Source organism: Bacillus sp. XB1 (assembly GCF_053557995.1).
In genome coordinates this window covers 2,460,282-2,680,499 of the sequence record NZ_JBNRIL010000001.1, presented here as the reverse complement: position 1 = coordinate 2,680,499, position 220,218 = coordinate 2,460,282, and the positions used below count along the sequence as shown (strand labels likewise).

The 220,218-nt window shown below is 34.9% G+C and carries 220 protein-coding genes, 12 pseudogenes and 1 riboswitch; of the genes and pseudogenes, 162 read left to right on the top strand and 70 right to left on the bottom strand.

Features of this window, described 5'->3' with window-relative positions:
- Positions 1 to 21 precede the first annotated feature (21 nt).
- A complete protein-coding gene (locus ACK1U5_RS13765) occupies positions 22 to 300 on the top strand; it encodes an ArsR/SmtB family transcription factor (RefSeq protein WP_016109355.1) in 279 nt (92 codons plus the stop codon).
- Between the two features lie 339 nt (positions 301 to 639).
- On the opposite strand, the gene ACK1U5_RS13760 is transcribed toward ACK1U5_RS13765, so the two are convergent.
- Positions 640 to 933: an LCI fold-containing protein gene (locus ACK1U5_RS13760; RefSeq protein ID WP_000475232.1), complete on the bottom strand. Its 294-nt coding sequence runs from the start codon at positions 931 to 933 to the stop codon at positions 640 to 642.
- Between the two features lie 480 nt (positions 934 to 1,413).
- On the opposite strand from ACK1U5_RS13760, the gene ACK1U5_RS13755 reads away from it, so the two are divergent.
- The 3 genes from ACK1U5_RS13755 to ACK1U5_RS13745 all read left to right on the top strand — a co-directional run bounded on the left by ACK1U5_RS13755 (position 1,414) and on the right by ACK1U5_RS13745 (position 2,155).
- A complete protein-coding gene (locus ACK1U5_RS13755; protein WP_000420155.1) occupies positions 1,414 to 1,614 on the top strand; it encodes a hypothetical protein in 201 nt (66 codons plus the stop codon).
- 85 nt (positions 1,615 to 1,699) lie between these two features.
- Entirely contained in the window at positions 1,700 to 1,888 is a 189-nt protein-coding gene (locus ACK1U5_RS13750) for a hypothetical protein (RefSeq protein ID WP_000571721.1), read from the top strand.
- A 66-nt stretch (positions 1,889 to 1,954) separates the two neighbouring features.
- Entirely contained in the window at positions 1,955 to 2,155 is a 201-nt protein-coding gene (locus ACK1U5_RS13745; protein WP_000565400.1) for a hypothetical protein, read from the top strand.
- A 460-nt stretch (positions 2,156 to 2,615) separates the two neighbouring features.
- Here the strand turns inward: ACK1U5_RS13745 and ACK1U5_RS13740 are convergent, their stop codons facing one another.
- Both ACK1U5_RS13740 and ACK1U5_RS13735 read right to left on the bottom strand, forming a co-directional pair.
- Positions 2,616 to 3,275 (bottom strand): DUF4064 domain-containing protein, encoded by a 660-nt coding sequence (locus tag ACK1U5_RS13740; protein ID WP_000171870.1) that lies wholly within the window; start codon positions 3,273 to 3,275, stop codon positions 2,616 to 2,618.
- A gap of 341 nt (positions 3,276 to 3,616) precedes the next feature.
- Positions 3,617 to 4,122, bottom strand: a pseudogene (locus ACK1U5_RS13735) (excalibur calcium-binding domain-containing protein).
- Positions 4,123 to 4,633: 511 nt separating this feature from the next.
- Between ACK1U5_RS13735 and ACK1U5_RS13730 the strand changes: the two are divergent.
- A complete protein-coding gene (locus tag ACK1U5_RS13730) occupies positions 4,634 to 5,170 on the top strand; it encodes a methyltransferase family protein (RefSeq protein WP_000465022.1) in 537 nt (178 codons plus the stop codon).
- A 131-nt stretch (positions 5,171 to 5,301) separates the two neighbouring features.
- Here ACK1U5_RS13730 and ACK1U5_RS13725 read toward each other — a convergent pair.
- Both ACK1U5_RS13725 and ACK1U5_RS13720 read right to left on the bottom strand, forming a co-directional pair.
- Positions 5,302 to 5,544: pseudogene (locus ACK1U5_RS13725) on the bottom strand (YolD-like family protein); the annotation flags it as partial.
- A 67-nt stretch (positions 5,545 to 5,611) separates the two neighbouring features.
- Entirely contained in the window at positions 5,612 to 6,073 is a 462-nt protein-coding gene (locus ACK1U5_RS13720; protein ID WP_000796355.1) for a hypothetical protein, read from the bottom strand.
- A 514-nt stretch (positions 6,074 to 6,587) separates the two neighbouring features.
- Between ACK1U5_RS13720 and ACK1U5_RS13715 the strand changes: the two are divergent.
- The 3 genes and pseudogenes from ACK1U5_RS13715 to ACK1U5_RS13705 all read left to right on the top strand — a co-directional run.
- Positions 6,588 to 7,303 (top strand): annotated as a pseudogene (locus ACK1U5_RS13715) (transposase); the annotation flags it as partial.
- Between the two features lie 158 nt (positions 7,304 to 7,461).
- A pseudogene (locus tag ACK1U5_RS13710) lies at positions 7,462 to 7,583 on the top strand (GNAT family N-acetyltransferase); the annotation flags it as partial.
- 25 nt (positions 7,584 to 7,608) lie between these two features.
- Positions 7,609 to 7,995: a hypothetical protein gene (locus ACK1U5_RS13705; protein WP_000631597.1), complete on the top strand. Its 387-nt coding sequence runs from the start codon at positions 7,609 to 7,611 to the stop codon at positions 7,993 to 7,995.
- A 95-nt stretch (positions 7,996 to 8,090) separates the two neighbouring features.
- Here ACK1U5_RS13705 and ACK1U5_RS13700 read toward each other — a convergent pair whose 3' ends face one another.
- Together ACK1U5_RS13700 and ACK1U5_RS13695 are read right to left on the bottom strand one after the other, a co-directional pair.
- Positions 8,091 to 9,473 carry an alpha/beta hydrolase gene (locus ACK1U5_RS13700; RefSeq protein WP_001035259.1) on the bottom strand — a complete coding sequence of 461 codons (1,383 nt, stop codon included), beginning with the start codon at positions 9,471 to 9,473 and terminating at the stop codon, positions 8,091 to 8,093.
- Between the two features lie 665 nt (positions 9,474 to 10,138).
- The gene (locus ACK1U5_RS13695; protein WP_074596601.1) at positions 10,139 to 10,249 is read right to left on the bottom strand and encodes a YjcZ family sporulation protein; all 111 of its coding nucleotides are present in this window, start codon (positions 10,247 to 10,249) and stop codon (positions 10,139 to 10,141) included.
- 708 nt (positions 10,250 to 10,957) lie between these two features.
- Here ACK1U5_RS13695 and ACK1U5_RS13690 point away from each other — a divergent pair.
- The 3 genes from ACK1U5_RS13690 to ACK1U5_RS13680 all read left to right on the top strand — a co-directional run bounded on the left by ACK1U5_RS13690 (position 10,958) and on the right by ACK1U5_RS13680 (position 13,888).
- Positions 10,958 to 11,608 (top strand): hypothetical protein, encoded by a 651-nt coding sequence (locus tag ACK1U5_RS13690; protein WP_030023572.1) that lies wholly within the window; start codon positions 10,958 to 10,960, stop codon positions 11,606 to 11,608.
- Positions 11,609 to 12,475: 867 nt separating this feature from the next.
- A complete protein-coding gene (locus ACK1U5_RS13685) occupies positions 12,476 to 12,910 on the top strand; it encodes a hypothetical protein (RefSeq protein WP_002100802.1) in 435 nt (144 codons plus the stop codon).
- A gap of 237 nt (positions 12,911 to 13,147) precedes the next feature.
- Positions 13,148 to 13,888, top strand: coding sequence for a YrrS family protein (locus ACK1U5_RS13680; RefSeq protein WP_000532034.1), 741 nt, complete (start codon positions 13,148 to 13,150; stop codon positions 13,886 to 13,888).
- A gap of 553 nt (positions 13,889 to 14,441) precedes the next feature.
- Here the strand turns inward: ACK1U5_RS13680 and ACK1U5_RS13675 are convergent.
- Complete coding sequence (locus tag ACK1U5_RS13675) at positions 14,442 to 14,567, bottom strand: YjcZ family sporulation protein (RefSeq protein ID WP_000540377.1); 126 nt, start codon at positions 14,565 to 14,567, stop codon at positions 14,442 to 14,444.
- Positions 14,568 to 14,764: 197 nt separating this feature from the next.
- On the opposite strand from ACK1U5_RS13675, the gene ACK1U5_RS13670 reads away from it, so the two are divergent.
- On the top strand, positions 14,765 to 15,022 hold the full coding sequence (locus ACK1U5_RS13670) for a hypothetical protein (RefSeq protein WP_000013694.1): 258 nt from the start codon (positions 14,765 to 14,767) through the stop codon (positions 15,020 to 15,022).
- Between the two features lie 104 nt (positions 15,023 to 15,126).
- Here the strand turns inward: ACK1U5_RS13670 and ACK1U5_RS13665 are convergent, their stop codons facing one another.
- Positions 15,127 to 15,672, bottom strand: coding sequence for a DUF4352 domain-containing protein (locus ACK1U5_RS13665; protein ID WP_003312697.1), 546 nt, complete (start codon positions 15,670 to 15,672; stop codon positions 15,127 to 15,129).
- Positions 15,673 to 16,084: 412 nt separating this feature from the next.
- Here ACK1U5_RS13665 and ACK1U5_RS13660 point away from each other — a divergent pair, with 412 nt between their 5' ends.
- Together ACK1U5_RS13660 and ACK1U5_RS13655 are read left to right on the top strand one after the other, a co-directional pair.
- Positions 16,085 to 16,669, top strand: coding sequence for a CGNR zinc finger domain-containing protein (locus tag ACK1U5_RS13660; RefSeq protein WP_003312696.1), 585 nt, complete (start codon positions 16,085 to 16,087; stop codon positions 16,667 to 16,669).
- A gap of 114 nt (positions 16,670 to 16,783) precedes the next feature.
- On the top strand, positions 16,784 to 17,338 hold the full coding sequence (locus ACK1U5_RS13655; protein ID WP_048567718.1) for an HPP family protein: 555 nt from the start codon (positions 16,784 to 16,786) through the stop codon (positions 17,336 to 17,338).
- Between the two features lie 178 nt (positions 17,339 to 17,516).
- Here ACK1U5_RS13655 and ACK1U5_RS13650 read toward each other — a convergent pair whose 3' ends face one another.
- Positions 17,517 to 17,783 carry a YmzC family protein gene (locus ACK1U5_RS13650; RefSeq protein WP_000400965.1) on the bottom strand — a complete coding sequence of 89 codons (267 nt, stop codon included), beginning with the start codon at positions 17,781 to 17,783 and terminating at the stop codon, positions 17,517 to 17,519.
- 431 nt (positions 17,784 to 18,214) lie between these two features.
- Here ACK1U5_RS13650 and ACK1U5_RS13645 point away from each other — a divergent pair, with 431 nt between their 5' ends.
- From ACK1U5_RS13645 to ACK1U5_RS13625, 5 genes are all read left to right on the top strand, one after another.
- A complete protein-coding gene (locus ACK1U5_RS13645) occupies positions 18,215 to 18,673 on the top strand; it encodes a MarR family winged helix-turn-helix transcriptional regulator (protein ID WP_000198626.1) in 459 nt (152 codons plus the stop codon).
- A complete protein-coding gene (gene pssA / locus ACK1U5_RS13640; RefSeq protein WP_113710768.1) occupies positions 18,666 to 19,250 on the top strand; it encodes a CDP-diacylglycerol--serine O-phosphatidyltransferase in 585 nt (194 codons plus the stop codon). The genes ACK1U5_RS13645 and pssA overlap by 8 nt, the downstream gene beginning before the upstream one ends.
- Positions 19,251 to 19,289: 39 nt before the next feature.
- On the top strand, positions 19,290 to 19,661 hold the full coding sequence (locus ACK1U5_RS13635; protein WP_000620606.1) for an ATP synthase subunit I: 372 nt from the start codon (positions 19,290 to 19,292) through the stop codon (positions 19,659 to 19,661).
- Positions 19,662 to 19,954: 293 nt separating this feature from the next.
- Positions 19,955 to 20,608, top strand: coding sequence for a DUF2306 domain-containing protein (locus tag ACK1U5_RS13630; protein ID WP_003312690.1), 654 nt, complete (start codon positions 19,955 to 19,957; stop codon positions 20,606 to 20,608).
- Between the two features lie 345 nt (positions 20,609 to 20,953).
- Positions 20,954 to 21,604 (top strand): VanZ family protein, encoded by a 651-nt coding sequence (locus ACK1U5_RS13625; protein WP_003312683.1) that lies wholly within the window; start codon positions 20,954 to 20,956, stop codon positions 21,602 to 21,604.
- Positions 21,605 to 21,703: 99 nt separating this feature from the next.
- On the opposite strand, the gene dhaQ is transcribed toward ACK1U5_RS13625, so the two are convergent.
- Together dhaQ and dhaS are read right to left on the bottom strand one after the other, a co-directional pair.
- Positions 21,704 to 22,702 carry a DhaKLM operon coactivator DhaQ gene (gene dhaQ, locus ACK1U5_RS13620; RefSeq protein WP_044584198.1) on the bottom strand — a complete coding sequence of 333 codons (999 nt, stop codon included), beginning with the start codon at positions 22,700 to 22,702 and terminating at the stop codon, positions 21,704 to 21,706.
- Between the two features lie 19 nt (positions 22,703 to 22,721).
- Positions 22,722 to 23,288, bottom strand: coding sequence for a dihydroxyacetone kinase transcriptional activator DhaS (gene dhaS, locus ACK1U5_RS13615; RefSeq protein ID WP_000204212.1), 567 nt, complete (start codon positions 23,286 to 23,288; stop codon positions 22,722 to 22,724).
- Between the two features lie 178 nt (positions 23,289 to 23,466).
- On the opposite strand from dhaS, the gene dhaK reads away from it, so the two are divergent.
- A complete protein-coding gene (gene dhaK, locus ACK1U5_RS13610; RefSeq protein ID WP_113710767.1) occupies positions 23,467 to 25,218 on the top strand; it encodes a dihydroxyacetone kinase subunit DhaK in 1,752 nt (583 codons plus the stop codon).
- Between the two features lie 229 nt (positions 25,219 to 25,447).
- Positions 25,448 to 25,798 (top strand): SH3 domain-containing protein, encoded by a 351-nt coding sequence (locus tag ACK1U5_RS13605; RefSeq protein ID WP_000946195.1) that lies wholly within the window; start codon positions 25,448 to 25,450, stop codon positions 25,796 to 25,798.
- A gap of 192 nt (positions 25,799 to 25,990) precedes the next feature.
- On the opposite strand, the gene ACK1U5_RS13600 is transcribed toward ACK1U5_RS13605, so the two are convergent.
- Positions 25,991 to 26,542, bottom strand: a complete 552-nt coding sequence (locus ACK1U5_RS13600) for a DUF4352 domain-containing protein (protein WP_001228898.1) — start codon at positions 26,540 to 26,542, stop codon at positions 25,991 to 25,993.
- Between the two features lie 292 nt (positions 26,543 to 26,834).
- Here ACK1U5_RS13600 and ACK1U5_RS13595 point away from each other — a divergent pair, with 292 nt between their 5' ends.
- Positions 26,835 to 27,224 carry a hypothetical protein gene (locus tag ACK1U5_RS13595; protein ID WP_000940662.1) on the top strand — a complete coding sequence of 130 codons (390 nt, stop codon included), beginning with the start codon at positions 26,835 to 26,837 and terminating at the stop codon, positions 27,222 to 27,224.
- Between the two features lie 608 nt (positions 27,225 to 27,832).
- Here ACK1U5_RS13595 and ACK1U5_RS13590 read toward each other — a convergent pair.
- Entirely contained in the window at positions 27,833 to 28,723 is an 891-nt protein-coding gene (locus ACK1U5_RS13590; RefSeq protein WP_000395461.1) for a helix-turn-helix domain-containing protein, read from the bottom strand.
- 1,204 nt (positions 28,724 to 29,927) lie between these two features.
- Between ACK1U5_RS13590 and ACK1U5_RS13585 the strand changes: the two genes are divergently transcribed.
- A complete protein-coding gene (locus tag ACK1U5_RS13585; protein ID WP_000288179.1) occupies positions 29,928 to 31,661 on the top strand; it encodes an S-layer homology domain-containing protein in 1,734 nt (577 codons plus the stop codon).
- A 151-nt stretch (positions 31,662 to 31,812) separates the two neighbouring features.
- A complete protein-coding gene (locus ACK1U5_RS13580; protein ID WP_001080428.1) occupies positions 31,813 to 32,430 on the top strand; it encodes a DUF6241 domain-containing protein in 618 nt (205 codons plus the stop codon).
- A 541-nt stretch (positions 32,431 to 32,971) separates the two neighbouring features.
- On the opposite strand, the gene ACK1U5_RS13575 is transcribed toward ACK1U5_RS13580, so the two are convergent.
- From ACK1U5_RS13575 to ACK1U5_RS13565, 3 genes are all read right to left on the bottom strand, one after another.
- Positions 32,972 to 33,949 carry a DUF4179 domain-containing protein gene (locus tag ACK1U5_RS13575; RefSeq protein WP_113710765.1) on the bottom strand — a complete coding sequence of 326 codons (978 nt, stop codon included), beginning with the start codon at positions 33,947 to 33,949 and terminating at the stop codon, positions 32,972 to 32,974.
- Positions 33,950 to 33,952: 3 nt separating this feature from the next.
- A complete protein-coding gene (locus ACK1U5_RS13570; RefSeq protein WP_000955505.1) occupies positions 33,953 to 34,483 on the bottom strand; it encodes an RNA polymerase sigma factor SigX in 531 nt (176 codons plus the stop codon).
- Between the two features lie 650 nt (positions 34,484 to 35,133).
- Positions 35,134 to 35,241, bottom strand: a complete 108-nt coding sequence (locus ACK1U5_RS13565) for a YjcZ family sporulation protein (protein WP_000505670.1) — start codon at positions 35,239 to 35,241, stop codon at positions 35,134 to 35,136.
- A 279-nt stretch (positions 35,242 to 35,520) separates the two neighbouring features.
- Here ACK1U5_RS13565 and ACK1U5_RS13560 point away from each other — a divergent pair, with 279 nt between their 5' ends.
- Positions 35,521 to 35,934 carry a hypothetical protein gene (locus tag ACK1U5_RS13560; RefSeq protein WP_113710764.1) on the top strand — a complete coding sequence of 138 codons (414 nt, stop codon included), beginning with the start codon at positions 35,521 to 35,523 and terminating at the stop codon, positions 35,932 to 35,934.
- An 82-nt stretch (positions 35,935 to 36,016) separates the two neighbouring features.
- On the opposite strand, the gene ACK1U5_RS13555 is transcribed toward ACK1U5_RS13560, so the two are convergent.
- Positions 36,017 to 36,472 (bottom strand): hypothetical protein, encoded by a 456-nt coding sequence (locus tag ACK1U5_RS13555; RefSeq protein ID WP_000720849.1) that lies wholly within the window; start codon positions 36,470 to 36,472, stop codon positions 36,017 to 36,019.
- A 213-nt stretch (positions 36,473 to 36,685) separates the two neighbouring features.
- Between ACK1U5_RS13555 and ACK1U5_RS13550 the strand changes: the two genes are divergently transcribed.
- The 4 genes from ACK1U5_RS13550 to ACK1U5_RS13535 all read left to right on the top strand — a co-directional run bounded on the left by ACK1U5_RS13550 (position 36,686) and on the right by ACK1U5_RS13535 (position 39,436).
- The gene (locus ACK1U5_RS13550) at positions 36,686 to 37,075 is read left to right on the top strand and encodes a general stress protein (RefSeq protein ID WP_000448802.1); all 390 of its coding nucleotides are present in this window, start codon (positions 36,686 to 36,688) and stop codon (positions 37,073 to 37,075) included.
- Between the two features lie 50 nt (positions 37,076 to 37,125).
- Positions 37,126 to 37,326, top strand: coding sequence for a CsbD family protein (locus tag ACK1U5_RS13545; RefSeq protein WP_001293468.1), 201 nt, complete (start codon positions 37,126 to 37,128; stop codon positions 37,324 to 37,326).
- 75 nt (positions 37,327 to 37,401) lie between these two features.
- Positions 37,402 to 37,653, top strand: a complete 252-nt coding sequence (locus tag ACK1U5_RS13540; protein WP_000522902.1) for a GlsB/YeaQ/YmgE family stress response membrane protein — start codon at positions 37,402 to 37,404, stop codon at positions 37,651 to 37,653.
- 313 nt (positions 37,654 to 37,966) lie between these two features.
- Positions 37,967 to 39,436, top strand: a complete 1,470-nt coding sequence (locus ACK1U5_RS13535; RefSeq protein ID WP_113710763.1) for an RNA-guided endonuclease InsQ/TnpB family protein — start codon at positions 37,967 to 37,969, stop codon at positions 39,434 to 39,436.
- Between the two features lie 60 nt (positions 39,437 to 39,496).
- Here ACK1U5_RS13535 and ACK1U5_RS13530 read toward each other — a convergent pair whose 3' ends face one another.
- The gene (locus tag ACK1U5_RS13530) at positions 39,497 to 39,697 is read right to left on the bottom strand and encodes a hypothetical protein (protein WP_000391012.1); all 201 of its coding nucleotides are present in this window, start codon (positions 39,695 to 39,697) and stop codon (positions 39,497 to 39,499) included.
- 196 nt (positions 39,698 to 39,893) lie between these two features.
- Between ACK1U5_RS13530 and ACK1U5_RS13525 the strand changes: the two genes are divergently transcribed.
- From ACK1U5_RS13525 to ACK1U5_RS13505, 5 genes are all read left to right on the top strand, one after another.
- Positions 39,894 to 40,232: an STAS domain-containing protein gene (locus ACK1U5_RS13525; RefSeq protein ID WP_002060869.1), complete on the top strand. Its 339-nt coding sequence runs from the start codon at positions 39,894 to 39,896 to the stop codon at positions 40,230 to 40,232.
- A gap of 6 nt (positions 40,233 to 40,238) precedes the next feature.
- The gene (gene rsbW / locus ACK1U5_RS13520; RefSeq protein WP_000970580.1) at positions 40,239 to 40,721 is read left to right on the top strand and encodes an anti-sigma B factor RsbW; all 483 of its coding nucleotides are present in this window, start codon (positions 40,239 to 40,241) and stop codon (positions 40,719 to 40,721) included.
- The gene (sigB, locus tag ACK1U5_RS13515; RefSeq protein ID WP_002093898.1) at positions 40,684 to 41,460 is read left to right on the top strand and encodes an RNA polymerase sigma factor SigB; all 777 of its coding nucleotides are present in this window, start codon (positions 40,684 to 40,686) and stop codon (positions 41,458 to 41,460) included. The genes rsbW and sigB overlap by 38 nt, the downstream gene beginning before the upstream one ends.
- Before the next feature lie 69 nt (positions 41,461 to 41,529).
- Complete coding sequence (locus ACK1U5_RS13510; protein WP_000017755.1) at positions 41,530 to 41,970, top strand: ferritin-like domain-containing protein; 441 nt, start codon at positions 41,530 to 41,532, stop codon at positions 41,968 to 41,970.
- A 175-nt stretch (positions 41,971 to 42,145) separates the two neighbouring features.
- Positions 42,146 to 43,288 (top strand): fused response regulator/phosphatase, encoded by a 1,143-nt coding sequence (locus ACK1U5_RS13505; protein WP_000025538.1) that lies wholly within the window; start codon positions 42,146 to 42,148, stop codon positions 43,286 to 43,288.
- A gap of 39 nt (positions 43,289 to 43,327) precedes the next feature.
- On the opposite strand, the gene ACK1U5_RS13500 is transcribed toward ACK1U5_RS13505, so the two are convergent.
- From ACK1U5_RS13500 to ACK1U5_RS13490, 3 genes are all read right to left on the bottom strand, one after another.
- Positions 43,328 to 44,185, bottom strand: a complete 858-nt coding sequence (locus tag ACK1U5_RS13500) for a CheR family methyltransferase (protein ID WP_000429042.1) — start codon at positions 44,183 to 44,185, stop codon at positions 43,328 to 43,330.
- A 16-nt stretch (positions 44,186 to 44,201) separates the two neighbouring features.
- Positions 44,202 to 46,892, bottom strand: a complete 2,691-nt coding sequence (locus ACK1U5_RS13495) for an ATP-binding protein (RefSeq protein WP_113710762.1) — start codon at positions 46,890 to 46,892, stop codon at positions 44,202 to 44,204.
- A 204-nt stretch (positions 46,893 to 47,096) separates the two neighbouring features.
- Positions 47,097 to 47,348: a hypothetical protein gene (locus tag ACK1U5_RS13490; protein ID WP_000991345.1), complete on the bottom strand. Its 252-nt coding sequence runs from the start codon at positions 47,346 to 47,348 to the stop codon at positions 47,097 to 47,099.
- A 235-nt stretch (positions 47,349 to 47,583) separates the two neighbouring features.
- On the opposite strand from ACK1U5_RS13490, the gene ACK1U5_RS13485 reads away from it, so the two are divergent.
- The 5 genes from ACK1U5_RS13485 (at position 47,584) to ACK1U5_RS13465 (ending at position 49,574) form a co-directional block, all read left to right on the top strand.
- Positions 47,584 to 47,724, top strand: a complete 141-nt coding sequence (locus tag ACK1U5_RS13485) for a hypothetical protein (protein WP_001004570.1) — start codon at positions 47,584 to 47,586, stop codon at positions 47,722 to 47,724.
- A gap of 36 nt (positions 47,725 to 47,760) precedes the next feature.
- Complete coding sequence (locus ACK1U5_RS13480; RefSeq protein ID WP_001100090.1) at positions 47,761 to 48,291, top strand: general stress protein; 531 nt, start codon at positions 47,761 to 47,763, stop codon at positions 48,289 to 48,291.
- Positions 48,292 to 48,429: 138 nt separating this feature from the next.
- Positions 48,430 to 48,633, top strand: coding sequence for a DUF4028 family protein (locus tag ACK1U5_RS13475; RefSeq protein WP_000635861.1), 204 nt, complete (start codon positions 48,430 to 48,432; stop codon positions 48,631 to 48,633).
- Positions 48,634 to 48,771: 138 nt separating this feature from the next.
- The gene (locus ACK1U5_RS13470) at positions 48,772 to 49,083 is read left to right on the top strand and encodes a YbjQ family protein (RefSeq protein WP_000637510.1); all 312 of its coding nucleotides are present in this window, start codon (positions 48,772 to 48,774) and stop codon (positions 49,081 to 49,083) included.
- A 344-nt stretch (positions 49,084 to 49,427) separates the two neighbouring features.
- Entirely contained in the window at positions 49,428 to 49,574 is a 147-nt protein-coding gene (locus ACK1U5_RS13465) for a hypothetical protein (protein ID WP_166504393.1), read from the top strand.
- Positions 49,575 to 49,669: 95 nt separating this feature from the next.
- Here ACK1U5_RS13465 and ACK1U5_RS13460 read toward each other — a convergent pair whose 3' ends face one another.
- The 4 genes from ACK1U5_RS13460 to ACK1U5_RS13445 all read right to left on the bottom strand — a co-directional run bounded on the left by ACK1U5_RS13460 (position 49,670) and on the right by ACK1U5_RS13445 (position 53,113).
- Positions 49,670 to 49,975: a hypothetical protein gene (locus ACK1U5_RS13460; RefSeq protein WP_113710761.1), complete on the bottom strand. Its 306-nt coding sequence runs from the start codon at positions 49,973 to 49,975 to the stop codon at positions 49,670 to 49,672.
- 55 nt (positions 49,976 to 50,030) lie between these two features.
- On the bottom strand, positions 50,031 to 51,221 hold the full coding sequence (locus tag ACK1U5_RS13455; RefSeq protein ID WP_097814078.1) for an MFS transporter: 1,191 nt from the start codon (positions 51,219 to 51,221) through the stop codon (positions 50,031 to 50,033).
- 70 nt (positions 51,222 to 51,291) lie between these two features.
- A complete protein-coding gene (locus ACK1U5_RS13450; protein WP_001056899.1) occupies positions 51,292 to 51,972 on the bottom strand; it encodes a FadR/GntR family transcriptional regulator in 681 nt (226 codons plus the stop codon).
- Positions 51,973 to 52,117: 145 nt separating this feature from the next.
- Entirely contained in the window at positions 52,118 to 53,113 is a 996-nt protein-coding gene (locus ACK1U5_RS13445) for a zinc-dependent alcohol dehydrogenase family protein (protein ID WP_113710760.1), read from the bottom strand.
- 147 nt (positions 53,114 to 53,260) lie between these two features.
- Between ACK1U5_RS13445 and bsh the strand changes: the two genes are divergently transcribed.
- The gene (gene bsh, locus ACK1U5_RS13440) at positions 53,261 to 54,247 is read left to right on the top strand and encodes a choloylglycine hydrolase (RefSeq protein WP_113710759.1); all 987 of its coding nucleotides are present in this window, start codon (positions 53,261 to 53,263) and stop codon (positions 54,245 to 54,247) included.
- A 101-nt stretch (positions 54,248 to 54,348) separates the two neighbouring features.
- Here the strand turns inward: bsh and ACK1U5_RS13435 are convergent, their stop codons facing one another.
- A complete protein-coding gene (locus tag ACK1U5_RS13435; protein WP_000273537.1) occupies positions 54,349 to 54,489 on the bottom strand; it encodes a YflJ family protein in 141 nt (46 codons plus the stop codon).
- 154 nt (positions 54,490 to 54,643) lie between these two features.
- Here ACK1U5_RS13435 and ACK1U5_RS13430 point away from each other — a divergent pair, with 154 nt between their 5' ends.
- Positions 54,644 to 55,006: a hypothetical protein gene (locus ACK1U5_RS13430; RefSeq protein ID WP_000582785.1), complete on the top strand. Its 363-nt coding sequence runs from the start codon at positions 54,644 to 54,646 to the stop codon at positions 55,004 to 55,006.
- A 27-nt stretch (positions 55,007 to 55,033) separates the two neighbouring features.
- On the opposite strand, the gene ACK1U5_RS13425 is transcribed toward ACK1U5_RS13430, so the two are convergent.
- Positions 55,034 to 55,219 (bottom strand): YhzD family protein, encoded by a 186-nt coding sequence (locus tag ACK1U5_RS13425; RefSeq protein WP_000539552.1) that lies wholly within the window; start codon positions 55,217 to 55,219, stop codon positions 55,034 to 55,036.
- A gap of 208 nt (positions 55,220 to 55,427) precedes the next feature.
- Here ACK1U5_RS13425 and ACK1U5_RS13420 point away from each other — a divergent pair, with 208 nt between their 5' ends.
- From ACK1U5_RS13420 to ACK1U5_RS13310, 23 genes are all read left to right on the top strand, one after another.
- Positions 55,428 to 56,669, top strand: a complete 1,242-nt coding sequence (locus ACK1U5_RS13420) for a metallophosphoesterase family protein (RefSeq protein WP_057528552.1) — start codon at positions 55,428 to 55,430, stop codon at positions 56,667 to 56,669.
- Positions 56,666 to 59,590 (top strand): ATP-binding protein, encoded by a 2,925-nt coding sequence (locus ACK1U5_RS13415; RefSeq protein WP_113710758.1) that lies wholly within the window; start codon positions 56,666 to 56,668, stop codon positions 59,588 to 59,590. Before ACK1U5_RS13420 ends, ACK1U5_RS13415 begins: the two co-directional genes overlap by 4 nt.
- Positions 59,591 to 59,631: 41 nt before the next feature.
- Positions 59,632 to 60,576, top strand: a complete 945-nt coding sequence (gene yhaM, locus ACK1U5_RS13410) for a 3'-5' exoribonuclease YhaM (protein WP_000726638.1) — start codon at positions 59,632 to 59,634, stop codon at positions 60,574 to 60,576.
- 343 nt (positions 60,577 to 60,919) lie between these two features.
- Positions 60,920 to 61,864: a ring-cleaving dioxygenase gene (locus tag ACK1U5_RS13405; RefSeq protein WP_113710757.1), complete on the top strand. Its 945-nt coding sequence runs from the start codon at positions 60,920 to 60,922 to the stop codon at positions 61,862 to 61,864.
- A gap of 49 nt (positions 61,865 to 61,913) precedes the next feature.
- Positions 61,914 to 62,891: a ring-cleaving dioxygenase gene (locus tag ACK1U5_RS13400; protein WP_001072558.1), complete on the top strand. Its 978-nt coding sequence runs from the start codon at positions 61,914 to 61,916 to the stop codon at positions 62,889 to 62,891.
- Between the two features lie 240 nt (positions 62,892 to 63,131).
- Positions 63,132 to 64,226, top strand: coding sequence for a response regulator aspartate phosphatase (locus tag ACK1U5_RS13395; protein ID WP_000500595.1), 1,095 nt, complete (start codon positions 63,132 to 63,134; stop codon positions 64,224 to 64,226).
- The gene (locus ACK1U5_RS13390; RefSeq protein ID WP_000719824.1) at positions 64,226 to 64,549 is read left to right on the top strand and encodes a Phr family secreted Rap phosphatase inhibitor; all 324 of its coding nucleotides are present in this window, start codon (positions 64,226 to 64,228) and stop codon (positions 64,547 to 64,549) included. The genes ACK1U5_RS13395 and ACK1U5_RS13390 overlap by 1 nt, the downstream gene beginning before the upstream one ends.
- Positions 64,550 to 64,799: 250 nt before the next feature.
- On the top strand, positions 64,800 to 65,672 hold the full coding sequence (locus tag ACK1U5_RS13385; protein ID WP_000819487.1) for an alpha/beta fold hydrolase: 873 nt from the start codon (positions 64,800 to 64,802) through the stop codon (positions 65,670 to 65,672).
- A gap of 78 nt (positions 65,673 to 65,750) precedes the next feature.
- Positions 65,751 to 65,951, top strand: a complete 201-nt coding sequence (locus ACK1U5_RS13380; protein ID WP_000449223.1) for a sporulation YhaL family protein — start codon at positions 65,751 to 65,753, stop codon at positions 65,949 to 65,951.
- 214 nt (positions 65,952 to 66,165) lie between these two features.
- Positions 66,166 to 67,017 carry a DUF2935 domain-containing protein gene (locus ACK1U5_RS13375; protein ID WP_000554479.1) on the top strand — a complete coding sequence of 284 codons (852 nt, stop codon included), beginning with the start codon at positions 66,166 to 66,168 and terminating at the stop codon, positions 67,015 to 67,017.
- A gap of 273 nt (positions 67,018 to 67,290) precedes the next feature.
- The gene (locus tag ACK1U5_RS13370; protein ID WP_050964629.1) at positions 67,291 to 67,947 is read left to right on the top strand and encodes a DUF7018 domain-containing (lipo)protein; all 657 of its coding nucleotides are present in this window, start codon (positions 67,291 to 67,293) and stop codon (positions 67,945 to 67,947) included.
- Positions 67,948 to 68,350: 403 nt separating this feature from the next.
- Positions 68,351 to 69,547, top strand: coding sequence for an oxalate decarboxylase family bicupin (locus ACK1U5_RS13365; RefSeq protein WP_000747515.1), 1,197 nt, complete (start codon positions 68,351 to 68,353; stop codon positions 69,545 to 69,547).
- A 384-nt stretch (positions 69,548 to 69,931) separates the two neighbouring features.
- Positions 69,932 to 70,381 carry a helix-turn-helix domain-containing protein gene (locus tag ACK1U5_RS13360; RefSeq protein WP_000577645.1) on the top strand — a complete coding sequence of 150 codons (450 nt, stop codon included), beginning with the start codon at positions 69,932 to 69,934 and terminating at the stop codon, positions 70,379 to 70,381.
- Positions 70,382 to 70,478: 97 nt separating this feature from the next.
- Positions 70,479 to 71,039: a glycerol uptake operon antiterminator GlpP gene (gene glpP, locus ACK1U5_RS13355; protein WP_000394286.1), complete on the top strand. Its 561-nt coding sequence runs from the start codon at positions 70,479 to 70,481 to the stop codon at positions 71,037 to 71,039.
- A 226-nt stretch (positions 71,040 to 71,265) separates the two neighbouring features.
- On the top strand, positions 71,266 to 72,087 hold the full coding sequence (gene glpF / locus ACK1U5_RS13350) for a glycerol uptake facilitator protein GlpF (protein WP_001272195.1): 822 nt from the start codon (positions 71,266 to 71,268) through the stop codon (positions 72,085 to 72,087).
- Between the two features lie 13 nt (positions 72,088 to 72,100).
- The gene (gene glpK / locus ACK1U5_RS13345) at positions 72,101 to 73,591 is read left to right on the top strand and encodes a glycerol kinase GlpK (RefSeq protein ID WP_000760011.1); all 1,491 of its coding nucleotides are present in this window, start codon (positions 72,101 to 72,103) and stop codon (positions 73,589 to 73,591) included.
- Between the two features lie 133 nt (positions 73,592 to 73,724).
- A complete protein-coding gene (glpD, locus tag ACK1U5_RS13340) occupies positions 73,725 to 75,407 on the top strand; it encodes an aerobic glycerol-3-phosphate dehydrogenase (RefSeq protein ID WP_000672836.1) in 1,683 nt (560 codons plus the stop codon).
- Positions 75,408 to 75,525: 118 nt separating this feature from the next.
- Entirely contained in the window at positions 75,526 to 75,858 is a 333-nt protein-coding gene (locus ACK1U5_RS13335; protein WP_069605160.1) for a PadR family transcriptional regulator, read from the top strand.
- Entirely contained in the window at positions 75,851 to 76,624 is a 774-nt protein-coding gene (locus ACK1U5_RS13330) for a VanZ family protein (RefSeq protein ID WP_001288382.1), read from the top strand. Before ACK1U5_RS13335 ends, ACK1U5_RS13330 begins: the two co-directional genes overlap by 8 nt.
- A gap of 501 nt (positions 76,625 to 77,125) precedes the next feature.
- A complete protein-coding gene (locus tag ACK1U5_RS13325; protein WP_162871148.1) occupies positions 77,126 to 77,350 on the top strand; it encodes a hypothetical protein in 225 nt (74 codons plus the stop codon).
- Positions 77,351 to 77,508: 158 nt separating this feature from the next.
- Positions 77,509 to 78,042 (top strand): sigma-70 family RNA polymerase sigma factor, encoded by a 534-nt coding sequence (locus ACK1U5_RS13320; RefSeq protein WP_000344004.1) that lies wholly within the window; start codon positions 77,509 to 77,511, stop codon positions 78,040 to 78,042.
- A gap of 4 nt (positions 78,043 to 78,046) precedes the next feature.
- Entirely contained in the window at positions 78,047 to 78,454 is a 408-nt protein-coding gene (locus ACK1U5_RS13315) for a PadR family transcriptional regulator (protein WP_069605161.1), read from the top strand.
- 7 nt (positions 78,455 to 78,461) lie between these two features.
- Positions 78,462 to 79,718: an FtsW/RodA/SpoVE family cell cycle protein gene (locus ACK1U5_RS13310; RefSeq protein WP_069605162.1), complete on the top strand. Its 1,257-nt coding sequence runs from the start codon at positions 78,462 to 78,464 to the stop codon at positions 79,716 to 79,718.
- Between the two features lie 6 nt (positions 79,719 to 79,724).
- Here the strand turns inward: ACK1U5_RS13310 and helD are convergent, their stop codons facing one another.
- The 3 genes from helD to ACK1U5_RS13295 all read right to left on the bottom strand — a co-directional run bounded on the left by helD (position 79,725) and on the right by ACK1U5_RS13295 (position 83,984).
- Entirely contained in the window at positions 79,725 to 82,061 is a 2,337-nt protein-coding gene (helD, locus tag ACK1U5_RS13305; RefSeq protein WP_069605163.1) for an RNA polymerase recycling motor HelD, read from the bottom strand.
- Between the two features lie 435 nt (positions 82,062 to 82,496).
- Complete coding sequence (prsA, locus tag ACK1U5_RS13300; RefSeq protein ID WP_069605164.1) at positions 82,497 to 83,366, bottom strand: peptidylprolyl isomerase PrsA; 870 nt, start codon at positions 83,364 to 83,366, stop codon at positions 82,497 to 82,499.
- 423 nt (positions 83,367 to 83,789) lie between these two features.
- On the bottom strand, positions 83,790 to 83,984 hold the full coding sequence (locus tag ACK1U5_RS13295; RefSeq protein WP_000172690.1) for a hypothetical protein: 195 nt from the start codon (positions 83,982 to 83,984) through the stop codon (positions 83,790 to 83,792).
- Positions 83,985 to 84,099: 115 nt separating this feature from the next.
- Between ACK1U5_RS13295 and ACK1U5_RS13290 the strand changes: the two genes are divergently transcribed.
- A complete protein-coding gene (locus tag ACK1U5_RS13290; RefSeq protein ID WP_000383655.1) occupies positions 84,100 to 84,435 on the top strand; it encodes a DUF1878 family protein in 336 nt (111 codons plus the stop codon).
- A gap of 5 nt (positions 84,436 to 84,440) precedes the next feature.
- On the opposite strand, the gene ACK1U5_RS13285 is transcribed toward ACK1U5_RS13290, so the two are convergent.
- The 3 genes from ACK1U5_RS13285 to ACK1U5_RS13275 all read right to left on the bottom strand — a co-directional run bounded on the left by ACK1U5_RS13285 (position 84,441) and on the right by ACK1U5_RS13275 (position 86,274).
- Positions 84,441 to 84,998 (bottom strand): HTH-type transcriptional regulator Hpr, encoded by a 558-nt coding sequence (locus ACK1U5_RS13285; RefSeq protein WP_000834924.1) that lies wholly within the window; start codon positions 84,996 to 84,998, stop codon positions 84,441 to 84,443.
- A 299-nt stretch (positions 84,999 to 85,297) separates the two neighbouring features.
- On the bottom strand, positions 85,298 to 85,660 hold the full coding sequence (locus ACK1U5_RS13280) for a YtxH domain-containing protein (protein ID WP_000030302.1): 363 nt from the start codon (positions 85,658 to 85,660) through the stop codon (positions 85,298 to 85,300).
- A gap of 179 nt (positions 85,661 to 85,839) precedes the next feature.
- A complete protein-coding gene (locus ACK1U5_RS13275; protein WP_113710756.1) occupies positions 85,840 to 86,274 on the bottom strand; it encodes an HIT family protein in 435 nt (144 codons plus the stop codon).
- 562 nt (positions 86,275 to 86,836) lie between these two features.
- On the opposite strand from ACK1U5_RS13275, the gene ecsA reads away from it, so the two are divergent.
- Genes ecsA through ecsC form a run of 3 tightly spaced genes read left to right on the top strand, consistent with a single transcriptional unit; the run spans position 86,837 to position 89,505 of the window.
- Entirely contained in the window at positions 86,837 to 87,580 is a 744-nt protein-coding gene (gene ecsA, locus ACK1U5_RS13270; protein WP_001292603.1) for an ABC transporter ATP-binding protein EcsA, read from the top strand.
- The gene (ecsB, locus tag ACK1U5_RS13265) at positions 87,573 to 88,784 is read left to right on the top strand and encodes an ABC transporter permease EcsB (RefSeq protein WP_113710755.1); all 1,212 of its coding nucleotides are present in this window, start codon (positions 87,573 to 87,575) and stop codon (positions 88,782 to 88,784) included. Before ecsA ends, ecsB begins: the two co-directional genes overlap by 8 nt.
- 13 nt (positions 88,785 to 88,797) lie before the next feature.
- On the top strand, positions 88,798 to 89,505 hold the full coding sequence (gene ecsC / locus ACK1U5_RS13260) for an ecs operon protein EcsC (RefSeq protein ID WP_000634139.1): 708 nt from the start codon (positions 88,798 to 88,800) through the stop codon (positions 89,503 to 89,505).
- 40 nt (positions 89,506 to 89,545) lie between these two features.
- On the opposite strand, the gene ACK1U5_RS13255 is transcribed toward ecsC, so the two are convergent.
- On the bottom strand, positions 89,546 to 89,689 hold the full coding sequence (locus tag ACK1U5_RS13255; protein ID WP_000522758.1) for a YjcZ family sporulation protein: 144 nt from the start codon (positions 89,687 to 89,689) through the stop codon (positions 89,546 to 89,548).
- A 155-nt stretch (positions 89,690 to 89,844) separates the two neighbouring features.
- On the opposite strand from ACK1U5_RS13255, the gene ACK1U5_RS13250 reads away from it, so the two are divergent.
- From ACK1U5_RS13250 to ACK1U5_RS13185, 14 genes and pseudogenes are all read left to right on the top strand, one after another.
- Positions 89,845 to 90,426, top strand: coding sequence for a TetR/AcrR family transcriptional regulator (locus ACK1U5_RS13250; RefSeq protein ID WP_048568202.1), 582 nt, complete (start codon positions 89,845 to 89,847; stop codon positions 90,424 to 90,426).
- Positions 90,427 to 90,428: 2 nt separating this feature from the next.
- Positions 90,429 to 90,596, top strand: coding sequence for a hypothetical protein (locus tag ACK1U5_RS13245; RefSeq protein WP_000783813.1), 168 nt, complete (start codon positions 90,429 to 90,431; stop codon positions 90,594 to 90,596).
- A 79-nt stretch (positions 90,597 to 90,675) separates the two neighbouring features.
- Positions 90,676 to 91,152 (top strand): PH domain-containing protein, encoded by a 477-nt coding sequence (locus ACK1U5_RS13240; protein ID WP_000371346.1) that lies wholly within the window; start codon positions 90,676 to 90,678, stop codon positions 91,150 to 91,152.
- Positions 91,145 to 92,587 (top strand): PH domain-containing protein, encoded by a 1,443-nt coding sequence (locus tag ACK1U5_RS13235; protein ID WP_000278202.1) that lies wholly within the window; start codon positions 91,145 to 91,147, stop codon positions 92,585 to 92,587. The genes ACK1U5_RS13240 and ACK1U5_RS13235 overlap by 8 nt, the downstream gene beginning before the upstream one ends.
- Positions 92,588 to 92,787: 200 nt before the next feature.
- Entirely contained in the window at positions 92,788 to 93,441 is a 654-nt protein-coding gene (locus tag ACK1U5_RS13230) for a DUF975 family protein (protein ID WP_113710754.1), read from the top strand.
- 224 nt (positions 93,442 to 93,665) lie between these two features.
- Complete coding sequence (locus tag ACK1U5_RS13225) at positions 93,666 to 94,091, top strand: hypothetical protein (protein WP_070757237.1); 426 nt, start codon at positions 93,666 to 93,668, stop codon at positions 94,089 to 94,091.
- Positions 94,092 to 94,540: 449 nt separating this feature from the next.
- Complete coding sequence (locus ACK1U5_RS13220) at positions 94,541 to 95,077, top strand: TetR/AcrR family transcriptional regulator (protein WP_009327226.1); 537 nt, start codon at positions 94,541 to 94,543, stop codon at positions 95,075 to 95,077.
- 172 nt (positions 95,078 to 95,249) lie between these two features.
- Positions 95,250 to 95,342: riboswitch (cyclic di-GMP riboswitch) on the top strand.
- A gap of 60 nt (positions 95,343 to 95,402) precedes the next feature.
- Positions 95,403 to 101,336 (top strand): SpaA isopeptide-forming pilin-related protein, encoded by a 5,934-nt coding sequence (locus tag ACK1U5_RS13215; protein WP_322370099.1) that lies wholly within the window; start codon positions 95,403 to 95,405, stop codon positions 101,334 to 101,336.
- 783 nt (positions 101,337 to 102,119) lie between these two features.
- The gene (locus tag ACK1U5_RS13210) at positions 102,120 to 103,088 is read left to right on the top strand and encodes a hypothetical protein (RefSeq protein ID WP_044584211.1); all 969 of its coding nucleotides are present in this window, start codon (positions 102,120 to 102,122) and stop codon (positions 103,086 to 103,088) included.
- A 477-nt stretch (positions 103,089 to 103,565) separates the two neighbouring features.
- Positions 103,566 to 104,303 carry a 2OG-Fe dioxygenase family protein gene (locus ACK1U5_RS13205; RefSeq protein ID WP_000144819.1) on the top strand — a complete coding sequence of 246 codons (738 nt, stop codon included), beginning with the start codon at positions 103,566 to 103,568 and terminating at the stop codon, positions 104,301 to 104,303.
- Entirely contained in the window at positions 104,300 to 105,046 is a 747-nt protein-coding gene (locus ACK1U5_RS13200) for an SDR family NAD(P)-dependent oxidoreductase (RefSeq protein WP_001208941.1), read from the top strand. The genes ACK1U5_RS13205 and ACK1U5_RS13200 overlap by 4 nt, the downstream gene beginning before the upstream one ends.
- 88 nt (positions 105,047 to 105,134) lie before the next feature.
- On the top strand, positions 105,135 to 106,076 hold the full coding sequence (locus tag ACK1U5_RS13195; protein WP_000939625.1) for a DMT family transporter: 942 nt from the start codon (positions 105,135 to 105,137) through the stop codon (positions 106,074 to 106,076).
- A 230-nt stretch (positions 106,077 to 106,306) separates the two neighbouring features.
- On the top strand, positions 106,307 to 106,783 hold the full coding sequence (locus ACK1U5_RS13190; RefSeq protein ID WP_001182725.1) for a PH domain-containing protein: 477 nt from the start codon (positions 106,307 to 106,309) through the stop codon (positions 106,781 to 106,783).
- A pseudogene (locus ACK1U5_RS13185) lies at positions 106,776 to 108,178 on the top strand (PH domain-containing protein). Before ACK1U5_RS13190 ends, ACK1U5_RS13185 begins: the two are co-directional and overlap by 8 nt.
- Before the next feature lie 211 nt (positions 108,179 to 108,389).
- Here the strand turns inward: ACK1U5_RS13185 and hmoB are convergent.
- The gene (hmoB, locus tag ACK1U5_RS13180; protein WP_016109457.1) at positions 108,390 to 108,893 is read right to left on the bottom strand and encodes a heme-degrading monooxygenase HmoB; all 504 of its coding nucleotides are present in this window, start codon (positions 108,891 to 108,893) and stop codon (positions 108,390 to 108,392) included.
- Positions 108,894 to 109,020: 127 nt separating this feature from the next.
- Between hmoB and ACK1U5_RS13175 the strand changes: the two genes are divergently transcribed.
- The 4 genes from ACK1U5_RS13175 to hemY all read left to right on the top strand — a co-directional run bounded on the left by ACK1U5_RS13175 (position 109,021) and on the right by hemY (position 114,753).
- On the top strand, positions 109,021 to 111,138 hold the full coding sequence (locus tag ACK1U5_RS13175; RefSeq protein WP_048568197.1) for a transglycosylase domain-containing protein: 2,118 nt from the start codon (positions 109,021 to 109,023) through the stop codon (positions 111,136 to 111,138).
- 177 nt (positions 111,139 to 111,315) lie between these two features.
- On the top strand, positions 111,316 to 112,362 hold the full coding sequence (gene hemE / locus ACK1U5_RS13170) for a uroporphyrinogen decarboxylase (RefSeq protein ID WP_000252605.1): 1,047 nt from the start codon (positions 111,316 to 111,318) through the stop codon (positions 112,360 to 112,362).
- 14 nt (positions 112,363 to 112,376) lie between these two features.
- Positions 112,377 to 113,312 (top strand): ferrochelatase, encoded by a 936-nt coding sequence (hemH, locus tag ACK1U5_RS13165; RefSeq protein ID WP_000726775.1) that lies wholly within the window; start codon positions 112,377 to 112,379, stop codon positions 113,310 to 113,312.
- 19 nt (positions 113,313 to 113,331) lie between these two features.
- On the top strand, positions 113,332 to 114,753 hold the full coding sequence (gene hemY / locus ACK1U5_RS13160; protein ID WP_113710751.1) for a protoporphyrinogen oxidase: 1,422 nt from the start codon (positions 113,332 to 113,334) through the stop codon (positions 114,751 to 114,753).
- Between the two features lie 56 nt (positions 114,754 to 114,809).
- Here hemY and ACK1U5_RS13155 read toward each other — a convergent pair whose 3' ends face one another.
- The gene (locus ACK1U5_RS13155; protein WP_000453718.1) at positions 114,810 to 116,162 is read right to left on the bottom strand and encodes a DUF4026 domain-containing protein; all 1,353 of its coding nucleotides are present in this window, start codon (positions 116,160 to 116,162) and stop codon (positions 114,810 to 114,812) included.
- 241 nt (positions 116,163 to 116,403) lie between these two features.
- Between ACK1U5_RS13155 and ACK1U5_RS13150 the strand changes: the two genes are divergently transcribed.
- Both ACK1U5_RS13150 and ACK1U5_RS13145 read left to right on the top strand, forming a co-directional pair.
- The gene (locus tag ACK1U5_RS13150; RefSeq protein ID WP_113710750.1) at positions 116,404 to 118,770 is read left to right on the top strand and encodes a DUF6359 domain-containing protein; all 2,367 of its coding nucleotides are present in this window, start codon (positions 116,404 to 116,406) and stop codon (positions 118,768 to 118,770) included.
- Positions 118,771 to 118,902: 132 nt separating this feature from the next.
- Positions 118,903 to 119,202 (top strand): hypothetical protein, encoded by a 300-nt coding sequence (locus ACK1U5_RS13145; protein ID WP_001176845.1) that lies wholly within the window; start codon positions 118,903 to 118,905, stop codon positions 119,200 to 119,202.
- Positions 119,203 to 119,255: 53 nt separating this feature from the next.
- Here ACK1U5_RS13145 and ACK1U5_RS13140 read toward each other — a convergent pair whose 3' ends face one another.
- Positions 119,256 to 120,101, bottom strand: a complete 846-nt coding sequence (locus ACK1U5_RS13140) for a hypothetical protein (protein ID WP_113710749.1) — start codon at positions 120,099 to 120,101, stop codon at positions 119,256 to 119,258.
- Between the two features lie 229 nt (positions 120,102 to 120,330).
- Between ACK1U5_RS13140 and ACK1U5_RS13135 the strand changes: the two genes are divergently transcribed.
- The 4 genes from ACK1U5_RS13135 (at position 120,331) to ACK1U5_RS13120 (ending at position 126,913) form a co-directional block, all read left to right on the top strand.
- Positions 120,331 to 120,732 (top strand): BlaI/MecI/CopY family transcriptional regulator, encoded by a 402-nt coding sequence (locus ACK1U5_RS13135; protein ID WP_048568194.1) that lies wholly within the window; start codon positions 120,331 to 120,333, stop codon positions 120,730 to 120,732.
- A gap of 2 nt (positions 120,733 to 120,734) precedes the next feature.
- Positions 120,735 to 122,684, top strand: coding sequence for a M56 family metallopeptidase (locus ACK1U5_RS13130; protein WP_048568193.1), 1,950 nt, complete (start codon positions 120,735 to 120,737; stop codon positions 122,682 to 122,684).
- 273 nt (positions 122,685 to 122,957) lie between these two features.
- A complete protein-coding gene (locus ACK1U5_RS13125; protein ID WP_069604994.1) occupies positions 122,958 to 123,530 on the top strand; it encodes a TetR/AcrR family transcriptional regulator in 573 nt (190 codons plus the stop codon).
- Between the two features lie 215 nt (positions 123,531 to 123,745).
- Positions 123,746 to 126,913, top strand: coding sequence for a YhgE/Pip domain-containing protein (locus ACK1U5_RS13120; RefSeq protein WP_242259204.1), 3,168 nt, complete (start codon positions 123,746 to 123,748; stop codon positions 126,911 to 126,913).
- Positions 126,914 to 127,101: 188 nt separating this feature from the next.
- On the opposite strand, the gene ACK1U5_RS13115 is transcribed toward ACK1U5_RS13120, so the two are convergent.
- Positions 127,102 to 127,854, bottom strand: coding sequence for a hypothetical protein (locus ACK1U5_RS13115; protein WP_003283506.1), 753 nt, complete (start codon positions 127,852 to 127,854; stop codon positions 127,102 to 127,104).
- A gap of 51 nt (positions 127,855 to 127,905) precedes the next feature.
- On the opposite strand from ACK1U5_RS13115, the gene ACK1U5_RS13110 reads away from it, so the two are divergent.
- The 3 genes from ACK1U5_RS13110 (at position 127,906) to ACK1U5_RS13100 (ending at position 128,796) form a co-directional block, all read left to right on the top strand.
- Positions 127,906 to 128,100, top strand: coding sequence for a hypothetical protein (locus ACK1U5_RS13110; RefSeq protein WP_042890589.1), 195 nt, complete (start codon positions 127,906 to 127,908; stop codon positions 128,098 to 128,100).
- A 138-nt stretch (positions 128,101 to 128,238) separates the two neighbouring features.
- The gene (locus ACK1U5_RS13105; protein ID WP_069605187.1) at positions 128,239 to 128,454 is read left to right on the top strand and encodes a hypothetical protein; all 216 of its coding nucleotides are present in this window, start codon (positions 128,239 to 128,241) and stop codon (positions 128,452 to 128,454) included.
- Positions 128,455 to 128,490: 36 nt separating this feature from the next.
- Complete coding sequence (locus ACK1U5_RS13100; RefSeq protein ID WP_000140286.1) at positions 128,491 to 128,796, top strand: DUF2087 domain-containing protein; 306 nt, start codon at positions 128,491 to 128,493, stop codon at positions 128,794 to 128,796.
- Positions 128,797 to 128,822: 26 nt separating this feature from the next.
- Here ACK1U5_RS13100 and ACK1U5_RS13095 read toward each other — a convergent pair whose 3' ends face one another.
- Complete coding sequence (locus ACK1U5_RS13095; RefSeq protein WP_001068217.1) at positions 128,823 to 129,176, bottom strand: PH domain-containing protein; 354 nt, start codon at positions 129,174 to 129,176, stop codon at positions 128,823 to 128,825.
- 133 nt (positions 129,177 to 129,309) lie between these two features.
- On the opposite strand from ACK1U5_RS13095, the gene ACK1U5_RS13090 reads away from it, so the two are divergent.
- The gene (locus tag ACK1U5_RS13090) at positions 129,310 to 129,819 is read left to right on the top strand and encodes a GNAT family N-acetyltransferase (protein ID WP_000620018.1); all 510 of its coding nucleotides are present in this window, start codon (positions 129,310 to 129,312) and stop codon (positions 129,817 to 129,819) included.
- Between the two features lie 194 nt (positions 129,820 to 130,013).
- On the top strand, positions 130,014 to 131,027 hold the full coding sequence (locus ACK1U5_RS13085; RefSeq protein WP_000103715.1) for a LacI family DNA-binding transcriptional regulator: 1,014 nt from the start codon (positions 130,014 to 130,016) through the stop codon (positions 131,025 to 131,027).
- 39 nt (positions 131,028 to 131,066) lie between these two features.
- Here the strand turns inward: ACK1U5_RS13085 and yhfH are convergent, their stop codons facing one another.
- On the bottom strand, positions 131,067 to 131,195 hold the full coding sequence (gene yhfH, locus ACK1U5_RS13080; RefSeq protein WP_000567010.1) for a protein YhfH: 129 nt from the start codon (positions 131,193 to 131,195) through the stop codon (positions 131,067 to 131,069).
- A 203-nt stretch (positions 131,196 to 131,398) separates the two neighbouring features.
- Between yhfH and ACK1U5_RS13075 the strand changes: the two genes are divergently transcribed.
- From ACK1U5_RS13075 to ACK1U5_RS13035, 9 genes are all read left to right on the top strand, one after another.
- A complete protein-coding gene (locus ACK1U5_RS13075) occupies positions 131,399 to 132,133 on the top strand; it encodes an MBL fold metallo-hydrolase (RefSeq protein WP_000784690.1) in 735 nt (244 codons plus the stop codon).
- A gap of 9 nt (positions 132,134 to 132,142) precedes the next feature.
- Positions 132,143 to 133,132, top strand: a complete 990-nt coding sequence (locus ACK1U5_RS13070; RefSeq protein WP_000897275.1) for a lipoate--protein ligase — start codon at positions 132,143 to 132,145, stop codon at positions 133,130 to 133,132.
- Between the two features lie 181 nt (positions 133,133 to 133,313).
- Positions 133,314 to 133,742 carry a hypothetical protein gene (locus tag ACK1U5_RS13065; protein ID WP_113710747.1) on the top strand — a complete coding sequence of 143 codons (429 nt, stop codon included), beginning with the start codon at positions 133,314 to 133,316 and terminating at the stop codon, positions 133,740 to 133,742.
- Between the two features lie 161 nt (positions 133,743 to 133,903).
- Positions 133,904 to 135,436: a fatty acid--CoA ligase family protein gene (locus ACK1U5_RS13060; protein ID WP_069605189.1), complete on the top strand. Its 1,533-nt coding sequence runs from the start codon at positions 133,904 to 133,906 to the stop codon at positions 135,434 to 135,436.
- A gap of 166 nt (positions 135,437 to 135,602) precedes the next feature.
- Positions 135,603 to 135,779, top strand: coding sequence for a hypothetical protein (locus tag ACK1U5_RS13055; protein ID WP_001999272.1), 177 nt, complete (start codon positions 135,603 to 135,605; stop codon positions 135,777 to 135,779).
- A 174-nt stretch (positions 135,780 to 135,953) separates the two neighbouring features.
- Positions 135,954 to 137,009: a sulfate ABC transporter substrate-binding protein gene (locus ACK1U5_RS13050; protein WP_113710746.1), complete on the top strand. Its 1,056-nt coding sequence runs from the start codon at positions 135,954 to 135,956 to the stop codon at positions 137,007 to 137,009.
- 34 nt (positions 137,010 to 137,043) lie between these two features.
- Positions 137,044 to 137,871, top strand: coding sequence for a sulfate ABC transporter permease subunit CysT (gene cysT / locus ACK1U5_RS13045; protein WP_001227879.1), 828 nt, complete (start codon positions 137,044 to 137,046; stop codon positions 137,869 to 137,871).
- An 11-nt stretch (positions 137,872 to 137,882) separates the two neighbouring features.
- Positions 137,883 to 138,740 (top strand): sulfate ABC transporter permease subunit CysW, encoded by an 858-nt coding sequence (gene cysW, locus ACK1U5_RS13040; RefSeq protein ID WP_000433829.1) that lies wholly within the window; start codon positions 137,883 to 137,885, stop codon positions 138,738 to 138,740.
- An 11-nt stretch (positions 138,741 to 138,751) separates the two neighbouring features.
- The gene (locus tag ACK1U5_RS13035; protein WP_069605190.1) at positions 138,752 to 139,825 is read left to right on the top strand and encodes a sulfate/molybdate ABC transporter ATP-binding protein; all 1,074 of its coding nucleotides are present in this window, start codon (positions 138,752 to 138,754) and stop codon (positions 139,823 to 139,825) included.
- A 209-nt stretch (positions 139,826 to 140,034) separates the two neighbouring features.
- Here the strand turns inward: ACK1U5_RS13035 and ACK1U5_RS13030 are convergent, their stop codons facing one another.
- Positions 140,035 to 140,622, bottom strand: a complete 588-nt coding sequence (locus ACK1U5_RS13030; protein WP_000566763.1) for a hypothetical protein — start codon at positions 140,620 to 140,622, stop codon at positions 140,035 to 140,037.
- Positions 140,623 to 141,129: 507 nt separating this feature from the next.
- Here ACK1U5_RS13030 and ACK1U5_RS13025 point away from each other — a divergent pair.
- The 11 genes and pseudogenes from ACK1U5_RS13025 to ACK1U5_RS12975 all read left to right on the top strand — a co-directional run bounded on the left by ACK1U5_RS13025 (position 141,130) and on the right by ACK1U5_RS12975 (position 147,224).
- The gene (locus ACK1U5_RS13025) at positions 141,130 to 141,375 is read left to right on the top strand and encodes a hypothetical protein (RefSeq protein WP_069605191.1); all 246 of its coding nucleotides are present in this window, start codon (positions 141,130 to 141,132) and stop codon (positions 141,373 to 141,375) included.
- A 220-nt stretch (positions 141,376 to 141,595) separates the two neighbouring features.
- Positions 141,596 to 141,814, top strand: a complete 219-nt coding sequence (locus tag ACK1U5_RS13020; protein ID WP_016109469.1) for a hypothetical protein — start codon at positions 141,596 to 141,598, stop codon at positions 141,812 to 141,814.
- A gap of 49 nt (positions 141,815 to 141,863) precedes the next feature.
- Positions 141,864 to 142,327 (top strand): annotated as a pseudogene (locus ACK1U5_RS13015) (hypothetical protein).
- Between the two features lie 169 nt (positions 142,328 to 142,496).
- Positions 142,497 to 142,850 (top strand): hypothetical protein, encoded by a 354-nt coding sequence (locus ACK1U5_RS13010; RefSeq protein ID WP_000569001.1) that lies wholly within the window; start codon positions 142,497 to 142,499, stop codon positions 142,848 to 142,850.
- Positions 142,851 to 142,941: 91 nt separating this feature from the next.
- Complete coding sequence (locus ACK1U5_RS13005) at positions 142,942 to 143,304, top strand: hypothetical protein (RefSeq protein ID WP_000904358.1); 363 nt, start codon at positions 142,942 to 142,944, stop codon at positions 143,302 to 143,304.
- A 154-nt stretch (positions 143,305 to 143,458) separates the two neighbouring features.
- Entirely contained in the window at positions 143,459 to 144,094 is a 636-nt protein-coding gene (locus tag ACK1U5_RS13000) for a hypothetical protein (RefSeq protein ID WP_069605193.1), read from the top strand.
- Between the two features lie 294 nt (positions 144,095 to 144,388).
- Positions 144,389 to 144,706 carry a ribonuclease E inhibitor RraB gene (locus ACK1U5_RS12995; protein ID WP_113710745.1) on the top strand — a complete coding sequence of 106 codons (318 nt, stop codon included), beginning with the start codon at positions 144,389 to 144,391 and terminating at the stop codon, positions 144,704 to 144,706.
- Between the two features lie 267 nt (positions 144,707 to 144,973).
- Positions 144,974 to 145,438, top strand: a complete 465-nt coding sequence (locus ACK1U5_RS12990; protein WP_025709853.1) for a DUF6882 domain-containing protein — start codon at positions 144,974 to 144,976, stop codon at positions 145,436 to 145,438.
- 118 nt (positions 145,439 to 145,556) lie between these two features.
- On the top strand, positions 145,557 to 146,231 hold the full coding sequence (locus ACK1U5_RS12985) for a hypothetical protein (RefSeq protein ID WP_069605194.1): 675 nt from the start codon (positions 145,557 to 145,559) through the stop codon (positions 146,229 to 146,231).
- A gap of 209 nt (positions 146,232 to 146,440) precedes the next feature.
- A complete protein-coding gene (locus ACK1U5_RS12980; RefSeq protein WP_001005736.1) occupies positions 146,441 to 146,923 on the top strand; it encodes a hypothetical protein in 483 nt (160 codons plus the stop codon).
- Between the two features lie 172 nt (positions 146,924 to 147,095).
- Positions 147,096 to 147,224, top strand: coding sequence for a hypothetical protein (locus ACK1U5_RS12975; RefSeq protein WP_257131505.1), 129 nt, complete (start codon positions 147,096 to 147,098; stop codon positions 147,222 to 147,224).
- A 42-nt stretch (positions 147,225 to 147,266) separates the two neighbouring features.
- Here ACK1U5_RS12975 and cytK2 read toward each other — a convergent pair whose 3' ends face one another.
- Both cytK2 and ACK1U5_RS12965 read right to left on the bottom strand, forming a co-directional pair.
- On the bottom strand, positions 147,267 to 148,277 hold the full coding sequence (gene cytK2, locus ACK1U5_RS12970) for a beta-channel forming cytolysin CytK2 (protein ID WP_000830628.1): 1,011 nt from the start codon (positions 148,275 to 148,277) through the stop codon (positions 147,267 to 147,269).
- Positions 148,278 to 148,420: 143 nt separating this feature from the next.
- Positions 148,421 to 148,534 (bottom strand): annotated as a pseudogene (locus tag ACK1U5_RS12965) (TetR family transcriptional regulator); the annotation flags it as partial.
- A gap of 34 nt (positions 148,535 to 148,568) precedes the next feature.
- On the opposite strand from ACK1U5_RS12965, the gene ACK1U5_RS12960 reads away from it, so the two are divergent.
- A complete protein-coding gene (locus tag ACK1U5_RS12960; RefSeq protein WP_000793739.1) occupies positions 148,569 to 149,675 on the top strand; it encodes a metallophosphoesterase in 1,107 nt (368 codons plus the stop codon).
- A 134-nt stretch (positions 149,676 to 149,809) separates the two neighbouring features.
- Positions 149,810 to 150,787 carry an HD domain-containing protein gene (locus ACK1U5_RS12955; RefSeq protein WP_000587072.1) on the top strand — a complete coding sequence of 326 codons (978 nt, stop codon included), beginning with the start codon at positions 149,810 to 149,812 and terminating at the stop codon, positions 150,785 to 150,787.
- Positions 150,788 to 150,830: 43 nt separating this feature from the next.
- Here the strand turns inward: ACK1U5_RS12955 and ACK1U5_RS12950 are convergent, their stop codons facing one another.
- A complete protein-coding gene (locus tag ACK1U5_RS12950) occupies positions 150,831 to 151,955 on the bottom strand; it encodes an anti-sigma factor (RefSeq protein WP_000501655.1) in 1,125 nt (374 codons plus the stop codon).
- 5 nt (positions 151,956 to 151,960) lie between these two features.
- Entirely contained in the window at positions 151,961 to 152,446 is a 486-nt protein-coding gene (locus ACK1U5_RS12945; RefSeq protein ID WP_448814822.1) for an RNA polymerase sigma factor, read from the bottom strand.
- A 137-nt stretch (positions 152,447 to 152,583) separates the two neighbouring features.
- Here ACK1U5_RS12945 and ACK1U5_RS12940 point away from each other — a divergent pair, with 137 nt between their 5' ends.
- Positions 152,584 to 153,486 (top strand): AraC family transcriptional regulator, encoded by a 903-nt coding sequence (locus ACK1U5_RS12940; protein ID WP_000446853.1) that lies wholly within the window; start codon positions 152,584 to 152,586, stop codon positions 153,484 to 153,486.
- 60 nt (positions 153,487 to 153,546) lie between these two features.
- The gene (locus ACK1U5_RS12935; RefSeq protein ID WP_000473640.1) at positions 153,547 to 153,912 is read left to right on the top strand and encodes a VOC family protein; all 366 of its coding nucleotides are present in this window, start codon (positions 153,547 to 153,549) and stop codon (positions 153,910 to 153,912) included.
- A 312-nt stretch (positions 153,913 to 154,224) separates the two neighbouring features.
- Here ACK1U5_RS12935 and ACK1U5_RS12930 read toward each other — a convergent pair whose 3' ends face one another.
- The gene (locus tag ACK1U5_RS12930; RefSeq protein WP_001010439.1) at positions 154,225 to 155,967 is read right to left on the bottom strand and encodes a sensor histidine kinase; all 1,743 of its coding nucleotides are present in this window, start codon (positions 155,965 to 155,967) and stop codon (positions 154,225 to 154,227) included.
- 9 nt (positions 155,968 to 155,976) lie between these two features.
- On the bottom strand, positions 155,977 to 156,681 hold the full coding sequence (locus tag ACK1U5_RS12925) for a response regulator transcription factor (protein ID WP_000283864.1): 705 nt from the start codon (positions 156,679 to 156,681) through the stop codon (positions 155,977 to 155,979).
- 140 nt (positions 156,682 to 156,821) lie between these two features.
- Here ACK1U5_RS12925 and ACK1U5_RS12920 point away from each other — a divergent pair, with 140 nt between their 5' ends.
- The 10 genes and pseudogenes from ACK1U5_RS12920 (at position 156,822) to aceA (ending at position 166,823) form a co-directional block, all read left to right on the top strand.
- Entirely contained in the window at positions 156,822 to 157,670 is an 849-nt protein-coding gene (locus ACK1U5_RS12920) for a CPBP family intramembrane glutamic endopeptidase (protein WP_001067986.1), read from the top strand.
- A 1-nt stretch (position 157,671) separates the two neighbouring features.
- On the top strand, positions 157,672 to 158,028 hold the full coding sequence (locus ACK1U5_RS12915; protein WP_030023820.1) for a hypothetical protein: 357 nt from the start codon (positions 157,672 to 157,674) through the stop codon (positions 158,026 to 158,028).
- A gap of 31 nt (positions 158,029 to 158,059) precedes the next feature.
- Positions 158,060 to 158,359, top strand: coding sequence for a DUF2101 family protein (locus ACK1U5_RS12910; protein ID WP_001006050.1), 300 nt, complete (start codon positions 158,060 to 158,062; stop codon positions 158,357 to 158,359).
- 238 nt (positions 158,360 to 158,597) lie between these two features.
- Positions 158,598 to 159,866: a M48 family metallopeptidase gene (locus ACK1U5_RS12905; protein WP_000755728.1), complete on the top strand. Its 1,269-nt coding sequence runs from the start codon at positions 158,598 to 158,600 to the stop codon at positions 159,864 to 159,866.
- 136 nt (positions 159,867 to 160,002) lie between these two features.
- A pseudogene (locus tag ACK1U5_RS12900) lies at positions 160,003 to 160,782 on the top strand (MCP four helix bundle domain-containing protein); the annotation flags it as partial.
- Entirely contained in the window at positions 160,777 to 161,730 is a 954-nt protein-coding gene (locus tag ACK1U5_RS12895; RefSeq protein ID WP_409194079.1) for a methyl-accepting chemotaxis protein, read from the top strand. The pseudogene ACK1U5_RS12900 and the gene ACK1U5_RS12895, both read left to right, overlap by 6 nt.
- 420 nt (positions 161,731 to 162,150) lie before the next feature.
- The gene (locus ACK1U5_RS12890) at positions 162,151 to 162,807 is read left to right on the top strand and encodes an S-layer homology domain-containing protein (RefSeq protein ID WP_000727094.1); all 657 of its coding nucleotides are present in this window, start codon (positions 162,151 to 162,153) and stop codon (positions 162,805 to 162,807) included.
- Positions 162,808 to 162,945: 138 nt separating this feature from the next.
- Positions 162,946 to 163,713, top strand: coding sequence for an S-layer homology domain-containing protein (locus ACK1U5_RS12885; RefSeq protein WP_113710744.1), 768 nt, complete (start codon positions 162,946 to 162,948; stop codon positions 163,711 to 163,713).
- Positions 163,714 to 163,932: 219 nt separating this feature from the next.
- Positions 163,933 to 165,522, top strand: coding sequence for a malate synthase A (gene aceB / locus ACK1U5_RS12880; RefSeq protein ID WP_069605195.1), 1,590 nt, complete (start codon positions 163,933 to 163,935; stop codon positions 165,520 to 165,522).
- 23 nt (positions 165,523 to 165,545) lie between these two features.
- Entirely contained in the window at positions 165,546 to 166,823 is a 1,278-nt protein-coding gene (gene aceA, locus ACK1U5_RS12875; protein ID WP_000787346.1) for an isocitrate lyase, read from the top strand.
- A 109-nt stretch (positions 166,824 to 166,932) separates the two neighbouring features.
- Here aceA and ACK1U5_RS12870 read toward each other — a convergent pair whose 3' ends face one another.
- Positions 166,933 to 167,724, bottom strand: a complete 792-nt coding sequence (locus ACK1U5_RS12870) for a phosphotransferase (RefSeq protein WP_000073794.1) — start codon at positions 167,722 to 167,724, stop codon at positions 166,933 to 166,935.
- 19 nt (positions 167,725 to 167,743) lie between these two features.
- Positions 167,744 to 168,238 (bottom strand): DUF6584 family protein, encoded by a 495-nt coding sequence (locus ACK1U5_RS12865; RefSeq protein WP_000182390.1) that lies wholly within the window; start codon positions 168,236 to 168,238, stop codon positions 167,744 to 167,746.
- A gap of 283 nt (positions 168,239 to 168,521) precedes the next feature.
- Between ACK1U5_RS12865 and cspA the strand changes: the two genes are divergently transcribed.
- Positions 168,522 to 168,725 carry an RNA chaperone/antiterminator CspA gene (cspA, locus tag ACK1U5_RS12860; RefSeq protein WP_000301518.1) on the top strand — a complete coding sequence of 68 codons (204 nt, stop codon included), beginning with the start codon at positions 168,522 to 168,524 and terminating at the stop codon, positions 168,723 to 168,725.
- Positions 168,726 to 168,922: 197 nt separating this feature from the next.
- Here cspA and ACK1U5_RS12855 read toward each other — a convergent pair whose 3' ends face one another.
- The gene (locus ACK1U5_RS12855) at positions 168,923 to 169,126 is read right to left on the bottom strand and encodes a hypothetical protein (RefSeq protein WP_069605196.1); all 204 of its coding nucleotides are present in this window, start codon (positions 169,124 to 169,126) and stop codon (positions 168,923 to 168,925) included.
- A 348-nt stretch (positions 169,127 to 169,474) separates the two neighbouring features.
- Positions 169,475 to 169,660: a hypothetical protein gene (locus tag ACK1U5_RS12850; RefSeq protein ID WP_000391373.1), complete on the bottom strand. Its 186-nt coding sequence runs from the start codon at positions 169,658 to 169,660 to the stop codon at positions 169,475 to 169,477.
- Between the two features lie 284 nt (positions 169,661 to 169,944).
- Here ACK1U5_RS12850 and ACK1U5_RS12845 point away from each other — a divergent pair, with 284 nt between their 5' ends.
- From ACK1U5_RS12845 to ACK1U5_RS12820, 6 genes are all read left to right on the top strand, one after another.
- Complete coding sequence (locus tag ACK1U5_RS12845; RefSeq protein ID WP_000444439.1) at positions 169,945 to 170,526, top strand: competence protein ComK; 582 nt, start codon at positions 169,945 to 169,947, stop codon at positions 170,524 to 170,526.
- 336 nt (positions 170,527 to 170,862) lie between these two features.
- A complete protein-coding gene (locus tag ACK1U5_RS12840) occupies positions 170,863 to 171,456 on the top strand; it encodes a TVP38/TMEM64 family protein (RefSeq protein ID WP_000347518.1) in 594 nt (197 codons plus the stop codon).
- A gap of 56 nt (positions 171,457 to 171,512) precedes the next feature.
- Complete coding sequence (lepB, locus tag ACK1U5_RS12835; protein WP_000751910.1) at positions 171,513 to 172,076, top strand: signal peptidase I; 564 nt, start codon at positions 171,513 to 171,515, stop codon at positions 172,074 to 172,076.
- 116 nt (positions 172,077 to 172,192) lie between these two features.
- Positions 172,193 to 175,708, top strand: a complete 3,516-nt coding sequence (gene addB / locus ACK1U5_RS12830; RefSeq protein ID WP_113710743.1) for a helicase-exonuclease AddAB subunit AddB — start codon at positions 172,193 to 172,195, stop codon at positions 175,706 to 175,708.
- Positions 175,705 to 179,430 carry a helicase-exonuclease AddAB subunit AddA gene (addA, locus tag ACK1U5_RS12825; RefSeq protein ID WP_113710742.1) on the top strand — a complete coding sequence of 1,242 codons (3,726 nt, stop codon included), beginning with the start codon at positions 175,705 to 175,707 and terminating at the stop codon, positions 179,428 to 179,430. Before addB ends, addA begins: the two co-directional genes overlap by 4 nt.
- 12 nt (positions 179,431 to 179,442) lie before the next feature.
- Positions 179,443 to 179,730 (top strand): RNA polymerase alpha subunit C-terminal domain-containing protein, encoded by a 288-nt coding sequence (locus ACK1U5_RS12820; protein WP_000255727.1) that lies wholly within the window; start codon positions 179,443 to 179,445, stop codon positions 179,728 to 179,730.
- 137 nt (positions 179,731 to 179,867) lie between these two features.
- On the opposite strand, the gene gerPF is transcribed toward ACK1U5_RS12820, so the two are convergent.
- The 7 genes from gerPF to ACK1U5_RS12785 form a co-directional block, all read right to left on the bottom strand.
- Positions 179,868 to 180,083, bottom strand: coding sequence for a spore germination protein GerPF (gerPF, locus tag ACK1U5_RS12815; RefSeq protein ID WP_001141566.1), 216 nt, complete (start codon positions 180,081 to 180,083; stop codon positions 179,868 to 179,870).
- Positions 180,084 to 180,125: 42 nt separating this feature from the next.
- The gene (locus tag ACK1U5_RS12810; protein WP_000902319.1) at positions 180,126 to 180,512 is read right to left on the bottom strand and encodes a spore germination protein GerPE; all 387 of its coding nucleotides are present in this window, start codon (positions 180,510 to 180,512) and stop codon (positions 180,126 to 180,128) included.
- Positions 180,513 to 180,527: 15 nt separating this feature from the next.
- On the bottom strand, positions 180,528 to 180,722 hold the full coding sequence (gerPD, locus tag ACK1U5_RS12805; protein WP_001052807.1) for a spore germination protein GerPD: 195 nt from the start codon (positions 180,720 to 180,722) through the stop codon (positions 180,528 to 180,530).
- A 6-nt stretch (positions 180,723 to 180,728) separates the two neighbouring features.
- Entirely contained in the window at positions 180,729 to 181,343 is a 615-nt protein-coding gene (gene gerPC, locus ACK1U5_RS12800) for a spore germination protein GerPC (protein WP_001070760.1), read from the bottom strand.
- 67 nt (positions 181,344 to 181,410) lie between these two features.
- On the bottom strand, positions 181,411 to 181,617 hold the full coding sequence (gene gerPB / locus ACK1U5_RS12795; protein WP_001012508.1) for a spore germination protein GerPB: 207 nt from the start codon (positions 181,615 to 181,617) through the stop codon (positions 181,411 to 181,413).
- A 14-nt stretch (positions 181,618 to 181,631) separates the two neighbouring features.
- Complete coding sequence (gerPA, locus tag ACK1U5_RS12790) at positions 181,632 to 181,853, bottom strand: spore germination protein GerPA (RefSeq protein WP_001111187.1); 222 nt, start codon at positions 181,851 to 181,853, stop codon at positions 181,632 to 181,634.
- Between the two features lie 96 nt (positions 181,854 to 181,949).
- On the bottom strand, positions 181,950 to 182,129 hold the full coding sequence (locus tag ACK1U5_RS12785; protein WP_000462845.1) for an aspartyl-phosphate phosphatase Spo0E family protein: 180 nt from the start codon (positions 182,127 to 182,129) through the stop codon (positions 181,950 to 181,952).
- Between the two features lie 246 nt (positions 182,130 to 182,375).
- Between ACK1U5_RS12785 and ACK1U5_RS12780 the strand changes: the two genes are divergently transcribed.
- The gene (locus ACK1U5_RS12780; protein WP_175423934.1) at positions 182,376 to 183,275 is read left to right on the top strand and encodes a fumarylacetoacetate hydrolase family protein; all 900 of its coding nucleotides are present in this window, start codon (positions 182,376 to 182,378) and stop codon (positions 183,273 to 183,275) included.
- A gap of 35 nt (positions 183,276 to 183,310) precedes the next feature.
- Here ACK1U5_RS12780 and ACK1U5_RS12775 read toward each other — a convergent pair whose 3' ends face one another.
- Both ACK1U5_RS12775 and rocD read right to left on the bottom strand, forming a co-directional pair.
- Positions 183,311 to 183,595: a hypothetical protein gene (locus ACK1U5_RS12775; RefSeq protein ID WP_000926864.1), complete on the bottom strand. Its 285-nt coding sequence runs from the start codon at positions 183,593 to 183,595 to the stop codon at positions 183,311 to 183,313.
- 109 nt (positions 183,596 to 183,704) lie between these two features.
- Positions 183,705 to 184,895 (bottom strand): ornithine aminotransferase, encoded by a 1,191-nt coding sequence (gene rocD, locus ACK1U5_RS12770; protein ID WP_000616658.1) that lies wholly within the window; start codon positions 184,893 to 184,895, stop codon positions 183,705 to 183,707.
- Between the two features lie 150 nt (positions 184,896 to 185,045).
- On the opposite strand from rocD, the gene ACK1U5_RS12765 reads away from it, so the two are divergent.
- Entirely contained in the window at positions 185,046 to 185,414 is a 369-nt protein-coding gene (locus ACK1U5_RS12765; RefSeq protein ID WP_000233495.1) for a YisL family protein, read from the top strand.
- A gap of 54 nt (positions 185,415 to 185,468) precedes the next feature.
- Here the strand turns inward: ACK1U5_RS12765 and ACK1U5_RS12760 are convergent, their stop codons facing one another.
- Positions 185,469 to 186,023 (bottom strand): DUF2777 domain-containing protein, encoded by a 555-nt coding sequence (locus tag ACK1U5_RS12760; RefSeq protein WP_000616049.1) that lies wholly within the window; start codon positions 186,021 to 186,023, stop codon positions 185,469 to 185,471.
- Positions 186,024 to 186,261: 238 nt separating this feature from the next.
- On the opposite strand from ACK1U5_RS12760, the gene asnB reads away from it, so the two are divergent.
- The 3 genes from asnB to katB all read left to right on the top strand — a co-directional run bounded on the left by asnB (position 186,262) and on the right by katB (position 190,781).
- The gene (gene asnB / locus ACK1U5_RS12755) at positions 186,262 to 188,109 is read left to right on the top strand and encodes an asparagine synthase (glutamine-hydrolyzing) (RefSeq protein WP_000334004.1); all 1,848 of its coding nucleotides are present in this window, start codon (positions 186,262 to 186,264) and stop codon (positions 188,107 to 188,109) included.
- Positions 188,110 to 188,295: 186 nt separating this feature from the next.
- A complete protein-coding gene (gene hemH, locus ACK1U5_RS12750; protein WP_000163131.1) occupies positions 188,296 to 189,255 on the top strand; it encodes a ferrochelatase in 960 nt (319 codons plus the stop codon).
- Positions 189,256 to 189,314: 59 nt separating this feature from the next.
- Positions 189,315 to 190,781, top strand: coding sequence for a catalase KatB (katB, locus tag ACK1U5_RS12745; protein WP_048568225.1), 1,467 nt, complete (start codon positions 189,315 to 189,317; stop codon positions 190,779 to 190,781).
- Positions 190,782 to 190,963: 182 nt separating this feature from the next.
- Here the strand turns inward: katB and ACK1U5_RS12740 are convergent, their stop codons facing one another.
- Positions 190,964 to 192,196 (bottom strand): ammonium transporter, encoded by a 1,233-nt coding sequence (locus ACK1U5_RS12740; protein ID WP_050964580.1) that lies wholly within the window; start codon positions 192,194 to 192,196, stop codon positions 190,964 to 190,966.
- A 213-nt stretch (positions 192,197 to 192,409) separates the two neighbouring features.
- Between ACK1U5_RS12740 and ACK1U5_RS12735 the strand changes: the two genes are divergently transcribed.
- Both ACK1U5_RS12735 and ACK1U5_RS12730 read left to right on the top strand, forming a co-directional pair.
- The gene (locus tag ACK1U5_RS12735) at positions 192,410 to 193,711 is read left to right on the top strand and encodes an alpha-amylase family glycosyl hydrolase (protein WP_069605199.1); all 1,302 of its coding nucleotides are present in this window, start codon (positions 192,410 to 192,412) and stop codon (positions 193,709 to 193,711) included.
- Between the two features lie 394 nt (positions 193,712 to 194,105).
- A pseudogene (locus tag ACK1U5_RS12730) lies at positions 194,106 to 194,324 on the top strand (hypothetical protein); the annotation flags it as partial.
- Between the two features lie 862 nt (positions 194,325 to 195,186).
- Here the strand turns inward: ACK1U5_RS12730 and ACK1U5_RS12725 are convergent.
- A complete protein-coding gene (locus tag ACK1U5_RS12725) occupies positions 195,187 to 195,678 on the bottom strand; it encodes a YajQ family cyclic di-GMP-binding protein (protein WP_001040149.1) in 492 nt (163 codons plus the stop codon).
- 230 nt (positions 195,679 to 195,908) lie between these two features.
- On the opposite strand from ACK1U5_RS12725, the gene ACK1U5_RS12720 reads away from it, so the two are divergent.
- The 7 genes and pseudogenes from ACK1U5_RS12720 to ACK1U5_RS12690 all read left to right on the top strand — a co-directional run.
- Positions 195,909 to 196,763 (top strand): CvfB family protein, encoded by an 855-nt coding sequence (locus ACK1U5_RS12720; RefSeq protein WP_000281260.1) that lies wholly within the window; start codon positions 195,909 to 195,911, stop codon positions 196,761 to 196,763.
- A 284-nt stretch (positions 196,764 to 197,047) separates the two neighbouring features.
- Positions 197,048 to 203,740, top strand: a complete 6,693-nt coding sequence (locus tag ACK1U5_RS12715) for a DNRLRE domain-containing protein (protein WP_113710741.1) — start codon at positions 197,048 to 197,050, stop codon at positions 203,738 to 203,740.
- Positions 203,741 to 204,081: 341 nt separating this feature from the next.
- Positions 204,082 to 205,041, top strand: a pseudogene (locus ACK1U5_RS12710) (RHS repeat domain-containing protein); the annotation flags it as partial.
- A gap of 9 nt (positions 205,042 to 205,050) precedes the next feature.
- Positions 205,051 to 205,293, top strand: a complete 243-nt coding sequence (locus ACK1U5_RS12705) for a hypothetical protein (protein ID WP_000426143.1) — start codon at positions 205,051 to 205,053, stop codon at positions 205,291 to 205,293.
- Between the two features lie 226 nt (positions 205,294 to 205,519).
- Positions 205,520 to 206,116: pseudogene (locus ACK1U5_RS12700) on the top strand (RHS repeat-associated core domain-containing protein); the annotation flags it as partial.
- Positions 206,117 to 206,133: 17 nt separating this feature from the next.
- Entirely contained in the window at positions 206,134 to 206,397 is a 264-nt protein-coding gene (locus ACK1U5_RS12695) for a hypothetical protein (RefSeq protein WP_057528623.1), read from the top strand.
- 124 nt (positions 206,398 to 206,521) lie between these two features.
- A pseudogene (locus tag ACK1U5_RS12690) lies at positions 206,522 to 206,632 on the top strand (RHS repeat-associated core domain-containing protein); the annotation flags it as partial.
- 73 nt (positions 206,633 to 206,705) lie between these two features.
- Here ACK1U5_RS12690 and prsA (ACK1U5_RS12685) read toward each other — a convergent pair.
- Together prsA (ACK1U5_RS12685) and ACK1U5_RS12680 are read right to left on the bottom strand one after the other, a co-directional pair.
- Complete coding sequence (prsA, locus tag ACK1U5_RS12685) at positions 206,706 to 207,563, bottom strand: peptidylprolyl isomerase PrsA (RefSeq protein WP_069605203.1); 858 nt, start codon at positions 207,561 to 207,563, stop codon at positions 206,706 to 206,708.
- A gap of 129 nt (positions 207,564 to 207,692) precedes the next feature.
- Positions 207,693 to 207,824 carry a DUF3941 domain-containing protein gene (locus ACK1U5_RS12680; RefSeq protein WP_001120851.1) on the bottom strand — a complete coding sequence of 44 codons (132 nt, stop codon included), beginning with the start codon at positions 207,822 to 207,824 and terminating at the stop codon, positions 207,693 to 207,695.
- Positions 207,825 to 207,924: 100 nt separating this feature from the next.
- On the opposite strand from ACK1U5_RS12680, the gene ACK1U5_RS12675 reads away from it, so the two are divergent.
- Positions 207,925 to 208,782 (top strand): YitT family protein, encoded by an 858-nt coding sequence (locus ACK1U5_RS12675; protein ID WP_000364431.1) that lies wholly within the window; start codon positions 207,925 to 207,927, stop codon positions 208,780 to 208,782.
- Between the two features lie 25 nt (positions 208,783 to 208,807).
- Here ACK1U5_RS12675 and ACK1U5_RS12670 read toward each other — a convergent pair whose 3' ends face one another.
- The 3 genes from ACK1U5_RS12670 to ACK1U5_RS12660 form a co-directional block, all read right to left on the bottom strand.
- Positions 208,808 to 209,005, bottom strand: a complete 198-nt coding sequence (locus tag ACK1U5_RS12670; protein WP_000527407.1) for a DUF3813 domain-containing protein — start codon at positions 209,003 to 209,005, stop codon at positions 208,808 to 208,810.
- Positions 209,006 to 209,146 carry a hypothetical protein gene (locus tag ACK1U5_RS12665; protein ID WP_000516816.1) on the bottom strand — a complete coding sequence of 47 codons (141 nt, stop codon included), beginning with the start codon at positions 209,144 to 209,146 and terminating at the stop codon, positions 209,006 to 209,008.
- Between the two features lie 105 nt (positions 209,147 to 209,251).
- Positions 209,252 to 210,061 carry a Cof-type HAD-IIB family hydrolase gene (locus tag ACK1U5_RS12660; RefSeq protein WP_001041232.1) on the bottom strand — a complete coding sequence of 270 codons (810 nt, stop codon included), beginning with the start codon at positions 210,059 to 210,061 and terminating at the stop codon, positions 209,252 to 209,254.
- A gap of 491 nt (positions 210,062 to 210,552) precedes the next feature.
- On the opposite strand from ACK1U5_RS12660, the gene ACK1U5_RS12655 reads away from it, so the two are divergent.
- Together ACK1U5_RS12655 and clpB are read left to right on the top strand one after the other, a co-directional pair.
- A complete protein-coding gene (locus ACK1U5_RS12655) occupies positions 210,553 to 210,732 on the top strand; it encodes a YjzC family protein (RefSeq protein WP_000531421.1) in 180 nt (59 codons plus the stop codon).
- Between the two features lie 209 nt (positions 210,733 to 210,941).
- The gene (gene clpB / locus ACK1U5_RS12650) at positions 210,942 to 213,542 is read left to right on the top strand and encodes an ATP-dependent chaperone ClpB (RefSeq protein ID WP_000365398.1); all 2,601 of its coding nucleotides are present in this window, start codon (positions 210,942 to 210,944) and stop codon (positions 213,540 to 213,542) included.
- Positions 213,543 to 213,581: 39 nt separating this feature from the next.
- Here the strand turns inward: clpB and ACK1U5_RS12645 are convergent, their stop codons facing one another.
- A complete protein-coding gene (locus ACK1U5_RS12645; RefSeq protein ID WP_001211116.1) occupies positions 213,582 to 213,764 on the bottom strand; it encodes a YjzD family protein in 183 nt (60 codons plus the stop codon).
- A 156-nt stretch (positions 213,765 to 213,920) separates the two neighbouring features.
- Between ACK1U5_RS12645 and ACK1U5_RS12640 the strand changes: the two genes are divergently transcribed.
- From ACK1U5_RS12640 to ACK1U5_RS12610, 7 genes are all read left to right on the top strand, one after another.
- The gene (locus ACK1U5_RS12640) at positions 213,921 to 214,655 is read left to right on the top strand and encodes a hydrolase (protein ID WP_000028714.1); all 735 of its coding nucleotides are present in this window, start codon (positions 213,921 to 213,923) and stop codon (positions 214,653 to 214,655) included.
- Positions 214,656 to 214,684: 29 nt separating this feature from the next.
- Positions 214,685 to 215,557 (top strand): NAD-dependent epimerase/dehydratase family protein, encoded by an 873-nt coding sequence (locus ACK1U5_RS12635; protein ID WP_001986101.1) that lies wholly within the window; start codon positions 214,685 to 214,687, stop codon positions 215,555 to 215,557.
- A 54-nt stretch (positions 215,558 to 215,611) separates the two neighbouring features.
- Positions 215,612 to 215,788, top strand: coding sequence for a ComZ family protein (locus tag ACK1U5_RS12630; RefSeq protein WP_001986215.1), 177 nt, complete (start codon positions 215,612 to 215,614; stop codon positions 215,786 to 215,788).
- A gap of 220 nt (positions 215,789 to 216,008) precedes the next feature.
- The gene (fabH, locus tag ACK1U5_RS12625; protein ID WP_001100533.1) at positions 216,009 to 216,941 is read left to right on the top strand and encodes a beta-ketoacyl-ACP synthase III; all 933 of its coding nucleotides are present in this window, start codon (positions 216,009 to 216,011) and stop codon (positions 216,939 to 216,941) included.
- Positions 216,942 to 216,972: 31 nt separating this feature from the next.
- Positions 216,973 to 218,211, top strand: coding sequence for a beta-ketoacyl-ACP synthase II (fabF, locus tag ACK1U5_RS12620; RefSeq protein WP_000412656.1), 1,239 nt, complete (start codon positions 216,973 to 216,975; stop codon positions 218,209 to 218,211).
- A gap of 106 nt (positions 218,212 to 218,317) precedes the next feature.
- The gene (locus ACK1U5_RS12615; protein ID WP_000513282.1) at positions 218,318 to 219,106 is read left to right on the top strand and encodes a DUF2268 domain-containing protein; all 789 of its coding nucleotides are present in this window, start codon (positions 218,318 to 218,320) and stop codon (positions 219,104 to 219,106) included.
- A gap of 142 nt (positions 219,107 to 219,248) precedes the next feature.
- Positions 219,249 to 219,995, top strand: a complete 747-nt coding sequence (locus ACK1U5_RS12610) for a YjbA family protein (RefSeq protein WP_000966128.1) — start codon at positions 219,249 to 219,251, stop codon at positions 219,993 to 219,995.
- Positions 219,996 to 220,218: the final 223 nt, after the last annotated feature.

The window sequence follows — 220,218 nt, the reverse complement described above, 5'->3', positions numbered from 1 at the left end:
GATCTGTTACATGTTTTTCAGATGGATTTTAGTTTCTATACCGAAAGTATAAAAGTTTTAGGCTTATTAGGGAATTCTACTCGATTATCAATTGTTTGTAAATTGACTACATATGGATCGTTGTCAGTTTCTGATTTAAGTAAGCAAACAAAAATTACAGAAGATTTGATTGTACAACATTTGCGTAAATTAGCCTCTGGAAATATTGTAATTAGTGAACGTATAGGGAAAAGGCTTTATTTTAAAATAAAAGATAATAAAACAATTGAGATTATTAGGGTATTAGGGTTACAAAGTTAATATTAATTACTTTCGATATAAATGCTTTTGCTATAACTTAATTGTGTAAAATCACAAGTAGTCCACCTAAGGAAATAGGTGGGCTTTAAATTCATAAAAAAAGACCCCTAAAGGTGCCTTCCTGGGACTTGAACCATCTTAATTTTGAAAAATGGCATTGAAGGAATTTCTTTATTTATAACTATATTAGGGATGTTAATAATGGTATTTTATAGTGATATGAAAAAATTAATTATTAATGAATTTAAAATAAAAAGAAGACCGAACTAGAATAACAATCTAGTTCGGTCTTCTTTTTATTTGTTTACTTGTTTTCTTGGAAAACTTAATTAAAGTTTCTTAATTATTACTTGTTCGCCATCCTTCATAATGTCCTGTCCATGAATTTTTACTTACTTCAGTTGCTCCTTTTAAATACCAAGTCACTCCATCCCACTCTTTTACAGTAGGTATTTCCCCTTTTGATTTGTAACCAGGAAAGTCTTGTTTTTCTTTTTTCTTAACAAAACTTTTTTTATTATCAATCGTTTTTAATTTTACACCTGTATCAGTAGGTGTTTCCGCAAATACTCCTCCAGCACCAGATAACATAATTCCAGTTGCTAATGTTCCAATTATTACTTTCTTGAACATGAAAAATCCCCCTTTTTTGGAATGAATATTACATAAATAACAATACCATATTATTTGTATTTTCTAACATTTGAATTTATTTATAAATATTTAATTGAATATTTAAACTATACAATTAATATGAAAAGATTTAAAAATAATTAGTTCTATTAGTAGTGAATCTCAAGTCAATGATTGGAAGAAAACTAAATTATTTATGGGGTAAGAAGTATAGAACTCAAACTTTTTTTTGAATTTATATTCAAAAGTTTACTTTCAAATTAGAAAAGGCTAGTCCCTCGATACCCTTTTTGGAAATAAAGAAAGGACACCCTAAGGCGCTTTACTCCTCCTTGGACTATCCTTTATTACTACGGTAACAATTAATAAATTAAATTATAAAAATAATTTGTTATACTTCTATGTACCCTAGTTGGTATAATGTATAAGGCAATTATTGGTTAATTAATAACGAACATATATTAGGGAGGTATACAAGTCATGGAACTAATAATTTTTTCATTTGTATTAGTGGTAATATTCTTTATTCTTTCAATAACTTTAAGTGGTAAAGGTCAGCGAATAGCAAAAGAAGTTTTAAAAGAGCTTATTAATGGTCCTGAGGGAAAAATGTTGGTAGGTTTTTTTGGAACTTTAGCAGTTATAGGAGTAATTTTTATCATTTGGTTTTTATTGAACTAAACATTCCAGTTACTCAGGCTGATACAAGGTGCAAGAAAATTACTAGATAATTAAAGGTACATATATATTAGGAGGTACATAAACCATGATAGAGTTAGTTACGGCGTTTTTCTTACTAATTCTCCATTCCATTGTTTATCTCTTTTCAAGTGGAGAAACTAAGCAAATAGCAAAAAAACATATAAAAGAAATTCTTAATAGTCCTGATGGAATAATAATATTAGTCTTTGCTGCGGCACTTTTAATCGGGGGGATATATTTATTAACATTATGATTTCAGATATCTTAGTTTAAAACGTATAAGGAAATTAATAGCACGCATTAGGGAGGTACATAAGTAATGATAGATATAATATTCTCATTCTTCTTAGTGGTTACTTATTTCATTATTTATCTTTTTTCAAGTGGAGAAAAGAAACAACAAGCAAAAGAAAATCTAAAAGAAGTTATTACAGGTGCGGATGGTAAACTCCTATTAGTTACTGTTATGGGAATTCTAATCATGGTAATCTGGTTATATTTTTATGTTTTAGGTTTATGAATATAAACTAAAATCATATCCAAGTATACGAGATAATGGTTCACCTGGGAAGTATGCGTATTATGGTGGAGAATAGGACACTGGTGGTCTTTTTGGAGAAGCTAAATGTGTTATGAAACTGATGAACCGGATAATAGGTAGTATATAAAGGTCTTATCTTTTTTATAGGAAGATAAGGCTTTTTTATGCATAAAGAAAAGACACCCAAAGGTGCCTTTCTCCGACTTGAACCACTTTAATTTTAATAATATGTATTGGACGCCAATCCAAATATTATTTTACCATGTTAAGTTGTATTGTACATTGAGAAATTTGGTATACCTCTTTATTTGAACGTAAAAAGCCCTAGAGGGGCTAGGACTTTTTGACAGAATGAAAATGATTCAAAAAAGGACTTATATAACGTAACATATGAATGTTTCATAAATGTATCGTAAAAGTGAACAAAATCTATATTTTGTTATTTTACTCCATCTCTTTCTAATGCTTCTTTTAGCATTCCTTCAGCTTCTTTTCTAATTTCTTCAGGTGTCATCTGGTCCACTGGTTTATAATTACCGTTTTTATCGTAGTCGGCTGTGTTAGTTTTTGGCTCATTTGTAGATGGCGGAACAGATTTATTAGGGTTCTCGTGTGTTATAACTTGAGATGCAGGAGATCCCTCTGTTTTAGACCTGTTTTGCTTTGTTAACTCTTCTTCTAACTTTTTCACTTGATCATCAAGAGCTTTATTTTCTGTTTCTAATGTTTTTATGTTTTTGTGAAGTACCTCATTTTCTTCAACGATTTGTTCATTAAAGTTTAGTCGGTTCATAGGTTCTTTTTCTGGTGATATACCTACTATAATAATTGCCATTAACATTAGTAATCCTGAAAAAACGAAATGATTTTTTGCTGTTTTTTTTAATAAGAGTTTAATAAATCCTTTAATTAAATAATAAATCCCGATAATTATAGTGTAAGTGAACGTCATAAACATGGTATGGAAAATCGTTCTAGATGTGAGGCTTGGGAATTCTCCAATTGTTTCATAAAGCGCACCATATGTAACCATCAAAATTGCAGCATACATTATCGTCAATATTAAGACGACAATTAAAAATTTTTTAAATAGTGTCAAAGCTATTCCTCCTGTAAATCTTAGATGTATTAGATAATTTAATAAAAAAATAAAAGTACTCTTTTGAGTGCCTATTTTAAGCAGATACAGTAGCTTTACCTTAACCTTTACGGAAGATACCCATTAATCCACCGATCATTAAAGCTATAAACGCGAAAATAAGGCCAAAAATACCATCAATAAGACCTAATACAAATTCAGTTGTTCGTTTCATTATAATCTCTTTAATTATGTAAAATGTAAGATTTCCGAGCTTATCATAGCAAACAATCAATTCTAATATTGTCATATTATGTCGAACGGAAACAAAAAAGCACTCATAAGAGTGTTTATCCTTAAATCTAATGTTTTTTACTAGATTTTTTATGTCCTTTATTTCGTTCACAAGCTACACCATCGCCATCACGATCTAAATGCGAAGCATAAGCTGGGCTATCTGGAGTTATATCGTAGTAACCAGCATTATTTGCATCTGTACAGTTTGCAAAGTGAACTTTCTCTTGTTTAGGTGCAGCTTGTTGCTGAGGTGCTGTATTAGCTGCAGCTTTTTGTTGTTCCTGTTCTTTTGCTCTAGCTACTTCTTGTTGTTTCTTTTGTTCTTCAGCCTTTTTCTGTTCTTCTAACTTCTTTTGCTCTTCAGCTTGTTTTGTTCTTCGGCTTTTTTCTGTTCTTCTATTTTCTTTTGTTCTTCGGCTTTTTTCTGTTCTTCTATTTTCTTTTGTTCATCTTCTTTTTTAGTTTCTTGTTTTGGTTCTTCTGATGTATTTGCTTTATCATTTGAACCACAAGCAGCCAATCCCATAAGTAACACGCTGCATGCTAAAGCCATTAATAATTTTTTGCTCATAATTTAATTCCTCCAAGATATATATAATGTAATATTTCTGGACAATCTTATTAAAATAAACATCTGTATATTGTCATATCGTGTCGAATGGGAATAAAAAAGATAGCCATAACTCTCAATGGAAAAATGATAAGAATTTACCGATGGATATTAGAGCAATATCCTCTATTTTTTACTAATATTAAATAATAGTTTTTATCAAATCTATCGGGAGATGTGGTTTTAATGTGGGGTAGGGGTGTGTATCAAAAGGTGTACCTTTTGGGAATGTTAAATTTTATATTTTTATAAACTTAATACCATATTAAGGTGATAGTAGATTGTAAGAGTGATAATAGGTGTAGATTTAAAATAAAATTCGATTATTTATAATAAAGATAGATAATTTGTAATAAAGATTGATAAAAGAACCTGTGTTGATATGATCTTAGGGTCATCCAAATTGCGTGACCTCATTGATAAAAATAAATAGGTTAATCATTCGACACTTTTATTGAAAGGAGAGAGAATTATGTTTTTTATAGCATATTTGCCTATTTTTTTGTACTTATTATTAGAATTTTATAGAAGTTCACCTGTTAAAGAAGAAAAACAAAATAGTGGTTCTAGTTTTTTTATCGGAGCAGTTTTAGCCTTGATGATAACCATTCCAGAGATTATATATTTCTTTACAATAAATAAGGTTAATTCATTTCTGTTTTTTGGTGTTATTGTTGGGCTAATTGGTGTATGGATTAGATTTTCTTCAATGAATACATTAGGGCGATTTTACAGTAGGAACGTCGGAATGCAGGGAGAACATAAGTTAATTCAAAGCGGTCTGTATAAATATATTCGCCATCCTGGTTATTTAGGTTCTTTTCTGACCTTTTTAGGGTTTGCTATATCTTCATCTTCGTTCATTGCCATTATCATAAATATCTTTTTATTTTTTCTTGCGTATTCGTATCGTATAAAAGTTGAAGAGAGAACCCTTGTTACACTATTTGGTGAACAATATAAACAATATCAGTCCAAGACTTGGCGAATTATTCCGTTTCTATACTAGAAATTATAGGAGAAAGTTCAAAATAAGTTACTAAAGTCATTTTTCCTTATTCAGCTAACGGGTGCGTTAGTTCCAAAAAATAAGATGATTCCCTTGTATTTTTACACTCCTTTAAATAATCTAAACCTATGTTATTTAACATCTATTATATTAGAAAATTGCAGTTTTATCTTGTTATAAAAAGCATCGGTACATAAAACAGCGCTATTTGGTGGATCAATATTAACAACAGTCATATAGCTAGAGAGTAAATAGCCATCTTCATAATATGTAATTAGTATTTCTTCTTCAGATAATAAGGAACATAACAACATGTTCTCAATCAGTTCTTTTTCTTCAGCGGTTGAGATTGGACGGGGTACCCTATACGTTTCTTAATTATTTTAATTGTACTAGAAATTGTGAATAAAAAAAGAGAGCCGAAGCCCTCTATAATAACTACTAATAACCATGGTCACTACTCTCATAGTAATATGAATTTGATTCACCACAACAAATACATGTTGTTTGTTGGATAAATAATGGACTAAGTTCAGCGTTAGCTGTAGTGGCATTTGAGAAAGTAATACTTTGAACATCCTCAAATAAGAAAGTTTTTCTATCTCCTGGTGTTAATGTAATTGTTTGTGGGGTTGTGGAATTAAATGTTCTAATAGTCAATGTAACAAACGAAGCAAATACAGGGCTAAAACTAAAACGAATTAGAGTTTTATTGTGATTAGTTGTAAAATTTTCAAATAGGGTAATTGTAGAACCGGGTGGGATTTCAAGACTTGTAGGGGTAGTTTCAGAGCCGAAAATTGTAAATGTCTCTATGAAACAGTTACTGGAGTTTGAAGAGTTACATGATTTATCTTTTTTCTTGTAATATTTCTTTCCATCTTTACAGAAATAATCTGCCATATCTAATCATTCCTCTCAAAAAAGAGTTTAAGGTTGTCCCATATTATATTATGAAGGTTGTATAAAAAGGTTCTAGTTTAAAAGAGTAAAAAAAAGAGAGCCGAAGCCCTCATTGGATAAATTGGTAATGTTTTGCAAAACGGCCTTGCTGCCGTCCGTCTAGCCCCTCATAAGCTCGTTGGATGTCGTTGCAAAATTTAAAACTTATTGCTAATCATAAAAAAGACACCCAAAGGTGCCTTCCTCCGACTTGAACCGCTTTAATTTTAATAATATGTATTGGAATCCCATCAAAATAGTATTTTACTACGTTAATTAATATTGATCATTGAGAAAAAATAAAAGTACTCTTTCGAGTGCCTATTTTATTTAGATACAGTAGCTTTATCTTTACGGAAGATACCCATTAATCTTCCGATATCAGTAACAGTCATTATTAATGAAGTTTTATTAATGAATTTAACCAGCATTTTTATGTGAATCAGAACATGTGAGTGGATTTGATTTTGGAAAGAAGAAAGGGACACTCTATATTCAGTTAGATATGGAAGAACTCATCAATCAATTGTCCCCTGTTCAAACAACGGAGATTTCAGAGGCACACATTGGACAGTATCAAAAATTACCAGCTCGTGTTATTATTCATCGATTAACAAAAGAACAAACAGAGAAAAGGTTGAAGGAACAAGCAAAAAAAGAAAAGAAGAAAAGAAGAAAGGTATTACCTACAAAGAACGAAGTAAACGGTTGAGTGGGATCAACGTGTATATTACGAGTCTTTCTACAGAAAATGTTCCAACGGGACATATCCATGACTTGTATTCATTACGCTGGCAAATTGAAATTTTGTTCAAAACATGGAAATCTTTTTTTCAAATTGACAGGTGCAAAGAAATTAAGAAAGAACGCTTAGAATGCCATTTATATGGGAAACTCATTAGTATTTTACTCTGTTCATCGACGATGTTCAAAATGCGTCAGTTACTCTTGGATAAGAAAAAGAAAGAGTTAAGTGAATACAAATCTATCTATATGATAAAGAATTATTATCAATTGTTTTATGAGGGACTACAAAAGAGCATCCATGAATTATTAAAAGTTTTGCTGCGTTTGTTTTACCTTTTAGAGAAAAACGGGAGAAAATCTCATCGGTATGAAAAGAAAACCGTTTTTGATATTTTAGGTGTTGTGTATGATTATATGTTGTCAAAAAGTTTCAAGGTTGCATAATATTTTTTAAAATGCCCAGTTAATAGGTTTATTTGTTATGCCTATCTTTAGAACAGTCGTAGAAATTTAAAGGAATAATCCTCACATATAACCTCTTAGCGCCCTAAGGTTGATGGCGATGTGGCGGCATCCCATTGCTATCAACCTAACAGAACAGGTTGATAGCAAAAGTTTTTTATACAAAATAACATCAAAAAATACGTCTTGAACAAGCTCTAAAAAAGAAAGCTGAAGGGCAAGTAATCCTTTTGGAATCTTTTTAAGAGAAAATGATACAATGAAGATAATATTGGGGAATTATGGGGATGATTACGTTGCTTACTTTGATAAAATTTGTAGTTAGTTATGTTGCAAGTCTGTTTGCTTTTATTTTTGGATGGTTCTTAATTTCATATATTTTTAATCCTAGCTTTATTCACCCGGACGTTTTACATGGATTCATAAAAACTATCGTCACTTATGGTAGTATACCAGCTCTCATAGTTTGTTTACTTGGGGAAGTTTTATATAGGAAAATTAAACGATGTCGAGAGTTTCAATTTGGAATTCCTTTATTTATAGGACTAGCAGTTATCTATACACTTATACCATTTCTTTTTCTTTTTACTTTTACTTTTTCACATTTCTTTGACTTCGTTGCACCTGTTATTATGGGTTCCTTAGCGTTTTATTTAGTACGTAGAAAAATATAATTCTCGTTTTGGTGCATTATAATAGCTATCTCTGAATCACTAGTTTCAAAAAGCCTTCACGCAATAATGATTGCATGAAGGCTTTTGATGTTTGCTTATTTTTTTGTCTCGTTAACCCATGTAATAATGTCCTGGATGACGTATTCGGGAACGTTAGCAGGGATTTCATATTCACTAGGGAGGCTTAATTCCCCGTCACCCTCCGTGAAGAAATGATTCAATTTCGGATATTTTTTGAACTGAACATTCCCGCGGTTTGAAAGTCCTTTCTGCCATTTTGTATATTCATCTTTTACTGTTACTTGATAATCACGTGCTCCTTGCAGAATGAGTAAAGGCTCTTTTCGTGATTTTGCCTCTTCAACTGGACGCCACCTAGAAACATCATACATAAAATGAGGTGACCCAAAATTGTAGCCAGCTGGAGGATGATTGGGATTGAAAGTAGGATCCTGAATAAAAGCGACCTGTCTTTTTAGTTCATCGATTTCTTCCTTTGACGCCCCAAGGTATTGAGAATGATCAATAGCAATGTCAGTCAAAGGGCGTGCAGGTGGTGCGAGTAAGATGCTTCCTCGGACAAGTGTGGAAGGTGCTTTGCTTAGTATACGTGGCATTGTGCCAGCTCCTAGGCTATGTCCAAGAATGAAAATATTATTTGGATCAATGCCTTCCTGCTGCGCTGCTGATTTTGCTGCAAATATAGCATCATCTGTAGTGTCACGGTCTAACGTAACAGGTTCTGTACTCATCTTTAATGCATGTTCTAAGGTGCGTTTTTCATAGCGCAACACTGCAATTCCGTTGGATGAAAGGCCCACCGCAATGTCTCGTAAGATTTTTGTTCCCATATATGTGCTATCGCGATCATGGATGCCAGCACCATGAACAAGAACAACTACGGGCAGTTTTTCACCACGCTTATGTTTCGGAACTGTTAATGTCGCTGGTAACGGATAGGTAGAATTTCCAATGACGATTTCACGTTCTTGATAGGAGTCAGGTTGATCATAGCTAGGATGCGGGATAGTATAAGATTCCTCGGGTGGCCTTTCTCCAATTTCATCTACTTTCCCGCCAGGTGTGAATTTAAGGAGTAGCGGTATGGTAGTTCCTTCGGTATCTGCTGGAATTTCCACCGTCTGATGGACCAAGTTTCGTTCTTTTATCACGGGGGTTCCCATACTTTTTATCCCGCTCCAGCCACTTTGTGTCCACCAGTTTTGTAATGTGGTTGCTGTAAACTTGGATTGAAAAGCAGCAGACGTCAACTGTAGTGCCTCTGCATACTTACCTTTCTGGAGATATTCAAAAAATAATGATGTACGCTCCGTTAAAGAGACTAGTTTCTTTTCAGCAGATTGTTCCTCATGTGTATCTGCGTGAATAGTTGTTGTAAGCGGGAAAGATGAAACGCCTAAAGAAAAGAGTAGGGTAAAGGTAAGGACTGATTTTTGTATTTTCTTTTTTTTATTCATGTTTCAACCTCCAATATGTGATGGTACAAAACAGGTATGGTAATTAGAATTCTGGTGCGAAAACTTCAAAATATTTGCAAGCAATCTCCAAAACTTGGACATACTAATATTATTATTCTAAAAAAATGTAGATTTCTTCTCTTGTTACATGCATATTAATCCTAGAAATCATCTTTCTTCCTTCGCTTTATATTTTGATTATACGAAGCAAAGCTCTCGTTTTTCTTACTTGATACTTACAAATTCCTTAAGTAGAGGATATTTAAAAATTTTAGCTGTATGAATATGTAGCGGTACTCCTATGTTAAGAGATAGCTTAAGGAATGAGGATTATATTGTTTTTATAAAGAGTTGATGTTATGTTTGTTTTGTAACATATGGTGTTTTATGCATGTAGGAGGATTTATTGAAGAAATTATTAATATTGTTTTTATTAGCTACATTTTGTCTACAGATTACAGGATGTTCTAATAATATGGGTACACTAAGGGAGAAGTCTAAAACTTTAACAACTGTGAAGTCTAAACGCATCAATAAAGGGTGGTACAAACATATGTAATAGTTTGTATCACCCTTTATTGATGTTAAAAGTCATAAGAAAAAGGTTATAGATATTTTTCATAAAGAAAAGACACCCATATAAGAGTGTCCTTTCTAATAGTTTTTTAGCAGAAGCAACTGCATCCGATAATGATTAATAGTATAAAGAGTACAACAAGCAAAGCAAATCCTCCAGCAAAACCACAGCCTTCTCCGCAACTGCCACCATAGCACATAATAGTTCTTCCTTTAGGTAAGAGGATTAAAACTAAGGTTCATTCATGTATTTTAACGGGTTCACTTTACTTTATGTTTTTAAGAATGAATGGAGTAGGTTCTTTTGAAAATAAAGAAAAGCCCCCCTAAAGTGCCTTCCTTCGACTTGAACCATCTAATTTTAATAATATATTGGACTCCCATCCGAATACTATTTTACTATGTTAATTTTTTTGTTCATTGAGGGGTACCGCCACATTGCTATCAAGCTAAGGCTAAGAAAGGTCAGTTTCAGAAGGGATTTTTTCTTATTCTAAAAACCAGTGCAAATCATTGGGGATTCTGCATATCAAATAAATCCTAACGGGTTTCATTTTTAAAATTAAGCGGCTTAATTATCAGACATGGTCCAATTGTAAACGACACCTAATATATTAAAGACTGTTTTCTCCCTGTATCGATGGGGATTTTCGTCCGTTTCGCTGTAAGAGTTTCAGCAGGCGAAGAAGAATATTTGAAAATCTAATATTTTTTAGAATCGTAACCTTTATAGGTGGAGTTGTATTAGTAAATTCATGATAGCTATAATAAAAATTTTTAAACAATACCAATTAATTTTGTATTTTAAAATTAATACTTGCAAATCCAATACGCCTCGTATACAATCTGCATACGAAATGTATACGAAATGTATACGAATTGTATACAAAATGTAACGAGAGGTGAAAATGATGGCAGAAACATATCGTAAAGCTAAGGTATTAAAATTTCTAGACAAATTACGTGAAATGAAAGAGATGAATATAAAATATTCACAAATGTATTTGATAAACTTAAAAGAATTAATTCCTCATATGGAGAATGATATGTTTTTTCTAGAAAATGTAGAAGAAATAGAAGATATTTTAGAAAATCTACAGTTTAAGAAAGAGGAAGAAAATATTGTTTTATCAAGAGAGCAACTCATGTTTTTTAAGGAAGCAACTAATGCTATAACAACAATTAAAGATATCAATATTATTTTAGAAGAAGCTGGAGAGTTTTTTGACTTAGATATTCCTGAAAGAAAAGTGAAATCTGGAATGGTAAATTACAAAATCCAATCCATTGATCCAATGGATATGACTGGTATTAAAAAGCAATATTATATTATGTTAGGGGAAATTGGTGTATCATACCCTGATGGAACAGGCGATGAAGAATTTGTAGCGGCTGCAAATAAAGTATTTCTGGAGTATGTTACACATAATGATATTACAAAAGTAGATGATGGTTTTATTGTTTCGCTACCGGTATTTGCTTCTCATCAAGTGATAAAAGATTTAACGAATGCAGATTTAACAGTTCTTGCAATGATTCCTATAAAAGAAAAAGAATAAGAAGTCATAGAAAATAAGTAAATGGCTGAATTAAAAAATCAAGTATTAGAGAGTTTAGAGGAAATATGTGAAACCGATATAATAAAAGAAAATCCATAAAAAGCTTTGAATTTCTTGAGCAAATAGTTATAATTCATCAAATACAGAAATAGACATACAAAAATACCATCCTTTCCTATGATTCTACAGAAAGAATAGCGTATTTTTTATTTTAGGGGGGATTTTTGAAGAAGGAATTAATACAATATGTAAAAATACTCTGCTATCTAGTGAACAGTTTTATACTTTCCGAATAATAGTCAAATAAATGGATGATACTATACTTATATAATCATTATCAGGAGAATCTGCAGATTTGCAGATCCTTTTTTATTTTATCGAAAGTAAACTTTTAGCCAGCAGTTTATTTTCCTACTATTGATTTTTTATACGTATTTGGTGAAAAATCAAGGAGCTGCAAAAAAATACTATACCGAAAGTTCGGTATAGTAACGTGCATATCAAAGATTCCACGTTGGTATATCTCCAAAAGAGTCATAAAAATCTATGTTTTTTTAATTCAGTTGCAAACTACAAAACTTCTTTTTAAAGAAATGTATGTACATACAAATTATATTTTATTCCATAACTCTCTAACTTTTGTTCATGGTAGTCTGATATTGAAAAAATATAATATTTGGTACGACATCACTTTGTTTTTTTATAAAGTTTTGTAATTAAACTATAATATTGTATTTTTTTTGTATTATTGAAATTAGTAATAATAAAATGTATTATTGAAAAGCACAATTTATAATTCAAGTAATCAGGACTATGCGCCCATTATAATTTGAACATTCAGAAATTATAATATTGTCTAAAAATGAGGTGAGATTCATAGAAACAGTACATATTAAATGGTATGGAATGTATAGTATAAATGATTTTTATAATAGGGAAGAAGCTTCTAAGAAGGGGATATTTGCAATCTCTAGAGTATGTGCTAAGAGTGTAACATTGCTATATATAGGACAAACCAAAAGAAGCTTTATACAAAAGATAAGGGAACTTAATAAGGAGTGGCCTTTCGATGAGAGCGAATTAAAGATTACATTAGGAATAATAGAATTCCCTAGTGGTGAAATTTACTCTGAAAAGAAGGTAAAAGAGATAAAATCCCTTTTGATTTTACGACATACCCCATTAGAAAACGAAACATCTTTATTATACTATAGAGGGAAATTTAATTTAAAAATTATAAATAAGGGAAGAAGAGGTTTAATTGTTAAAAAGCTTTCTACAGGAGATCTAATATGGACATAATTGGAATCACCTTTGAATAAAATTGAAGGTTTCTTAAGTGCAGAAGCTTATCAATTTTTAATGTATTAAACTATTTTGAATAACATATGTCAGATACTTGAAAAAACACAAATTTTATTATGATATGAAATCCTGTATGGAAAGTGTAGTTTATTTCTATTGTTTAATAAAAATATTAAGAATTTTAGGGATAATACATAAAGAGTAGAGGAGAAAGTAAACACGGAGGTTTGAAGAATGGGACAAGTAAGCAGATTTCAAGAAAAACAACAGAATCGTCGTCAAAAGGCAATTTTTAATATTGCATTTACTTTGGTATTAGTGACAGTTGGTATAGTGACATACCAATTGTTTACCCCTTCTAATACATCAACGAAAGCAATTGCTCAAGAAAAGAAAGTAACAAAGATAGAAGAGAAGAAAACTGAAGATAAAGAAACAGCAAAGATAGAAGAAAAGAAAACTGAAGATAAAGAAACAGCAAAGATAGAAGAGAAGAAAACTGAAGATAAAGAAACAGCAAAGATAGAAGAGAAGAAAAATGAAGATAAAGAGGCAGCAAAGATAGAAGAAAAGAAAAATGAAGATAAAGAGGCAGCACAGCTAGAAGAGAAATCAAAAACAGAAAAATCGGTAAAAACGAACGGAACTGAAAATAATGAGGAAGAAAAAACGGCATCTCAAGAAAAGGGTTCTCAAACTAATCCTTCTTGGAAGCCAATTGGTACCGAGCAAGGAGCAAAACCTGAAATGAAATTTAAAGAAGGAACAGTAGATTGGAGTGAGATGAAAAAAGCAATTTCTTATGCTGTTGATGTTCCAGAGAGCCAATTGATTTTCGATTTTATTGGGAATAATGGTAATAATAAAGCCTACGGTAATGTACGAGATAAGCAAAATAATAAAAAATATAAGGTTAATATTGATTGGGTAGAAAATCAGGGGTGGAAACCAGTATCTGTACAAGTGGTAAGATAAATAATAGAAATGTAATGATGTAAATCAGCTGTCCATATGGACAGCTGATTATTTTTTTTGCTTAGCGTATTTTTTTGAAAATGCTGGTGGTACCTCGTTGAGAAACAGGAATTAAATCTATATTTTGTTTTATTTACCTCACTACTTTATCCATAACTTCTTTATATTTATAATAGTAATTAGTTTCAAATAAATAGTTGTACGGAAGAAAATGTTCCTTGTAAGTAGTAAGCATCCTTTGCAATTTTAATTTATAATTATTTATAAAAAAGAAAAGACACCCTAAGGTGCCTTCCTTCGACTTGAACCATCTTAATTTTAATAATATATTGGACTCCCATCCAAATATTATTTTACCATGTTAAATTGTTTTATTCATTGAGAAATATAGTTTCATTTTATATTTAAAAGAATTCTATAGGCTAGAACCACCTATTAATTAGGGGGAACTGACATGTTAAGCTAATATTATAATACTTCTAGAACGGAAATTTTGAGCAATATGTATACGAGCCACATATTAAAAAAAAGACACTCTCAAGAGTGCCTCTCCTTAGCAGCCGAATCCGCCGCCCCAACAGCTAGCGCCAACGATGATTAATAAGATGAAGAGCACAACAAGTAAGGCAAATCCGCCGCCGAAACCACAGCCTCCACCACAACTACCGCCATAGCCCATATTAACTCCTCCTTCCATAAAGACCATTTATTAATGGATTTAATTTACTTTATGTTTTTAAGGATGAATGGAGCAGGTCCTTAAAAAAATAAAAGGACTTTGGAAGTTAAAAAGAGTTGACGACCTTATTTTTGTCACCGGCATTTCGTCTTCTACATATTGTATTTTATTCTGTGTATTGGGGGAAGGAGGATCTTATGGCTAATTCTGAGATGATTTTACGTTTACTTACGGATTTAAAGATTGAACAACAATTGCTGAAAGAACAGTTAGAGAAAATGCAAACAGCTGTGACTATTCTTGAAGAAAAATCAGTGACGCTTAAAGAAAAACCAGCGACGCTTAAAGAAAAAACAATGACTCCTGAAGAAAAACCATCTGTTACAAAGCAAAGAGCTTTTTCTGGACGCCCAACATCTTTTCGTGATTGGAGAGCATCTAGTCAAAAAAATTAGGGAATGTTATGTGAAATAAAAAATAAAAAAGTACAGTCTGCTGTAGAAAAGACTGTACTTTTTTATGTTAGTAGAGAATGTTAAGGAAGACGTATTTATTTTGCCTATTCCAATTCCACTTTTAATTGGAGCTCTTTATCTAACTTATCATTATTAAATTTTAAAGTTAATCCTCGCGTGTTTTTCGGTACATCGAATACAATGTTTCCGTCCGAATGTTCATCAGGGCTAACAATACCAAATTTAAATGTAGAGGTATTTGCAGCTTTAAGTACGGATTGATATTCATTGGAAATGTGATATTCTCTTCCAAATCCATCAATTAATTTAAAGTTGTTAATATCTAGTGTAATGGGTTCTTCTTTACGATTATAAACTGCGATGTCTAATACTTTAAAGACACCTTGTGCTTTAACTTCTCCAGTCCCTATAACATCTAATGACTCGGCAGATCCCATTGACATGTATACATCAGAGGAATCTACATTGGTAGGAAGTTCTTTTTGCGAATCCTTGCTGCTAAGTTTGTCATTCTCTGTTTTTTTAGAAGTCGCCTGCTCATTTTTCGCAGGCGCATCATGTGAACCGCAAGCTGATACTCCAAACAAGAATGTGCTACATAATAATGGGGCTAATAACTTTTTGTTCATCGTTTCTTCCTTCCAAAATAGAAGCACTTTAATGAGTGCTATATATTTGTCTTTATATGTATTACATTTTATATCTTATTATATTAATTTTGGAAGGAAAAGGGAAAATATTGTGCATTTCTCTGATTCGAGTTATTTATCCGTCTAAAAGTTGAAATTAAAATGAGCCCCATAAATGATAAACCATTCCACTAACAAAAAACACTAATCCTAAAAATAAAACAATTAAAGCAAGTATTCCATTTTTATTATGTTCCATAAAATTAGCTCCTTTTTCATTTACTTACATACAAAAAGCCTTTAGTCGTAATTATGGCTAAAGGCTTGGATCTTCATACTTTGTAGTTTATAAAAAAGTTGCACTGCTGTATTAATTTGGAATATGATTATTTAAAGAGAAGGTGATGAGTACATGCAGGACAAAAAACAATTCCCGCTTATATCTGGAAATCTCTCATTAGATTTAGTAAATACAGAGCTAGTTAGGCGTGGACAACGTTATGATTTATTAATAACAAATGAAGATGTATTAGAATGGCTACATGTAATAAAGGTTAATCTTCCTTTTTGGAATGAAAAAACATTTATAAGGATTCAAGAGCGCACGAATCAAGTTACATCTAGCATATTAGAGGTAAGAGAAGTACTGAGAAAACAGTTTGAGGCAATTGCTGATCAACAAGAGATTTCTAATGATTTTATTACGTATTTAGAAAAACAAATTGAGAAGGCACCATTTACATATAAAATCATTGAACAACAGCTAGTATCTATCCCGGTTGGAGAAATCGAGGATATACTCGCATCGTTAATTGCATTTGATGCTTTAACGTTAATAGCAGAAAATAAGCTTATTTTCCTTAAAAGGTGTTCAAATCCTGACTGTGTTTTATTATTTATAGATAAGAGTGGGAAACGAAAATGGTGTTCTATGAAAATATGTGGGAACCGGAAAAAGGTAGCAAAATTTCAGGATCGAAAATTTGAAGAAGTCTAGAGAATCAACTTATAACAGTTGATTCTTTTTTTATTCTTTAACTAACCTCTAAAATTGATATTTACAGGTTAGTTATGTCGAGTTATAATTGTTGGTAAATAAAGGAGGAGAACGATGGATAATATAACAGCAACTAAGCAGAAAGATCCTCAACCAATAAGTGTACGCTATTTTACAAAAATGAAAGGGAAAGGAAGAAGTCCATTACAAGTAAATATAAAGGACTCTTTAACAGGACTACTAGGGGGATTTTTAACGATTATTACTTTAACATATTTAACGAGCATAACCTCTACAGAATTATTAATGGCTCCATTTGGGGCGAGTTGTGTATTAGCATTTGGAGTTTGGAATGCGCCATTATCTCAGCCGCGTAATATTATTGGAGGACATTTGATTTCAACTTTCATCGGTCTATCAATATATCATTTGTTTGGGAATGAATATTGGACAATTGCTTTAGCAGTGGGGATGGCAATAGCCGTTATGATGTTAACGAGAACGACGCACCCTCCGGCAGGCGCCGATCCGATTATCGTAATTTTAGGGGCAAATAGTTGGAGTTATTTAGTAACACCAGTTTTAATTGGCTCCGTTGTTATTGTAGTTATTGCTTTATTCATTAATAATATGAGTAGTAAAAGAAGTTATCCAACTTTTTGGATGTAGTTTGTGAAGTGAAAAATAATTTAAGTGAGTATTCTATTCTTACTATGTTTTATTTTTTATATAGTAAAAGCCTTAGTCGTAATTGCAGCTAATGACTTGGGGCCTCATACTTTGTAGTTCATAAAGAAAAGACACTTTAAAGTGTCTTCTACAGATTTGAATTATTTAATTCATGTAATTAATATTCGTTAGCATAAAACTCTTTTATTAATTTTATTTCATTTGTATCTGGATTAAACTTAAATATTTTAATTTGATTCGATTCGTCTTTGTATGCAAATGTATTCTCACCAACTTGGGTCATATTGCTGGTGTTTAAGATAGGATCGCTACCGTGATCAGTAATTTCCACAGTTTTCTCACGATCCCAGAATGCAATGACAATAATCAAAATGATAAGACATACCCGTATAAAACGTAATTCTCTTGCAACAGGATGTTCCATCTGTTAGTCTCCTTTACTGTTTGATAGAGTTTGTTTATAAAAGAGATAATTGCAATGAATATAAATAAAAAAGACACCGTAAAGTGTCTTTTTTATTTTAGTTATGCGCATTACTTAATAAGACGCTAGTTCCTCAGTCTGGCTATGAGTAACTATGTAGGGTGATTCCATTATAACATTTTAACCAGTAATGGGTCTATATGGAATTTAATTGATTTTCTTTTTGATTATTCAGAATCACTTACCAAGTATTTGGATGAGGAAAGCAGTGAGACAGAAGCGACTAAACTTGTTTTAGAAGAGTGTCTTCTTTTTTGTATCATTGTGAGTAAAGTGTAGAGCTATATTTCCCTTTACACGAACATAAAGGTATAATATAGTTTAGTTAAGTTAACTAAACTATATAAAAGCGTGACTGGAGGAAGAACGCTATGACGAGATCATATAAAGAAGTAATTAATGAAATGAATCGAGCCTACACGGAACTCTACATTTTACTATTTCAAGATTTAAAGGATGAGTTTGGTCTTACTGGACAGCAAGAGAGCATGCTATTTCATATTCATTTAAATGAAAACACGACAGCAAATAACATTGCGAATACGTTTAATATAACGAAAAGTGCGGTGAGCCAAGTTTTATCGAAATTGGAAAAGCAACAGATGATTTCAAAACAAGTGAATCCGAATAATAAAAGGGAGTATTTTCTTACACTTGGTCCAAACGGTAGTAAGTATATGGAGCAATTGTCGAAGTTAGATGATGTATTAATTGAGAAGTATTTCTCGAAAATTGATATTGAAGCGTTGCAGCAAATGACAGAGACGTTAACGAAAATAAATAAAGTGATATTGGAAGAAAAGCAGAAGGATCTTGATTGTAATGAGTAAGAACTTAGATGAAGCAATTAGTAGAAAGGAGGAGAAGCATGTGATGAGTTACATACCAAATATGATTACGATAGCAAATTTTGTGTGTGGGCTTTTGGCTATTCATGCTGTTTTCGTTGACGATATGCATGGTGCAGTTATGTTCATTATTACAGGTATGGTATTTGATCTGTTTGATGGTATGGTCGCTCGGAAACTAGATGCTGCTTCGGAAATAGGCGGAGAGTTAGACTCATTTGCGGATTTAGTGACCTTCGGTGTGGCACCATCTATTCTTGCCTATAGTGTCGCTTTAAAAGATTTGCAGTTTATCGGGATGATATGTGCGCTCGCTTACAGTATTTGCGGAATGCTTCGGCTTGCGAGATTTAACACACAGCAAAGCAAACTCCCAACATTCATCGGAATGCCCATTCCATTCGCGGCGATGTGTCTCCTCATTTTATGTCGCCTAAATAATCCAGTTTCCGTGGCATTTGGTACAAGCGTACTCGCGTATTTAATGGTGAGCAAAATCAAATTTCCTCATTTTAAAAAAGATATAGCTGAAAGCTTGGATTCTGAAAGCTTGGATTGATAATACGGAATTACAATGAGAAAGATAAAGGAGAATAACATGATTCGTATGGCATTAAGATCATTCAACATACAAATGTATTGTTTGCTAGGCGTAATGTTATTGGGATGGCTCGTGACACCTTTTTCAGCCCAGTTTGTCGGGATAAGCATTGGCCTTTTGGTGAGTATGTACTGCGCCTGGATTTTAGGAAGGCGTATTGAAAAGTTCGGAGATAGCATTGTAAAAAAAGAAAAAGCACCGATGCTCGGAATGATAAATCGGTTCGCAGCCGCAATACTCGGCGCGATTATTATGTATGAAATTGAACATCATGAATTCATGTGGACATTTGCAGCTGGAATTATGGGTGGGTATTTCTTGATTATTATTAATTTGGGGTATTACAGTATGAGGGATGAGAAGGGATAGATGGGTAAACTCTCAAGTATAGAATGATATACTTAAGAGTTTACTCATTTTAAATTTATCTATTACTTGTTGTAACATATCCATTAGAAAAATCCCCATTGCTGTACTGTTTAGCTTTTTCAGTACGTCTAACAATATAACATATATATTCATTATTTTTGGAAATCTTAATCTATTAAATGTCCCTTTTTCGGAGGTCACTTCATTTCGCTAGAAGGCTTTTTTATTTTTCCCGAGAATGAACAGTAATATATAATCTAATTTTCGTGAATGTAATGGGGAGGCAGTAAAATATGAACAGAAAAATTTGGTTTGTATTCACTTTTTTTGCTCTTTTAGTATCTGGTTATATTGTTGTCCAATATTCTATTATGGATGGATTTCAAACAGGGCTTGTAAAAGCGAAGCTTATGTTTGGATCTAAATTAAGTGATTTCTGGTATAGTATGTTATTTATACATATTACGACTAGTATAGTAGCATTAGTAATTGGTCCTTTCACATTATCCACTAAATTTAGAGATAGGAATATCAACCGTCATCGAATAGTTGGGAGAATCTACATGGTTGGTATATTATTAGGAGGCGTTTCTGGACTATACCTATCTTTTTATGCTACGGGAGGATTGGTAGCGAAGCTAGGCTTTGGTTTGTTATCCATACTTTGGCTAGCATCAGCATATCAAGCATTACATAGAGTTAAGAATAAAAAAATTAAAGAGCATCGGAACTGGATGATTAGAAATTATTCTTTAACCTTTGGAGCAGTTACATTAAGAATTTGGCTACCGTTGTTTATAGTTCTATTTGGAATAGAGCGGTTTGAATTTAGTTACGCTATTATTGCTTGGTTAGCATGGGTACCTAATTTAATTTTGGCAGAATTATTCATAAGAAAAAGACTTAATAAAGGAAAATACGAAGGAAATGAGGATTTACATTTTTGATGTGAATCTGCTGTTATATTGAGGACAGAATTCTTCAGTAATTCAATACTTTTATAGGTGTAAGCATGGCGTTACCTAACAACGAATAGCGGATTCCTAATAAGAGTAATAATAAAAACTAACATAAAATTTAAGAAAAATTTTATATTTACCCTACTTTTTATTTTAAAAGTTTTTCCTATCCTATAAACAAGTTACATCAAGGAGGAGACTGAAAATGAAGGAGTGGGGATTTTTTATTTTTAGTATATCCCTGATATCCGAAGACAAAGTAGAAGATTAAATATATGAACAAATTACCAGTTCTTAAATAATAGATGAAAATGTAAAGTTAGGGGATTCCACATGCATACAGGAGTTTTGATTAGTTATTTGTATACGTATTTTTTTACTATAATTTTTTGTATTTTGTTTCAAATTAGATTTTATTTTAAAGCGAAAAGAAACATATCTATTCGGCATTTTCTATGGGTATATATTTTTCTATTCTATCTTTCGCTAGTGTATAAGGTGACGCAAATCGCGACTGTATGGGATATAAGTAGATATGAAACGTGGATTCGTGTAAGTCAAATCAACTTGACTCTATTTGATACGGCAGGTAGTACGACGTATCTTTTAAATATTGTACTGTTTATGCCGTTCGGCTTTTTATTACCGACTATTTGGCCGCAGTTTAGAAAAATGAAAAACACCGTATGCGCGGGATTCCTTTTTTCATTGGCAATTGAGTTAAATCAATTACTAAATAATAGAATTACAGATATTGATGATTTATTTACGAATACCCTCGGAGCGATTGTTGGGTATGTATTATATAAAGTATTATATACAGCGTTATTTAAATTGATATTGAAAAGAGAGGAAAAAGAGTTTGATACGAACTCTCCTTTAGTCATAAAATACGAGGCTGTTTTTTGTTTAGTGTGTTCATTTGTAGGTGCAATGTTAATTTATCATCCAGCTTTATTTGGAAGACCTGTAATCATCCAGTGAGGTAATTACGAATTTCTTTTGAACGCTCGTGCGATATTTCAATTTGTAAAAAGCCTTTAACTTGTTATAGTTAAAGGCTTTTATCATCATAATTTTTACTTACCAATTACCCACTCTAACATCCACCTTCAACCACTTCACCCAATCCAAATCCTCTACCTTAAGCAAACTAAGCGAAACACCCTTCATATCTAAAGAAGTTAACAGTGTACCAACTTTTACGAATGTGACTTGCAATCCTTCCAGTTCAAACAAACGGCGAATGTCGTTTGCGAAAATGTATTGTTCCATTAATGGAGTTGCGCCGAGTCCATTAATGAGGATAGCGAAGTTGTCTTCTTTTCTCCAGCGATAAATGCTTTTAAGTTTGTTCATTAGTTCGATTGCTAATATTTCAGAAGAGGATAGTGCTTCTTTACGATATCCTTTTTCTCCGTGAATGCCGACGCCGTAAAACACTTCATCGTCATTTAATGTGAATGAAGCTTTTCCTTTTACTGGATCGTTGGCAGGGGAAAGGGCAACTCCTAATGTGTGTAAGTTTTCAGTGATAGAACGGCCAAGTGTTGTTAGTTCTTCTAAAGAATGGCCTTCAAGAGCGGCCGCACCAAGTATTTTTTGAACGAAAACAGTACCAGCGACGCCGCGTCTTCTTTTATTAAAAGAAGCATCATCTTCAATTGAAACGTCGTCATTTACGATGATATGGTCAATTTTTCTTCCTTCTTCTTTAGCGATCTGCTCAGCCGCTAGAAAGTTCTCAACGTCATCTTTAAAGTTTTTAATGATGAATAAAATACTTTTATCTTTTGGCATGAGGCGAGTAGCCGCTACAATTTGTTCCACTGTAGGCGGAGTGAAAATGCTGCCGTTTACTGCCGCTGTAAGCATACCTTTTCCTACATAGCCAATATCAGCGGGTTCATGTCCGCTACCACCGCCGCTTATAATCGCGACGTTTTGCTTTAGTTTTTCGATATCCTTTACATAAATGATGTTATTTGTTTCGTCGTAATTTACTTTGTCGTTATGTTCAAAATAAAAGCCATGCAGCATATCTTGAACGATATTTTGTACATCATTCATAATCTTTTTCATTGCTTTTGCCACCCTTTAATTACTTTGCTGATTGCTCAAGTAATAGTAGTAATTGATTGTTTATCATATTTTTCATAAGAGAAGACATAATGGAAGGATCTACTTCGCACTTGCTTTCAATCCAATCTTTTATTGTTCCAACGAAGCCGTGACTATAAAAGGAGGCAATCGTATTTTTTGTCTCATCAGAAAGGCTGAATCCACAGCTTACAGATAGTTCATCAATAATCTTCATATATAAGTTTTTCGTATGCTCAAATAAATAGTGATTAAACGAGTTTTGCTCAATAACTTTAAAAGCATTTCGGTAAAATTTTTGATTTTCATAAAAGTAATCAAATAATAAATCAAAAATGTTTTCCCATTTTTCATAATCGAGAAAGTCTATAATATTTTCTTTCGTTTCTTCTCTATAAATCCAGCTTAATAGTTCAAATTTATCTTTAAAATGATAATAAAAAGTTTGCCTACGCATTTGACAGTGTAACATAATATCGCTCACTGATATTTTATGAAACGACTCTGTTTCCATTAAATATTTCAATGAGTTCGCGATTATCTTTTTAGAAATTATAGAAGAGGTCATCTGAATCATCCCTAGAATGTTAGTAATATAAAAATCCTATCTATAAATGAGAGCGGTGTCTTTAGACAGATTGTCCATTTTGTCCGTTTACTATAAAACGCTTTCATTTTAACATGAGTAGTAAGAAGAAGATTTCAAATATATCACAATATATTAAAGGAATTGAGGGATAATCACAATGAAAAAGATTATAAACAAACCAGAAACATTAGTAATGGAAATGTGTAACGGAATGGTTATGGCTCACCCAGAGCTTGAACTTTTGAAAAAATATAAAGTTATTAAGAAGAAAGAAATGAACGAAAACAAAGTAACGTTAATTAGTGGCGGCGGTAGTGGCCATGAGCCGGCACATGCAGGATTAGTCGGAAAAGGAATGTTAGATGCGGCGGTGTGCGGAGATGTTTTTGCTTCTCCTTCACAAATTCAGGTATACCAAGCAATTAAAGAAACAGCTAGTAAAAAAGGTACGTTATTAATTATTAAAAATTATAGCGGCGATATTATGAATTTCAAAAACGGTGCGCATTTAGCGAAAGAAGATGGAATTGAAGTCGACTACGTAAAAGTGGACGATGATATTGCGGTAGAAGATAGTCTGTATACAGTAGGACGCCGCGGCGTTGCAGGAGTTATTTTAGTTCATAAAATTGCCGGCGCAGCAGCGGAAGCAGGTATGGATTTAGGAGCGGTGAAAGCTGTCGCAGAAAAAGCAGCGGCTAACGTGCGCACAATTGGTTTAGCGTTAACGTCTTGTACAGTTCCAGCGAGCGGATCACCTACTTTCACACTTGCGGAAGATGAAATGGAATACGGCGTAGGTATTCACGGCGAGCCAGGAATTAAGCGTGAAAAAATGTTGTCAGCAGATGAACTAGCGAACCGTATGACAAATGACCTTGTAAAAGATTTAGGAGTAAAAGATGGCGAGGAAATCGCACTTCTAGTTAACGGTTTTGGCGGAACACCACTGCAGGAACTTTACTTATTTAACAATGCAGTGACGCGAGAATTAGCTGCTAGAAACATTAAAATTAATAGAGTATTCGTCGGCAACTATATGACGAGTATCGATATGGCTGGTATGTCTTTAACTGTAATGAAGTTAGATGATGAGTTAAAAACATTACTATCGAAAGAATGTAACACACCAGCGTTTAAAGTAGATGGACCAGTTGAAAGTGTAGAGTATGTAAATGTACTTGAAGAAACAGAAGAGAAGGAAGTTTCATTTGAACTAGAAACGGCGGAAGAACACGCTGTTATTAAAGATAATGTCATTACATTAAACAACATGATTTATCTCGTTGATAAAATGAGCGATATTATCATTAAAAATGAAGTACCGTTCTGTGAGCTAGATACGCATGCAGGTGATGGTGACTTCGGAATGAGTGTTGCAAAAGGATTTAAACAATTAAAACGTGAGTGGCATTCTATTGTAGAACAAGAAAATGTAACGATCGGATCATTCCTTGACGGTTGTTCTATGATTATTATGGAACATTGCGGCGGCGCTTCTGGTCCAATTTGGGGCGGTGCATTCCGCGCTGCTAGTAAAGCAGCAGGCGAGAAGCGCGAGTTAACAGTAAAAGAATTCGCTGAAATACTGCAAGCAGCACTGCAAGGCATCCAATCTATCGGTGAAAGATCATTCGGCAGAGGAGCAGTAGTTGGTGATAAAACACTTGTTGACGCACTTGCTCCATGTGTAGACTCTTGGTTAGATAGCGCCTCAAACGAAGTAGACGTAAAAACTGCCTTTGAAAAAGGTGCAGAAGCAGCGGTTAAAGGAGCAGAGTACACGAAAGAAATCGTAGCTCGCATGGGCCGCGCTGGTACAGTTGGCGAAAGAAGTTTAGGATACCCTGATGCAGGTGCACATGCGCTTGGAGTTATCTTTACGGAGATTGCGGGTAGTTTGAAATAGGAATGAGAAAGTCCCTCTGTCTTAAGACGGAGGGATTTTTATATAGTTGATATGTAGAAGACTTCTTTCGGTGCTCTCCCTGTAAAATATGAGTTTGTTACTATTTTTGATAAAATCTTATTTCAAAAATACAACTAATATTTCTCAACATTAATATATTGAAAATAGTTAGAATATTTAAGATAATCATTTGTGAAGAAGTAAATTATAAAAAAAGGGGGAATTTATTTTGTTACGTCGTTTATCTATTTGTACAGTACTAACAGCTTTTATATTTACTTTATTTACATTTAACGGCTCTGCTTTCGCAGCTACGAATACTACTGAAAATGAAACAGTAGTAGCAGCTTGTGCAAAGGGAGGTACGGTAGGTGTATATGGTGCAAAGATGCGCAGTGGTTATACTGTCGATTCACCTGTCTTACATACATTTAATGATGGCACGAAAATTACTGGAACATGGGTAACTGGTGAATATGTTCAAGGTCATTACAGTAATTCTAAACAGTGGTTAAAAGTTACATATAAAGGGATGACAGGTTATGTATCCCATACAACACTATATAACGTTTGCTCATAAAACTATGTACTATAATAGCTTTGGATATATTGAGCTAATCTCTTCTAGAGATTAGTTCTTTTTTATCTCTTAGTTTTTAATGGGGCATTTTTTGAAAAAGACCAACGATTCATTAAATCGATGGTCTTACGTTTATATAGTATTCATTTGTATCTATATCAAATTTTTCATTGCTTTTTGCTTATTTCAGATTTAGTTTGTTTGTGATTGCAGCTTATCAATTTTCCAGTATGTTTGTAGAGGGTCTAAAGAGCTTTCAATATAAAACATATATTCATCTGCGGTACGTGGTACTTCAAAAGCTATTTTCAATTCTACCGTTTCATTTGGTTTAACTTGTATATCAGAAGGGTTTTGATCAAGCACCTTTCCTTTATAGATCTTTCCGTCTTTTTCATCTTTTAAGTTATATTTTAATTCTGATAATCCAATCGTTTGACCTCGTACATTTTTTACAGAGACATTAACAATGACGGAATCGTTGCTAGCATTTAAATATGCACTTTGAACAGCGGTCAAGTAATAGCCTCCCTTAACACTCTCACCAACTAATAAAATACCTTGTTCCAAGCGGCTTATCTCTTCTTTTTCTTCAAAATTTATTAATTCTTCATTTTCATTTTTTGCGGTTGGTTCTTCTATTGGACCATTTTCAACGGCACTATCTGTTTTATCTTGTGTGCAAGCAGCCGTAATACTGACTAATACTAGAATGAAAGTAAGTAATATAGATAATTTTCTCATAAAATTTATCTGTCTCCTTAAGTTTCTCAATTTTGTGCAGCTATACATATAAGATTAACATAATGTCTCATTATTGGCTCAAAATAGGGGATCTTTTAGACATCTTATTCTTTTTACTTTTAATATACATTCGATTGGTTCTCGCGATATTTGTTAATCTTTTAAAACATTGGCTTAGTAATACCAAGGGTTATTATAGATATATTAATCATATAATTTGTCCATATCAAAATGAACGTTTTTTGCATTTAATATATTGTAAATATATTTTATTTTGGAAGGATCTGATTATATGGCTCATAAATCTACTGGAGTGTTTCGAGTTCCAGTTTCTGAAAATGGGATTATTCCAACTGCTCTCAACATTATGTTAAACAATGATTCACGCTGCCATACTAGTAATGTAACGGTAACTGTTAAGAGAAGTCGAAACACCTTTTTCCCAACTCAAAATGAATTAGTTGAAATCTCTCGTACTTTTGTTTCTTTAGAACCAAACAGAACAACTAAGATTGTGTTGTTTACTCCAGAATTTCAAGTAGAAGATTTCCTTGATGTCATCATTAGTGGAAATAAAGAGGATGTTAAGGATGTTCTTGTATATTCTTTCTTAGCAGATTCAGTAGGTCACAATCTGCCATCTACTGTTTTCAGAAATGCAGAATACACTTTTGCTTGCTGACACTGTGATGATGTATTCTTTCCTGTCGTATATCTGAATTGAAATGTTACAAGTAGCACTTCACGGCATATAATCTATCGGTGAAAGGTCATTCGGCAGAGGAGCGGTAGTTGGTGAAAGAAGTTTAGGATATCCAGATGCACATGCGCTTAGGGTACCTTTACGGAAATTTCGGGTAGTCTGAAATAGAAATTAGAAGATCCCTTCTACCTTAAGGTGGAGGGGGTTTCTTAATATTATTTTTTGATATATATTGCTAAATATGTTCCAATAATTCATTCTATTGTATTGAGAATAATGTCATCTACATCAAAAAAACGGCTTATAAAAGGAACTGGTATTTGAAGGAGTTCCACCTCAAACATACTCCAATGCATATAAATATGTTTGAGGTGGATTTATTAACGAATTTTATATAGCATGAATGAAAATGGGATAAATAAAACAATGTTTCTTAGTATGTTTTTAAGAATTAATTGAGCAGGTCCTTTTGAAAATAAAAAAAGACACCCTAAGGTGCCTTCCTCTGAATTAAAACAATAATATGGTTCTAAGTTTAAAAACTATTGGGATTTTTCCTGTGAGTTTTATAAGTAGTTTTTAAGAAATTATGAGTGGTTATTTTTGTTTTCGAAATATTCTTCTTTAATTATTTGTAATTTTTTTTCGTTTTTTGTTAATTCAAATATAAATAATGATTTTCTCATGTTATTAGCAACATCTTCTTCATTATATTGTTTAAGCTTTAATAAATTTGAACCTTTTCCATAGTATAGTTCACCCAATAAGTAAAAAGTATTTAGATTAATAGCTAATTGGATACCCTTATCAATGTATTTTATTGCTTCTTCGTATTGATATGTGTAACTTAAATTTTTTGCTAAATTATAAATGATTTTCAATTTAATTTCTTTATCTCTAGGAAAATCTAATTTGTTAAAATTATTTAAACATCTTTTAAGGATAGTAATACTTTTTTTGTATTCTTTGTTTTCTGCATGAAGTATAGCCATTGTATGTAGAATATCTATTTCTCTCTCTGATAAAAAATCAATATTGGTTACAGTTAGTTTTAGTGCATTATTTAAAAGAGTTAAAGCCACTTTTGTTGAGTTATTCACACAATATATAGCAATTGCTTCATGCCATATTAGAAATTGTTTATCTTCTTTTGTTTGAAAATTATTTGTGTATTTTTCTCTTGTTACTATTTCATAAAGCTCTTTATATTGATGTTGCCTTATGCAATCCCTCATTACGTATTTTACATTTTCTGTATATTTTAATTTCTTGTTTTGAGTTAGTGCAAATATACTATTTGGATCAACACCGAGTCTTTCTGATAATTGATATAACAATATGCTAGATGGATAAATCACACCTTTTTCGATCTTACTAATTTGACTTTGTGAACATATTCCGTGACATAAGTCGGATTGTGATATATTTTTTTTAATTCTAAGTTCTTTAATGGTAATACCCAAATCGTTAAATTCCATTTTTTCACCTACTATTTAGCACTTTATTAATATAAGAACATTCTCTAACCTTAATGTAATGTAAAGTTAATATAGTTGCAATTATTGTTTTAAAGGGCTTATCGTTTCTATAAGATGGTAAGATTTTTTTATGTACAAAAAAGACACTCTAAGGTGCCTTCTTGCGATTTGCTCCATTGTAATATGGTATTGGATGCCAGTCCAATTATTATTTTACCACGTTAAATAGCTTCGGTTATTGAGAAAAAAGACAATTCAAATAATGAATATGATTTAAAAAAGGACTTATATAACGTAACATATGAATGTTTCGTAAATGTATCAAAAAAGTGAACAAAAGCGTTAATTTAAATAAAAAAGCTCCGCGATAAAAGCTGCGGAGCTTCATAAGGTCGAGTTATGTCGTACTCACAAGGGATTTTAACATGAATGTTGTGGTAAAAATACTGGTAAATTTATCCCGTAAAATCCCGATTGGTTTAACTAATAATCAGTGGGGGATGAATAAAACTCCCACTGATTAAAGTTTCACTTCATTCGAAGGAATTCATGTTTTATAAATTAGATTATGAGAGTTGATATTCTCCATATTGACCAGAAAAGAACTAAAAATTCTAGTGAAATTCCAAGTGTTCGTTTCCTAGTTTTTTGAAATTCTTTTATTAAATAGCCAACAGCACTAATTGCTATAAGAATGAAAAGAATAAATTCGAGTGTAACTGGCATTTTATCTACCCCTAATACTGTAATTTATTATATAAAGATTATAAGATATTTTTGTGGCTAGTGGTGAAAAATTCAATAGAACTATTTCTAAATGGAGTAAACCTTTCAACGGACCAAGCAAAGGTCAATACAAAAAGTGTTATACAATATACGCATGGAGAGCCGTGGGGCTAAAGAAATATTGGAGTATAAAGAGTTGTTAGATCAAAGGATTATTACAGAAGAAGAGTTCGAAGTGTAGAAAAAAGTAATTATTAGGTATATAGATGAAACGCTCAAATGAGCGTTTTTTTATTTATATATTCGCAAGTAAAATAACATAATATTACTATGAATCCTTATAACAATATGAATTTTTGCATATTTTAAAATTTAATATATCCCTTAAAAAGTTTTAATTGTATAATATATTTTGTCATATTTTTAGATTTTTCGACATAAACCAACAAAAATAGAGAGCGTATTGGGAGAAGACATTATGTATACAAAACTATTAAAATCAATTACATCATTATCACTTATTGGTGGTGCGTTGTTATATACAAATGGCAGCGATGTAAAAGCTGCTGAAGTGGGTGTTTTTTCTGATGTGCCGACATCACATTGGTCATATCCTGCGATTAAAGATTTAGCGAGTAAAAATATTATTTCCGGTTATGGAAATGGGATATTTGGTTTTGGAGATGTTGCGACAAGGGAGCAAGTTGCGGCTTTAATTTATCGAGTGTTAGTACCGAATAAACAAGGCGGTTCGTTTAGTAATGATGGAACTCGTTACGTATTAAAGGATGGATCTACGTTTAAAAATCCTTACGGTGATATTAATCAAAGTTCTACAATGTTCCCAGAAGAGGTATTAACTTTAACGAATTTAGGAGTTTTTAAAGGTGATGAAAATGGCCAATTTAGACCGAAAGCTTCTGTGAATCGTGCGGAAATGGCACAAATTCTTACGAATGCTTTCCATCTTGCGGCAAAACAAAAACATACCTTTAAGGATGTTCCAAATCCATTTTGGGCAGAAAATGCAATTAGTGCAGTGCAGTCAAATGGAATCGCAGATGGCACAGGGAATGGGAATTTTGAACCGTATGGCACAGTAACACGTGAACAGTATGCGCAGTTTTTATATAAAACTTTGAAGTATAAAAATGCTGATGTGAAAGATACAGGGGATGCGGCATTATTAACAGCGTTTAAAGAGGAAGTACAAAAGCGTATTAATACATACGAGACAAATATTACACTGCCATATAAAACGAAAAATAATAATACAGACGAAGTGATGAATACACTTTTTAACGCATATAAAGAAGTGGCAAGTAAAAATGAGTATACAAATAATAATAGATCGAATGTTTCATATGGACTTTCTGGATCACCTGGAAATTATACGTTTACGCTTAAGATTACATATCGTGAAACGAAAGAACAGACGGAATATGTCATGAAACAAGCGAAAGCAATCGTTTCTTCTATCACTCAAGTTGGAATGGATGATCACGAAAAAGTGAAGGCGATTCATGATTACGTAGTAAAGCATGTTTCTTATGATACGTCTTATAAAGCTTACACAGCATATGAAGCACTTGTAAATCGTTCTGCGGTTTGCCAAGGTTACGCACTATTAACTTATCAATTATTAAAAGAAGCAGGAATTGAAAATCATTTCGTGACAGGAACTGGGGACGGACAACCTCATGCTTGGAATTTAGTGAAAATCGAAAACAAATGGTATCACCTTGATACAACATTCGATGATCCGGTTCCAGATGAGCAGGGCCGCGTAACGTATTCGTATTTCAATTTATCAGATGAACAAATCGCAAGAAATCATGAGTGGAACCGTGGAGACTATCCGCAAGCTACAACAAATTATTATAGTACACTGACAAATAAAATTGCGGCAGGTAGTACGAAAACGTCTGCATATCAGCAAATATTAAAAGATACAAAGTTAAACTATTTAGGAAATGAATATATTGCAAATAACTATACTGAATTAAAAAATAAAATGCAGCAGCGTTATAGTGCAAAGCCAGAAAAGATAGAAGTACTTTATAAGCAATCAATGAACGGTGCGCTGCAAGATGTGAAAAATGCAATTGGGGAAATCGGTTATCCGCAAGGGTCCAACCGTGTTTCTTATAAAGCGGAGCCTTACAATGCGAAAGAAGGGTATTCTTTAGTGACGATTACGTTTACGTATTAAAAACAACCTAGATCCTATAGGATCTAGGTTGTTTTTTATTATTCTTCGACAAGACATGACAATATAAAGATAAATTCTTTGCTACTATGAGATGAGAAATCTTACATTAAAAAAACTGTTTAAAATAACTAATACAGATAGGCGGAAAAAAATGAACCGAAAGTTACTAATGGTATTAACATGCGGTACATTGCTTATGGGAATGGCTGCTTGTAGCTCAAATGAGAAGACTACAACTGAACCAAAACCTAAACAAGAAGAAAAGGTTCAGGAAAAACCGAAAGTTCAAACCATTCAAAAGCAGCAAAAAGATAGTTATGTAGTAAGTGAAGATGAACTCTCTAAAGCAGCACAGTCGATTGGTGAAATCCAAAACGAGCAAACTATAAATGATATGATGATACATATGTCTTTACAAAAACTCACATTCAATGGGAATAATCTTCATGTTTCCGGTACCCGTGATGTAGGGCGATTTCAAATGACGAAAGAAAACATTCAATACTTAAAAAACAACTTAAATGTTATTAATAATGATGAAAAACCAAAATATGAATCTATTCTGAACAAATGGTATGATGGAGAGTTCGAATCTGTAGTTAAAGACTTTGAAGAAATTCATTATTTACGTTCAGGAAAAAAGCAAAGTATGGAGGGATCTAAACTGGCTAAAAAAATTGATAGTGATGAAAAAGAATTTATTCTCCATTTCTTTGGTCAAGAAGGATTAGATATCCATAATAAAGAGTGGAAACAGGGCGAGTTATAGAAGTAAAACTGAATTTCTCTTCACTAGGAAGTACAATGTTTTACGGAACAAAAAAATAATGAAATTCCCTTAAATATAGTCCCATCCGGAGGTTGTCTATACTGAGATTCAATAGATACACAGTAAGGCTTATTTTTCTAGCCATTGGCACAAATGCTGCATTATCTATGTGGATTAAGCAGGGACTTTTAGGTGTCATCAATGCTATTATTTTCTTGTTAACCGCTGCACGGAAGTCCAATACATATTATTAAAATTAAGATGGTTCAAATCGGAGGAAGTCACCTTAGGGTATCTTTGCTTTTTTATAAAAAAAGAAAATTGTACGTTTAGACGCATTTTAAATACAAAATAACCGATTCCTTATACGTTAAGAAACCGGTTATTTATTCCCCCACTTTTTTAGAGGGCTTTTTCTTATAATGGTCTTAAATCATAAATAAAATATAGAGTAAAAACTATATACGAAATAAATGTAACGAAAACAAGGAAACATATAAACTGAGAATTAGATACATATTGTTCTATTCTTTTTTTCATGTTAATTCGTATTATTTTTCAAATGTGAAGTATCAATTGGAATTTGAGCTTTCCAAGAACCAATTACTTTTCCAATTCTAGTTATATTTACGTCTAAAGTAAGAGGCTGTTTAAAAACGTCTTTTTCTTCAGTAGTTATAACAAATGTAGCAACACCTTCAGGTCTATCATTATCACGAATGCCTATTTTATCTAACTTTTTACCTGCTGCCATAAGTTCAAAAGGAAGATAATCATCTGAATCATGGATAAATGATAGTCTCCCGTCATTTTTAATCTCAGGGTTTTCCTCTTGTTGCCCATCAATTTTACCATCATTCTCAAGATTTAATCCTGATGTATCAAATTCAAATGGTACTAAACTTCCGTCCGCTTTTTCCATTCTATAATGAACTGATATACGTGAATCTGCGATAAATACTTCTTTGAGATGTACAGTAATACCTTGATCTGTAATTTTTTCATCAATAGGAATATATTTACCATTCTTCATCATATCTTGTGTGATACCATTTTCATCTTTTATTCCTTCATTTACAACTTTATCATTTGTAATTGCATTAGAAAAATAGGAAGCAACATTTGTAGCCGCCACTTGTACTTGTGGAATCATTGCTGCTGTAAAAAGTGCTGCTGCAGCTACTGCTGTATAAATGAAACGTTTTGATTTTTTACTCATGTTTGTAAAGAGTCCCTTCTTTTGTTGTTTTTTGTGATTTATATTAGAAACATTGTCTAACTTGGAACGACTTTCAAATGTTTTCCATGCTTGTTCTATATCAATTTTGATTTCTTGTGGTGAATTTGCAGATTCTTCATCTAGCATTACGTTTTCCCATTGATTTAATTTACTAATTTCTATTAATAAATCTTGGCATGCTTCACATGTATCTAGGTGTTTTGTGAATTCCTTTCTTATATCATGAGAAAGTTCTCCATCAATATATGTTTGAATAAACCCGATATCATAACATTTCATTTGTTATGCCTCCTCCATTTGTTTATAAATCTTGCGAAATTTCATTTTGGCTCGGACCAATAATGTTCCAATAGAAGATATTTCAATTTGAAGTACTTCTGCAATTTCTTTATATTGAAAACCAGAGAATTTCATTAGTAAAAGGGTTCGTTCTCGATCATTCATTTTATTTAGTATCGTTTGGACCTTTGTAATTTCTTCTTTTCTTATCCAATCATCGTCTAATGATGAAACATTTTGTACTTCATGGTATTGTATTTCTTTATCAATCTTCGCTTGCTGCCTTTTTTCAGATCGAAAATGGTTATAGGCTACATAAGTAGAAGATTTAATCAACCATCCAGGTATGTTTTCAATTCCTTTCCAATCACTACGATATAATTGTAAAAATACTTCTTGTGCTAACTCTTCAGCGATAGATTGATCTTTAACGATCCAGATGATTTGTTTCACAGCGTAAGCATAGTACTGCTTAAATAAATCTTCAAAGGTCATATCAGAAGCATGACTTTCTTCATTTTCTATGGTTAACATGTTCGTTTAAACCTCACTTTCAATTTGATACCTGTATTATAGAGAAACCAGAAAAACGGATTTTGTGACAGTTTTTCTGGATATTTTTTATTATGTACTAAAAAAAGCATTCGTCTAATTAAAAGAGAAATGCAAAAAGGAAATGAAAACATAAAAACTATAACTCTTGCAGTAGTTGTCTATTAATGCACAAGAAAACAGTTAGTTTGTTGCCAAACTGTATCTAAACGTACAATTTCACTTCTTCTATTTTCATGAATATGTATAATTACATAAAATTTCAAAGAAAAAGAGAGTATACTTTCATATTGTGTAATAAAGATAAAGCCCGCCTACGGAAATAGGCGGGCTTTTTTTACTTATAAAGAAAAGACAACCTTTAAGGTGTCTTCCTTTTGAAATCTAGGTTGTCCAGTTTGTTTTACTTTGGTGCAATAGCAATATTGTTTGGAATAAAGTTTCACCATATTGCTATTAAACTAAAATATTAAGATTGCACTTAAACGAAATTTATAGCATTGAAGTTCATTTTGGAGGGGAGAATGTAATACTACATTTTTAAAGTACTCGTTACACTTGAACCTCTGCACATTGCGTAGAGCTTTTTTCATGAAGAAAGGACACTCACGTGAGTGTCCTTTCGATAGTTTTTAGCAGAAGCAAGCAGCTCCAACGATGATTAATAAAATAAACAATACAACTAATAAAGCAAATCCTCCAGCGAAGCCACAGCCGCCACAACTACCACCAAAGCCCATAACAGTTCCTCCTTTAAATAGGAGGAGAAAAACAAAGGTTCACTCATGTGTTTTAACGGATTCCATTTACTTTATGCTTTTTACTAATAAATGGAGCAGGTCCTTTTCAAAATAGATTTATTCTTAGCAGGAGTTCAAAGGAAAAACAGGAGAATCCATATTATTCTTTAAGAGCGAATAGATAGAAATCCGCTTTTATACCTTTCATTAAAATAATACTAGCATTATATATTATAAGGAATACTTGTCCTTAATTGTAAATGAAAGGGGGGAATTGATATGAGCTATGGCTATGGTCATCCTCCTGGAAGATGTCATAAACATCACAATGAAACTTTGTCAACGGGTGTATTACGTAGACATTCCGCTACGTTATTTCTTACTGTTGAAGCTATGAATGTTGATCCAGATGATACTCGTAGAGTAACAGTTGAAATGTTTGATTGGTCATCTGGTTCTCCGGTATTGTTACCATTAATAGACCCTTCAACACAAACATTGCCACCTAATCGATATGTTACTTTTCGTTCAGCAGCTCTTCCTCCAGCACTTTTTGCTTATGAAGTAAGAATCATTCGTCCGAAAGATAAAGATGTTGTTACGAATGTTTTTGGTCTTAGTGCAATCGTATTTAACCCACAAGAAGGAAACAATGTTTTACAACATGATTTAGCAAAATTAGACCTTAAATAGATTTTATAAAGGTCTATTTATTGAGCATGATTAAAAAAAGAGTAGGATGTAATCCTACTTTTTTTTAACGTTAATTAGAATTTTAAAAGAAATCCTTCATTATTTTAGCATCTTTAATATTCACTATCACACCTTCTACCTTATCTTTCTTCTCATCTTTAGCAATCGAAATTTGCTCCTTATTATCAGCCCACACAAGAAATTCTTCTTTTGAGTCATCTTTATATGTAACAGTAATAGTAGAATGTGCAGATTCTCTCTTTTTTTGATCTAGTGTGATTTGTTTAGGAGTGCCTTTTTGGACTGCTGAAACGATAGATTGTATCATTTTTTCGTTGTCTGTTTGAGATTTGGAAGTAGTATGATTTGTTGTTTTCAGTATTTCAATGTCTGTAATATTAGCGGAATTTAATTGAAAGGTATTTTGTGTATGTTCTTGCTTAGCCTGCGAAGCTTTATCTGTAGCCGAGGTGCTTGTACAACCTATTAAAGTGAAAGATAGAGCGGTTAGTGCGCATATAGATATGATTTTTTTCATAGTATCCCTCCTTAAGTTTAATTATATTAATTTTCTGTTAATTTAGGTAGTTATTGTAAGGAGAAGGTGTTTTAAAGTGGTAAATGATGATGTTCATTCTCTATTAAAATCAAAATTCACATAACTTTTTTCATATTTTATGTTTAACATTTCGAAAATGGGTGTACTACATATAATATAACAAATAATTCATTTTAAAGGAGGAAGTTAAAGATGGAAACGAAGTATAGTAAACCTTTTGTATATGAATTTATTACGGAGAAAGAGGTCATGAATGCGGCGAATGATCTCGTGAAAAAAGGAATAGACCAAAAAGATATTTACGTATTAACGCATGAGAAAGATAGGACAGATAGAATTGCGGACAATGCAGACGTGAATACAATTGGGATAAAAGAGGAGGGACTTGGGACAAGCATTATTAACGTCTTTCAAAAAACAGGAGATCAGTTAAGAAATAAAATGCAAGAGTTAGGGCTTAATGAGGAAGAAGCGAACTTTTATGAAGAAAAACTGGATGAAGGGAAAATCTTGTTATTCGTTAAGGATTTAGAAAGAGTCGGTGAATGGTTACAAGAAAGAAGATGCATGTATTCTATTTAAATTTGTATCCTTTAAATCTATAAATCTATTACGAAAAGGAGATTGTAAATATGAGTGAGAACGGACTAAAAGAACAAGTTAAAGGTAAAGTTGAAAAGAAAAAAGGACAAGTAAAAGAAGGAATTGGTGAAGTTACAGAAGATAGAGAGTTGAAAAATGAAGGTAAGTGGGAAAAAACGAAGGGAACGATAAAAGAAAAAGTCGGAAAAGTGAAACAAAAGATAAGTGATGAATTGGATAATAAAGAATAATATATGTTCATCAAGCTTTAGTTACATACTAAAGCTTGATGAATTCAATATAAAACGAATATAGGAGGTTTAATTGTGGGACTTATTATTACGTGTATTGTAGGTGGACTTATTGGTGCGTTAGCTGGAATGATTACAGGAAAAGACTTTCCGTTAGGTATAGTTGGTAACGTGATTGCCGGATTAATCGGATCTTGGGTAGGTAGTGCGTTATTTGGTCATTGGGGTCCTGAATGGGGAGGCATCTTTATTCTTCCGGCGTTATTAGGTGCAATCGTCTTTATTTTAATCGTTACATTCTTCTCTAGAATGCTGCGGAAAGCGTAAGTATGATAATAAATAGTAATATTAAGTTTATTATATATAGTTATAAAGTTAATGAACTGATAAAAATACATAAAAAAGCATCCAATTAAAATAATTGGATGTTTTTTTATGTAATCTGCATAGGAATAAGCGGGGGATGAAGGCCCCCGCTTATTAAAATTACACTTTCTATCATGCCTTTCGAGAGGACTCCCACTTCTAAACGTAAGTGAAGGTGGTGAGGTGAATCGAAAGAAATATTTTATTTTCAAGAAAACAAAAGAAACATACGTTCTGTTTTTGCTATAATATCCTTAACAAGGAGGTGAATAAAATGACAAAGGAAAATCCGTCAAACTATAAAACTCTTCAAATTTGGATTAAAAAAGGGCATCGTATGTATTCTTATTTTCAAGAATGTTGTCATAACGCTAAGAACATGTACAACACCACAAACTTTTATATACGCCAGGTGTACACTGGATTAACACAAGAAAAAGAGTTGCAGCCTTTGCAAAAAGAAGTTCTGGATAATATTCATAAAAATATTGGTAAGATGAATGACACACAACGTCTTGCCTATCAGAAGAAATTGGAAAAAGAGAAAGTAAAGCCTAAAGAAGAACAGAAAGAGATTACATGTAATTTGTTTTCAGAACCTAATTTTGAAAAACCTTATGTAGATTACAACTTTCTAGATGCACTATTTAAGGCTATGATTCAAAATGATTATCGAGCTTTGCCTACGCAATGTAGCCAGTCAATCATGAAAGGTTTGTTCCAAAATTGGAAATCTTTTTTTGCTAGTTTAAAAGACTATAAAAAGAATCCAAACAAATATGCTGGAATGCCTAGGATTCCAAAGTATATTCGTTCTTCTGAAAAAGAGATTCTGTATACAAACCAAGATTGCATCATTAAAAACGATAGATTTTTAAAGTTTCCAAAGACGAAATTGCAATTAAATATTGGGAAATTAGGTTTCACTGAAGGTAAACTGAAACAAGTTCGTGTGATTCCAAAATACAATGAATATGTAGTGGAATTGGTAATTGATGTTCCTTCTGAACAACAAATGATTGAAGAGAATGCTCGTTATATGAGTATTGATTTAGGTATTGATAACCTTGCAACCATCGTAACAAACACAGGTATAAAACCTGTACTTGTTAAGGGCAAACATATCAAAAGCATAAATCAAAATTACAATAAAATGAAGAGTCATTTTACAAGCATTCTTAGAAATGGAAAACAAACGAATGAAGGACCTTTTACTTCTAAAAGGATAGAAAAACTTCATCAAAAACGTTACTTGAAAATAAAAGACGTCTTCCATAAAGTTAGTCACCGTATTGTAAAACTAGCTCAAGAAGAAGAAGTTTGTAAAATCGTTATTGGTCAAAACAAAAGCTGGAAACAAAAAATGAATATGGGAAAAAGAAATAACCAATCGTTTTGTCATATCCCACATAGTTTACTGATTCAAATGATTACATACAAAGCAAATGCTGTAGGCATTCAAGTTGTTGTAACTGAAGAATCATATACATCGAAAGCAAGTTTTCTGGATAACGACTTCATTCCAACGTATGGAGAAAATGACCAAAATACAACTTTTTCAGGAAAACGAATAAAGCGCGGTATATATCGTTCAGCAAATAAAACTTTAATTAATGCAGATGTAAATGCTGCGGCTAACATTTTACGAAAAGTAATCCCAAATGCATGGACAAATGGGATAGAGGGGTTAAGCGTGAAACAGCTCGCTAATGTGTTAACTCCCCTGACGTTAATCGTCCGTTAGGTCGAAACGTTAGAAACCCCCACTTCAAGCTTTGCTAAGTGGGGGAGTGTTCATTATGTATTAAACCATCGTTACCTTTTTACAATTATTTATTCTTACGACTTGCCTTGGTTCTATATGAGATAAGTCCTCGCTATTACTTATATCAACTACAATTGTATTCGTTAGTATGTTAATAATGGAACCAACTAATTTTGTAGCATGATCGTGTCGATAAGAAAATTGAACGAAATCTCCCTTTTTAAAGTTGTGCTCTTCCATAGATAGATCCCCCTAAAAATAATGTTTATACATTATACATACACAAAATTATAAGTTTTAAACATTTATTAGTACGATTTAAGTGTTAAGCCGAGAAAGGTGTAGAAAATTTATTTATAATGAAAATCAAAAAATATGTTTAAAACTAATTTTTATGGGTAATTAAATAGTAAAAGTTCGAGATAAGGGGGCGGAAATGATGAATTTGGCAATAAATATTTTGCAAAATGATGTAGGTTATACGGTACAACTTAATGGTGAGATTGATGCGTATACGGCATCAGATTTAAAAAATAAGGTAATGCCTATTACAAGCGAAAAAGAGGTTCATATTGTAGTAGATTTTCATAACGTAGATTATATGGATAGTACAGGCTTAGGAGTTTTTATAGCTTTATTAAAAGCAGTTAAGAAAAATGATGGGAAGCTAGAGTTTACTGGTGTGTCTAAAAGGCTAAAAAGATTATTTGATATTACAGGGCTAACAGAAATATTAAATTTGAATTCCGATTTTGAAAAAGTAGAAAGAAGGTGACTAGGGATGATGGAGAGATTTGAAAAGATAGAAATGAAAATTCCTGCAAAAGCAGAATATGTCGCTATTATTCGTTTAACAATGGCTGGTGTTGCGAATCGAATGGGCTTTGCTTATGACGATATAGAAGATATGAAAATTGCTATTAGTGAAGCTTGTACAAACATTGTACAACATGCATATAAAGAAGACGTTGGAGAAATTACAATTGTCTTTGGCTTATATGAAGATCGATTAGAAATTATGGCTGCGGATAATGGGGTTAGCTTTGATTTTAATAGCTTAAAAAGTAAAGTTGGTCCGTATGATATTAATAAACCAGTAGAACATTTGCCAGAAAATGGTTTAGGTTTATATTTAATCAATACGTTAATGGATGATATACAAATTATGCATGATGAGGGCATGACAGTTTTAATGACAAAATATATACAAAGAGAGCAGGTGGAGAATGATGGAAATCCAATCTCAACCTACAAATCTTACTAAAGAAGACGTTATTAAACTAATTGCAGACTTCCAACAAAACCAATGTGATGAAGCACAGGAAAGATTGGTTAATCACTATAAAAATCTTGTATACTCCATTGCATATCGCTATTCAAAAGGTGGGCCGATGCATGAAGATATTATACAAGTAGGAATGTTAGGGCTCTTAGGTGCAATAAGAAGGTATGATTATTCGATAGGGAATGCTTTTGAGCCGTTTGCAATACCTACAATAGTAGGCGAAATAAAGAAATATTTACGTGATAAAACTTGGGGTATTCACGTTCCAAGGCGAATTAAAGATTTAGGCGGGAAGATTAAACTTGCGATAGAGGAGCTAACAGATCGTTTCCAGCGTTCACCGAAGATTATAGAGATTGCAGATCATTTAGGACTATCCGAAGAGGAAGTGCTAGAAATTATGGATGCGAAAAATAATTATCGCGTATCTTCCTTAGATGATGTAGTTGAAAATTCATCTGATGGCAGTTCGGTAGCGAGGATTGAATCTGTAGGTGAAGTAGAGCAAGGATATGAAGAGACAGAAAGGCGTCTCGTTTTAAAGGATATTTTCAACGTATTAAATGACACAGAAAAGAGTGTTATTCATTATATATTTGGAGAAAATTTAAATCAAAAAGATACAGGGGAACGGTTAGGTATTTCACAAATGCACGTTTCTCGTATTAAAAGACAAGCGATAAGTAAATTGAAGCAAGCAGCATTTTTAGATACATAAAAATTTAAAATCATTATGTTTAAAACATGAGAAAAGGGGTAGTTATTAAATATAGGAGGAGATATAAAAATGTCACACGATGTGAAAGAACTAATCGAAGGATTGAATGAAGATTTAGCAGGAGAATACTCAGCAATTATTATGTATAACCATAATGCAGCTACAGTTTCTGGTATATATAGACAAGTGTTAAAACCTTTCTTTGAATCTGAAATTAGTGATGAACAAGGACATGCCCTATATTTAGCGGAGAAAATTAAGACGTTAGGTGGTACACCTACTACAATCCCTTTACCAGTGAAACAAGTAGAAGATGTTAGAGAAATGTTAGAGTCGGCTAGACAATCAGAATATGAGACAATTAAGCGTTATGAAACGAGAAAAGAACAGGCAGCGAAATTAAATATGACAGAGTTAGTTGTAAAGTTAGAAGATATGATTGCAGATGAAACAAATCATATGGAAGAATTAGATCGTCTTTTAAATGACAAAGCAATGGTGTTAAATTAATAGTGGAAATTTATAGAATGAAAGAACAAACTCTCATTTCTGGGGGTTTGTTCTTTTGCTGTATAAAAATTATGTTAGAGTAGGAAATTTTCATTTTGTAACTGAGTATGCAATACTAGAAAAATAGAAAATGATAATAGATTTACATTTTAAATAAGAAAAGGGGAAATAACTTGTGTCCATTTTAATTGTCGATGATAATCCGGTTAACATCTTTGTAATTGAAAAAATTTTAAAACAAGCCGGATATCAGGATCTTGTATCGCTGAATTCTGCACAAGAGCTTTTCGAATACATTCAATTTGGAGAAGATTCTTCCAGATATAATGAAATTGATTTAATCTTATTAGATATTATGATGCCTGAAATTGATGGACTTGAAGTTTGTAGGCGATTACAAAAAGAGGAGAAGTTTAAAGATATTCCTATTATTTTTGTTACAGCTTTAGAGGATGCCAATAAATTGGCCGAAGCTCTTGATATGGGGGCAATGGATTATATTACGAAACCTATAAATAAAGTTGAACTATTAGCACGTATGCGTGTAGCGTTACGCTTGAAATCGGAATTAAATTGGCATAAAGAACAAGAAGAAAATCTTCGGAATGAATTAGATTTAGCTACGCAAGTACAAAGAAACTTATTAAGTAGCCCATTAAGAGAAGATTATATAAAAATTGAAGCAAGTTACTTACCTTCATTTAAATTAGCTGGAGATATGTATTATTGGTATAAAATCGATGAAAACCGCTACGGTATTATATTATTAGACGTGATGGGACATGGTATATCTGCTTCATTAGTTTGTATGTTTATTTCGTCTGTATTACGTGAAACGATTAAATCTTTAATCGATCCAGAACTTGTCATTAAAGACTTAAATAAATATATGACTCTTTTACATAATGAGAATGACGATATTCCATATTATTTTACAGCGATATATTTAGTAGTAGATACAGAAAAGAGAACGATTGAATATGTAAATGCAGGGCATCCTTCTGGATACGTTTTAGTTGATGAAACAAATATGGTTGAACTAAATCGCGGGAGTTGTGCGGTAGGATTTTTTGATGAAATAAAAGTTAAAAAGACAGTTATACCTTTTGAGAAGAACGCTCAAATCGTATTGTTTACAGATGGTGTTCTTGAAGCAATTGCAAATGATGAATTTGAGGCTGAAGAGAAATTACGTACTTTTACAGAAAGAAAATGGGGAGATTTAGAAGGCGAGATAGAAGGGTTTTACAAGGAAGAACAAAAGAAAGCGCAATCAGATGATATGTGTCTAATTATGATACAAACGAATGCGAAATAAAAAGCGTATGAAATCCAAACAGAGGATTTCATACGCTTTTTATTGTATTTTTTGATAAATTTGTTCGCTAGGATTAAATTGGGTATAATGCGGCATTATATTTGAAAAACGAAGAGTTTCTTTATTTCCTAAACATAGAAAACCATTGTGACCTAAGCTTTCATAAAATAGTTGCTGCACTTGATTTTGAAGTTTACTTGTAAAGTAAATTAAAACGTTACGACAAAGTATAATATGAAACTCGTTAAAAGATTGATCGGTTACTAAATTATGCTGTGCAAAAATAATGTTTTGTAAAAGTGATGGATTAAAATAAGCAAAACGATTATCTGTTGAATAATAGTTAGAAAATGCTTGTGTACCGCCAGCTTGTAAATAATTTTTCGTATAAGTTTGCATTTTATTTAACGGGAGGATAGCTTGTTTTGCTTTTTCTAACACATTTGTATTCATATCTGTTGCGTAAATAACCGACTTTTCACTTAATCCTTCTTCGTGAAGTAAGATGGACATTGATAATACTTCTTCACCAGTTGCGCATCCAGCATGCCAAATTCTAATTTCAGGTTGCTTTTTTAATTCAGGAATAACATGCTCTCTAAGCGCTTTAAAAAAGGCAGGGTTACGGAACATCTCAGTTACATTAATCGAGAAATCATTTAATAACTGTTCTAAAACCCCTTCCTCGTGAATTACTTTTTCAATTAATTTTGAAATGGTAGGGATATTAGAGAGCTGCATTCTATTACAAATTCTTCTATAAATAGATGTGCGAGCATATTGGCGAAAATCAAATCCTGATAGTTTAAATACCGCTTCCAATAGTAATTCAATTTCTAAGTTCGTGCGCTCATCCGTATCTACTGATGGATCAAAATTATAATACTTATTTTCCACTCCAACTAAACCTCACTTATTTTATTAACCATACACTCATTACCGAATAGAGTTGATGTAGATTTAATGGTTTACTTATATAATCTGAAGCGCCAGCAGATAAACATTTTTCCTTATCATTTGGCATTGCTTTAGCAGTTAATGCGATAATAGGTATTTCATTTAACCCTAAGTTCATTCGGATATTTTCCATCGTTTCATAACCGTCCATATTAGGCATCATAATATCCATTAAAATAAGGTCAATATTTGTATTACTTTTTAGTATTTCTAAACACTCTAAGCCGTTTTGGGCAGTAATAATGTTGGCATTTTGTTTTTTTAATGCGTTTTGTAACGCAAATATATTTCGATGATCATCATCGACAATTAAAATGGTTTTCTCTTGGAAGACGTTATTTGTTTCGGGAGTAACGATAGTTTCTTCAACAACTTCAGCAGGAATAACATCTTCTATCGTTGCTGCAACTTCTAAATTGGATAACTGTATATCATGTAATCCATTTGGCAGGTTAGGAATATATACAGTGAAAGTACTACCTTCTCCTACATTACTCTCTAACGTAATCCAACCACCTAACAATCTAGCAAACTCTTTACAAATAGATAAACCTAATCCTGTACCACCATACTTCCGAATCGTTGCGCCATCTGCCTGTTGAAAGGCTTCGAAAATAAGTTGATGCTGTTCTTTAGCGATACCAATACCAGTATCTTTTACTGAAATTGTAATCCAATCTTTACTTATAGACTGCATATCATGACTTAAATTACTTGTTTCTATCGAATCGAAATGTAAAGAAACGGATCCTTTTTCTGTAAATTTAAATGCATTGGATAATAAGTTTTTAATAATTTGCTCAATCCGTTTTGCATCTGTATAAAACAGATCAGGAATCGTATCACTGTCTTCAATAGTAAATTCGACATTTTTTTGTGCAGCTATATGTAAAAAGTTTTGATGCATATTGGCTGCCATGTCACTTATGTTCGTTGCTTCAAAAATGATGTCTAGTTTGCCTGCTTCTACTTTAGATAAATCGAGTATGTCATTAATTAAAGTAAGTAAGTCTTTCCCTGATGAATGAATGACAGTTGCTAATTCAATCTCATCGTCGGATAAATTGTTATCATGATTTTCTCTTAACATTTCAGATAATAGTAAAATACTATTTAACGGTGTGCGTAATTCATGTGACATATTTGCTAGGAACTCAGATTTGTATTTTGAGCTGCGTAACAACTCGCTTGCTTTTTCTTCTAATTCTGATTTAGTAATTTGTAAGTCAGCTGTTTTCTGCTCAGCCTCTTCAGTTCTAGACTCTAATTGTTCATTCGTTGTTCGTAATTCTTCTGCTTGCATTTGTAGTTCTTCCGCTTGCGTTTGCAATTCTTCTGATTGAACTTGTAACTCTTCTGTCATTGCTTGTGATTCATGTAAAAGAGTTTGAATTCGCATACGTCCCATAATGCTATGGATTGTTAAACCTAGATTATCAACGGTTTGTTGAATTAAATCTTGATGTAAATCTGAAATCTCAGTTACACTTACTAACTCCATTACTGCGATCACTTTATCCTCAAATAAGATAGGGATGATTAATAGATTTTTAGGACGTATTTCTAATACTCCGCTAGTGACATAACGAAACTCTTCGGGTATATCCCTGAGAATAAAACTTTTCTTTTCTAAGGCAGACTGTCCAATAAAACCTTCACCCATTTGAATGGATTGTTTCCCAATATCAGCACCTTGATCGGCGAAAGAAGCTTTCTTCACATAGTAGACAGTGTCTTCAATTTCTTCACGTACATAAAATGCTCCGCAAGAAGTTTGCGTTTTTTGTATAATTCCACTAAGAATTTTTTTACCTAACATCTCAATAGAAGATACACCTTGATACATTAAAATTAATTCTGCAAGCTCAGTTTGTAACCATTCTCTTTTCGATATTTCGTCTAGTAAGTGATTCGTTGTATGAGCAAGATCTTTTATTTCATCACGTGTGTTTACATGAATTCTTTCCGTGATTTTTTCTTTAGAAGAAATGGATTTAATAGCTTGAATTACATTTTTAATCGTTTTTGTAATGGAATTCGAAATATAGAGTGAAATGATAATAGAAATACAAGAAAGTAAGAACAATAAACTGTATAACCAAATTTCTAATTTATTATTTTCAGTATCTAATTGTGCTGCTCTTTTTTTCGTTAATTGCTCCTCAGTGCTACGGAAGTTAGTTACCTGTGACTGTAATGACTGAATTTGAGTCGTGTCGATTGTTTGTACATTATTACTATTATGATTTGCAATTAACGGGTGAATCTCTTTATTTATCCAACTAATAATATTTTCGTTAATCTGTTTTAATTTTTCTTGCTGAGATGGGTTATCCTCTAATAATGAGAAAAGATCTTGATAATGCTTTTCGTAATCCTTTTCCGCAGAATTAAGAGATTGTACGTAATTTGGATTATTAGAAATGATAAACCCTTTCGCTTTATTTTCAATTGTTAGTAAATCTTTCTCCACTTGATTTGTTAAATTGAGAACTTTAAAATCGTGATCAATAATAAAATTACGAGATTTTTGTAAATTAGAAATCTCATTGTTCAACATAATGAAAGAAACAAGTAAGAACAAAATGATAACTAAATAACCAGCCATAATTTTGTAGCGAATACTAAATTTTGCTTTCGAGTTCATTAAAAATTCCTACCTTCAAGGTTATTAAAACTTTTCTATTTTAAAGAATGAAAAACGTAATATATATTATATCAGTTTTCATAAGGCTAAACTAGAAATCCCCCTATTGTATTAGGGGGTTCTTTTTTAATAGGGGAAATCATTTTGAAATATAAAAACATATATGAAAGGTAGTAAACGAGGGAATAGAGGATAACAAATATTCTAAGAAGGGAAGAGTGTTCTTAAAGCTCTTTTTGCATCTATTCCTTCAAAAATAAATAATACAAGATCTCTCTTTTTTACAGTAAGGAAAAAGGATACTAGAGTGCTTAAGTTTTTAATAGAAGTAAGTGCTCCGTGTTTACCTATAAATACATTCGTTTGAAATGTTGTCATTAAAGCATAAAAATGATGAATCTGCGTTATTGTAGGTATTTCATTATAAGAAATAGTAGTAGAGTGAATGGCGTTCATCGTAATATTCCTTTCCATATAGTAAGCATAACAATATAAACATACCCGTTTTAAAAAATGTTAAACATATAAATAAGAAAAAATATAATTATAGTTTTTACGTTTAGAAAAGGTTAGGAAGGGTATACATATACTACAAAGAGATTGACTGAAGATGAATTGTAAGATGTCTATGTTTAGTAGATTAGTCTATCAAAATATACTTTTACTTTAAATAAAAAGGAGCCTGGTATACATGAATGAAATGATGATTAATATTACATTTGATTTAATTTACTTGTTAAGTAGTTCACTTGTAGTGCTTTTACTATTCGCTTTTTTCATAAATGGTTATGTTAATAAGAAAATTAGTGTATACAGAAATGAAGAAAAATAAAAATACATTATATAAAACTTTAGGAGGTTAATAGTTATGAATGTAGATAGAAAAATAGTAGGTGTTTTTAGAACAATTGATGATGCAGCACTCGTTATTAATGAATTAAATGATAAAGGATATTCAGCAGATAACATTTCAGCTATTGCGAAAGATCAAAAGGAAATTGAACATCTAGAAGAAAAATCGGGTGAAAAAGTGAATAGCGAAACTGCACATAAAGCAGATATCTTTTCAGCGACAGGGCTTGTAGCTGGAGGAGTAGCAGGCGGGCTCGGTGGTTTATTAACAGGTCTTGGTATACTTGCCGTATCTGGAATGGGTCCAATTGTAGCAGCAGGACCAATCGCAGCAGCTATTGGAGGAGCCGGTATTGGCGGAGGAGCTGGAAGTTTAATAGGAGCATTTATTGGCTTAGGAATCCCTGAAGACCATGCTAAAAAGTATGAAGAATATATTTACGATGGAAATATATTAATTTTAGTAGATGCAAAATTAGATGATAAGTTAGAAATCTATAAAATATTTGATAAGCATAATGCCTATAACTCTGATTTCTTTAAATAAAATGTAAACAAAGTGAATATCGTTTTTGATCTTACAACTTTGGCGCGGCCGAGGAGTCGTATGACTATAAGAGAGGAAGGGCTTATAGTAAAAGATCAAGTCCTATTATGATATTGAGAAGGGAAGAGGTGTCTATTCGTGATTGTAAAAATATTAAAGGATAGTAGCAATAGTTTCCTTTGCACAGTTCAAAGTAAAAATGGAGATCAGTATGTGAAAAAATGGTTTAGTAAACATGAAAATAATAAAGAATTAGGGCGACCAACTTTTAAAGAAGTAGAAAAGGATTGGAAAGAAAATAGAGACTCGTTTATGTATCCTAATGTTAAAGCGCTTTATTGAACATAATGGGGGTTTTATTCTTACAAAATTGTCACACTCCTGTAAGGTAATTCAATAGATTAGATATTTTTTCTGTGTCATAATAAAGACATAAGAAAGCGCATTAAAAAACTACAACTTATTAGGAGAGTGTCAGTCATGATTGTAACAACAACGTCTGGAATTCAAGGTAAAGAAATTATTGAGTATATCGATATTGTAAATGGTGAAGCTATTATGGGTGCAAATATTGTCCGCGATTTATTCGCTTCCGTTCGTGATGTTGTCGGTGGTCGTGCTGGTTCTTACGAAAGCAAGCTAAAAGAAGCTCGTGATATCGCAATGGATGAAATGAAAGAACTTGCAAAACAAAAAGGTGCGAACGCTATCGTTGGTATTGACGTAGATTACGAAGTTGTTCGTGATGGAATGTTAATGGTTGCTGTAAGTGGTACAGCTGTACGTATATAAGTAAATAAAAAACAGGCTCCCCCTTGAAGTTTATGCTTTGAGGGGGTTTTTTGTTTTTAAGTTGTAGAAGTAAACTCCAGTTACAAGGGTAAAATGAAAAAGAGACAGTGATGCTACATATATGTAATGTGAGTGCAAACTTTATAATAAAGTTGTTATTTGAGATGATGGAAGAATTAGTGGTATAAATAACTTTATAGATAATAATCAAAATAGAGAAGACAGAATGTTCATGGATGGAATGGTTAAGGGAATTTTCCAATCTGTAATAAAAAACGGAGGTACTGAGAACGTTTTACAGATGTCTACTACATAAAATTTATAATGGATTGGGGGCAATTTTTATGTTTTGGTTAGGATGTTTTTTAGGATACATTGTAGGTTCTATTATTACATGTGCGCTACTTTACTTTGGTTATAGATCCAATGAAAATAAAAAAGCGGATATGCAAAAGGTGGAGGAGAGGAAAATCAATAAAAAAGGTGTATAGTAGGCGAAAGGTAAGGTGATAGTGTTGATACAAAAATAAAGGACAGTACATATTGTATATGACTACTATGTACTGTTCCGCTTATTCTTTTTGGATTATGAGAGGTTGTTTCCTGTCTTGCTATAAAATTTATAGGCAAAAAAACCAAATAAATAGCCTATTCCGGATCCTAAACTAATTGAAAGTAGTGAGAAATCTGGGGAAAACATGCCGAAAATCAAACCAATTACACAGCCGACAAGCATTCCTATAGGTATGAAAATGTCTAATAAGTTTTGAGCTTCTTTTAATTTTTTCTTTCCTAATGTTTCTTCTTTATATTGACGTTCCATTCTCTTCATTACAAATACTACAATTCCACCAACTATTACAATAGGTGCGAGTGCCGAAATGAACCACATGTTAGAAGTTCCTTCGTTTTTTAATTAAATTATGCCATATATTAACATTTTAAATTTAAGCGGAGAGAAGGTCTTCTGCATTTCTTCTCCTTTTATTCATGACTAAAGTTAATAGGAGTAAAATTAAGCTTAAAAGTGCCATTATAATAAAAACTTGCGTATAACTATCAAAATAGTCACGAGCTATCCCAGCTAGGACAGGAATGAATCCGCCCATAATATATCCTCCTGATTGCATCATAGCAGTCCATGCACTTGCATCTTCTGAAGTTTTTGTTTCATATAGCGGCAGCATAAGAGCGAGTGGAAATACGCCGCCGAGCCCGATACCTAGTAAAATAGAAGGGATCCATGGTGTAGTTAGTGGGTAAATCATAAGCGATAAACCTACGATTACAAAGCATATACTCCCTAATAACCAAAGTGCTCTGTTTTTATAAATATCCGCTAATGTCGGAATTAAAAAGCTACATATCATTTGGATCACGGTAAAAACAGTTATAAGAGTACCTGCTTGCTCACTACTCACACCCATACTTTGATTTGCCGGCGCAAGCCAAGTCGTAATGGAATAAAAGATTCCTGATTGTAGCCCGAAAAGGATTGTAAATAACCATGCTTTTTTATTTCTTAAAGGCAATTTATTATTCTTTTTATTTTGTGTGCTCGTCTTCTTTTTTCGTTTCATAACAGGATACCAAAACATAATAGCGATAATAGTTAGTGCACCCCAAAAAGCGAGTGCCATATTCCAAGATCCTTTTAATACATGTTGTAAAGGGATTGTTAAACCTGCACTTAAAGAAGCGCCAGTTCCCATACCTACTGAATATATGCCAATCATTAAGCCAATTTTTGTAGGGAATTTTTCTTTAATAAAACCTGATAGTAAAGGACCTGCCAGTGCAATTCCAATACCGATAAATAAAGAACTCGCGAATAATGTGGAAATGGAAAAGGTAAAAGCTCTCATACATGTTGCCAAGCCGATTAAAATAAGACAAGTCATAATTGATTTTTCTGCCCCGTATTTTTTAATTACCTTCCCAGTCAGTAAGGCGAATGTCCCCATACAAAAAACAGGAATAGCTGTTAAAAAACTAACGGAAAAATTGCTTATATTTAAGTCTTGTCGGATTGTTTCTAATAAAGGTGAAACAGATGTAATTCCGATACGTAAATTAATGGAAACAAAAAATAGTGCTAGTATATACAAATAAGTTCGTTCTTGCTGTTTCAATTTCATTTTCTCCTTTCTTAAACATCAGATGTTATTGAGTATATCATCTGATGTTTTTGTGTAATAGATAAGGAGCTTATTTCAGCTCCAAATTTTGAACAGCGTATGTTCGCGCCTCTTCGGTATTTTGCTTTAAAATAGCTTGGAATAACTTTTCATGAATGCCAGAGTTGTCTTCATAGTTCGCTGTATGTAATATTAATTGACTTAAAATATGGCGAAGGGCAGGTACGAAAGATTGATACAAATCAAATAGAACTTCGTTTTTACTCGCCTTTGCAATGGCTAGATGAAACTGAATGTCTGCATCTATGTATGCTACATAATTTCCTTCTTGAAGGGCATTTTTTCTTTTATTCAAATGTCCTTTTAAATATAAAAGATCCTCTTCGCTTCGGCGTTGTGCCGCTAACATTGCTACTTCTTTATCTAACATATTTCGTGCTTCATACACATGATTTATATTAGCTGCTTGCAGTCTTTTTTCAAATGAATCTTGCGTTGTATTTAATGAGACAATACGAGTGCCTTGTCCTTGTCGAACTTCTAATACGCCAGCATGTACTAATATCTTTATACTCTCTCGCAGCGTTGAACGTCCTACCCCTAGCTCTTCCATTAATTGCGGCTCTGTAGGGAGGCGATCACCAACTTCATACTCGCCAGAAAAGATTTTCTCTTGTAGACGTTCCAATACTTCATCGACTAATTTTCGCCTAGAAACTTTTGAAAAAGATTTCTTTTCGTTCATATTCATCTGCTCATCTCCTGTTATGTTCGCTTTTATGATAACCAATATAAGTGCTGTTGACAATGTTATTTTTAGGTAGTTGAAGCCGGGATATCAAAATTAGGTTTATAAGGCATAAAAAAATCAATCAAAATAGAGTCTTCAATTGCATTCAATAACTCGTCAAAAACACTTTTCCTTTCGTTTTCTCAGCAGATTGCACAACATCAACTGCCGCTTTCACATCTGCTAAGTCATACGTAGAATGTACCGTCATAAAACACAATTGCTTATTTTCTACTAAACGAATTAAGTGACGAAACGTTTCTTGCCATTTATATGGTGACACTTTATTATTCCAATGTCGTAAATGAAATATGTTCGCGTGCACTTTTGCTTTCGTGACAATCTCTGCCCAGTTAACTTGTACACCTGATAGAAGACCGATCGTTAAAAAGTGCCCGTTTGGACGTACTGAGAAAGCTAATTCATTTCCATCCGGTCCCCCGATAGAATCAATTGCAGCATCCGCGCCGAGCCCGTTCGTTAATTCCATAACGGTTTCATAAAGCGGGGTAGTGGAAGTATCGATTACATATGCAGCACCTAGGCGCAGTAACTCCTCTGTATGCTTATTATTTCTTGTCACGGCAATGAGTCGGAAGTTTAAAATTTGTGATAACTGCGCAAAAAGATGACCAATTGCGGATCCACAAGCATTCACTAATAAAACATCATTATGTTGTAAGTTTAGCGTTTCTGTACATGTAACCCACGCCGTAAGAGGATTAATATACATTTGTGCCGCTGTGAAATCATCGATGGAATCAGGAATAGGAACTACAAAGTCAGCTGATGTTTTCACATATTCTTGCCAAGTACCTTCCCCGCGTATCGGTAACACACGTTTACCGATAAGCTCTCTAGAAACAAAAGCTCCTACATCTTCTACAATACCAACACCTTCATAACCAGGTATGTTAGGTAAAGGGATTCTATGTGCGTATGCTCCAGTGATGGGAATTAAGTCAGATGGATTAATAGGTCTAACTAGCATACGGACGAAAACTTCATTATCTTTTAGTGGTTCTATATTTTTATATTCAACTTGTAATACGTCTTTTGGATTGCCAAACTTGTGAAATTGAATGCATGTTCCGTCCAACATAAATGTTCCCCCTTAGTTTGATTGGGTTTATTATAGCATTTTTGGTTTGGGCGATTATTTTGTTAGTGATAAATAGGGTTTTTAATTTACGTATTTATCGGAATTTTATAAAATGTTTATAGAACTATAAAATGGGGGGATTTCTTCATGTGTACTAGTTTGACGTTACAAACAAAAAATTTCCAACATCTTTTTGGGAGAACAATGGATTTCACATTAGATATGAATCAAGAAGTAATAATCATTCCTCGGCGTTATCAGTGGAACAATATAACTGGTGAAACGATCCGAGCGAAAAAGGCTGTTGTCGGAATGGGAATTAATTTTGGAGGAAGGGTCATGATGGCGGACGGAGTAAATGAAACTGGTATGACATGTGCAACTCTCTATTTCCCAGGATTTGCTACTTATAGTAATCATATAGATAGCAATAAAACGAATATAGCGCCATTTGATTTTGTGACTTGGAGCCTCACGCAGTTCAATTCTGTTGAAGAATTAAGAAAATATATTGATAACATTGCCTTTATAGATGTGCCATTACCAGTTTTAGGAATTACGCCACCGCTACATTGGATTTTAGCAGATAAATCGGGAGCGTGTATTGTACTTGAGCCGACAGTTGATGGAATAAAAGTGTATGACAATCCAATAGGAGTAATGACTAATAGTCCCGAGTTTAATTGGCATTTACAAAATTTAAGACAATATATTGGACTTAAATCGCAGCCATTTGCGCCAACTGAGTGGGGAGATGTACCATTAAGTGCTTTTGGCCAAGGTTCAGGAACGATGGGACTTCCTGGAGATTTCACCCCGCCATCAAGATTTGTACGGGCAGCATATGGCAAACAAAACATTCAAAGTATAGAGAACGAAGAAGAGGGGATATCGGCTATTTTTCATATCTTATCAAATTGTGAGGTTCCTAAGGGGGCAGTAATAACAGAAGACGGTATATTAGATAATACGATCTATACAAGTGCAATGTGTATGGAGTCTGGAACATATTATTACCATACTTACGATTGTAGACAAATTATAGCCATTCATTTATTCAATGAAGATTTAGATACAGCTGAGATTAAAACGTATCCGTTCCAGCGGAAGCAAAAAATCTTTTATGAAAACTGATAAAAACACCTCCATTGAATTTGCATACTTAGTATGCGAATTCGGGAGGTGTTTTTTATCATATACCACTATTCGTGTTCACTTCATTTTTTACTTTTCTATTAAGCCGAAGCTCTCTTCATTCTCTCAAGTAAACTAGACAACACATGCGTACGATAAGATTCTAGTTTTTTACCTTCATAAGTACGGATACCTAATTTTTTAAGTTCTTTTACATACCAACCTTTGCTTCCGAAATACATGTGATCGCTCCCCTTCAACTTTGTTTTTATTTATCCTGATTGCATATGGAGGTACAGGAATTATAATGAAGGAAATGAATTTCGCGCGAAAATGGTTAACTTTGTTGCAAAAGACATATATACTAAAGATAGTATACAACGAGGTGGACAAGACGTGATTATAGAGAAGCACGAAATTCAAATTGACCAAATTACTAGCGGTAAAGTGAATATCTTTACTTTCTATCGAAATAGAAAGCAAATTGATGATCATTTTTTACGATTGCAAGAACCATCGCTTACAGCAAACTACTTCTTCCATTTTCATTTTGATGCAGAGAGCTTGCATCTACTGCAGAAAGAGTTTCCGAGCGTATATCCGTACGACGGTAGTGAAACGATTCACGACTGGACGGAAAAGATGAAAGCTGAATTGCAACATCAGATCCAAACAGGTAAATGGAATAAACGCGTACGTATCGGTAATCGCATTCTAGATGTGGTGTTTACGTGGTGTGACGAAGATATAGTAGAGTGAAAAAGAAGCGGATGACGCTTCTTTTTTTTAGCGCTGGAATAAAACGAGCTTACCTGCAGTAGATGTACAGCGATGTGTTTTTTCATACAATCCTTTTTCTTGTAAGATAGATTCACCTTTTGCTTTTGCTTCTTTTTCAGTTGCCGCCTCGAATGATTCGTCTAATGCTTTTGAACCATCTTTTTCAAAGACTGTTAGAACGTATACTCCCATGAAAATTCCCTCCAATAATTAAAATCAGAATCTTATAATTATTTTGACATAAAATGCTACAATATGCAAAGAAATATATGACATTGCGTGGTAAAATAGAATGAAACTTTAATCATCGAGAATATTTTTATTCTCGATGATTATTAGTTTTCAGCGATTTTAATTTTGATAAAATGAAACTTTTGAAAGATAGGAAGGATCGTTATTTGTGAAACAAGTAAAGTTTATACATGTGGCTGATTTGCATTTGGATAGTCCGTTTAAAGGGATGGAGATGAATGTTGCGCAGTCTGTTTGGGAGAGAATGAAGCAAAGTACGTTTGAATCATTTGAGCGTATTGTTGATAAAGCAATTCAAGAGCGCGTTGATTTCGTATTACTAGCTGGGGATTTGTACGATGCGGAGACGAGAAGTTTGAGGGCGCAAGTGTTTGTGCGTGAGCAAATGAAGAGACTTTCGCAGTACGATATCCCTGTTTTTATTATTCACGGTAACCATGATCATTTAGGAGGAAGCTGGGCAGCAATTGAGTTTCCGGAAAATGTTCATGTATTTACTGAGCCTTATGTAGAAGAGAAATCATTTTATAAAAATGGTGAGCTATTAGCTTCTATTTATGGTTTTAGTTATTTGCAGCAAGCGGTAACGGATAATATGACAGCGCAGTATACGAAAATGAGTGATGCGCCTTTTCATATTGGCATGCTTCACGGAAGTGTGGAAGGAGATGCAGAGCATAATCGCTATGCACCGTTTCAAATTCGTGAGTTGAAAGAAAAACAGTTTGATTATTGGGCTCTTGGCCATATACATAAACGTGAAATTTTATCAGAAGAACCATGCATTATTTATCCAGGGAACATACAAGGTCGTCATCGTAAGGAAACAGGCGAGAAGGGTGCGTACCTTATTGAACTTACGAAACAAGGAACGCAGTGTTCATTTTTCCATACGGCAGATGTTGTATGGGATGAAATCGAAGTTTGTATTGATAGACTTGAAACTGTTGATGAACTTATGACGAGCCTATCTACTGCGATGAATGAATGCCGAAGAGAAGAGGAAGGTACGCTATTAACTGTCGTATTCACAGGACAAGGCTCACTTTCCCCTTATTTGCGTGACGAAAAGCGCGTGGAAGAGATTTTTCACATTTTAGCATCTAGCGAAGAGCGAAAAGATTTTGTATATGCGATGAAGTGGAAAAATGAGACGGTTTCTTTTGCGGAAATCGAACGTTTGAAAGCGGAAAATCATTTCATAGGTAGTGTGCTAAAGGAGTTAGAAGCTTTCAGCAATATGGACGGAGTATTGCGCACTATTTGGACATCTCCTGTAGCGCGTAATAGTATTGAATCTTTTACAGAAGAAGAGAAGAAAGAGATTCAAAAGGAAGCAGAAAATATTATTTTAGAGCAATTATTCCAGCAAGAGAGGGATAAAAAATGAGAATTGAAAAACTCCATATTTATGGGTACGGAAAATTAGAAAATGTGGAAATGGATCTTTCCTTGCTGACGGTGTTATACGGTGAAAATGAAGCGGGGAAATCGACAATTCGCTCATTTATAAAAAGTATTTTGTTCGGTTTTCCGACGAGAGGACAGCGCCGTTATGAGCCGAAAGAAGGCGGGAAGTATGGCGGTGCGATGACTGTGCAAACAGAGCAGTACGGTCGTTTGAAAATTGAGCGATTGCCAAAGACGGCAGCTGGCGAGGTGACCGTTTATTTTGAAGACGGGAAAACGGGCGGAGAAGAAATTTTAAACGATATATTAAGCGGGATGAATGAAAGTTTATTTGAATCTGTCTTTTCATTTGATATGCATGGCCTTCAAAACATTCATCAGCTTGGCGAAGCGGATATTGGCAATTATTTATTTTCGGCAAGTGCAGTCGGAAGTGATGCGCTATTGCAGTTAGATAAAAAGCTAGAAAAAGAAATGGACCAGCGCTTCAAGCCGAGTGGTCGTAAACCAGAAATTAACGTGTCATTGCAAGAGATGAAGAAACTTGAAGAGAAGATGAAAGAGTGGCAAGGGAAAATTGGCACGTATGAAAAACAAGTGGAGCAGTTAAAAGAAAGTGAAGAGAAGCTTGCTTCTGTTCGCGGGGAAAAAGAGAGTGCAGAAAAGCGAAAGCAAGATTATGAAATATTAGCAGCGCTTGAGCCACTCGTTATTGAAAAACGTGCGCATGAGAAAGTGTTAGAGAACGAGAGCGGGCAGTTTCCTGTAAACGGAATGGCGCGTTATGAAGCAATTAAGGCGAAAATGGAGCCGCTTCAATTACAAGTTGATTCGCTCCACAAGAAAATTGAGACAGTGCAATCGGAAATTGCTTCGATTCAAATAGATGAAGAGTTTTTACAAAAAGAAAGTTATGTAGAAGAACTTCGTATGCAGCATATGTCTTACGAAAATGCACGCCAAGAAATGCGTGATATGAGCGGGAATATTACGAATATAAAAGAAGAAATCGCAGAACTAGAACAACAAATTGGTACTACTTTTGAAAAGGAAACAGTTCTTTCATTTGATATGAGTTTGGCAACGAAAGAGTTAATTACGCAAACAGTGCAAAAGGCGCGCGAATTAGAAACGCAAAAAGCACAGCTCGATGATCGTTTTAAAGTAGCGCAAGAGCAATTAGAAGAACAAGAAGAAAATATAAGACAGATTAAGAAACAAATGTTAGTGGATGAAGAGAGAAATGTGTTAGTTGAGAAAGAGAAATCGTTCCAAGATGCGGCGTTTATCGGTATGGGCGCAGAGAGAATGAAGCGCAAGTATGAAGAGAAAACAGGAGCAGCTAAGCAAAAGAAAAAGCAGTGGCAAAGAGTTTGTCTTCTGTTACTCCTTATTAATACAGGCATTTTATTCACAAGCTTATTGATAGACAATCGCCCGCTCTTATTTATTAGTGTCATCGTATTTGTAGGGATTGTTCTCGCCCTTGTTTTATATAAAGATCCATCAAGTGGATTACAAGAAGAGCTCCTTACACTTCAGCAAAGTGCCGGCGGGAGACAAAGTGAAGAAGCGATGTCTGTACGCTATCAGTTAGAAAAAGATGAAGAGATACGTAAATTATTTGAGCGTGAGTCTTATAAGTTACAGCAGTTGGAGCGAGCGTATGATAAAGTCGTTTCATCGTATGAGGAATGGGAGAGAGAAACGTTCCAGGCGGGAGAACAAGTCGATGCATATAAAACGCGCTATATGTTTCCTGAATTTTATACGTATGCACACATATTGCCGGCGTTTGAGCGTATTGAAAAAATGCAGCAATTATATCGGGAGTTAGAGAAGCAAGGTACGCGAAAATCTTCATTATATGAAATGATTTCGCAATTTGAACATAAACTAGAAACTGTTATCGGTAGTGCGGAGTATAGTAAGCTACACGAGGCACAAAGCCGTATGCAAAATGAGAAAGAGAAGCGCCAAACTTGTAAGCAGTTAAAAGAAAAACTGGCGGAATGGCAAGAAGAATATGAGTTTATGCAAGAACAATTAAAGCAATTACTAATAGAACGAGATGGTTTATGGCATATTGCAGCGTCTACAGATGAAGAGATGTTTTTAGAAGCAGGTAAACTGGCGGAAAAACGTGAAGATGCAGAGAAACAAGTGGGGCGTTTATTGCCGCAAATTGATCTGTTAGAACAGCGTTTAACGAGTTTATCATTAGCTGAACATTATGAAGCTGACGGTTATGAAGAGAAATTAAAGAGAGAAATGACAGTCGTGCAAAACTGTCTGGCGCAAGAGAAAGAACTGACAGAGCGTATTGCGAAACATCGTATGGAAATTGCGAATTTAGAAGAAGGTAGTACGTACGGTGATTTAATGCATGAATGGGAAATGAAAAAAGCGCAAGTGCGTGAACAAGTGAAGAAGTGGGCTGCTTATGCGGCCGCAAAAACGGTGTTAACGAAAACGAAGCAATATTATCATGAAGTACATCTTCCTCGTATTTTACAAAAGTCAGAAGAGTATTTCGTCTATTTAACAGGCGGACGATATAGTAAAATCTTTTCACCGTCAGAGTCAGAGCCGTTTATTGTAGAGCGTAACGATGGTATGCGTTTTTACAGTCATGAACTAAGCCAAGCGACAGCGGAGCAGTTATATTTATCGCTGAGATTTGCACTAGCAAAAACATTTGAGCATGATTATCCATTTATTATTGATGATAGTTTCGTGCATTTTGATGTGGTAAGGACGAATCGTACGATTGAACTTATAAAGGAAATTGCAAAGGATAGACAAGTCATATTCTTTACATGTCATGCGCATTTACTCGCGTATTTTACAGAAAAACAGATTATAAAATTAACACATATGCGTAAAGAAAATGAGTTGTAGTGTGCTATACTAAAAGTAACTGATTTGGTGGAGGAATTCGAATGAAAAAGAAAATTGCAGAGTATGAAGTTGGTGAACAAGTCGATATTTTCTTGTTAATTAAAACAGCGACAAAAGGTATCGCAAGCAATGGAAAGCCATTTTTAACAGTAATCTTACAAGATCCAAGTGGAGATATTGAAGCGAAGTTATGGGACGTATCACCAGAAGTTGAGAAACAATATGTAGCGGAAACAATCGTGAAAGTAGCTGGAGATATTTTAAACTACAAAGGACGTATTCAATTACGTGTGAAACAAATCCGTGTTGCGAATGAAAATGAAGTAACAGACATCTCAGACTTCGTAGAAAAAGCACCAGTGAAAAAAGAAGATATGGTTGAGAAAATTACGCAATACATATTTGAAATGAGAAACCCGAACATTCAACGTCTAACAAGACATTTATTAAATAAGCATCAAAACGAATTTTTAGACTATCCAGCAGCGACAAAGAACCATCACGAGTTCGTATCTGGACTAGCTTATCACGTTGTATCAATGCTTGATTTAGCGAAAGCTATCTCAAATCTATACCCATCATTAGATAAAGACTTACTATATGCAGGCGTTATTTTACATGACCTTGGTAAAGTAATTGAATTATCTGGCCCAATTTCTACAACGTATACGTTAGAAGGAAACTTACTAGGCCATATTTCGATTATGGTGAACGAAATTGGTAAAGCGGCAGACGAATTGCAAATCGATGCAGAAGAAGTATTAATTCTTCAACACATCGTCCTTTCTCACCACGGAAAAGCAGAATGGGGTAGTCCAAAACCACCATTAGTAAAAGAAGCAGAAATTCTGCATTACATCGATAACTTAGATGCAAAAATGAACATGATGGACCGCGCATTAGGACGCACAAAACCAGGCGAATATACAGAGCGTGTCTTCGCTCTTGATAATCGTTCGTTCTATAAACCGTCGTTCCATAATTAAAAGTGTGAATAAAGTGGCCTCATTAAGTTTTAATATGCTTAGTGAGGCTGTTTTTATAGGAAGTAAATAATATGATACAAAAAATATCTCGAATTTGAGATAAATCACTTGCTTTTTAATCACTTGAGGTGTAAAGTGATAGTAACGAAAGCGATTGAGTCATATGAAAACATACACTCAGTTGTTTTTGATTAAAACAAAGTAACTTATACAGTAAAAACTAAGATGAATTTACAAAAATATAATTAAGAATAAATTGAAAAGCTAAAAACCATATTAGTTGTGGGAAATGTTATTTTTTTAGTTATCACTTGACTAGTAAAACGAAACGGAGGAATAACCAATGTATGAAATTAAAGGGCATCATCACATTTCAATGGTTACGAAAAATGCAAATGAAAATAATCACTTTTATAAAAACGTGCTTGGCTTACGTCGTGTGAAAATGACAGTAAACCAAGATGATCCGTCAATGTACCACTTATTTTATGGAGATAAAACAGGAAGTCCAGGTACGGAATTATCATTTTTTGAAATTCCATTAGTAGGAAGAACATATCGCGGTACGAATGCGATTACTCGAATTGGATTACTCGTTCCTTCAGAGGAAAGCTTACATTACTGGAAAGAACGATTTGAGAAATTTGATGTGAAACATAGTGAAATGACAACATATGCAAATCGTCCTGCTTTACAATTTGAGGATGCTGAAGGTCTTCGCTTAGTACTACTCGTTTCAAACGGAGAAAAAGTAGAGCACTGGGAAACTTGGGAGAAATCAGAAGTTCCTGCAAAGCATCAAATTCAAGGAATGGGTTCTGTAGAAATGACAGTGCGTAGACTTGATAAAATGGCGAGTACACTTACAGAGATGTTCGGTTATACAGAGGTTAGCCGAAATGATCAAGAAGCAATTTTCCAGTCCATTAAAGGAGAGACTTTTGGAGAAATCGTTGTGAAATATTTAGATGGTCCTACTGAAAAGCCGGGCCGAGGCAGCATTCACCATTTAGCAATTCGCGTGAAAAACGATGTAGAGCTTGCCTATTGGGAAGAACAGGTGAAACAAAGAGGCTTCCATTCTTCAGGAATCATCGACCGTTTCTATTTTAAAAGCTTATATTTCCGCGAATCAAACGGAATCCTATTTGAAATTGCGACAGATGGCCCAGGATTTACAGTTGATGGAGATGTGGAACATTTAGGAGAAAAACTTGATTTACCACCATTCTTAGAAGGTCAGCGAGCAGAAATTGAAGCGAATTTAGCACCTATTGAAGAGAAGTAATAGTAGAGAAAAGATAAAATAAAATTTAAAACTATTGGAGGAATATAAAATGAACCAATTAAAAGGAATTCACCACGTTACAGCGATTACAAGTAGTGCAGAAAAGAACTATGAGTTTTTCACTCACGTTTTAGGGATGCGTTTAGTTAAGAAAACAGTAAACCAAGATGACATTCAAACGTATCATCTATTCTTTGCAGATGATAAAGGTAGTGCAGGAACAGATATGACATTCTTTGACTTCCCAGGTATTCCAAAAGGAGTACACGGTACGAATGAAATTTCAAAAACTTCATTCCGCGTTCCGACTGATGCAGCATTAGAGTATTGGGTGAAACGTTTTGACCGTCTTGAAGTAGAACATACAGGAATTAAAGAGCAATTTGGTAAGAAAACTCTTTCTTTCGTTGACTTTGATGACCAACACTATCAATTAATCTCAGATGAACTTGATAACGGTATAGAATCAGGTACACCATGGCAAAACGGACCAGTTCCATTAGAATACGCAATTACTGGTTTAGGCCCTGTATTCATCCGTATTGCAAACTTTAGTTTCTTCAAAGAAGTGTTAGAAAAAGTTTTATTATTTAAAGAGGTTGCGCAAGAAGGAGAATTCTATTTATTTGAAGTGAATAAAGGTGGAAACGGTGCATCTGTCATCGTAGAACATAATACAGTTCTTCCTGAAGCACAACAAGGTTTTGGTACAGTGCACCATGCGGCATTCCGCGTAGAAGATCGCGCTGTATTAGAAGAATGGATTGAGAGAATCAGTAGCGTAGGGCTTCCTTCATCGGGTTATGTAGATCGTCACTTCTTCGAGTCATTATACGCAAGAGTTGCACCACAAATCTTATTTGAATTTGCAACAGACGGCCCAGGATTTATGGGAGATGAGCCATACGAAACACTTGGCGAAAAATTATCTTTACCTCCATTCCTAGAGCCAAAACGTGAAGAAATTGAAAAATTAGTTCGTCCAATTGATACAGTAAGAAGTACGAAGGAATTTATTAAAGAGTAAAAATAGAGCAAGTAGTTTTAGCGGAGTGCTGGAACTGCTTGCTTTTTTATTTATTCTAGTGATTTTTCTGACAATTGTTTCTCAAGTTATTAAAAAGGAAAACTTTGGTATAATTAATTTAAATATTTAATTTTCTGATAATTATTTTTCAATACATAGAAAAGGAGTGGTAATATACAATTTTGATAATTGTATAAAAATCCTAATTTTGTAATTTTGGAGAAAAGGGGATGCGAGTGTATGGGAGCAGATGTAGTAACGCGGGAGCAAATGAAACATTCTTTAGATGATTGGTATCGTGTAATGTTGCAGCAAAACATAGAGAAGGCCACAGAAATGAAAGAGGAGATTGAAAGTAAGATTAGTGGGTTGGATGTGGATCAGGAGGTATCTTTGTATTTTACTTTATTAGATTTTAGATATAAAATGCTGACGGATTGGTTGAATATAAAAGAAAATAGTTTTGAGAGAATAGAATCTTTTGAAATTCCAACTGAAGGGTTTTTAGCATATTATTATCATTTCTTTAAAGGGATATATTGCACTTCAATGTCTAGATATGGCGATGCAAAGGAAAATTATGAAAAAGCAAATGAACTAATGAAATATGTTTCGCACTCTTTAGAAAATGCAGAATTTGATTATCGTATAGGTAATTTTTACTATCAGACATATCAACAAGTTAATGCAATTGATTATTTGAGAAAAGCGAAAGAAGAGTTTAAAAAACATATAGGTTGCGAAATAAATATAGCGCTATGTGAAAATGCTTTTGGTCTGTGTTGTGTAGATTTGAAAAATTACGAACTCGCGGAAGAAAGCTTTAATGCTGCTATGGATATTTTCCAAAAGGTAAATTATGAAAAATATATTTTAATGGTGCGTCATAATTTAGCCTTTTTGTATGCTAGTCAAGATTTATCGGAACTTGCAGTTCGCCATGCATCCGAAGTTACAAAAAAACAGCCGAAATTTTTTAAAGCGCTATTTGTTGAAGCGCGTGAATGTTATAAATTAGGGCAATATCAATTGGCAGCAGATCTGGTTGAAAAAGGTTTGGATATTTGTAAAGAATTAAATAAGGAAGAGTTTCAATATCGTTTTATGATTTTGAAAAGCGTAAATGAAAAATCACCTACATTAAGTTTAGAGCCAGTAGTTTTAGAAGGTATTACTTATTTTGAAAAAGAAGAGCTATGGGAGTGTATACAGGAATACGCTGAAATGTTGGCCTTAAGGTTTTATAAGGAAGAGAATCACGATAAAGCTAGTCATTATTTTTACATGAGTCATAAAGCTCAAAAAAAATTGTTAAAAAAAGGAGCGCTAAAATAATGAAAAAGATTCACTTTGGAATGTTAGGGATTGCGTTAGTAGGTGTGTTATCAATTGGAGCTAATAGTTCATTTACAAATCAAGCCTTAAATATAGGAGAGACAGGAGGAGCACCAGCAAGACCAGACTATATTAGCTTCAATAAAGGAGATACTGGTGGAGTACCAGTAAAACCAGACTATGCTAGTTTCAATAGAGGAGACACGGGTGGAGCACCAGCAAAACCAGACTATACTAGAGGCGACACAGGAGGAGCACCAGCAGATAATAGAGGTGACGGTGGCGGTATTAGCAAACAAGACTCACACGCTGATCATTTTTAAATTAAATAATAACAAAGAAAGGGATCTCACAACGAGGTCCTTTTCTTTGTTATTAGGCCATGTAGAGAAAAGAATTGACTTACTTTAAATTTGTAACTATAATAGTTACAGAATAACCATTAGTAATAGAAATGAGTTATATTTTTTTAGTATAATTGTAACTGTTTTAGTTACAATTAAAAAGAGAACATAAAATAACCAAAAAATGTAAAAGCTTTTAAATAGCAACAAGAGAAAGGAGACGGGAACTTTGAAAAGGTTTAAGTTTTATATGATTAGCGGTATTGTGCTCGTTTTGTTAATTGTTTGTAACTTCGTTGAGAAGCCGATTGCGAAGGTTGGCGAAGTGAAAGATACTGTTATGATGAAGCTGAATACGAAAGAGAGTATGGCGCAAATTGACGGGCAGACGATTTATTTTAAGCAAATTGGTGAGGGAAAACCCCCGTTACTCATGTTGCATGGGTTTGGTGGTTCATCTGATGGGTTTAGTGATATTTATCCGGAACTAGTGCGAGATCATACGATTATTGCGGTTGATATTTTAGGGTTTGGGCGTTCTTCTAAGCCGGTTGATTTTCAGTATTCGTTTCCTGCGCAAGTGAATTTATATTATAAGTTAATGAAGAAGCTCGGATACGATCAGTTTGCAGTGCTCGGCCATTCGATGGGCGGAGAGATGTCCCTTAATTTAGCGTATTTATATCCGGATGCAGTGACGCATCTCATCTTGGCGGATGCTACAGGGATAGAGTCTTTCCAACAAAAAGAAAGTTATGAAGTACCACCGCTATCGACGGACTTACAAACTGTAACTGAGATTACGAAGTATAATAAAAATGAAGTAAAAAATAGTCGTGATGATAAAGAGCATTATGATCAGCTTACGAAAATGAGAGAGCGCCGCATTGCGATGGAAGCTGATAAAATTAAGGTACCGACTTTAATTATATGGGGACGACATGATAAAAGTGTTTCTTGGAAAAATGGTGAACTGTATCATGGGCTATTTGCAAATAGTACGTTTCATATTATTGAAAAAGGATACCACGCACCGTTTCGTCAGGAACCAATTGAGTTTATGGAATATGTACAAGCATTTTTCGCGAAGCATCCACAATAAAAATTTTAAGCATAAATCCACTTCTTTCCTCATAAAGTGAAACTAATAAGGCTTGTCTAAGGAAAGGAATGAAGTGATTTGGAAACTTTACCATGGTGGGTGTATCTTGTAATTGTCGGGATTGTACTAAGTGGCTACATGGTTTTATATACTTCGAAAAAAGAGCAAGATATGGATAATGAGTTTATCGAAAAAGAAGGCGAAGTGTATATGAAGCGCTTAGAAGAAGAGCGCGAGAAACGTAATCAGGATAGTGATAAAGATTCGGTATTGCTTTAATAGAAATTTTGAAAGGCTACCACCTAGTAGGATTTTACATCTAGGTGGTAGCTTTTTTCTTCTGGGGGAGCAGTATATGTTCATCAAGCTAAGGTTATATTAGTTTAATTTTACATGTATAAGAGAGTCATCATAAACTTTTATTGATGGCATTTATATATATTTTTCCTCATAAGAATGGAACTAGCGGGGATTTTACTGGGGGGGATTAACAATGCATAGGGATGAAACTTCATTACATCCTGATACAGGCGTTACGTCTGTAATGTTTGTTGAGCGTTCATTAAATGAAATTCGTTTTTGGTCTAGAATCATGAAGGAGCATTCTTTTTTTCTTCGATTGGGATTTAGATGTGAGGATACTCAATTAATTGAAGAGGCGAATCAATTTTATCGGTTGTTTGAACATATTGAACAAATAGCGCATTCCTATACAAATGAAACAGATCCTGAGCAAATCAAAAGGTTTAATGCAGAAGTACAACAAGCCGCAACTAATATTTGGGGATTTAAACGAAAAATTTTAGGATTAATTCTCACATGTAAATTGCCAGGACAAAATAACTTTCCACTTTTAGTTGACCATACAAGTAGGGAAGCTGATTATTTTAGAAAACGTTTAATACAATTAAATGAAGGTAAATTAGATGCTCTTCCTGATGCTATTATTAAAGAAAATGTTTTCTTTTTAAGGATTATGGCAGACCATGCTAAATTTATTGGCCATCTTCTTGATCCATCAGAAAGAAAGCTTGTAGATACAGCACGGAATTTTAGCAATGATTTTGATGAATTGATGTATCAAGCAATTGACTTAGAATCTATGAAACCACAATCCCAAACAGCTCCTCTTTTAGATCAATTTTTAGATCAAAATCGCGTGTCAGTTGCATCTCTTCGGGATTTTAAGAAAACAGCACGTGATTTAATTGAGCAATGTAAAATAAAGAGCATCATTCATCCATTATTGGCAGACCATGTTTTCCGTGAAGCTGATAGATTTCTTGAAATCATTGATATGTACGATGTTCATCTTACAAATATTCAATCACAACCTAGATATTAGAAGATAAGGAAAGATACTATTTTTCCTTAAGCTGAGAAGTTAACAATTTATTGTTAGCTTCTTTTCTTTGTGATTAAAATTTTCTTTTAAGGACTACATAAATCCTTTTGACCAAATATGTAATTCTTTGTAAAATGTTATATATGGAAATATTATGAATATACAGGAAATCTATGGGTAGTAGATTTTAATAAATTACTCGGGGGAAATTTATTAATTAAGTATATTAACTTTTTCACATTAAATTTTACAACTAAAGGGGTAGCAGTAATCATGAAGGCAAAGAAATTAGTAAGTTTAGCATTACCAGTTATGTTATTGAGCGGTTGTATTACAATTGAAACTGATGGTAAGAAAGCTGAAACAAAGAAAGAAGAGACGCAAAAGGTAGAGAAAGAGAATAAGACTTCTGAAAAAGAGAGTAAGTCAACTGATAGCAAGAAAGAGGATAGCTTATCTGTAGTGAAAGGTGAAGGTACAAACAGTAGTTCATCAAGTAGTCAACCAAGTTCTTCTTCAAATAATTCAACTTCTTCACCTGGTAAGGTAACTGGTTCAGATGTTGAAAGGTATAAGGCAGATATCATAAACAGTGCTACTCAAATTGAAGATACAATGAAATTAATTGAAGGAATAGCAGATTCAGACGTAAAATCATACAAACAAAAGAAAAGTGAAGTACAACTAAGTTTAGGTGGAGCAAAGGCAACAACGAAGAAACTGAAGAATTTACAAGCGCCCCCTGAGTTACAGGGAGAACAGGCGAAGATAAAGCAATCGATGGAACTGTATGCGGATTGTTTTCAACTTCTCTTTGATGCATTGGACCAAGAAGACGAAAGTAAAATGCATCAATCAGTAAGTAAAGCACAAGAAGGTTCGAAACTGTTTGAAGAGGCAGCGAAGAGTATTGGTAGTAAAACCAACTAAGAATAAATTATTTTAAGGGGTACTTGTGGGTGCAGTTGGTGCAAGTGAAGAGTTAGGAATTAGTTATGGAAACACATTACAAATTTATCAAATGGACGATAATGTTCGTATTCGATATGTAAAACAATAAATAATTGGTGAAAAACTCTGTAATAAATTTTACAGGGTTTTTTGTTAGTTCTAGTTTATTTTTTTGTCTTCCTAAGCGCTAAGCATACTAGTATAAGTTGAGAAATGAACAAGAAGATTTGATGGGGAATATTGAATTTCCGATAAAAAATAACAATAGTAGACGCGTTTTTTTCACGGTTTAAATCATAGTAACTGTAACCATCTAAAGCCCAATTCATACACTATGGTGGAGGATTTTCACCTAATAACCGGATGAAAAAGGAGTGTAATCATGAAGAAACGTACTGTTAATGAAGCGGGAGGGAATGTGCCACAACCAATCCGCAGCGACGGAGCTGGTGCGATTGATTCTGGACCTCGTAATGTTATGCGGGATATTCAAAATCCGAATATGCTTGTTCCGCCTATAACGGATGCAGGGTTAGTTCCTAACTTGAAGTTTTCATTCTCGGACACTTCTATGATTTTGAAACAAGGCGGGTGGTCTCGGGAGATTACTGCTCGGGAACTACCGGTTTCGACGACGATTGCGGGAGTAAATATGAGTTTAACGGCCGGTGGAGTACGAGAACTACATTGGCATAAAGAAGCGGAATGGGCGTATATGCTTTTAGGACGGGCGCGCATAACGGCTGTTGATCAAAATGGGCGTAATTTTATTGCTGATGTTGGACCAGGTGATCTTTGGTATTTTCCGCCTGGTATTCCGCATTCCATTCAAGGATTGGAACATTGTGAATTTCTACTCGTTTTCGATGATGGGCATTTTTCTGATTTATCTACTTTAGCTATTTCTGATTGGTTTGCGCATACGCCAAAAGAAGTGTTGTCGGCTAATTTCGGAGTACCTGAGAGTGCTTTTCGTTCTATTCCTTCAGATCAAGTTTATATTTATCAAGGAGAGGTGCCAGGTTCGCTTGAAAGTCAGGAAATTCAATCACCGAAAGGAGAAGTTCCTTTAACATTTAAACATGAATTGTTAAAACAAAAGCCGATTAAGACGCCTGGTGGTAGCGTTCGAATTGTAGATTCTACAAATTTCCCTATTTCCAAAACAATCGCAGCAGCGCTCGTTGAGGTTGAGCCTGGTGGAATGAGAGAACTTCATTGGCACCCGAATAATGATGAATGGCAATATTATTTGACAGGGGAAGCGAGAATGACTGTGTTTCTTGGAAATGGTACCGCTCGTACATTTGATTATAGAGCTGGCGATGTCGGATATGTACCGTTTGCGACGGGGCATTATATTCAAAATACAGGTACCGAAACATTATGGTTTTTAGAGATGTTCAGAAGTAATCGTTTTGAAGATGTATCGTTAAATCAATGGATGGCACTGACTCCTAGAGAAATAGTGGAGAGTAATATACATGTTGGCCCGCAAGTAATGGATTCCCTGCGTAAGGAGAAGAGGCCTGTTGTGAAATATCCGGGGTTTTCATATAGTCCGAAAAATGATGAGTAAAAATGAAAATTTGCGTTATTCTTTCTGGAGACTGATAAGAAGGGATGGCGTATTTTTTATGCCTAATCTAGTCTTTATCGCGCTATTTGCCGGGCAGTAAGACCCCACCTCAAAATTCAGCGGAAGCAAAGAAGTTAGGTGGGGGGCGGGCTGTCCGTAAAAGTCCGATTGGTGAGGGTTGATTAAAGTTTCACTTTATTAGTATCCGTTCCTTGTATTATTGTTCGGGAAATTATTATTGGAGCATAGTATAGGGAAGATACATATAAAAGAGCGCCATTATAAGCTGTAACGCATAAGTTGCGCAGGAAATGCAACGATAACTAGCTTTACTCTTCATCATTTATTTGAACATAATGGGCATAGAGAGGTGATAAACACAGTATGATTTTTAGTGAGCGTTTAAAAGAAGAAAGGGAAAAAAGAAATTGGTCGCAAAATGATTTGGCTGAAAAAATTCATGTGAGCAGGCAATCTGTTTCGAAATGGGAGACGGGAAAGAACTATCCGAGCATTGAAATTATTATTCATTTAAGTGATCTGTTCGGTATTACAATTGATGAACTGCTAAGGAGTGATGAAGAATTGACGCAGAAAGTAATTGAAGATAGTAAGCAATTGGCATATCCAAAATGGAAGGTATTTTTTGATAGTCTATTTATGATAGGAGTATTTTTGTTTATTGCAAAAATCGTTGTATGGATGCTAAATAAGTTTGCTGGAGCAAGTATTACAATTGTAGCAGATGCGCCATATGTAATGAATCTTTTGCCCCTTGTATTCATGATTATAGGTGGTATAGGTTCCGATAAGTTGAAGAAAATATACAGATAAGAGAAAGATTTGAAAGAAATCCCCGACACTAGCTGTTCTTTTCACTTAAATTGTGTACTATAAAGGATAGGATGACATAAAGAAGGGGACATATAGAATGGAATTTCATGAACAGAAGATTTTGCCGGCAGTGAGGCAAATTAAAGATTTGGAAAAGCTATTACATAGTTCGTATGAATATATCGTTATTTTAGATATTCATGTCGGTCAATTGAAGAGTGTTATATCACTTGCGAAGCAATATTGTAAAAAGGTGTTTTTACATGTGGATTTAATTCATGGTTTGCAGAGTGATGGGCATGCGACGGAATATTTATGTCAGGAGTTTAGACCGTACGGGTTACTTTCAACAAAGGCGAGCGTTATTATGAAGGCGAAGCAAAAAGGTGTTGTGGCAATACAACGCATCTTTTTAATCGATTCGAGTGCGATGGAGAAGAGCTGCAATCTTTTAGATAAGACGAAACCGGATTATATTGAGGTACTTCCTGGAGCAATGACGGATATTATCGCTGAAGTGAAAGAGCGTACTGGTGTACCGATTTTAGCGGGTGGTTTTATTCGTACTGTAGAAGATGTGGAAAGAGCTTTAAACGCTGGTGCGACAGCAATTACGACATCAAAACGCGAACTATGGAAACATTACCAAAAAAAGTGACGAAAATGTGAATTTTTTCGTTGACACCGCTTTCATTTACGGTTAACATTATAGACAAGTTAATAAACGTGACGGAGAAAAGTAGAGATCCACATTTCATTGTTTCTATATAAATTTATATAGAAGCGTGCAAGCTGTGGGTCTTTTTCTTTTGACAAAAACGAATGGCCATTCATTTTACCTCTATCACATTTGGAAGCGTTTAAATTGATTGTGGAGGGATACTATGTCAGCATTTTTAGGAGAGTTAATAGGGACTGCGTTGTTAATCGTACTTGGTGGCGGCGTTTGTGCTGGTGTAAGTTTAAAGAAGTCGTTTGCGAAAGATTCTGGTTGGATTGTAATTACAATGGGCTGGGGCTTAGCGGTAGCGGTTGCAGCATATGCGGTTGGATCAATTAGTGGGGCACATTTGAATCCAGCTTTAACAATAGGATTAGCATTTAAGGGAGCGTTCCCATGGAGTGACGTACCTGGTTATATCGCAGCACAAATGATTGGGGCAATTATCGGGGCAGTTATCGTATATTTACATTACTTACCACACTGGAAAGAAACAGAAGATCCAGGAACAAAGTTAGGTGTATTTGCAACAGGTCCAGCAATTCCGAACACATTTGCAAACCTTTTAAGTGAAATGATTGGAACATTCGTTTTAGTATTTGGTATATTAGCAATTGGTGCAAATAAATTTGCAGATGGATTAAATCCATTTATCGTAGGTTTCTTAATCGTAAGTATTGGTTTATCATTAGGTGGAACAACAGGATACGCAATTAACCCGGCTCGTGATTTAGGTCCGCGTATCGCACACTTCTTCCTTCCGATTGCAGGAAAAGGCGGTTCAAACTGGAAGTATGCATGGATTCCAGTAGTTGGTCCAATTTTAGGTGGATCACTTGCAGGTTTATTCCATCAAGTTGTATTTGAGGGAAAACAAAATTCAGCACTTATTTATGTGATTATCGCAACTGTGATTGTACTAGCAATCTCTTATATGACAAGTAAAAAAAGCGGAAGCAATACAAATAGTAGAAAAGTAGCATAAGGGGGAAACCGATATGAAAAAATATATTCTTTCATTAGACCAAGGAACAACAAGCTCACGCGCAATTCTTTTCAATAAAAAAGGTGAAATTGTTCATTCAGCTCAAAAAGAGTTTACACAACATTTTCCAAAGCCGGGCTGGGTAGAGCATAATGCACAAGAAATTTGGGGATCTATTTTAGCAGTTATCGCAACTTGCTTAAGCGAAGCGGATGTAAAACCAGAACAAATCGCTGGTATCGGTATTACGAACCAACGTGAAACAACGGTTGTATGGGATAAAACAACTAGTAAACCAATTTACAACGCAATCGTATGGCAATCTCGCCAAACAGCTGAAATTTGTGATGAGTTAAAAGAAAAAGGTTATAGCGAAATGGTTCGCGAAAAAACAGGTCTTTTAATTGATGCATACTTCTCTGGTACGAAAGTAAAATGGATTTTAGATAACGTTGAAGGTGCAAGAGAGAAAGCAGAAAACGGCGATCTATTATTCGGAACAATTGATTCGTGGCTTGTATGGAAACTATCTGGTGGTAAAGCACACGTAACAGATTACTCAAACGCATCACGTACGTTAATGTTTAACATTCACGACTTACAGTGGGATGATGAGCTTCTAGAAATGTTAACAGTACCAAAGAGCATGCTTCCAGAAGTGCGTCCATCATCTGAAATTTACGGAGAAACAATTGATTATCACTTCTTCGGCCAAAATGTACCGATTGCAGGTGTAGCTGGTGACCAACAAGCAGCATTATTTGGACAAGCTTGTTTCGGTGAAGGTATGGCGAAAAATACTTACGGAACTGGTTGTTTCATGTTAATGAACACTGGTGAAAAAGCAGTAGCTTCTGAGCACGGCCTATTAACAACAATTGCATGGGGAATAGATGGTAAAGTAAACTACGCATTAGAAGGAAGTATTTTCGTAGCAGGTTCTGCAATTCAGTGGTTACGCGACGGAATGCGCATGTTTAAAGATGCAAGTGAGAGTGAAGTATATGCTTCTCGCGTTGAATCAACTGACGGTGTATACGTTGTACCAGCATTCGTAGGTTTAGGAACACCTTATTGGGATAGTGAAGTACGCGGCGCTATGTTTGGTGTAACGCGCGGTACGACGAAAGAGCATTTCATTCGTGCAACGCTAGAATCTTTAGCTTACCAAACGAAAGATGTATTATGCGCAATGGAAGCAGATTCAGGTATTGAGCTGAAAACATTACGCGTTGATGGCGGAGCAGTTAAAAATAACTTCTTAATGAAGTTCCAAAGTGATATTTTAGATGTTCCTGTAGAGCGTCCAGTAATCAACGAAACAACGGCTCTAGGTGCAGCATACTTAGCTGGTCTTGCGGTTGGATATTGGAAAAACCAAGATGAAATTAAAGAACAGTGGCATATGGACAAACGCTTTGAACCAACGATGGAAGCGAAAACAAGCGAAGAGCTATATGCTGGATGGAAAAAAGCAATTGAAGCAACAAAAGCTTTCAAATAATCATAAACAGTGTTATAATGGTGACAAGTTAATAATTCGGTAGGAGATTTGGAGAGACCACAACGCGCTATAGAGGCGAAATCTATAGCGGAGTTTGTGGTCTCTTTTTTCGTTATCAAAGGGAGGAATTACCATGAAATTTTCAAGTAAACAACGTAAAGACGTATTAAACGGAGTAAATAAACAAGAGTTAGATGTGATCGTAATTGGTGGAGGTATTACTGGTTCTGGTATTGCATTAGATGGAGCAACACGCGGGTTATCAACAATTGTGTTTGAAATGCAGGACTTTGCAGCAGGTACATCAAGTCGTTCAACGAAGCTTGTACACGGTGGTCTACGTTATTTAAAACAACTTGAAGTGAAAATGGTAGCAGAGGTGGGGAAAGAGCGTGCGATCGTATATGAGAACGGTCCCCATGTAACAACACCAGAGTGGATGTTACTTCCGTTCCATACAGGCGGTACGTTCGGATCATTTAGTACATCAATTGGTCTTCGTGTATACGACTTCTTAGCAGGTGTAAAACGAAGCGAGCGCAGAAAGATGTTTAACCGTGAAGAAACGCTAAACAAAGAGCCTCTTGTAAAAAAAGAAGGATTAAAAGGCGGCGGTTACTACGTAGAATATCGTACAGACGATGCGCGTCTTACAATTGAAGTAATGAAAGAAGCAATTGAGCATGGTGCGAAAGCTGTTAACTACGCAAAAGTAGACAGTTTCTTATATAAAGATGGAAATGTATGCGGTGTACGTGTAATCGATTTACTAGACGGTGAAGTGTACGAAGTTTACGGTAAGAAAATTGTAAACGCAGCTGGTCCTTGGGTAGATACACTTCGTGAAAAAGATAACTCGAAAAAAGGAAAAGTACTTCAGTTATCAAAAGGTGTTCACTTAGTAATTGATCAAAAACGTTTCCCATTAGGTCAAGCGATTTACTTCGATACACCAGATAAACGTATGGTGTTCGCGATTCCTCGCGGCGGAAAAACATACGTAGGTACAACAGATACGTTCTATGATAAAGATGCAGCTGTACCACAAATGACGACAGAAGATCGCACATACATCATTAATGCGATTAACTACATGTTCCCAAGTGTAAAAATTACGGAAAAAGACATCGAATCAAGCTGGGCTGGTGTACGTCCGTTAATTTATGAAGAAGGTAAGAGTGCATCTGAAATTTCTCGTAAAGATGAAATTTGGACTTCTGAATCTGGTTTAATTACAATCGCAGGTGGTAAATTAACTGGATACCGCAAAATGGCTGAAATGGTAGTAGATTACGTAACGAACTTACTACAAAAAGAAGGCCATAGTGCATATCCGAAGAGTACAACGAAACATATGCCAATCTCTGGTGGACATGTAGATGGTTCACACGGATTCCCAGCATTCGTTGCGAAAAAAGCTGGCGAAGGTACGAAATATGGTTTAACAACAGCACAAGCAGAAGAATTCGCGAAATTCTACGGCTCTAACGTTGACGTACTATTTGATTTAGCGAAAAAACATAAAGACGAAGCGAAAGAATACAACATGCCACTAGACGTTCTAATCCCGCTTGTATACGCAATGGATTACGAAATGACAGCAAAACCAGTTGACTTCTTCGTACGCCGCAGAGGCGCTGTATTCTTCAACATCCACTGGGTATACGAGTGGAAAGAAGCAGTAATCAACTACATGGCTGCGAAACTAGGCTGGAGCAAAGAAGAGCAAATGAAATACACAGCTGAATTAGAAAAAGCATTAACAGACGCTGTCATTCCTGTAGATCAACAAGAACAGGCAGCTGCGTTAGCGTAAAATAGAGAACCACCTGAAGGGGAGCCTTTAGGTGGTTCTTTTTTTTATGGAATATTCTTCTAACTATATTGCATAACGACATATGTTGTTATACGATGTATATAAGGTGGTGGTATTGTTGGACAAAGAAATCTTGAAGGGAAGTATAGATATTTTATTACTTTCTATCATTGCAAAACGTGATACATATGGATATGAAATAGCTCAAAGTTTAAAGGATGCAAGTGAAGATTTGTATAGTATAGGGCAGGGAACTTTGTACCCTGCTTTAAAGAGATTAGAGAAAAAGGAGTTTCTTGAATCTTATTGGAATGAATCTGAGAATGGGATGAAAAGGAAATTCTATACTATTACAGATAAAGGGAAAAAAGAATTGCAGAAGAAAGTGAACTCTTGGGAGAGTGTAACAGCATTAATTCAAGCTTGTCAGAAAGGAGTTATTTATGAGTGAATTTGACGAGTATATTAAGTCTATTTTAGCCTATTCAGAACTTAGTGATATTGAACAGGATGAGTTATTTCTAGAAATGTATGATCACTTGAACAGTTTGAAAGAAGAATATATGGAACAAGGTATGAATGAAAAAGAAGCGATTTATAAAGCGATTCAAAGTTTTGGAGAATCAAAAGTTATTGGCGTAGAGATTAATAAATCGGTATACGAAGTTCCTAGGCCATTAAAGGTATTATCAAAAATTTTATGTATTCCTTATATAATCATTTGTTTTATTGTCTTTTTAGGAACATTTATTTCAACTTCTACATTTGACTCTGTTCGCAGTTTGACAGGTGGGACTGTCTATCATCCCATTGAATTTTGGCAGCAATTTTTACATATATCTGATTTAGAAACGTTATTACAACTTTTTGGAATAACACTTTGGCAAGTTAAAGATTTTATTGCACATCCAGGTCCTTGGGGAAACTCAACTTATTGGTTAAGCGTTTTACAACATATAATATTAGTAGTTCCATTCGGATTTTTCGTTCCAGTGCTCATTAATAAAGTGACTAATTATAAGAAAGCTCGTAAGTGGTATGTTATGACCTTTCTTGTTTGGGAGATATTACATTTACTAACTTTGTCTGATGTTTTTGATGTGTGGCGGATTGCTATAAATATGCTCGGTGCGTCGGTAGGATATCTTTTATTTATAAGCATAATGCAACTGGATAATAAATTTAGGGTTATGCGAAAGAAGATATTTGAAAATTAGCTCGCTATTCTGTAGTTTAAATTATACAAATTTAATTTGATGGTAATAGAGTATCGCTGAAAACATAGGTACTATGTAGTGAGAGGATTTTTTATATTCGTAATAGGTGTTGTTCCTTGTTTAATCCTACTGTTATGAAGCGGGTCCATAATCCGTCTTTATTGGTGCTATAAATGCTGAGAGCGGCAAAGCTGAACTAGAAAAAGTCTAGATCAACAAGAGCAAGCTGCGTTAGCGTAAAATAGAGAACCACCTGAAGGGGAACCCTTTAGGTGGTTTTTTCTCTTGACTAAAAATAAATAAAATGTGTTACAATGATGATAGAGTATGTAGTGTGAATTTTGCATAAAATAAAAAAGACAGAAGCCTGAGAAACTTCTGCCTTGTGTAACCTAACTTGCTATTGTGGTGGTAGTAGGTGCGGTTATAAGACAATTACATTAACGTTTTAGCCGAGAACCGCCCTTACCTTTTCCACGAAGCAGGGTGGTTCTCGCTTTTTTGTATACAGAAATTAGCCACGGACCGACGTATCTTCTACCGATGACAACGCCAGCTCCGGTTAGGATACCATACACTAATTTAATTACAAACATCGCGATTATATTATCACCTCCCCCTTTTTTCAAAATGGAAGAGATGATTGCCACACCTACTAGTTATAGCTTATTAAGTTACGTATTCATTGTATTATGTTTTAAAATAGGGAACAAGATATATGGATGAAAATTCCTGTTTTTAAGCAGAACATTAGTGTCAGGGGACAAGAAGTAAATAAATATTCATAAAAAAACGGTATGGACATTACCATCCGTATTTTTTTATGTATTTATAAAACTTTTCCATACAGTGCGTCGTCTAATATATGGGAAGGAGGAAATGATGTGGATGAATTAACGATAGAAGCGTTTGAAATAGAAGATAAGGAGGACCTTATCGACGAAATAATGAACAAGTATGGACAAGAAGTCCTGCAGCTTGTGTATTCGTATGTGAATAATAAAGAGGTTGCGGAGGATGTAACGCAAGATATATTTGTGAAATGCTATAAATCTCTTCATACATATAAAGGGAAATCGAATGTGAAAACGTGGTTATGGAGAATTGCGATCAATCAATGTAAGGACTATATAAAAAGTTGGTATAACAAAAAAGTTATCGTTACAGAGGGTGACTTTACGTATATGGAGAGTCAAAAAGAAAGTGTCGAACAAACTGTTATTCAAAATGCAGAGGATAGTAGGCTTGCTTCTGCGGTAATGAGTTTACCGATAAAATATCGAGAAGTCATTTATCTATTTTATTATGAAGAATTATCAATTAAAGAGATTGCTATGGTAATAGACGTAAAGGAAAATACGATAAAAACGAGACTGAAAAAAGCGAAGGAACTTTTGAAGGAAGGATTGGAGGAATAATCAAATGGAAGATCGATTAAAAGGCTTGCGAAAATCAATGGAGAACACAACGTTTAAACATTTGAGTTTTTCTGATCAACACCAGAAGCAGGTGCGCGAAAAAATTAAGCAATCGTCCGAAAAGGAAGAAGATATCCTTTTAGCAGTGTTACAACTTCTTATGAATGAAAAAACAGGTTATGAATTGATGCAGTTGCTAAGAGGGAGAGGGATTCAAAAATTCGAAGGTGATGAAGGGTCTCTATACACTTTATTACATCGTTTAGAACGGAATCGCTTTATCCAATCTAGCTGGAATCACGCAGGAGCTAAATATTATCAATTAAATGATAAAGGAAACAAGATGCTGCGAAAGGCAGAGAAGAATGCTACGAAGGCACGATTTATATTAAAAGGCTTAGTACAGGAGTGAGAAAAAATTGAACAAAAAAGGGGAGCGTTTTTTAAAAGAAGTTACGAACCATATTAAATCAAAAGAAGCGAAGGACTTGGTAGCAACGGAACTAAATTTTCACTTAAAACAGACGAAGAATATGTGGATGGATAAAGGGTTAAGTGAGGAAGTTGCTGAAGATAAGGCTGTTGAACAAATGGGGAGTCCGATTAAACTTGGCCGGGAACTTAACAAACTTCATAAGCCAAAGGTGGATTGGTTCTTACTTATTTTATTAGTAGCTGCGATGGGGCTAGGGTTTTTGCCAATAATCGCTCTTGGGCATACGAACGATTTATTAATGAACAAATTAATTTTTGTTATTCTTGGCATTGCAACAGCTATTGGGATCATGCTACTTGATTATCGGAAGTTAGAGAGGCTCGGGTGGCTGTTTTATACAATTGGTGTACTTATCTTGTTAATGATAAAATGTTTTCCGACTGGTTACGTGATTGGGGAAGCAATAATAAAAATTGGCCCCATCAAAATTGACTGTTTAATGACGATGCCATTCTTCTTTCTAGCTTGGGCTTCTTTTTTCAATAATAGTAGGTTAAAGTTTATGCATCTTCTCATGTTGTACGTATTTTCTTTATATCTATTTTCGACTATATCAATTCTTTTACCAATTTTCATCTATATTACGATGGTATTCGTTATGCTTTGGTGGAGTAAGCTAGGAAAGAACACGGCCTGGCTCATTACAATGTTACCGATTTGTTTCTTTATTATTAGGGATTTATTTTCCTGGTCTGCCGTAAAAGAATACCGGATAGCTAGAATTTTAGGGTTTTTAAACCCAGAGCATGATCAATGGTATTTACGTTTAAAAGAGGCAATGGCATCGGCAGGTTGGTTTGGTACATATGGAAATATAAAGTCTATCCCTGCTACTCATACTGATTTTGTATTTGCAAGTTTGACTTACTATTATGGATATGTGCTTGCGCTAGTTCTTGTCTTGATTTTGTCTCTTTTTGCAGTAAGAATAATGAATATAGCTTATAAAATAAATGATGGTTATGGTAAATTACTCCTCGTTGGTGGAGTAACTCTTTTTGTATTCCATTTCGTTTATAACGTTGGCATGATTCTTGGGATATTACCACGTGTCTCTATATCATTACCCTTTATTAGTTACGGCTTGATACCAACTCTATTTCACGCATTTATAATGGGAATCGTGCTAAGTGTATATCGACGTAAAGATATTCCTTTTAGAATGAGAAAAACACCTTGATGATTATCAAGGTGTTTTCATTATAAGCTCAAAACTCTCCGAATCAGCTCCAAGTATAAAAGGACTAACCTCGCCAACGCTATAAAGTTGCAATTCATGCATTGCGCGTGTGCAAGCAGTGTAGAACAATCTACGAACGCTCTCATCGCTGTACACATCTTTAGAAGCATTGTAAATAATAACAGCATCAAATTCAATACCTTTCGCTAAGTAAGCAGGGATTACGACAATGCCTTGCTCATACTCGGCTGAGTTACTCTTCACGAGTTTAATATTATCGATATGATTAAGTGCTTCGTATGCAGCTGCGCTTTCAGCTGCAGATTTACATATAATTGCGATCGTATTGTGCTGCTCTTTTTGTAGTTCAGCAACTTTGGCAGTAATACGTTCGTGCAGTTCGTTGACATTCGATACTTTCGTCACTGTAGGTTTCTCGCCGTCACGTTCAAAGGCGTGAATGTTCTTGCCTTCCGGTACGAGAGCACGTGTAAATTCAATAATCGGTTTTGTTGAGCGGTAGCTACGAGTTAAGTTAATGCCGTTTGTTTCGTCTGGACCGTATAAATTTGTAAGTGTATCGAAATTAACCGTTTCACTCGCATGAGCAAATATCGCTTGGTTAAAGTCTCCGAGTACAGTCATTCTTGCAGCAGGGAAGAGACGTTTTAAAAACTCGAACTGAAACGGCGAATAATCTTGCGCTTCGTCTACGAGTACGTGTTTAATCGATCTGTTCGTTTGGAAGCCTTCAATTAATTCTTTTAAAAGTAAGAATGGAGTCGCATCCTCGTAATATAGTTTTCCTTCATCAAGCATGTTTACTGTTAAGGAGCAAATGTCATCCCACTCTTTCGGTTTTTTCTCAGTAACCCATGATGCATCTGTGAAAAGTTGTTTATATATGCCTGTGAAATTGATAAAGCGTAATGTTTGAACGCCTTTACGCAGTGGCTTCAATTTTTTACGGACAATCATACGTCCAAGTACTCTCGTTTCTTTTTCAAAATCATTAAAGGAGTTGTCGTCAAACTCGCCTTTTTTCTGTAAATATTTATAAGCTTTTTGGTATTCATCTTTACTAAGTAATTCAATTTCTTCTTCTACCCAAGGCTTTTTCAGTTCTGCTTTTTCAAGTACATCTATTTGCTTATTTAGCCAATCCGTTAACTTCTCAATTCGACTATGGAAGCGGAGGGAGGAGTCGGTATTGTAAAATTGTTCTGTAATTTCTTTCGCAGAAACAATCAGTTTTCCTCTAAATTTCATTCCTCTAAATAGCATGCCTGAAGATTCAAGAGATTGTCTGTACGCTCTAATCATCTCGAAAAATTGAGTGGATGCTTTAAATCGGATGCTCGCATTTCTCGTTTTATAGGTAGGATTATTCGTTTCAGTTAACATATATTCTAATTGTTCATAAGGATCTTCAACTTCAAATGACTTACTTAGTCTATGATTTAAATATTCTTGGAATGTAACTTGCTGCATATTTTCTTCGCCGAGTTCAGGTAGTACGTTAGAAACGTAGCTATTGAACATAGAGTTAGGAGAGAAGAGAATAATTTGATCTGCTTTTAGCCATTCGCGATATTTATATAGTAAGTAGGCGATTCGTTGCAATGCAGCTGATGTTTTACCACTACCAGCGGCTCCTTGCACGATAAGGAGTCGGCCTTCATCGTGACGGATAATTTCATTTTGCTCGCGCTGAATCGTAGCAACGATGCTTTGCATATGTTTGTTCGTGCCTTTTCCAAGCGCTTGTTGCAAGATTTCATCACCAATTGTAAGGCTCGTATCGAACATAGAATCAATCTCGCCATTTTGAATAATGTATTGTAATTTTTTCTCCACATTACCGTGGATTACGCCGCCTGGTGTACTGTATTCAGCAGGTCCTGGTGGATAATCATAGTACACACTCGAAATAGGTGCGCGCCAGTCATATATAAGGAAGTTTTCTCCGCTTGCATCAGTAAGTGTAGCGACGCCGATATAAATTTGATCCGCGGCAGATTCTCCTTCTTCTTTGAAATCAATTCGTCCGAAATAAGGTGCTTTATGCATGCGTCTTAATGCGGCAAGTCGATTAAAGGTGTGCTTATGGGTAATTTGTGTGACAGCTAGTGACTGAGCTTGTTGTCTTAAGTTGATAACTGTTTCAAGATAATCATCGAAAGTATCAGTATTCACTTTCACATCATCCCAAAAGTGTTTACGAATATTGATTACTTCTGCTCGGCGTCTGCCAGTTTCGTTTTCCAGTTTATCAATTTGCTCCGTAATTGTTTCAATTACGGTATCCAATCTTTTTTGCTCTAGATCAAGTTTTTTGTTCATACGGTAAGCACTCCTTTAAAAGTGAAAAATAGAGGTTGACTGAAGATGTGTTTTGGTGTAAAATTAAGATACGGATAAATACGTTCCTTTTGTTTTATAAAACGTGTTTCTGTTCTAATTTAACATAGTTTTTTCATTTAATCAATGATAATAAGATAAACCTTGGTTCTACGTGGCGTGGATCAAGGTTTTTTTGTGTTTGAAGAGGAGTCACGCTTGTTGTCGTTTTTTGTCGGTAAGTCGATATATTTCGAAAATCGCTGATATAATTGGAGTTGCGCTGATATATTTTGAAAATCGCCGATATAATTGGAGTTGCGGTCGATATATTTGAAAAATCGCCGATATAATTTCATTTACCGAATCTAGATATAACTACTGAGAGAAGAGGAGATAAAAAAAGCTCGGGCCGAAGCCCAAGCTTTTTTTACTTCATTATTTCTTTTCGTCTTTCTTAGCGTCAGTTTTCTTCTCTTCGAAAAGATCTTTTAAATCTTTATCGTCAACTTTTACGTCAGCTTTTTTGATTTCTTTCATCATAAGATCGTTCATAAATTGAGCATCTTGTGTTTTTTCTTGAACTAGTGATTTTTTAATATCAGCTTTTGCTTTATCGAAAGTTGCATCTGCGTGATTATCAGTTACTTTAATAATATGGTAACCAAATTGTGTTTTTACAGGTTCGCTTACTTCACCTTTTTTCAACTTTTGAGCTGCTTCTTCAAATTCTTTTACCATTTTCCCTGGTCCGAAGAATCCTAAGTCGCCACCTTTTTCTTTTGAGCCTGTATCTTCAGAGTATTGTTTTGCTAATTCTTCGAAAGATTTACCTTGAGCAAGTTCATCTTTCACCTTTTTAGCAGTTTCTTCATCTTTTACAAGGATATGACTTGCTTTAATTTCTTTTTTATAATCCTCGAATTTTGCTTTTACATCTTTATCAGTAATCGATTGTTCAACCGCTTTTTCTTGAGCTAATTGAGCACGCACACTATTTTTAATAGTTTCTTCTTTAATACCTTGTTGTTTCATTAGTGTATCGAATTGATCACCGTATTGTTTTTTCATTTCATCGAACTTTTTGTCTACATCTTTGTCTTCAACTTTGTAGTTTTTAATAAGTACTTTTTCCATAACCATGTTGTTTAGTACTTGTTTACCAGCTTGTGTCTTCATTTGATCGTAGAATTCTTCTTTTGTAATGTCACCAGCTTTAGATGTAACAATTTTGTCTGATGATGATGTTCCACATGCTGATAATGCGATTACACTTGTTGCGGCTAAGGCAAGCATAGCTTTCTTCATTCGATAAACACTCCTACTATTATGTATTTTTAATTTATCCTACACCAATGAATTTTGATTCATAAGAGCCCGATTAAGTCTCACTGATACTTTTGCTTTTTTATATTGGTAAAGCGCGCTTAACAGGGCTTACCGTGGCTGAGGATAAAGTTTTGATGAATGTTTTGTTCTATAGTATAAGCAATATGTACAAAATTTAATATATCATATTTCGACGCGTTTTCATATTGATAAAGAAAAATTAACCAGCACGTGTCAGATTTTGAAAGTGTGCCATATTGGGCGTATGCCGCATATACAGAATAGAGGAGGGGATGGGGATGAATTCTCAACTTATTTTATTACTTGTACTGTTTATTTTATTGGTTATTGTAGGTATAATTTGCTTATAGAGGAAAAAAGTGAGGAAGGGGCTTTCCTTCCTCACTTTCCATGAAATATAATTTCTATATAACTAGAAATTAATAAAATTGTTATACATACATTAATAACCCGAAAGACACCGGGCTGGCGGCTCGCAGCTATTTGTTTTCGTTCACACAGTGTATGTGTCATGAAATTCGTGTAAAATATAACAAGAAGTGCGAATGCGACAAAAACAACTGTTATAAGTGTCATGAGGCGAGACCTCCTTTTGGCTAAAATACATATACATATATTGTATCACACGATATTTTGTTCGTGTTACAAAATTCAGAAATAGAAGACTTTGTGTTAGAAAGTGAGGGAGAAAATGGACGTTGTTAGAAGATTAGAACAAGCTGAATACTATGTAGACCTACTATTTAAAATGATTGATGAAGAGAAGTGTCCATTTTATTCTTTGATCATAAAGAAAAAAGCTCGTAAAAAAGATATTGAACGTATACTAAATCTTTGTGAAAAACTGAACGAGCAATATGTAGTGGAGAAAGCAGAAGGGCTTCTTTTGTTCGATGCGCTGTTAGATCAATTTGAAAAAGCGCTTCCACATCAGCTCGAAGTACACGAAACTGCGGAAGCGCTAGCAAAACAAGGTTTATTTAAGCCGCTTATGAATGAATTCTTAAGCATGATTGCGAAAAAATAAATAGATTATTTCTTAACTAACTTTTGATCGGATTCTGTAAAGTTCTCTTCAATATCTTCTAATGATTTCTCAAAAATATCGATAAAGTCTTGTCCGTAAATGTTACGCAGGATTGCAATCAGTTCGATATTTTCTGGGAACTTCCCATAAAAATTACGAAGTGCAAGAGCCCCATTAAACACTGAATTATTTTCAGGATCATACTCTTCCATTAAGCGAAGTAGTAATTCTTCCCCTTTGTCTGTAATTTCAATGTACGTATTTCGTTTATCATCTTCCTTTTTTGAGAATACAAGATAGCCGCGTTCTTCCAGCTTTTTCGAGAAGTTAAACGCTGTTGATACGTGCATAACTCCAAACTTAGCAATCTCAGAAATAGAAGCCCCTTTTAAATGATAAGCGATTGTTAAAATATGATGTTCATTAATATTTAAATCGTAAGGTTTAATCCACTGCTGCCAATCTTTCTCTACACATTTCCATAACGCTTTCGATAATTGAGCAATGCGTTGGCTGAAAATCATCGCTTCTTTTACCGAGTAATCTTTTTCTCCACTTTTCATTTACTCACCCACTTTAACATTCTTTTTTCATTACTATCTATTATGCCAGTAAAATAAAAATTAATAAAGTCTTTTTGTGAGAATTGTGAAAATTTTTCGGAAAAATGACATTCTATACAAATCATGCATAACTATGGAAGCGTTTTATGAGTCGTGAATACATACGTTGTCCTTACATGTTAAGTGATAACATATATTGTAAATGCATAAAAACACGGCATATCTATACGATATGCCGTGTCAAGGTCAATTTATATAAAAAATATTTGTTATATGCAAAAAACTAAGCAGGAATTTGTTTACGCTTTTTCTGGAACAGCTTCTTGTAGTTTCTCAATTGACTTTTGGATGTCCAAAATTTCTTTCTCAATATGGCGCTTGTTTTGAGAAATATCTTGCTTCCAGTTAGAAAGCGTGTCTTGCATGTCATCTTTTAATTCTTGAAACACTTCTTTACCTTCTGAAGCAGTTTCAACAATTTGACGCTTTAATAATTTCGTATCAGCTGTAATATCAGCTAAAGTCTTTTTAATATCATTTCCTTTTTCTTTTAACTTGCCGCGCATGTCTTTACCAGAAGAAGGAGTTGAGAAAAGAACAGCTAGTCCAGCAACTGCTCCGCCGCAAATAACACCTGTAATAAAGGATTTAGCTTTTGACATAAAAGGAGACCTCCTTATTTTTTGTTCGTATTCATGATGGGAAAAATATGCATATCTTTCTTATATGTGCTATGCACAAACAATCATCCCTGAGCATTTTAAGTAAAGAAACAAGCCATGCGGAATTTGATGACTTCAGGGAAGTGGCTTGTTATGTATTACGCCTTCTTATAGTGTCATTATTTCACACTATTTGCAATTGTACTTGCGATGTTTTGTAAATTTTCCATAGTGTATTCATTTTGATGTGATTTCCAAACAGCACCGAAACCATCTTTTTCACCGTAGCGTGGAATTAAATGAAGGTGGAAGTGGAACACAGTTTGTCCAGCTTTTTCACCGTTATTGTTAAGTAGGTTAAAGCCAACTGGATTAAACTCTGCTTTAATCGCATTTGCGATTTTTGGAACGACAGAAAAAATGTGTGATGCGATTTCTGACGTTAACGCAAAAATGTCTTGTTTGTGAACTTTCGGAATAACAAGAGTATGTCCTTTTGTTACTTGACTAATATCTAAAAATGCAAGCACATGTTCATCTTCGTATACTTTTGAGCAAGGGATTTGCCCGTCAATGATTTTACAAAAAATACAATTGTCTGCTGTATGATTCATTGATCTCATCCTTTCAAATATCCTTAGCCGTATTTTACCATAATTACATAAGAGAACAAACACGAAAAACAGGAAGCTGACTCAGCTTCCTGTTTTCTGAAGAGGGATTGAAAAAGCATTATCGTAATTTACGTTTCGCAGACACCTCATTTATTTAAGAAATGCACGGTAAATCGGCTAAAGTTTCTGCCGTAGACACCCCATTTTCAAGTGAAATGAATTGCAATCTTTTTTAAAATGAAATTGTTTATTTTTTAAAACAGTATATGCTCTTTCAGAGACACCCCGTTTCGAAAATGAAACAAATGATCTGGTTATGTGTAAATTTCATTGTCCAACTTGGACACCCCATTTCATGATGACTTCACTATGTTGTTGTATTCATCAATTGGTGGTTGCTTTTTCAATGTGTTCCTTCTTCAATAATTATGATGTCCGCTTTCGGAAAAATATATGCTAATAAATTTAAAAATTTTTTTTGAGTACATGGATACTATGTAGTACAGCATAATTTTTGGTAAGATGAATATAGAATGAATACTAATGAAGAAAGTGGTGTCGTATGAGCGAGTTATTGCGTGTAGAAAATGTTACAGGAGGATATACGAAACGACCTGTATTAAAAGACGTTTCGTTCTCTGTTAATAAAGGCGAACTTGTCGGCTTAATCGGTTTAAATGGAGCTGGTAAAAGTACGACGATTAAACATATTATCGGTTTAATGGAACCGAAAAAAGGAACTGTCACAATTAATGGGAAAACAATTCGTGATGATATGACAGCGTACCGTTCTAGCTTTTCATTCATTCCGGAAACGCCAGTATTATATGATGAATTAACGTTAGAAGAGCATTTGAAATTAACAGCTATGGCGTATGGCGTTGATGAAAAACAATATGAAGAACGTGTAGGACAACTACTACAAGAGTTTCGTATGAAAAATCGTTTAAAATGGTTTCCATCTCATTTCTCAAAAGGAATGAAACAAAAAGTAATGATTATGAGCGCATTTTTAGTGGAGCCATCTCTTTACATAGTAGATGAACCTTTCGTTGGATTAGATCCGTTAGCGATTCAATCCCTTCTTCAAATGATGGACCAAATGAAAAAGAGTGGTGCCGGTATTTTAATGAGCACACATATTTTAGCGACGGCAGAGCGTTATTGTGATTCGTTCATTATTTTGCATCAAGGTGAAGTAAGAGCGAAGGGAACGCTATCTGAACTGCAATCACAGTTTAATATGCCAGGTGCAACGTTAGATGATATTTACATCGCGCTAACAAAGGAAGAAGATTATGAATAGCACAGCGTTATGGAAAGAACGATTTCGTCACTTTCTAAAAGAAGTTCGTACATATAGTAAATACGTATTTAATGATCATTTGAAATTTATTTTCGTGTTCATCATTGGTGCGGGAGCGTATTATTACCAGCAATGGTTACAAACGTTAACACCTTCGTTTCCAACTGCGCTCGTAATGGCAGTATTAATTGGACTCGTGTTAACGGCTGGATCCATTCAAACGTTATTAAAAGAAGCGGATCTCGTTTACTTACTGCCAGTTGAAGAAAAGTTAAAACCTTACTTCACAAAGGCGTTTCTTTTTACGTTTATGATTCAGTTGTACATAATCGCAATTGTAGCGGCAGCGCTTGCTCCGTTATACTTCCAGCAAATGAAACAAACAGGAGCGGCTTACATATGGATCGTACTTGCATTTGTCATCGTAAAAGCGTGGAACTTATTTGTAGCGTGGGAAAAGTCATTTTTAACAGATCAAAATATACAAAGAGCGGATTGGTTCATTCGTTTTATCCTAAACGGTTTATTTGTATATTTCCTTGTAGAACGTACTTCAGTTCTTTTCATTGGTGGAATCGTCCTTCTCATGGTGTTATACCTTGCTATCATGCATCAAATGGTAAAGGGAAAGCCACTAAACTGGGAGTATTTAATTTCTGAAGAAGGTAAGAAGATGATGCTGCTGTACCGCATCGCGAACATGTTCGTTGATGTACCAGCATTAAAAGAAAGAGTAGCACGCAGAAAATGGCTCGATTTCATTCTTTCGATAATCGGTGAAAAGCGTACATATTTATACTTATATACGAGAACGTTTTTAAGATCAGGTAACTATTTTGGATTATATGTGCGTTTGCTCGCTCTTGGAGGAGTTATTCTTTACTTCATTCCATTTTTATACGGGCGATTTATCGTAAGTTTTATTTTCCTATACTTAATCGGCTATCAGCTATTAACTTTATGGAAACATCACCGCATGAAGATTTGGCTTGATTTGTATCCGGTAGGGGGAGAAGAGAAGAAGAAAGACTTTCTTACTTTATTAAACGCGATTCTAATCATAGGGAGCGTAATCTTTACAGTTATATTTGCACTAGCAACGAAAGATTTCATGATGACAGGAATTTTACTTATCGTAAGCATATTATTTAGTATCGGTTTTGTTTACCAATACGGGGCGAAGCGCATTGAGCGTTTAAATTGAAAGGAATGAACCTATGATTACATACGAAGAGAAGGTTATAAAAGAATTGGAGCAGTGGAAAGCTACATTCATGAAAGATTCTTCTATGATGACACGGTTCTCCAAAAAAGTGCAGACGAAAGTGCAACAGCTCATTCCGGCGAAAGTACAAAAAGTGCTAACAGAGACGATCCGGATGATGGTGCAAACGATCAGCGCCGGGTCAAACTTTATAAAGCCGAAGCTAAAAGAGACGACATGGTCACTGCAAAGACGTGACGATGAAGTACGTAAAAAAATGGATGAGTACAAAAAAATAGCAGCGGCAGAAGGGGCTGGGACGGGGGCTGGCGGTATTCTCCTCGGTCTTGCTGATTTTCCGCTTTTACTCGGCATTAAAATTAAATTTTTATTCGATGCAGCGACATTGTACGGATTTGATACGAGCAACAAAGAAGAGCGCCTTTTTATCCTTCATGTTTTTCAGCTTGCCTTTTCAAGTGATGATCACCGAAAAGAAATATGGAAAGCAATCGAAACGTGGGATACAGAAGAAGAAAATCATATGGACTGGGAAAAGTTCCAAACAGAGTACCGAGACTATATCGATTTAGCCAAAATGCTGCAGCTCGTACCAATAATCGGTGCCCCGGTAGGCGCATATGCGAACTATCAACTACTGCAAAGACTCGGAGAAGTGACGATGAATTGTTATCGTATGCGATTGCTGAATAGAGATTAAAAACAAGGCGTCCTACATGTGTAACGTAGGACGCCTTTTCTTAGAAGCTAAGTCCGATATAGCTAATTCCAGCTATAATCAATACGATAAAAAGTACAATGATTAATGAAAATCCGCTCTTACCAGCTTGTCCCGCTTCACCGCCGCCATTACCACCACTACCGCCATTACCACCAAGTCCCATATGATATCCTCCTTATTCTTATATGTTGCTTTTACTTTATAACTTTCTATATTTTCCAATAAATACCTTCTGTAGTGCTAACTAAATTGAAAATCATTTCGTTTTGTTTTATAATTTACTTACCGACCGGTAAGTAAAAATAAGTGAGGTACAGTATGACGAAGAATTTACAAACATCGCAAAACATTGTAGAGGCTTCATTTAAACTTATGGCAGAACACGGCATTGAGAAGATGAGTCTTTCCATGATTGCGAAAGAGGTAGGTATTTCAAAACCGGCTATTTATTATCATTTTTCTTCTAAAGAAGCGTTAATCGATTTTTTATTTGAAGAAATTTTCTCTGGATATCATTTCGTGAGTTATTTCGATAAAGAGCAATATACGAAAGAAAACTTTGCAGAAAAGTTAATTGCTGATGGTTTACATATGCTCTCTGAATATGAAGGGAAAGAAGGGATATTACGCGTTATCAATGAATTTATCGTAACTGCATCGCGAAATGAAAAGTATCAGAAACGCTTATTTGAAATACAAGAAGATTTCTTAAATGGTTTCCACGATTTATTGAAGAAAGGCGCAAGACTTGACGTAGTGTCACAACATGAAACGGAAGAAAATGCTCATACGCTAGCACTCGTGATTGATAATATGAGCAACTATATGCTCATGGGATTCCAGTTAAAGTATAAAGAAATTTGGATTCGAAATGTGAAAAACGTCATGAAGGAGGAGTAAAGATGAAAATGCAAAAAAACTGGTGGCTCGGTTTTCTTGGATTTATTGGGGTTTATAAAATACCAGGTATGATTGAAGCTTTTCAAGCGGATGGAAATTGGATGAAGTTAATCGGTTTCATTTGGCTACTTTGGTTCGGATATTTTATTCCTGAGAAGAAAGAAGATTGAATTTCAATTTTCTGTAAAGTTACGTAAAATATAGATTGAGAGTATTCATATATTAGATTACTAGATTTGGAGTGGTTACATGGATCCATTGAAAAATGAAATTCACCCTGACATGGTCAAGGTGTGGAAAGCGCGTTCTTTAATTGAGCTAGGAATCAGTATTATAGTCATTTTGGCATATCTTTTCTTTATGATTAAGTTTAATTGGTGGGCTTGGATTTTCTATGTGCTCATCGGATTAACAATTGTATATACACCGTTTGATTACTTTACGTTTCCGAAACTACGTCAACGTTATTACAGCTACCAACTAAATGAAGAAGAACTTGAAATTCAGCATGGTCTTTTCGTCGTAAAGCGCGTATTAGTACCGATGATTCGTGTGCAGCACGTTACGATTGAACAAGGGCCAATTATGAGAAAATACGGATTAGCAGAATTACACATTTCAACAGCGGCAACTTCTCATAGCATCCCAGGTTTAACGATGTATGAAGCTGAAATGTTGAAAACGAAAATCGCAGAATTAGCGAAAGTGAGTGATGAGGATGTATAAGAGGCAGCATCCAATCACGATGTTATTAGAATTAAAAATAACAGATTTTATACCACTCATTATTTTTCTTTTTAGCTTAAGGGGAAAGTTTCCATTTTGGTATTTAGTTCCTATTGGTTTTGCGTTGATCACAATTATTTCAGCTATCGTAGGCTGGTATTACAAAGTATACTGGGTCGAAAATAACGTATTACATGTGAAACAAGGTCTCTTTGTGAAAAAGGAGAGCTACTTAAATAAAGAACGTGTTCAAACAATTAATACAAGTTCTAACGTACTATACCAAATGCTCGGTTTGAAAAAAATTCAGATTGAAACAGCTGGCGGGGGCGATGAAGCAGAAGTTAGCTTAGCTGGAATTACGGTAGAAGAGGCGACGGAGCTTATTACTTTGCTAAATGAGCCAACTCCAGAAGTGAAAGCAGAAAAAACGTTAGACGAAGCAGCAGAAAATACAGTAGAAAAAGCAATTGTTACAGAGGAAAAACAAACGACAGAGTACAAGTTAACGTGGAAAGAGATTTTAATAGCGTCTGTTACATCTGGTCAATTTGGAGTATTGTTCTCTTTAATCTTTTTCGTTTATCACCAAGTAGATGAGTATATTCCGAAATGGATAAAAAATAGTGTGACGTCATATGTAATGGACCACGATATATATGGCTGGATTTACATGGTAGCTATTTTACTTGTCGTTTCTTGGATGATATCTACAATTGGCTACGCGTTAAAACACGGTAACTTCACAGTGAATCGAAAAAATGATGAAGTCCGTATTTCGCAAGGGTTACTGGAGAGAAAAGAACTCGTACTAAAATTGCACCGCATTCAAGGGATTACGATAAAAGAAGGCATTTTACGCCAACCGTTCGGTTATTGTGCTGTGCAAGTAGAAGTCATTCAAAGTGAAGGGAAAGAAGAAAAAGTTACACTGCATCCTATCATTCGAAAAGATCGAGTGCAACAATTACTCGCGCATTTACAATTACCATACGAACTGAATGCAAGTATTACTTCGTTACCAAAAGCAGCATTGCGCCGCTATCTCATTGATAGTTTTATCTTTTTCGCTATGCTCGCAATCCCGCTTACTGGAATAAGCATATACTTTGAAAAGTATTACATCATGTGGGCATTACTACCGCTCGCAATCCTTATCTTTACACTTGGATACGCAACATTTAAAACAAATGGCTACAGTGTTAACGGAGAACAAATTACACTTGTCTATCGTAGCGTCGGAAAATATACAGGACTTATTAGAAGAAGACACGTCCAATCAATGGAGAAGACACAATCATATTTCCAGCGCCGTGCGGATTTATGTACGTATAAGTTTTCGAGTGCATCATCTAGTTATAAAATAGAGCATACGAGAGTAGAAGATGCGGAGAGAATGCAGGATTGGTATAAGAAGAAAATAAATGAGATGTAACTTGAGAAAGCTTGCCTATTATGAAAGGCAGGCTTTTTTGTTATAGGGAAAAGAGTCGTTTAATCCATATATTAGTACAACTACAGCACACATGTATCAATACGTATGAAAAAAGGTAATTAGCTTCTATTTAAGGGAAATCTATGGGGTTTTTGATATAAATGGTATACTAAAATATAAATAGTATTAGGAGGTTATATATGATAAGTCAGTTGAAAAGAGAAGCACTTGATGTATTAAAAGGAAGATGGGGATTAGCGGTAGGGGCAACCTTATTAATTGGAATCCTTATTGGAGCTGTTGAAATGCTAACAACAGGTATTTTCTCGATATTTTGGGGTTGGGAAGAAGCAAGTGATTCACTTACAGTAAGTATTATAGTAATGCTTGTTATTGGTCCATTAACAATAGGTGCCTATTATCTTGTTTTAAATGCAATTCGTGGGACTGATGCTCGCATTGGTCATATATTTAGATGGTTTAGCGATGGAAGTAAGTTGATAAAGTCGTTTTTAACATATTTACTAATGTATGTATACTTGACTCTATGGACATTACTTCTTATTATTCCAGGTATTATTAAATCATTTTCTTATTCTATGACATATTTTATTTTGAATGATCATCCAGAATATACAGCGAATCAAGCGATTACTGAGAGTCGTCATATGATGAATGGACATAAAATGGATTACTTTTTACTATGCTTAAGTTTCTTAGGTTGGTTCATTTTAAGTATTCTTACTGTAGGAATCGGTTTCTTATGGTTAGCACCTTATTTCTACGCGACATCAGCCGCATTTTATGAAGAGATTTCAAAAGAATATTATAAAAAAGAAGGCACTACTTTCTAATAAAACATATAAACTATCTACCCTAAAGAATGTAGGGAGCAGATAGCAAATGGTTTAGGTGTTTTGATATTTGTCCTATTTTCGGGATTCACTTCAGGATAAGGTATAGATTTTTATATAGAAATGCTTCCCTCTATGTTTTATCATAGAGGGTTATTTTTTTATGTAAAAATGATAGGAAATAATGAATAATATATGTAAAGAAAAAAGCGAGGTGAATGAGAGTGAGCAAATTTTTAATACCGTATTCATTTTCTATATTAAGTTTCTTTATTTCAGCAACAGCACTTGATTTATATGATAGGATGGGAAACGATAGTGAGCTGGTTTCGCCGAACATAATTGGAAAGATAATTCAATCTACTGCGCAAATGGGAGTCCTTACATTGTATTTCGGAGTACCTATTATTTTAGGTGGCTGTCTACTTGGTGAGCTATTGTTTAGAGGTATCATTTTACGATTTAAACTAAGCTATATTATATCTTTATTATTATATCTATTTTTAGCTTTTAGTATTGTTTTCGTAACGGTAGGCATTCCAACTACATATGAAGATTCTAATACATTTTTCATGGGGATAACTATGATTTGTGCTGTTACATTCTTTGTGGGTCGGAATATATGGGAAAACAAGTTAATAATGGAGTGACAAAATGAAATACACCTGTCCATGTTGCGGATATAAAGTTTCACTTTATTGGATCAGTTAGAAAACCGACTAGTGAAGATGTGAAGGATGCTAGTTGGCAGCGAATTTGTTAAGTAGAATGTTATTACTCAATTTAATGGGAGTAATAACATTTTTTATTTAGTACTGAAAGAATTAATGCTGTCTTAAAGTAATAAGAAGGAATAAATCGGTAAATTTTATTAATGGATATATTTTCAATAAATACAAAAGTATAGATGTATAGTCAGCTTTGTGTATTTAATGTTATCATATTGAATGATATGGAAATTTTTAATAGAATAAGTAACTAAAAATTCAAAGGTAATGAAGCTTTTGTTGTATAAAGAAAATACTTAGTAGTAATCAACAATATTAAAAATAAGATTCGTATTTATATAAATTTAGTAGAAATGGGGTTTTAAAAAGGAATGAGTATAAGCATAACGCGGCAAAAGATTTTGACGGCCGCTTCTCAAATTGTACAATGTAAAGGGGTTGCTAAATTAACCTTGGAAGCAGTGGCAAAAGAGGCGGGTTTAAGCAAAGGTGGATTATTGTATCACTTTTCAAATAAAGAAGCTTTAATAGAAGGTATGATAGTCCGAGGGGTAGAGGATTATGAAGGGGCCATTTACAATAAAGTAGCGGAAGACTCAGAGAGGAAAGGGAGATGGGTTCGCTCTTTTGTAGAGGAAAGATTAAGTAATGAGAGAAGAACAGAAGAGTTGTCTAGCAGTATGATGGCAGCACTCATGTTAAAACCTGAATTACTTGAGCCATTACAACAATCATTTCAGCAACTGCAAAAAAATATAGAGAATGATGAGATAGATTCAGTTTGTGCAACAATTATTAGATTAGCAGCAGATGGATTATGGTATTCGGAATATTTAGGGGTTGGAAGACTAAGCCCCGAGTTAAGAGAAAAAGTAATTCAAGCTCTTATTAGTAATTCATATAAATAGAATATGCGAACTATATAATTTTAAAATAATTCACCATTGCTTCTTTAATGTAGTGGTGAATTATTTTTTTTATTAGAAAAATAGAACAATTTTATAGAGTATTGAATTATAACCGTCCAGACGGTATAGTAATATTTGGTTTAAGAGGAAAATGAAACAAAAAAAGAATAAAAGATATTTTTAGCACACTATTCGAAAGGATAGGCCGCAAAGCTTAGAGTCTACGGTAATACATATTGGTTACTAAGATCGTCTGGTTGCACATTTTTGATGCAACCGGACGATCTTTTTTTGTTATATAAATATAAAAATTTAGGAGGGAACTATGCAAATGAAAAGTACTAAAAGACATATTTCAATGGTTTCATTAGTTTTTCTAGTATTATTTTCAGTGCTGAATGTGTGGGCTCCAGTTATTCAAGCTGCTGTGATGAAAAGTCCAGTGGACGAAATTAATATTTCCCGTACTGATGGCACGACATCTGAACCATATCAAGCCTCAGATGGTATGAAAGTAGAAGTGAAGTGGTCAGCTAAAGAAAAAATAAAAAGTGGAGATCAATTCACAATTGATATGCCAAAAGAGTTTCGAAAAGACCTTATGAATATGAGTTTTCCTTTAAAAGATGCTGAAGGAAAAACAGTTGGTACATGTGAGATGAAAAAGGGTCTATTAACGTGTACTATGGGTGATTACGTAGAAGGAAAGAACAACATTAAAGGTTCTTTATTCGTAGAATTCTACTTTGGTCTAGAAGCATATGATGGTGTTAAAGAAATTCCATTAGAATTTAACGTTGATGGTCAAATCGTAAATAAAGAAGTAAATGTAAGTAATACGACAGAGAGACCGAAGCCACAACCCAATACGGAAAATCTATTGAAATGGGGTTCTTATAATCAAGAAGATCCGTCTATTGCTGATTGGCTTGTATATGTAAATGCAACTGGAACAGAAATGCAAGATCTTAAATTAACAGATACATTAGGACCTGGGCATGAGTTAATTACAGACAGCGTATTATTAGAAGAGGCTGTATTTGAAGATGGTTATGCACCAACAAATATTAAGCCAGCAAATTTATCTAACATTAAAATAAATGCAACAAAGACTGGATTTACAATTGAATTTCCAGACAGTTCAAAAGGCTATATTTTAAGATATAAAACAAAGGTTACAAATCCTGCTGCAAAACCTCATAAAAATACTGTGAAATTAGAAGGTAAAAATATTAAAACTGAAGAAAAAGTAGGACAAGTATTTGTGAGTGGTGGGGGAGGATCCGGTTCAGGTGACAATAATCCACCTAGCATTGAAAAAAATATAGTTGATGAGAATGGCAAGCTTGTAGAGAATGAGCAGCTAACACAAATGGATCAAGTTATTCAATACCAAGTTGGTACACATATACCGAACGATCCTCCTAAATACACATCTATGGTAATTAGTGATGATTTAGAAGATGTTTTAGAAGTATTAGAGGCAAAAGTGTATGATAAAAATGGCCAAGATATTACTTCTAAAGGGACGTTAAATATAGATAAACAAAGAAGTGAAGTAACATTTACGTTTGGTGAGAATTTTGATTATAAGTCATATGAAGACCAGATAATTAATCTTAGTATCAAGGCGAAAATTAAAAATAATGCAGACTTATCTTCTTACGTAGATAAGAAGATTCCTAATAAAGCGGAATTACATTTTGATGATAAAACATTAACATCAAAAGAAGTAACTATTACACCGCCTGAAGCTCCAAAAGATGGTACAGTATCGCTTCATAAAATAGATTCTGAGAATCCGAACAAAGGGTTAAAAGGTGCCGAATTTGAAGTTCGAAATAGTGCAAATGAAGTTGTTGCAAAACTGACAACGGACGAAAAAGGTTTTTCAGTACTTCAAACTTTAGCTCCTGGGACGTATAAAGTTTATGAAACAGTAGCACCAGAAGGATATCAAAAATTAACAAGCCCAGTAGAGGTTACACTTCAAGCTGGAGAAACAAAAACAATTGAAATTAAAAATACTGTGCAAAAGGGTCAAATTGAAATAAAGAAAATTGATTCGGAAAATGGTGAAAAACCATTAGCAAATGCAGAGTTTGATATAGTAAAAGACGGTGTAGTAGTCGAACATATTGTTACAGATAAAGATGGTAAGGCAATCTCTAAACCGTTAGCACTAGGAAAATATATTTTAAAAGAAACGAAAGCGCCTGAAGGCTACCAATTAAAAGAAACAGAGTTCGAAGTAAATGTAACAGGGGACGGCATATTCCCAATACAAGTGGAAAATGCAATGGTTGACAAAGGTAATATAGAAATCACAAAAGTGGACAAAGAAAACGGGGCAGTATTAGCGGGTGTCGAATTTGAAGTCCAAGATGAGAAAGATGGAGTAGTAAGAAAAGTAGTAACAGATAAAGATGGAAAAGCAAACGTTTCAGATCTATCAGTAGGAAAGTACAAATTAGTAGAGACGAAAAGCTTACCAGGTTATAAAAAGCTAACAGAACCAGTACCATTTGAAATTACAAAAGGTATGACAAAAGCTGTATCGATAAAAGTAGAAAATGAGCAGTTAGACAAAGGCTCAGTAGAAATTACAAAAATAGATAAAGATAGCCAAAAAGTATTAGAAGGCGTAGTCTTCGAAGTGCAAGATGAGCAAGGCAAATTAGTAACTGAAGTAAAAACAGATAAAGATGGTAAAGCAAAAATCTCAGATCTATCAGTAGGAAAGTACAAATTAGTAGAGACGAAAAGTTTACCAGGCTACAAAAAGCTAACAGATCCAGTATCATTCGAAATTACAAAAGGTATGACAACAGTCCTATCATTGAAAGTAGAAAATGAACAGTTAGATAAAGGTTCAGTAGAAATTACAAAAATAGATAAAGACAGCAAAAAAGCATTAAAAGGCGTAGTCTTTGAAGTGCAAGATGAAGCTGGAACAGTAGTAAAGGAAGTAAAAACAGATAAAGATGGTAAAGCAAAAATCTCAGATCTATTAGTAGGAAAGTATAAATTAGTAGAGAAAGAAAGTTTACCAGGCTATAAAAAATTAACAGAGCCAGTATCGTTTGAAATCAAAAAAGGCATGACCGAAGTTCTATCATTAAAAATAGAAAATGAAATGGTAGATACGGGAAATATAGAGATAACAAAGATAGATAAAGATAATAAAGCACCGTTAGCGGGAGTAACATTCATCGTCCAAGATGAAAAGGGTAATGAAGTTACAAAAGTAACGACAGATAAAGATGGAAAAGCAAATGTTTCAGATTTACTTGTAGGAAAGTATGAATTAGTAGAGGTAGAAAGTTTACCTGGTTATAAAAAATTAGAAAAACCAATATCATTTGAAATCAAAAAAGGCATGACTGAAGTCCTATCATTAAAAGTAGAAAATGAAATGGTGGATACAGGGAATGTCGAGATAACAAAAATAGATAAAGATAGTAAAGCACCATTAGAAAATGTTGTATTTGAAGTACGTGATTTAAAAGGAAAAATAGTTGCGAAAGTAACAACGGATAAAGAAGGAAAAGCAAACGTTTCAGATTTATCTATCGGGAAGTATGAGTTGGTAGAAGTAGAAACACCGGCAGGATACAAACCACTAGAAAAGCCAATTTCATTTGAAATTGAAAAGGGTAGAGTAACAGCGCTAAAGCTAACAGTAGAAAATGAATTAGTGGATACAGGAAATGTAGAAATTACAAAAGTAGATAAAGAAAATAAAGATGCTTTAGCTGATGCAGTCTTTGAAATTCAAGATGAAGCAGGGCAAGTAGTCGCTAAAATAACGACAGATAAAAAAGGACAAGTACAAGTTACTAATTTATCAGTCGGCACATACAAGTTAGTAGAAGTAAAAGCACCAAAAGGATATAAACAATTAGTAGATCCGATTACTTTCCAAATTGAAAAAGGCATGACAAAATCTCTTGCTTTAACAGTAGAAAACGAAATGTTAGACAAGGGAAATGTGGAAGTAACAAAAGTAGATAAAGATAGTCAAAAAGCATTAGCAAGTGTAGTCTTCGAAGTACAAGACGTACAAGGCAAAGTAGTAACAGAAGTAACGACAGATAAAGAAGGGAAAGCAAAAATCTCAGACTTATCTGTAGGAAAGTACAAATTAGTAGAGAAAAAAAGCTTACCAGGTTACAAAAAACTAACAGAGCCAGTATCATTCGAAATCAAAAAAGGTATGACAGAAGTCTTATCATTAAAAGTAGAGAATGAACAGTTAGACAAAGGCTCAGTAGAGATTACAAAAGTAGATAAAGATAGTCAAAAAGCATTAGCAGGTGTAGTCTTCGAAGTACAAGATGAAAAAGGCAAAGTAGTAACAAAAGTAACGACAGATAAAGAAGGAAAAGCAAAGATTGCTGATTTATCAGTAGGAAAATATAAGCTAGTAGAGGTAGAGAGCTTACCAGGATATAAAAAACTAGCGAAACCAGTATCATTTGAAATCAAAAAAGGTATGACAGAAGTCTTATCACTAAAAGTAGAGAATGAACTAGTAGACAAAGGCTCAGTAGAAATCACAAAAGTAGATAAAGATAGTCAAAAAGTATTAGAAGACGTAGTCTTCGAAGTACAAGACGAACAAGGAAAAGTAGTAACGGAAGTAAAGACAGATAAAAATGGTAAAGCAAAAATCTCAGACTTATCTGTAGGAAAGTACAAATTAGTAGAGAAAGAGAGCTTACCAGGCTACAAAAAACTAACAGAGCCAGTATCATTCGAAATTAAAAAGGGTATGACAGAAGTCTTATCATTAAAAGTAGAGAATGAACAGTTAGACAAAGGTTCAGTAGAAATCACAAAAGTAGATAAAGATAGTCAAAAAGTATTAGAAGGCGTAGTCTTCGAAGTACAAGACGACAAAGGTAAAGTAGTAACAGAAGTAAAAACAGATAAAAATGGTAAAGTAAAAATCTCAGACTTATCTGTAGGAAAGTACAAATTAGTAGAGAAAGAAAGTTTACCAGGTTACAAACAATTAACAGAACCAGTATCGTTTGAAATTACAAAAGGTATGACAGAAGTTCTATCATTAAACATAGAAAATGAAATGGTAGATACGGGAAATGTAGAAATTACAAAAATAGATAAAGATAATAAGGCACCGTTAGCAGGTGTAGTCTTTGAAGTTCAAGACGACAAAGGCAAGGTAGTAACGAAAGTAACGACAGATAAAGCTGGAAAAGCAACAGTTGCAGATTTATCAGTAGGAAAGTACAAGTTAGTAGAAGTAGAGAGTTTACCAGGCTACAAAAAATTAGAAAAGCCTGTACTATTTGAAATTACAAAAGGTATGACAAAATCTTTAGCGTTCACTGTAGAAAATGAAATGGTAGATACGGGGAATGTAGAAATCACAAAAATAGATAAAGACAGTAAAGCACCATTAGAAAATGTTGTATTTGAAGTACGTGACTCAAAAGGCAAAGTAGTTGCGAAAGTAACAACGGATAAAGAAGGAAAAGCAGACATTTCAGATTTATCTATTGGAAAGTATGAGTTAGTAGAAGTAGAAACACCAGCAGGCTACAAACCACTAGAAAAGCCAGTTTCATTCGAAATTACAAAAGGTATGACGAAAGTCTTATCATTGCAAGTAGAGAATGAACAGTTAGACAAAGGTTCAGTGGAGATTACAAAAATGGCCGCTGAAAGCAAGGAAGTCTTATCAGGAGCTGTGTTTGAGGTTCATGATGAAAAGGGAAAAGTAGTAGTGAAAGTAACAACAGATAAAGATGGAAAGGCAAAAATCACAGATCTATCTGTAGGTAACTACACACTAGTAGAAGTAGAAGCACCAAAAGGATATGAAAAATTAACTAATCCAATTCCATTTGAAATTACAAATGGAATGATAAATGCAGTTCAATTAGAAGTATTAAACAAATTGAATCATTTAGCGCCACCAGGCCCAGAAACACCAGATCCAGAAAAACCTGGAACACCAGATCCAGAAAAACCTGGAACACCAGATCCAGAAAAACCTGGAACACCAAATCCAGAAAAGCCTGGAACACCAGATCCAGAAAAGCCTGGAACACCAAATCCAGAAAAGCCTGGAACACCAGATCCAGAAAAGCCTGGAACACCGAATCCAGAGAAACTTGAAAAAGAATTACCGAAGACAGGGCAGAAAATGCCTGTGGAACCATATATGGGAGCACTTCTTGTAATGATGAGTTTTGGATTACTCATATTAGGTAGAAAACAGCAGAGATAATAAAGGTGAAAAGGTATCCTCAAAGTAATTGAGGATACCTTTTTTATGTCAAATAAAAAAGTATTTAGCAAAAGAACTCGATACAAATAAAAACAAAAAGGAATACAAAGTTTGCCCTATTTTCTTAATGTGACTATATCAAAAAAGTTAGCTATATATATTTAATGTGAAAGTAAAAGATTAAAGGTCTTCGTAATGTTTGGATGAAAAAAGAGTTATCTTTGTAATTAATTTGAGTACTTTAGGAAAGAAGTCTATTTCCTAAAGTACTCAAAGGATGATAGTCCAATAACAGGTGGGAGATGAAAATCGTTTTAGCACTGTAGTAGCACCTTAAAATGTAGATAGGGGAAAATAATGTAAAAAAACTATTGTATGTTCAAAATTCTTATGTTACATTTATATTACAGTAATGTTACAAACGGTAACTTATGTTACGGTTTGTTTTCTTTTGTCTTTCGTTATGTTACAAAATGAGGTTCGTATCAATCAACCGAGAATATGTAAAGTTAAAAAAATAGCAACCTAAAAATAGTTTTTCTATGTGTATAAGAGTGTGTGTAGTAAAGAGCCTGGTGAGAGATTTACGCACATTATTAAAACTCCTTTCTGTCTTAAAAGAAGAAGAAAACCAACTATTTAGGAGTTTTAAGTAATGATAGTAAATGAAATATAATTCCTTTCCCACACACAACGTAGTACATATTTACTTTCAGTCTAATTACTACACAGACTTTTATACATATGCTGTTATTATTTTAGGGATATATAGGAGGAGAGAAAATGAAAAAGTTATTAATGGTAATTGGACTTACGTTTTTAATGTTAGCTGGATGTAGTAATGGTAATTTTGAAAAAGCAATGGATGAAGGAAAGACCGCGTTAACGAATAAAGAATATAAAAATGCCTTATCATCATTTGAACAAGCGCTAGATGAGAAAAAAGATGATTCAGATGCAAAAGTTCTTGTAGAACAAACGAAAGCAATGATTGAAGCTGTGAAGTTAAAAGAAGAAACAAAGATAGAAGAATCAATCAAGTCATTTGAAAAAGTAGAGAACATGAAGAATGGAAATACTACGCTTATAAAACAAGCGAAGGAAGAACGGACAGCATTACTAGCCATCTTAGAACAAAAAAAGAAGTATAGCGAGCAACTGACGAAAAGTGAAGAGTTAATAAGTAAGAAAAATTATGCAGAAGCAAGAGAGATATTAAATAAGCTAGTTGCAGAAACAAAAGATAACAAGAAACTTGAAGAATATAATAAAAAAGCGGTAGGATTAGTTACTAAAATTAATGAAGAAGAAAAAAATGCAAAAAGTGAATCACCAACGAAGGCACAAAAAACCACTGCAGTAACGACTCAAAAGGTAGCAACAGAAAAGAATCAAAAAGCAGAGACAGAAAAAAATCAAAAGCTAGCGACTGAAAAGAATCAGAAGGTAGAGGCAGAAAAAAATCAAAAAACTGAGACAGAAAAGAATCAGAAGGTAGAGGCAGAAAAAAATCAAAAAACTGAGACAGAAAAAAAACAAAATGCATTTACTTTTGAGAAAGCTAAAGAATATATTAAAAATGAATATAAAGAAGACTATGATTACACGCTAGAGAATACGCAAGTGGAGAATGGAAAGAAATATTATCAAATTAGAGTGCGTACGACATATAAAATAGAAGGCGCAGCTGGACCAGGATTTACTGGAGTATTCAAAGTATTCGAAGATGGTACAATTATTGAACTGCACTAATTGATGGAAAAGGTATCCTCAAAGTATTTGAGGATACCCTTTTTAGCATAAAAAAAAGCATCTAGCAAAAGTACTAGATGCAAATAAAAACACAAGGGAAGACAAAGTTCTTCCCTTTTCCCGTATGTAATTATATCAAAAAATTTATAAAAAACTAGCTATATTTAAAATATAATTTTAAAAAAAGTTATATACATAAATAATTGCAATACGCGCAGTTTTATCTTTCTGAAAAATCTATTTCTTTATTTTTGAATATTAAGACTAATGTTGATAAATCTTCAGATAATTAGAAAAAATACCCGAAAGGATATATAATGTTGCTTAATAAATAATTTTAATGAATTACGTATATTTCATTTGGTGTATTAATTGAATATCATAATTTTTAATTTTATTAAGCAAGAATCTCGGTTACTTATTGCATTTCTAACATAGGGTGAGATAGAAAAATACAATAGTGTGGAGGTTTTTATAATGACGTTTGTTCTTAGTAAAATGAGTGGCTTTAGCATAGAAGAAAAGGTACATGAATTTGAATCTAAAGGATTCCTTGAGATTTCAAATGAAATCTTTTTACAAGAGGAAGAGAATCATCGTCTATTAACACAAGCACAGTTAGATTATTATAATTTGGAAGATGATGCATACGGTGAATGTCGTGCTAGATCTTATTCAAGGTATATAAAGTATGTTGATTCACCAGATTATATTTTAGATAATAGTAATGATTACTTCCAATCTAAAGAATATAACTATGACGATGGCGGGAAAGTTAGACAGTTCAATAGCATAAATGATAGCTTTTTATGTAATCCTTTAATTCAAAATATCGTGCGCTTCGATACTGAATTTGCATTTAAAACAAATATAATAGATACAAGTAAAGACTTAATTATAGGTTTACATCAAGTAAGATATAAAGCTACTAAAGAAAGACCATCTTTTAGTTCACCTATTTGGTTACATAAAGATGATGAACCAGTAGTGTTTTTACACCTTATGAATTTAAGTAATACAGCTATTGGTGGAGATAATTTAATAGCTAATTCTCCTCGGGAAATTAATCAGTTTATAAGTTTGAAGGAGCCTTTAGAAACTTTAGTATTTGGACAAAAGGTCTTCCATGCCGTAACGCCACTTGGAACAGAATGTAGTACGGAGGCTTTTCGTGATATTTTATTAGTAACATTTTCTTATAAGGAGACAAAATGAGAGAGAATAAAATAATTATGATTTCTGGAGCCAATAGCGGTATAGGTCATGCTTGTATAAAATACTTTTTAGAAAAATCATTTCATGTAATAGCGCTTGATATTAATAATAATAATTTAATAGATTATATGAAAACAGATATGCCTTTGAAAGTAGTGCAAATTGATTTAAGTAATAGCGAAGCGATTCATAATCTTTTTACTCAATTAGATTTAGAAAAGCTTTCTCCTGATATATTAATAAATGCAGCTGGTATTCGAGAGATAACACCTGTTTTACATTTATCCGATGATATGTTTAAAAAAGTAATTGATGTAAATTTAGTAGCCCCATTTATCCTTTCTAGGGAAGTAGCTAAGCGATGGTGTGAATCGAAAATAAAAGGTTGTATTGTGAATATAGCATCGGTTTCTGGATTAATGGCTGAACCAGAGCGAGCTGCTTATGTTGCATCAAAGCATGCTTTAATCGGATTGACTAAACAGATGGCTATGGAATTTGGAAAGCAAAATATAAGGGTGAATAGCATTTCTCCCGGTGTTATTAGAACTGAACTTACAGAAGAATACTTTAGTAATACAGCCTTGATGTCTATGATAAAAAGTAATCAATCTTTAGATACTTGGGGGTTGCCGCAGGATATTGTTTCATGTATTGAGTACTTGATTTCTGATCAGGCCCGCTTTATTACTGGTTCTAATTTTGTAATTGATGGTGGTTGGACTGCTGGGAAAAATTTATAATTGAGTGTTTTTGAGGAAAAGCACCTGTCCTTTTTTAGGCTGGTGTTTTTCTCACTATAAACCGAGTTTTTATTGGAGGGGGATTAATTTGCTTCAAAAAAGTTTTAAGCAAGAGAAAACGGTACCGGCTTTAAAGATGATAGCATCAATGGTTATCTTTGGATCAGTTGGATTTTTTTCAGTTCAAACAAACTTACCTTCGTTTGAATTAGTGTTTGTAAGGTGTATTTTTGCGACAATATTTTTAAGTGTATGCTGGTTGCTTACAGGGCAATATAAACAAGATAAATGGGAACGAAAAGAAGTTATTCAAGTTTTAATATGTGGCTTTTTCTTAGTATTTAATTGGGTTTTCTTATTTAAAGCCTTTGAAAATATGTCAGTTACAATTGCTATCTCGGTTTATCATCTTGCACCAGTAATTGTACTGTTAATTGGAAGTATCGTCTTTAAAGAAAAATTAACATTCATATCTATCATTTCAATAATTGTGTGTTTTGCAGGAGCTTTATTAATTGCTGGTATCGATGGAAGTTTCTCTGTCGGTTCATTAATGTCTTCAGGTATGATATGGGGATTTCTAGCAGCTCTCTTTTATGCATTTACAACTTTATTTGGTAAAGGGATTAACAAAATGAGTGCGTATGCAATGACATTTTTACAAACATTCTTGGGGATATTTCTTTTAATACCATTTATAGATTTAGATGCTTTTAGTGGCCTCACTCAAAGTAATTGGACATATATTATAGCTACTGGTTTTATTCACACAGGGATAGTATATTATCTGTTTTTTGATAGTTTACGCTATTTATCTACAAAAACAATCTCAATATTAGTTTTTTTGGATCCGGCAGTGGCAATATTATTAGATACTGTACTTACTGGATTCCGTCCAACTTTAATGCAAATAACAGGAATTCTTTTTATTTTTATTGGTATGACTTTAACGTTAAAAAAATCTAAAGATAAAAAACTGAGCCAAAAAGAAAAGCGAATTGAAAGCGATGCTAGTATATCTCAACAATAATGAAATATATTGTGTATAAAACGATAAACCTTACATGAATCATGTAAGGTTTATTTTAGTTCAATATAATTCATATTTATAATACATAATTTTCAACACTGAGGTGTGTGTTTCTTTAATATGCTTTTGATTCATATATTTTTATTTGACTATAAATTTACAAAAATGTATATGAAATCTTATTTTTTGATAATATATAAGTAATAAATTTATAGAATTGGAGTGATGAGATGCAGCCGTTAGAAAGGGAGATTCATTCTAATATGCTGAAAGTGTGGCGAATTCACGCTTTAATTGGGACGGCAGTTATACTAACAGTCGTAATTGCGTATTTCTTTTTTATGATTAACTTTAACTGGTGGGGCTGGTTGTTTGGACTATTAGTAACAGGAGCTATTACATTTATTCCACTTGATTATTTTGTGTTTCCAAATTTACGTCAGCGCTATTATAGTTACAGATTAAATGAAGAAGAGATTGAGATTCAAAAGGGAATGTTCGTTGTAAAACGCGTACTTATTCCGATGATCCGTGTGCAGCACGTAACGATTGAGCAAGGGCCGATCATGAGAAAGTATAATTTAGCAGAATTACACATTTCAACAGCCGCAACTTCTCATAGTATTCCAGGTTTAACGAAAGAAGAAGCAGAACAGCTAAAAAGACAAATTGGAGAACTTGCGAAAGTGAGTGATAAGGATGTATAAGAGGCAACATCCGATTACGATATTGTTAGGTATTAGAGTTGCGAGTTTGTTGCCACTTATTATTCTTGTTTTATTTAAACCTGATGAACAAGTGGAACCTTGGTATTTATTTTATCTTTTCCTTCTGGTTGTTTTATTCATCATGGCTATTTTTTCAGCAATTAAATGGTATTTTAAAGTGTACTGGATTGAGAATAATATTTTACATATAAAGCACGGTGTTTTTGTAAAGAAGGAAAGTTATTTAAATAAAGAACGTGTGCAAAATGTTAGTACGTCTTCTAATGTCATTTATCAGATGCTTGGGCTTATGAAGTTAAATATAGAAGTAGCGGGTGGTGGTAGTGAACCAGAAGTGATGTTGGCTGGTATTAAAGAAGACGAGGCAAAACATTTAATCTCTTTATTACATAAGAAAGAAACTACTGTAAAAGAAGAAATAGAAGAGGAAGAAAGCAAGACGGTTTATCAGTTAACAGCGAAAGAGGTTTTAGCAGCAGCGATTACATCTGGTCGGTTCGGACTAGTGTTTTCTGGACTGGTACTTCTTTACACAAAGTTTGATTTTGTTCTTCCTGAAGGATTCACAAGTAAAGTAGAAGCGTATGTGATGGGAAACGGTGTTTATAAACTAATTGTAATAGCATTAATTTTAATGGCAATTTCATGGATTATTTCCACGGCTGGATATGTGTTGAAATATGCAAACTTTAAAATTGAGCGAAAAGGGGAAGAAATTCGTATCGTTCAAGGGTTATTTGAAAAGAAAGAGTTTGTCTTAAAATTGCACCGAATTCAAGCGATTACTGTAAAAGAATGTATGCTTCGCCAGCCATTTGGTTATTGCGCTGTTGAAGTGGAAGCAATTCACAGTATTGGAGCAGCAAGTAATGAAGTGATGCTGCATCCTTTTATGAAGAAAAAAGATGTACAGCACCTGCTCACATATTTAGAGTTACCTTATGAAATTGAAGCGGAGATCGCTCACTTACCAAAAACAGCGTTGCGTCGTTATTTCATTATGGGCTGGTTAATAAGTATCATACTCACAGTTCTAATTGTTAGCGTAAGTATATATTTAAAACAATATATTGCGTTATTTTTTATTTTACCGTTATTTATCGTGTTTTCGTTACTTGCGTATGCTAGATATAAAAGTGGCGGTTATGAATTAAGAGAAAATCAACTAACGGTTGTATATCGTAATTTTTCGAAATATACAGGAATAATGCGAAGAAGACATGTTCAAGCAGTAGGTTATAATCAATCGTATTTTCAAAGAAAAGATGAATTATGTACAACTCTTGTAGCGGTTATGAAGTAAAGCATATGAGAAAAAAAGATTCACTTCGTATATACAATTGGTACAAAGAAAAAGGAAACACCGGTGTGTAATGGTGTTTCCTTTTTGTCATTAAATTGATATCTTTAGTCGAATCGTTGATATATTTCAAGATATGATAGATATATTCGGAAAATCGTTGATATATTTCAAGATATGATAGATATATTCGGAAAATCGTTGATATATTTCAAGATGTGATAGATATATTCGGAAAATCGTTAATATAATTTCACGTACTGCTAGTGTTGTATTAATTTTTAATTAAACTAACACATCAAAAGTAGTCACAAAAGAAGGGCGAGAGAAAATACTCTTTTGCTGTTCCGCATGTGGATGCGCTTGAGCCTGAGGTTTTCCTTCTACTTGCGTGGGACGTTTTTTATGAGCGTTTTCGAATGAACGTGATTCTGTCCAGTCTTTAAAGTTTTGCTCTGTTTCCCACATCGTTAAGATGACATATGTATCGTTACTTAATGGGCGTAGAACACGGATCGCTTGGAATCCTGGTTCGTTTTCGATAAGGCCTGCGCGGTTTTTAAAGCGGTTTTCAAATACAGGGCGACCTTCGTCTGTTACAGAAATGTTGTTACAAACGATATAGCCAGGTTGTCCTTTGAATTCGCCGACAGCATCTAGTACGTCATACTGAAGTGAACCTTCTACAGATTCTTCTGTATTTTCTTTATAAAACATATTTTTTTCATCATTTTTTGCAGTGAAATGTGCTTGTTCTAGAGGTGTTTCGTATGAAATAATAGCCTTCATTTTAATGCCCCCTTACTAGTTTGTTTCTATTATATCAACTCTCTTAAAAAACTTCGAAGATTATATACATAAAGATACTTCTTTTTCAAATAATAAATGTACCATCATTTGGAAAGAAGGACGATGTATGAAGAAAGTAAAGTGGACTTTATTAGGCGGCGTCGCAACGTTCGTAGTAGCGATTGTACTCTATAAACTTATCGTGTTAGCTGGTGGCTATATGATGGATGAAAAGCAGCTCGTTTTCCACTCTTCATCACGTATCGTTGACCAGAAAGGGAAAGAAATTACGAAATTATACGTAGAAAATAGAGACCTCGTACCGATCGAGCAAATTCCGAAGTATGTGCAGCAGGCGTTTGTTGCGGTGGAAGATTCTCGTTTTTATGAGCATCAAGGGATTGATTATCCGTCTATATTCCGTGCTCTTTATAAAGATACGTTAGCTAGAGAGAAGGTAGAGGGTGGTAGTACCATTACGCAGCAACTCGCTAAAAACGTCTTTTTAACTCGTGAAAAAACATTTACGCGCAAATTGAAGGAAGTCGCAATTTCTCTTCAATTAGAGCAAAAATATACGAAGCAACAAATTCTTGAAATGTATATGAATCATATTTATTTTGGTCATGGGGCTTACGGTATTCAAGCGGCAGCAAAGTTGTATTTTAATAAAAATGTTGAGGATTTAACAGTAGAGGAAGGGGCAATGCTTGCAGGCCTTCCGAAGTCACCAAACGGATATTCACCGTACTATTCTGCAGAGAAGAGTAAGGAACGCCGCGATCTAGTATTGTCACTTATGCATAAACAAGGCTATTTGACTGCAGAAGAAAGCGTTCGTTATCAAGGGAAGACAATTGCTCTATATAAAAATTTAGATGAGAATGAGCTTGCATATATGCCGTATATTGATATGGTCATAGATGAAGCCGCTCGTTTATACGGGTTGTCTCATCAAGAAGTACTTCGCGGAGGATATACGTTTGTCGTACCTATGGATGAAAAGATTCAAAAGGTAGCATATAACCAGTTTCAAGATGCAAGGAATTTTCCTGGGAAAGAAGAAGGGGCGCAAGGTGCTTTCTTATTAATGGATAATCGTACGGGAGGGATTAAAGCGGCGATTGGGGGAAGAAAGTACGTCCCGAGAGGATTTAATCGTGTTTTTGCCAAAAGGCAGCCCGGATCTGTTTTAAAACCACTTATCGTTTATGCACCAGCACTAGAAACGAAAAAGTATAATCCGTATTCTTTATTAACAAATGAAAGAAATTCTTTTGAAGGGTATGAACCTCGAAATTATAATCATGAGTATTCAAAAGAAATGACGATGTATGATGCGATTTTAGAGTCGGCAAACGTACCGGCAGTTTCTTTATTAAATGAGTTAGGGGTAGAAGAAGGAAAGCAATATTTAGAAAAAGGAAATGTCCATATTGCAGATGCTGGTTTAAGTACAGCGCTTGGGGGACTAAAAAATGGCGTTTCAACATTTGATCTTGTAAAAATGTATCGTTCATTTTTAGCAAATGGAAATATTATTGAGCCGCACGTTATTGATAAAGTATTAAATAGACACGGTGCAGTCATTGGGGAATCTCCAAAAGTAGAGACGAAAATCTTCTCGAAGCAGACAGCATGGTATATGACGAAAATGTTAGAAGGAGTTGTGAAGGAAGGGACAGCGAGAGCTGGTGTATATAACGGTGCGTTAGCTGGAAAAACGGGTACAACTTCATTGCCAAATGACGATAAGGGAGCAAGAGATATGTGGTTCGTCGGCTATACACCTAACTTAGTAGGCGCTGTTTGGATTGGTTATGACCGTACGGATAAGGAGCATCAGTTGCAAGGAGAAAGTGCATCTGCGACAAAATTGTTTAAGAAAATTTTAACGAAGGCTAATGTAGAACATAAAGAGAAGTTTATGAAGCCTGAAGGTGTGGAAACAATCGGTGCTCCGATTCGACTACGCAAAATTGAAGATGTAAAAATGAAACTATCATTTAGCCCTTTCGGTTTATTTAAAGCAAAATTAAGTTGGAAACCACTTCCAGATAACAGAATTATGTACCGAATCTATAGAGTGGAGAACGGAATTCATACACATGTTAGCACTGTAAATGGTGCTGGGGAATATGAGGAAAAGTTCGTTAACATATTTTCAAAACCGAGCTTTTACGTTGTACCATATAATACACAAACGAATCGTGAAGGAGAAAAGTCAAAAGTAGCTAAACCATAGTTTTTCTCTGTGTTATAATAAGAATGTTGTGAAAATAGTAAGCGTTTTTACGAATGTTTGTGTCAATTTAATGAACAACGTACATAATATTATGCATTTTGTTTTTACAAGCTGTATAGTAAAAAAAGATAAATATCGAACGTATTCGAAGCATTGGTAAGGAAGGGAGCAAGGGTCTTGGTAAGAACTATAAATGAGACATTTTTAAAAGCATGTAGGGGGGAACGTACCGATTATGTACCAGCATGGTATATGCGTCAAGCAGGTCGTTCACAGCCGGAATATAGAAAGATTAAAGAAAAGTATTCTTTATTTGAAATTACACATAATCCAGAGTTATGTGCTTACGTTACAAAATTGCCGGTTGATCAATATAACGTAGACGCAGCAATTCTTTATAAAGATATTATGTCACCACTACCTGCAATTGGTGTGGATGTAGAAATTAAATCAGGTATTGGCCCAGTTATTGATAATCCAATCCGTTCTTTACAAGACGTAGAAAAACTAGGGGAAATCAATCCAGAAGATGACGTACCGTACATACTAGATACAATTCGTTTATTAACGACAGAAATGTTAGACGTACCGTTAATCGGTTTTTCAGGAGCTCCATTTACATTAGCGAGCTATATGATTGAAGGCGGTCCATCTCGTAACTACCATAATACGAAAGCGTTCATGTATGCAGAGCCAAAAGCTTGGTTTGCTTTAATGGATAAACTAGCAGATATGGTTATTACATATTTAAAAGCGCAAATAAACGCAGGAGCAAAAGCAGTTCAAATTTTCGATTCTTGGGTTGGAACAGTAAATGTAGCAGATTATCGCGTATTTATTAAACCAGCAATGGAGCGTATTTTTGCAGAAGTTCGTAAGATGGGTGTACCGATGATTATGCACGGCGTAGGAGCTGCACACTTAGTGAATGAGTGGCACGACTTACCGCTTGATGTAGTCGGCTTAGACTGGCGCTTACCGATTGAAGAAGCACGTGCACGTGGCGTTCATAAGGCGGTACAAGGTAATATGGACCCTTCATTCTTACTTGCACCATGGTCTGTTATTGAAGAACATGTAAAAGGTATTTTAGATCAAGGGATGAAACAGCCGGGTTACATCTTTAACTTAGGTCACGGTGTATTCCCAGAAGTAAATCCGGATACATTAAAACGTTTAACTACATTTATTCATGAATACTCTAAAGGGCAGTTAGCGAAGTAAAGGAGAATTGCTGTATGAAAAAGAAAATTGGTTTGCTTGTAATGGCATACGGAACGCCATATAAAGAAGAAGATATTGAACGTTACTATACACATATTCGCAGAGGAAGAAAGCCAAGTCCTGAAATGCTGGAAGATTTAACAGAGCGTTACCGTGCAATTGGTGGTATTTCTCCTTTAGCTACTATTACATTAGAGCAAGCTAAGAAGTTAGAGAAGCGTTTAAATGAAGTACAAGATGAAGTAGAGTACCATATGTATCTTGGCTTAAAACATATTGAACCGTTTATTGAAGATGCGGTGAAAGATATGCATAACGACGGAATACAAGATGCAATCGCACTTGTTCTTGCACCTCACTATTCTACGTTTAGCGTGAAATCATACGTTGGACGAGCACAAGAAGAAGCTGAGAAACTTGGAAACTTAACAATTCACGGCATTGATAGCTGGTATAAAGAGCCAAAATTCATCCAGTACTGGGTTGATGCAGTGAAAGGCATATATAACGGTATGTCAGATGCAGAGCGTGAAAAAGCAGTATTAATCGTATCTGCACATAGCTTACCAGAGAAAATTATTGCAATGGGCGATCCATATCCAGATCAATTAAATGAAACAGCGGATTATATCGCGCGCGGAGCTGAAGTAGCAAACTATGCAGTAGGCTGGCAAAGTGCAGGAAACACACCAGATCCTTGGATTGGTCCAGATGTACAAGATTTAACGAGAGAACTAAATGAAAAGCACGGTTATACTTCATTCGTATATGCACCAGTTGGATTTGTTGCGGAACATCTAGAAGTTTTATATGACAACGACTTTGAGTGTAAAGTTGTAACGGATGAAATTGGTGCGAAATATTATCGTCCAGAAATGCCAAATGCATCGGACGCATTTATTGATTGTTTAACAGATGTTGTATTAAAGAAAAAAGAATCTGTACTGTAAGAAGAAAGGGGGAGCCTGCTTGAGGAAAAAAGTTGTGATCGTCGGCGGAGGTATTACTGGATTAACAGCAATGTATAACTTACAAAAAAATATTCATGAAAAAAACTTGCCGATTGATACATTACTTATAGAAGCATCGGGTAAACTTGGCGGAAAAATTCAAACCGTTCGAAAAGATGGGTTTACAATTGAGCGCGGACCGGATTCTTTCTTAGCACGAAAAGAAAGTGCAGCTAGATTAGTGAAAGAATTGGGTCTCGGCGATGAACTTGTAAATAATCAAGCTGGTCAATCATTTATCCTCGTAAACAATCGGTTACATAAAATGCCGACTGGATCAATGATGGGAATTCCAACGCAAATTACGCCGTTTCTATTTTCCGGGCTGTTCTCCCCAATTGGTAAACTAAGAGCTGGTTTTGATCTATTAATGCCGAGGTCAAAGCCAGTATCTGACCAATCACTCGGACAATTTTTCAGACATCGTCTTGGAAACGAAGTGGTTGAAAACTTAATAGAACCGTTACTATCGGGTATTTATGCAGGGGATATTGATCAAATGAGCTTAATGTCAACATTCCCGCAAATGTATCAGATTGAGCAGGAACATCGCAGTATTTCACTCGGTATGCGTACGCTCGCTCCGAAAGAAGAGAAAGCTGAACCGAAAAAGGGAATGTTCCAAACAGTGAAAACAGGTTTAGAATCTATCGTAAAATCTCTCGAAGCAAAGATGCATGAAGGTACGATAATAAAGGGAACTCGCATTGAAAAAGTTGCGAAACAGGGTGATGGTTATACGATTACTCTTAGTAACGGAAAAGAAATAGAAGCGGACGCCATCGTAATGGCAACTTCGCATAAAGTATTGCCGTCCATGTTTGCTCAGTACAAGCAGTTTCGTTTCTTCCGTAATATTCCATCCACATCCGTTGCGAATGTGGCACTTGCTTTCCAAAAGTCTGCAATCCAGCGCGATATTAATGGTACAGGATTTGTCGTATCACGAAATAGCGATTACACCATTACAGCATGTACGTGGACGCATAAAAAATGGCCACATACAACGCCAGAAGGAAAAACACTCCTTCGCTGTTACGTTGGACGTGCTGGTGATGAAGCGGTTGTAGAACAAACTGAAGAAGAACTCGTTCAGCTCGTACTAGAAGATTTAAGGAAGACGATGGATATTACAGAGGATCCAGAGTTTACAATCGTAAGTCGCTGGAAAGAAGCGATGCCTCAATATACAGTAGGCCATAACGAGCGAATGAAACAGCTCACAACATTTATGGAGAAAGAGTTGCCAGGTATATACTTGGCAGGTAGCTCCTATGCTGGCGCTGGACTTCCAGACTGTATGAATCAAGGTGAGGAAGCTGCAAAGCGTGTATTATCTCATTTGGAGAAAGTAATAGATGCTGAATTAATCGCACAATAAATTATAAGAAACGCCTTCAATCATATTGAAGGCGTTTCGTTTATTATATAAAATACTTATTCGCCAATAAACATATATAAGTTATTTGGCTTTATAACAGCATCTCCTGCATAAATAACCCACTCTGTTAAGTTATCAAAATCTAAATGATAACTATTTCCTTCACTCATATCTTCTATGAAATATGGTTCATTAATGAGTATTCCTTGAATGAAATCTTCCGTAATGTTTTGCATTTCAAACCACATATGTTCACTTTTTCCTTCTTCGTAGGAGACACCAAACTTAGCAAGGAAACGAAAATCTTCATTTGATTGTTCAATGTGAAAAATGTTGCTGAAATACCCAAAAGTATTTTTCGCATTGTAAGCCATACGATCGGTTTCACTATTTGTTTTATAGAACATGAGCCCTGTAGCTTCCTCGTGTTCTTTGAAAAAACTTTCAATATATTCTTCTGAAGTATTAAATTTGAATAAGAGAACGGATGGAGATTGATGGTATTCATCTCGGGCATCCATTCCGCCTAAGAATGTATTTTGTGCATCTATTGGTTGTAGTTTCACTTCTTCATCCTCGATTGAAGATAATTGGTCCATACTCGTTTTATGCCCTATATAAGATAATCCTTTTTCCCACGGAACAGCGACTGTATGTATAGAACCTTGCTGACTATGCGCGATAACGATAGGCTCATTCATAGGGACTTGTCCATTCTCAACGGCATTATTAGCAAATGTTTGAAAGAGATCGCTAATGCCGTAGTAGGAAGAAATGCGATTTGGAATAATTAACTCTATTTCAGTTACGCCTGCTCTTAAAAGACCATGTGTATGAAACCAATATTGCGTAGGCTCACCGTCTTTATCGTCTTCATAAACGGAATGAATAACGTATAAGTCAGGAATGTCAGGTAATAATTCATTTTCAACGTGATATTCAATATAGCTTCTAGATATCACTTTCATTGCTGCACTTGAATCGATTACAAATAACAAATCTGGGGCGAGATTCCATAAGAACTGTAACTGCTGGAAAAAGCAGTCCAGTACATCGCCTACAAATAGCGTACGAGTGAAAATTTCAGTGCCGAAAGCTGCATCTTCAAAATTACGATCTACGATTGTAGCATCTTGTCTATTGTACATTTTATATCCTTCTGGATCGTTCGGTTCATCAATATGCAGTTCATACGGTATGACTGTTTCACCCATATGTAATTCAACAATAAGGCTTGTCTCATCACTATAAACAATTTTTAAATCATCAACTTTAGTAGCGATCGTTTCTAGTCGCTGTTTTAACTGCTCAATTGTAATTCTAGTTGGTATAACGGCAATCATATCTGAAAAATGACGTTCTAATGTTCCATTCATAGCTGCGCGGTATGTTTCTGTTTGCACTTCCATCCAATCACTCCTATTCAAATGAATCCATTTTACATGCCAATTAAATGTCGATATTTTCTGTTTTCTCTCTCTAACATTATAGAGTGTATTTGTAGAAGGTGTAAAATTATTATTTTGTATTATAGTTTGAAAGCTTGTAAATTAAATAAATCTTTTGTAAAATTTGTCGAAATATAGTTCTATATAACGAATCATTTGTTATGATAGAAATGCTGAGAAAATATGAAATAGAGAGAGGAAAATGGCTGTGAAGAAATTGTTAAGTGTCTTTTTATCATTCTTGCTATTGCTTTCATTTACTGGAACTTTAGCGCAAGCAGAAGAAACTGCTTCTATGTCAGTAGAAAAAGCAATTCAAGTATTTAAGCAGCAAGGGAAAACGAAGGGGATAGTAGAAGGATATATTGTTGGATATACGCAAAGTTCTTCTAAATATACGAAGGATCCAGCTAAGTTTGATGATACAAACGTAGCAATTGCAGATTCGCCAAACGAAACGAATCCAGACAAAATCATGCCCGTTCAGTTACCGAAAGGTGATGTGAGAACGGCAGTGAATGTAAAAGATCACCCTGAAAATATCGGGAAGAAAGTTAGTTTGACTGGGACCCTTGAATTATATTTTAGTAACCCAGGTCTAAAATCAGTAACAGCTTATAAGTTTCAAGGTGAAGGACAAAACCGTGTTAGCGATGTAGTAGCTTCACCGAACGGTGGAGAAGTTGCTAAAGGAACAGCGGTAACATTAACGACGAATACAGAAGGCGCAACAATCTACTATACGTTAGATGGCTCTAATCCTACTAATAAAAGCGTTCGTTATAATGGACAAATTATAGTGAATGAAAATAGTGTAGTGAAAGCAATCGCAGAAAAAGAAGGACTTACTCCTTCAGCAATTTCGACATTTTCATTTATTATCGTAAATAATGAACAGGTTCGTATTCATGACATTCAAGGGAAATCACATATGTCTCCTTACAACGGGAAGAAAGTAAACAATGTGGAAGGCGTTGTCACAGCGCTTGATAAAAACGGCTTTTATATAGAAGATAATCAGCCAGATAATAATCCAGCTACTTCAGAAGGTATGTACGTATATAAAAAAGATGTGAATGTAGCAGTAGGAGATCTTATTCAAGTTGATGGAGTAGTAGAAGAATATGTTGGACCAGGATATGCAGAACGATTTGAAACAGACTTAACGACGACTGAAATTAAAGCGAGCCGCGTTGCTGTAATCGCAAAAGATCAATCTTTGCCAGCACCGATTGTACTTGGGGAAAACGGTGTGAAAATCCCGGACCAGATTATTGATAATGATGCATTTGGTTTATTTGATCCAAATGAAGATGCAATCGACTTCTATGAAAGTATAGAAGGTATGCGTGTTACGATGCCAACACCAAAAATTATTACACCTCAGAAAAACGGAAATTTATATGTAACAGTAAAAAATGGTGGAGATAAAATAGTAACACAATATGGCACACCTCTATTAGATGAAAATCAATTAAACCCAGAGCGCCTTTCTGTAAAAGTACCTCGCGATTATGTAGCAAAAGTAGGAGATACTTTTACTGGAGATATAACAGGGGTAGTAGGATATGATTACGGTTCTTTCCGTATTTCTCCAATAACAGAACTGCCAGCTGTAGTGGATGGTGGATTTAAGCAAGTAGGGGCAAATATTCAGCCACGTCTTGATAAGTTAACGGTTGCTACATATAACATTGAAAACTTCTCAGCGAATAAAAAAGAAACAACAGATGAAAAAGTAAAAGCGTTAGCGTATTCTATTAAATACAACTTAAAAATGCCAGATATTATCGGTGTAGAGGAAATGCAAGATAATAACGGATCAATTAATGACGGTACAACAGATGCGTCATTAAGCGCAAAACGTATCATTGATGCAGTTCTAGAAATTCGTGGACCGAAGTATGAGTATGTAGAAATCGCTCCAAACAATAATCAAGATGGAGGAGCACCAGGAGCGAATATTCGCGTCGGCTTCTTCTATAATCCATCACGCGTGAAATTAGCGACGGTACCGAAGTTACTTGATAAAAATGTTGTTCGTATTGGAGACGAAAATCCATTGTTTGAAAGTACACGTAAACCGCTAGCGGCAGAATTTACGTTCCAAGGACAAAACATTGTTGTCGTTGCAAATCACTTAAACTCAAAACTAGGAGATGCAACGCCATTTGGAAAAGTGCAGCCGCTCGTATTAAAGAGTGAAGACAAACGAATTCAGTTAGCACAAGAAGTAAATTATTTCGTGCAAGGAATTCAGAAAAAGAATACAAATGCACCAGTTGTTGTGTTAGGTGATATGAACGATTTCGAATTCTCTAAACCACTAAAAACACTAGAGGGAACAATCTTAAAAGATATGTTAAACACAGTGCCGAAAGAGAACCGCTACACGTACATTCATGAAGGAAATGCACAAGTGTTAGATCATATTTTAGTAACAAACAATATCGCACCACACACAATTGTAGACCCAGTACACTTAAACTCAAACATTATGAAAGAACACGGACGTGTAAGTGACCACGACCCAGTACTTGCTCAAATTGATTTGAAGAAGGCTTCTTAAAGTAGGGAACGCTTAGTTGACTAAGCGTTCTTTTTTTGCATTGTTATAGAATAGTATAAAGAGATGATTCCTTTTTTTGTAATCTAATGATAAAATTGATTGAATATTTAGTTTTTAATAAGGGGGACAACAATGCAGTTACAAATAAATGGAAAGGTAATGAATCAGTTTGCAATTTTTTTTAGTACGATCATCATGCTTCAGTTTGTAGCTGATATAACAGGACTTACAAGCAATCTAGATATTACGTATAACTTAATACATACAGCAGCTTCTTATATAACATTTAGTTTGGCGGTTATTTTCACTTTAATAGGTGCAAGAAGAGAATTAAGTAAATATGCAATTGTTTCATTATGTTTAGTTGTAGGTATTAAAGCGATTTACTTTGTAGCGGTCGTTATTTTATGGGGAGTGGCAGGTACGCCATAAGTGAATAGTAAATAAACCCTAATTTCCAATATAGTAAGGAAATTAGGGTTTTATTATACTTGAAACGCTTTTCTACACCGCTCTCTTTTTTGTAGTCTTCTTTTATATTTTTTTCTATCCCGCTTTACTCCTTGTATATACATAAGTAAGCTAACGAAAAGGAAGAAAGCACATTGCGTCATTAAAATATATGGTGACATGCTTTGCAATGGTTGTTTCGGATCATATAAATGAAAAGGTGCTCCGCCTATTGAAGGAAGTATTGTATTTAGCAGGACGTAAGGAATGGAGGCGGCTGCAAATGGAAAGAGAATTGCCATATAGTCTTTTTGTGACCATACAGATGCAGCAAGTCCTAAAAGGGCCATTAAACCTGCAAATAAAAAATTAATTCCGATATATACAGCAATGTAAGTGAGAGGCGCATCAAAATATAGGTTTGCGAACATTCCATCAGCATTTATGATGCCTGAACCAACCGTAGGTGTTCCGTCTGGAATGGTTAATTTGCAAAATAATAACGATAAGATGAATGGAAGTGTATAAAGAAATCCTCCGCAAAAAAACGTAACGATATATTTCGCTACTGAATAAGGAAATATAGAAATCCCCTTACTCACAAACGGTTTAAAACCATCGGACTTATCCGAATTGTAACTTGTACTAAAGGGGAAACTCGCAATAACTGGCATTAATAATAAATAAACATCCATTTCATTGTCGCGAAATCCAATCCATTTTAAATCTGTTGATATAGGACCATTTGCTGCGTTTCCTAAATAACGAATTACATAATAATAGTGATAAATGCAAATAAGAACGAATCCACTAAGCATCATAATTAAAGAAATACGACTACAAAAAGCTTGCTTTATATTTAAACGAAGTGCACGCATCATGACTGAAAAAGCCTCCACTGTTTTGATAAACTTGTCTATTTTCTATATTACTATTAATTGTAAAGATTTTCTTGTTTTTTTATTTGATTATTTGAAAAAGAGGAATTTTGTTGTTGTGAAGTAAGGTTTAGCTGAAATTAATTTTTCTAAAATATGGTTGACAATTAAGTATTACATTTGTAATCTTGATTATAGATTACAAATGTAATACTTAGGAGTGAAACAGACGATGACAAATCAATTACCTAAAATATCTGAAGCGGAATTAGAAATTATGAAAGTACTTTGGTCGAATTCTCCGCAAACAGCTAATGAAATTATAGAAGAACTGGAAGATGCAATGGACTGGAAACCGAAAACAATCCGCACATTAATTAATCGATTAGTGCAAAAGGAAGCCGTTGCTTACCATCAAGATAAAGGGCGTATGTACGCTTATTACCCGTTAGTATCACAAGATAATTATTTGCAAGTGGAAACGAAATCTTTACTAAAACGTTTTTGCGGTGCAGCGTTTAAGCCATTACTTGTTAATTTCTTAAAAGAGGAGAAATTATCTTCAGAAGATATTAATGAATTAAAACGCATTTTAGATGAGAAGACAGAGGAGAATAAGAGGAAGGATCGATAAAAATGATAAACACGCTTATAAATGTATACCTTCCTCATTTTTTTGATTGGCTTATAGAAACGTCACTTATGGCTAGCATATTAGTCGGATTTATTTTATGTATAAAAGTTCTATTTAGAAATAAATTAACCCCCCGGTGGCAATATATGCTGTGGATCGTATTAATGATAAGACTCCTTTTACCGTGGTCGCCAGATAGCTCTTATAGCATTTACTCATTACTTTCTTATAGTTCTAGCGTATCGGAAGTTATTCCAAAAAATATGCCGGCTACTGAGAATATAGTGAACATAGAAAGCGACCGAAAAGTGGAATTGGAATCAAATTCTAAAATGGTGACAAAAACTAGCGAACCGGAAGTAAAAGTCAGTTCGGAAAAACAGACTACATTTTCTTTATACAAACTTGCTTTGTATGTGTGGCTAGCTGGGGTAATCATATTAGCAGCCATCACGTTTCTTACAAATAGACGTTTATATTCTTACATAAAGAAACAACCGGATATTACGGACGAACAGGTCACTACAGTGTTTAATCGCTGTAAGCAGTCTATGAAAATGAAGAAGGCAGTTTCATTACGTCTTGCAGGAAAGATTGCAAGTCCAACGGTTTTTAGTTTCTTTCGCCCGAAAGTATTACTATCAAAAAAACATATGAAAGTATTAAATGAACAACAATTACAATATGTCTTTTACCATGAGTTAGCTCATATTAAGAGAAACGATGTAGCTGTAAATTGGATTATGTACAGTTTAATCCTATTAAATTGGTTCAATCCAATTCTTTGGTACGCCTATTTTTGTATGCGAGAAGATCAAGAATTAGCCTGTGATGCATATGCACTTACTTTTATAGATAAAGAGGAACAAATTGCATACGGTCATACAATTATTACCCTTTTAGAACACTATTCCTATCAAGTACCAAGCCTAGCAAATTTAAGTAGAAATAAACGAACACTAAAAAGGAGAATCATTATGATTAAAAAATTCCAAAAGAAATCGTATCGTCTTTCTTTACTTGGAGTGATTGCGATAGCAGCTATAGCAGGCGGATTTTTATTAAATGCAAGGATAACCGAGGGAGATGAAAGACAGAAGGAAAAGGTTGTAGAAAATAAGCAATCTAAAGCGGCATTTGAAAAAGCGATAGAAACAGTATATGGTACACCAGAGAATGCAAGTAGAGAATGGGGTATGTCGATAAAGTCATATAAAAGAGATACAGATCTTTTGTATTTGGCAGAAAAGAATTTTACAAAAAAAGAATTTGAGCAATATGTCCAATTATTTAAAGAGGCTAGCGAAATTCAGAAACAAGCAATGGTTAAGAAAAATGTGCCTGAGAATTATGATGGAGATACAAAGGAAATTAATCTTGAACGTTTGAATAAAACTGATCAAGAAAAATTAGCTAGTATTCAGAAGAAATTAAACCCTTTTAATGATAAATTGCAGAAGTCTTTAACATATACTATAGAAGAAGCAAAAGAACATGTACCGTATCAAATTAAGGAGCCAACTTATATACCTGAAGGTTATGAATTAAAGAGAGAATGGGCTGATTCATATTTTGGAAGAGATGTAGAATTAGTTATTAAATCAGAATATACAAAAGGGAAATATGGTTTTACAATTTACCAGTCAAGGATGTATATGGATGGTAATGTTAATGGTGGTAAGGATCCACTACACTACATGATGCCTGGAGAAGAGAATCTAGAAAGTTATAGTTTAGACGGGAAAGAAATGGTATATAATAAATATTCTCAAGGAGAGAGTAAGTTAAAAGGACTCAAAATGTTTGTACCAGCACAAGGTAAGAATAGTGATTATCAAATTGTCATAGTAAATGATATTTTTACAAGAGATACAAAGATATACGAAGAGATAATTGATGATGATCTAACTAAGAAAGAGATGGAGAAAATATTACTTTCTATGTCAAAATAATAGACAGTGTTCTTAAAACTTTGGTTTTAAGAACACTGTCTATTTTATTAAGTTTCTAGTGGGATCTAGTCAGCAATTATTTACGAATATATTCTAGCTTTCCATACAAGTATACTTTTTGATAAACTATGGACAGTATGATATAACTTGACTGAAATTTTTTTATACTGGAAATAATAAAAAGAGAACTTGTATAGAATGTAAGCGTGTGGTAATATCAAAGATGTACTTATTGACTATATTATCCAATTGGTCATTTTTGGAGGTGACAATGTGGCGATAGATCGAAAACGTTCTATTATTGAAGCTGCAACAAAGTCTTTTTCAGCGTTCGGTTATAAAGCAACAACGATGGATCAAGTAGCGAAGTTAGCGAATGTAGGAAAAGGAACGATTTATACTTTTTTCAAAAATAAAGAAGAGCTATTTGGTGAAATTATTTCTAATTTAATTACAGAAATGAAGCAAGTTGCAGAAAGTGCAATTCATTCAGATGTTTCATTTTTTGAAAATGTACATAGAGCATTATATAGCATCTTGGAATTTAGAAAAGAACATCAGCTTATGATTAAATTAATTCAAGAAGAGCGCGATATGGGAACGAAAGAAGTACAAGAAGTTATGCAACAAGTTGATGTGGAAATCGTTTCTGTTATTCAATCGTATTTAAAGATTGCGATTGAAAAAGGTGAAATTAGCAAATGTGATCCAGAAATTACAGCATTTATTATGCTTCGTCTATATGTATCGCTTATTTTTGATTGGGAAAAAAATCATGAACCGCTAGAAAAAGAAAAAATTGCAGAGTTATTTGAACTTTATTTACTAAAAGGATTGTCAAACTAAGATAATCCTTTTAATTTTATAAAAATGACCAAATGAACAATACGGTCATATATTTAAGTTAAGGGGGGATATAGAAAAATTATAATCATAATAAGAAAAAGTTGCATAGTAATAAATTCGGGGATAAGGCATATGTATGAACAAGTATAGCCTTTTTGTTTGGGTAAAAATGACTACATGAACATTTTGGTCATTTTATAAAAGGGGGAGAAATTATGAAAGGGAATCAGTTACTTCGGAAAGAGTTCACGGAAATTATAAAAAGTAAAAAAATATTAATTCCAATTATTGCGGTCTTATTCGTACCAATTTTATATGCAGGGATGTTTTTGTGGGCTTTTTGGGATCCGTATAAACAGTTAGATGACTTACCAGTTGCAGTAGTCAATTTAGATAAAGGCGCAGTATTTGATGGGAAACCAATTGAGGTCGGAAAAGGGCTCGTTGATAATTTAAAAGATAATAAAAGTTTTAAATGGGAGTTCGTAAGTGAAAAAGAAGCGAAGAAAGGAATGGAAGGTAGAAAGTATTACATGTTAGTGCGCATTCCAGATGACTTCTCAAGTAACGCTACAACGTTACTAAAAGACGATCCGAAGCCATTAAACTTAGAATATATTCCAAACGAAAGTTTGAACTTCTTATCTTCACAAATTGGCGGAACAGCCATTGAAAAAATTAAAGGTGAAGTAGCAAGCACGTTAACGAAAACATATGCAGAGAAAATGTTTGATTCCATTCAAGACGTCTCAAAAGGATTAGCAGATGGGGCGGAAGGAGCAAATAAACTACACGACGGATCAAGTGAGCTGCATGATGGTTCAAGTAAAGTGACGGATGGCCTTCATACACTGCAAGGGAAATCTGGGGAGATGAAGGATGGCGTTGGGAAACTATTTGATGGATCTGGGAAAGTGACAGCAGGTTTAAATACGTTAAATAGTAAAACAGGTGAGATGCAAATAGGTATCGGAAAATTAGTAGATGGATCAGGAAAAGTAACAGATGGTTTACATGTATTAAATAGCAATGCAGGTATCGGAAAATTAGTAGATGGATCAGGAAAAGTAACAGATGGTTTACATGCACTAAATAGCAATACAGGTATCGGAAAATTAGTAGATGGATCAGGAAAAGTAACAGATGGTTTACATGCACTAAATAGCAATACAGGTATCGGGAAATTAGTAGACGGCTCAGGAAAAGTAACGAACGGTTTAAATACGTTAAACAGTAAAACAAGTGAGATGCAAACAGGTATCGGAAAATTAGTAGATGGGTCAGGAAAAGTAACAGACGGTTTAAATACGTTAAATAACAAAACGGGTGAAATGCAAAAAGGTATTGGCGAATTGCGTAATGGATCTGAGAAAGTGACCGGTGGTTTGAACAAATTAGTAAGTAAATCCGGTGAATTAAAAACAGGAACAACTGATTTATCAAATGGTATGGAACAACTGGTTGGGGGACAAAACCAATTAGAGGTAGCTTCTCAAAAAATTGAAAAGGGTTTGCAAGATTTAAATAGTAAAGTGAAAAATTCTGCTGCAGGTTTAGAGGAAATACAGTCGAAAGGCCCTTCTATATTGAATACAGTAAATGAGAAAATAGATGGAGCTGGGGCGAATGTAAATCAGTTAAATGAACTTACGCAATCAACAGCAGGAGATGCAAAAAATGCAGCGCAAGATGTAGCGAATTTACAAAAGCAAATCGAGAGTTTACCGAAAGAATATCAAGAGCAGTTACAACCATTTATAACAAGTGCTGCAAAAAGTACAGCGACAGTTCAACAAAAATCTACCGGAGTAGCAGGTGGAACAAATAAATTAAATGAAGAAGTAAAACAATTAAAAGGCGAAATAAATCAAAAAACAAGTGATGCACAAAACAAACTACCGAATACAGCGAAATTGGACTCTTTAACAGAGGGTATTGAGAAATTAGCCAGTGCACAAAAAGGATTTGTTGAAAATTTCCAAGGGTTTGGTAAGAATTTAAATGTAGCAAAAGAAGGCGCAAATAAATTTAAAAATGAATCCGGTCAATTAATTGATGCGATAAATCAATTAGCAGATGGCTCTGGTCAAGTAACAGGCGGTTTAGGTGCATTATCTGTAGGAGCAAATCAAATGGCAGGTGGTGTACATCAATTAGCAGATGGCTCAAGTCAAGTAACAGACGGTTTAGGAACATTGTCTGCAGGAGCAAACCAAATGGCAGGTGGAGTAAATCAATTAGCAGATGGCTCAAGCCAAGTAACAGGCGGTTTAGGAACATTATCTGTAGGAGTAACGAAATTAGCGGATGGCTCAAGCCAAGTAACAGGCGGTTTAGGAACATTATCTGTAGGAGTGTCCAAATTAGCAGATGGCTCCGGTCAAGTAACAGGCGGTTTAGGAACATTATCAGCAGGGGTATCCAAATTAGCAGATGGTTCAAGCCAAGTAACAGGTGGTTTAGGAACATTATCTGTAGGAGCAAATCAAATGGCAGGTGGAGTAAATCAATTAGCAGACGGCTCCGGTCAAGTAACAACAGGCTTAGGTACATTATCAACTGGCTCAACCCAGCTAATCGACGGTGTAAATAAACTAGCAGACGGATCAGGAAAAGTAACTGATGGACTAGTGAAAGTAAACGATGGTTCAGGTGAACTTGCAGAGAAACTTGGCGAAGGAGCAGAAAAAACTGGTGAAGTAAAAGGGACGGATAAAACGTATGATATGTTTGCAAGTCCTGTAAAAGTGAAGACGGAGAAAATGGCGGAAGTTCCTAACTACGGAACTGGATTTACGCCGTATTTCTTATCACTCGGTTTATTTGTTGGGGCATTATTATTATCTATCGTATACCCATTACGTGATACAGTAGGCGTTCCAAAATCAGGATTTAGTTGGTTTATTAGTAAGTTCGGTGTTTTACTATCAGTTGGTATTATTCAAGCGATAGTAGCAGATGTTATATTACTGTTCGGATTAGGTGTAGAAGTACAAAGCATTCCATACTTCATACTCTTTAGCATCATTACAAGTTTAGCCTTTATCGCATTAATTCAATGTTTAGTAACAGCATTTGGTGATGCAGGCCGTTTTATCGCCATCATCACATTAATTATGCAGCTTACAACAAGTGCCGGAACATTCCCACTAGAATTGATTCCGAAGTTTTTACAACCATTCAATGCTTGGTTACCGATGACATACTCTGTATCAGGATTGAAAGCAGTCGTATCGAGTGGAGACTTTGACTTCATGTGGAAAAACATAGGAATACTCATGATTTTTATCGTTGTATTATCATTTGGAACAATCGTTTCTTTAACTTTGATGCACAAACGAAAATTTAAAAATGTGCTTGAAAATCAATCGGTTGAAGCGTAGATAAAAGCACCTTTTTGGTGCTTTTTTTATTAGTTTTGTTTTATCCCGCTTTAATGATGGGCAGTAAGACCCCACCTCAAAATTCAGCGAAAGCAAAGAAGTTAGGTGGGGATCAACTGCCCATTAAAGCCCGATTGGTGAGGGCTAATAATCAGTGGGGGATGAAGAAACCCCCACTGATTAAAGTTTCACTTCATTGGTTGAGAAAGTTCATTTGTTTTTCTGTTTTTACGGAACAAGTATATAACGATACTTATAAGAATAATTGTAGCTACAATCCAAATAAATGGACCATATTTTTCAGCAAAAGTATATAGTTTCATATTACTAGCAATTTCCTCTTTTGTTTTTCCTATTAGAATTTCAGAACCACTATACCCTTCAAGGGTATCCCCCTTTTTTATGCCAAAAATAAGAGTGTCTGATTTGTTTTCTATTCCCGTATATCGGTATCCTTTACTTTTAATTGTTAATTGAGTATCATCCTTTTTTAGTGAGTAATCTTCGATGGAAATATCTTTTCCTGACAGTGTAATTGGTTCCATCGAAAAACGAATTTCTTTTAATGCAGGAAGAACCTCATTATTTAGTAAGAGCTGCTTTGCAATATGTTGCTCTGTATCAATGTTTATCCAATTTGCTTTTCGTCGTTTATACGTATTAATTTCAAGGAGTGCGAATTCTTTATTTTGAAGTTTTTCCTCTGTAATAGGTTGCGCAGTAGTTAATGCTCCTTTTAATAAAATCACACCGTCTTTTGCAGATTGAAATGAAGAGACTTCTTTCGTTTCTTTTAATGTATTGATAGCACTTCTATAATCTTCTTTTCCTAAAAGAACAGCTCCTGTATGTACGGTTAAAATAAGATATAGAATGCTTAATACTATAATAGCTTTTTTCACTATGTACCCTCCAAAGTATGTATAAGTTAATTGTAACATAATTTACCATTTTTAATTTGTTAATTTGAATAATAGGTTGCAAATGTAAAAGTGGTAAGTCAGTTTGAAGAAAGTGTGGGTGAGAGGAGTAAAAATGAAAAGGAATTCCATAATAGGAAACCAGAAGATACAAAGAAAATAGATAGTAGAATATATACGTCTGTCGTAGTAGCTTCATTATCGAATAAGAGAGGAAGCAGTGTTGAAGCACCTATGGTGAAAAATAGCAAAAAAGATAATGAATAAGAAAAATTTATCAATTTTAGAGTGAAATATCATTTATAATCATCCTTCTCCTTAATTTCACCATATCGCATGTGCAGTTTAAACGAAAGAAAAGGATTTACAACAATTTACAGAGAAAACTAGAATAGAGGAGTTGATATGATGAAAGGAAATCTTACTTATTATTTTATCTTAAATCCGCTAATCATCTTTCTTGTTTACGCCCTTTCACCTATCTTGTTTCATAAAGAAAAATATATAAATATGAAAGATGCACTAGGAATACTTGTAGTTTACTATGTGCTTATTAGTGGGTATTACTTTATGGATGTTGTAAGTAAAAGAATGAAGAAGAATAGTAAGGACAAACAATAAAGTTTTGTTGTATAAAAATTAATGGAGGACAATAAAATGACTGAAAGTGAAATGAAATTCCGTGATACGACCATTCGTAACTTTTTCGATAAAGAGGATCGCTTAAAATCGATTCCAGGTCAAAAGAAGAAAAAACTAGTATTGTTAGAGCATTTAATTAGCAAGTTAGATGCTGGAAATCAATATACAGAAAAAGAAATTAATACATTTATAAAACAATATCATGATGATTTTTGTACAATTAGACGTGAATTTATTGTACATAGGTTTATGGATAGAGAGGATAATATGTACCGTATAAACGGGAGAGAAGTTTGGACGAAGTGGGAGGAATTAAAATAATGAATCAGCGAGGGGATCCCCGCTGATTATAAGCCTGTGCTAGTCTTGCTGTTTCTTTGTAGTAAGTCTATGAACGCTTCAACATTCGAACTTGTAATGTATCCAAGCGTTATATATTCATCTTCATAGTAAAATATTATTTTTTTGTCAAAGATTCTTCTCTTCGTTTCTATGGATAGAATTTTTTCATAATCAAATTCGGCAATGAATGTGTTTTTATATTGGCTAAAAAAGAGAAGTCTTTTATTAGTAGCAAGTAACATGCCAGGATATGGGACTTTATGCGTAATCATATAGCCAGTAAGTGAACATTTTAAAGTAGATAAAATCTTTTCTTCTTTATGTAATAGTTGTTTTGCAGCTGTTAAGATTGGATTCATTGCATACATTCCTTTTATTTTGATGTATGAATATTGTATCAAGAGTAAAAAGATTCTCAATATGCAATATTGCATATTGGACGTTTTATAGTTTTAATATTATTTTTTAAAAGAAAAAGTACGAGGTGATTCAATGATACGATTAGCAAAAGAGGCTGATGCAGAAGCAATAATGAACATTAGAAAAGAAATTATATTATCGGAAAATACTACAAAGTTTTTCATAGTATCTCCAAAGAAATTACCGAATGATATTGATGCAGAAAGAGAAAAGATACGGAAAAGTAATGAGAAAGGTAATCTTTATATTGTGTATGAAGTAGATTATAAGGTGGTAGGCTTTTTACTTTTCAACCGATATGAACTAGAACGGTTACAACACGCAGGCACAATGGGAATGGGGATTAAAGAGGCGTATTGTAATCAAGGCATCGGCACGAAATTAATTGAATTTCTTATTAGTTGGGCTAAAGGGCAGAAAGGTTTAGAGAAAATTTGCTTAGGTGTAGTTTCTGTTAATGATCGGGCAATTAAAGTGTACAAACGTATGGGCTTTGTAGAAGAAGGCAGACAACGAAAGCAAATTAAATATGAAGATGGATCATATGGAGATGATGTATTGATGGGCTTTTATATTAAATAAAGAATATATGGTATTAAGAAAAGGAATGTACATAACGTAAATTTCTAAAAGCAGTATATTGCCCCTGCATTAACAGACTTTTACCTATGTATAATATTAATATAGTAAAATCATAACAACCGATATTGCAGTTTCCAATAATATACTATATAATCAATTTAAGAAAACGTTTTCATGCAAAGGGGGAGAATTTCGTGTCGACTATAGAGGACGTGGCGAAATTAGCAGGGTTATCAAGGACAACGGTTTCTAGGGTGATTAATAATCATCCATATGTTTCAGATGAGAAGAAAAAAAGGGTTCAATTAGCAATGAAGCATTTAGGCTTCGTTCCTAATTCTGCGGCGAGAAGGCTTCGTAAACAAAAAACGGAAACAATTGCGGTGCTAGTTCCAAGGATTACAAATCCTTTCTTCAGTAGATTTATTGAAGCAATCGAGATTGCTGCTTCTGAACATAAATATAAACTGATTATTTGTCAAACAAGATATTTACCGGAAAAAGAGATGGAGTATTTACAATTATTATCTACGAAACAAGTAGATGGGATTATTCTATGTTCACTAGAAAATCCGTGGGAAGATGTAGAGCCATACTTACAGCACGGTCCAATCGTGTTGTGTAATGAATATATTGAGGAAGCAAATATTCCAACAGTGAAGTTTGATCATGCGCAAGGAGCATACATAGCTGCGAAGCATGTGTTAGATCAAGGATATCGTAATCTTATTTTTTGCCGTGGTAACGAAACCAAAGTCGTTAGCCAGCAGCGAAAAATGGGCTTTTTACGTGCAATAACTGAGAAGAGCCGCCAAGTAGAAGCGATTGACTTTCTTGAAAACGCTTTCTCTTGGGAGGATGGAAAACGAATATTCCATGAAGTATTAAAGGACAAAAAAAATCCTACCGCGATTTTGGCAGGAGGCGATGAGGTAGCAGCTGGAATTATCTCAGAGGCGAAACGCCATAACTGGAGCATTCCAGATGATCTCGCTGTTATCGGTTTTGATAATCAAATATTATCGCAGATTACAGAACCAGGTATTACGACAATTGAACAGCCAATTGATGAAATGGCCAGAAAAGTTGTCGACCTGATGATGGATAAAATCCATACGAAAAATTATCGAAAAAAAGAATTGTATGAGTTTGAACTGGAGCTCTTGGTGAAAGGTTCAACGATGAAGGATAAGATGTTATTAGCCTAGTAGACTATGTCTGCTAGGTTTTTTTATGTTCAAAAACTACTATTCTTCGTGAACGCAATCATCACATTTGTTATGGTATGCTTCGTGTTGCTCATCAATTTCTTTCCCGCAGTGCGCACAAGTTTTCGTCGGTAAATTTCTGAAAAACTCCATTGGTTGATCGATCATGTCAATCCCTCCATTTCCATTTCTTACTATCATTGTATTAGTACAAAAAATAAAAGTCAACAACTGTTTTATAACAAAATTGAAAATTAATGAAAAAGTTTAGGAAATGGATTATAGTTAACAATGTAGGATGTAAGTAAAAAACTTTCTCAAGTACGGAGAAAAACTGCATTCCTACTCGGTTTTAGAAAGGATGGATACATATGAAAATGACTGTTGTCGGCTTTTGGGGCGGCTTTCCAGAAGCGGGAGAAGCAACGTCGGGGTATTTGTTTGAACACGATGGTTTTCGTTTACTTGTAGACTGTGGTAGTGGTGTACTAGCACAGCTTCAAAAATATATAACACCATCTCATATAGATGCAGTTGTACTGTCACACTATCATCACGATCATGTTGCGGACATTGGGGTATTGCAATATGCGAGATTAATTACGAGTGCGACAACAAGGCAACTACCGGAATTACCAATATACGGTCATACGTTTGACGAGAATGGATTCCATTCTTTAACACATGAACCACATACGAAAGGAATCGCGTACAATCCAGAAGAAACACTTCAAGTTGGACCGTTCTCGATTTCGTTCTTAAAAACTGTTCATCCTGTTACATGCTTTGCGATGCGTATTACAGCTGGAGATGATGCTGTAGTATACAGCGCTGATTCAAGTTATATTCCTGAATTCATTCCATTCACGAAAGATGCTGATCTTTTCATTTGTGAGTGTAATATGTATGCACATCAAGAGGCTGCAAAAGCAGGGCATATGAATAGTACAGAAGTAGCAAGTATTGCAAAAGATGCAAATGTAAAAGAACTTTTATTAACGCACTTACCGCATACAGGCAACCCATCTGATTTAGTAACAGAAGCAAAACAAATTTTCAGTGGCCACATTACGCTAGCGCATAGTGGCTACGTATGGAACTCATGAGGTGATACGATGTTATTTATTGATAATAAAGGAATTACAGATCCTAGAATAAACTTAGCGATTGAAGAATATTGTGTGAAAAATTTAGATATTAACGAAACATATTTACTGTTCTACATTAACGAACCTTCGATTATCATTGGTAAAAACCAAAACACAGTAGAAGAAATTAATGCAGATTACGTAAAAGAAAAAGGTATTCATGTCGTTCGTCGTCTATCAGGCGGAGGCGCAGTATATCATGATTTAGGAAACTTAAACTTCAGTTTTATTACGAAAGATGATGGAGACAGTTTCAGCAACTTCAAAAAATTTACAGAACCTGTAACGAAAGCGCTTAGTAAATTAGGCGTAAATGCAGAACTAAGTGGTCGTAACGACATTTTAGCTGAAGGTAGAAAAATTTCAGGTAACGCACAGTTCGCAACGAAAGGTCGTATGTTCAGCCACGGTACGTTACTATTTGACTCTGAAATCGATCACGTCGTATCAGCGTTAAAAGTAAAAATGGATAAGATTCAATCAAAAGGAATTAAGTCAATCCGTAGCCGCGTTGCGAACATTACAGAGTTCTTAAACGAAGAAATGACGACAGAAGAGTTTAGACAACTTCTTCTAGAAACAATTTTCGAAGGAGAAACAGAAATCCCAACGTATGAATTAACAGAAGAGGATTGGAAAGCAATCCATAAACTTTCTGAAGAACGTTACCAAAATTGGGATTGGAACTACGGAAAATCACCGAAGTTCAACTTACAACATTCACACCGCTTCCCAGTTGGACAAGTTGACGTTCGTCTTGAAGTGAAAAAAGGAACAGTAACAGAATGTAAAATTTACGGCGACTTCTTCGGTTCACTAGATGTTCATGATATCGAAGAGCGTCTAACAGGCGTTCAGTTCGATAAAGATGCATTCACTGCAGCTTTAGAAGGCGTAGATATCGCACGCTACTTCGGTAACATTACAACAGAAGATTTCTTACATTTATTCTTCTAAAAATGAGGGAGGCTTCCATAACGGGCAGCCTCTTTCTTTTTTGCGTAGATTGTCAGGTTTTGTCGGTAAGTCGATATAACTGAAAAATCGCTCATAAAATTTCATTTACCACAAAACATAAAATCACAGGACATTTGCCCCTCGTAAAGGAATATATATATTCAAAAGGAGGCGAATCGAAATGAAAAGGGTAATGTACGTTGTATTATTACTCAGCTTCGCCGTCGGAATGACAGCGTGTAACAGTGGATCGCCCTCAAGTCGTACAATTTTGTCTATCGGAAAACCGGCTGAGGATAATGTTATATATTTTACGCATACAGATAACAAACGAAAGATACATGATATACAAGACATGTTTCAAAATAAGAAGTGGAAAAGAAATGAAACATTCAGCACTGTTAATAAAACACTAGATGTCATCTTATCAATAGATGAAGACAATATAGGGTTACCGACATTATATGTTACAGTTTATTTTCATGAAGATGGAGCGGACGCTCTTAACTTGTTTGGAAAGCATACGACGTTACATAAAGAGGAACTTGATAAACTTAGAGAAAAGATGAGTACATATTATCCTAAAATGATTTTTGGTCTAGTGTTATAAATTACTTGTAAATAAAATCCCCTTATTTTTCCAAAGTAAACTAAGAGAAGGTGATCTGTCTATATGCAGTTAATAGAATATCACTTGCCACTTTAATTTTCTTTTAATATAATTAATTTAGAATTTTTAAATATTCTAAATTTTATAAAGGTGGGGTTTTTGTGAATCTCGTTCAATCTTTGGCTGAAACGGCAAAAAAGAAGGGGGAAAAACCGGCTTATATATTTATGGATCAGTCGGTCTCATATGACCAATTAAACAAAATGGTCACAAGGTTTTCTAGCAATTTAGCAGAAATGGGCATTGGAAAAGGGGACAATGTCGCATTAGTTGTTGGGAACTCACCACATTATTTGGTCGGTTTATACGGAACAATGAAAGCCGGAGCAACTGTTATTCCAGTTAATCCAATTTATACAGCAGACGAAATGCATTATATTTTCCAAAATGGAGATGTAAAAACAATCATCGTACTCGACGTCCTTCTACCTGTTATACAATCTCTTACAACAAGACTTCCTTCATTAGAAAACATCATCATATGTGAAACCTCATCAGATTTTAACCATACAGAAACCGAAAAAATGAAAACGTTTACTAGTTTTGTGGGGACTGGAGATACAACTTACGAAGGTCCTGAACTAGATGAAGAAGATGTAGCGGTTATTCTATACACATCGGGCACAACTGGAAAACCGAAAGGCGCTATGTTAACACATAAAAATTTATATAGTAATGCGAACGATGTGGCGTCGTATTTACAATATACGGCTGATGACTGCGTTGTTGCGGCACTGCCTATGTTCCATGTATTCTGTTTAACAGTTGCGGTAAATGCACCGATTGTGAACGGGGCAACGATTTTAATGTTACCGAAATTTAGTCCGAAAGAAGTATTCCGTATTTGTCGCACGTACGAACCAACGATCTTTGCTGGCGTACCGACGATGTACAATTATTTATATTTATTTGAAGAAGCAAGCGCAGAAGATGTGAAGACGCTTCGCCTTTGTATTTCCGGTGGTGCATCGATGCCTGTTGCTCTTCTGCAAAACTTTGAAAAACGTTTTAACGTTATTGTTTCAGAAGGATACGGTTTATCAGAAGCATCACCAGTTACTTGTTTCAATCCGCTAGATCGTCCTCGGAAACCAGGATCAATTGGCACAAATATTTGGCATGTAGAAAATAAAATTGTAAATGAACTTGGGGAAGAAGTACCTGTCGGCGCAGTCGGTGAATTAATTGTTCGCGGACCTAACGTTATGAAAGGATACTATAATGCACCAGAAGATACAGCTGCGACATTGAAAGACGGCTGGCTATATACAGGTGACTTGGCGAAAATGGATGAAGAAGGTTACTTCTATATCGTGGATCGTAAAAAAGATATCGTCTTAGTTGGCGGTTATAACGTATACCCTCGTGAAGTAGAAGAAGTATTATATACGCACGAATCAGTAGCGGAAGTTGTCGTAATCGGTGTTCCTGATGAAAACTTAGGAGAAGCTGTGCGAGCGTACGTCGTTTTGAAGCAAGCAAACGTAACAGAAGAAGAACTAATGCATTACTGTACGTTACATTTAGCGAAATATAAAGTGCCGAAAAGCATTGAGTTTTTAATAGAATTGCCGAAGAATACGACGGGTAAGTTGTTAAGAAGAGCATTGAGAGAGAAAGCGATGCAAGTGTAAAAATGAGGCAACCATCTTTGGAGGTGGTTGCCTCATTTTTTTTGTATTGATTAAGCGGTGGTGCCATATATTTAAACCTGTATATGACCAACAAGGAGGGGACATACGTAGATCAGAAGAAATTAACGCTTACGTCGGGTGCAATATCTTATTTGTGAAATTATGGATGAACTCTGAAAGTGATAAGAACGGTAATTTTAATCAAAATGGAGTAGTGGACTGTGAATCAATGGCTACGGTGTTAGTAAATGCATATAAATTAGAATGGAATGAAAATAGTAAGTTACCAAAAGAATTTGCTGATTTGAAAAATCATTGGGCTCAACGTATGCCAATATTTTAGTTTAATAAGAAAATTCAAATTCCAAGTTGACACATGTGAATTACAGAATTAAAATGAAAAGAAATCGAATAGAATACATTAGAAGCTAATCAGATAAACTGAAGGCGCACAATGTTCACATTTGTGAATATATTGTGTGCCTTTTTCTATTGTATAAACTAAGGGGGCTTAACGATGAAAAAGTGGGGTAAGACAGCGTTTATGAAAAGTACAGGTGTTTTATTATCAGCAGTTGTACTTTTATCAGGGTGTGGTTCGGCAACATCCACTAGTAATTCTGAAGGAAGTGGAGATAAAAAAACAGTTGAGCTTTTAAATGTTTCTTATGATCCAACGAGGGAGTTATATCAAGATTTCAATAAAGATTTTGCGAAGTATTGGAAAGAGAAGCACGGGCAAACAGTAAATGTAAAACAATCACACGGGGGATCTGGAAGTCAAGCGCGCTCTGTTATTGATGGCTTAGAAGCAGACGTTGTTACACTAGCACTTGCTTATGATATTGATGCGATTAGTAAGAAAAAACAATTAGCAGAAGATTGGCAGAAGCGACTTGCGAATAATTCCACTCCATACATGTCAACAATTGTATTTCTTGTTCGAAAAGGAAACCCGAAAGGTATTAAAGACTGGGATGATTTAACGAAAAAAGGTGTGTCTGTCATTACACCAAACCCAAAAACATCAGGCGGGGCACGTTGGAACTATTTAGCGGCGTGGGGATACGCACTGAAAAAATATAATAATAGTGAAGATAAGGCGAAAGAGTTTGTTAGCCAAATTTATAAAAACGTAGAAGTATTAGATTCAGGAGCGCGCGGAGCAACGACAACATTTGTTGAAAAAGGAATTGGTGACGTATTAATCGCATGGGAAAATGAAGCGTTATTATCCCAAAAAGAGCTTGGAAAAGATAAATTTGAAATTGTAACCCCTTCTATTAGTGTACTTGCAGAACCACCAGTAGCGGTTGTAGATAAAGTCGTTGATAAAAAAGGAACGAAAAAAGTAGCAGAAGGGTATCTTGAATATTTGTACTCAGAAAAAGGACAGGAAATTGCGGCAAAAAACTTTTATCGTCCACGTAATGAAAAAGTAGCAGAAAAATATGCATCTCAATTTCCGAAAGTTCAATTATTTACAGTAGATGAACTATTTGGTGGCTGGAAAAAAGCGCAGGAGAAACACTTTAATGACGGCGGCGTATTCGATAAAATTTATCAAAAATAATGCGTACTGCTAAAGGGGGATGAGGTGAAAGAGGATGAGGAAGAAACGTGTTTTACCAGGGTTTGGATTATCGCTTGGATTTACAATGTTGTACATGAGTTTATTCGTACTTATACCACTTTCTATCGTATTTATTCAAACTTCACAGTTAGGTTGGAAGAAGTTCGCTGGGGTTATAACGAACGAGCGTGTGTTGCATTCCTATCAAGTTAGTTTTACAACTTCATTTGCAGCTGCTATTGTAAATGCCATTTTCGGTTTATTAATAGCATGGGTGCTCGTACGCTACAAATTTCCAGGGAAAAGACTATTAGATGGACTCATTGATTTACCGTTTGCACTTCCGACAGCTGTAGCTGGTATTACACTTACAACGCTTTATGCGGAAAATGGATGGATTGGGAAAATATTTAGTCTGTTTCATATAAAAGTAGCTTTTACACCACTCGGAATTATCGTTGCGCTTACTTTTATCGGTTTACCATTTGTCGTTCGAATGGTGCAACCAGTGCTGCAAAATATTGATAAAGAAGTAGAAGAGGCAGCTTCGAGTTTAGGTGCATCCCGCTTACAAATATTTGTGAAAATCATTTTACCAGAAATCTTTCCCGCTCTTCTTGCCGGTTTTTCACTCGCATTTGCAAGAGCATTAGGAGAATACGGATCTGTCGTTTTCATCGCAGGTAATATGCCGATGAAAACAGAAATTGCACCACTGATGATTATGACGAAACTAGAACAATATGATTACGCGGGGGCAACAGCTGTAGCGACCGTGATGCTTATTATTTCCCTCCTTTTCCTTCTTCTTATTAATATGATTCAAAGCTGGAGTAGAAGGCATGAACTAAAAAGTGAATAGGAGGAGAGAAAATGGAACCAACATTATTAGAAAAGAAAATAGTAAAAAGCGTATCAGCTAAAAAAGAATCTAAGCTTGTACCAGGCATATTAATTACGATTACAGTTTTATTTTTATCTCTCTTTCTATTACTGCCACTCATAACTATTTTTCTAAAAGCCTTTGAAAGAGGGATGGATGTATACATTGCCGCTATTACAGATCAAGAAGCATTTTCAGCAATTAGGTTAACGCTTCTCGTTACGTTAATCGTTGTACCGCTGAATACGGTATTCGGAATCGCAGCGGCATGGCTTATTACAAAGTTTCAGTTTAAAGGAAAACAAGTATTACTCTCTCTTATTGAACTGCCGTTTGCTGTGTCACCAGTTATCGCAGGATTAGTATTCGTCTTACTTTTCACACCGAGGGGTGCTCTTGGCGAATGGTTACTTGAACATGGAGTGAAACTCATTTTCTCTGTACCAGGCATTATTATCGCAACAATCTTTGTAACCTTCCCGTTCGTTGCACGTGAATTAATTCCGGTTATGCAGGCGCAAGGGAAAAGTGAAGAAGAGGCAGCTTTATCACTTGGCGCAAGTGGCTGGAAAATGTTTTGGCGCGTTACGCTTCCAAATATAAAATGGGGTCTTTTATACGGCATGATTCTATGTAATGCCCGTGCTATCGGTGAGTTTGGAGCCGTTTCTGTCGTATCAGGTCACGTGCGTGGCATTACGAACACGATGCCGCTCCATATTGAAATTTTGTACAATGAATATCAATTTTCAGCAGCATTTGCAGTAGCGACGTTAATGTCATTAATTGCAGTGTTTACACTCGTTATAAAAAACTGGATTGAATGGCGAATGGAAAAACGACAATAAGGGGGATTACGGTGAGTATTCAAATTCAAGGTGTATCAAAGCAATATGGTACATTTCAAGCACTAACAGACATTCATTTGGATATTCCAAAAGGTGAACTTGTTGCCTTATTAGGCCCGTCAGGTTCTGGGAAAACGACGTTATTACGCATTATTGCAGGATTAGAAGAAGCGGATGGAGGCTCTGTTTCATTTGATGGAGAAGATTTAACAGACATTCACGTGAAAAACAGGCAAGTCGGTTTCGTCTTTCAGCACTATGCGCTCTTTAAACATATGAATGTATTTGAGAATGTCGCTTTCGGTTTAAAAGTAAGAAAGAAAAGCTTAAGACCGTCAGCAGAAGCGATAGAAGAAAAGGTAACAGAATTATTAAAGCTCGTAAAAATGGATGACTTTGCTAAACGTTATCCAGCGCAATTATCTGGTGGACAACGTCAACGTATTGCACTAGCCCGGGCACTTGCAGTCGAACCGAAAATTTTATTACTCGATGAACCGTTCGGTGCACTCGATGCAAAGGTGAGAAAAGAATTACGCAGATGGCTCCGAAAATTACATGACGAATTTCAAATTACGAGCGTATTCGTAACACATGATCAAGAAGAAGCGTTAGACGTTGCAGACCGCATCGTTGTAATGAATGAAGGTTGCATTGAACAAATGGGAACACCGGAAGAAGTATATGAAAACCCAGCAAGTCCGTTTGTATATGACTTTTTAGGAAATGTAAATTTATTTCACGGCCGCGTTCATAAAGGAAAGCTAAATGTAGGATCGGTCGAACTAGAAGCACCAGAGCATAAGCACGTTTCCAACGTAGACGGAATAGCCTACGTAAGGCCGCATGACTTATCAATCTCTCGTACGAAACAAAGCATAGATGCAATCCCGGCAAAAGTATCTTATTCTCACGCAGTCGGAAATATCGTATATGTAGAATTAAAACGAGACGGAACAGATGAATATTTAGAAGCAGAAATTACGAAAGAACAGTTCAAGCAGCTGAACATTCAAGCGGGTGATTTCGTATACGTACAGCCGAAAGAAGTGAAAGTGTTTATTCCGGAGGATTTTGTAATTTAAGAGTGTTTACTCTTAAATCACAAAATCTATTAATAAGAAAAGGTCTCCTAAAATATCTTTTAGGAGACCTTTTCTTTGTTTATCGTAATAACCTTTTCTCATATGAAATGTAGTAGGAAGTTTGTATATATAATAGCGGAGCGTGTTCAAACAACTATTTGATATGAGTAGTAATGAAGATATTCTTCCTACTTTCTTACATAAAATTTTTAATTTTGGATATTTGTATCATATGTTTCTGCAACAAACACAAAGTCTACATGCTCTTTATCAATAAAAATACTTGTTTTAGATGGAAGACCTGTTATGGTAGAAACAATATCAACCTCAACAAGGTCAAATCCTACACGATAAGCATCTGCAATTTCAATTCCACCAGTTAGAAAATGCAATCCATCCCCAAATGACTTAAATACAAATACATTTTCTTTCAAACTTTTATTATCCATTTCAATCCATTCTTCGTTAATATAAATCTTAAATGTCGTGCACTTTGGAACACACTCGATGTGATGTATCCCTTTATAACTATTAAGCGAAAACATATAGGTATGAGTTTCTTTAAAGTTAATATCTATCCCGTATTTAAAAGCAAAGGTTTTATATACCATTTCATAAAACAAGGGCATTACAATATCATCCCATGCGTCATAGGCAAAAGCATGAATTGGTATTAGATGAGGATATAAACTTACAATCGCTTTTTGAAAATTAAGTAAGATGGTTGTATCTGTAATTTCTTTTAAAGAATCATCTATTTCATGGTCATAATCTTTCGAAATTCTGTTATCAATCATATGACAAACTCCTTACATAGTCTTCTATATACTACGTTTTTCCGCATCATCAGTTTGTGCCTTCTGCAACTAAATTGCAAGTTTAACCGATGATTCCAAAAAAGCCCTTGTCTTATTTTATCAATCATTAAATGGGGTGGGATACTACAAGCATTAATGAGAAAAGAAATCGTCTTTTCTTTTTTTATGATAGATGTATTTATTTTTAAACTGCATTTACTTTACTCTTTGTTTCATTTAGATTTGAATATGTAACATTATTGTGTTAAAAAATATTTCAGCGAGGTGAGTTTATGAAAGAAAAGAAATGGTATAGGCAATTAGTCGTGATGGTGTAGGAGAATCATCTAAGGCCATTTTAAATGTTGTTAAAACCGGTAAAAAAGTTATACAAAGTGGCGGTAGAACTAAATATACTAGTAAACAGGCTGTAGTAGTTTTAAATAAAAAAGGTAAAGTAATTACAACTTTTGCTAAAGGTTCAAAATACATAAGGAAAAAATAAGTTTGTTTAAATTAAATAAAGAGATGCAGATTTTATTGAAACAGACATTAGAATCACAAAATAAACATTTACTATGGTTAAATGTTTATGAAGACTTACGTATGATAGAAACTGAAAAAATAAATAAATTGAGAGATATTATAGCAGATGAATTAATGGAGAAAGGTTTTGATGAACGAGACAATATAAACGATTTGGGAAGAGCATTAGAAGAGCTAATTGATATCTTAGGAAATTTAATACCTTAGAAAATGTTAAGCTGTATGGCAACGTTTTTAGCAGATGGAAAGTTCCGTTAATTACAGAATGAAAGATTATATAACTTTTAACAATGCGCTTAATACGAGTGTAGCTATGATTAGAGGGTTTTGTATGTGTAAAATAACTTCAAAAATATAAGGATATATTTTGAGGGTGTATGATTATATAGTATATATATTGATTCGAATATTTAAAAGGAGGGGAAACATGGGGAAAATAATAGGGATTATTCTGATTATAGGTGGTATGATTCCATTAATTTATGCAATGATGCAAATCTATCGGCAATGGAAAGAAAAAGGGTCTTCTTTTGCTCTTAAATTAATAATTTTCCTAGCCGTAAGCATTTTGCTAGATACTGCAACAACTATTATATTGTGTATAGTAACAGTATTCATTGGTATTTGTTTAATTAGCTATACATAATAAGTTCAAGAAGGCTAACTTATCGATTGTTACTAATTGGAGGGATTGGATGAACTTCATTTTACATGGATCTAAATATACAGTTTTAGCTTCCGTTTTTGACTCATTTCAAGGTAGGGAAAAAGAGTTTAATTGGCTTATAACAGAAATGGAGATTGTCGCACATCAGGAAGAGAAACTTATCCGAGATTATCCTAAAATGTCGCATCCAATAGTTTGGATAGCAGGTGAAGATCTTTCAAATCTCGTAAAGAGATATAATCCTCAATTTATTTGGGGTGTACTATCTGCGTTTGATAAGTCTATAAACATTGATATTAATAATTTGCTTGTAGAACCCTATGCAAATGGAAATGAAGGGCTCTGGGTACCAAGTCCGAATATTCAGCACCCTCAAGCAAAACTTGAAATTGTTTGTTGGGATTCGTATGTAACGCTTTTTTTAGTAAAGATGAGGACATCGATGATAAATTTCAAGACTATTTCAAGTCCGCTAAAAAATTGGATTTTTAAATAGGTCGTCCTTCAGTAATAAAATGAATGTATGAATAATAATCTCTTTGATGATTATTGGAATATTAGCTAGTATTTTTGAAAAAGTAACTTATAAAACTTCGGAGTGAATTGTTAACTTTTGATGCGATAGGAAATCGTAAATAAATTTATGAAGGAGAATTTAGAGTTGATAGAGTTTTTTGGATATTTATTAATTTTGGTTTTAAATATGCTAGTAGCATCTATCGTATTTTTACAAGAGTACTGCATAGGTAGTATAAGACTGTCTCATTATAGGAGAATCTTTGCTACGGTCATGGCTATACGTTCATTGGTGAGTATATGGATCATTTACCCTATGACAGCTACTCTGTTAGGGACGCTAAATATTTTAGTGATTCAATCAATTATATTACTTTTCCTTTGGGGGCTTATGCAGTGTGTAAAGAAGTACAGAGGAAAGTGGTATATTACAATGATTGCACTTATTATTTATGCTCTTAGCTGTTATTTTCATATTATGTATGCGAAAACTGTATAGATAATGAGAGGGTATTTGTAGACCTAGTTACATGATAGTAAGAATCTTTAATGAAAATTATAATAAAATGATGTCAAAAGGGAGACTAAAAGTGCTTATAGAATTTTTAGAATTCATTTCTATCTTGGCTTTAGTAGTTGTATTAACATTAACTGTTATGTTGCAAGATATATTTTTTATAAATATAAATAAACAATATACTGAAACACGTATTGGGGCGATTATTTTTTGTATTCGGATGTTGTTCGGAACATGGGTAGTATTTGTTACGGAAACTACTATAATTGCTGTCTCAAAAGTGACTGCAATTCAATTAATTATTTTACTTCTTTTTTGGGCATGTTCGAAGTATGTACAAAAAACTCGTGAAAATTGGCTAATTACTATAGTTGCTTTTGTTATTTATGGTGTTGGTACATACTTGTATATTCAGTTTGCTTTTAGAGGCTATTAATATATCACCAGAAAAGTTAGTGGTTAGAAAGATGCATTTGTTAAATGTGTATATGAAGGAAGAGCGAATATAGGCTCTTTTTTCTTTATATATAGGATAGGACATGTATCTAATCCTCGTGGGACAAATCAAAATAGAGAGCGGAAGGAATTATATGAACAAAAAAGAATTAAAATTAAAGCTACTGCAAGGTCTAGGTGAAGCATTAAAAGAAAACGGTTATAAGACTAGAATTACACAACAAGACCTGGTGAAAAAATTTGATAAAGGAAAAATCGGTATACATTTAGCCTTTATCAATCACCTAGAAGATTTTGATGTGACGGTGGATGTGGGAATTCGTTTTGATGAATTAGAAAATATGAAAAATCAATGGGCTGACGGTTTAACAATTAGAGAGAAAAAGGAGACCTATACAATTGGAGTTGATTTAGGGAATTTAGTCTATAGAGAGCAAAAAAGGTGGCGTGTTGAAAAGGAAGAAGATATTTTACCTGTTACTATGGATATTTTAAAAGAAGTTAAGGAATACTTCATTCCATATATTGATAAGTATGTAGATATGGAAAATGTATTTGATTTATGTGTAAGAGATGATGATGAGGCTGGATTAATAGGGACAATATTTGATGGGACGCGAGCACAAAATGCTATTGGATTAGCCTTGTTATTAAATAAAGAAGAGATATTAGAACAAATCATTGAGAAAAAGAGAGAGTATTTAAAGACGAGGGATAAATTTGAATTGGAGTTATTTGTAAACTTTCTTTTTAATATGGAACTAGGATAGACAAATTTAGTTACTCATTTTGAGGATTATAGTAGATTTGAGTGCTAATATAGTATTGAAGATTTTTCTGCTATCTAATATTTAGAGGTCCTAAATATTTTTAGTTGTGGGGATGTAATTACAATAAGTTTTATAGAAACATTGTGTAGATTAAAGTAGTTCTCTTTTGCAGAAAGTAATGTTGTAGATGATGATTTTAGTGTCTGTAAAGGGATAGAATTTGGTAGCTTTATGGATAAGAGGCATTATTCGCATAAAAATAAGAGTTTTAATGGTATTTAGGAGGGGATTATAATGAAATTCCCAAAAGATGAAGATGGACAAGTATTAAATATGTTATACAAGCAAGGTATAGATTTTAATAAAAAACATATAGTAGATTTCTTTATTGCAATTCCTGATAAAGGTAATGGAGAAAAAATAATTGGCAGACTACAAGAGCTGGGCTTAAATTGTAAATTAGATTATAATGAAGAATTTGAAGATTGGACATGTACTTGTTCTAAAGAAATGTTCTTAATTTATGAGGATATTGTAGAGATGCAAAAGGAATTGAATAAACTGGGTGAAGAGTTTGGTGGATATACAGACGGTTGGGGTGCATTTGTGTAATAGTGAATTTATTTATCGTGATAAAATAAATTAGATGGAGTAAAGAAACAATTTATGGAAAGAAGGGCTTATATAAGTTCTTCTTTCTTTGTATATATTAAGATATCTTAGTGGTAGAAAGGTATATGATATGTGGGCGGGGGGCTACCGGTAAAAGCCCGATTGGTAAGGACTAATTAAAGTTTCACTTTATATAGGTTTTGAGAGAGTAAGATATAAGATATATTGTTTGTAGTGGAGATCTTGAATGAAGGGAGCGTGTGATAATTGGCAATGACGGATGAACAATTCGAAAATTATCTTGTTATGTGTTATGACAAATTAGAAAGTAAACAGCAAAAATTCATTTCGGATTATAATATCTATAACTTTGATGAGTATTGGTATGATCAAGATCGATGTATATTACAGTTTAAAAAAAATGGTCAAGTGTTACTTGAATTTAGTGTTGTTTTTATAGGGTCTTGGTCTGGAAAGAGTAACAGTTGGATGTGGTCTTGGGCTAATGAGAATGTGGCTGATTATGCAAGAAGTAAGTCTAACTGTTTGAAAGATCTACAAAATATTACAGGAAATGAAGTTTTTATAAATTCACTTTTTGAATGTGATCAAGAAATGGCGTATGAGCTAGCAGCCTTTTCCATTGAATATTTAGATGCAGAAGGAGTGTATATGGCACCAGGTGAGAGAAGTGATGTATTTATGGCTGTTATGTCACCGCATGCATTGTGAGTAGAGCATATGAAAAATATAGATAAGGTAGAATGAAAAAGGAGTACAGTTTAATAAATTAATAAAAGGTATCATAGGTCCTCGATGCATGGTGATAAATTTAAAGGAGTGAATTATATTGCTTGAGGTAAAGTTTTACGATTGGAAAAAAAAACGTCCTAAAAAACATTATTTGCTTGTACATGAAATTAGAATTTTTGAGCTGATTTTCTCAAAGAAAGTTAGCAAGTTTGAGATGGGATTAAGAGAGATTGAAAAAGTAACTGTCTTTTGTTTAGCTAACGAAAACACTGATATTTCATATGAAGTGAATAGAGCTTTGGGTGAAATTCGTATATATGTTCCATATGATTTTATGGACTTTTTAGCATTAAATTCAGTTGAAGAGAAATACAAAGAGTTTTGTAAATTAGTACGCCAATATGTTATCCCTGAACTTGAAGAAAACTCTATCCTTTCACCCTCTATTGTTAAAGGGTATACAGAAGAATCTTTAGAAGAAATTGTGAAGCAAAACTATGAAGGAATATTTTTAGTTGGAAAGACACCTAAGAAAAGTCCAAGCCGTAAGAAAGTAGCAATACTAAAAGGGATTCATCGCGTTAAAGGTTTCCAACTACGATGTGAAGTGTATGATGAAAAGGGATTAAAGATTCGAGACCAACTATTGGTGGAAGAGGTAGGGAATGAAATGGTGTATGCAAGATTTTTGGGTACATTAAAATGGGAAAGTGAAAATCTAATAGTAGTCCAATCTAAATCTAGTAGTTGGAAAGAAGAAATCTATCTTTAATAACAAAGTTGTATAGTAGGAAGAGGGTTGTAGAGCATAAATGAATTTTTTTCGGAAAAATAAATTAAGTGACATTCAGAAAAAGTACTATGAACATTTTGGAGAGCCGATTCAATTTGTTAATTATTATAGCCGCGGATCGGTTATGTATTTTCAAACGGATGATAGGCTTTATTATGTTAATTTACTGAATGTATGAGGTGATAAATGTGAATGAACGTCTAAAGAAAATTGCAATGTTAAGAGAAAAGGTAGAGGAAAAGGCTACTAGAGAAAAGTTTTTAATGTTATGTCCGTCTATAAAAGAATTTGAGATTATTAGCGGGAAGAAAATTGCTTCATTAGTAAACTTTTTAATTGATGAAACACCGAATCCTATCAAAGTTATGAGTGAATTAAATGCTGAACAAGTTATCAATGAAATAAAAGAATTTGAACGTGAATTAACTAGTTTATTGTCTAAGAAGATTATTGTATGGTATGCACATGAAAATTGGGACTTTGGTGTGCAATTAGAATTAGAAGATTTCATGTTATATACAAAAGAAGTATTACATTTCATTGGATATGACGATGCTCAAAGAGGATTAATTTATTCTAGCCTTATTGTAGTAGATGAAGCAATGAGAAGTGCTTTTTCTTTTCTAAAGAATGAGTATAATGTCGAGATAGTACTATGGAAAGAAAGCTGAGTGTATTAGAGTGTTTTAAAACAAATTGGATGAATGGTTGAATTTATTATTAGAAGAAGTGGTGCGTGGTTTAGTGTGATAGAAAGAAAAAGAGAGTCTTCAAGGGATATGTATAAGAGAGTAAAGGAGAGGAAATATGTCTTTTTATAAAAAGGAAATAAAAGGGGGTAAATTGATTATAAGTGACGAAAGCATTGATATTTTAATGGATGCTTTTCAAAATAAAGGTGAAGAGATGCCTAAAAATATATCATGGAATTTCATAGCGACGGTATTACTCGCGGGATCTTATTATGAATAAGTAAAAAAACGAAGAGTCTAAATAGTCCCTTCGTTTTTTTACTTATTTTTTCTCTACTAACTTTTTATTCTTCCAATCTAGTGTAAATGATTTATTAAATGTTTTTTGATCAACGTCTTTTACGTTGTTTCCAACCCAGTTTGCAGTTCCGAATGTGAAGCCTGGACGAAGTTGGTAGTCATCGGCGTGTTTTGTATAAGCGACTTGTAAGTTAGATTGATCTGTATTTTTTTCAGAGATAACAACAGCAATCATACCAGGAGAGAAACCGCTATTTGTTAATGCTGGAAGTTGATCCATCGGTATTAAATTACCTTTTGCATCAGATTCATATAGGTATGTGCGAGAGTACATGAACAGTTGGTTTCCATATAAAGAATGATAGGAGTCACGTGTGTAAATACCCCAGTTTTGATTGTTATATCCGTTAAAGAATACGTTCCACTTTACGTTTTTGTTCGTTTGGTCAATTAAATTTGTTTTATAACTAGTTTGTTTATAGCTTACAGAGTCAGACCAAGTGACTTGACCAGTTGCACCAGCTTCACCGCTAGGGCCATTAGGCGTTACAGAAGCTTTAACAGAGCCACCAAGTTGATAAGATACGCTAGATGTTACAGTCGTTTCTTCTACAGCATTTGTAGGTGCTACGTTAAAGAAACGAGCGCTGTTATCTTGAAGGTTAAATGCAACATCATATTGTGAAGGATAACGTAATGTTGCACTAGCACCAGGGATTGGGTAGTTATCAATAGGTGCATCACTTATAGTAGGATTTGCTTTTAGAAAACTACCAGTTGTATTAATAACGGCAATCTGTTTATCAGCGCTTGGGTCATCGATAAAAGTTACCTTTAAAGACATTGTCATATTATCAGCTTGATCATTATTAAATGTATTATAGCTCGTATGTGTTTTTGCATTTTGTCCGATATCTGTTACAACTTGCGATGTTGTTTGAGCATAAGCAGCAGGTGTTGAAAGAGTTACAGCGCTACTAGCAAAAACAGCAGATAATGCTAAACATTTTAAGTATGTTTTAGAACGTTTCATACAATCACTTCCTTTTATCTTTGTCGATATATGTCGTATTACATTTATATCGTAACATGAAAATAAAACGGAATGGATGGTTATGCATAATTGCATAGGTGAGTTTTGAACGATAAAGATAATAGAATTTCATCCAACACTTAAGACTCAAAAATGTCCATTACAGCCGTTCTTAAAAATTTTAAGATAATATGTTTATCAATGTTCTTATTATGAAGATTGAAGCGCTTAATATTTACGTTATAAGTGCATAACAAGTTATAATAAAAGAAATCAATAAGGAGGCTGGCTGTGAAGAATCTTCGTTATCTCAATATATTTACCATATTAATTATATACACACTACTTATGTTTTACATCGGCTGGAACGGATGGGTTTGGCTTCATGCGGTATTTGGCTGGGAATCTTGGGGATATTATGCTTTTATAGTCGCATTTATTTCATATGCGTACATTCTCGTGCAAGTGTTTAAGTTTTTGCCATTTCTGCGAACGATAGGTTCGATTTGGTTTGCGGTTATACAATATGCGCTTATGCTGTTGCCATTAGCTAATATTATGGTCTTTCTTTTACAGTTTTCAGTAGAGAAAGAAGCGGCAATTATTTGGACAGGAACGGCCGTGTTACTTGCGTTTATCTTTATTTTTGCATACGGAGTATTCAACGCATATAGCCCAGTAGTTAGAAAGTACGAGGTGCACATACCGAAAAAAGTAGAGGGACGTAAAAGTTTACGCATTGCGATGGCTTCTGATATGCATTTCGGTAAACTGTCTGGCGTTTCGCATTTAAAAAGGCTTGTTCGTCATGTAAATGAGATGGAACCTGATATTATTTTACTGCCAGGTGATATTATCGATGATCATCCAGGTGTGTTCATTCAAAAGAATATGGGACCAATCATGAAACAAATGAAAGCACCATTAGGCGTATATGGTGTTTTAGGGAACCATGAATACTATGGTAGAGCGGTTCCAGAGTTTTTACAAGAGATGGATAAGATTGATATTCGTATTCTTTTAGATGAAGTAATTACAATTGAAGATGACTTTTATCTCGTTGGAAGAAGAGATAAAACAGAGCGAGATCGTCAAAGCTTTGAACAATTAATGAGTACGGTAGATAAATCGATGCCTGTTATCGCAATGGATCACCAGCCATTTGAGTTGAAACAAGCAGCAGCGGCAGGTGTAGATTTATTATTATCCGGTCATACGCACCGCGGACAAATGGCGCCCAATCATATTGTAACGAGAAGAATGTACGAGCTAGACTGGGGATACGCACAAAAAGGCGCGTTCCACGCAATTGTTTCTTCTGGATTTGGGTTTTGGGGACCACCGCTTAGACTTGGTAGTAGGTCGGAGATTGTGCAGGTAGAAGTTACATTTGAATAGGGGTTATGAAATAGAGAGCTGATGGCTCTCTATTTTTTTTAATAAAAACAAATAACAATAAATATTTATGTTGGTGCTAATTTCATAAAAGAGATAAGATTATAAGACTCGATTAAAATAAAGGGGGATTGTAAGTGATCATATCAGATGTACTATACGGAGAATTTGAAGTGGATCAAGTAGTAGAAGAATTAATTTCAAGTAAGTCTATGCAAAGGCTAAAAGGTATTCATCAAAATGGCGCAAGTTACTTAATGAACGAGAAATGGAATGTAACGCGCTTTGATCATTCAGTTGGTGTTATGTTATTAGTTAAAAAATTAGGTGGTTCAGTAAAAGAACAGATTGCTAGTTTACTGCATGACGTATCGCATACTGCTTTTTCCCATGTGATTGATTACGTTTTTGATAATGAAGATGAAAGTTATCATGAAGAGATATTTAGTTCTGTTGTGAAAAACTCAGAAATTCCAGCGATTCTTGCGAAGTATGGTTATAACTATGAAGATATTTTGTTAGATGATTCGAAATGGACGTTACTCGAAAGGTCAGCACCAGAATTATGCGCAGACAGAGTGGATTATACATTACGAGATATGTATACATATGGGTATGTTTCTTTAGAAGAAGTTCACAGTTTTTTAGAAGATGTCATCGCTGTAGATGGGAAAATGGTTGTTCAAAGTGTCGAAATGGCAGAATGGTTTACAGAAACGTATTACAAGGAAGTAATCGATTTCTTTATGGAACCAATGAATATTTACGGAAATGATATGTTAGCGAAAACGTTAAAGGTAGCTCTTCATAAAAGGATTATTCATGCAGATGATTTTCTTCTTGAAGATGAGGAGCTTATTTCAAAATTGCAACAATGTAATGACCCCGAAGTAGAAGCTTTATTAAGCAAAGTTCATCGAAATGTAAAAGTAAAAGAAGATAGAAACGATTATGATTTACATCAGAAAAATAAAGTGCGTCTTATTGATCCGCCGTTACTTCGTGAAGGAAAAATCGTTCAGTCGTCTGTTGTGTCAGAAAACATAAGACAGATGAGTGATATTGCTTATGAAAAAGCGGTGAGAGGGATGTATGTGAAATTGATTTCGGAATAAAAAAGAAGTAGCGCATCTTTTTTAGAGCGCTACTTCTTTTTTATTAATGATCAAACCAATTCCAAATCTCAATATCTCCAAGAGTCGCATAACGTACGTGCGGGGAGTTTTGTAATTTTAATAACTCTTTCGATGGGCCAGTAATAACAATTCCGTATACTTTTACACCGTTATCCTTTACATATTGATAACGTTTATCTAAGTTTAGTTCTTTCTCAGAAAGCGCTGCTATTTTGCTTACCGTTTTTTTATGGATAGAAAGAACGCGCATCATTTCGGTTACTTTGTCTTCTTGCGTTTTCTGCCCGTCAGTTTCATTATCGAGGAATCTTACATGTTCTGGAAACCCTATAGCTTCTCCGCCATGTAGGATATAGTCATCTACATTTTTTCTTTCTTGTCCTGTATCTAAAGCGTACCATACAGGAGTTGGAGGGAGTTCTTGTGCCTCGAATATGCTATATAAAAGCGGTTCTAATTCTTTTAAAGTGTAAGCTTTATCAAAAGAAATTGCTACTTCTGCAACGGTTCCATCATGTACTTTTGCAAGTGTATCCCATACTTTTTTTGATGAATCCTTTAAATAATCACCCTGCTCTGTTTTGGGATGAACAAAGAAGAGTTTTGGTTGATAGAACGGATTCATCCAAGTTTGCTTCGTGATATCTACAGATGATAAGAAGCTTTTTGTTTCTATTGTACCAAGTGGCATTTCTTTTTTACCGACGGTTCTTACTAAATCAAATTGGCTATTTGTACGGAAAAAAGCTTCTACACTTGTTCCGCCTCCCATAACGCGGCTATTTGGGATAGTTGCTTCAAGTGCCAGCGAAGGAACCTCTCTAATTTCTTTTAGCCTTTTATCATTATTAGCTTGAAAATAAAAGGCTGATAATACCCCGCCGATTATATAGATAACGATGCAAATTGATAATATAAAACCAAACGTTTGTAAACGATGTTTCCACTTAATTCTCCAAAAAGGAATTTTAAGATCTTTTGGAGGTAACTTTTTCTTAATTGGTTCTGTTTTTGTTAACAGCTCATCTAAGTAAGCTTCACACTCTTCACATGACTCAATATGACTTTCTAACAGTTCTTGTTCATCATGCGTGAGCGTTCCATTTTCATACTTCTTCCATAGTTTTTTAAATTCTGCACAGCCCATCTGTATCACTCCTTTATGCTTTTTATTTCTTTTCGTCCCCTGTGTAATTCAATTTTCACTTTCGCTAATGAGAGACCAGTCATTTCTGCTATTTCCTTATAGGAGAATCCATAGTAATCTCGTAGTAGTAGGACATTTCGTCTTTCGAGCGGAAGAGAAGATAAACTGTCTAACCAACTAGCAATCTCATGTTTTACGAAATATTCATGTTCTGTACTTGGCACGTTTGGTAAATGGAATTCTTCCACTGTAGTTGTGTTATACTTTATTTCTTTTCGATACCAATCGATAAAGGCGTTGTAGGCTATTGTAAATAACCACGGCCTAATTTCTTCGCCTTTATAATAATCAATATGGACGAGCATTCGGTAAAATGTTTCTTGCATGAGATCTTCCGCATAGTGGGAATCTCCGGTTAGGGAGAGAAGATAGCGAAATAAATCATGCATATGCTCTGAGTAAATTTCTTCTAATGATTGTTTGCGTTTCACTACATTTCCCTCCCTTCATACATAACAACGAAATACATATAAAAAAGTTACAATTTTTTATGGAATTATAGTAAAAAACGTCAAGAATTGGATTGTGTTCTCTTTTATCATAATACATATAAGGCGGGTGAACAGAGATGGAAAGCTATGAAACACAAATTCAAAGGTCAATTGATTATATTGAGGAAGATGTAATGGAAAAACAAACGCTGCGTAATTTAGCGCGGGTTGCAGGTTTTTCTGAGTCGCATTTTCATCGTGTATTTCAGGCGTTAGTAGGTGATACAGTAATGGAGTATGTTCGAAAGAGGAGGTTAGCCCGGGCAGCTTATCAACTTTCTCATACGGATGAAAAAGTTATTGATATCGCATTTGAGCATGGCTTTCAATCTCACGAAACGTTCACGAGAGCCTTTAAAAAATTATTTCAAATGACACCGAGTGAATATCGAAAACAAGAAATCGAAACACCGATGTATTACAGAGTGAATGTAAAGCAAAGAAAATTAAATCCGTATTTAGGAGGCATACAAATGGAATATCGTATTGTAAATAAACCAGAATTTTTAATGGCAGGTTATGAACTGAAGACGACAAGTAAAGAGGGGAAGAACCATCAAGACATCCCAGCATTTTGGCAAGAATATTTACAAAAAGATCTTGGAACAACGATTCCGAATCGTAAAGATACGAGCCAATGGGTAGAGCTTGGATTATGTACTGATTTTAATTTAGAAACAGGGGACTTCACTTATATTATTGGAATGGAAGTTACAGACTTTGAAAATGTACCAAATGAAATTGCAAAGCGTACTTTCCCTGCAGCAACATATGCAGTATTTACAACGCCGAAAGTTCCTCATAAAGAAATGGTATCGTCTATTCACCAAACTTGGAATGCAGTATTCTCAGAATGGTTTCCGCATTCAGGGTATGAACATTGCGGAGTTACAGAGTTTGAACTGTACGATGAGCGTTGCCACGAAGATAAGAGTGAGTTTGCACAAGTAGAGCTTTGGATACCGGTGAAGAAAAAATAATAAGGTAAGAGCGAATCATTGGGAGATGGTTCGCTTTTTCATAAAAGGAGAAATGGGAAAATGTTCAAAAAACTAGAATGTGTATCTATACATACGAAAGATATAGAAAGATCAGTTCCTTTCTATAAAGAAATGGGAATGAAGCAAAACTGGATGATAGAAAGAGAACTAGAAGAAGGAGCTATTTGGACGTTAATAGGATTGAAATTTCCAGATGAGAAAAGTTCGGAGTTAGTAATAAGCAATCATCCGGATATTAATTTTACGGAAGTCGAAGTATTAGTAGAAGATGTACAACAAACGTATGAGAGTTTAAAAGATAATAAAGATGTAAAGTGGATTCGCGAACCATTTCCAACAGAATCAGGACATGTTGCAGTAATGGAAGCACCTGATGAGAATGTGTTTGTGTTAGTAGGGAAATAGCTGAAATATGGAGTGACCTTTCATAGTGAGTTATGAAGGGTTATTTTTACTTTGTATAGTAGTAGAGGAAGTAGGTTAGTATTGTCGGTTTTTGTCGGTAAGTCGATATATCTAGAAAATCGCTGATATAATTCGAGTTGCGCTGATATATTCAAAAAATCGCTGATATAATTCGAGTTGCGCCGATATATTCAAAAAATCGCCGATATAATTTCATATACCGCTAAAACACCCCCAAAAAACGATCTGCATAATTTCAATTACCGCAAAACTCTCCCAGAAAAGAAAAAAAGACGCCACATAGCGTCTTTCCTACGAACGAAACGGAAATACAAGAATAATCGTCGTTCCTTTTCCGAGTGCACTATCAACGGAAATTGTTCCGTTATGAGCATGAACGAGCTGTTTTGTAATGGCTAGGCCAAGTCCAGTTCCAATGTTGCTTTCTTCTGTGTTTGTTCCGCGGTAATATCGTTCAAATAGAAGTTCTTTCGTTTTTTCATCCATTCCTTTTCCGTCATCTGAAATGGAGAGTGTAAAGGAATTAGCGTTTTGTGATAGTTTTACGATGACATTAGTCGTTTCATTATTATGTTTTACCGCGTTTACGAGTAAGTTTTCGATAATACGCTGAAACCATTTTTCTTCAATGAAATATTGAATTTTATTTGAGCTCGGTACGAATTCAATATTTTGATTTTGGAGTGTTGGATTATTAATAAATTGCAATAATACTTTTTGAACGAACTGATTGATTTCAACGTTTACGTGTTGGGCAGGAAGGCTGTTATTTTTTAATTGATACGTTAAGCTTAAATCATCAATTAATGTCGTCATATATTGAGATTTCTCTTTCATAACACTACCAAATTGCTGAATATCACGATCAGTCCAGTTATATTGATTCGATTCGAGTAATAATGCGTAGCCATATATAGAGCTAAGTGGTGTTTTTAAGTCGTGTGTTAGACCGGTAATCCATTCTTCTCGTGTTTGCTGGAGGACTTGCCTCATCGCATCATTTTTTTTGAGTGTAATAGAAAGGTGTTCTAGTGAACTTGTTACATCTCTAAACAAACGGAATGACCATTTTTCTTTACCAGATCGCCGGAACCTGACGGGTTTTCCTTTTTTACTAATAGGTTCTTCATACTTTCCACCAGCGATATTTTTAAGCCAGCGCATCGCATGTAATAACGGTTTCCCGAATTTATTACCGTACCAAATAGAAAGAATGACTAAATAAACAAATACGATAAGAAGGATTAATCCGCATCCGATGAGAAACTTCTTAGTAAATACATCTTCAATTTCGTCATCTGGATAGTAGTGCTCATTTTTTGCAGTTACAACGAGAAGGTTGCCACTATTTGCATCGTAAAAGCTAGACGTGTTTTCTTTATGATTCCACGGTTCTTTTTCATTAAGGGCAATTTGTATTGCTGAAAATGTTTTTTTCTTTCCAGTTGGATAGGAAAAAACCTCTTCGCCATTTTGATTAAATATTTGAAGTGTTGCTTTTTCTTTAGACAGTAACTGTTTTTCTTGATCTGTTAATGCGAACGAATCCATCGTTAAAGAGGAATGCTCCTTTTGAATTGCTGTCAGTAACGCATTGCTTTTTAACATACCACCATAAATAACAAGTGCTTTCTTTTCTTCTAATTCAATTTCCCAATATGTAAATTTATAATTGCTTTCGATATGATGCTGTATATATGCGACTAAAGATGTCTTCGTATAAGCATCCGGAACATCATTTGGTGTATTAAAGTGGTAGAGGATTTTTCCGTTTTCATCTACAACTTGGAGCCAATCATTTTTCTCCTTTATTAAATCTTGCACTTCAGATTGTAACGAAATATGCCCATCTTCTGAAGAGATGTATCTTGAAATTGTAAAACTATCAGAATCCGGAATGTTAGGTTCGTATAAAGTACTAGTAAGAAGAAAAATTAAATAAGTAAAAGCAGCAACTACAGCGATAAGTAATGTAACTAAAACAAAAACGTGTTGCATGATAAATTGAATAATAAGTCGTTTATTAAAATTCATATCGTCACCCTACTTTGTAACGAACTTATAACCAAGCCCGCGAACGGTTTTTATATATTCTGGTTTACTTGGATCGTGTTCAATTTTTTCACGTAGTTTTCGAATGTGGACCATAACAGTGTTGTCATCGCCATTATAGGCAGGTGCTCCCCAAACTTTTTCATATATTTCCTCTTTCGAAAATACGTAGTTCGGATTCTCGCAAAAGAAGAGTAGTAGTTGAAAGAGTTGAGCAGAACATTCGACAATGTGCCCATCTACTGTTAGTTCTGCAGAGTGCTGATCAATTTCAAATCTTCCAAATGAAATTGAGTGTGGTTTTTGTTCGTGTGGTACGGTTTGTTTCATATGTCTCCGAAGCTGTGCTTTCATACGTGCTACTACTTCTAATGGATTAAATGGTTTCGTAATATAATCATCTGCACCGTATGAAAATCCGGATATTTTATCTAAATCAGATGCTTTTGCTGATAGGAAGAAAATTGGACAATCTGTTTGTTGGCGAATGATTGGACAAATATCAAAACCAGATTGTCCAGGAAGCATTACATCTAAAATAATTAAATCGTAATTGTTTTGCTTAGTTAGAGATAAAGCTATTTCAGCTGATGTTGCAGTTGTAATATGAGAAAAGCCTTCTTTTTCAAGAATGGTAGTTAGTAATTGTAAAATTGCTGTTTCATCATCAACGAGTAAAATATTTGCTTGGTACATAAATATCCCTCCTAATTTTCTCGAATATCATATCATCATTTTGTAACTTATGGAATTTTTAAGGAAATTTTAAGGTTTTCTTTCGCAAAAAATTAAGAATCAAATGATATGATAAAAGTAACATAGGGGAGGAGATGAGTGTGAACCCGTTTCAAGTGATGCGAGCTAGATATTTTTTAATTGTATTTGCACTATTAATTTTAATAGCGAGAAGTAGTGGCGATTTGCTAACAAGTATATTTCATATACAAAATTCTTCTTTTATAAATATCCTTATATTCTATATCCTTCCGATGGTATGGATTTCTTATGAGTATAGAAAGCACCACATTTCATTTTCATTATTTGTTAATAAAAATGAAACATTTAACTTGGTACAAGTTTTATACATTACGGTTATGTTATGCATGTTTAGTTACGGGTATCTTATTTTGTATATGTATAGTTTTGCATGGATTACACCGGACTTTATTATGAACGCCCTGCATGAACCAATTGTAGATAGTACTGGGGGATATGTATCTCAAGTCATTAGGGTCGTATTCATCGCACCAATTATCGGGGAATTTGTTTTTCGCGGATTTTTACTTCAACGTTTTGCAACAAAATGGGGAACGAGCATAGCGACCATCGTTGTAGCAATATTGTTTGCGTTGTTACATGTTGATTTCCTCGGTGCAGCCATATTCAGCATCGTATTGTCAATCGTATATATTCGTACGAAAAGTTTACTCATGCCAATTGCAATACATATGTTAAACAATGCATTTGTAATAGGTGCGTCTTTTCTAATAAGTAGAGAAAAAATTATGAGTTTTGCCGATTTCTCAAATTATACGACATTCTTTCCTGGACTTATTATTTTTATAACAGGATTAAACTTAGTACTTATCTTTTTATTTGTTAATCGCAAATATTGGAGTAAAGAAGTGCCAGTTATATATGCAGAGCAGAAAAAGAGCTTTTCAGATGTAGTCGGGAGTAAATAAGATGAAGAAGACGGTTGAAAAAATATTAAAAGACATTATAGATTCTACGTCTATTACAGATATGTGTGATAGAAGTGTTTGTCATTGGCTTCAACCTGTAGTAGATACGATTGTGTTTCCAGAGTATTACGTATTTTCTAGTACTCATTTAAAAGAAAATATTATTTCTCTTCTTATTGTGTTCGGGGTTTTACTAATATTTGGTCTAATTGTAGAAGAAATGATGAAGCGCATCTTCAAAAAGAATGAAGAGAAGTATATGTGGATTCATAAAGTATTCGAGAAAGTAATGGTGGCTTTCCTTTTGTTTTATGGTATGAAAACAATCATTTACTTTATAGCTTTGAAACATCATTAATTCGAAATTTGAAAGGGATGTATAAAATTATATGAATGAAACGATATCATCAAATAAGTTTTTTTATTTGATTTTACTTAGTCTAGTGTTAATAACGACAGTGAATGTTATTTTGCGCTGGGAGGAAGCTTATTTTTTCATGTATTTAGCGCTCCATTTGCTAGGGATTTTATGTATAAGTGGTGGAGTGGTTACTGAAAAAAAGAATGAAGAAAGCGTTAACTATATGTGTGTGATCGGTCTTGTTTTACTTTTAGCTGTACAGGGTATTATGAAATATAGTTCTTTCTCTTTACAAGATTTTAGTTTATTAATAGATGTACTTCCTTAAAGAGGCTTTTTATTTTATCTAAAAAGCAAGTAGGGTGCGTGTTGGTTTGTAAGTGTGATCCTTATTACGGATTGTGAACCGAAGAAAGTGTTTAAAGATAGGTAAAACTCTTCTTATGTAGAAGAGTTTTTTTATGTAAATAAAAAGATCCAGAGCAATTCACATAATAAGCTTGTTCTAATTTAGCGTGTACGAACTTACAATAATAATAGACAGGCAGCATAGAGGAGGGAATAGCGTGAAGAAGGTTATCGGTTGGTCGCTTTTTTTGTACGTTGGATTTGCGTTACTTATATATTGGTATTTATTTGGATGGAATCATGAACTTATTCCGGACATGTATAAGGGAACGAGTGCAGATCCAGAAACGTTTATGAGTACGAGAGAGCTTACGCTAAGCCAAGATTATTCGCGCGTGAAAAATTTACTATACTTTTTAGCGACGCCTCTTGAATGGATTATTTTATTATTTGTACTTGTGCTAGGTATTTCAAGAAAGTTTGAGAAATGGTCGAAGGAAACGACTAAAATAAGTGTTTTGCAAGTTGCGATTTATTTCTTTTATTTATCATTACTGACAACAGTGCTTGCCTTACCGATGCAATGGATTGGCCGGAAAGTGTCCGTTGATTACGGCATTTCAACACAAAGTACACAAAGTTGGATAAAAGATCATGTTATCGGTTTTTGGGAAAGTTATGCGACTATGTTAATCGTAGTTACCGTTCTATTATGGCTTATCCGTAAATTTCCGAAGAGATGGTGGCTCGCAGGATGGGCGCTCTCTGTTCCATTTACAATCTTTTTAACATTCATACAGCCTGTCGTTATTGATCCGCTTTATAACGACTTCTCGACGCTGAAAAATAAAGAATTAGAAACGAAAATTTTAGCGATAGCAGACAAAGCGGACATTCCTGCTAAACACGTATATGAAGTAAACATGTCAGAAAAAACGAATGCATTAAATGCTTACGTAACAGGAATTGGTCCTAACGCCCGTATTGTAATGTGGGATACAACGCTTAAGCAGTTAAAAGATAAAGAGATTTTATTTATAATGGCTCATGAAATGGGGCATTATGTTATGAAACATATATATTTTGGCGTTGCAAGTTATGTATTGCTATCGTTTATAGGTATGTTTTTAATTAGTCGTATTATAAATATGTGTATTCGCAAATGGGGAGATACATTGCAAATTTCAAAAGTAGCATGTTTCTCCATTTTACCTTTATTTTTCTTAATTTCCTCTATACTCTCTTTTGCAGCACAACCAGCAACAAACTACGTTTCACGTATAGAAGAAAGAGCCGCAGATCAATATGCTTTAAATATGACGAAGGACGGGAAATCTGGTGTGAAAACTTTTCAATATTTATCAAAAACAAGTTTAAGCCAAGTAAATCCGCCTGCGTTAGTAAAATTTTTCTTATACACGCACCCACCAATTTTTGAAAGAATTCATACGTTTGAACAATATGAGAAACAAAGCAAAAAGGAGTAGCATGATAGCTACTTCTTTTTTTATAGGGATAGAAGTTTGATATTGGGAATATTTATCATTGCTTTTTATTGCGATTTTGTAAATAATAAGCTATAAAATTCTAAAAATCTATATATAAAGGAATAAAGGTGGAAAAATGTATTTTTTACAAAATTTAAAAGTGAAATATAAATTATTAGCGCTTATTTCATTAGCAGTTTTAGGTATGGTAATTATGAGCAGTGTAGCAATTAATTCTATTAATAAGATTAAGCACGATACAGAGGTTGTAGTAGATGATTATCAATATTCTGCAATTTTATTAGAAGGAATGCTTCGTACACAAAATTCATTAGAATATAACTTACTAGAATTAATTACGGCATCACAAAATGAAGTGGCAAATAAAGAGGGGATAATTGATAATATTGAAAAGGATCTTAAAAAATATGATTCTTTATTAAAAGAATATGATGATGGTTTTAATTTAAGTAAGCAAGAGGATGAACTATTTCAGAAGATGAAGAAATCTTTACCAAGTTATAAAGATACATATAAAAAATTATTTGAAAAGGCGAAGGCAACAAACGAGCCACAAATGGTAAATGAATTTCAGAAGGAATTAAAACCGAAGGGAATAGAGTTAGCTGGTTATGCAGTGGATCTAGAATCGTATGTTTCAAATTTAGCTGACCAAGTATTTAAAGATTCTCAAAAAATGATTGATCGTTCCGTTATTACCTTTATCATTCTTGTAGTAGTTACTACAATCGTTATATGTATAGTAAGTTATATTATTAGCAAGCTCATAGTTGCTCCTTTACAAACGGTTAGTCGTATGATGGAAAGAGCGAAAGAAGGAGATTTAACCGTACATGGTGATTATACTGCTAAGGATGAATTAGGTGTATTAGTAAGTAATTTTAACGAGATGATTGCAGGGCTAAGAACAAATATGCAAGAAGTAGAGAATAATATTCAGCTTTTATTCCAACATGCAGACGGAGTAGTATCTGCATCAGAAGTATCTAGTAGTGCAGCGAAGAAAATCACTATGGATATTGAAGAAGTTGCAAATGGTGCAGAGAGTCAAATGCAAGCAATGGAACAAACTGCGGGTGCGATGGAAGAGTTGACGCAAGGAATGCAGAGTATAGTCAATACATCATCCTCTGTAAATGAATTATCTGCTCAATCAGCATTAGATGCAGAGAGTGGTAACAAATTAATGAAACAAATGATTCAACAGATGGATACAATCCAAAATTCGGTACATAGCGGTGTGAAACAAGTAGAGACTATGAAAGAACAATCAGAAGAAATTGTTAAAATCATTGATGTTATGCAAGGTATTACCTCCCAGATTAACTTATTAGCATTAAACGCCGCAATTGAGGCTGCACGTGCTGGTGAAAGTGGTAGAGGATTTGCAATTGTGGCAGATGAAGTGCGGAAATTAGCAGAACAATCTAGTGATTCTGCAAAACAAATTGAGAATCTTATTACTCAAGTTATGGGAACAACGAACCATACGGTACATATGATGGGGAAAGTAGATAATGAGGTACAGGCAGGTACACAAGTAGTAATGCATACAGAAAAAGTATTTGGAACAATTACAGAAAAAGTACAGCAAGTATCTGAGCAAATTCAAACGGTATCTATGTCTACAGATGAAATTGCAGCGAGTAGTGAGGAAATCTCGGCTTCTGCAGAAGACATGGCTCAAATTTCCCAAAGATCATCTGACCGAACTGATAGGGTAAAAGAGTCTATTCAACAGCAAGAAAAATCTGTTCAAGAGATTTCGGTTTCAATTGAACATATGCATAACGCAGCAGGAAAATTAAAACAAATAGTTGCCCAATTTACTCTTCAAAAGTAGTAGCATATTTGAGTGTTAATAAATATAAAAAAATCATCCTCTTTTAAGAAAAAAGGATGATTTTTTTATCTCGTTATTTGCTGGGCAGTAAGACCCCCACCTCAAAATTCAGCGAAAAATGCTACCTCTGAAATATAAACCATGAATATAGTAATCTCCATTAGGCATCTCCTTTAGGTGCCAATAAAGGGAAGTTATAAAGTGAAAAGGAGTTTATAAAGAGATTGTAGAATGTTTTAGTATATAACACCTTAGATGTGACAACTTCCTTTTTGAAAAAGAAAGAAGGGGGTATAAAGCAGAAAGGTAGTGGGAATATTTCTTCTAGAAGATTTGCATTTTATCTTACATTCACAAAAAAAATAGTACTCCTGAAACAATGAAGTTCATTTTATTTGAATGAAATAGGGAGAGAGGATAATGAAGAAAAAAATATTGGGTGTAATGATGATTGCGACAATGGCAGGAGGTATATTTGCAGGGGCGAATGTGACACCTGTAAAAGCGGAAGAGTATCCACAAATGATTGTGTTTGAAGATGTTCCATACGGATTTTGGGCATATGATGCTATTATGGATTTAGCGTATCATAAAATTATATTAGGGTATGGAAACGGGAAGTATGGTGTTGGCGATCTTATAACACGTGAACAAGTAGCTGGGACTATTTACAGAACACTTGAGATAAAAGAAGAAGGGCCAGTAGCGAATCCATATAAAGATGTTTCTGATAGTACAACCACTTTTAAAAAGGAAATTTTAGCGTTAACAAAACGTGGTGTTTTTACAGGGGATGGCCAAGGGGATTTTAGGCCGAAAGCACCAATCTCTAGAGCGGAAATGGCTGTCATTTTAAAACGAGCATTTAATTTTGAAACGAAACAAAAACATACATTTAAAGATATTCCAAAAGGTCACTGGGCAGAAGATGCAATTAGTGCGTTACAATCTAATAATGTTGTGAGAGGAACTGGGAATGGCATGTATGAATTAAATCGCCCTGTACCTAGAGAACAATATGCTCAGTTTATTAATAATGCGATTATTAATTATCATTTGAAAGAGGATTGGAAGTAGAGTGAAATATGAAAGCACAAATAGAAAAATTTGTGCTTTTTTGTTTGTTTAAAAAAGAATTATTATTCGTATTTATGTATTTTTATGGTTATAAACAAGCTTTATAATCAACCCGATGAAAAAGACATGATGTGTAATATGATTCACAAAACCGTCACGAAATGTGTCGGAAAATATATTGTCACTATACCATTTATTCTGTATATTTTTAAAAAAACATATACATATTGGGGAGATAATTTGATGAGCAAAAAATTATTAAAAACAGCTACAGCATTAACAATTATGGGTGGGGTGTTATTCTCAGCAGAGAGTAATAGTGTAAAAGCGGAAAGTGCACCGTTGCAAAAAGCAAATACAATTGTATTTAAAGATGTACCAAAAGGACATTGGGCATATGAGGCAATTCATGAATTAGCGGAACAAGAAATTATTTTGGGATATGGCGATGGAATATTCGGTTTTGGGGATAATGTAACACGTGAGCAAGTTGCAGCTTTAATTTACCGTGTGTTTGATATGGAAGAACAAGATGAATATGAAAACCCATATGGAGATATCGATGAAAATTCAACAAGCTTTATCGAGGAGATATTGGCTCTAACGGAAATCGGAATTTTCCAGGGAGACGAGAATGGAAACTTTAGACCGAAGGCGACGTTAACGCGTGCGGAAATGGCACAAGTTCTTACGAATGCTTTTGACCTACAGGCAAAGGGATCTCATAACTTTAATGATGTTTCAGCAAATTCATGGGCAACGAATGCAATTAGTGCAGTACAAACAAATGGTATTACACTGGGAATCGGAGAAGGTAAATTCGGTCCGTCTATGAAGGTAACGAGAGAACAATACGCACAGTTTTTACATAGAGCAATATTGCATGATATGGAACAAGGGCAGTAATAAAGTTTAACTAGTCAAAGTGAAATTCAAAAATAATACAAAAAGGTCGTTGTTGTATAACAGCGGCCTTTTTTGTATGAAATAAAGCGCGAAAGAATGGCGTTTTGAAAAAAAGCGAAATGAATTTTCAAAAAAAACTTCCTTTTCTGAAGATTTGTTATATAATATAAAACATGAAATCAAATCTGTTATAAAACAGTTTAAGAAGGGGATGCTAATATGTCGACGCAAACTTCACGGGTTACACTCGTTGGAGAAATGTTACCAGCGTACAGCGAAATATTGACACCTGAGGTGCTTAGTTTTTTGAAGGAACTACATGAGAATTTTAATGAGCGCCGCATAGAACTTTTACAAAAACGTGTAGAAAAACAAAAGAGAATTGATGCAGGGGAGTTTCCGAAGTTTCTAGAAGAAACAAAACACATACGTGAAGCGGATTGGACAATTGCCAAGCTGCCAAAAGACTTAGAGGATCGCCGTGTAGAGATTACTGGACCGGTAGATAGAAAGATGGTCATTAACGCTTTAAATTCAGGAGCGCATCTTTTTATGGCGGATTTTGAAGATTCGAATTCACCAACTTGGGAAAATGCAGTGGAAGGTCAAATCAATTTACGAGATGCAGTAAAGGGAACGATTTCACATGAAAATGATAAAGGGAAAGAATATAGATTAAATGAGAAAACAGCTGTACTCATTGTACGTCCAAGAGGATGGCATTTAGAGGAAAAGCATATGCAAGTTGATGGGAAAAATATGTCGGGTAGCTTAGTAGACTTCGGCTTGTACTTTTTCCATAATACGAAAGCTCTTTTAGCAAAAGGGAGCGGCCCATACTTTTACTTACCGAAAATGGAAAGTTATTTAGAAGCGAGATTATGGAATGATGTATTCGTATTTGCTCAAAAATATATCGGCATTCCAAATGGAACGATTAAAGCAACTGTGTTACTGGAAACGATTCACGCTTCGTTTGAAATGGATGAAATTTTGTATGAGCTAAAAGATCATTCTGCTGGCTTAAACTGCGGAAGATGGGATTATATTTTTAGCTTTTTAAAGAGTTTCCGTAATCATAATAAATTCTTACTACCAGATAGAGCACAAGTCACGATGACGGCGCCATTTATGCGTTCGTATTCTTTGAAAGTAATTCAAACATGTCACCGCCGTAATGCACCAGCAATTGGAGGAATGGCGGCACAAATTCCGATTAAAAATAATCCAGAAGCAAATGAAGCAGCTTTTGAAAAAGTGCGTGCTGATAAGGAACGCGAAGCTTTAGACGGTCATGACGGGACTTGGGTTGCCCACCCTGGACTTGTACCGGTTGCAATGGAAGTGTTTAATCACATTATGAAAACACCAAATCAAATTTTTAGAAAACGTGAAGAAATATGTGTAACAGAAAGCGATTTACTAGAGGTACCAGTGGGAACGATTACAGAAGAGGGCCTTCGCATGAATATTAGCGTAGGTATTCAATATATTGCATCTTGGTTAAGCGGACGGGGAGCAGCACCCATTTATAACTTAATGGAAGATGCGGCAACAGCTGAAATTTCAAGAGCACAAGTATGGCAATGGATTCGTCATGAAGGTGGAAAACTAAATGATGGTCGTAATATTACGCTTGAATTAATGGAAGAATTAAAAGAAGAAGAATTAGCAAAAATAGAAAGAGAGATTGGTAAGGAAGCCTTTAAGAAAGGGAGATTCCAAGAGGCGACAACGTTGTTTACAAATCTCGTTCGAAATGATGAATTCGTACCATTTTTAACATTACCGGGTTATGAAATTTTATAAAAAATGAAAAGGGGATGGAACAAATGAAAAACGAAAGAATCGAGAAGTTACAAGAAAGCTGGGAATTAGATGAGCGTTGGAAAGGGATCACACGTCCATATTCGGCAGAAGATGTAATTCGCCTGCGCGGGTCAATTGATATTGAACATACGTTAGCGCGTCGTGGTGCTGAGAAGCTTTGGACATCGCTTCATACAGAAGACTATATTAACGCACTTGGCGCATTAACAGGAAACCAAGCGATGCAACAAGTAAAAGCTGGGTTAAAAGCGATTTACTTAAGTGGTTGGCAAGTAGCAGCTGATGCAAACCTTTCTGGGCATATGTATCCAGACCAAAGTTTATATCCAGCGAACAGCGTACCTGCTGTAGTAAAACGAATTAATCAAACGCTTCAACGTGCGGATCAAATTCAGCATATGGAAGGAAGCGATGATACAGACTATTTCGTACCGATTGTAGCAGATGCAGAAGCTGGATTTGGTGGGCAATTAAATGTATTCGAACTGATGAAAGGTATGATTGAAGCAGGTGCATCAGGTGTGCATTTTGAAGATCAATTATCTTCAGAGAAAAAATGTGGCCATTTAGGCGGAAAAGTACTACTACCAACGCAAACAGCAGTACGCAATTTAATTTCTGCACGCCTTGCAGCAGATGTAATGGGAGTGCCGACAATTATCGTTGCAAGAACAGATGCGGATGCAGCTGATTTAATTACGAGCGATATTGATCCTGTTGATAAAGCATTTATTACAGGAGAAAGAACACCAGAAGGGTTTTACCGTACGAATGCAGGTCTTGATCAAGCAATTGCGCGCGGTTTAGCGTATGCACCGTACGCAGACCTCGTTTGGTGTGAAACGTCAGAACCAAATTTAGAAGATGCAAAACGATTTGCGGACGCAATTCATAAGGAGCATCCAGGGAAGCTACTTGCATATAACTGCTCACCTTCATTCAACTGGAAACAAAAACTAGATGAAAAAACAATTGCAAGCTTCCAAAAGGAAATCGCATCTTACGGTTACAAGTTCCAATTCGTAACACTTGCTGGATTCCATTCATTAAATTACGGTATGTTTGAACTAGCACGTGGCTATAAAGAGCGCGGCATGGCAGCATACTCTGAACTACAACAAGCAGAATTCGCAGCTGAAAAACATGGCTACTCTGCAACACGTCATCAACGCGAAGTAGGAACAGGCTACTTTGATGAAGTGGCACAAGTGATTACAGGCGGAACTTCATCAACGACAGCGTTAAAAGGATCTACGGAAGAAGCACAGTTTACGAAATAAAAGGAAGGGGCACCTTTTTGAAAGGTGCCCCTTGTTATTTTCTAAACGATTCGAAAAGAGAGATTGAGTTGTCGGCAAAAAACGATACTAACTTTTCTTTATTACTAAATCAACTCCACTCAGCCCTATGATCACGAATAAACTTCATATCTTTCTCATAATGCTCTAGATGTCCTTCATCGATCATTCTTTGGAAATTCAAGTCGCCTTCTTGAGCTTTTCGTTTCATATATGTACATAACCCTTCTAATCGAAGCAACACCATTCCTAAGTAATCTTCATCCATATTTTTATCATAGGACTGAACGAACAAATTCACTCTCTCTTTAATACGATCTGCATGTTGCGATGAGTCATAATGAACGGCTTCACCGGATTCAGTATAATACACTCTACTTAAAGGCACACAAGTATAGAGTGTATAAGCGATATCCCATAGTCTTGGACCAGGAGCAGCAACATCGAAATCAATAATCCCTACTGGCTTCTCATTATTAAAAATAATGTTATATATGGCAAAATCATTGTGACATAAAACCTCAATGTTATTTGGAGTATGATCCATCGGTTTCCAATCATCTAATAACGGAAAATCACTTACAGCATCATGGTAAAGGCGGAGCATCTTTGCTATTTCTTTTAATACATCATTAGATCGCATATATTCTTTTAAAGGATAATTGCCAGCTTCTCCTTCAATAAAGGATAAAATCTCTCTATCCTTTTCATCTACACCTAAAAACTTTGGAGCATAATGAAATCCTTTGTTTTCTAAATGTTGCAATAGCTTATGAATCTTTTCACTGCCTGGCTTTAACTCTCGCCGAACAGTATTTTCAGAACGATATACGCTTGAGACGTTTCCCCCTGTTAGCCTTTCTTCTTTAGCGTAGTTTGACATGTGAAAATTCCCCCTGTGATTAAAAAATCCAATTCCAAATAGTGAATAGACCAACAACGGCAGAAAAGAGAAGGGAAGCAAGCAATGCTAGACAGCCAAAAGGAACTAGCTTATCTTTCCATGTTTCTTTATACTCATAAATTAACTCCTCTGCTACTTTCTTCTGCACTAAAGATAAAGGTTGATCTTTATACAAACCTTTTATATGGTTAGAATCGCCTTTAAACTTTAAAGCACGTGCAATATGATGAGGACTATTTCCCATTGATTTTTCAAATAATAAACATGATTCATGCATAATATCTGTTTTATGCTCTTCTAGATACCAGTAACGTCCAGCCATTTCTGGATATTGTAATTTATAATAAATATCTCCGAGTTGTTTTCGAAGATGTAATTCATTTGGGTATGTAAAGATGAGGCCATGCAATCTATCTCTTGCTTTTCCAAGATTATTATTTTCAATATCCTCTTCAATTCTTTTTAATGTTTTTCTAGGAATTTTATTGGTCATAAACTCCTCCTTATTTAGAATAGAGATAAGTATATTTTATAAGAAATACTAAAAATTAGAAATTCTATTTTCGAAAAAGATTGTACATTTTATTTTAATGTGCTATGATGATGTCAGTTGAATAGTTAAATTAAGCAATCCATATGTTATCAAGTGCTGAAAACGAACGAGAAAAAGTATGTGAGAACTAGTTTATGTTTCGTATTTGATAATGTGTGGATTCTTTTTTTAGACAGGAAGACTAAAAAATTTAAAATTTGTATTTTCTTAGGAGGAAATAATTATGGCAGTAACAGGACAAGTAAAATGGTTTAACAACGAAAAAGGTTTCGGTTTCATCGAAGTTCCAGGCGAAAACGACGTATTCGTACACTTCTCAGCAATCGAAACTGACGGTTTCAAATCTTTAGAAGAAGGTCAAAAAGTTAGCTTCGAAATCGAAGACGGTAACCGTGGACCTCAAGCTAAAAACGTAATCAAACTATAATTTTATAGTTGATGATGGAAAAAAGGATGGCTAATGCCATCCTTTTTTTGTTGTGGAGAAAGTTTTTTTAGAGCCTGTTTTTATATCTAAATCTCTTTTTCGATGTTACAACTGGTAAAAAATTATCTGGAATGCGTATTAGTTTCTGTAGAAGAATTAGTTCAGCAAGAGCATTTGCTGCGTATGATAGTAAATAACTATAAATTTGTATTCTCTGTTGAAATGGGGAAATATTTTCCAGATAGACCTTGAGTAACATCTTTTTTGTTAGCGTTGTTGTTGGAATTTTGTACGTTTTGAGATGATGTTTCTAACAGTTGTTCTTGTTCCTTACTAGGGGTATTCAGAGCATCTGAGGGAATGCTATTAACCTGCTGATTTAATGGATTTTCTTTATCCATAGTATACAACTCCTTTTTAGAATTCGATAAAAAGCAATGTAATTATAAATAGCTACTTATATATATTGTGTTTTTGAATGACATTATATACAAAACTTATATTACAAAGTTAACTAATTAACGAATTGTTAGTGATGGATAAAGATGTGCAAATTTGAATTTTTTAATAAAAATTAAAAGCGGATAACAAGTACAAATACTCTTTCTCATATTTTATATAAGGATCATATTACAAATCAAAAAAGATGTAGAGAACCTTGGAAGAAAATATAGTCGTTTTTTAGGGGGAAGAAGAATAAATAAAATGATACTACGAATGTAAAAAGGCATTCCATAAAGGAAGGCCTTTTATTGTTCTTGCCCTGATTTTTTCTTCTCACGTTTTTTACATTCTGGACATTTTGATTTACGAAACGGTTTGGCAAAGAATAGCAGAATGAAAAATAAACCGAATATAATACTAGCTGAGTTTTTCACGATAATGACGCTACTATTTTTCATTTGAATCGATGGTTGGATCTCTTTTTCTTCCATAGTGGCCCTCCATATATTGGATTTACATTTTAATTATAGCAAAGTTAGTTGTTGTAATGATGTGAAATGAGGAATGGATAATAAATATTTATAGGTAGTATAAATGCTGTTTTTATAACTTTAAAATTAATTAATTTCTATATTGTGATTTTATTGTTTAACAAATGTTTGATAAATGATAAAAAATTGTAAAAAAGCGGAACTTGTAAGCTATTTCCTTTTCATAGATGCTAAAATTATATATGCAGCTGCTAATATAAATGGAAAAAAGGAGATAATGGAGTATGGAAAGTAAAGTGGAACGCTATGTCGAAAATTATGTTGTAACGAAAAATACGATGGCCTTACTTCCTGTTATTCTAAGTGAAAAGAAAATTGTTACGCGAGTCGTTGAAATGAATGATTCTTTTTTCGTATTTCAAAAACCTCTAGATATTATAGAAAGAAGTTGCCGCAAGCATGGCTCTAGTTTCTTAGGCAGAAAAGAAGGAACGAAAGAGTTAACTCATATTACACATAAAGCACCGATTGCGATTAGTCCAGCAGATCAACTTTATTTTTTCCCTACCTATTCTTACTCTAGAAAAGAGTGCGCTTGGTTGTCTCATTTTTATATTGAAAGTAATAAAGAATTAGAAGATGGAAATCTTATTATTAGATTTATAAATGGCTTTGCTGTGAAATTAGAAATATCAAAAACTAGTTTTGAAAATCAACAAAATCGTACAGCGAAATTACGTACTGAATATGAAGATCGTAGGAAAAAACAAGGGAATCCTTGTTTTAAAGAGGTCGATAAAAAAGAGGAATCAACATTAAGACCCGCTTATGAGAAGGTGTATTTTGTGAAGGAAGGCGAAGTGTGAAAGGATGGGGGAATCCCCATTCTTTTTTTGTTTGTCAGTCAGTCTTTGTAGATAAGGCGATATATTAGAAAAAACGAGTTGTAATTGATATATTTAGAAAATCACCAGTATAATTTCATTTACCGATAAAAACCGAAAAACAATCTAAATAACAAAACGAACGACACGTCCTGTCGAATATTGATAGATTATCATAGCTAAATAATGAAGGAATTCTTATGAAAGATATGGAAACTTTAATAAATACATCTCCGTATGTCGTATCTACCATTTCCTCTTTCATATAAGCAATGATACAGTAGGGATAGTATTTAGAGTAAAGGGGTAAAGTGTAGAATGGATTTTCAGACAATCAAAGAGTATTTTTCACCAGAAAATATGGATCATATTGTTGAGAGTTATAAAGCGTTCGGACCACTTCTTGGTATTGGTTTACCGATGATAGAGGCGTTGATTCCAGCATTACCGCTTATTGTATTTGTACTGGCGAATGCTGTTGCATTTGGCTTTTGGCTCGGTTTTCTTTATTCATGGCTTGGATCAGTAATGGGTGCATTACTTGTCTTTTTCATCATCCGCCATTTTGGTCGCAGTCGTTTCTTTTCGTTTGTAAATAAGCATGAGAGAGTACGAAAAGCAATGGGGTGGGTTGAAAGGAAAGGATTCGCACCGATTTTTGTTATATTTTGTTTTCCGTTTACACCGTCAGCGCTCATAAATGTTGTCGCTGGTTTATCCCGAATTAGTGTAAAACAGTTTGGTCTAGCGTTAGCATTCGGAAAACTTGTGATGATTTTTATTTTAACGTATATCGGTCATGATTTAATGTCATTTATTCATAATCCAGTGAAATCAGTTATTGTAGCGATTGGTATTTTTATTTTATGGTATGTCGGTAAGAAAATCGAAGTAAAGTTAGAACTACATTAAGAATAGTCTTCTTTGTAAAGGAAAGCTTCAGTATTAAAGGATAAGGGGAGAAGCAGATGAAGAAAACTTTGAAAAAAGAAGGCATAGAGTGGATACGAACAATTTTAATTGGTGTATTATTAGCTGTATTTTTTCGAACGTTTTTCTTTTCAACGTATGTTGTAGAGGGGAAGTCAATGATGCCGACATTGCAAGATGGCAATATGCTAGTTGTAAATAAGGTGAGTTATCAAGTTGGGGACTTGAACAGATTTGACGTTGTGGTATTTCATGCGAATAAAAAAGAGGACTATGTAAAGCGGGTTATCGGTTTACCTGGAGATCATATTGAATATAAGCAGGATAAGTTATATATAAACGGTCAATTTATTGATGAGCCGTATTTAGAGAAGTATAAGAAAGAGATAAATGGAAGGCAACTAACAGGCGACTTTACATTAGAAGAGTTAACGAAAGAAAAGCTGGTGCCACCCGGGTTTATTTTTGTAGTAGGTGATAACCGGCTCGGGAGCTGGGATAGTAGACACTTTGGCTTTGTAAAAGCTGATACAGTTGTCGGTAAAGTTGATTTGCGATATTGGCCAATTCAAGAGGTGCAAACGAATTTTTCAAAAGGTTGATATAATGAAGTAGAAGTATAGAAAAGACAAACAACTCAGTTTGTCTTTTTTCGTGTACTATAATACAATTATAGTAGCAAACTAACGTTCGTTATGTAAGTGAAAGGTGGGGTTACATGTCACTTCGATTTGTGATTGGTAGAGCGGGAAGTGGAAAAAGTACACTTTGTTTACGCGAAGTGCAAGAAGAGTTAAAACAACGCCCGAGAGGGAAAACAATATTATATCTTGTGCCAGAACAGATGACATTCCAGACGCAGCAGGCGTTAATTGGAAGTGAGGATGTAAGAGGTTCTATTCGGGCACAAGTTTTTAGTTTTTCACGATTAGCGTGGAAGGTACTACAAGAAGTTGGCGGAGCGAGTCGTCTTCATATTGATGAAGCGGGTGTACATATGTTACTCCGTAAAATTGTAGAGTCTCGTAAAGATGGATTATCGGTGTTCCAAAAAGCAGCGGAGCAAAACGGTTTCTTTGAACATCTTGGCAGTATGATTGCAGAGTTTAAACGTTACAATGTAACGCCATCTAACGTATATGAAATGTGGCAACAATTAGATGCGCATAGTAGCAGTGCCGAACAAAAGTTACTAGCGAATAAAGTGTATGATTTACAGCTATTATACGATGATTTTGAACGTGCTTTAATCGGAAAATATTTAGATTCAGAAGACTACCTACAATTGCTAGTGGAAAAGCTTCCGCAGTCTGAATATGTAAATGGTGCGGAAATTTATATAGATGGATTTCATTCATTCTCCCCGCAAGAGTTAGAGATTGTAAGACAGCTTATGATTTGCGGAGCGAGAGTTACGATCACGTTAACGATAGATGAAAAAACGTTAGCGCAGCCAGTAAATGAACTTGATTTATTTTATGAAACGACGTTAACGTATGAAAAAATCAAACAAGTAGCGCGTGAAGAGAAAATAGAAATTGAAAAAACAATTCCACTTATGGAACAGCCGCGTTTTCATTCTCCGGCATTAGCACATTTAGAAGCTCATTATGAAGCGCGTCCGAATGAAAAATTTAACGGTGAAGCGAGTGTAACGATTAGTACAGCTGCGAATTTACGAGCAGAGGTAGAAGGTGTTGCGCGTGAAATTCGTAAACTTGTGGCGGAGGAAAACTATCGTTACCGAGATATTGCGGTTCTTCTTCGTAATGGGGAAAGTTATTACGATGTGATGCGAACGTTATTTACAGATTACAATATCCCGCACTTCATCGATGAAAAGCGTCCGATGTCACACCACCCATTAGTAGAATGTATTCGTTCTGCACTCGAGATTATTAGTGGGAATTGGCGTTATGATGCGGTGTTCCGCTGCGTGAAAACAGAGCTTTTATATCCATTAGACGTAAGAAAAGAAACGATGCGTGAAGAAATGGATGAATTTGAAAATTACTGTTTAGCGTACGGTGTACAAGGAAAGAGGTGGACTTCAGAGGATCCATGGATGTATCGCCGTTATCGTTCTCTTGATGATACGAACGGGATGATCACAGATAGTGAACGTGAAATGGAAGAGAAAATAAATAGGTTACGTGACGTTGTAAGAACACCTGTTATTCGCATGCAAAAAAGGTTAAAGCGTGCAGGAACAGTTATGCAAATGTGTGAAGCAGTCTACTTATTTCTAGAAGAGCTGGATGTTCCGAAAAAACTAGAAGAATTACGTATACGTGCAGAAGAAAGTGGAGATTTCTTATTTGCGACAGATCATGAACAAGTATGGGAAGAAGTAATGAGCCTTCTTGATACGTTTGTAGAGATGCTTGGTGAAGAGAAAATGTCTCTTTCTATGTTTACGGACGTTATGTCGACAGGTCTTGAGGCACTTCAATTTGCTAACATTCCGCCGTCATTAGACCAAGTGTTAATTGCTAATATTGATCACTCCAGGTTATCTGACGTGAAAGCAACGTTTATTATAGGTGTAAATGAGGGTGTTATTCCAGCAGCACCTATGGACGAAGGTATGCTTTCTGATGAAGAAAGAGAAGTTCTTGGTGCAGCAGGGATTGAATTAGCGCCAACGACGAGACAAACTTTGTTAGAAGAACAGTTCGTTATGTATCAAATGGTAACGAGAGCATCTGAGAAGTTATATATTTCATGCCCGCTTGCAGATGAAGAAGGAAAGACGTTACTTGCGTCTAGCTTTATTAAGAAAATAAAAAGAATGTTCCCTAATGTGAAAGATTCATTTATTACGAATGACGTAAACGATTTATCACGTTCAGAACAAATTTCATACGTAGCAACGCCAGAAGTAACGTTATCTTACGTTATGCAGCAACTACAAACGTGGAAGCGATACGGATTTGAAGGGAATTTAGACTTTTGGTGGGACGTATATAATTTCTACGTAACTTCAGATGAATGGAAACAAAAAAGTAGCCGCGTCTTATCAAGTTTATTCTATCGAAATCGTGCGAAGAAACTAAATACAGCAGTAAGTAGAGATTTATACGGAGATATAATTAAAGGAAGCGTCTCTCGTATGGAACTATTTAACCGTTGTGCATACGCTCATTTTGCGCAGCACGGTTTATCGCTTAGAGAGCGTGATATTTTCAAGCTTGATGCGCCGGACATCGGCGAATTATTCCATGCGGCATTAAAGAAAATTGCGGACAAGCTATTGCGTGAAAACCGTACTTGGGCGGATTTATCCATAAAAGAGTGTGAGCATCTTTCTGTTTTAGTAATAGAAGAAATCGCACCGTTATTACAACGACAAATTTTATTAAGTTCAAACCGTCATTTCTATTTAAAACAAAAACTACAACAAATCATTTTCCGTACGTCAATCATTCTTCGTGAACATGCGAAGTCAAGCGGATTCGTACCAGTTGATTTAGAAGTGCCGTTCGGTATGGGTGGTACAGGCTCACTTCCGCCGATGGAATTCTCATTACCAAATGGTGTGAAGATGGAAGTTGTCGGCCGTATTGACCGTGTTGATAAGGCAGAAGATGAAAACGGGACGTTCTTACGTATTATTGATTATAAATCAAGTTCAAAAGCGTTAGATTTAACGGAAGTGTATTACGGATTAGCACTTCAAATGTTAACGTATTTAGATGTTGTTACTTCGAATGCGCAGACGTGGATGAAAAAAGGTCACGCAGCATCACCAGCTGGTGTATTGTATTTCCATATTCATAACCCAATCGTTGAGATGAAAGGTGACGCATCTGAAGCTGAAATTGAAAAAGAAATTTTAAAGAAATTTAAAATGAAAGGACTCGTATTAGGAGATGCTGACGTTGTTCGTTTAATGGATAACAAACTTTCAACAGGAAGTTCAGATATTATTTCTGCTGGCCTGAAAAAAGACGGTAGCTTTAGTGCGCGTTCAAGTATTGCAAGTGAGCAAGAGTTTAATGTACTGCAAAAATATGTACACCATACGTTTGAAAATATCGGAAAAGATATTACAGAAGGTGTTATCGATATTGCTCCTTATAAAATGGGAAATAAAGCAGCATGTACGTTCTGTAACTTCAAATCTGTTTGTCAATTTGATGAGTCACTTGAAGATAATCAGTTCCGATCGTTAAAAGATATGAAAGATAGCGAAGCGATGGAGAAAATAAGAGAGGAGGTTGGCGGAGAATGATAGAAAATTGGCCTAAAAAACCAGAAGATAGTCAATGGACAGATGACCAGTGGAAAGCTGTTGTAGCGAACGGGCGTGATATTTTAGTTGCGGCTGCAGCTGGATCAGGTAAAACAGCAGTATTAGTTGAACGTATTATTAAAAAGATTATTAATGAAGAGAATCCAGTCGATGTCGACCGCCTGCTCGTTGTAACATTTACGAATGCAGCGGCGCAAGAGATGAAAAACCGAATCGGGGAAGCGTTAGAAAAGGTATTAATTGATGAACCAGGCTCTCAACACGTAAGAAAGCAGCTGAGCCTATTAAATAAAGCTTCCATTTCAACAATTCACTCATTCTGTTTACAAGTAATTAGAGGATATTACTACATGCTTGATGTTGATCCTCGTTTCCGTATTGCTAATCAAACAGAAAATGAATTGTTAAAAGAAGAAGTGCTAGATGACATATTAGAAGAAGAGTACGGAATCGAAGATAATACAATCTTCTTTGAACTTGTTGATCGTTATACGAGTGACCGTAGTGATGATGACTTACAACGTATGATTTTAGCGCTTCATACAGAGTCAAGAGCGCATCCAAATCCGGAAAAATGGCTTGATAAATTAGTAGAAGCATATGACGTAGAAGGAAAGACAATTGAAGATTTAGTATATGCTTCTTATTTATTAGAAGATGTGAAATTCCAGCTTGAAACAGCGGAACAGCATATTCGTAAGGCAACTGAACTCGCAATGCTTCCTGACGGTCCAGCGCCTCGCATTGAAACCCTGCAAGCAGATCTAGCTTTACTTGGAACGCTATCATCAGCTGCTCATGAGTCGTGGGCAAGTTTGTATGAAGCGATGCAAAACGTATCGTGGCAAACGTTAAAGCGTATTAAGAAAAGTGATTACAATGAAGATGTTGTAAAACAAGTAGACTCTCTTCGTAATAAAGCGAAAGATGAAGTGAAGAAATTACAAGAAGAGTTATTTAGCCGAAAACCTGAAAGTTTCTTACGAGATTTTCAAGATATGCACCCAGTATTAGAAAAGCTTGTTCAACTTGTAAAAGTATTTACAGAGCGTTTCCAAGCGATGAAGCGAGATAAAGGAATGGTCGATTTCACAGATTTAGAGCATTTTTGTTTACAAATTTTAAGTGAACAAAGTGAAAATGGTGAAATGAATCCGTCAGCAGTTGCGCTCCAATATCGTAATAAATTTGCTGAAGTATTAGTCGATGAATATCAAGATACGAACTTTGTACAGGAATCTATTATTAAATTCGTAACGAAAGATTCTGAGAGTGAAGGAAACTTGTTTATGGTTGGTGACGTAAAACAGTCGATTTATCGTTTCCGACTAGCCGAACCAGGACTATTCCTAGGAAAATATAAACGCTTCACACAAGAAGGATTGGGCGGTGGAATGAAGATCGACTTAGCGAAAAACTTCCGTAGTCGTCATGAAGTACTAGCAGGTACGAACTTTATCTTCAAACAAATTATGGGTGAAGAAGTCGGAGAAATCGACTACGATGCAGACGCTGAATTAAAGTTAGGTGCTACCTATCCAGAAGGTGAAGATGTAGCGGCAGAACTACTGTGCATTCAGCAAACGGAAGAAGAAGTAATAGACGGTGAAGAAGGTGCAGAAGTCGAAAAAGCACAGCTTGAAGCTCGTCTTATGGCGCAGCGCATTAAAGCGATGGTTGATTCAGGTTATGAAGTGTATGACCGTAAAAATGATAGTATGCGCCCAGTACAATACCGCGACTTCGTTATTTTACTTCGCTCCATGCCGTGGGCCCCGCAAATTATGGAAGAGTTAAAATTACAAGGAATTCCAGTGTACGCTGACCTTGCGACTGGTTACTTTGAAGCGACGGAAGTAACTATTATGATGAACGTATTCCGCGTTATTGATAATCCGATGCAAGATATTCCGCTTGCAGCTGTACTTCGTTCTCCAATCGTTGGATTGAGCGATGAAGAACTTGCAACGCTTCGTGCTCATGGAAAGAAAGGCTCGTTTTATGAAGTAATGAGCTCATTCTTAAAAGGGGCACCACTTGAAGAGGAGCAAGAACTTCATGATAAATTAGAGTGGTTTTATAACTTACTGCAAGGATGGCGTGAATTTGCACGTCAACAATCACTTTCTGATTTAATTTGGAAAGTGTACGGTGAGACAGGTTATTACGACTTCGTTGGCGGTTTACCAGCTGGAAAGCAAAGGCAGGCAAACTTACGCGTACTATATGACCGCGCAAGACAATACGAAGCAACATCATTTAGAGGATTATTCCGCTTCTTACGTTTTATTGAACGTATTTTAGAACGCGGTGATGACATGGGTACGGCGAGGGCCCTCGGTGAACAAGAAGACGTTGTTCGCATTATGACGATTCATAAAAGTAAAGGGTTAGAGTTCCCGGTTGTATTTGTAGCTGGGCTCGGTCGTCGTTTTAATACACAAGACTTAATGAAACGTTTCTTATTGCATAAAGATTTCGGTTTCGGTTCGCAATTTATTGATCCGCGTAAACGAATTAAATATACGACATTATCACAGCTTGCGATTAAGCGTAAAATGAAAATGGAATTAATTGCGGAAGAAATGCGCGTATTATACGTAGCTTTAACGCGTGCAAAAGAGAAGTTAATTTTAATCGGAACAGTTAAGGATGCAAATAAGGAAATGGAAAAATGGCTCGATGCGAGGGAACATAGTGAATGGTTATTACCAGATCATATACGTGCCGGGGCGTCTTGTTATTTAGACTGGATTGCACCTTCATTATATAGACACCGTGATAGTGAAATGCTTCTTGAATTAGGACAAGGAAGTATTCCAGATGAAATTTACGGGTATGACACTAGCTGGAAAGTAGAAGTTGTGGATGGTAACACGCTACTTGCACCAGAGCCAGTTCAAGAAGAGAAACAAGAATTGTTAGAAGCGCTTCGTGAGAAAAAGGCTGTGCCGTTAGAAAGTGAACGAAAAGATGAAGTGTACGATAGATTAATGTGGAAGTACGGATATGAGGAAGCAACATCTCACCGTGCGAAGCAATCTGTTACAGAAATAAAGAGAAATTATCAATCAGAAGATGGTAGTGATAACGCCTTTATTAAAAAACTACGTGCACCAATTAAAACACGTCCGCGCTTTATGGAGAAAAAAGGGTTAACGTACGCAGAGCGCGGAACAGCAGTCCATGCCGTTATGCAGCATGTTGATTTGAAGAAGCCGATTACGGTTGAAGTTCTTCAAGAGCAAATTGCTGGAATGGTAAATAAGGAATTATTAACATTCGAGCAGGCGGAAGAAATAGCGATTGAAAAAGTAATTTCATTCTTTGACAGTGACTTAGGTAAAAGGGTATTAGCGGCGAAAAGTGTTGAGCGTGAAGTTCCATTTACGATGATGCTTGCAGCAGAAGAAGCATATCAAGATTGGCAAGGGAATAGCGGGGAATCGATTCTTGTCCAAGGGGTTATCGACTGCATGATTGAAGAGGAAGATGGCATTACGTTAATCGACTTCAAAACAGATACGATTGAAGGGAAATTTCCAGGCGGATTCGAACAAGCGAAACCAATTTTAGAAGATCGATATAAAGTGCAGCTTTCGTTATATGCAAAAGCACTGGAGAAAAGCTTACAACATCCTGTAAAAGAGAAATGTTTATACTTCTTTGATGGGAATCACGTTGTAAATATTGAAGAATAGAGGGGCTTGAAAATGGTAACGGAAAAAACGTTAAGAACTTGTGAACAGGGACACGAGTACTATAAAAGTAGCGATTGTCCAACTTGCCCAGTCTGTGAGAAAGAGAGAAAACCAAAAGAAGGTTTTCTCTCTCTTCTTTCAGCGCCAGCAAGAAGGGCATTAGAACACCATGGAATTCAAACTGTAGAAGAACTCTCAAAATATAGTGAAAAAGAAATATTAAAACTGCATGGTATGGGACCTGCGTCTTTGCCGAAGCTTAGGAGGGCTTTGGAGGAGAGCGGGTTATCATTTAAATAAAATGAAATAGTGCCTCTTCACTACTTACTTGTTTATACCACTATTTGTGGACAGTAAAGCTCTTGCTTATTAAAATTTTATTTTAATAATTTTGAATTAGATAAAAGAAAAAAGTAGGAGAATATCTCCTACTTTTTTTACGCTGTTCCAATCTGATCTTGATCTGCCACATCAGAATCAAATGTATTCGTTGCACTAACACCGTTAAACGTATTCACGACAAACCCAACATTGGAAGCTCCAGATCCGTTATAGGCTTTCGTGTTTTCTTTCGGAGATACGTTATAAAAATCTCCTAAGTTGAAAGAGCCGTTACTGTTTTGCACGACGAGATTTCCTACAACCGAAGGCATACCATCCACCTACTTTACTAAGCTTTTTAATTACTATATGAATTATTGTGCGGAAGGTTCATCCGTAATATATTGGCGGATTTGTATAATACGAGAGTTATTAAAACCATAATCAACATTTCCAATTTGAAAGCAACCAGAATTTAAAAGTGTGCGTAATTCAACGTTATTAACTTCAATAAAAGGGCATTCATTTACAATGTTTAATTTTACATCTGTCGTTCGTTTTGGAATTGTAATGTGTTCATCTGTAAAGATTTCAAAAGCATCAAAGCGACCTTCTCCCCGTATATAAAAAGGAATTTCACGGTGGACGGCAATAGCTCTACTTTTTAATTCCATTTGGTTTGCATCTCCAACTTGAAATACAGCAGCAATCCCTAAAGAAATAATAGAAACATTTTGGACAATAGACACATGATGCAACATAATTTCTCAGTCTCCTTAACCTGGAGTAGGAGGGACATCTGTTACTAATGGTACAAATGGACCCTCTGTAACTGTTTCAAATGGTGTATCGAGAATAGAAGATAGAATGAGGAGATTTGCATCTCCAATTAAAAAGAGTGCGGACGACGATACACCGTTCATTTTAATCTGTCCGACTTTTAACTCACGGTTTACAACGTTAAGGTTCATACATACTTACTCCTTTCGGAAATTTCCCGGTATGTGCTGAATAAAGGAGAGAAAGGCTTTGTCAATATCTTGTTTCATTGCCTGAATAATGATATCTCGTAAATAATCTGGATCTGTTGAAATACCTTCATATGATTGCGCTTGTGATAAATAATAAGGGAGTCGATGCTCCATCTGTTTTTTTATGTCATCCACCATCATTTGTCGATACATTTCATCAAGCGGTGTTCGCTCTTCTTGTTCAAAATGGAGAATACGATTATATGCTTCTTCATCTAAGTATCGATGCATTTCTTGGAGGATACCTTGATAAAAGTCTGGGTTTGTTTCAGTTTCAGGGTTTACCTTCAATGTTTCTGTATCCACTTGAAAATCTTCAATTTGTTGTCCTTTTGCTGAAAATGGGTTTAAACCAATATTTAAAGTACCATTTAAATTTTCGACTTTTAATTGATCGAATTTGTATTCCACTTTTCCTACAGAAGAGGAGGGGCGATTTTTTAATTCGTTAAGCTCTTCTTGGAGTTGGCGCACTTGATCTTCTAAATTCAGGATGGCTGCTTGTTGTGTTTGAAGAGCTTGTTGAAGTTGGTGTAAGTAAGTATATATATCTTGATTCATTTGTGAAACCTCCTTTTCAATAGGGAGGGTAAAAATATTCCTGCTATATATTTATGACAAGGATGTCTTAAGAAGAACTAGTTGATGGTTTGATAGAAATAATTTGTCCTTTCGCCTGTAATGGGCGAAGCGGCTCCGTAAATCCGCCTGTATTTGAAAATTTAGATAGGGCTTTAATACTTCCGGCAGTACCAATTTGGAACACAGAAGAGGTTGTAATGCTATCAATTTTAATACTGTTGATGATGATACTTTGGTTTACATAAAAATTCAATGCAATTGCCTCCTTTAAGTTGAGCCAATTATCGCTTGATCGATTACATCTGAATCGTTGACAGTCGTTGCACTTTGATAATTGTAGACAGAAACATTGTCTCCAACGTTGAAAGAGCCGGCCCCGGCGAAAGCACGTGAGTAACTAATAGGCCTAATCGCAAATACATCTCCAATATGAAAAATACCACTTGATCCAATATTGACGATACGAATATGTCCGACCATAGCTGGCATATAAAACACCCTTCGTTTTTAAAATTTTCTTTTCTACTATTGTATGGGCGTTTTCAATAAAATGTGTGTTTTTTTGAAATAAAAGACACACACACGCTATTGCGTGTGTGTGTCGAGTGTTTGATTTGGGTGAAAATCCGTATGTACATGCCAAATTACATTTAAGAGCCTGTCCAGTTCTTGGCTACAATCCACTGTTTTTTGAGAAGTCATTCCATAGCGTTCAGCAAAATAAATCATTTTTTCACGTTTTTTTTCAATCGCTTGCTCAAACATTGAAATCGGCTCCATCTCTAAATGAAATTTTTAGTATATATGTAGTACATATTATACAAAAACTCCATAAAAAAGAAATACCTTCGCTAAAAAAAGTAAAATTTCTACATTTTATGCCAAATATAAAGGCGTAACGAATAGGGTATGAGAAGAATATTGTAAAAATTAGCGTGTATGAGAAGGTTTTTTTCTTACGGATGCGAATACAATTAAAGGGCATGAGTTTTAGGATGGAGAGTGGAAATATTGCGTTTTGTAACGGCGAAGAAAGAAGAAAAGGTATTTGTAGGTATTGTGGATGAAGAAGAAAAAAAGGTATTACACTTAAGAGAAGCGCAAAGACAAAAAGGGGAAAAGGTTACAATCCCTATTACAATGTTAGAGTGTATTGAAAGAGGAACTGAATGCTTTGAGAAAGTATGTGAAATTGTAAATTGGGCAAAAGAGAACGGGGAAGCGGCGTATTATCCGTTAACAGAGGTGAAAATATTAGCACCGATTCCAAGGCCAAGAAAGAATATTTTGTGCGTTGGAAAAAACTATCGTGAGCATGCCATAGAAATGGGCGGAATAGAGTCTATTCCAGAAAATATAATGATTTTTACGAAAGCACCAACAACAGTTATTGGCATAAATGAGCAAATTAATGGTCACCCTCATGCAACGGACGAACTAGATTACGAAGGAGAATTAGCTATCATTATTGGTAAGCGAGGGAAGCAAATAAAAAAAGAAAAAGCGCTTGAGCATGTTTTTGGTTATACGATTATAAATGATGTAACAGCTCGAGACATTCAAAGAAAACATAAACAGTTTTTCCTTGGGAAAAGCTTCGATACATTTTGTCCGATGGGACCGTATTTAATTCATAAATCGGTGGTTAATGCGCCGAATGCATTACACATTGAAACGGTAGTAAATGGAGAAGTAAGGCAAACTTCCAACACAAATAAAATGATTTTTTCAATAGAAGAAATTATTTCAACGATAAGTAAAGGAATGACTTTAGAACCAGGCGATATTATCGCAACAGGAACCCCGGCTGGTGTCGGAAAAGCTTTCACACCACCGAAGTTTTTACATGCTGGTGATGAAGTGGTTATTACAGTAGAAGGAATTGGTACTTTGCGAAATGTAGTGAAGTGAAGAAAAGAGCTATCTTGTTAAAAGATAGCTCTTTTTTATGGCCTTGGGTTATAGAGGTAATCAATAACGGAAAAAGTGTAAAGACCAATGAATGCAAGTGTACAAATGCCAAATAGTATAACCGTAAGTGCGCTTTTTTCTCGTCCAAAACCAATGATAGTAAGAATAACAGCAGTCCAAAATGATGCTTTCAGTAGTGTGAATGTAGTAGGAGTTGAGTAGTGAGTAAGCCATGTTGTGGAAAGTAGGAAGCCAAAGAATGTAACTAAAATAAAAGATGTAGCTAAATAGTTAATATGTTTACCATATCTTAATAGCATATCGCACCTCCTTTACGATTTAAAAATACAGAAAATTACAAAATATCTTAATGTAAATGAATATAAAAAGAAAGAGGTTGTCCCAACATGTCGGACAACCTCTCTATCATTACGATAATACAGCTTTAATTTTTTGGAATGCCCACTCTAAATCTTCTTCAGAGATTACTAGAGGTGGTGCGATACGAATTACGTTTTCATGTGTTTCTTTACATAGTAGACCAGCTGCTTTTAGTTGTTCACAGTAAGGACGAGCTGGTTCGTTTAATTCGATACCGATGAATAAACCTTTACCGCGAACTTCAGTGATCATTGGGTTATCAATCTCTTTTAATTGTCCAACTAATTTTTCACCTAATTGAAGAGAACGCTCTGTTAATTTTTCTTCTTCTAACACTTCAAGAGCTGCGATAGAAACAGCACATGCAAGTGGGTTACCACCGAATGTAGAACCGTGAGAACCTGGCTCGAATACGCCTAAAATGTCGCGGTTTGCTGCTACGCAAGAGATTGGGAATACGCCGCCGCCAAGTGCTTTACCAAGTATGTACATGTCAGGAGTTACATTGTCCCAGTCACAAGCAAATACTTTACCAGTACGGCCTAAGCCAGTTTGGATTTCATCTGCTACAAATAAAACGTTTTCTTTTTTACATACTTCAAAAGCTTCTTTTAAGTAACCAGCTGGTGGGATGTTAATTCCTGCTTCACCTTGAATTGGCTCTAAAATGAATGCTGCTGTGTTTGGTGTAATTGCGGCTTTTAATGCTTCTAAATCACCGTAAGGAATTACAACGATGCCAGGAAGCATTGGACCGAATCCACGCTTGTACTCTTCGTTTGAAGACATAGAAACAGAACCCATTGTACGTCCGTGGAAGTTATCTTCACAAACGATGATTTCAGCGCGGTTTGCTTCTACTTTCTTCACATCGTAAGCCCAGCGACGAACTGTTTTAATTGCAGTTTCAACAGCTTCAGCACCTGTATTCATTGGAAGTACCATTTCTTTATTAGTTAGTTTCGCAACTTTTTCGTACCAAGGACCTAATTGATCGCTATGGAAAGCACGAGAAGTTAACGTAACACGATTAGCTTGGTCAATTAAAGCGTTAATAATTTTCGGGTGACGATGACCTTGGTTTACTGCAGAATATGCACTTAATAAGTCCATATAGCGGTTTCCTTCAGGATCTTCTACCCAAACACCTTCTGCTTTAGAAATAACGATTGGAAGTGGGTGATAGTTATTTGCTCCGTATGTGTCTGTAAGTTCGATAATATCCTTAGTTTGAATCATGATTGTTCCCCCTTTTGTTATTACAAGAAGTTTGTAAATACTCTAAATATTATAGCATTTAAATGTAAAAAAGCGAAACATTTCCTGAAAATAAATGAACATGTTATCATATAGAGTGAAAAAGTGTGAAAAGAGGAGGTAAGGGATACGATGGTACATATGCATATTACAGCATGGGCGTTAGGTTTAATTTTATTCTTCGTTGCGTATTCACTTTATTCAGCAGGAAGAAAAGGTAAGGGTGTACATATGGGGCTTCGCCTAATGTATATCATCATTATTGTGACAGGCTTCATGTTGTACATGAGTATTGTGAAGACAGCAACAGGTAGCATGCACATGTGGTACGGCCTGAAAATGTTAGCTGGTATTTTAGTTATCGGCGGAATGGAAATGGTTCTTGTGAAAATGAGCAAAAACAAACCAACAGGGGCGGTTTGGGGCTTATTTATTGTTGCGCTAGTAGCAGTATTATACTTAGGACTGAAATTGCCACTTGGCTGGTACGTATTCAAATAAAAATAAAACCACCTTATAATCTCAAAGACTTGGGAGATAAGGTGGTTTTTTATTTTATGTCGCATCGATATGCAACTCTTCTCCATTTACTTTCGTAAAACGGAACATATTTTTATTTGACGTAGTGTGACGGACGAAATGGTGCTGCAGTGTACAGATCATTTCGTCGTTATCAAACAAAAGAATATTTACTCCTTCGCGTGACTCCTCTTTCGGTAAGAAAGATAAATAATTATGACAATACATGCAATCATATAAAGAGTAGTGAAGTGATTGCAATGATTCGGTTAATAATGTGAAGACAGAGTCAGGTAATTCCTCGAGCCATTCATTATAGCTAAGAAGTAACTTTTTTCGAATACGTACCATTTCACCATTTTGCAAATGGTGTTGCTCGTTGGCGATTTGTAATACATCTTGTTCATAGAAACGGGCTGGTAACCAATTGTTATTATACAAAATTTCAAACCCATCTTCGGCAATATCTTCTAATAGAAACGCTTCATCATTTTCATCATCAAAGAATACCCATTCATTGTTTATATATTCTACATTACCGACTGTATGAGCACGGGGCTGGTTATATAAAATATGTTTACGTTGTATCATATACGATTTCTCCTTTATGAAAAGTAGTTATTCCTGTTATAGACAGTTCGTGCATTCTTTATAACTAGACACATCTAGACATAGGTGGGCATACAATAAAACACGTTTTACTGAGTGAGAATGCTATTCCATATGTGGATAGTAGGTTATCGTCAAGTTTTTCATTTTTTAATCCGCACTCTTAGGGTGGGGATTACTGCACGTTCAAGAAAAGAAATAAGATGGAAGGATGATTTATATGTGCGGGATTACAGGATGGGTGGATTATAAACGCTCATTAGAAGGAGAAAGAGATGTCGTTACGAAGATGGCTGAGACGTTAGCGAAGCGGGGGCCGGATGATAATAAAGTTTGGATTAAAGGAAATGTCGCATTTGGGCATAAACGGTTAATTGTTGTTGATCCTGAGGGGGGGAAACAACCGATGACTTGTTTAAAAGATGAAACGAATTATGCCATTTGCTATAACGGTGAACTTTATAACACAGAAGACATTCGAAAGGAATTATTAAGAAGAGGGTATACGTTCAAAGGTCATTCTGATACAGAAGTATTATTAGCTTCTTATATTGAATGGAAAGAAGAATGTGTCGATCATTTAAACGGTATATATGCGTTTGCAGTATGGGACGAACAGAAAGAACAAGTATTTATTGCGAGAGATCGATTAGGTGTAAAGCCACTTTTTTATAAATATGATAGCGGACGCTTATTATTTGGTTCGGAGTTAAAAGCGATATTGTCGCATCCAGATGTGAAGGCGGAAGTAACATTAGAAGGGTTATCAGAAATATTCGGACTCGGACCGTCAAGAACGCCTGGCCACGGTATTTATGCTGGTATAAAAGAATTACGTCCAGGTCATGCGATGACATTTTCAAAGAACGGTTTATGTATATGGAGATATTGGAATGTAGAAAGTAAAAAACATGAAGACTCTTTTGAAGAAACAGTAGAGAAAACGCGCTTTTTATTACAAGATGCTATTACAAGACAGCTTGTTTCTGATGTACCACTATGTACTTTTTTATCAGGTGGTGTAGATTCGAGCGCTATTACAGCTATTGCAGCGAAAGAATATGAGAGATCGGGAAAAGGGCAATTACACACGTATTCTATTGATTACGAAGATAATGACAAATACTTTAAAGCAAATGCATTCCAGCCAAATTCAGATGCTCCGTTTATTAATTTAATGACTGAGACATTTCAAACAACCCATCATCGCTGCGTCATTTCGAATGAAAAATTAGCAGAGTATTTAACTGAAGCAGTACTTGTTCGTGATTTGCCTGGTATGGCAGATATCGATTCGTCATTATTATGGTTTTGCCGAGAAATTAAACAAGATTTTGTCGTTGGCTTATCTGGAGAATGTGCAGATGAAATATTTGGTGGATATCCGTGGTTTTATAGAGAAGATGATTTACAATCGAGTGCATTTCCATGGATGCGTTCTACAGAGGCACGTGAACAACTTCTAAAAAAAGAATGGAGAAATAAATTAAATTTACAACAATATGTACAAAGGCGTTATGAAGAGTCGATTCAAGAAGTTCCTATTTTAGAGGGGGAAAGTCCGCTAGAAGCAAAAAGACGCCAATTATTTTATTTAAATATGGTATGGTTTATGACAACATTATTAGACAGAAAAGACCGCATGAGTATGGGGGCAAGTTTAGAAGTACGTGTTCCATTTGCAGATCATCGTCTTGTCGAATATGCGTGGAATATTCCTTGGGAAATGAAAATGTATAAAAACCGCGAAAAAGGTCTATTACGTAAAGCGTTAGAAGATGTACTTCCGCATGACATCTTATATAGAAAGAAGAGTCCGTATCCGAAAACGCACAATCCACACTATACAAACGCAGTAACAGTATGGCTTCAAAATCTATTAACGGATAAAGGTTCAATTTTACACGAACTGTTTGATAAAGAGCAGTTGAGCGGATTGATTCAGTCTGGCGGCAGTGCATTTCAAACACCATGGTTTGGTCAATTGATGACTGGGCCACAGCTTTTAGCTCATTTAGCACAAATTCATGTTTGGTTTAAAGAATATGGGGTAAATATTAAGGAATAAGGGAAAAGCGGCTTACAATTATGTAAGTCGCTTTTTATTAAAGAAATTGTCATATAAAATTCAAAATCACCTTATAAATAATACTTAATTAGAATTATTATTTTGACGTACTTATTATTACTTGTTATAATTGGAAACAAACGTTCTGAAAAAGATTCTCATTTATAAAATTGAGGTGTTAGATAGATGACAAAGAAAAGAATAGGTTTACTCGTAATGGCGTATGGAACACCAGAATCATTAGACGATGTAGAGGCATATTATACACATATCCGTCACGGGCGTACGCCATCAGAAGAAGCGCTTGAAGATTTAATTGGGCGCTATAAAGCGATTGGTGGAATTTCACCGCTTGCAAAAATTACGAAAGAACAGGCGCATAAATTAACAGATTCAATGAATAACATATTTACAGAGTATGAATTTACTTGTTACTTAGGTTTAAAACATATTGCACCATTTATAGAAGATGCTGTAGAAGAAATGAAGCGTGATGGGATCGAGCAAGCGATTAGTATCGTATTAGCGCCGCATTACTCTACATTTAGCATTAAAGCGTATAATGACCGTGCTATTCGTCTTTCAAAAGAAATCGGTGGTCCTGTTATTGAACCAATTGAACAATGGTATGATGAACCGAAATTTATTTCGTATTGGGCAGACCAAATAAAAGAGATGTTTACAGAAATTGATAATAAAGAGAAAGCAGTCGTAATTTTTTCAGCGCATAGTTTGCCAGAAAAAATTATTGCAGCAGGAGACCCATATGTAGAACAACTAAAGCATACGGCAGATTTAATTGCAGAAGCTGCAAATATTCAAAACTATACAATCGGTTGGCAAAGTGCTGGGAATACTCCAGATCCGTGGATTGGTCCAGATGTGCAAGATTTAACGAAAGATTTATATGAAGAGCATGGGTACGAATCTTTCGTATATTGCCCAGTTGGTTTTGTAGCGGAGCATTTAGAAGTTTTATATGACAACGATTATGAATGTAAAGTTGTAACGGATGAATTAAATGCCAAATATTTCAGACCAAATATGCCGAATGCACAATCTGCATTTATCGACTGTTTGGCTGAAATTGTTTCCAAAAAAGTGAAGGAAATAGTTGACAAAGATTTAGTTTTGAATAATAATTAATTTATAATAATTTTAAATAAATAATTATTACTATGAAAGAAAGAGGAGGATCCCCCTAGATGAATCCAAATAATCGCTTAACAACAAACCAAGGTGCTCCAGTTGGAGACAACCAAAATTCTCGTACAGCTGGTCGTCGTGGACCAGTATTATTAGAAGACTATCATTTAGTAGAAAAACTTGCGCACTTTGATCGTGAACGTATTCCGGAGCGTGTTGTGCATGCACGTGGTGCAGGTGCTCACGGTGTATTCGTAACGAAAAATAGTATGAAGCAATATACGAAAGCAGCATTTTTACAAAATGAAGGAACTGAAACGCCTGTATTTGTTCGTTTTTCAACGGTTATTCATGGTCAAGGTTCTCCTGAAACAGCACGTGACCCACGTGGGTTTGCTGTTAAATTTTATACAGAAGAAGGAAACTACGATATCGTAGGTAATCATTTACCAGTTTTCTTCATTCGTGATGCAATTAAATTCCCTGATATGGTACATTCCTTAAAACCAGCACCTGATACGAATATTCAAACGCCAGATCGTTATTGGGATTTCATGACGTTAAGTCCAGAATCTACACATATGATGACATGGGTATTTTCTGATTACGGTACACCAGCAAGCTATCGTGAAATGGAAGGTTTCGGCGTCCATTCATTTAAATGGATTAATGAAGAAGGTAAAATTGTTTATATTAAATACCACTGGAAACCACAGCAAGGTGTACGTAACTTAAATGCGAAAGAAGTGCAAGAAGTACAAGGGAAAGACTTCAATCATGCAACTCGTGACTTGTTCGATGCAATCGAAAAAGGAAATTACCCAAAATGGGATTTACACGTACAAGTTATGCAATTAGATGAAATGGACTCTTTAGACTTTGATCCACTAGATCCAACGAAAGTATGGCCAGAAGAACGCTTCCCATTAATGGAAGTAGGGACAATGACGTTAAATCGTAATCCGAAAAACTTCTTTGCAGAAGTAGAGCAAGTAGCGTTCTCTCCAAGTGCAACTGTAAATGGTATTGAGCCATCGGAAGATAAATTATTACAAGGTCGTTTATTCTCTTACCCAGATACACAGCGTTATCGTCTTGGTGCAAATTACTTACAAATTCCTGTAAACTGCCCATACGCAGCTGTTCATAATCAACAACGTGATGGTGCGATGCAAGTGAATCAAAACCCATCTACAATCAACTACGAACCGAGTCGTCATGCAGAGAATCCAGTTGAAGACAAAGCTTACCGCGATTCAACTATGAAAGTAGAAGGCTATGTATCTCGTGAAAAAATTGAGAAACCAAATGACTTCAAACAAGCAGGTGAGCGTTACCGTTCATTCTCTAAAGAAGAGCAAGATAACTTAATTGCAAACTTAACAAATGATCTAAAAGACGTAAATGAACGCACAAAATTATTAGCTGTTTGTAACTTCTTCCGTGCAGATCAAGAATACGGTATGCGTTTAGCGCAGGCATTAAATGTTGATATTACGCAATATGTAGGAAATGCTCCGAAATAAATAGGAAAAGACGACCGGGCTTCGGTCGTCTTTTTTGTGTGTAAATTTATGCCGGGGTATTTTTCATCTTCTTCATTTTGGAATTTATTGGTAAATATATATCCTGTGTCGGAGCGTCGATATATTCCTGACAGTATATTAAAAAGAGATGCAATCTACTATCGATAGATTGCATCTCTTTTTTAGTTTGCTCGCTCTGCATGTTCATAAGCTTTCTCACCATGCATCGAAATATCAAGTCCCATATGTTCCTCGTGCTCATCTACCCGGACAGGGAGGAAGAAGTTGATTGCTTTAATAATGGCATACGTCATTATAATTGTGAACGCATATGTTGCGCCGATCGCTACAAGTTGTTTCAACAGCAGCGAGGCGTTTCCGTAAAATAATCCGTTAGCGCCATCGCCGTTTACGGCAGTAGTTGCAAATAGTCCTGTTGCAATACCGCCCCAAGTTCCTCCGATGCCGTGGCATCCAAAGGCATCAAGTGTATCGTCATAACCGAATTTTGTTTTTAAGAAGAAAACGGCGCCAAAGCATAATATACCACCAATTGCTCCGATAAGAAGAGCTGAGAAAGGTGTAACGAACCCGCAAGCTGGTGTAATAGCGACTAGACCGGAAACGGCGCCACAAGCAGCTCCCATCGCAGTCGGTTTTGATTGGAAGAACCACTCTGAAAGCATCCAAGTTAATGCTGAGGCAGCAGCAGCTATATTTGTATTAATAAATGCAGTTAAAGCTACATCATTTAAAGATAATGCGCTTCCGACGTTAAAACCGAACCAGCCAAACCATAATAAGCCTGCGCCTAACATTGTAAATGGCAAATGATGAGGAGAAGAACCATTTATGTTTTTTCGTTTTCCAAGGAAAATAGCTAATACAAGACCAGCAACTCCGGAAGTGATGTGAACGACGTTTCCGCCAGCGAAGTCTAGTGCACCAAGTTCCCTTAGCCAACCGCCGACGCCCCATACCCAATGAGCGACAGGATTGTAAACGATCGTTGTCCATAGAAGGATAAAAATAAGAAAGGCAGAAAATCGCATTCTTTCAGCAAATGCACCTGAAATTAAAGCTGGAGTTAAAATGGCGAACATGAGTTGAAACATCATGAATAAATTGTGAGGAATAGTAGATGAGTAGTCTGGATTTGGTGCGTAGGTAACTCCGTTTAGACCGAACCAATCAAGTGTACCGATAAGCCCGTGCCAATCTGGTCCGAATGATAAAGAATAGCCGATAACAATCCATTGAATCGAAACGATAGCCATTGCACTATAACTATGCATCGTTGTACTGAGTACATTTTTGCTGCGAACCATACCTCCATAAAAAAGTGCCAATCCTGGTGTCATCAACATGACCATTACTGTCGTCACAAACATAAAAACTGTATCTCCCATATTCATGAGCTCTCCTCCTATGATGTTAGAAAAAACAACATCGTTTTGTTATGTTTCATATCATATTCGAAATTAAACTAAAAATCAACTAAAAATTCAGAAAATTATATACTTGATGTCAGGAAATCTAACATAAATTATTTTGTGAGGATTAAAATCGACATATGCGTTTCGTTCGGATAATTGGTATAATATTCTTACAATTAAAAAACTTGGGGGATGCGTGTGGGAAAAATACGGACTAGGAAACTATTCATTTGTTTTTGCTTAGCTTTTGTTTTGTTTGTACCAATACATACTTTTGCAGACGAAAAAAGAGAGTGGAAAGATGAAGTTATATACTCCATTATGATTGATCGCTTCAATAATGGAGAACCGAAAAATGACAAACAATTAGAAGTTGGTAATTTAGAAGGGTATCAAGGCGGGGATATAAGAGGAATTATAAAAAGGTTGGATTACATAAAAGAAATGGGTTTTACTACCGTTATGCTTTCGCCACTTTTTGAAAGTGGAAAGTACGATGGATTAGACGTGCGAAATTTTAAAAAGGTAAATGAACATTTCGGGACAGACAATGATGTGAAAGAACTTGTAAAAGAAGTTCATGCAAAAGGAATGAAAGTTGTATTTCAATTTCCACTTGGAGAAAACGAACGACAGGTAATTGATGCAATGAAATGGTGGATAAAAGAAGTTGATTTAGACGGAAGCTATGTTATACATAGTGAAAAAAAGCCGCGTTCCTTTTGGGATAACGTGCAAAAAGATATGCAAGTGATAAAGAAAGATTTTCGTATTATGACAAAGGAGGATAGCGAATACAACGAAAAAATAGTAGAATCGTTTTCCAAAGCAGATGTATCGGTGAAATCGTTATACGATGTGAGTAAAAAAGAAGGAGAATTTGTTACGTTCTTAGATAATCAAGAAACAAAAAGATATGCGCGTATTGCAAAAGAAAATATGTATTATCCGCCATCACGTTTAAAACTGGCGCTTACTTATTTGTTAACATCACCTGGAATTCCGAATTTTTATTACGGAACTGAAATTGCATTAGATGGAGGAAGTGTACCCGATAATAGACGATTAATGGATTTTAAGTCAGACGAAAAGTTTATGCAACACATAGCAAAACTAGGTGAACTTAGGCAAGCGAGACCGTCTTTACGACGCGGTACGTTTGAGCTTCTGTATGATAAGAGCGGAATGAGCATACTAAAACGAAAATATAAAGATGAAGTAACTTTAGTAGCAATTAATAATACGAAAGAAACACAAAAAGTCTCCTTACCTGCAAGTGTAATTGGTGAAAAACAAGAGTTAAGAGGATTGTTGCAGGATGAAATTATAAGAGAGGAAAACGGAAAATTTTATCTCGTTTTAAAGCGTGAAGAATCAAACGTGTATAAAGTTAACGGAGAAACAGGTGTGAATTGGTTATTTATCTCCTTAATCGTTGGGGTGAATGTATTATTTATTGCGTTTTTAATTGCAGTTAAAAGGAAGCGTAGATGAGAAGTTGCTGGCTCTATGTTCATGTCTTCTTATTGTATATGTAAGTTTGTTCGGTGGCGCGATAGTATTTATTCTGTTGATATGAAATTTCTTAAGAGAAACGATGTGAGAATGAAAACGTCCCTAGTGAGAGGAGGGCCAGGTTAGGAAGGGGATGTTCTTCCTAACCTGTTTTTTGTGTTAGCACCGATAGGGAAGAATCTTTGAAACAATCAATAATTGTAACTATATTAATTTTACATTACATTAAAAGTTAGAGAATACTCTTATACTAATACAGTGCTAAATAGTAGGTGGAAAATGGAATTTTACGATTTGGGTATTACCATTAAAGAGCTTAGAATTAAAAAAAATATATCACAATCCGAATTATGTCATGGAATATGTTCACAAAGTCAAATTAGCTATTAATCTAAATACTTTATACTTATTAGGTGAACTTTACTATTTAAAGGGATGGAATTTATTAAGATTTAAACAACAGAATGAAGAAGATATTGCAAATAACATGAAAAAAGCATTATTTATATTTGAACTAACAGAAAAAGAAAATCTGATAAAAATGGTTAAAGAAAAATATTTTGAAAACCAAAATGAAAAAAGCCACTCATAATTCATTTGGGGATTACTTGAAATATAATAGAACCTACAGGGAAAATCCCTGTAGGTTCTAAACTTATAAACTTTCTTTTAAAATATTAGTGTTTAATATAAATTTTTGAATAAGAGTTTACTTAGTTTACTTTTTATTTTGAAGTCTGCATCTTTATTAACCATTTATGCTTCTTTTTAACTCCATCCAAATATAATTAAAATTAAGATGGTTCAAGTCGGAGGAAGGCACTTTGAGGTGTCTTTTTTTATGACTTTTATCATTAACTATTTAATGTTTTTTTAAATGATTACATGACATAGTTTTTTTGTACCAAGCTTTGTTGATACAGTTAGACTTATCCGTTAGTGAATTCGCATTATTAGAACATCCTACAGTATTTAGGGAGAATGTGGCCAATAAAAACCATAGTATTAATTTCTTCATATAACCACTTCTAACTCTTTTTTAATTAACATTTTTTAAGTTCCTTATTAATTTTACAATACATTAAAGGTTGGGAAATATTCTTATACTCATAAATTGTTACGTTTTGGCGGGGGGAGGAATTATGAGTTACAGCGATTTTTAAGATGACTTTGGTCTAGGGTGTAGTTACTAAGAAAAGTAATTCAAATCGAAGGGGGAAACGTCTTGAGGTGTCTTTTTCTTATTTTCAATAAGGTCTGCTAAATACATGTATAAAACAAATTCTACAATAAGGCCTAGTTTAATCATACGGTCACTTGTAAAGTATGCGTATGGTTAGACCCTGTTCACTTAGCAATTTTCACCGCATATACCTTTTTCTATAGTTTGTTCTCGTAATATTGTCTCTACAAGACAAAAAAGAAAACTCCTCTAATTAAGAGGAGTTTTCTTTTTAGCGGTAGTTAATGAACTGTACGTCGATTGGTAAATCAGCGCTACGAACAGCTGCGATTACTGCTTGTAAGTCATCACGGCTTTTTGCTGTAACACGTACTTGATCATCTTGTACTTGTGTTTTTACTTTTAATTTCATTTCTTTAATGATGTTGTTAATTTTTTTCGCGTTATCTTTATCGATACCTTGTTGAAGTGTTGCGCGTTGGCGAACAGTGTTGCCAGTTGCAGCTTCAACTTTTCCGTAATCTAAGTTCTTAATTGGAACGTTACGTTTTACAAGTTTAGAGATAAGAACGTCTTTTACTTGCTCTAATTTAAACTCGTCATCAGAAGTTAAAACAAGTACTTCTTTTTCTAATTTAATATCACTTTTACTTCCTTTAAAGTCATATCGGTTTTGGATTTCTTTTAATGCGATATTAATTGCGTTTGTTACTTCAGGTAATTCTACTTTCGAAACGATGTCAAAAGAACTATCTTTTGCCATAGTTAGCACCTCCAAATAAATTTCTAATCTTTTTATGTACTGTACATACTAAAGTATAGCTGAAAACGAGTCTAGACTTAAGTGTTTTCGTATTTATATTCATGTAACCTCATTTTATTATAGTGAATTTTGGGCAGTTGGACAAATATAGGAAAAATCATGTTATAATTAACTTTTGTTTGGAATGATAAAAAAGATAATTTTATATATATAGAAGGGAATTAAAAAATATGTATTTGCAAATAGGATCGATTGAACAGGTAACTGTTTTACGCGAAACGGAAATCGGATATATGGTTGGGAATGAAGAAGAAGAAATTTTCCTACATAAAAACGAAGTGGCTGGAGAAATTGAAGAAGGTGATACGATTGATGTATTCTTGTACCTTGATCACCAAAATCGTATTTCAGCAACAATGAAGGAACCAATTATTACAACTTATGATTGGAACTGGGTAAAGGTTGTAGAAGTTATTCCTAGTTTAGGTGTGTTTGTTGATATTGGTGTGTCAAAAGATATACTAATTCCAGCTGATGAGTTCCCGATTTATATGCCGGTATGGCCAGAAGTAGGCGACGAATTATATTGTACGTTAAAATTAACGAATCGTGATCGTTTAATTGCTCTTCCGGCAAGAGACAGTGATATGCAAGAAATTATCGTAGATGCAACGCCATCTATGCGTAATAAAAACGTAAACGGACGTGTATATCGTTCACTTCAAGTTGGTTCATTCATACTAACGGATGAGCATTTCCGTGCTTTCCTACACCATACAGAAAGAAAAGAACAAGTCCGCATCGGTCAGCGTGTAACGGGCCGTATTATTGACGTAAAAGATGACGGTACAATTAACATTTCACTTCTTCCTCGTAAAGAAGAAGGAATGGAAGATGATGCTGCAGTAATTTATGCATATATGGAAGAACGAGGCGGAGCAATGCCGTTTTGGGATAAGAGCCATCCAGAAGATATTAAAGAACGCTTTAACATGAGTAAAGCTGCATTTAAGCGCGCACTTGGTAAGTTGATGAAAGAAGAAAAGGTTTACCAAGAAGAAGGTTGGACTTACTTTAAGAAATAAGGTGTATGAAAAAGAACTATTCTTTCTCTGAATTTTTTAGAGAAGAGATAGTTCTTTTTTATTATAAAGTAGATAAAAAGTAAATAAGGTGTAATAAAACGTTTAATCTACAAATATTTTACTGTATTTATAAGGAAAAAGGAATATAAAATGGTAAATAGTCAGAAAATATACATTTTTAGAAAAAATGTCATAGTATTGTCATTTTTATGTTGAAGCCCCTCGGAGAATTCTTTAAATTGTTAATTGTAAGAATAAAACTGATGCGAATTAGGGGTGAATGTATGGAAAAGAGGCAAGTTAAGAAAAAATGGTATAGGCAATTAATCCAACTTATCGTAGTTGCACTAATTGTTACTTCTATACCACTGAATGGATTGGCAGAAACGGCACCACCGTTTACACCATCTCCAAATTCAGAACAAACTCCAGAAGTGGAAAAGAAAGAGGAAAAGGAATTACCAGCTCCACATCCAGATCAATTAAAGAAGGATAAGGCTAAAACACAGGCGAGTCCGACTGAGATTGTAGAAGAAAGAACGGAAACCGAAAAGGTTTTTGATAACAATGATGGTACTTTTACAAAGAGGGTATATACGGAACCGATTCATGCAGAGAAAGATGGAAAGCTAGAAGAGATTTCGCCAAAATTAGTAGAAGCACCAAATGAAAAAATTGTAACGGAAAATACAACATTAGAACCAGAGTTTGAGAAAGCGACAAAAGATGGAAAGTACGTTCAATTTAAATTAAAAGATCATACTATTCAGTATAAACTAATAAGTGCAAATGGTGAAAAAGGTGAAATGAAGCCATCACCAGTAACCGCAACACATGAAAATAATACAGTATGGTATAAAGGGGTCTTCCCAAATATTGATTTAAAGAGTACGACATTCAATGAAAATGTAAAAGAAGATTTTGTATTACGTGAGTATACAGGACACCACATTTTTACATTTGCATTAGAAACAGATTTAACACCTAGCTTACAGGAAGATGGTTCAATCGACTTCCAAGATGAGAAAAAAGAAAAAGTATTCACATTGCCGAAACCATATATGAATGATTCCAATGTGGATCAGCAATCAGGTGAGGCTGTAACGTCAGATGCGGTTCGCTACAATATTGAGAAGAAAGATGAAAAAACATATACATTAACTGTTACTGCCGACCCGCAGTGGCTACAAGCACCAGAGCGAAAATATCCGGTATATGTAGATCCTTCAATTGAATTGGATAACTTTGAAAATGCTTATGCTTCAAGTGTATTCGCTAATGTTAATTATTCAGGAGGAAAACTTTGGGATTCAGGCCAAAATGCTTACACGTTAAAAGTTGGGTATTATGACGCATCGATTGGCACCAACTTTTCATTTATTAAACCAGATGTTTCAAACTTAAAGGGTGCAAAGATTGAAAGTGCAACATTCCATGCCTATGCAGTTTGGCATTATTATGCGAATCAACCAAATGGTGTTTGGTTAGATGAAGTAACAAGTGGATGGAATGTTGGAAGTGTAAACTGGAATAACAAACCAGGTTCTAACAACATTGCACACGCTGATGTGGGCCGCGGAAAATGGGCCCAGTTCAATGTAACGAATACAGTGAAAGCATGGGTAGAAGGCGCGAGACCAAACAATGGCTTTAAGCTACATGCAAATGGTAATGGTCAAAACCATTGGAAGAAATTCATTGCAGCTGAAAATGGAACGAATGCACCATTCTTGGAAGTGAAATATTCCTACGCAAAACCAAATAAGCCAAGAGTACAAGCTTACTCAAATGGGAGTGGGAGTGGTTCAGGTCACTTCAATGTACAATGGGACGCAGTTCCAGGAGCAACAGGTTATAAAGTTGCCATTTTTAATGGATATGACTATGAATATATTCCTGTTGGGAATGTGACAAGCTGGACGACGAAAGATAAAAAAATATTCCCGACGCCAGAAGAAATTGCACAAGGGCGTTACTGGATACATGATGATGGAAAAGGTGCAGAAGCGCCTACTAACCCAGGACAAATATATAAAAATGCTTACGAGTCAGGAGGTCCGTACGGGGATTATAGCGGAAGAAGTAGCTACTGGATTCGTATTGTAGCAGAGTATCCGTTTGGGGATAGTCCACTTTCAGATGAAATAGTTCCATTTATTCCATTAGAACAAGTGAAAAAGCCAGACGGATCGGCCTACATTAATGCGACAGATAAGGAAACAGGATATGTCACATTAAAGTGGGATGCAGTTCCAGCGGCTGCAGGCTATAAAGTTTGGATTTATAACGGAAAAGATTACGAAGCGTTCGATGTAGGGAATAAAACAAATTGGACAACGCAAAATGAGAAAATTTGGCCAACGAAAGATGAAATTGCAAAAGGCCAATATTTACTTCATCATGATAAAAAAGGTGCAGAATTAGCAGTTGATCCATCACCTGTGTATAAGAATTCTGGCGGAATTTATGCTGGCTTTAAAAATTATTGGTTCCGTGTAACAGCGTATAGTAAAGCCGGACATGCTGAAAGTGAAATTTCGCATGAATTTGTACCTAAATTTGCTCAAGACTTTGGGTTTATAGGGATGTTTGATTACTGGGCATTAGTTCCGGTACTAAATGGTAAAGTAAATGCTACAAATGGTAACTTTATCATGAGTGAAAAAGATATTACGTTATCAGGGCGCGGACCGGATGTATCAGTGGAAAGAACGTATAATAGCCAAAGTAAAAAAGTAGGTTTATTTGGTACAGGTTGGTCTAGTGGATTAGAAGAAAGAATTTTGGCTGAAGGAAATGGAAACTTACTATTAATTTCTGCCGATGGCGCAAATATTACTTTTACTAGAACGGGAGATAATACGTATCAAGCCCCTACTGGTATATATTTAGAAATTAAACAAGTATCAGGCGGATATGAAATAAAAGATAAAGACCAAACGGTTACTTTCTATAAATCTGGAGATGCACAAGGTCGTATCCAGTATACAAAAGATAAATACGGAAATACGACGACATATGAGTATGATGGTGAATCACGTTTATCAAAAGTGAAAAATGCTTCTGGCAAAGAGTTAGTCGTACAATATGATGGAAATAATAAAAAAGCAGCAAGAGTAATCGGCCCAGATAACAAGACGATTACGTTTAAGTATGATGGAGATCTACTCGTTTCTTCTACAACTCCAGAAGGAAAAGTATACAAATATGGATATGATAATGGGGTACTGACATCTATTTATGACCCACAACATACAGATGCAAAACCATATAAAACATCGTATGCATATGAGAATGATAGATTAGTAAAAGTAACGGACCCATTAGGGAAAGCTACGACATTAGCATATAATACAGGTTCGAAGGAAGTTACATTAACGAATCCAAAAGGACGTAAGACTGTTTATACGTATAACGATGCTGGAAATCCAGTGAAAACAGTTGAAGATGTGGGACGTCTTAATTTAACGACATCGTATGAATATAATGCAAACAATTTAGTAAAAACAACAACTCCTAAAAATCAAACGGAAACAGCGACCTATGATGGTAATGGGAATGTAACTTCTGTTACTGATGAAATGGGAACAGAAAAGTTTGAGTACAATAAAGACAACGGGCTTATAAAAGCGACAGATAACGAAAATCGTGAAACAACAGTTGCTTATAAGGCTGCAAATACAGAAGTATCTGAAACAGACCAAGCAGCAAATACATCATCTTTCATGCAGTATGATCAGTTTGGAAATCCAATTGCGACAACTAGAGAGCTGGGAACAGGAGAAAACCTGATTCAAAATCCAAGCTTTGAAATGAATGGTACGGAAAAATGGGTACCAGTAAATGTGAATAATTCCGGATCTATTACAAAAGATGCAACATCAGCACCAGGTGGTCTGGGTGGAGAATCATCACTTAAAATTTCAACAAAAGCAACGAATAATGATTGGGGCTATATTGCTGCAATTCAAGAAGTAACGTTAGAACCAAATACAACGTATACGTTAAGTGGTATGATGAAAACGGATTTAGCCAATGGTGCCGCTTTCTTCAATGTACAGTTATTAAATGAAAACGGTGCTGGTGTAGATGGTGGATGGCATGATACTCGTCACAATAAAGTTCAAGGAACGAGGGATTGGGTTAACCGTCAAGTTACTTTTAAAACAACAGAACAAACGAGAAAAGTAAAAATCTATTTACAAGTAGAAAATGGCGGTTCTGCTACGAGTGGTTCTGTCTGGTTTGATAAGATTCAACTAGAAAAAGGTGAAGTTTCTTCTAGCTTTAACCCAATTGAAAATAGTAGTTTAGAAAATATGGCGGGAAATGGCTGTATGCCAGGTTGGATTCGAGGAGATGGAACAAGCTGTGATCCGAAAGATGTTTCTCAGCAAGAGAGCTTTACGGGACATTCATCTATTGTATTAGAGCGTAGCCAATATGGTGGTTCAGATGTTGGCTATAGTAAAAGAGTTATATTGAATCAGAAAAAGGCAGAAATATTAACGCTAACAGGAATGTCTAAATCTGAAAATGTAGAAAATGATGCGCCAGATAAACTTTCTCGAGACTATGCGATTTGGGCGGATGTGCATTATCAAGATGGCAGTGGTGAAAATTATCAAGCAAAATTCCCAAGCGGTACAAATGATTGGAATCGTAGTGCGGTTGAAATTCCAGCTAAGAAACCAATTAAACATATTCAGGTGTACCTATTATTTAGAAACAATAATAAAGGGAAAGTATGGTTTGATGATATTCGTTTACTAGAAGGAAACGCTCTAATTAAAAACGAGTACGACAACGATGGAAATGTTGTTGCGACGTATGATGAAGAAGGACAGAAAAACACCTTCACATATGATGCATCAGGAAATGAAAAGAGCGAAACAGATGAAAAAGGAAATACAAAACTATATGATTACAACAAAGATAATCTATTAACGAAGGTTACATTAAAAAATGGTACTTCTGTAAATTATCTGTATGATCATAATGGAAATACAACAGAGAAATCTGTCATGTTTGGTGGGAAAACGCAAACACACAAATATGAATATGATGTAGATAATAAAAATACAGTGTATATCGATGCATTAAACCGTCGTATTGAAAATACGTACGATGAAAATGCAAACAAGATTAAAACAACAATGCCAAATGGTTCGATTTTAGAATCTGTATATGATACAGCAGATCGCGTCATTGGTGAAAAGCGCAACGGAAAAGATTCATTTACTTTTGAACGTGATCAAAATGGACAAGTTACGAAAGTGAAAGACCATGTCAATGGTGTAGAACGCACGAAAACATACGATAAGGCTGACCGTGTCACAAGCGCAACAGATAGCCGAGGCGGAAAAGTTGACTGGGCATATCACGACAAAGCAAACAGTAAGACAGAAAAATTAAAAGAACAGACAGTAACGCAAGGTGGATATACAAATAAAGTATCATATGACTACAACGCGTTAGATCAAAACATTCGTGTGACAGATGGCTCGCAAACGTATCGATTTGATTATGACGATCAAGGAAATGTTCGTACGTATACAGCCGGAAATGGTTCAGGTTCGACGTTTAACTATGACCATGCGAACAAAATTAAAGATTTAGTAGTAGGTACATCAAACAGTATTCTACTTTCTGAACGATATGAATATGACCAATCAGGTAACCGTACGAAAATTAAACATGAAGGTGCGGGCGGAAAAGTAACAGAAACAAACTTTGTATACGACCCGATTAACCAATTATTAAATGAAGCACTACCAAACGGAACAACTAAATCATACACATATGATGGATTTGGAAACCGTACAAGTGTGAAAGTTGTAGAGAATGGAAAAGAAACAAAGTCTATAGCGGCAACATTCAATGAAGGAAATCAACTTGTCAAATTCGGAAACGAATCGTTAACGTATGATGCGAATGGAAATCGTACATCTGACGGGAAGTACAAGTATACATGGAATGAAAATGACCAGATTGTATCAATTACAAAACAAGGTGAAAGCAATGTATTCGCAACGTATAAATACGATGAAAATAATCGTCGTATTGAAAAGAGTGTAAATGGTCAAGTAACACGCTACTTCTATGATGGAGATAGCATTAACCCATTATATGAGACAGATGGTAGTGGAACTGTACTTCGTCAATATGTATATTCCACAAGTGGTACACGCTTAGCGATGAAATCAAAAGGGCAAACGCTATACTATCACTACAACCCACGTGGTGATGTAGTCGCGATGACAGATCAAAATAGAGAAGTTGTAGCAACGTATGAATATGATGCATGGGGTAACGTATTAAAGAGTGATACGAAAGGTATCGCAGCAGACAATCCATTTGGATATGCCGGATACATGTATGATAAAGAGATTGGCATGTATTACCTGATTGCGAGATACTATAATCCAGAACATGGTGTGTTTTTATCGGTGGATCCTGATCCAGGTGATAATGATGATCCGGTGACGCAGAATGGGTATACGTATGGTGATAATAATCCGGTGATGATGGTGGATCCGGATGGGCATTGGGCATATCGTCCTTGGGGAACGACACAATTGTGGGTTTATGATAAGAGAACGGCTTATGCCAATGATAGAGCAGTACGAGCCGGAATAAAAGGTTGGGCAGAGAGCTATAGTTTTAATCTTATGGGTGGAGGGAATTTTGTTAGTAAATTGGGACCATTTATAACGGGAGCATCTAAAGGGTGGAAACAATCTAAAACAAAATCAAAGGTAAAGGCATCTCAAGTAAAAGTTGGAAATCGAAAAGGGATGCAAAGTGTGTTGAAAGGTGCAGGTAAACAAGCAATAAAGGCTGCTATAGTAAGAGGTAGTAAAGCTGTAGGAGTATATGGGTTTGCTGCGGACGCAGGCATCTTCTTGTATGAATATCAAAAAGAGTATAAAAAAGCCTATATAAATTATAGGCCTAAGAAGAAAAAAAGAAGATAGGAGATGGTTTTTATTGAAGGTGGAGCAATTATTACATGGAGTATAGGGATAGGTTGGATTTTATATTTGTCAATAATGTTCTTAAAATCAAGAGAATACATTCCGTTTACTATTACAGTAATATGGCTCGTATATATAATAGTTATAATCTTCACTCCATATTTTAACTTTTTAAGTTGGGGTATTAAAATTTTGATTTTATTCTTTTTTGCGCTGGCTGTTTGTTGCTCATTTGTGTTTTATAAAACTAGGTGATTTCTTTTATTAATAGAAATTGTGTAGTTGATTGGAAGTACGATGATAGTAAGTAGGGACATAACTTTATGTCCTTACTTATATAGGACGAGATAGATCAACTTGTTGCTTTAACGAGAAAAGGTGAAAAGAACGTAAACGGACAAGTAACCCGTTACTTCTACGACGGTGACAGCATTAACCCGCTATACGAAACAGACGGGAACGGAAAAGTCCTCCGACAATACGTTTACAACAAAGACGGCGTCCGCCTAGCAATGAAAATACAAGATCAATCGGTATACTACCATTACAACCCGCGCGGTGACGTAATAGCAATGACCGACAAGGACGGACAAATAGTCGCAAGCTATGAATACGATGCATGGGGGAACGTCTTAAAGAGTGAAGCAAAAGGAATCGCAGCGGACAATCCATTTGGATATGCGGGATACATGTATGATAAAGAAATTGGGATGTATTACTTGATTGCAAGATACTATAACCCAGAGCATGGTGTGTTCTTATCGGTGGATCCAGATCCGGGTGATGAAGACGATCCGATTACAATGAATGGGTATACGTATGGTGATAATAATCCGGTGATGATGGTGGATCCGGATGGACATTGGGCATATCGCTTTTGGGGTACGACGCCGATGCCGTATCATAATAATCGGACAGCATATGCACATGTTAAGGGAGTTAAGTCTGGGTTGGTTGCGGTAAGAGATAGTTATGCAGGATTTGTTGGAATGGGAAATGGATTGAATAAGGCATTTACTTTTGGTGTCGGCTGGGCTTTTGGATGGAAAACATCTAAAAATAACTCAAAAAAGAAAATTGCAAACTTATCTCCTGGACAGCGTGTTGCAAAACAGCAAATCATAAAAAATACAGTGAAATCAGCGGCTAAAGGAGCGTTTTTTGTTGGTAGTAAAGCTGTTGGAGGAATAGGGCTTATCTCGGACTTGGTAGTTTATGTAGATGGATATTATAAAGGATATAAAAAAGGATATACGGAGTATAGAACGAAAAAAACTAATTCTAAGAAAAGGAGGAAGTAGATTAGTAATATGGAGATGACACAGATATTTATTGGTGTATATAATGTTGTTTTAATTTTAGTTGTATTAGCGATTATGTTAAAAAAGAAACAATATAAAGTGGTAACGGTGTTAGTAGTGAGTCTAATATATATATTCATAGCAACCTTTACTCCATATAGATCGTTCTTTAGTAATACAATGAATGTATTAATAGTGATCTCTTTGATGATTAGTGGAATATTAGCTAGTATGTTTGAAAAAGAAAAATAAAGTAAAGTTGATTCAGTGTATCTCAAAATTTAAACAGGTAGTTTAATTTTGGGATACACTTTTTTATTTAAAATAACACCTTCCTGCTACTACAATTTTTGATTTGGGACGAAATTTGAGTAGTTGTTTAGAAAGTCGAAATGATGCTAGATTACATTCAATAGCATTAGATAGTTTATGTAATCCACTATGTCATTTAGAGGGGGCATACCTAGCTGCTTTTTATCATGCAAATAGAGAAGTTGTAGCAACGTATGAATATGATTCGTGGGGTAACGTACTAAAGAGCGAAGCAAAAGGACTCGCAGCAGACAACCCATTCGGATATGCGGGATACATGTATGATAAAGAGATTGGTATGTATTACTTGATCGCGAGATACTATAATCCAGATCATGGTGTGTTCTTATCGGTGGATCCAGATCCAGGTAAGGAAGATGATCCTGTTACTCAGAATGGATATACGTATGCGGATAATAACCCAGTTATGAAAATTGATCCTGATGGATATGCAGCAATTGGTTTATATTTCATACCAGGGATTGGACAAATTGCATTATTAGTTACTGGAGCAGTAATATTAGCCGGAATAACTTATAAGGCTGGATCATGGCTTGGGAAAAAGGCAAAAGAATACTATTTACAGGCACAAAACAATAAACAAATTCGAAAAAGGATAGAGGGATTAGAGAAACAGATAAGACAACATAAAGAAAAAATAGCGAAAAATCCTCGTGCTCAATCGAGACCACATTGGGAAAAAGAAATAAGAGCATGGGAGAATGAAGTTGCGAGGTTAAAAAAACGATTGAAAAATAAGTAAAGAAGGTAGGGGTTAAATTGAAAGAAATAGAAATAGAAGAATTAATAGTGCTTTTTTCTAAAATATCACCTCAGAAAAAACATGGTGAATTGGTCGCGGATATGTATGATATTTATGAGGGTTGTCAAAAGTTAGAGGGGTTAATTGAGGATATGCTTAGTGATAAAAAAGATAAAGAAAGATTAATAGATGATCTGATAGAAATAGAGATAGAATTAGATCATATTAATTGGCACTACAAAAGTTTCAAAAAAGAGCTGAAAACGTTATTGATAGAGTAGGTAAAGGTATTAATCGTGCATATAATTATACTGATAAATCAACAAAATTAGTTGTGAAAACACGAAGATTATCATATAGGAAAAATGATTATGATAAAACAGGAAATTATACAGGGGGCTAAATGTGAAAGACCTAAATGAATCGTTAACGTATGATGCGAATGGAAATCGTACATCAGACGGAAAGTACAAGTATACATGGAATGAAAATGATTCTAGTTCTAATATAATAAAATCAAGATTAAAGATTAGTAGAGAGTAACATGAAAAAGCACGATCTTATCTAAAAGATAAGATCGTGCTTTCTTTTAGTTCGCTGGCTCATATACAAGTGCAAATGTATCTTCCAAGTCACTATCATTTATTTTAATATTTGCCTTTTTTAATTCCTCTTGTAACAATTTTTTGCTGAATACAGGATCAGCAGTACGTTCTTCCTCTAAGTTTTTGCGAATAGAGTTTTTTACTTCATCGTAAGGTTTTAAATCTTTTTTATCAGTTAATTTAATAACGTGATAACCGTTTGATGATTTTACGGGGTTGCTAATTTGTCCAACATTTAGTTTGTAGGCAGCCGTTTCGAATTCAGGAGCCATTGTACCTGAATTGAAGTATCCAAGGTCTCCGCCTTTATCTTTTGATAGTAGATCTTGTGATTCTTGTTTTGCTAATTCTTCAAATGAAGCACCAGCATCTAGTTTACTCTTTATTTCTTTCGCTTCATTTTCGTCACTTACTAAAATGTGACTCGCTTTAATTTCTGGCTTATAGTGGTCTTTTACGTCTTTCTCTGTAATGCTTTTCTTAATCGCTTCATTCATAGCAAGTTTGAACTTAATTTGATTTTTGAAATCCTCTTCATCTTTTAAACCATTATTTTCTAATACTTTTTTGAATTGATCTCCATATTGTTTTTTTACTTTTTCTACTTCTTTATTTACCTCTTCATCAGGTACTTTATATTTTTTTGTGATGACGTCTTGTGCCATCATTTCGTATAGCATGTCTTTTCCGTAACGATCTTTCAATTGTTTTTCGAAGTTATCCTTTGTAATGGTCGAGTCTGTTGCTGTAGCGACTGTAGCTGAGCCGTTTTTTTGTCCGCAAGCAGATAACATCAATATACTTATTAGTGCAGTAATAATGAAAATATGTTTCCCTCTCATGCCAACACCTCATCCGAATATGTTATCGCTATTGTAGAATATAGAAGTGAACATGAAGTGAATTTTTAATGTTTTTTTCCTTTAAAATGTAAAAAAGTACATCAACATAATTGTTGATGTACGATGGAATCAAAGGTGATCGGTCTTTTTAGAGTATGCACGTTTCCCTTGCTGAATATTTTTTTGCTCTTGCTCATTTTTTTGTGTGCGTTTTGCGTTATTATCGCGTGCTTTTTTGTCGTTATCACTCGTATGTGGCATATGTATCAACTCCATTTCTAAACGTTGTACGTTTATCATTTCCTTTTTCGTAAAGACTATGTATAGCGGTGCATTTATGAAGGGTAAAGGTGGATTCGAAATGGATTTGAAGTTGAATTATACTGAACTTATAAAGAAGTTAATCGTTGTAATCATCGCAGGTTTATTAAACGCGATTGGGATGAATTTATTTTTAACGCCAGCAAAAGTGTATGCGAGCGGCTTTGCTGGATTGTCTCAATTATTATCGCAAATATTAGGTGATTTTTTATCGATTCACATATCTACGGGAGTATTGTTTAGCTTATTTAATATTCCTGTCGTTATTTTAGCGTGGAAAAAGGTTGGAAAGGCCTTCACCTTTTTCAGTTTTCTTTGTGTTATATTTATGACTTTGTTTCTAGAGATCATCCCTGTTAGAGCGGTTTCGAATGATATCATATTAAATGCGATTTTTGGCGGGATTATTTCGGCAATTGGAGTAGGGATTGCTTTAAAGTGGGGTGCTTCTACAGGTGGATTAGATATTATCGCCATGATTTTATCAAAAATAAAAGATAAGCCTGTCGGTACATACTTTTTCTTTTTTAATGCAATTATCATTATCGCTGCTGGCTATGTATATGGATGGGAAAAAGCGTTGTATACGCTAGTGACTTTATATGTATCAACGAGAATTATTGATGCAATTCATACTCGTCATGTAAAGATTACAGCATTAATTGTTACGAAGAATGGGGCAGACGTAAGAAAGGCGATTCACTCGCGATTAGTAAGAGGGATTACAACGATACCAGCAACAGGTGCTTATACGAATGAAAATAAAGAAATGTTAATGATGGTTATTACCCGTTACGAGTTATACGAATTAGAGAGGATTATTAAACAAGTGGACCCAGGTGCATTTACAAATATACTGCAAACAGTTGGGGTGTTCGGATTGTTTCGGAAAGATTAAAGAGGACCAAAGTTGGTCCTCTTTTTTAATGTAAATTCGTGATGTTTTGCAATTGCTCTTGCATTTCACGGAGCTGAACTTTTTCAGCAGTTGAAGAGTTTGCGTAAGCGGATTGCAAAGCATTTTTTGCTCTATACACGAGATCTTGTTGCTCAGTACCGCTTGAACAAGATACGGCATTTTCAACAGCATCTCTAGCTTGTTGGAATAGTAAGTTCCCCATTTAAACCCCTCCAAAAGAAGAGTTACTTCTTGCTTTTTCTGCCTCAGCTAATGTACCTCTGTACGGGAATCTTGCATCATGCTTCATAACAGCATCGGCTCCTTGTTGGATAAAACGTTTTGATTTGTTCTTTTTACCCATTCGAAAAACCCCCTTTATTTAGCTGAAAACAATCGACGCAATGTCTCATGCGTCTACTTATAGTATGGACATTTGGCAGGAAACTATAAGTAGGGAATTTTTAGATTACAACCCAAGAACCTCTTCTAAATATAAAGCAATACCATCTTCTTCGTTCGTTAACGTCGTATGGTTTGCGAGTGATTTTAATTCAGGGATGGCATTTCCCATTGCGATGCCGTGACCAGCAAATTCAATCATTTCAAAATCATTATCTTCATCACCGAAAGCGATAATTCGCTCTTGTGGAATGTTGTAATGACTAGAAATTTTTTGTAATCCAACTGCTTTATTTAATCCGCTTTTCACAATTTCAATAATCGGCCAAGGTGCGCCCCATTTTCTATGGTCGATTACTTCCGCATGCATATCCGTTAAATGTTGACGAATTGCAGTAGAATGCTCGTCATGTGCGTCAATTAATAAGCAAGTTGGATGATCGTTTAAAATATTTAATAAGTCTCCGGTAAAAATCTTAGGAGAGCCGAATTCGAAAATATGTTTTTTATCTTCATCAATTTCACGAACATACACATCGTCCATTACTTCCGCGTATATATTTTTTACGCCAAAATCAAAGCAAGCTCGGACAATTTCTTGCGCTGTTGCTAGCTCAAGAGGAGAGTGATGTGTTCCCCAGTTTGAATCAAGAGGATGATGTACGTAAGCGCCGTTAAAGTTTACGATAGGTGTGTTAAGATCAAGTTCTTTATAGTAATCGTAACTAGCACGGAATGGACGTCCTGTTGAAATAACAACAATATGTCCCTGTTCCTTTGCTTTTGCAATTGTATGTTTCGTTCGAGTGGAAATTATTTTGTTGTCTGTTAATAAAGTGCCGTCTAAGTCTAATGCGATTAAATGTTGTTTGTTCATAATTTCACCTCTTATAATAATTTTTTTGTATCTATCTGTATTTCCGTTTTTAATATGCAGAAATAAGAGGTTAGACTCGGTGGAATCACCATAGATGGAAATTTCACTATATATCCATCTTACGTCTCAAAGTGCTGTGGTGTCTACTATTTATCGTTGGAAATTAAGAAAAGTCAACATCTTTTTAGAAAGTTCAAACAATGTTTCTTTCATTATGTACAAATTGTGAAAAGGGTTACATTGCTCGTGTGATGAGGCATATAATGAACATGTAATCTTCTCGTATATGTTTGACTCTCCTTTGAAACTAGCCTAGAGTAGGTTGGTTTCTTTTTTTTTCTACAAGTAGGAAAGAAATCCCTGCTTACGCTTGTGTCATTCATATATATGTACAAGAATGAGATGTAGTACTGTTTCCTAAACATGACAGAAAAGCTTTCTTTTAAAATGGATATACTAATGAGGCAAGACGTCATGGAAGGAGAATGAAGATGGGACAAAATCGCAGGTTTCGTTCTGGACAAAAAGCGCCGAATGATGGCATTTACGTAGAAATTGGTGAAACGGGAAGTATGGTGAAAGATCCGCAAATGGTGAAATTAACTGCCGGTGAAAAGTTTCCGGATAACACGAATCATAACCGCCAGTGGACATATAAAAGAAAACCGTAACAGAAGCCGCAATCATTATTGCGGCTTTTTTGTCGTTACACATTGTAATTTCATTTACCGTATTTTTTAGCAGTATAATGAATGCTCTCTTTTTCTTTTTCAAATAATAAGTTTGAAAATACATAGGCAAAATTATTGTATAAAAAAGTCAGTTGGCGTATAATCAAATCAAAGGTCAAAGAAAGTCAAACTTTTGGAGGGCTGTAAAGATGGACTTAAATCAAATGACAACAAAAACACAAGAGGCGATTATGAGTGCCCAATCTTTAGCGGTATCTCATCATCACCAAGAGGTGGATACTGTTCATCTATTACTTGCATTATTAGAAGAGCAAGATGGATTAGCAGTACGTATATTTCAAAAAATGAATGTTGATATAGAAGCATTAAAGCAAGGTGCTGAAAGTTTAATTAAAAAGAAACCTTCTGTAACGGGGAGCGGTGCAGAAGTTGGAAAATTGTATGTAACGAGCGCTCTGCAACAACTGCTTGTAAGAGCAGGGAAAGAAGCAGAAAAACTGCAGGATGATTACATTTCAGTAGAACATGTGTTGCTTGCTTTTTCTGAAGAAAAGGGCGATATAAATCAATTATTTACAAGATTGCATATTACGAAAGATAACTTATTACAGTCTTTAATGACAGTTCGGGGGAATCAAAGAGTGACGAGTCAAAATCCAGAAGCAACTTATGAAGCGTTAGAAAAATATGGCCGTGATTTAGTGGCGGAAGTGAGAGCAGGGAAAATCGATCCTGTAATCGGCCGTGATAGTGAAATACGACGTGTAATCCGTATTCTTTCACGTAAAACGAAAAACAATCCTGTTTTAATTGGGGAGCCAGGTGTTGGTAAAACAGCAATCGTTGAAGGGCTAGCACAGCGTATTGTGAAAAAAGATGTACCTGAAGGATTGAAAGATAGAACGATTTTTGCGTTAGATATGAGTGCGCTCGTAGCAGGTGCGAAATTCCGTGGTGAGTTCGAAGAGCGTCTGCAAGCTGTATTAAATGAAATTAAAAAGAGTGAAGGCCGCATTTTATTATTCATTGATGAACTTCATACAATAGTTGGAGCTGGTAAAACTGAAGGTGCGATGGATGCAGGAAATATGTTAAAACCGATGCTTGCGCGTGGTGAACTGCATTGTATCGGGGCGACGACGCTCGATGAATATCGCAAATATATTGAGAAAGATCCAGCGCTAGAAAGACGTTTCCAACAAGTATTAGCAGAAGAACCAACTGTTGAAGATACAATCTCAATTTTACGTGGATTAAAAGAACGCTTTGAAATTTATCACGGTGTAAATATTCATGACCGTGCGATTGTAGCAGCGTCAGTTTTATCAGATCGATATATTTCAGATCGCTTCTTACCTGATAAAGCAATTGACCTTGTTGACGAAGCATGTGCAACAATTCGTACAGAAATTGATTCTATGCCGACAGAATTAGATGAAGTAACGCGCCGCATTATGCAGCTGGAAATTGAAGAAGCGGCTCTTGGAAAAGAAACGGATCGTGGTAGCCAAGAACGTCTAAAAACATTGCAACATGAATTATCGGATTTAAAAGAAGTTGCAAGTGGTATGAGAGCAAAGTGGGAGAAAGAAAAAGAAGACATTCACAAAGTTCGTGACTTACGTGAACATTTAGAACGTCTGCGTCGTGAATTAGAAGAAGCAGAAGGCAATTACGATTTAAATAAAGCAGCCGAACTTCGTCACGGGAAAATTCCAGCAATTGAAAAAGAGTTAAAAGAAGCGGAAGAAATGGGCGCGCATAATAAACAAGAAAATCGTTTATTACGTGAGGAAGTAAGTGAAGAAGAAATTGCAGATATTGTTTCACGCTGGACTGGTATTCCTGTTGCGAAACTCGTGGAAGGTGAACGCGAGAAATTATTACGCTTAGAGCAAATCTTATCAGAGCGTGTCATCGGACAAGAGGAAGCAGTAAGCTTAGTGTCAGACGCAGTTCTTCGTGCTCGCGCTGGTATTAAAGATCCGAACCGCCCGATTGGTTCTTTCATCTTCTTAGGACCAACAGGTGTTGGTAAAACAGAACTTGCAAAAACGTTAGCGCAGTCTTTATTCGATAGTGAAGAGCAAATGATTCGTATCGATATGTCTGAGTATATGGAGAAACACGCTGTGTCACGCTTAATTGGTGCGCCTCCTGGATATGTTGGGTATGAAGAGGGCGGTCAATTAACAGAAGCGGTAAGACGTAAACCGTATTCCGTTATTTTATTAGACGAAATCGAAAAAGCACATCCAGAAGTATTTAACATTTTATTACAAATGTTAGATGATGGACGCATTACAGATTCGCAAGGACGTACAGTGGACTTTAAAAACACAGTTATTATTATGACTTCAAATATTGGATCTGCTCATTTATTAGATGGATTAGAAGAAGATGGATCAATTAAAGAAGAATCAAGAGAACTTGTGATGGGACAATTAAGAGGACATTTCCGACCGGAGTTTTTAAACCGTGTCGACGAAATTATTTTATTCAAACCTCTTACAACGAATGAAATTAAAGGCATTGTTGATAAAATTGTAAAAGAACTACAAGGTCGTCTAGCTGACCGTCACATTACAGTAGAATTAACAGATGCAGCAAAAGAATTTGTTGTGGAAGCTGGTTTCGACCCAATGTACGGAGCTCGTCCATTAAAACGATACGTACAACGTCAAGTGGAAACGAAATTAGCACGAGAATTAATTGCAGGAACAATTACTGACAATAGTCACGTAGTTGTTGATGTAGAAAATAACGAATTAGTCGTTCATGTGAAATAAAAATAAAAAAAGAGTTCGGATAAAATCCGGACTCTTTTTTTAGTGTTGTTCTACTGGCTCGTTTGGAATTGCAGCTGAAATTGCGAGTACTAACACAGCAAGAACAACTGAGAAAATAGACGCTTGGTTAAAGTCGTATGTACCGCCAGTCATAGAGCCGATTACATAGCTCATCATATGTACAAGTAAGAACGACCAAATTAATGCCCAAATGAAACGCATATTTTACACCTCTATTCGTTCAATCTGTCCTTATTGTAACACAATTGAAAAAAGAATATAGAAAAATATTTGTAGATTTTTCAACGCAAATTTGCATTCCGTTCATACATTATAAAAGAGTGGTTTTATATGTTTAGAAAATAAGGCGGGGGAAAAATGAGTATTACGGAACGTTTTTTTTACTTAGAAAAAGAACCATGTGTCATTTATTTACCGGAGAAGCCAAATGGATTTTCTGTAATGCTTCTTGGTGATTACAACTACTTTATTGAGAATGGTACAAGTTTATGGACACAGCATGCGGGTAGATCTTATTTTTTACATGGCCTTATTGAGCAAGGCTACACTGTCTTTTCTTCTAATTTATACGGAAGACATTGGGGAAACGACCAATCTGTTCGTCTAGCAAAACGTTTATATGACGTTGTGTTGAGAAAAGAGACATTGAATGCGAAAATGCACATTATGGCAGATGGTATGGGAGCACTTGTAGCACTTGAAATGATGAACAAATATCCTGAGTGTATACGCTCTGTCATTATGTTAAATCCGTGTTTAGATTTACCAGAATATGTGGAGTTTGAGAAAGAGCATAAGTTTTTTTACAAGAGACTGGTGAAGGAATTAAGTTTGGCGTATGATTCCAAAGAAGAAGAATTAGAATTAAAAATAAATAAGAAATCATTTACGCTTCTTCCATCTTGTGTACCTGTTAAAATTTTCGTATCAACACAAGAAAAAAGAGGAAGAAAACAGCAGTTGCGTAGATATGAGAAAATGAGGCAACTAAATCAATGTGATACTTCTGTCTTGTTCCATCTGCAAGATGTGAAATATAAAATGGTTAGGCAAACGACCGATTTCTTTAAAAAATATGAAGAAGAATTATGAAGCTCCCATATACATAAATGAGGAGCTATTTGTTTCAGAGGGAAAGGGTTGGTGGTATGGAACGCGTGCTGATAATAGGTGCACTTACGTTTGTAGGTTATCACCTTGTAAATAAAATGATTGCAGAAGAAGTGGAAGTCTATGGTCTTGATTTTGATGAATTCGATAGTATGACCAAAATTAATGAAGAGAAGTTATTATTAATTGGGCGAAATGCGTTATTTACGTATTATTCGATAAGAGATGAAGATGGATGGAGATCGGTTGAGGAAGAGAGATTCGATACTGTTTACTTTTGCTTATATGAGCCAAATCAGCAAAGTGGATTTCGGAATGAAAGAGTCATATTACAATATTTAAAGCGAATTATAAGAATGTGTGAAGAACAAAAAGTGAAGTTAAATTTAATTTCTTCTATTGAAGTAGGAAGTACAGATGAATCCGAAAATAAGCGCCTATTTTTGAAAGTAGAAGAAGGATTGAAAAAAGGGAATTTACAATATAGTGTATTTCGAGTTCCAACATTATATGGACCGTGGCAACCGTCCTTTATGATGTTTCATCAGCTTATTTTATCAGAATTAGTTGAAAAAGAGTGCCGTTGTACGATTGAGGAAAAGGGGAATGATTTACTTTACGTTGAAGATGTATGTGAATACTTATGGGAACATGGAACGAACGGGGCGCATCTTGGTATATACAATTTACTTAGTGGTAAACAGTCATTATGGGAAAAAGGTATGAATCTTTTACGCGCGGATGATAAAGTAAATAAAAATAATAGCGAAGTAAGAGATGAGGCTATCGAAGTAATTTCGATAAAAAGAAATACTCCGTTAGAATACGGTTTAAATAAGCAACTGGCACACATGAAAAAATATAAAGAGTTATACGAAGGGTAGTACGCGTGTTACACTATTGTATGTGAAAGTTTTAATGGAGAGGAAGAGTATAATATGAACGAAAAAAGCATGCAGTTTTTACAAATCGCAATGAAGCATTTACCGGAAGCAAAGGCAATTTTAGATGATAATGGAATTGCACTTGATATGGAGAAGGCACAGCCGGTGTTAGAGTTGTTAATGAAAGTTATGAACGAGGCTTATGAGCTCGGGAAAGCAGATAAAGAATAAAAAGCATCTTTTTAGATGGAAGAGAGGCTCGAACCGTGAACAGAAGCGGTTTGAGTCTTTTTATATTTGAGAGGTATGTTTCTGTTTCTTTTAATGAAAAATAAAGTGGATAATGCGTTAGCTTTCTGTTTTATGCGAAATATATTCTAGACAAAAATACATTTATGTTTTAAAATTAGTACCAAGTCATAATAATTGATATAAAACGGAGGGCTGCGATGTGAACGTGGGCATTTTAGGGATCGGAAGATATGTGCCAGAAAAAGTAGTCACAAATCACGATTTAGAAAAAATAATGGATACATCCGATGAATGGATTCGTACGAGAACGGGAATTGCAGAAAGACGCATTGCCGATGATACAATAGATACTTCATATATGGCCGTAGAGGCTGCAAAAAAAGCACTTGAAGATGCAGGGGTTAGCGGAGAAGATATCGATCTTATTTTAGTGGCGACAGTAACACCAGATCGTGCGTTTCCAGCAGTAGCTTGTGTCATTCAAGAAGCGATTGGAGCGAAACATGCAGCTGCAATGGATGTAGGTGCAGCATGCGCTGGTTTTATGTACGGAATGATTACAGCGCAGCAATTTATTCAAACGGGGACTTATAAAAACGTATTAGTAGTTGGTAGTGATAAGCTATCTAAAATTGTAGACTGGAATGATCGAAATACAGCGGTATTATTTGGAGACGGAGCCGGTGCTATCGTAATGGGAGCAGTTTCAGAAGGAAGAGGCGTTCTATCTTTCGAATTAGGAGCAGACGGAAGCGGCGGTAAGCATCTATATCAAGACGAGTATGTTATGATGAATGGCAGAGAAGTTTTTAAATTTGCCGTTCGTCAACTTGGTGAATCTTGTCTTCGCGTGCTGGATAAGGCTGGTCTTACAAAAGAGGATGTGGATTTCTTAGTACCGCATCAAGCGAATATTCGTATTATGGAATCTGCAAGAGAGAGATTAAATTTACCACAAGAAAAAATGAGTATGACAATTGAAAAGTTTGGTAATACATCGGCTTCTTCAATTCCGATTGCAATGGTAGAGGAATTGCAAAATGGACGTATTCAAGATGGTGATTTAATTATACTTGTTGGTTTTGGTGGCGGATTAACATGGGGAGCAGTCGCTCTTCGTTGGGGTAAATAAGGACTGAGAGAAAAAAAGGAGTGTATTTTGTATGGAAAAAAAGAGGGTCGTAATTACAGGACTAGGAGCTGTTACACCGGTCGGTACAGATGTTGAAACAGCGTGGGAAAACATTAAAAAGGGTGTATCTGGAATCGGACGACTTACAAGAATTGATCCGGAACTATTTCCAGCAAAAGTAGCAGCAGAAATTAACGACTTTGAAGTCGAGAAATATATTGATAAAAAAGAAGCGCGCCGTATGGATCGCTTTACACAATATGCAGTAGCAGCAGCGAAAATGGCAGTTGCAGATGCAAAGCTTGAAATTACAGAAGAAAACGGACCGCGAATTGGTGTGTGGATTGGTTCTGGTATTGGTGGTATGGAAACATACGAAGAACAATTTAAGATTTTTACTGAGAAAGGCCCGCGCCGCGTGAGCCCATTCTTCGTACCGATGATGATTCCAGATATGGCAGCAGGTCAAGTATCGATCGCAACAGGAGCAAAAGGAATTAACACTTGTTCTGTAACGGCTTGTGCATCTGGTGCAAACTCAATTGGTGATGCATTTAAAGCGATTCAGCGCGGTGATGCTGATGCAATGATTACGGGCGGGGCAGAGGCGCCGTTAACAAGTATGGCATTCGCAGGATTTAGCTCAGCGAAAGCATTAACATTTAATGAAGACCCAGCAACGGCTTGCCGTCCATTTGATAAAAATCGTAGCGGTTTTGTAATGGGTGAAGGCTCAGGTATTCTAATTCTTGAAGAATTAGAGCACGCATTAGCGCGTGGTGCTCACATTTACGCGGAAATTGCTGGTTATGGTGCAACTGGTGATGCATTCCATATTACAATGCCTGCTCCTGGTGGTGAAGGCGGAGTGCGTGCAATGCGTCAAGCTTTAGCTGATGCAGGCCTACAGCCAGAAGATATTGATTACATTAATGCGCATGGTACAAGTACGGATGCGAATGAAAAATATGAAACGATGGCAATTAAAGAAACTTTCGGTGAGCACGCGTATAAAGTAGCGATTAGCTCAACGAAATCAATGACAGGTCACTTATTAGGAGCAGCTGGTGCTGTTGAAGCGATTTTCTCTATTAAATCAATTACAGACGGAGTAATTCCGCCAACAATTAACTATGAGACACCAGATCCAGAATGTGACTTAGATTACGTACCGAATCAAGCGAGACACCAAGAAGTAAACGCGGTGTTAAGTAATTCATTAGGATTCGGTGGTCATAACGCAGTATTAGTATTTAAATCGTATAAATAATAGATAAAATAAGGAGTTTTTTCGCAATATATTGCGAAAAAACTCCTTATTTATTTTTACGCCTTTTTCTCCTGTAGCATATACATAAGAAAAAGGAGGGATAAAGATGGGGATTGTTGAAACAGCTGAATGGCTACATTTATATTATGGGCGGCCAGAAAAACTTTGTGAGAAATTTACAAAGTATATTCCGTTGCCAAAAGAAAGGTTGTATCGCTTTTTAATTTCAAAAGGGATGTATCGCCCGATCATGCGCGGAGAAAAGGAAATTAAAGAATTAGAGGAAAAGGAAATTTGGAAAGAATTGAGCCTGGAGTATGATAAACTGAAAAACTGGTTAAAAGGTCCAGATGTCCCTGTCTTTATTTTATTATCAGATTCCTATAATCGAACTGTACAAGAAGAGTATAACGGTAGGGCTGGATTATCTATGCGTCATGTTATTTTCTTATTCGTATGTGGACGGAATTCGGTAGAAGAATTAAAAGTGTTATTAGCGCATGAATATCATCACATATGCAGGTTACATCAAATTGAGACGAAAGAAACAGAATATACATTACTTGATACGATGATTATGGAAGGGCTAGCTGAACAAGCAGTAACAGAAAGGTATACAGAAAAAAACAATGCACCGTGGACGACGTATCTTTCAAAGGAAGAGGCTATTTATTATTGGAAAAATATTGTACATGAAAGAATAAGTATAAAACGAGGAACAAGGGAACATGACATCTTATTAAATGGCTTTCACTCTTATCCGAAGATGCTTGGCTATGCGCTTGGATTTCATATTGTCAAAGATTGTGTAACTTTGGAAGGAGAAGATACACTTTCTTTATTATCTATAGATGCAAAAGAAATATTGAATAAAGCAAGTACATTTCATATATAAAAAACAGGATTTCTATTTCCTGTTTTTTTAGTATTAATAGAAGAAAAAATAATAATTAGAATATATTTCCTCAAGTGGAATAAAGTTAAGCAAAAATGAACATAATGATTGGTACAAACAGTAGTGAAGTGAGGGGTAGTGAATGTTATATCTACATGATGTATGGGTAAATTGGTTTGAAGGTGAAGAAAATGGGTATAACGTTTGTCATTTTTACGAATGGCGGAAAGATGATACGATTGAGCTATTAGATCAAGTGCCATTATTAAAAGTAGATGCCACATTATATCATTACATCGAGAACGAATTGTTAGAGCTTCCGCAAAAAATGCTGGAAGACGTACATCATAAGGCTTATATTCGTAAAAATCATGAACGTTTGCAGCAAGAGTATTGCTTTGTTGTTACAGATGGAAAAGGAATTATTGCGATTGACACAATTGGCTACAATGTACCAATTCGCAAAAGCAGACTTATACCACGCCAAGAGCAGATGGTATATGAGATGGTAGAAAACGTACAAGCAGAAAAGTATGAGTTCCAAGTAGAAGAAACAGAAAAAGAACATCACATTTTATCACCATCGCCTTTCATTATGAATGGCTTGACTCGTAAAGAAAGACAGCTAAAACAATTATTATTTATGGCGTTAGATCAATTACATACAACGAAAAATACAGCAGAAATTCGCTATTGGTTCACAGAGTGGGATCCATCAGCATATGGAATGGTTCAACATATGGAATTTGAAGATATTTGGGTTAAGCTGTATGATGAAGCGAAAACAGGCTGGTCTGATAAGCATGAACAATTATGCGAGCGTCTCGTAAAAGGACAGCCATTTTTTGAAAAGTTATGGGAAATGGAAAATGAGCAAAAGGTAAATTAAAAAACCGCCAATTGGCGGTTTTTTAATTTTGTAGAAATCCAGCTCCAGCGGCAAGAATGTTCGGTGGCTTCGCGCCTTCCTGTGAGGCAAAAAGCGCCTCTGCGTCAGGAGCTCCATCCCCCTCACATTCTAAACGAGCCGCTTCCGCTTTATATGAAATCCAGCTCCAGCGGCAAGAATGTTCGGTGGCTTCGCGCCTTCCTGCGAGGCAAAAAGCGCCTCT

What these genes read in the sequence shown, in the direction of transcription:
- ACK1U5_RS13765 (WP_016109355.1), top strand. Translation starts at nt 22, where the DNA reads ATGGATTTTAGTTTCTATACCGAAAGTATAAAAGTTTTAGGCTTATTA.
- ACK1U5_RS13760 (WP_000475232.1), bottom strand. Translation starts at nt 933, where the DNA reads ATGTTCAAGAAAGTAATAATTGGAACATTAGCAACTGGAATTATGTTA.
- ACK1U5_RS13755 (WP_000420155.1), top strand. Translation starts at nt 1,414, where the DNA reads ATGGAACTAATAATTTTTTCATTTGTATTAGTGGTAATATTCTTTATT.
- ACK1U5_RS13750 (WP_000571721.1), top strand. Translation starts at nt 1,700, where the DNA reads ATGATAGAGTTAGTTACGGCGTTTTTCTTACTAATTCTCCATTCCATT.
- ACK1U5_RS13745 (WP_000565400.1), top strand. Translation starts at nt 1,955, where the DNA reads ATGATAGATATAATATTCTCATTCTTCTTAGTGGTTACTTATTTCATT.
- ACK1U5_RS13730 (WP_000465022.1), top strand. Translation starts at nt 4,634, where the DNA reads ATGTTTTTTATAGCATATTTGCCTATTTTTTTGTACTTATTATTAGAA.
- ACK1U5_RS13720 (WP_000796355.1), bottom strand. Translation starts at nt 6,073, where the DNA reads ATGGCAGATTATTTCTGTAAAGATGGAAAGAAATATTACAAGAAAAAA.
- ACK1U5_RS13705 (WP_000631597.1), top strand. Translation starts at nt 7,609, where the DNA reads ATGATTACGTTGCTTACTTTGATAAAATTTGTAGTTAGTTATGTTGCA.
- ACK1U5_RS13700 (WP_001035259.1), bottom strand. Translation starts at nt 9,473, where the DNA reads ATGAATAAAAAAAAGAAAATACAAAAATCAGTCCTTACCTTTACCCTA.
- ACK1U5_RS13695 (WP_074596601.1), bottom strand. Translation starts at nt 10,249, where the DNA reads ATGTGCTATGGTGGCAGTTGCGGAGAAGGCTGTGGTTTTGCTGGAGGA.
- ACK1U5_RS13690 (WP_030023572.1), top strand. Translation starts at nt 10,958, where the DNA reads ATGATGGCAGAAACATATCGTAAAGCTAAGGTATTAAAATTTCTAGAC.
- ACK1U5_RS13680 (WP_000532034.1), top strand. Translation starts at nt 13,148, where the DNA reads ATGGGACAAGTAAGCAGATTTCAAGAAAAACAACAGAATCGTCGTCAA.
- ACK1U5_RS13675 (WP_000540377.1), bottom strand. Translation starts at nt 14,567, where the DNA reads ATGGGCTATGGCGGTAGTTGTGGTGGAGGCTGTGGTTTCGGCGGCGGA.
- ACK1U5_RS13670 (WP_000013694.1), top strand. Translation starts at nt 14,765, where the DNA reads ATGGCTAATTCTGAGATGATTTTACGTTTACTTACGGATTTAAAGATT.
- ACK1U5_RS13665 (WP_003312697.1), bottom strand. Translation starts at nt 15,672, where the DNA reads ATGAACAAAAAGTTATTAGCCCCATTATTATGTAGCACATTCTTGTTT.
- ACK1U5_RS13660 (WP_003312696.1), top strand. Translation starts at nt 16,085, where the DNA reads ATGCAGGACAAAAAACAATTCCCGCTTATATCTGGAAATCTCTCATTA.
- ACK1U5_RS13655 (WP_048567718.1), top strand. Translation starts at nt 16,784, where the DNA reads ATGGATAATATAACAGCAACTAAGCAGAAAGATCCTCAACCAATAAGT.
- ACK1U5_RS13650 (WP_000400965.1), bottom strand. Translation starts at nt 17,783, where the DNA reads ATGGAACATCCTGTTGCAAGAGAATTACGTTTTATACGGGTATGTCTT.
- ACK1U5_RS13645 (WP_000198626.1), top strand. Translation starts at nt 18,215, where the DNA reads ATGACGAGATCATATAAAGAAGTAATTAATGAAATGAATCGAGCCTAC.
- pssA (WP_113710768.1), top strand. Translation starts at nt 18,666, where the DNA reads ATGAGTAAGAACTTAGATGAAGCAATTAGTAGAAAGGAGGAGAAGCAT.
- ACK1U5_RS13635 (WP_000620606.1), top strand. Translation starts at nt 19,290, where the DNA reads ATGATTCGTATGGCATTAAGATCATTCAACATACAAATGTATTGTTTG.
- ACK1U5_RS13630 (WP_003312690.1), top strand. Translation starts at nt 19,955, where the DNA reads ATGAACAGAAAAATTTGGTTTGTATTCACTTTTTTTGCTCTTTTAGTA.
- ACK1U5_RS13625 (WP_003312683.1), top strand. Translation starts at nt 20,954, where the DNA reads ATGCATACAGGAGTTTTGATTAGTTATTTGTATACGTATTTTTTTACT.
- dhaQ (WP_044584198.1), bottom strand. Translation starts at nt 22,702, where the DNA reads ATGAAAAAGATTATGAATGATGTACAAAATATCGTTCAAGATATGCTG.
- dhaS (WP_000204212.1), bottom strand. Translation starts at nt 23,288, where the DNA reads ATGACCTCTTCTATAATTTCTAAAAAGATAATCGCGAACTCATTGAAA.
- dhaK (WP_113710767.1), top strand. Translation starts at nt 23,467, where the DNA reads ATGAAAAAGATTATAAACAAACCAGAAACATTAGTAATGGAAATGTGT.
- ACK1U5_RS13600 (WP_001228898.1), bottom strand. Translation starts at nt 26,542, where the DNA reads ATGAGAAAATTATCTATATTACTTACTTTCATTCTAGTATTAGTCAGT.
- ACK1U5_RS13595 (WP_000940662.1), top strand. Translation starts at nt 26,835, where the DNA reads ATGGCTCATAAATCTACTGGAGTGTTTCGAGTTCCAGTTTCTGAAAAT.
- ACK1U5_RS13590 (WP_000395461.1), bottom strand. Translation starts at nt 28,723, where the DNA reads ATGGAATTTAACGATTTGGGTATTACCATTAAAGAACTTAGAATTAAA.
- ACK1U5_RS13585 (WP_000288179.1), top strand. Translation starts at nt 29,928, where the DNA reads ATGTATACAAAACTATTAAAATCAATTACATCATTATCACTTATTGGT.
- ACK1U5_RS13580 (WP_001080428.1), top strand. Translation starts at nt 31,813, where the DNA reads ATGAACCGAAAGTTACTAATGGTATTAACATGCGGTACATTGCTTATG.
- ACK1U5_RS13575 (WP_113710765.1), bottom strand. Translation starts at nt 33,949, where the DNA reads ATGAAATGTTATGATATCGGGTTTATTCAAACATATATTGATGGAGAA.
- ACK1U5_RS13570 (WP_000955505.1), bottom strand. Translation starts at nt 34,483, where the DNA reads ATGTTAACCATAGAAAATGAAGAAAGTCATGCTTCTGATATGACCTTT.
- ACK1U5_RS13565 (WP_000505670.1), bottom strand. Translation starts at nt 35,241, where the DNA reads ATGGGCTTTGGTGGTAGTTGTGGCGGCTGTGGCTTCGCTGGAGGATTT.
- ACK1U5_RS13560 (WP_113710764.1), top strand. Translation starts at nt 35,521, where the DNA reads ATGAGCTATGGCTATGGTCATCCTCCTGGAAGATGTCATAAACATCAC.
- ACK1U5_RS13555 (WP_000720849.1), bottom strand. Translation starts at nt 36,472, where the DNA reads ATGAAAAAAATCATATCTATATGCGCACTAACCGCTCTATCTTTCACT.
- ACK1U5_RS13550 (WP_000448802.1), top strand. Translation starts at nt 36,686, where the DNA reads ATGGAAACGAAGTATAGTAAACCTTTTGTATATGAATTTATTACGGAG.
- ACK1U5_RS13545 (WP_001293468.1), top strand. Translation starts at nt 37,126, where the DNA reads ATGAGTGAGAACGGACTAAAAGAACAAGTTAAAGGTAAAGTTGAAAAG.
- ACK1U5_RS13535 (WP_113710763.1), top strand. Translation starts at nt 37,967, where the DNA reads ATGACAAAGGAAAATCCGTCAAACTATAAAACTCTTCAAATTTGGATT.
- ACK1U5_RS13530 (WP_000391012.1), bottom strand. Translation starts at nt 39,697, where the DNA reads ATGGAAGAGCACAACTTTAAAAAGGGAGATTTCGTTCAATTTTCTTAT.
- ACK1U5_RS13525 (WP_002060869.1), top strand. Translation starts at nt 39,894, where the DNA reads ATGATGAATTTGGCAATAAATATTTTGCAAAATGATGTAGGTTATACG.
- rsbW (WP_000970580.1), top strand. Translation starts at nt 40,239, where the DNA reads ATGATGGAGAGATTTGAAAAGATAGAAATGAAAATTCCTGCAAAAGCA.
- sigB (WP_002093898.1), top strand. Translation starts at nt 40,684, where the DNA reads ATGATGGAAATCCAATCTCAACCTACAAATCTTACTAAAGAAGACGTT.
- ACK1U5_RS13510 (WP_000017755.1), top strand. Translation starts at nt 41,530, where the DNA reads ATGTCACACGATGTGAAAGAACTAATCGAAGGATTGAATGAAGATTTA.
- ACK1U5_RS13495 (WP_113710762.1), bottom strand. Translation starts at nt 46,892, where the DNA reads ATGAACTCGAAAGCAAAATTTAGTATTCGCTACAAAATTATGGCTGGT.
- ACK1U5_RS13490 (WP_000991345.1), bottom strand. Translation starts at nt 47,348, where the DNA reads ATGAACGCCATTCACTCTACTACTATTTCTTATAATGAAATACCTACA.
- ACK1U5_RS13485 (WP_001004570.1), top strand. Translation starts at nt 47,584, where the DNA reads ATGAATGAAATGATGATTAATATTACATTTGATTTAATTTACTTGTTA.
- ACK1U5_RS13480 (WP_001100090.1), top strand. Translation starts at nt 47,761, where the DNA reads ATGAATGTAGATAGAAAAATAGTAGGTGTTTTTAGAACAATTGATGAT.
- ACK1U5_RS13470 (WP_000637510.1), top strand. Translation starts at nt 48,772, where the DNA reads ATGATTGTAACAACAACGTCTGGAATTCAAGGTAAAGAAATTATTGAG.
- ACK1U5_RS13465 (WP_166504393.1), top strand. Translation starts at nt 49,428, where the DNA reads ATGTTTTGGTTAGGATGTTTTTTAGGATACATTGTAGGTTCTATTATT.
- ACK1U5_RS13460 (WP_113710761.1), bottom strand. Translation starts at nt 49,975, where the DNA reads ATGTGGTTCATTTCGGCACTCGCACCTATTGTAATAGTTGGTGGAATT.
- ACK1U5_RS13455 (WP_097814078.1), bottom strand. Translation starts at nt 51,221, where the DNA reads ATGAAATTGAAACAGCAAGAACGAACTTATTTGTATATACTAGCACTA.
- ACK1U5_RS13450 (WP_001056899.1), bottom strand. Translation starts at nt 51,972, where the DNA reads ATGAATATGAACGAAAAGAAATCTTTTTCAAAAGTTTCTAGGCGAAAA.
- ACK1U5_RS13445 (WP_113710760.1), bottom strand. Translation starts at nt 53,113, where the DNA reads ATGTTGGACGGAACATGCATTCAATTTCACAAGTTTGGCAATCCAAAA.
- bsh (WP_113710759.1), top strand. Translation starts at nt 53,261, where the DNA reads ATGTGTACTAGTTTGACGTTACAAACAAAAAATTTCCAACATCTTTTT.
- ACK1U5_RS13435 (WP_000273537.1), bottom strand. Translation starts at nt 54,489, where the DNA reads ATGTATTTCGGAAGCAAAGGTTGGTATGTAAAAGAACTTAAAAAATTA.
- ACK1U5_RS13425 (WP_000539552.1), bottom strand. Translation starts at nt 55,219, where the DNA reads ATGGGAGTATACGTTCTAACAGTCTTTGAAAAAGATGGTTCAAAAGCA.
- ACK1U5_RS13415 (WP_113710758.1), top strand. Translation starts at nt 56,666, where the DNA reads ATGAGAATTGAAAAACTCCATATTTATGGGTACGGAAAATTAGAAAAT.
- yhaM (WP_000726638.1), top strand. Translation starts at nt 59,632, where the DNA reads ATGAAAAAGAAAATTGCAGAGTATGAAGTTGGTGAACAAGTCGATATT.
- ACK1U5_RS13405 (WP_113710757.1), top strand. Translation starts at nt 60,920, where the DNA reads ATGTATGAAATTAAAGGGCATCATCACATTTCAATGGTTACGAAAAAT.
- ACK1U5_RS13400 (WP_001072558.1), top strand. Translation starts at nt 61,914, where the DNA reads ATGAACCAATTAAAAGGAATTCACCACGTTACAGCGATTACAAGTAGT.
- ACK1U5_RS13395 (WP_000500595.1), top strand. Translation starts at nt 63,132, where the DNA reads ATGGGAGCAGATGTAGTAACGCGGGAGCAAATGAAACATTCTTTAGAT.
- ACK1U5_RS13390 (WP_000719824.1), top strand. Translation starts at nt 64,226, where the DNA reads ATGAAAAAGATTCACTTTGGAATGTTAGGGATTGCGTTAGTAGGTGTG.
- ACK1U5_RS13375 (WP_000554479.1), top strand. Translation starts at nt 66,166, where the DNA reads ATGCATAGGGATGAAACTTCATTACATCCTGATACAGGCGTTACGTCT.
- ACK1U5_RS13370 (WP_050964629.1), top strand. Translation starts at nt 67,291, where the DNA reads ATGAAGGCAAAGAAATTAGTAAGTTTAGCATTACCAGTTATGTTATTG.
- ACK1U5_RS13365 (WP_000747515.1), top strand. Translation starts at nt 68,351, where the DNA reads ATGAAGAAACGTACTGTTAATGAAGCGGGAGGGAATGTGCCACAACCA.
- ACK1U5_RS13360 (WP_000577645.1), top strand. Translation starts at nt 69,932, where the DNA reads ATGATTTTTAGTGAGCGTTTAAAAGAAGAAAGGGAAAAAAGAAATTGG.
- glpP (WP_000394286.1), top strand. Translation starts at nt 70,479, where the DNA reads ATGGAATTTCATGAACAGAAGATTTTGCCGGCAGTGAGGCAAATTAAA.
- glpF (WP_001272195.1), top strand. Translation starts at nt 71,266, where the DNA reads ATGTCAGCATTTTTAGGAGAGTTAATAGGGACTGCGTTGTTAATCGTA.
- glpK (WP_000760011.1), top strand. Translation starts at nt 72,101, where the DNA reads ATGAAAAAATATATTCTTTCATTAGACCAAGGAACAACAAGCTCACGC.
- glpD (WP_000672836.1), top strand. Translation starts at nt 73,725, where the DNA reads ATGAAATTTTCAAGTAAACAACGTAAAGACGTATTAAACGGAGTAAAT.
- ACK1U5_RS13330 (WP_001288382.1), top strand. Translation starts at nt 75,851, where the DNA reads ATGAGTGAATTTGACGAGTATATTAAGTCTATTTTAGCCTATTCAGAA.
- ACK1U5_RS13315 (WP_069605161.1), top strand. Translation starts at nt 78,047, where the DNA reads ATGGAAGATCGATTAAAAGGCTTGCGAAAATCAATGGAGAACACAACG.
- helD (WP_069605163.1), bottom strand. Translation starts at nt 82,061, where the DNA reads ATGAACAAAAAACTTGATCTAGAGCAAAAAAGATTGGATACCGTAATT.
- prsA (WP_069605164.1), bottom strand. Translation starts at nt 83,366, where the DNA reads ATGAAGAAAGCTATGCTTGCCTTAGCCGCAACAAGTGTAATCGCATTA.
- ACK1U5_RS13295 (WP_000172690.1), bottom strand. Translation starts at nt 83,984, where the DNA reads ATGACACTTATAACAGTTGTTTTTGTCGCATTCGCACTTCTTGTTATA.
- ACK1U5_RS13290 (WP_000383655.1), top strand. Translation starts at nt 84,100, where the DNA reads ATGGACGTTGTTAGAAGATTAGAACAAGCTGAATACTATGTAGACCTA.
- ACK1U5_RS13285 (WP_000834924.1), bottom strand. Translation starts at nt 84,998, where the DNA reads ATGAAAAGTGGAGAAAAAGATTACTCGGTAAAAGAAGCGATGATTTTC.
- ACK1U5_RS13280 (WP_000030302.1), bottom strand. Translation starts at nt 85,660, where the DNA reads ATGTCAAAAGCTAAATCCTTTATTACAGGTGTTATTTGCGGCGGAGCA.
- ACK1U5_RS13275 (WP_113710756.1), bottom strand. Translation starts at nt 86,274, where the DNA reads ATGAATCATACAGCAGACAATTGTATTTTTTGTAAAATCATTGACGGG.
- ecsA (WP_001292603.1), top strand. Translation starts at nt 86,837, where the DNA reads ATGAGCGAGTTATTGCGTGTAGAAAATGTTACAGGAGGATATACGAAA.
- ecsB (WP_113710755.1), top strand. Translation starts at nt 87,573, where the DNA reads ATGAATAGCACAGCGTTATGGAAAGAACGATTTCGTCACTTTCTAAAA.
- ecsC (WP_000634139.1), top strand. Translation starts at nt 88,798, where the DNA reads ATGATTACATACGAAGAGAAGGTTATAAAAGAATTGGAGCAGTGGAAA.
- ACK1U5_RS13255 (WP_000522758.1), bottom strand. Translation starts at nt 89,689, where the DNA reads ATGGGACTTGGTGGTAATGGCGGTAGTGGTGGTAATGGCGGCGGTGAA.
- ACK1U5_RS13250 (WP_048568202.1), top strand. Translation starts at nt 89,845, where the DNA reads ATGACGAAGAATTTACAAACATCGCAAAACATTGTAGAGGCTTCATTT.
- ACK1U5_RS13245 (WP_000783813.1), top strand. Translation starts at nt 90,429, where the DNA reads ATGAAAATGCAAAAAAACTGGTGGCTCGGTTTTCTTGGATTTATTGGG.
- ACK1U5_RS13240 (WP_000371346.1), top strand. Translation starts at nt 90,676, where the DNA reads ATGGATCCATTGAAAAATGAAATTCACCCTGACATGGTCAAGGTGTGG.
- ACK1U5_RS13235 (WP_000278202.1), top strand. Translation starts at nt 91,145, where the DNA reads ATGTATAAGAGGCAGCATCCAATCACGATGTTATTAGAATTAAAAATA.
- ACK1U5_RS13230 (WP_113710754.1), top strand. Translation starts at nt 92,788, where the DNA reads ATGATAAGTCAGTTGAAAAGAGAAGCACTTGATGTATTAAAAGGAAGA.
- ACK1U5_RS13220 (WP_009327226.1), top strand. Translation starts at nt 94,541, where the DNA reads ATGAGTATAAGCATAACGCGGCAAAAGATTTTGACGGCCGCTTCTCAA.
- ACK1U5_RS13215 (WP_322370099.1), top strand. Translation starts at nt 95,403, where the DNA reads ATGCAAATGAAAAGTACTAAAAGACATATTTCAATGGTTTCATTAGTT.
- ACK1U5_RS13210 (WP_044584211.1), top strand. Translation starts at nt 102,120, where the DNA reads ATGAAAAAGTTATTAATGGTAATTGGACTTACGTTTTTAATGTTAGCT.
- ACK1U5_RS13205 (WP_000144819.1), top strand. Translation starts at nt 103,566, where the DNA reads ATGACGTTTGTTCTTAGTAAAATGAGTGGCTTTAGCATAGAAGAAAAG.
- ACK1U5_RS13200 (WP_001208941.1), top strand. Translation starts at nt 104,300, where the DNA reads ATGAGAGAGAATAAAATAATTATGATTTCTGGAGCCAATAGCGGTATA.
- ACK1U5_RS13190 (WP_001182725.1), top strand. Translation starts at nt 106,307, where the DNA reads ATGCAGCCGTTAGAAAGGGAGATTCATTCTAATATGCTGAAAGTGTGG.
- hmoB (WP_016109457.1), bottom strand. Translation starts at nt 108,893, where the DNA reads ATGAAGGCTATTATTTCATACGAAACACCTCTAGAACAAGCACATTTC.
- ACK1U5_RS13175 (WP_048568197.1), top strand. Translation starts at nt 109,021, where the DNA reads ATGAAGAAAGTAAAGTGGACTTTATTAGGCGGCGTCGCAACGTTCGTA.
- hemH (WP_000726775.1), top strand. Translation starts at nt 112,377, where the DNA reads ATGAAAAAGAAAATTGGTTTGCTTGTAATGGCATACGGAACGCCATAT.
- ACK1U5_RS13155 (WP_000453718.1), bottom strand. Translation starts at nt 116,162, where the DNA reads ATGGAAGTGCAAACAGAAACATACCGCGCAGCTATGAATGGAACATTA.
- ACK1U5_RS13150 (WP_113710750.1), top strand. Translation starts at nt 116,404, where the DNA reads ATGGCTGTGAAGAAATTGTTAAGTGTCTTTTTATCATTCTTGCTATTG.
- ACK1U5_RS13145 (WP_001176845.1), top strand. Translation starts at nt 118,903, where the DNA reads ATGCAGTTACAAATAAATGGAAAGGTAATGAATCAGTTTGCAATTTTT.
- ACK1U5_RS13140 (WP_113710749.1), bottom strand. Translation starts at nt 120,101, where the DNA reads ATGATGCGTGCACTTCGTTTAAATATAAAGCAAGCTTTTTGTAGTCGT.
- ACK1U5_RS13135 (WP_048568194.1), top strand. Translation starts at nt 120,331, where the DNA reads ATGACAAATCAATTACCTAAAATATCTGAAGCGGAATTAGAAATTATG.
- ACK1U5_RS13130 (WP_048568193.1), top strand. Translation starts at nt 120,735, where the DNA reads ATGATAAACACGCTTATAAATGTATACCTTCCTCATTTTTTTGATTGG.
- ACK1U5_RS13120 (WP_242259204.1), top strand. Translation starts at nt 123,746, where the DNA reads ATGAAAGGGAATCAGTTACTTCGGAAAGAGTTCACGGAAATTATAAAA.
- ACK1U5_RS13115 (WP_003283506.1), bottom strand. Translation starts at nt 127,854, where the DNA reads ATGTTACAATTAACTTATACATACTTTGGAGGGTACATAGTGAAAAAA.
- ACK1U5_RS13105 (WP_069605187.1), top strand. Translation starts at nt 128,239, where the DNA reads ATGATGAAAGGAAATCTTACTTATTATTTTATCTTAAATCCGCTAATC.
- ACK1U5_RS13100 (WP_000140286.1), top strand. Translation starts at nt 128,491, where the DNA reads ATGACTGAAAGTGAAATGAAATTCCGTGATACGACCATTCGTAACTTT.
- ACK1U5_RS13095 (WP_001068217.1), bottom strand. Translation starts at nt 129,176, where the DNA reads ATGAATCCAATCTTAACAGCTGCAAAACAACTATTACATAAAGAAGAA.
- ACK1U5_RS13090 (WP_000620018.1), top strand. Translation starts at nt 129,310, where the DNA reads ATGATACGATTAGCAAAAGAGGCTGATGCAGAAGCAATAATGAACATT.
- yhfH (WP_000567010.1), bottom strand. Translation starts at nt 131,195, where the DNA reads ATGATCGATCAACCAATGGAGTTTTTCAGAAATTTACCGACGAAAACT.
- ACK1U5_RS13075 (WP_000784690.1), top strand. Translation starts at nt 131,399, where the DNA reads ATGAAAATGACTGTTGTCGGCTTTTGGGGCGGCTTTCCAGAAGCGGGA.
- ACK1U5_RS13070 (WP_000897275.1), top strand. Translation starts at nt 132,143, where the DNA reads ATGTTATTTATTGATAATAAAGGAATTACAGATCCTAGAATAAACTTA.
- ACK1U5_RS13065 (WP_113710747.1), top strand. Translation starts at nt 133,314, where the DNA reads ATGAAAAGGGTAATGTACGTTGTATTATTACTCAGCTTCGCCGTCGGA.
- ACK1U5_RS13055 (WP_001999272.1), top strand. Translation starts at nt 135,603, where the DNA reads ATGAACTCTGAAAGTGATAAGAACGGTAATTTTAATCAAAATGGAGTA.
- ACK1U5_RS13050 (WP_113710746.1), top strand. Translation starts at nt 135,954, where the DNA reads ATGAAAAAGTGGGGTAAGACAGCGTTTATGAAAAGTACAGGTGTTTTA.
- cysT (WP_001227879.1), top strand. Translation starts at nt 137,044, where the DNA reads ATGAGGAAGAAACGTGTTTTACCAGGGTTTGGATTATCGCTTGGATTT.
- cysW (WP_000433829.1), top strand. Translation starts at nt 137,883, where the DNA reads ATGGAACCAACATTATTAGAAAAGAAAATAGTAAAAAGCGTATCAGCT.
- ACK1U5_RS13030 (WP_000566763.1), bottom strand. Translation starts at nt 140,622, where the DNA reads ATGATTGATAACAGAATTTCGAAAGATTATGACCATGAAATAGATGAT.
- ACK1U5_RS13020 (WP_016109469.1), top strand. Translation starts at nt 141,596, where the DNA reads ATGGGGAAAATAATAGGGATTATTCTGATTATAGGTGGTATGATTCCA.
- ACK1U5_RS13000 (WP_069605193.1), top strand. Translation starts at nt 143,459, where the DNA reads ATGAACAAAAAAGAATTAAAATTAAAGCTACTGCAAGGTCTAGGTGAA.
- ACK1U5_RS12995 (WP_113710745.1), top strand. Translation starts at nt 144,389, where the DNA reads ATGAAATTCCCAAAAGATGAAGATGGACAAGTATTAAATATGTTATAC.
- cytK2 (WP_000830628.1), bottom strand. Translation starts at nt 148,277, where the DNA reads ATGAAACGTTCTAAAACATACTTAAAATGTTTAGCATTATCTGCTGTT.
- ACK1U5_RS12950 (WP_000501655.1), bottom strand. Translation starts at nt 151,955, where the DNA reads ATGGGCTGTGCAGAATTTAAAAAACTATGGAAGAAGTATGAAAATGGA.
- ACK1U5_RS12940 (WP_000446853.1), top strand. Translation starts at nt 152,584, where the DNA reads ATGGAAAGCTATGAAACACAAATTCAAAGGTCAATTGATTATATTGAG.
- ACK1U5_RS12935 (WP_000473640.1), top strand. Translation starts at nt 153,547, where the DNA reads ATGTTCAAAAAACTAGAATGTGTATCTATACATACGAAAGATATAGAA.
- ACK1U5_RS12930 (WP_001010439.1), bottom strand. Translation starts at nt 155,967, where the DNA reads ATGAATTTTAATAAACGACTTATTATTCAATTTATCATGCAACACGTT.
- ACK1U5_RS12925 (WP_000283864.1), bottom strand. Translation starts at nt 156,681, where the DNA reads ATGTACCAAGCAAATATTTTACTCGTTGATGATGAAACAGCAATTTTA.
- ACK1U5_RS12915 (WP_030023820.1), top strand. Translation starts at nt 157,672, where the DNA reads ATGAAGAAGACGGTTGAAAAAATATTAAAAGACATTATAGATTCTACG.
- ACK1U5_RS12910 (WP_001006050.1), top strand. Translation starts at nt 158,060, where the DNA reads ATGAATGAAACGATATCATCAAATAAGTTTTTTTATTTGATTTTACTT.
- ACK1U5_RS12895 (WP_409194079.1), top strand. Translation starts at nt 160,777, where the DNA reads ATGATTGCAGGGCTAAGAACAAATATGCAAGAAGTAGAGAATAATATT.
- ACK1U5_RS12890 (WP_000727094.1), top strand. Translation starts at nt 162,151, where the DNA reads ATGAAGAAAAAAATATTGGGTGTAATGATGATTGCGACAATGGCAGGA.
- ACK1U5_RS12885 (WP_113710744.1), top strand. Translation starts at nt 162,946, where the DNA reads ATGATTCACAAAACCGTCACGAAATGTGTCGGAAAATATATTGTCACT.
- aceB (WP_069605195.1), top strand. Translation starts at nt 163,933, where the DNA reads ATGTCGACGCAAACTTCACGGGTTACACTCGTTGGAGAAATGTTACCA.
- aceA (WP_000787346.1), top strand. Translation starts at nt 165,546, where the DNA reads ATGAAAAACGAAAGAATCGAGAAGTTACAAGAAAGCTGGGAATTAGAT.
- ACK1U5_RS12870 (WP_000073794.1), bottom strand. Translation starts at nt 167,724, where the DNA reads ATGTCAAACTACGCTAAAGAAGAAAGGCTAACAGGGGGAAACGTCTCA.
- ACK1U5_RS12865 (WP_000182390.1), bottom strand. Translation starts at nt 168,238, where the DNA reads ATGACCAATAAAATTCCTAGAAAAACATTAAAAAGAATTGAAGAGGAT.
- cspA (WP_000301518.1), top strand. Translation starts at nt 168,522, where the DNA reads ATGGCAGTAACAGGACAAGTAAAATGGTTTAACAACGAAAAAGGTTTC.
- ACK1U5_RS12855 (WP_069605196.1), bottom strand. Translation starts at nt 169,126, where the DNA reads ATGGATAAAGAAAATCCATTAAATCAGCAGGTTAATAGCATTCCCTCA.
- ACK1U5_RS12850 (WP_000391373.1), bottom strand. Translation starts at nt 169,660, where the DNA reads ATGGAAGAAAAAGAGATCCAACCATCGATTCAAATGAAAAATAGTAGC.
- ACK1U5_RS12845 (WP_000444439.1), top strand. Translation starts at nt 169,945, where the DNA reads ATGGAAAGTAAAGTGGAACGCTATGTCGAAAATTATGTTGTAACGAAA.
- ACK1U5_RS12840 (WP_000347518.1), top strand. Translation starts at nt 170,863, where the DNA reads ATGGATTTTCAGACAATCAAAGAGTATTTTTCACCAGAAAATATGGAT.
- lepB (WP_000751910.1), top strand. Translation starts at nt 171,513, where the DNA reads ATGAAGAAAACTTTGAAAAAAGAAGGCATAGAGTGGATACGAACAATT.
- addB (WP_113710743.1), top strand. Translation starts at nt 172,193, where the DNA reads ATGTCACTTCGATTTGTGATTGGTAGAGCGGGAAGTGGAAAAAGTACA.
- addA (WP_113710742.1), top strand. Translation starts at nt 175,705, where the DNA reads ATGATAGAAAATTGGCCTAAAAAACCAGAAGATAGTCAATGGACAGAT.
- ACK1U5_RS12820 (WP_000255727.1), top strand. Translation starts at nt 179,443, where the DNA reads ATGGTAACGGAAAAAACGTTAAGAACTTGTGAACAGGGACACGAGTAC.
- gerPF (WP_001141566.1), bottom strand. Translation starts at nt 180,083, where the DNA reads ATGCCTTCGGTTGTAGGAAATCTCGTCGTGCAAAACAGTAACGGCTCT.
- ACK1U5_RS12810 (WP_000902319.1), bottom strand. Translation starts at nt 180,512, where the DNA reads ATGTTGCATCATGTGTCTATTGTCCAAAATGTTTCTATTATTTCTTTA.
- gerPD (WP_001052807.1), bottom strand. Translation starts at nt 180,722, where the DNA reads ATGAACCTTAACGTTGTAAACCGTGAGTTAAAAGTCGGACAGATTAAA.
- gerPC (WP_001070760.1), bottom strand. Translation starts at nt 181,343, where the DNA reads ATGAATCAAGATATATATACTTACTTACACCAACTTCAACAAGCTCTT.
- gerPA (WP_001111187.1), bottom strand. Translation starts at nt 181,853, where the DNA reads ATGCCAGCTATGGTCGGACATATTCGTATCGTCAATATTGGATCAAGT.
- ACK1U5_RS12785 (WP_000462845.1), bottom strand. Translation starts at nt 182,129, where the DNA reads ATGTTTGAGCAAGCGATTGAAAAAAAACGTGAAAAAATGATTTATTTT.
- ACK1U5_RS12775 (WP_000926864.1), bottom strand. Translation starts at nt 183,595, where the DNA reads ATGCTATTAAGATATGGTAAACATATTAACTATTTAGCTACATCTTTT.
- rocD (WP_000616658.1), bottom strand. Translation starts at nt 184,895, where the DNA reads ATGATTCAAACTAAGGATATTATCGAACTTACAGACACATACGGAGCA.
- ACK1U5_RS12765 (WP_000233495.1), top strand. Translation starts at nt 185,046, where the DNA reads ATGGTACATATGCATATTACAGCATGGGCGTTAGGTTTAATTTTATTC.
- ACK1U5_RS12760 (WP_000616049.1), bottom strand. Translation starts at nt 186,023, where the DNA reads ATGATACAACGTAAACATATTTTATATAACCAGCCCCGTGCTCATACA.
- asnB (WP_000334004.1), top strand. Translation starts at nt 186,262, where the DNA reads ATGTGCGGGATTACAGGATGGGTGGATTATAAACGCTCATTAGAAGGA.
- hemH (WP_000163131.1), top strand. Translation starts at nt 188,296, where the DNA reads ATGACAAAGAAAAGAATAGGTTTACTCGTAATGGCGTATGGAACACCA.
- katB (WP_048568225.1), top strand. Translation starts at nt 189,315, where the DNA reads ATGAATCCAAATAATCGCTTAACAACAAACCAAGGTGCTCCAGTTGGA.
- ACK1U5_RS12740 (WP_050964580.1), bottom strand. Translation starts at nt 192,196, where the DNA reads ATGAATATGGGAGATACAGTTTTTATGTTTGTGACGACAGTAATGGTC.
- ACK1U5_RS12735 (WP_069605199.1), top strand. Translation starts at nt 192,410, where the DNA reads ATGCGTGTGGGAAAAATACGGACTAGGAAACTATTCATTTGTTTTTGC.
- ACK1U5_RS12725 (WP_001040149.1), bottom strand. Translation starts at nt 195,678, where the DNA reads ATGGCAAAAGATAGTTCTTTTGACATCGTTTCGAAAGTAGAATTACCT.
- ACK1U5_RS12720 (WP_000281260.1), top strand. Translation starts at nt 195,909, where the DNA reads ATGTATTTGCAAATAGGATCGATTGAACAGGTAACTGTTTTACGCGAA.
- ACK1U5_RS12715 (WP_113710741.1), top strand. Translation starts at nt 197,048, where the DNA reads ATGGAAAAGAGGCAAGTTAAGAAAAAATGGTATAGGCAATTAATCCAA.
- ACK1U5_RS12705 (WP_000426143.1), top strand. Translation starts at nt 205,051, where the DNA reads ATGGAGATGACACAGATATTTATTGGTGTATATAATGTTGTTTTAATT.
- prsA (WP_069605203.1), bottom strand. Translation starts at nt 207,563, where the DNA reads ATGAGAGGGAAACATATTTTCATTATTACTGCACTAATAAGTATATTG.
- ACK1U5_RS12680 (WP_001120851.1), bottom strand. Translation starts at nt 207,824, where the DNA reads ATGCCACATACGAGTGATAACGACAAAAAAGCACGCGATAATAACGCA.
- ACK1U5_RS12675 (WP_000364431.1), top strand. Translation starts at nt 207,925, where the DNA reads ATGGATTTGAAGTTGAATTATACTGAACTTATAAAGAAGTTAATCGTT.
- ACK1U5_RS12670 (WP_000527407.1), bottom strand. Translation starts at nt 209,005, where the DNA reads ATGGGGAACTTACTATTCCAACAAGCTAGAGATGCTGTTGAAAATGCC.
- ACK1U5_RS12665 (WP_000516816.1), bottom strand. Translation starts at nt 209,146, where the DNA reads ATGGGTAAAAAGAACAAATCAAAACGTTTTATCCAACAAGGAGCCGAT.
- ACK1U5_RS12660 (WP_001041232.1), bottom strand. Translation starts at nt 210,061, where the DNA reads ATGAACAAACAACATTTAATCGCATTAGACTTAGACGGCACTTTATTA.
- ACK1U5_RS12655 (WP_000531421.1), top strand. Translation starts at nt 210,553, where the DNA reads ATGGGACAAAATCGCAGGTTTCGTTCTGGACAAAAAGCGCCGAATGAT.
- clpB (WP_000365398.1), top strand. Translation starts at nt 210,942, where the DNA reads ATGGACTTAAATCAAATGACAACAAAAACACAAGAGGCGATTATGAGT.
- ACK1U5_RS12645 (WP_001211116.1), bottom strand. Translation starts at nt 213,764, where the DNA reads ATGCGTTTCATTTGGGCATTAATTTGGTCGTTCTTACTTGTACATATG.
- ACK1U5_RS12640 (WP_000028714.1), top strand. Translation starts at nt 213,921, where the DNA reads ATGAGTATTACGGAACGTTTTTTTTACTTAGAAAAAGAACCATGTGTC.
- ACK1U5_RS12630 (WP_001986215.1), top strand. Translation starts at nt 215,612, where the DNA reads ATGAACGAAAAAAGCATGCAGTTTTTACAAATCGCAATGAAGCATTTA.
- fabF (WP_000412656.1), top strand. Translation starts at nt 216,973, where the DNA reads ATGGAAAAAAAGAGGGTCGTAATTACAGGACTAGGAGCTGTTACACCG.
- ACK1U5_RS12615 (WP_000513282.1), top strand. Translation starts at nt 218,318, where the DNA reads ATGGGGATTGTTGAAACAGCTGAATGGCTACATTTATATTATGGGCGG.
- ACK1U5_RS12610 (WP_000966128.1), top strand. Translation starts at nt 219,249, where the DNA reads ATGTTATATCTACATGATGTATGGGTAAATTGGTTTGAAGGTGAAGAA.